This window comes from Streptomyces canus, assembly GCF_001514145.1.
Classification (GTDB): Bacteria; Actinomycetota; Actinomycetes; order Streptomycetales; family Streptomycetaceae; genus Streptomyces; species Streptomyces canus.
On the sequence record NZ_KQ948669.1, the window covers coordinates 57,672 to 286,350 of the forward strand.

Annotated in this window: 198 protein-coding genes and 6 pseudogenes (2 of these 204 only partly in view); 84 read left to right on the forward strand and 120 right to left on the reverse strand. The window is 70.9% G+C overall.

Annotated elements, in window-relative coordinates:
* The 4 genes from AQJ46_RS35800 to AQJ46_RS35815 form a co-directional block, all read right to left on the reverse strand.
* A protein-coding gene (locus tag AQJ46_RS35800; protein ID WP_059209527.1) for an MBL fold metallo-hydrolase crosses the window boundary here: on the reverse strand, nt 1-427 show its 5' end (the start). The gene continues 626 nt to the left of window position 1, outside the view; 427 of the gene's 1,053 nt are visible here — the first part of the coding sequence; it begins with the start codon at nt 425-427; its stop codon lies off the left edge, out of view.
* Nucleotides 424-1,662 carry an aminotransferase class I/II-fold pyridoxal phosphate-dependent enzyme gene (locus tag AQJ46_RS35805; RefSeq protein WP_059209528.1) on the reverse strand — a complete coding sequence of 413 codons (1,239 nt, stop codon included), beginning with the start codon at nt 1,660-1,662 and terminating at the stop codon, nt 424-426. The genes AQJ46_RS35800 and AQJ46_RS35805 overlap by 4 nt, the downstream gene beginning before the upstream one ends.
* Nucleotides 1,663-1,818: 156 nt before the next feature.
* Nucleotides 1,819-2,508 carry a hypothetical protein gene (locus AQJ46_RS35810; protein ID WP_059209529.1) on the reverse strand — a complete coding sequence of 230 codons (690 nt, stop codon included), beginning with the start codon at nt 2,506-2,508 and terminating at the stop codon, nt 1,819-1,821.
* 229 nt (nt 2,509-2,737) lie between these two features.
* Entirely contained in the window at nt 2,738-3,535 is a 798-nt protein-coding gene (locus AQJ46_RS35815; RefSeq protein ID WP_059209530.1) for an RNA polymerase sigma factor SigF, read from the reverse strand.
* 237 nt (nt 3,536-3,772) lie between these two features.
* Here AQJ46_RS35815 and AQJ46_RS35820 point away from each other — a divergent pair, with 237 nt between their 5' ends.
* The 5 genes from AQJ46_RS35820 to AQJ46_RS35840 all read left to right on the forward strand — a co-directional run bounded on the left by AQJ46_RS35820 (nt 3,773) and on the right by AQJ46_RS35840 (nt 9,697).
* Nucleotides 3,773-5,569 carry a thiamine pyrophosphate-requiring protein gene (locus AQJ46_RS35820; RefSeq protein ID WP_059209531.1) on the forward strand — a complete coding sequence of 599 codons (1,797 nt, stop codon included), beginning with the start codon at nt 3,773-3,775 and terminating at the stop codon, nt 5,567-5,569.
* Nucleotides 5,570-5,827: 258 nt separating this feature from the next.
* On the forward strand, nt 5,828-6,214 hold the full coding sequence (locus tag AQJ46_RS35825) for a DUF2795 domain-containing protein (RefSeq protein ID WP_059209532.1): 387 nt from the start codon (nt 5,828-5,830) through the stop codon (nt 6,212-6,214).
* Nucleotides 6,211-6,645 carry a CBS domain-containing protein gene (locus tag AQJ46_RS35830; protein ID WP_199873646.1) on the forward strand — a complete coding sequence of 145 codons (435 nt, stop codon included), beginning with the start codon at nt 6,211-6,213 and terminating at the stop codon, nt 6,643-6,645. Before AQJ46_RS35825 ends, AQJ46_RS35830 begins: the two co-directional genes overlap by 4 nt.
* A gap of 410 nt (nt 6,646-7,055) precedes the next feature.
* On the forward strand, nt 7,056-7,598 hold the full coding sequence (locus AQJ46_RS35835; protein ID WP_059209533.1) for a type 1 glutamine amidotransferase domain-containing protein: 543 nt from the start codon (nt 7,056-7,058) through the stop codon (nt 7,596-7,598).
* The gene (locus AQJ46_RS35840) at nt 7,598-9,697 is read left to right on the forward strand and encodes a catalase (protein WP_059209534.1); all 2,100 of its coding nucleotides are present in this window, start codon (nt 7,598-7,600) and stop codon (nt 9,695-9,697) included. The genes AQJ46_RS35835 and AQJ46_RS35840 overlap by 1 nt, the downstream gene beginning before the upstream one ends.
* Nucleotides 9,698-9,786: 89 nt before the next feature.
* On the opposite strand, the gene AQJ46_RS35845 is transcribed toward AQJ46_RS35840, so the two are convergent.
* On the reverse strand, nt 9,787-10,068 hold the full coding sequence (locus AQJ46_RS35845; RefSeq protein ID WP_059209535.1) for a DUF6158 family protein: 282 nt from the start codon (nt 10,066-10,068) through the stop codon (nt 9,787-9,789).
* Between the two features lie 66 nt (nt 10,069-10,134).
* Here AQJ46_RS35845 and AQJ46_RS35850 point away from each other — a divergent pair, with 66 nt between their 5' ends.
* Complete coding sequence (locus tag AQJ46_RS35850) at nt 10,135-11,238, forward strand: baeRF2 domain-containing protein (RefSeq protein WP_059209536.1); 1,104 nt, start codon at nt 10,135-10,137, stop codon at nt 11,236-11,238.
* Between the two features lie 30 nt (nt 11,239-11,268).
* Here the strand turns inward: AQJ46_RS35850 and AQJ46_RS35855 are convergent, their stop codons facing one another.
* Entirely contained in the window at nt 11,269-12,891 is a 1,623-nt protein-coding gene (locus AQJ46_RS35855; RefSeq protein WP_057608225.1) for an ABC-F family ATP-binding cassette domain-containing protein, read from the reverse strand.
* Nucleotides 12,892-12,994: 103 nt separating this feature from the next.
* Nucleotides 12,995-13,090, reverse strand: a pseudogene (locus AQJ46_RS54560) (IS5/IS1182 family transposase); the annotation flags it as partial.
* 1,254 nt (nt 13,091-14,344) lie between these two features.
* Between AQJ46_RS54560 and AQJ46_RS35865 the strand changes: the two are divergent.
* Complete coding sequence (locus tag AQJ46_RS35865) at nt 14,345-16,507, forward strand: SpoIIE family protein phosphatase (RefSeq protein ID WP_059209538.1); 2,163 nt, start codon at nt 14,345-14,347, stop codon at nt 16,505-16,507.
* Between the two features lie 183 nt (nt 16,508-16,690).
* Here the strand turns inward: AQJ46_RS35865 and AQJ46_RS35870 are convergent, their stop codons facing one another.
* Nucleotides 16,691-17,875: a beta-ketoacyl-[acyl-carrier-protein] synthase family protein gene (locus AQJ46_RS35870; RefSeq protein WP_059209539.1), complete on the reverse strand. Its 1,185-nt coding sequence runs from the start codon at nt 17,873-17,875 to the stop codon at nt 16,691-16,693.
* 576 nt (nt 17,876-18,451) lie between these two features.
* On the opposite strand from AQJ46_RS35870, the pseudogene AQJ46_RS35875 reads away from it, so the two are divergent.
* From AQJ46_RS35875 to AQJ46_RS35885, 3 genes and pseudogenes are all read left to right on the forward strand, one after another.
* Nucleotides 18,452-19,928: pseudogene (locus AQJ46_RS35875) on the forward strand (phosphatase PAP2 family protein).
* 100 nt (nt 19,929-20,028) lie between these two features.
* Nucleotides 20,029-20,850, forward strand: coding sequence for a methyltransferase domain-containing protein (locus tag AQJ46_RS35880; RefSeq protein WP_059209540.1), 822 nt, complete (start codon nt 20,029-20,031; stop codon nt 20,848-20,850).
* Between the two features lie 42 nt (nt 20,851-20,892).
* Nucleotides 20,893-21,063 carry a hypothetical protein gene (locus AQJ46_RS35885; protein ID WP_059209694.1) on the forward strand — a complete coding sequence of 57 codons (171 nt, stop codon included), beginning with the start codon at nt 20,893-20,895 and terminating at the stop codon, nt 21,061-21,063.
* 15 nt (nt 21,064-21,078) lie between these two features.
* On the opposite strand, the gene AQJ46_RS35890 is transcribed toward AQJ46_RS35885, so the two are convergent.
* Genes AQJ46_RS35890 through AQJ46_RS35950 form a run of 13 tightly spaced genes read right to left on the reverse strand, consistent with a single transcriptional unit; the run spans nt 21,079 to nt 31,090 of the window.
* A complete protein-coding gene (locus AQJ46_RS35890) occupies nt 21,079-21,363 on the reverse strand; it encodes a gas vesicle protein K (RefSeq protein ID WP_057608230.1) in 285 nt (94 codons plus the stop codon).
* Nucleotides 21,360-21,548 carry a gas vesicle protein gene (locus tag AQJ46_RS35895; RefSeq protein ID WP_059209541.1) on the reverse strand — a complete coding sequence of 63 codons (189 nt, stop codon included), beginning with the start codon at nt 21,546-21,548 and terminating at the stop codon, nt 21,360-21,362. Before AQJ46_RS35895 ends, AQJ46_RS35890 begins: the two co-directional genes overlap by 4 nt.
* On the reverse strand, nt 21,545-22,315 hold the full coding sequence (locus AQJ46_RS35900; RefSeq protein ID WP_059209542.1) for a GvpL/GvpF family gas vesicle protein: 771 nt from the start codon (nt 22,313-22,315) through the stop codon (nt 21,545-21,547). The genes AQJ46_RS35895 and AQJ46_RS35900 overlap by 4 nt, the downstream gene beginning before the upstream one ends.
* Nucleotides 22,312-22,647 (reverse strand): gas vesicle protein, encoded by a 336-nt coding sequence (locus tag AQJ46_RS35905; protein WP_059209543.1) that lies wholly within the window; start codon nt 22,645-22,647, stop codon nt 22,312-22,314. The genes AQJ46_RS35900 and AQJ46_RS35905 overlap by 4 nt, the downstream gene beginning before the upstream one ends.
* On the reverse strand, nt 22,644-23,744 hold the full coding sequence (locus AQJ46_RS35910) for an SRPBCC family protein (protein WP_059209544.1): 1,101 nt from the start codon (nt 23,742-23,744) through the stop codon (nt 22,644-22,646). The genes AQJ46_RS35905 and AQJ46_RS35910 overlap by 4 nt, the downstream gene beginning before the upstream one ends.
* Entirely contained in the window at nt 23,744-24,448 is a 705-nt protein-coding gene (locus AQJ46_RS35915; protein ID WP_059209545.1) for a hypothetical protein, read from the reverse strand. The genes AQJ46_RS35910 and AQJ46_RS35915 overlap by 1 nt, the downstream gene beginning before the upstream one ends.
* Complete coding sequence (locus AQJ46_RS35920; protein WP_059209546.1) at nt 24,445-24,708, reverse strand: gas vesicle protein GvpG; 264 nt, start codon at nt 24,706-24,708, stop codon at nt 24,445-24,447. Before AQJ46_RS35920 ends, AQJ46_RS35915 begins: the two co-directional genes overlap by 4 nt.
* Before the next feature lie 7 nt (nt 24,709-24,715).
* Nucleotides 24,716-25,486, reverse strand: coding sequence for a GvpL/GvpF family gas vesicle protein (locus AQJ46_RS35925; RefSeq protein ID WP_059209547.1), 771 nt, complete (start codon nt 25,484-25,486; stop codon nt 24,716-24,718).
* Nucleotides 25,483-25,908: a gas vesicle structural protein GvpA gene (locus AQJ46_RS35930; protein WP_007385861.1), complete on the reverse strand. Its 426-nt coding sequence runs from the start codon at nt 25,906-25,908 to the stop codon at nt 25,483-25,485. The genes AQJ46_RS35925 and AQJ46_RS35930 overlap by 4 nt, the downstream gene beginning before the upstream one ends.
* 58 nt (nt 25,909-25,966) lie before the next feature.
* Entirely contained in the window at nt 25,967-26,335 is a 369-nt protein-coding gene (locus AQJ46_RS35935; RefSeq protein ID WP_079072553.1) for a gas vesicle protein GvpO, read from the reverse strand.
* A 44-nt stretch (nt 26,336-26,379) separates the two neighbouring features.
* On the reverse strand, nt 26,380-27,312 hold the full coding sequence (ligD, locus tag AQJ46_RS35940; protein ID WP_059209549.1) for a non-homologous end-joining DNA ligase: 933 nt from the start codon (nt 27,310-27,312) through the stop codon (nt 26,380-26,382).
* On the reverse strand, nt 27,309-29,156 hold the full coding sequence (locus AQJ46_RS35945; RefSeq protein WP_059209550.1) for a transketolase: 1,848 nt from the start codon (nt 29,154-29,156) through the stop codon (nt 27,309-27,311). The genes ligD and AQJ46_RS35945 overlap by 4 nt, the downstream gene beginning before the upstream one ends.
* Entirely contained in the window at nt 29,153-31,090 is a 1,938-nt protein-coding gene (locus AQJ46_RS35950) for an NAD(P)/FAD-dependent oxidoreductase (protein WP_059209551.1), read from the reverse strand. Before AQJ46_RS35950 ends, AQJ46_RS35945 begins: the two co-directional genes overlap by 4 nt.
* Before the next feature lie 138 nt (nt 31,091-31,228).
* On the opposite strand from AQJ46_RS35950, the gene AQJ46_RS35955 reads away from it, so the two are divergent.
* Both AQJ46_RS35955 and AQJ46_RS35960 read left to right on the forward strand, forming a co-directional pair.
* A complete protein-coding gene (locus tag AQJ46_RS35955; protein ID WP_059209552.1) occupies nt 31,229-32,188 on the forward strand; it encodes an LLM class F420-dependent oxidoreductase in 960 nt (319 codons plus the stop codon).
* Between the two features lie 3 nt (nt 32,189-32,191).
* Nucleotides 32,192-33,283: an enolase C-terminal domain-like protein gene (locus AQJ46_RS35960; RefSeq protein WP_059209553.1), complete on the forward strand. Its 1,092-nt coding sequence runs from the start codon at nt 32,192-32,194 to the stop codon at nt 33,281-33,283.
* Between the two features lies 1 nt (nt 33,284).
* Here AQJ46_RS35960 and AQJ46_RS35965 read toward each other — a convergent pair.
* Nucleotides 33,285-33,968: pseudogene (locus tag AQJ46_RS35965) on the reverse strand (SDR family oxidoreductase); the annotation flags it as partial.
* Nucleotides 33,969-34,295: 327 nt separating this feature from the next.
* Here AQJ46_RS35965 and AQJ46_RS35970 point away from each other — a divergent pair.
* From AQJ46_RS35970 to AQJ46_RS35980, 3 genes are read left to right on the forward strand one after another with little or no spacing between them, the layout of a single operon-like run.
* The gene (locus AQJ46_RS35970; RefSeq protein ID WP_059209554.1) at nt 34,296-34,820 is read left to right on the forward strand and encodes a PadR family transcriptional regulator; all 525 of its coding nucleotides are present in this window, start codon (nt 34,296-34,298) and stop codon (nt 34,818-34,820) included.
* Nucleotides 34,817-35,515, forward strand: coding sequence for an ABC transporter ATP-binding protein (locus AQJ46_RS35975; protein WP_059209555.1), 699 nt, complete (start codon nt 34,817-34,819; stop codon nt 35,513-35,515). Before AQJ46_RS35970 ends, AQJ46_RS35975 begins: the two co-directional genes overlap by 4 nt.
* Entirely contained in the window at nt 35,512-37,809 is a 2,298-nt protein-coding gene (locus AQJ46_RS35980; protein ID WP_059209556.1) for an FtsX-like permease family protein, read from the forward strand. The genes AQJ46_RS35975 and AQJ46_RS35980 overlap by 4 nt, the downstream gene beginning before the upstream one ends.
* Nucleotides 37,810-38,017: 208 nt before the next feature.
* Here AQJ46_RS35980 and AQJ46_RS35985 read toward each other — a convergent pair whose 3' ends face one another.
* The 4 genes and pseudogenes from AQJ46_RS35985 to AQJ46_RS35995 form a co-directional block, all read right to left on the reverse strand.
* Nucleotides 38,018-38,446, reverse strand: coding sequence for a kinetochore Spc7 family protein (locus tag AQJ46_RS35985; RefSeq protein ID WP_059209557.1), 429 nt, complete (start codon nt 38,444-38,446; stop codon nt 38,018-38,020).
* Nucleotides 38,443-39,189: a hypothetical protein gene (locus AQJ46_RS52825; protein WP_079072555.1), complete on the reverse strand. Its 747-nt coding sequence runs from the start codon at nt 39,187-39,189 to the stop codon at nt 38,443-38,445. The genes AQJ46_RS35985 and AQJ46_RS52825 overlap by 4 nt, the downstream gene beginning before the upstream one ends.
* Before the next feature lie 197 nt (nt 39,190-39,386).
* Nucleotides 39,387-39,700 (reverse strand): annotated as a pseudogene (locus AQJ46_RS52830) (SDR family NAD(P)-dependent oxidoreductase); the annotation flags it as partial.
* Nucleotides 39,701-39,732: 32 nt separating this feature from the next.
* Nucleotides 39,733-40,197 carry a phage holin family protein gene (locus AQJ46_RS35995; RefSeq protein WP_059209558.1) on the reverse strand — a complete coding sequence of 155 codons (465 nt, stop codon included), beginning with the start codon at nt 40,195-40,197 and terminating at the stop codon, nt 39,733-39,735.
* Between the two features lie 128 nt (nt 40,198-40,325).
* Between AQJ46_RS35995 and AQJ46_RS36000 the strand changes: the two genes are divergently transcribed.
* Nucleotides 40,326-40,676, forward strand: coding sequence for a VOC family protein (locus AQJ46_RS36000; protein ID WP_057608247.1), 351 nt, complete (start codon nt 40,326-40,328; stop codon nt 40,674-40,676).
* Here AQJ46_RS36000 and AQJ46_RS59120 read toward each other — a convergent pair.
* Nucleotides 40,673-40,882, reverse strand: coding sequence for a hypothetical protein (locus AQJ46_RS59120; RefSeq protein WP_059209559.1), 210 nt, complete (start codon nt 40,880-40,882; stop codon nt 40,673-40,675). The genes AQJ46_RS36000 and AQJ46_RS59120 overlap by 4 nt on opposite strands.
* Nucleotides 40,883-41,117: 235 nt before the next feature.
* Nucleotides 41,118-42,017, reverse strand: coding sequence for an arginase family protein (locus AQJ46_RS36010; protein WP_059209560.1), 900 nt, complete (start codon nt 42,015-42,017; stop codon nt 41,118-41,120).
* Between the two features lie 59 nt (nt 42,018-42,076).
* Between AQJ46_RS36010 and AQJ46_RS36015 the strand changes: the two genes are divergently transcribed.
* On the forward strand, nt 42,077-42,424 hold the full coding sequence (locus AQJ46_RS36015; RefSeq protein WP_059209561.1) for a DUF6204 family protein: 348 nt from the start codon (nt 42,077-42,079) through the stop codon (nt 42,422-42,424).
* On the opposite strand, the gene AQJ46_RS36020 is transcribed toward AQJ46_RS36015, so the two are convergent.
* From AQJ46_RS36020 to AQJ46_RS36050, 7 genes are all read right to left on the reverse strand, one after another.
* Complete coding sequence (locus tag AQJ46_RS36020; RefSeq protein ID WP_057608249.1) at nt 42,396-42,959, reverse strand: GNAT family N-acetyltransferase; 564 nt, start codon at nt 42,957-42,959, stop codon at nt 42,396-42,398. The genes AQJ46_RS36015 and AQJ46_RS36020 overlap by 29 nt on opposite strands.
* 29 nt (nt 42,960-42,988) lie before the next feature.
* The gene (locus AQJ46_RS36025; RefSeq protein ID WP_057608250.1) at nt 42,989-43,228 is read right to left on the reverse strand and encodes a LapA family protein; all 240 of its coding nucleotides are present in this window, start codon (nt 43,226-43,228) and stop codon (nt 42,989-42,991) included.
* A 59-nt stretch (nt 43,229-43,287) separates the two neighbouring features.
* Nucleotides 43,288-45,042, reverse strand: a complete 1,755-nt coding sequence (locus AQJ46_RS36030) for a CocE/NonD family hydrolase (RefSeq protein ID WP_079072569.1) — start codon at nt 45,040-45,042, stop codon at nt 43,288-43,290.
* 110 nt (nt 45,043-45,152) lie between these two features.
* Nucleotides 45,153-46,076 (reverse strand): S66 peptidase family protein, encoded by a 924-nt coding sequence (locus AQJ46_RS36035; protein WP_059209562.1) that lies wholly within the window; start codon nt 46,074-46,076, stop codon nt 45,153-45,155.
* Nucleotides 46,073-48,025: a S9 family peptidase gene (locus tag AQJ46_RS36040; protein WP_225887477.1), complete on the reverse strand. Its 1,953-nt coding sequence runs from the start codon at nt 48,023-48,025 to the stop codon at nt 46,073-46,075. The genes AQJ46_RS36035 and AQJ46_RS36040 overlap by 4 nt, the downstream gene beginning before the upstream one ends.
* A 16-nt stretch (nt 48,026-48,041) precedes the next feature.
* Entirely contained in the window at nt 48,042-49,346 is a 1,305-nt protein-coding gene (locus AQJ46_RS36045; RefSeq protein ID WP_059209564.1) for a M20/M25/M40 family metallo-hydrolase, read from the reverse strand.
* Nucleotides 49,339-50,172, reverse strand: a complete 834-nt coding sequence (locus tag AQJ46_RS36050) for a M55 family metallopeptidase (RefSeq protein ID WP_059209565.1) — start codon at nt 50,170-50,172, stop codon at nt 49,339-49,341. Before AQJ46_RS36050 ends, AQJ46_RS36045 begins: the two co-directional genes overlap by 8 nt.
* Before the next feature lie 146 nt (nt 50,173-50,318).
* Here AQJ46_RS36050 and AQJ46_RS36055 point away from each other — a divergent pair, with 146 nt between their 5' ends.
* Nucleotides 50,319-51,434, forward strand: coding sequence for an acyltransferase family protein (locus AQJ46_RS36055; protein ID WP_059209566.1), 1,116 nt, complete (start codon nt 50,319-50,321; stop codon nt 51,432-51,434).
* 33 nt (nt 51,435-51,467) lie between these two features.
* Here AQJ46_RS36055 and AQJ46_RS36060 read toward each other — a convergent pair whose 3' ends face one another.
* The 4 genes from AQJ46_RS36060 to AQJ46_RS36075 all read right to left on the reverse strand — a co-directional run bounded on the left by AQJ46_RS36060 (nt 51,468) and on the right by AQJ46_RS36075 (nt 57,896).
* Nucleotides 51,468-52,193, reverse strand: a complete 726-nt coding sequence (locus AQJ46_RS36060; protein WP_059209567.1) for a methyltransferase — start codon at nt 52,191-52,193, stop codon at nt 51,468-51,470.
* A gap of 137 nt (nt 52,194-52,330) precedes the next feature.
* Complete coding sequence (locus tag AQJ46_RS36065) at nt 52,331-54,796, reverse strand: ATP-binding SpoIIE family protein phosphatase (RefSeq protein ID WP_059209568.1); 2,466 nt, start codon at nt 54,794-54,796, stop codon at nt 52,331-52,333.
* A 132-nt stretch (nt 54,797-54,928) separates the two neighbouring features.
* Complete coding sequence (locus AQJ46_RS36070; RefSeq protein WP_059209569.1) at nt 54,929-57,304, reverse strand: MFS transporter; 2,376 nt, start codon at nt 57,302-57,304, stop codon at nt 54,929-54,931.
* A 148-nt stretch (nt 57,305-57,452) separates the two neighbouring features.
* Entirely contained in the window at nt 57,453-57,896 is a 444-nt protein-coding gene (locus AQJ46_RS36075) for an SRPBCC family protein (RefSeq protein ID WP_059209570.1), read from the reverse strand.
* 133 nt (nt 57,897-58,029) lie between these two features.
* Here AQJ46_RS36075 and AQJ46_RS36080 point away from each other — a divergent pair, with 133 nt between their 5' ends.
* The 4 genes from AQJ46_RS36080 to AQJ46_RS36095 all read left to right on the forward strand — a co-directional run bounded on the left by AQJ46_RS36080 (nt 58,030) and on the right by AQJ46_RS36095 (nt 61,807).
* Nucleotides 58,030-59,067, forward strand: a complete 1,038-nt coding sequence (locus AQJ46_RS36080; protein ID WP_059209571.1) for an Rv2578c family radical SAM protein — start codon at nt 58,030-58,032, stop codon at nt 59,065-59,067.
* Between the two features lie 134 nt (nt 59,068-59,201).
* Nucleotides 59,202-60,779, forward strand: a complete 1,578-nt coding sequence (locus AQJ46_RS36085) for an alpha/beta hydrolase (protein ID WP_059209572.1) — start codon at nt 59,202-59,204, stop codon at nt 60,777-60,779.
* A gap of 57 nt (nt 60,780-60,836) precedes the next feature.
* Nucleotides 60,837-61,235, forward strand: a complete 399-nt coding sequence (locus AQJ46_RS36090) for a RidA family protein (RefSeq protein ID WP_057608261.1) — start codon at nt 60,837-60,839, stop codon at nt 61,233-61,235.
* Nucleotides 61,236-61,276: 41 nt separating this feature from the next.
* Nucleotides 61,277-61,807: a GNAT family N-acetyltransferase gene (locus tag AQJ46_RS36095; protein ID WP_059209573.1), complete on the forward strand. Its 531-nt coding sequence runs from the start codon at nt 61,277-61,279 to the stop codon at nt 61,805-61,807.
* A gap of 241 nt (nt 61,808-62,048) precedes the next feature.
* Here AQJ46_RS36095 and AQJ46_RS36100 read toward each other — a convergent pair whose 3' ends face one another.
* A complete protein-coding gene (locus AQJ46_RS36100) occupies nt 62,049-62,624 on the reverse strand; it encodes an adenylosuccinate lyase (RefSeq protein ID WP_059209574.1) in 576 nt (191 codons plus the stop codon).
* A 376-nt stretch (nt 62,625-63,000) separates the two neighbouring features.
* Between AQJ46_RS36100 and AQJ46_RS36105 the strand changes: the two genes are divergently transcribed.
* From AQJ46_RS36105 to pssA, 9 genes are all read left to right on the forward strand, one after another.
* Nucleotides 63,001-64,806: a 3-hydroxyacyl-CoA dehydrogenase family protein gene (locus AQJ46_RS36105; protein ID WP_059209575.1), complete on the forward strand. Its 1,806-nt coding sequence runs from the start codon at nt 63,001-63,003 to the stop codon at nt 64,804-64,806.
* 160 nt (nt 64,807-64,966) lie between these two features.
* Nucleotides 64,967-65,779, forward strand: coding sequence for a TetR family transcriptional regulator (locus tag AQJ46_RS36110; protein ID WP_059209697.1), 813 nt, complete (start codon nt 64,967-64,969; stop codon nt 65,777-65,779).
* A 400-nt stretch (nt 65,780-66,179) separates the two neighbouring features.
* A complete protein-coding gene (gene ccrA, locus AQJ46_RS36115) occupies nt 66,180-67,517 on the forward strand; it encodes a crotonyl-CoA carboxylase/reductase (protein WP_199873651.1) in 1,338 nt (445 codons plus the stop codon).
* 17 nt (nt 67,518-67,534) lie between these two features.
* Nucleotides 67,535-69,583, forward strand: a complete 2,049-nt coding sequence (locus tag AQJ46_RS36120) for a protein meaA (protein WP_057608266.1) — start codon at nt 67,535-67,537, stop codon at nt 69,581-69,583.
* Complete coding sequence (locus AQJ46_RS36125; protein ID WP_059209576.1) at nt 69,580-70,539, forward strand: HpcH/HpaI aldolase/citrate lyase family protein; 960 nt, start codon at nt 69,580-69,582, stop codon at nt 70,537-70,539. The genes AQJ46_RS36120 and AQJ46_RS36125 overlap by 4 nt, the downstream gene beginning before the upstream one ends.
* A gap of 5 nt (nt 70,540-70,544) precedes the next feature.
* Nucleotides 70,545-71,051, forward strand: a complete 507-nt coding sequence (locus AQJ46_RS36130; RefSeq protein ID WP_059209577.1) for a MaoC family dehydratase — start codon at nt 70,545-70,547, stop codon at nt 71,049-71,051.
* Between the two features lie 5 nt (nt 71,052-71,056).
* Complete coding sequence (locus AQJ46_RS36135; protein WP_057608269.1) at nt 71,057-72,262, forward strand: acyl-CoA dehydrogenase family protein; 1,206 nt, start codon at nt 71,057-71,059, stop codon at nt 72,260-72,262.
* A gap of 170 nt (nt 72,263-72,432) precedes the next feature.
* The gene (locus AQJ46_RS36140; protein ID WP_057608270.1) at nt 72,433-73,089 is read left to right on the forward strand and encodes a phosphatidylserine decarboxylase; all 657 of its coding nucleotides are present in this window, start codon (nt 72,433-72,435) and stop codon (nt 73,087-73,089) included.
* A gap of 22 nt (nt 73,090-73,111) precedes the next feature.
* Entirely contained in the window at nt 73,112-73,930 is an 819-nt protein-coding gene (pssA, locus tag AQJ46_RS36145; protein ID WP_057608271.1) for a CDP-diacylglycerol--serine O-phosphatidyltransferase, read from the forward strand.
* Nucleotides 73,931-74,011: 81 nt separating this feature from the next.
* Here pssA and AQJ46_RS36150 read toward each other — a convergent pair whose 3' ends face one another.
* Genes AQJ46_RS36150 through AQJ46_RS36170 form a run of 5 tightly spaced genes read right to left on the reverse strand, consistent with a single transcriptional unit; the run spans nt 74,012 to nt 78,818 of the window.
* Complete coding sequence (locus AQJ46_RS36150) at nt 74,012-75,280, reverse strand: ABC transporter substrate-binding protein (RefSeq protein WP_059209578.1); 1,269 nt, start codon at nt 75,278-75,280, stop codon at nt 74,012-74,014.
* A complete protein-coding gene (locus AQJ46_RS36155) occupies nt 75,277-76,374 on the reverse strand; it encodes a branched-chain amino acid ABC transporter permease (RefSeq protein WP_057608273.1) in 1,098 nt (365 codons plus the stop codon). The genes AQJ46_RS36150 and AQJ46_RS36155 overlap by 4 nt, the downstream gene beginning before the upstream one ends.
* Nucleotides 76,367-77,257, reverse strand: a complete 891-nt coding sequence (locus tag AQJ46_RS36160; protein WP_059209579.1) for a branched-chain amino acid ABC transporter permease — start codon at nt 77,255-77,257, stop codon at nt 76,367-76,369. The genes AQJ46_RS36155 and AQJ46_RS36160 overlap by 8 nt, the downstream gene beginning before the upstream one ends.
* Nucleotides 77,254-78,018 (reverse strand): ABC transporter ATP-binding protein, encoded by a 765-nt coding sequence (locus AQJ46_RS36165; protein WP_059209580.1) that lies wholly within the window; start codon nt 78,016-78,018, stop codon nt 77,254-77,256. The genes AQJ46_RS36160 and AQJ46_RS36165 overlap by 4 nt, the downstream gene beginning before the upstream one ends.
* A gap of 5 nt (nt 78,019-78,023) precedes the next feature.
* On the reverse strand, nt 78,024-78,818 hold the full coding sequence (locus AQJ46_RS36170) for an ABC transporter ATP-binding protein (RefSeq protein ID WP_059209581.1): 795 nt from the start codon (nt 78,816-78,818) through the stop codon (nt 78,024-78,026).
* Between the two features lie 181 nt (nt 78,819-78,999).
* On the opposite strand from AQJ46_RS36170, the gene AQJ46_RS36175 reads away from it, so the two are divergent.
* Nucleotides 79,000-80,196: a PucR family transcriptional regulator gene (locus AQJ46_RS36175; protein WP_059209582.1), complete on the forward strand. Its 1,197-nt coding sequence runs from the start codon at nt 79,000-79,002 to the stop codon at nt 80,194-80,196.
* Between the two features lie 67 nt (nt 80,197-80,263).
* Here AQJ46_RS36175 and AQJ46_RS36180 read toward each other — a convergent pair whose 3' ends face one another.
* Both AQJ46_RS36180 and AQJ46_RS36185 read right to left on the reverse strand, forming a co-directional pair.
* The gene (locus AQJ46_RS36180; RefSeq protein WP_059209698.1) at nt 80,264-81,382 is read right to left on the reverse strand and encodes a glycerate kinase; all 1,119 of its coding nucleotides are present in this window, start codon (nt 81,380-81,382) and stop codon (nt 80,264-80,266) included.
* Between the two features lie 144 nt (nt 81,383-81,526).
* On the reverse strand, nt 81,527-82,435 hold the full coding sequence (locus AQJ46_RS36185) for an NAD(P)-dependent oxidoreductase (RefSeq protein ID WP_059209583.1): 909 nt from the start codon (nt 82,433-82,435) through the stop codon (nt 81,527-81,529).
* A gap of 84 nt (nt 82,436-82,519) precedes the next feature.
* On the opposite strand from AQJ46_RS36185, the gene AQJ46_RS36190 reads away from it, so the two are divergent.
* From AQJ46_RS36190 to AQJ46_RS36205, 4 genes are all read left to right on the forward strand, one after another.
* Nucleotides 82,520-82,897, forward strand: coding sequence for a winged helix-turn-helix transcriptional regulator (locus AQJ46_RS36190; protein WP_059209584.1), 378 nt, complete (start codon nt 82,520-82,522; stop codon nt 82,895-82,897).
* Between the two features lie 81 nt (nt 82,898-82,978).
* Complete coding sequence (locus AQJ46_RS36195) at nt 82,979-84,058, forward strand: ADP-ribosylglycohydrolase family protein (protein WP_059209585.1); 1,080 nt, start codon at nt 82,979-82,981, stop codon at nt 84,056-84,058.
* A gap of 34 nt (nt 84,059-84,092) precedes the next feature.
* The gene (locus tag AQJ46_RS36200) at nt 84,093-84,587 is read left to right on the forward strand and encodes an NUDIX domain-containing protein (RefSeq protein ID WP_059209586.1); all 495 of its coding nucleotides are present in this window, start codon (nt 84,093-84,095) and stop codon (nt 84,585-84,587) included.
* Between the two features lie 93 nt (nt 84,588-84,680).
* Nucleotides 84,681-85,418, forward strand: a complete 738-nt coding sequence (locus tag AQJ46_RS36205; protein ID WP_059209587.1) for an SIR2 family NAD-dependent protein deacylase — start codon at nt 84,681-84,683, stop codon at nt 85,416-85,418.
* 16 nt (nt 85,419-85,434) lie between these two features.
* On the opposite strand, the gene AQJ46_RS36210 is transcribed toward AQJ46_RS36205, so the two are convergent.
* A complete protein-coding gene (locus AQJ46_RS36210) occupies nt 85,435-85,818 on the reverse strand; it encodes a hypothetical protein (protein WP_059209588.1) in 384 nt (127 codons plus the stop codon).
* A 20-nt stretch (nt 85,819-85,838) separates the two neighbouring features.
* Nucleotides 85,839-86,663: an FHA domain-containing protein gene (locus tag AQJ46_RS36215; RefSeq protein WP_079072557.1), complete on the reverse strand. Its 825-nt coding sequence runs from the start codon at nt 86,661-86,663 to the stop codon at nt 85,839-85,841.
* Between the two features lie 79 nt (nt 86,664-86,742).
* On the opposite strand from AQJ46_RS36215, the gene AQJ46_RS36220 reads away from it, so the two are divergent.
* On the forward strand, nt 86,743-87,237 hold the full coding sequence (locus AQJ46_RS36220; RefSeq protein ID WP_059209590.1) for a GNAT family N-acetyltransferase: 495 nt from the start codon (nt 86,743-86,745) through the stop codon (nt 87,235-87,237).
* 34 nt (nt 87,238-87,271) lie between these two features.
* Here AQJ46_RS36220 and AQJ46_RS36225 read toward each other — a convergent pair whose 3' ends face one another.
* From AQJ46_RS36225 to AQJ46_RS36235, 3 genes are read right to left on the reverse strand one after another with little or no spacing between them, the layout of a single operon-like run.
* Nucleotides 87,272-87,754, reverse strand: a complete 483-nt coding sequence (locus AQJ46_RS36225) for a methylated-DNA--[protein]-cysteine S-methyltransferase (protein ID WP_059209591.1) — start codon at nt 87,752-87,754, stop codon at nt 87,272-87,274.
* A 9-nt stretch (nt 87,755-87,763) separates the two neighbouring features.
* Entirely contained in the window at nt 87,764-89,245 is a 1,482-nt protein-coding gene (locus tag AQJ46_RS36230) for an AlkA N-terminal domain-containing protein (protein ID WP_282691528.1), read from the reverse strand.
* 49 nt (nt 89,246-89,294) lie between these two features.
* Nucleotides 89,295-91,289, reverse strand: coding sequence for a heavy metal translocating P-type ATPase (locus AQJ46_RS36235; protein WP_167368250.1), 1,995 nt, complete (start codon nt 91,287-91,289; stop codon nt 89,295-89,297).
* Nucleotides 91,290-91,346: 57 nt separating this feature from the next.
* Here AQJ46_RS36235 and AQJ46_RS36240 point away from each other — a divergent pair, with 57 nt between their 5' ends.
* Nucleotides 91,347-91,709 (forward strand): ArsR/SmtB family transcription factor, encoded by a 363-nt coding sequence (locus AQJ46_RS36240; protein ID WP_059209592.1) that lies wholly within the window; start codon nt 91,347-91,349, stop codon nt 91,707-91,709.
* A 16-nt stretch (nt 91,710-91,725) separates the two neighbouring features.
* Nucleotides 91,726-92,859: an MFS transporter gene (locus AQJ46_RS36245; protein WP_059209593.1), complete on the forward strand. Its 1,134-nt coding sequence runs from the start codon at nt 91,726-91,728 to the stop codon at nt 92,857-92,859.
* A gap of 42 nt (nt 92,860-92,901) precedes the next feature.
* On the opposite strand, the gene AQJ46_RS36250 is transcribed toward AQJ46_RS36245, so the two are convergent.
* The 6 genes from AQJ46_RS36250 to AQJ46_RS36275 form a co-directional block, all read right to left on the reverse strand.
* Nucleotides 92,902-96,759 carry a glycoside hydrolase family 2 TIM barrel-domain containing protein gene (locus AQJ46_RS36250; protein WP_059209594.1) on the reverse strand — a complete coding sequence of 1,286 codons (3,858 nt, stop codon included), beginning with the start codon at nt 96,757-96,759 and terminating at the stop codon, nt 92,902-92,904.
* A gap of 219 nt (nt 96,760-96,978) precedes the next feature.
* Nucleotides 96,979-97,539, reverse strand: a complete 561-nt coding sequence (locus AQJ46_RS36255) for a hypothetical protein (protein WP_059209595.1) — start codon at nt 97,537-97,539, stop codon at nt 96,979-96,981.
* A 191-nt stretch (nt 97,540-97,730) separates the two neighbouring features.
* The gene (locus AQJ46_RS36260) at nt 97,731-98,240 is read right to left on the reverse strand and encodes an O-acetyl-ADP-ribose deacetylase (protein WP_059209596.1); all 510 of its coding nucleotides are present in this window, start codon (nt 98,238-98,240) and stop codon (nt 97,731-97,733) included.
* A gap of 41 nt (nt 98,241-98,281) precedes the next feature.
* The gene (locus AQJ46_RS36265; protein ID WP_059209597.1) at nt 98,282-99,694 is read right to left on the reverse strand and encodes a phytoene desaturase family protein; all 1,413 of its coding nucleotides are present in this window, start codon (nt 99,692-99,694) and stop codon (nt 98,282-98,284) included.
* A 388-nt stretch (nt 99,695-100,082) separates the two neighbouring features.
* Nucleotides 100,083-100,928 carry an inositol monophosphatase family protein gene (locus AQJ46_RS36270; protein WP_059209598.1) on the reverse strand — a complete coding sequence of 282 codons (846 nt, stop codon included), beginning with the start codon at nt 100,926-100,928 and terminating at the stop codon, nt 100,083-100,085.
* A gap of 171 nt (nt 100,929-101,099) precedes the next feature.
* Nucleotides 101,100-102,926, reverse strand: a complete 1,827-nt coding sequence (locus AQJ46_RS36275) for a gamma-glutamyltransferase family protein (protein WP_059209701.1) — start codon at nt 102,924-102,926, stop codon at nt 101,100-101,102.
* Nucleotides 102,927-103,243: 317 nt separating this feature from the next.
* On the opposite strand from AQJ46_RS36275, the gene AQJ46_RS36280 reads away from it, so the two are divergent.
* Nucleotides 103,244-104,236 carry a phospholipase D-like domain-containing protein gene (locus tag AQJ46_RS36280; RefSeq protein WP_059209599.1) on the forward strand — a complete coding sequence of 331 codons (993 nt, stop codon included), beginning with the start codon at nt 103,244-103,246 and terminating at the stop codon, nt 104,234-104,236.
* Between the two features lie 26 nt (nt 104,237-104,262).
* Here AQJ46_RS36280 and AQJ46_RS36285 read toward each other — a convergent pair whose 3' ends face one another.
* The 3 genes from AQJ46_RS36285 to AQJ46_RS36295 all read right to left on the reverse strand — a co-directional run bounded on the left by AQJ46_RS36285 (nt 104,263) and on the right by AQJ46_RS36295 (nt 107,518).
* Entirely contained in the window at nt 104,263-105,084 is an 822-nt protein-coding gene (locus tag AQJ46_RS36285; RefSeq protein WP_059209600.1) for a class I SAM-dependent methyltransferase, read from the reverse strand.
* A gap of 43 nt (nt 105,085-105,127) precedes the next feature.
* Nucleotides 105,128-105,790, reverse strand: coding sequence for a response regulator (locus tag AQJ46_RS36290; protein WP_079072558.1), 663 nt, complete (start codon nt 105,788-105,790; stop codon nt 105,128-105,130).
* 609 nt (nt 105,791-106,399) lie between these two features.
* Nucleotides 106,400-107,518, reverse strand: a complete 1,119-nt coding sequence (locus tag AQJ46_RS36295; RefSeq protein ID WP_059209601.1) for a sensor histidine kinase — start codon at nt 107,516-107,518, stop codon at nt 106,400-106,402.
* Nucleotides 107,519-107,685: 167 nt separating this feature from the next.
* Between AQJ46_RS36295 and AQJ46_RS36300 the strand changes: the two genes are divergently transcribed.
* A complete protein-coding gene (locus AQJ46_RS36300; protein WP_059209602.1) occupies nt 107,686-108,690 on the forward strand; it encodes a carboxymuconolactone decarboxylase family protein in 1,005 nt (334 codons plus the stop codon).
* Nucleotides 108,691-108,841: 151 nt separating this feature from the next.
* Complete coding sequence (locus tag AQJ46_RS36305) at nt 108,842-109,507, forward strand: hypothetical protein (protein WP_059209603.1); 666 nt, start codon at nt 108,842-108,844, stop codon at nt 109,505-109,507.
* A 55-nt stretch (nt 109,508-109,562) separates the two neighbouring features.
* Here the strand turns inward: AQJ46_RS36305 and AQJ46_RS36310 are convergent, their stop codons facing one another.
* The 9 genes from AQJ46_RS36310 to AQJ46_RS36355 all read right to left on the reverse strand — a co-directional run bounded on the left by AQJ46_RS36310 (nt 109,563) and on the right by AQJ46_RS36355 (nt 121,360).
* The gene (locus AQJ46_RS36310; RefSeq protein WP_059209604.1) at nt 109,563-111,113 is read right to left on the reverse strand and encodes an NCS1 family nucleobase:cation symporter-1; all 1,551 of its coding nucleotides are present in this window, start codon (nt 111,111-111,113) and stop codon (nt 109,563-109,565) included.
* Between the two features lie 120 nt (nt 111,114-111,233).
* Nucleotides 111,234-112,253: a TIGR03842 family LLM class F420-dependent oxidoreductase gene (locus tag AQJ46_RS36315; RefSeq protein ID WP_059209605.1), complete on the reverse strand. Its 1,020-nt coding sequence runs from the start codon at nt 112,251-112,253 to the stop codon at nt 111,234-111,236.
* 11 nt (nt 112,254-112,264) lie between these two features.
* Nucleotides 112,265-113,668: a dihydropyrimidinase gene (gene hydA, locus AQJ46_RS36320; RefSeq protein WP_057608298.1), complete on the reverse strand. Its 1,404-nt coding sequence runs from the start codon at nt 113,666-113,668 to the stop codon at nt 112,265-112,267.
* 31 nt (nt 113,669-113,699) lie between these two features.
* A complete protein-coding gene (locus tag AQJ46_RS36325) occupies nt 113,700-114,542 on the reverse strand; it encodes a nitrilase-related carbon-nitrogen hydrolase (RefSeq protein ID WP_057608299.1) in 843 nt (280 codons plus the stop codon).
* A gap of 155 nt (nt 114,543-114,697) precedes the next feature.
* Nucleotides 114,698-116,248, reverse strand: coding sequence for a PucR family transcriptional regulator (locus tag AQJ46_RS36330; protein WP_059209606.1), 1,551 nt, complete (start codon nt 116,246-116,248; stop codon nt 114,698-114,700).
* A gap of 23 nt (nt 116,249-116,271) precedes the next feature.
* The gene (locus AQJ46_RS36335; protein ID WP_057608301.1) at nt 116,272-117,561 is read right to left on the reverse strand and encodes an aspartate aminotransferase family protein; all 1,290 of its coding nucleotides are present in this window, start codon (nt 117,559-117,561) and stop codon (nt 116,272-116,274) included.
* Nucleotides 117,558-118,400 carry a nitrilase-related carbon-nitrogen hydrolase gene (locus AQJ46_RS36340; RefSeq protein WP_059209607.1) on the reverse strand — a complete coding sequence of 281 codons (843 nt, stop codon included), beginning with the start codon at nt 118,398-118,400 and terminating at the stop codon, nt 117,558-117,560. Before AQJ46_RS36340 ends, AQJ46_RS36335 begins: the two co-directional genes overlap by 4 nt.
* A 179-nt stretch (nt 118,401-118,579) precedes the next feature.
* Nucleotides 118,580-120,973: a hypothetical protein gene (locus AQJ46_RS59125; protein ID WP_079072559.1), complete on the reverse strand. Its 2,394-nt coding sequence runs from the start codon at nt 120,971-120,973 to the stop codon at nt 118,580-118,582.
* Between the two features lie 135 nt (nt 120,974-121,108).
* On the reverse strand, nt 121,109-121,360 hold the full coding sequence (locus AQJ46_RS36355; protein WP_059209609.1) for a helix-turn-helix domain-containing protein: 252 nt from the start codon (nt 121,358-121,360) through the stop codon (nt 121,109-121,111).
* Nucleotides 121,361-121,392: 32 nt separating this feature from the next.
* On the opposite strand from AQJ46_RS36355, the gene map reads away from it, so the two are divergent.
* From map to AQJ46_RS36370, 3 genes are all read left to right on the forward strand, one after another.
* Nucleotides 121,393-122,160, forward strand: coding sequence for a type I methionyl aminopeptidase (map, locus tag AQJ46_RS36360; protein ID WP_059209610.1), 768 nt, complete (start codon nt 121,393-121,395; stop codon nt 122,158-122,160).
* A gap of 45 nt (nt 122,161-122,205) precedes the next feature.
* Nucleotides 122,206-122,985, forward strand: coding sequence for a sporulation protein (locus AQJ46_RS36365; RefSeq protein ID WP_059209611.1), 780 nt, complete (start codon nt 122,206-122,208; stop codon nt 122,983-122,985).
* A gap of 158 nt (nt 122,986-123,143) precedes the next feature.
* Complete coding sequence (locus tag AQJ46_RS36370; protein ID WP_059209612.1) at nt 123,144-125,666, forward strand: ATP-dependent Clp protease ATP-binding subunit; 2,523 nt, start codon at nt 123,144-123,146, stop codon at nt 125,664-125,666.
* Nucleotides 125,667-125,669: 3 nt separating this feature from the next.
* Here the strand turns inward: AQJ46_RS36370 and ggt are convergent, their stop codons facing one another.
* Nucleotides 125,670-127,466: a gamma-glutamyltransferase gene (gene ggt / locus AQJ46_RS36375; protein WP_208617035.1), complete on the reverse strand. Its 1,797-nt coding sequence runs from the start codon at nt 127,464-127,466 to the stop codon at nt 125,670-125,672.
* A 144-nt stretch (nt 127,467-127,610) separates the two neighbouring features.
* On the opposite strand from ggt, the gene AQJ46_RS36380 reads away from it, so the two are divergent.
* Together AQJ46_RS36380 and AQJ46_RS36385 are read left to right on the forward strand one after the other, a co-directional pair.
* Nucleotides 127,611-128,369 (forward strand): hypothetical protein, encoded by a 759-nt coding sequence (locus AQJ46_RS36380; protein WP_208617036.1) that lies wholly within the window; start codon nt 127,611-127,613, stop codon nt 128,367-128,369.
* Between the two features lie 116 nt (nt 128,370-128,485).
* Nucleotides 128,486-130,051, forward strand: coding sequence for a CocE/NonD family hydrolase (locus AQJ46_RS36385; RefSeq protein WP_059209614.1), 1,566 nt, complete (start codon nt 128,486-128,488; stop codon nt 130,049-130,051).
* Between the two features lie 171 nt (nt 130,052-130,222).
* On the opposite strand, the gene AQJ46_RS36390 is transcribed toward AQJ46_RS36385, so the two are convergent.
* The 10 genes from AQJ46_RS36390 to AQJ46_RS36435 all read right to left on the reverse strand — a co-directional run bounded on the left by AQJ46_RS36390 (nt 130,223) and on the right by AQJ46_RS36435 (nt 142,930).
* A complete protein-coding gene (locus tag AQJ46_RS36390; RefSeq protein WP_059209615.1) occupies nt 130,223-130,969 on the reverse strand; it encodes an amino acid ABC transporter ATP-binding protein in 747 nt (248 codons plus the stop codon).
* Nucleotides 130,970-131,095: 126 nt separating this feature from the next.
* The gene (locus tag AQJ46_RS36395) at nt 131,096-131,503 is read right to left on the reverse strand and encodes a DUF6278 family protein (RefSeq protein WP_057608311.1); all 408 of its coding nucleotides are present in this window, start codon (nt 131,501-131,503) and stop codon (nt 131,096-131,098) included.
* A 152-nt stretch (nt 131,504-131,655) separates the two neighbouring features.
* A complete protein-coding gene (locus AQJ46_RS36400) occupies nt 131,656-132,435 on the reverse strand; it encodes an exodeoxyribonuclease III (RefSeq protein WP_059209616.1) in 780 nt (259 codons plus the stop codon).
* Nucleotides 132,436-132,465: 30 nt separating this feature from the next.
* Nucleotides 132,466-133,101, reverse strand: coding sequence for an MBL fold metallo-hydrolase (locus AQJ46_RS36405; protein ID WP_057608313.1), 636 nt, complete (start codon nt 133,099-133,101; stop codon nt 132,466-132,468).
* A 33-nt stretch (nt 133,102-133,134) separates the two neighbouring features.
* Nucleotides 133,135-134,433: a bifunctional 3-oxoadipate enol-lactonase/4-carboxymuconolactone decarboxylase PcaDC gene (gene pcaDC / locus AQJ46_RS36410; RefSeq protein ID WP_059209705.1), complete on the reverse strand. Its 1,299-nt coding sequence runs from the start codon at nt 134,431-134,433 to the stop codon at nt 133,135-133,137.
* 647 nt (nt 134,434-135,080) lie between these two features.
* A complete protein-coding gene (locus tag AQJ46_RS36415; protein WP_059209617.1) occupies nt 135,081-137,396 on the reverse strand; it encodes an SWIM zinc finger family protein in 2,316 nt (771 codons plus the stop codon).
* Entirely contained in the window at nt 137,393-140,260 is a 2,868-nt protein-coding gene (locus AQJ46_RS36420; RefSeq protein ID WP_059209618.1) for a DEAD/DEAH box helicase, read from the reverse strand. Before AQJ46_RS36420 ends, AQJ46_RS36415 begins: the two co-directional genes overlap by 4 nt.
* Before the next feature lie 85 nt (nt 140,261-140,345).
* Nucleotides 140,346-140,930: a hypothetical protein gene (locus AQJ46_RS36425; RefSeq protein WP_057617197.1), complete on the reverse strand. Its 585-nt coding sequence runs from the start codon at nt 140,928-140,930 to the stop codon at nt 140,346-140,348.
* A complete protein-coding gene (locus tag AQJ46_RS36430; RefSeq protein WP_031051879.1) occupies nt 140,927-142,075 on the reverse strand; it encodes an ROK family glucokinase in 1,149 nt (382 codons plus the stop codon). Before AQJ46_RS36430 ends, AQJ46_RS36425 begins: the two co-directional genes overlap by 4 nt.
* 117 nt (nt 142,076-142,192) lie before the next feature.
* Nucleotides 142,193-142,930, reverse strand: a complete 738-nt coding sequence (locus AQJ46_RS36435) for a GntR family transcriptional regulator (protein WP_107105036.1) — start codon at nt 142,928-142,930, stop codon at nt 142,193-142,195.
* A 130-nt stretch (nt 142,931-143,060) separates the two neighbouring features.
* Between AQJ46_RS36435 and AQJ46_RS36440 the strand changes: the two genes are divergently transcribed.
* Nucleotides 143,061-144,083: a Gfo/Idh/MocA family protein gene (locus AQJ46_RS36440; RefSeq protein ID WP_059209619.1), complete on the forward strand. Its 1,023-nt coding sequence runs from the start codon at nt 143,061-143,063 to the stop codon at nt 144,081-144,083.
* Between the two features lie 57 nt (nt 144,084-144,140).
* Here AQJ46_RS36440 and AQJ46_RS36445 read toward each other — a convergent pair whose 3' ends face one another.
* From AQJ46_RS36445 to AQJ46_RS36455, 3 genes are all read right to left on the reverse strand, one after another.
* Nucleotides 144,141-145,328: a cytochrome P450 family protein gene (locus AQJ46_RS36445; protein ID WP_059209620.1), complete on the reverse strand. Its 1,188-nt coding sequence runs from the start codon at nt 145,326-145,328 to the stop codon at nt 144,141-144,143.
* Nucleotides 145,329-145,367: 39 nt separating this feature from the next.
* Complete coding sequence (locus tag AQJ46_RS36450) at nt 145,368-146,057, reverse strand: response regulator transcription factor (protein ID WP_208617037.1); 690 nt, start codon at nt 146,055-146,057, stop codon at nt 145,368-145,370.
* A gap of 79 nt (nt 146,058-146,136) precedes the next feature.
* Nucleotides 146,137-147,396 carry a sensor histidine kinase gene (locus AQJ46_RS36455; protein ID WP_059209621.1) on the reverse strand — a complete coding sequence of 420 codons (1,260 nt, stop codon included), beginning with the start codon at nt 147,394-147,396 and terminating at the stop codon, nt 146,137-146,139.
* A gap of 169 nt (nt 147,397-147,565) precedes the next feature.
* On the opposite strand from AQJ46_RS36455, the gene AQJ46_RS36460 reads away from it, so the two are divergent.
* On the forward strand, nt 147,566-147,766 hold the full coding sequence (locus AQJ46_RS36460; protein WP_059209622.1) for a hypothetical protein: 201 nt from the start codon (nt 147,566-147,568) through the stop codon (nt 147,764-147,766).
* Nucleotides 147,767-147,820: 54 nt separating this feature from the next.
* Here the strand turns inward: AQJ46_RS36460 and AQJ46_RS36465 are convergent, their stop codons facing one another.
* Together AQJ46_RS36465 and AQJ46_RS36470 are read right to left on the reverse strand one after the other, a co-directional pair.
* Nucleotides 147,821-148,207, reverse strand: a complete 387-nt coding sequence (locus AQJ46_RS36465; protein ID WP_057617210.1) for a ribonuclease domain-containing protein — start codon at nt 148,205-148,207, stop codon at nt 147,821-147,823.
* 132 nt (nt 148,208-148,339) lie between these two features.
* Complete coding sequence (locus tag AQJ46_RS36470) at nt 148,340-148,798, reverse strand: hypothetical protein (protein ID WP_059209623.1); 459 nt, start codon at nt 148,796-148,798, stop codon at nt 148,340-148,342.
* Nucleotides 148,799-148,950: 152 nt separating this feature from the next.
* On the opposite strand from AQJ46_RS36470, the gene AQJ46_RS36475 reads away from it, so the two are divergent.
* Nucleotides 148,951-149,706, forward strand: a complete 756-nt coding sequence (locus AQJ46_RS36475) for an SDR family oxidoreductase (RefSeq protein WP_208617038.1) — start codon at nt 148,951-148,953, stop codon at nt 149,704-149,706.
* Between the two features lie 75 nt (nt 149,707-149,781).
* On the opposite strand, the gene alc is transcribed toward AQJ46_RS36475, so the two are convergent.
* Together alc and allB are read right to left on the reverse strand one after the other, a co-directional pair.
* Nucleotides 149,782-150,897, reverse strand: coding sequence for an allantoicase (gene alc, locus AQJ46_RS36480; RefSeq protein ID WP_059209708.1), 1,116 nt, complete (start codon nt 150,895-150,897; stop codon nt 149,782-149,784).
* Nucleotides 150,898-150,934: 37 nt separating this feature from the next.
* Entirely contained in the window at nt 150,935-152,272 is a 1,338-nt protein-coding gene (allB, locus tag AQJ46_RS36485) for an allantoinase AllB (RefSeq protein WP_059209624.1), read from the reverse strand.
* Nucleotides 152,273-152,535: 263 nt separating this feature from the next.
* On the opposite strand from allB, the gene AQJ46_RS36490 reads away from it, so the two are divergent.
* A complete protein-coding gene (locus AQJ46_RS36490) occupies nt 152,536-153,330 on the forward strand; it encodes an IclR family transcriptional regulator (protein ID WP_059209625.1) in 795 nt (264 codons plus the stop codon).
* A 15-nt stretch (nt 153,331-153,345) separates the two neighbouring features.
* Here AQJ46_RS36490 and AQJ46_RS36495 read toward each other — a convergent pair whose 3' ends face one another.
* Nucleotides 153,346-153,630 (reverse strand): DUF5955 family protein, encoded by a 285-nt coding sequence (locus AQJ46_RS36495; RefSeq protein WP_225886167.1) that lies wholly within the window; start codon nt 153,628-153,630, stop codon nt 153,346-153,348.
* Nucleotides 153,631-153,835: 205 nt separating this feature from the next.
* Here AQJ46_RS36495 and AQJ46_RS36500 point away from each other — a divergent pair, with 205 nt between their 5' ends.
* Together AQJ46_RS36500 and aceB are read left to right on the forward strand one after the other, a co-directional pair.
* Nucleotides 153,836-154,435: a nucleotidyltransferase family protein gene (locus AQJ46_RS36500; protein ID WP_059209626.1), complete on the forward strand. Its 600-nt coding sequence runs from the start codon at nt 153,836-153,838 to the stop codon at nt 154,433-154,435.
* 184 nt (nt 154,436-154,619) lie between these two features.
* Nucleotides 154,620-156,245, forward strand: coding sequence for a malate synthase A (aceB, locus tag AQJ46_RS36505; protein WP_059209627.1), 1,626 nt, complete (start codon nt 154,620-154,622; stop codon nt 156,243-156,245).
* Here the strand turns inward: aceB and AQJ46_RS36510 are convergent.
* The 5 genes and pseudogenes from AQJ46_RS36510 to AQJ46_RS36535 all read right to left on the reverse strand — a co-directional run bounded on the left by AQJ46_RS36510 (nt 156,235) and on the right by AQJ46_RS36535 (nt 162,243).
* A complete protein-coding gene (locus AQJ46_RS36510; protein WP_059209628.1) occupies nt 156,235-156,546 on the reverse strand; it encodes a SelT/SelW/SelH family protein in 312 nt (103 codons plus the stop codon). The two genes, aceB and AQJ46_RS36510, sit on opposite strands and share 11 nt — an antisense overlap.
* Nucleotides 156,543-157,448, reverse strand: a complete 906-nt coding sequence (locus tag AQJ46_RS36515) for a HipA family kinase (RefSeq protein ID WP_059209629.1) — start codon at nt 157,446-157,448, stop codon at nt 156,543-156,545. Before AQJ46_RS36515 ends, AQJ46_RS36510 begins: the two co-directional genes overlap by 4 nt.
* 894 nt (nt 157,449-158,342) lie before the next feature.
* Nucleotides 158,343-158,690, reverse strand: a pseudogene (locus AQJ46_RS36525) (ATP-binding protein); the annotation flags it as partial.
* A 325-nt stretch (nt 158,691-159,015) separates the two neighbouring features.
* Complete coding sequence (locus tag AQJ46_RS36530) at nt 159,016-159,516, reverse strand: GNAT family N-acetyltransferase (protein ID WP_059209631.1); 501 nt, start codon at nt 159,514-159,516, stop codon at nt 159,016-159,018.
* 174 nt (nt 159,517-159,690) lie between these two features.
* Entirely contained in the window at nt 159,691-162,243 is a 2,553-nt protein-coding gene (locus AQJ46_RS36535; RefSeq protein ID WP_059209632.1) for a glycoside hydrolase family 32 protein, read from the reverse strand.
* 294 nt (nt 162,244-162,537) lie between these two features.
* On the opposite strand from AQJ46_RS36535, the gene AQJ46_RS36540 reads away from it, so the two are divergent.
* The 8 genes from AQJ46_RS36540 to AQJ46_RS36575 all read left to right on the forward strand — a co-directional run bounded on the left by AQJ46_RS36540 (nt 162,538) and on the right by AQJ46_RS36575 (nt 175,389).
* The gene (locus AQJ46_RS36540; protein ID WP_059209633.1) at nt 162,538-163,581 is read left to right on the forward strand and encodes a LacI family DNA-binding transcriptional regulator; all 1,044 of its coding nucleotides are present in this window, start codon (nt 162,538-162,540) and stop codon (nt 163,579-163,581) included.
* Nucleotides 163,582-163,815: 234 nt separating this feature from the next.
* Nucleotides 163,816-164,823, forward strand: coding sequence for a LacI family DNA-binding transcriptional regulator (locus tag AQJ46_RS36545; RefSeq protein ID WP_059209634.1), 1,008 nt, complete (start codon nt 163,816-163,818; stop codon nt 164,821-164,823).
* Between the two features lie 482 nt (nt 164,824-165,305).
* Nucleotides 165,306-166,604 (forward strand): extracellular solute-binding protein, encoded by a 1,299-nt coding sequence (locus AQJ46_RS36550; protein ID WP_059209635.1) that lies wholly within the window; start codon nt 165,306-165,308, stop codon nt 166,602-166,604.
* A 34-nt stretch (nt 166,605-166,638) separates the two neighbouring features.
* Complete coding sequence (locus tag AQJ46_RS36555; protein ID WP_059209636.1) at nt 166,639-167,625, forward strand: carbohydrate ABC transporter permease; 987 nt, start codon at nt 166,639-166,641, stop codon at nt 167,623-167,625.
* Nucleotides 167,626-167,631: 6 nt separating this feature from the next.
* The gene (locus AQJ46_RS36560; RefSeq protein WP_059209637.1) at nt 167,632-168,519 is read left to right on the forward strand and encodes a carbohydrate ABC transporter permease; all 888 of its coding nucleotides are present in this window, start codon (nt 167,632-167,634) and stop codon (nt 168,517-168,519) included.
* Between the two features lie 61 nt (nt 168,520-168,580).
* Complete coding sequence (locus AQJ46_RS36565; protein WP_059209638.1) at nt 168,581-170,881, forward strand: glycoside hydrolase family 3 N-terminal domain-containing protein; 2,301 nt, start codon at nt 168,581-168,583, stop codon at nt 170,879-170,881.
* Nucleotides 170,882-170,947: 66 nt separating this feature from the next.
* Nucleotides 170,948-172,468 (forward strand): glycoside hydrolase family 32 protein, encoded by a 1,521-nt coding sequence (locus AQJ46_RS36570; RefSeq protein WP_059209639.1) that lies wholly within the window; start codon nt 170,948-170,950, stop codon nt 172,466-172,468.
* Nucleotides 172,465-175,389 carry a discoidin domain-containing protein gene (locus AQJ46_RS36575; RefSeq protein ID WP_059209640.1) on the forward strand — a complete coding sequence of 975 codons (2,925 nt, stop codon included), beginning with the start codon at nt 172,465-172,467 and terminating at the stop codon, nt 175,387-175,389. Before AQJ46_RS36570 ends, AQJ46_RS36575 begins: the two co-directional genes overlap by 4 nt.
* Before the next feature lie 320 nt (nt 175,390-175,709).
* On the opposite strand, the pseudogene AQJ46_RS59485 reads toward AQJ46_RS36575, so the two are convergent.
* Both AQJ46_RS59485 and AQJ46_RS36580 read right to left on the reverse strand, forming a co-directional pair.
* Nucleotides 175,710-175,820 (reverse strand): annotated as a pseudogene (locus AQJ46_RS59485) (HipA family kinase); the annotation flags it as partial.
* A 22-nt stretch (nt 175,821-175,842) separates the two neighbouring features.
* Nucleotides 175,843-177,339: an IucA/IucC family protein gene (locus AQJ46_RS36580; protein ID WP_059209641.1), complete on the reverse strand. Its 1,497-nt coding sequence runs from the start codon at nt 177,337-177,339 to the stop codon at nt 175,843-175,845.
* A gap of 92 nt (nt 177,340-177,431) precedes the next feature.
* On the opposite strand from AQJ46_RS36580, the gene AQJ46_RS36585 reads away from it, so the two are divergent.
* Genes AQJ46_RS36585 through AQJ46_RS36595 form a run of 3 tightly spaced genes read left to right on the forward strand, consistent with a single transcriptional unit; the run spans nt 177,432 to nt 181,039 of the window.
* Nucleotides 177,432-178,916 (forward strand): IucA/IucC family protein, encoded by a 1,485-nt coding sequence (locus AQJ46_RS36585; protein ID WP_059209642.1) that lies wholly within the window; start codon nt 177,432-177,434, stop codon nt 178,914-178,916.
* A gap of 45 nt (nt 178,917-178,961) precedes the next feature.
* A complete protein-coding gene (locus tag AQJ46_RS36590; protein ID WP_059209643.1) occupies nt 178,962-180,227 on the forward strand; it encodes a VWA domain-containing protein in 1,266 nt (421 codons plus the stop codon).
* Nucleotides 180,227-181,039 (forward strand): hypothetical protein, encoded by an 813-nt coding sequence (locus AQJ46_RS36595; protein ID WP_059209709.1) that lies wholly within the window; start codon nt 180,227-180,229, stop codon nt 181,037-181,039. The genes AQJ46_RS36590 and AQJ46_RS36595 overlap by 1 nt, the downstream gene beginning before the upstream one ends.
* 304 nt (nt 181,040-181,343) lie before the next feature.
* Here AQJ46_RS36595 and AQJ46_RS36600 read toward each other — a convergent pair whose 3' ends face one another.
* Nucleotides 181,344-181,970 (reverse strand): winged helix-turn-helix transcriptional regulator, encoded by a 627-nt coding sequence (locus tag AQJ46_RS36600; protein WP_059209644.1) that lies wholly within the window; start codon nt 181,968-181,970, stop codon nt 181,344-181,346.
* Nucleotides 181,971-182,057: 87 nt separating this feature from the next.
* Between AQJ46_RS36600 and AQJ46_RS36605 the strand changes: the two genes are divergently transcribed.
* From AQJ46_RS36605 to AQJ46_RS36630, 6 genes are all read left to right on the forward strand, one after another.
* On the forward strand, nt 182,058-183,266 hold the full coding sequence (locus tag AQJ46_RS36605; RefSeq protein ID WP_059209645.1) for a pyridoxal phosphate-dependent aminotransferase: 1,209 nt from the start codon (nt 182,058-182,060) through the stop codon (nt 183,264-183,266).
* Nucleotides 183,267-183,368: 102 nt separating this feature from the next.
* Nucleotides 183,369-185,672 carry a hypothetical protein gene (locus AQJ46_RS36610; RefSeq protein ID WP_059209646.1) on the forward strand — a complete coding sequence of 768 codons (2,304 nt, stop codon included), beginning with the start codon at nt 183,369-183,371 and terminating at the stop codon, nt 185,670-185,672.
* 9 nt (nt 185,673-185,681) lie between these two features.
* Nucleotides 185,682-186,077: a hypothetical protein gene (locus AQJ46_RS36615; RefSeq protein WP_059209647.1), complete on the forward strand. Its 396-nt coding sequence runs from the start codon at nt 185,682-185,684 to the stop codon at nt 186,075-186,077.
* A gap of 126 nt (nt 186,078-186,203) precedes the next feature.
* Entirely contained in the window at nt 186,204-186,803 is a 600-nt protein-coding gene (locus AQJ46_RS36620; RefSeq protein WP_059209648.1) for a histidine phosphatase family protein, read from the forward strand.
* Between the two features lie 70 nt (nt 186,804-186,873).
* Complete coding sequence (locus AQJ46_RS36625) at nt 186,874-187,509, forward strand: hypothetical protein (protein ID WP_059209649.1); 636 nt, start codon at nt 186,874-186,876, stop codon at nt 187,507-187,509.
* 55 nt (nt 187,510-187,564) lie between these two features.
* Complete coding sequence (locus AQJ46_RS36630) at nt 187,565-187,981, forward strand: acyl-CoA thioesterase (protein WP_059209650.1); 417 nt, start codon at nt 187,565-187,567, stop codon at nt 187,979-187,981.
* Nucleotide 187,982: 1 nt separating this feature from the next.
* On the opposite strand, the gene AQJ46_RS36635 is transcribed toward AQJ46_RS36630, so the two are convergent.
* A complete protein-coding gene (locus tag AQJ46_RS36635; RefSeq protein WP_057617245.1) occupies nt 187,983-188,378 on the reverse strand; it encodes a winged helix-turn-helix transcriptional regulator in 396 nt (131 codons plus the stop codon).
* Nucleotides 188,379-188,488: 110 nt separating this feature from the next.
* Here AQJ46_RS36635 and AQJ46_RS36640 point away from each other — a divergent pair, with 110 nt between their 5' ends.
* The gene (locus AQJ46_RS36640) at nt 188,489-189,919 is read left to right on the forward strand and encodes an MFS transporter (protein ID WP_059209651.1); all 1,431 of its coding nucleotides are present in this window, start codon (nt 188,489-188,491) and stop codon (nt 189,917-189,919) included.
* Between the two features lie 113 nt (nt 189,920-190,032).
* Here the strand turns inward: AQJ46_RS36640 and AQJ46_RS36645 are convergent, their stop codons facing one another.
* Nucleotides 190,033-190,896, reverse strand: a complete 864-nt coding sequence (locus AQJ46_RS36645; protein WP_079072563.1) for an SDR family oxidoreductase — start codon at nt 190,894-190,896, stop codon at nt 190,033-190,035.
* Nucleotides 190,897-190,983: 87 nt separating this feature from the next.
* Between AQJ46_RS36645 and AQJ46_RS36650 the strand changes: the two genes are divergently transcribed.
* The 3 genes from AQJ46_RS36650 (at nt 190,984) to AQJ46_RS36660 (ending at nt 195,939) form a co-directional block, all read left to right on the forward strand.
* Nucleotides 190,984-191,796 (forward strand): AraC family transcriptional regulator, encoded by an 813-nt coding sequence (locus AQJ46_RS36650; RefSeq protein ID WP_059209652.1) that lies wholly within the window; start codon nt 190,984-190,986, stop codon nt 191,794-191,796.
* Entirely contained in the window at nt 191,780-192,598 is an 819-nt protein-coding gene (locus tag AQJ46_RS36655; RefSeq protein ID WP_059209653.1) for a chitosanase, read from the forward strand. The genes AQJ46_RS36650 and AQJ46_RS36655 overlap by 17 nt, the downstream gene beginning before the upstream one ends.
* 416 nt (nt 192,599-193,014) lie before the next feature.
* A complete protein-coding gene (locus AQJ46_RS36660; protein WP_159064092.1) occupies nt 193,015-195,939 on the forward strand; it encodes an XRE family transcriptional regulator in 2,925 nt (974 codons plus the stop codon).
* Between the two features lie 11 nt (nt 195,940-195,950).
* On the opposite strand, the gene AQJ46_RS36665 is transcribed toward AQJ46_RS36660, so the two are convergent.
* The 7 genes from AQJ46_RS36665 to AQJ46_RS36695 form a co-directional block, all read right to left on the reverse strand.
* Nucleotides 195,951-197,318: a nucleobase:cation symporter-2 family protein gene (locus tag AQJ46_RS36665; RefSeq protein WP_059209655.1), complete on the reverse strand. Its 1,368-nt coding sequence runs from the start codon at nt 197,316-197,318 to the stop codon at nt 195,951-195,953.
* Nucleotides 197,319-197,527: 209 nt separating this feature from the next.
* Nucleotides 197,528-198,907, reverse strand: coding sequence for an 8-oxoguanine deaminase (locus tag AQJ46_RS36670; protein ID WP_059209656.1), 1,380 nt, complete (start codon nt 198,905-198,907; stop codon nt 197,528-197,530).
* A 101-nt stretch (nt 198,908-199,008) separates the two neighbouring features.
* Complete coding sequence (gene pucL, locus AQJ46_RS36675; protein ID WP_059209657.1) at nt 199,009-199,911, reverse strand: factor-independent urate hydroxylase; 903 nt, start codon at nt 199,909-199,911, stop codon at nt 199,009-199,011.
* A gap of 4 nt (nt 199,912-199,915) precedes the next feature.
* On the reverse strand, nt 199,916-200,314 hold the full coding sequence (gene uraH, locus AQJ46_RS36680) for a hydroxyisourate hydrolase (protein ID WP_059209658.1): 399 nt from the start codon (nt 200,312-200,314) through the stop codon (nt 199,916-199,918).
* Nucleotides 200,311-200,829: a 2-oxo-4-hydroxy-4-carboxy-5-ureidoimidazoline decarboxylase gene (gene uraD, locus AQJ46_RS36685; RefSeq protein ID WP_059209659.1), complete on the reverse strand. Its 519-nt coding sequence runs from the start codon at nt 200,827-200,829 to the stop codon at nt 200,311-200,313. Before uraD ends, uraH begins: the two co-directional genes overlap by 4 nt.
* 84 nt (nt 200,830-200,913) lie before the next feature.
* Entirely contained in the window at nt 200,914-201,222 is a 309-nt protein-coding gene (locus AQJ46_RS36690; RefSeq protein WP_059209711.1) for a helix-turn-helix domain-containing protein, read from the reverse strand.
* A gap of 47 nt (nt 201,223-201,269) precedes the next feature.
* Nucleotides 201,270-201,521, reverse strand: a complete 252-nt coding sequence (locus AQJ46_RS36695) for a hypothetical protein (protein ID WP_059209712.1) — start codon at nt 201,519-201,521, stop codon at nt 201,270-201,272.
* 137 nt (nt 201,522-201,658) lie between these two features.
* On the opposite strand from AQJ46_RS36695, the gene AQJ46_RS36700 reads away from it, so the two are divergent.
* The 3 genes from AQJ46_RS36700 to AQJ46_RS36710 all read left to right on the forward strand — a co-directional run bounded on the left by AQJ46_RS36700 (nt 201,659) and on the right by AQJ46_RS36710 (nt 204,057).
* Nucleotides 201,659-202,498 carry a TIM barrel protein gene (locus AQJ46_RS36700; RefSeq protein WP_059209660.1) on the forward strand — a complete coding sequence of 280 codons (840 nt, stop codon included), beginning with the start codon at nt 201,659-201,661 and terminating at the stop codon, nt 202,496-202,498.
* Between the two features lie 28 nt (nt 202,499-202,526).
* Nucleotides 202,527-203,417, forward strand: coding sequence for a 2-hydroxy-3-oxopropionate reductase (locus AQJ46_RS36705; protein WP_059209661.1), 891 nt, complete (start codon nt 202,527-202,529; stop codon nt 203,415-203,417).
* 400 nt (nt 203,418-203,817) lie between these two features.
* The gene (locus AQJ46_RS36710; protein ID WP_059209662.1) at nt 203,818-204,057 is read left to right on the forward strand and encodes a hypothetical protein; all 240 of its coding nucleotides are present in this window, start codon (nt 203,818-203,820) and stop codon (nt 204,055-204,057) included.
* Nucleotides 204,058-204,285: 228 nt separating this feature from the next.
* On the opposite strand, the gene gcl is transcribed toward AQJ46_RS36710, so the two are convergent.
* On the reverse strand, nt 204,286-206,070 hold the full coding sequence (gene gcl / locus AQJ46_RS36715) for a glyoxylate carboligase (protein ID WP_059209663.1): 1,785 nt from the start codon (nt 206,068-206,070) through the stop codon (nt 204,286-204,288).
* A 156-nt stretch (nt 206,071-206,226) separates the two neighbouring features.
* Between gcl and AQJ46_RS36720 the strand changes: the two genes are divergently transcribed.
* Nucleotides 206,227-206,904: a hypothetical protein gene (locus tag AQJ46_RS36720; RefSeq protein ID WP_059209713.1), complete on the forward strand. Its 678-nt coding sequence runs from the start codon at nt 206,227-206,229 to the stop codon at nt 206,902-206,904.
* Between the two features lie 599 nt (nt 206,905-207,503).
* Here AQJ46_RS36720 and AQJ46_RS36725 read toward each other — a convergent pair.
* Both AQJ46_RS36725 and AQJ46_RS36730 read right to left on the reverse strand, forming a co-directional pair.
* Complete coding sequence (locus AQJ46_RS36725) at nt 207,504-209,090, reverse strand: AMP-binding protein (RefSeq protein WP_059209664.1); 1,587 nt, start codon at nt 209,088-209,090, stop codon at nt 207,504-207,506.
* Nucleotides 209,087-210,754 (reverse strand): AMP-binding protein, encoded by a 1,668-nt coding sequence (locus AQJ46_RS36730; RefSeq protein WP_059209665.1) that lies wholly within the window; start codon nt 210,752-210,754, stop codon nt 209,087-209,089. Before AQJ46_RS36730 ends, AQJ46_RS36725 begins: the two co-directional genes overlap by 4 nt.
* 122 nt (nt 210,755-210,876) lie before the next feature.
* Between AQJ46_RS36730 and AQJ46_RS36735 the strand changes: the two genes are divergently transcribed.
* The 4 genes from AQJ46_RS36735 to AQJ46_RS36750 all read left to right on the forward strand — a co-directional run bounded on the left by AQJ46_RS36735 (nt 210,877) and on the right by AQJ46_RS36750 (nt 216,460).
* Nucleotides 210,877-211,701: a response regulator transcription factor gene (locus AQJ46_RS36735; protein WP_404828497.1), complete on the forward strand. Its 825-nt coding sequence runs from the start codon at nt 210,877-210,879 to the stop codon at nt 211,699-211,701.
* 163 nt (nt 211,702-211,864) lie between these two features.
* Nucleotides 211,865-214,690: a helix-turn-helix transcriptional regulator gene (locus tag AQJ46_RS36740; RefSeq protein ID WP_059209667.1), complete on the forward strand. Its 2,826-nt coding sequence runs from the start codon at nt 211,865-211,867 to the stop codon at nt 214,688-214,690.
* A gap of 213 nt (nt 214,691-214,903) precedes the next feature.
* Nucleotides 214,904-215,695 carry a S1 family peptidase gene (locus AQJ46_RS36745; protein WP_059209668.1) on the forward strand — a complete coding sequence of 264 codons (792 nt, stop codon included), beginning with the start codon at nt 214,904-214,906 and terminating at the stop codon, nt 215,693-215,695.
* A 117-nt stretch (nt 215,696-215,812) separates the two neighbouring features.
* Nucleotides 215,813-216,460, forward strand: coding sequence for a LysE family translocator (locus tag AQJ46_RS36750; protein ID WP_059209669.1), 648 nt, complete (start codon nt 215,813-215,815; stop codon nt 216,458-216,460).
* Between the two features lie 18 nt (nt 216,461-216,478).
* Here the strand turns inward: AQJ46_RS36750 and AQJ46_RS36755 are convergent, their stop codons facing one another.
* Complete coding sequence (locus tag AQJ46_RS36755; RefSeq protein WP_059209670.1) at nt 216,479-217,699, reverse strand: winged helix DNA-binding domain-containing protein; 1,221 nt, start codon at nt 217,697-217,699, stop codon at nt 216,479-216,481.
* 146 nt (nt 217,700-217,845) lie between these two features.
* On the opposite strand from AQJ46_RS36755, the gene AQJ46_RS36760 reads away from it, so the two are divergent.
* A complete protein-coding gene (locus AQJ46_RS36760) occupies nt 217,846-219,018 on the forward strand; it encodes a magnesium and cobalt transport protein CorA (RefSeq protein WP_059209671.1) in 1,173 nt (390 codons plus the stop codon).
* Between the two features lie 610 nt (nt 219,019-219,628).
* On the opposite strand, the gene AQJ46_RS59130 is transcribed toward AQJ46_RS36760, so the two are convergent.
* The gene (locus AQJ46_RS59130) at nt 219,629-219,898 is read right to left on the reverse strand and encodes a membrane dipeptidase (protein ID WP_107117394.1); all 270 of its coding nucleotides are present in this window, start codon (nt 219,896-219,898) and stop codon (nt 219,629-219,631) included.
* Here AQJ46_RS59130 and AQJ46_RS56365 point away from each other — a divergent pair.
* Nucleotides 219,831-220,001, forward strand: a complete 171-nt coding sequence (locus AQJ46_RS56365; protein WP_167368249.1) for a hypothetical protein — start codon at nt 219,831-219,833, stop codon at nt 219,999-220,001. The two genes, AQJ46_RS59130 and AQJ46_RS56365, sit on opposite strands and share 68 nt — an antisense overlap.
* A gap of 262 nt (nt 220,002-220,263) precedes the next feature.
* Here AQJ46_RS56365 and AQJ46_RS36765 read toward each other — a convergent pair whose 3' ends face one another.
* The 9 genes in view from AQJ46_RS36765 to AQJ46_RS36805 are tightly spaced (at most 40 nt apart) and all read right to left on the reverse strand, a layout consistent with a single transcriptional unit that may run on beyond the window.
* A complete protein-coding gene (locus AQJ46_RS36765; RefSeq protein WP_159064093.1) occupies nt 220,264-221,067 on the reverse strand; it encodes a hypothetical protein in 804 nt (267 codons plus the stop codon).
* Nucleotides 221,060-223,423 (reverse strand): hypothetical protein, encoded by a 2,364-nt coding sequence (locus tag AQJ46_RS56620; RefSeq protein WP_063803876.1) that lies wholly within the window; start codon nt 223,421-223,423, stop codon nt 221,060-221,062. Before AQJ46_RS56620 ends, AQJ46_RS36765 begins: the two co-directional genes overlap by 8 nt.
* Nucleotides 223,424-223,454: 31 nt before the next feature.
* A complete protein-coding gene (locus tag AQJ46_RS36775) occupies nt 223,455-225,086 on the reverse strand; it encodes a GH3 family domain-containing protein (RefSeq protein WP_059209673.1) in 1,632 nt (543 codons plus the stop codon).
* Nucleotides 225,087-225,815 carry a DUF6182 family protein gene (locus AQJ46_RS36780; protein ID WP_059209674.1) on the reverse strand — a complete coding sequence of 243 codons (729 nt, stop codon included), beginning with the start codon at nt 225,813-225,815 and terminating at the stop codon, nt 225,087-225,089.
* Nucleotides 225,812-226,999 carry a hypothetical protein gene (locus tag AQJ46_RS36785; protein ID WP_059209675.1) on the reverse strand — a complete coding sequence of 396 codons (1,188 nt, stop codon included), beginning with the start codon at nt 226,997-226,999 and terminating at the stop codon, nt 225,812-225,814. Before AQJ46_RS36785 ends, AQJ46_RS36780 begins: the two co-directional genes overlap by 4 nt.
* 40 nt (nt 227,000-227,039) lie before the next feature.
* A complete protein-coding gene (locus AQJ46_RS36790; protein WP_059209676.1) occupies nt 227,040-227,891 on the reverse strand; it encodes a TauD/TfdA dioxygenase family protein in 852 nt (283 codons plus the stop codon).
* A gap of 10 nt (nt 227,892-227,901) precedes the next feature.
* Nucleotides 227,902-228,315, reverse strand: a complete 414-nt coding sequence (locus AQJ46_RS36795) for a lasso peptide biosynthesis B2 protein (RefSeq protein ID WP_059209677.1) — start codon at nt 228,313-228,315, stop codon at nt 227,902-227,904.
* Nucleotides 228,312-228,569, reverse strand: a complete 258-nt coding sequence (locus tag AQJ46_RS36800; RefSeq protein ID WP_059209678.1) for a lasso peptide biosynthesis PqqD family chaperone — start codon at nt 228,567-228,569, stop codon at nt 228,312-228,314. The genes AQJ46_RS36795 and AQJ46_RS36800 overlap by 4 nt, the downstream gene beginning before the upstream one ends.
* Nucleotides 228,550-228,679, reverse strand: partial view of an asparagine synthase-related protein gene (locus AQJ46_RS36805; RefSeq protein ID WP_059209679.1) — the end only. Its footprint extends 1,748 nt past the window's final position; only the last 130 of its 1,878 coding nucleotides appear in the window; its start codon lies off the right edge, out of view; it ends in the stop codon at nt 228,550-228,552. The genes AQJ46_RS36800 and AQJ46_RS36805 overlap by 20 nt, the downstream gene beginning before the upstream one ends.

The window sequence follows — 228,679 nt, forward strand, 5'->3', positions numbered from 1 at the left end:
GCAGGGCGTCCCAGTCGACGCCGACCGGGGTGATGCGGGCCGGGGTGCCGAGGATGCGACGGGACCAGACCGGGTCGGTGAGGACGGTCAGGCCGCCGATCCGCACCACCCAACTGGCGTGCCCCGCCCAGGAGACGGCGACCGTGCGGGCGTCGACGGCGGGGATCGGGGCGGGCGCGTAGGGCAGTTTCGGGATGTCGGCGAGGCCCTCGGGTCCGGGGCGTACGGCGCCCTCGCGGGCGAAGCGGGCCATGGCCTTCAGGCCGGGCAGCGGGGCGGTGAGACGGTCGTGGAAGGACCGCGGCCACACTCTCCGCTCCCCCAGCGGGCGGGGTTCGGCGAGCGGCGGGGACGGGGGCGCGAAGGAGGGGGCCGAGGGCTGGTCGGCCACTCGGGTGCTGGTGGTCGACTCGGACTGCTGCGTCATCGAGGAGGCTCCCATCGCTGAGCGTCGTCGCGGAGGTCGTCGAAGACCGACTCCAGGGTGAGCAACGCGCGTTGCACGTGTGGCAGGTCCAACGGCGTGGATGACGTGAGGCATTCCGCGCGTTCCTCGTCGGAACCGCCGAGCAGGGGGCCGGTGGACAGCCGTACGCGCAGCGCGCCGAGGTCGTCGCCGAAGCGGTGGCCGCCGGGTGCGGGCATGCCGAGCCGGGCGGTGAGGAAGTCCTCCAGGTCCTGGGCGTCTCCGACACCGTGCGCGGTGAGCGCGGGGCGCAGGGGGCCGAGGTCGACGTAGAGGTGGCGGCCGGCCCGCGGGGGCCGGGAGAGCGCGCCCGCGCCGACGACGACGGCGTGCACGGCGTCGGCCACACGCGCGTGGAGGCGTCCTACGGCGGCGCGGTGGGCGGTGACCGGTTCGGGCTCGGTGAGGGCGTGGGCGGCGGCCGCGGCGACGGGGACGGCGATGCGGGCGCCGAGGGCGGTCAGGACGTCCAGCACGCGCGCGTGGAGGCCGTCGCCGTTCGCCGGGAAGCGGGCGAAGGCGGCCGGCCAGCCGGTCGGGAGCAGGCTGCCGGCCAGGTCGGTGACGACGGTGACCCGGTCGGGCAGCATCTCGGCGGGGCTGAGCCAGACCGTCTCGCGCGGGGCGTGCACGGTGTCCCGCCAGGTCTCGTCACTGACCAGGTGCAGGCCCTCGCCCGCGGCGGCCTCGACGGTCTCGTGCAGCACCTCGGGCGGGGCGACGGTGGCGGTGGGGTCGTCGGCGACGGACAGCACCAGCAGCCGGGGGTCACCGCCCTCGGCACGCACGCGGCGCACGGTCTCCAGAAGGGCGTAGGGATCCGGGACACCGCCGCACTCGGCCGGTGTCGCCACGTGGAAGACGGGTCTGCCCAACAGGCGTGCGTACGGCGCCCACCAGGCGGCGCAGGGGCGCGGCACCAGGACGTCGCCGCCGAGCGCGGCGGTCAGGGCGACCAGGAGGGAGGGGGCGCCGGGGGCGGCGGCCACGTGGTCGGGTTCGGCGGGCAGACCGCGGCGGGCCGCGTAGTCGCAGGCGGCCTCCAGGAGTGGGGTGCCGCCGCCGACCGGTTCGGCACGGGGGCGGGCCGCCGCGGCGGCGAGGACGGCGGCGAGTTCGGGCAGTACGGGCAGCCCGTCGTCGGGCAGTGGAGGGCCGTAGCGGACGGGGCCGTGGCCCTCCGGGTCGGTCCGCATCGGTCACCTCCGTAAGGCGCTGTCCGGTGGCTCGTCCGGTCCGCCGTCTCGTGTTCTCGCGCCTGGCGCGCTCCTCGCGCTCCGAGTACCCACGGTGCCGCCCGGCCATGGGCGCCCCCGCGGGTTGCACCCGTCACACGGACCTGACGTCTCGTCTCAGGTGTCCGCAGCGGGGGACTTGCGGCGCAGCCGGTAGACGGCGCCCGCGGCGGCGCCGGCGATGAGTAGGGCGCCGGCGGCCAGAGCGGGTACGGAGTCGGTGAAGCTGCCGCCCTGTCCGGCGTGGACCGGGCTCTGGATGACCGCGGGGTCGCAGCTCTCGGTGCGCGGTTCGGTGCGGGGCTCGGTCTGCGGCTCGGTGCGCGGCTCGGTTTGCGGCTTGGTGCATGGGCGGTGGCTGCTGCCGGTGGCGGGGCCGCGGGTGACGGTGAACGTGGCGCTCCAGGCCTGGCCCGGTGCGCGGTCCGCGGTCGGGCAGGTGCCGTCGACGGTCCACGCGGAGTCCGGGCCGACGCCGCCGGCGCCTTCCTGAAGTTCCTGGTCGGCGGAGATGCGCGCGGTGCCGCTGTAGGCGGGGCCGGAGACCTTGTCGTCGTTGCCGGGCACCAGCTGCAGCCGGACGGTCTGCCTCTCGAAGGCCTCCGAGGTGGCGTCGACGGTGGCGGGCGGCGTCCCGGTACCGGGATCGCAGGAGACGGACACGGTGACGCTGCCGCCCGGCTGGACACTGCTCGGGCTGACCTCCGCGGCCGGTTCCGCGAAGGCGCTCGGCGGGGCGACGCCCAGGGTGACCCCGAGCGCGGGGAGGACGACGGACAGGGCCCGGAGACGGGCGGTGCGGCGCATGGGGTGGACTCCTTCGGCCGACGGCTGCGGGGCCCGTCGTCGGGCGTCGGGGTGACGACGACCGGACGGTGACGACGGACCGAGGGCACGACGGTCGCACCCACAGCCATCACAGCCCGGCCCTCCCCGTCCCGCGCGCGGCCGAAGGCCATTGGCGGGACAGGGAGGGCCGAGTGGGTGACGCCGGGGCTCCGGGGCGCCTGGGGGGAGCTCCCTCAGAGCGGTTTCGTCACGCGGCGGCGTCCCGCATGATCTGCTCACGCAGCCGTCCGCAGCAGCGGCTGATCAGGCGGGACACGTGCATCTGGGAGATGCCCAGCTGCTCGGCGATCCGGCTCTGCGTCATGTCGCCGAAGAACCGCATGTAGAGGATGGCGCGCTCCCGCTCGGGCAGCGCGGCCAGCCGGGGCCTGACGGCCTCGCGGTCGACGACCGTGTCCAGTGCGGGGTCGGACGAGCCGAGGGCGTCGGCGAGCGAGTAGCCGTCCTCGCTGCCGGGCAGTTCGGCGTCGAGGGAGAGGGCGGTGAAGCTCTCCAGGGCCTCGAGGCCCACCAGGACGTCCTCCTCGCTCATGTTCGCCTGCTGGGCGATCTCGGCGACGGTGGGCCTGCGGCCCGGGATGGTCTGGGCGAGGTCCTGGGCGGCGAAGCGGACGCGGTTGCGCAGGTCCTGGACCCGGCGCGGCACGTGCAGGGTCCACATGTGGTCGCGGAAGTGCCGCTTGATCTCGCCGGTGATGGTGGGGACGGCGTAGCTCTCGAAGGCGTTGCCGCGCGCGGGGTCGTAGCGGTCGACGGCCTTGACCAGGCCGAGGGCCGCGACCTGGCGCAGGTCATCGAAGCTCTCGCCGCGGCTGCGGAAGCGGCCGGCGAGCCGGTGGGCCATGGGCAGCCATGCCTCGACGATCCGTCCGCGCAGGGTGTCGCGCTCGGGTCCCGGGGGGAGGTCGGCGAGCCTGCGGAAGGAGGAGGCGGTGTCGGGTGCGTCGTCGTGCGGGTGGTGCTTCGCGCTCACTGAAGTGGGCATGTGCGTCGCAACTCCCTAGATAATGCTCTGGGTTGGACGATCGGCGGGGAGCGCGTCCGCGTTCGGACAGGCGCGGCCGTCGCGGCCGGGCGCCGCTCCCCCACACGTGCCTCCGGTCCGAAGCACTGTGACGCGCCTGCCCCCGGCCCCCGGCGGCAAACCCGGGCAGGTTGTCCGGGGCCGCGCAGGGTGACTCGTAAGGCTGCTGCCTGTGCCATCCGATCGGGAGGTCAGCCCATGAGCACCAAGGTGTCCGATCACCTCCTCGAGCGGCTCCGTGAGTGGGGTGTGGACCATGTCTTCGGTTACCCGGGCGACGGCATCAACGGCCTGCTGGCGGCCTGGGGCCGGGCCGACGACCAGCCACGGTTCGTGCAGTCCCGGCACGAGGAGATGTCCGCGTTCGAGGCGGTCGGTTACGCCAAGTTCAGCGGTCGCATCGGAGTGTGCGCGGCGACCTCGGGGCCCGGCGCGATCCACCTGCTCAACGGCCTGTACGACGCCAAGCTGGACCATGTGCCGGTGCTGGCAATCGTCGGCCAGACGCACCGCACCGCGATGGGCGGTTCGTACCAGCAGGAGGTGGACCTGCACACCCTGTTCAAGGACGTCGCCTCTGAGTTCTTGGAGACGGTGACGGTCCCCGAGCAGCTGCCGAACGTCCTGGACCGGGCGATCCGCACCGCGTACGCCCGCCGCTGCCCCACGGCGATCATCATCCCCGGGGACGTGCAGGAGCTCGACCACTCGGCGCCCACCCACGAGTTCAAGATGGTGCCGTCCAGCCTGGACCGCAGCGACTGGACGGCGGTTCCGTCCCAGGAGTCGCTGGAGCGGGCCGCGGAGATCCTCAACTCCGGTGACAAGCCCGCGATCCTGATCGGTCAGGGGGCGGCCGGAGCTCGGGCCGAGGTGGAGCGGATCGCCGAGCTGCTCGGCGCGGGCGTCGCCAAGGCGCTGCTCGGCAAGGACGCGCTGAGCGACGAACTCCCGTACGTCACCGGCTCGATCGGCCTGCTGGGCACGCGACCGTCGTACGAACTCATGCGGGACTGCGACACCCTGCTGACCATCGGCTCGTCGTTCCCCTACACGCAGTTCCTGCCGGACTTCGGCACGGCGCGGGGCGTGCAGATCGACATCGACCCGCACATGGTCGGGATGCGTTATCCGTACGAGGTGAATCTCGTCGGCGACGCGAAGGCGACGCTGCAGCGGCTGATCCCGATGCTGGACGTGGAGCGCGGCGGGCGCGAGTGGTACGACACGGTGTGCGACAACGTCTCACGCTGGCGCGAGGTGATGGAGCGGCGGGCGCAGCAGTCGGCCGACCCGATCAATCCGGAGTACGTGGCCCACGCCCTCGACCCGCTGCTGCCCGACAACGCGATCGTCACCTCGGACTCCGGTTCCACCGCCAACTGGTACGCCCGGCACCTGACCATGCGTCCCGGCATGCGTGCGTCGCTGTCCGGCACGCTGGCGACGATGGGCCCCGGGGTGCCGTACGCGATCGGCGCGAAGTTCGCGCACCCGGACCGGCCGGCGATCGCGCTGGTCGGGGACGGGGCGATGCAGATGAACGAGATGGCCGAGCTGATCACCGCGGCCAAGTACCGGGATCTGTGGGAGGATCCGCGGCTGATCGTCGCCATCTGGAACAACCACGACCTCAACCAGGTCACCTGGGAGATGCGGGCCATGGAGGGCGCCCCGTCCTTCCTGCCCTCGCAGCAGCTCCCGGACGTCCAGTACGCCGCGTTCGCCCGCTCCCTCGGCCTGACCGGGATCCGGGTGGAGAAGCCGGAGGACGTGGAGGCGGCCTGGCGGGCCGGTCTCGAGGCGGACGGGCCCGCGGTCCTGGAGTTCCTCACCGACCCGGCCGTACCACCGATCCCGCCGCACGCGAGCTGGGAGCAGATGGAGGCCACGGCCGCGTCGATCCTCAAGGGTGACGCGGACCGGGCCTCCATGGTGAAGCAGGGCTTCAAGGCGAAGGTGCAGGAGTTCCTGCCGGGGCGGGAGAAGAAGTAGCCACCGGGAGGGCGGCCGGTTCGCGCCGGTCGTCCTCCTGCTCCGACAGCATCAGCTCCTCGTACCGGCCGAGCGCGAGCACGACGCCGAGCATGAGGATCGGTATGAGCGCGGCGAGGACCATCATCGCCCTGTCCTTCCCGGGGGAGGTGCGCGGGGGGGGTCCGAGCCGAGTCTCCCGGCTTCGGTCCGGCAAACCCGGTGTCGGCCTCCGGTGCACGGGTACGCGGTGCGGACCCCGAAGATCTGGAGGGAGACATGCAGCGAGGCAGCGACCGGCTGAGTCGCCACCGTGACGACGAGATGAAGCACGAACTCCAGGGTCTGCTTCGCTCCGGGCATCCCACCCGGAGTGAGGAGTGGAACGACCCCGAGCCGACCGCCGACGACGATCCGCAGGTCTGGGGCGGACCCGTGGCGCCGGGCAGCAGCGGGGCGTCACTGGAGACCGTCCGACTGGAGCTGGCCCGGCTCCTGGGCCGCAGCTCGTTCCCCGCCACTTCCGTGGAGCTGGGGCGGGTGCTGCGCCACAAGAACGCCCCCGACGCCCTCGCAGAGGCGGTGGAGGGACTGCCACGCAAGGAGAACTACGCCAACGTCCAGGAGCTCGCTCGGGCACTCACCCGGACGGAGGGCACCCGGTGACGGCGGAGCTCGTGAGGGACGTGATGACGCCCGGTGTGGTGGCCGTCCGCCCGGACGCCTCGCTGGTCGAGGCGGCGCGGCTGATGCGCGCGCAGGACATCGGCGATGTCGTGGTGGCCGACGGTCAGCACGTGGTGGGGCTGCTCACCGACCGGGACATCACGGTCCGGGCCGTCGCCGACGGCGTCGACCCGCTGACCGTGAGTGCCCAGTCGGTGTGCACGCCGGATCCGCTGACCGTCGCCCCCGGCGACCCGGTGACGCAGGCGGTCGCGCTGATGCGCGCGCACGCCGTACGGCGGCTGCCGGTGATCGAGGACGGCCTGCCCGTCGGCATCGTGAGCCTCGGGGACATCGCCGAGGGCCGGGACCCGGGGTCGGCGCTCGCCGACATCAGCCGTGCTGATCCGGACGACGGGGCCCCCGTATGAACCGGGGCCGGGCAGCGGAGATCAGTGCCACCGCTGCCACGGTCGACGTCTGGGACGTGACCACCCGGTAACTCCTCCACGGGCTGCTGCCCGGCTGGTTCGTGCCGGGGCTCGCCGACTGGGTGATGCACCGGCGCACCCGCATCGAGGACACCGCGGGGACGAAGGAGTCCCTGATCCTCCCCCACTGCCACAAGGGCGTGGGCCACCCCCACCTGATGACGGGGGTGGTGCCGCGGTGCACGAGGCGACCGCTCTGTGAGACGTGAAGACGGCCGTCGACAGCGACCGCTTCGCCGGGCTCGCGTCGCTGATGGGCCGCTGTCACCGGGCTACGGCGAGGAGCCGCTGCGCTGTGCGCGCGCTTCCCGAGCAAGGAAAAAGCTTTCCAGAAAGGACGTTGAACCATCATGCGTATCGCGTTTCTGACCGCACCCGAGGGCGTCGAGCAGATCGAGCTCACCGATCCGTGGCAGGCGGCGGTGAACGCGGGGCACGAACCCGTGCTCGTGTCGACGGAGCCCGGCAAGATCCAGGCGTTCGACCATCTCGACAAGGCGGACACCTTCCCCGTGCAGGAGGTCGTGGGCGAGACGTCCGCGGAATCCTTCGGCGGCCTGGTGCTGCCCGGCGGCGTGGCCAACCCGGACTTCCTGCGGATGAACGAGAAGGCCGTGGCGTTCGTACGGGACTTCTTCACCCAGGGGCGCCCGGTGGCCGCGATCTGCCACGCGCCGTGGACGCTCGTCGAGGCGGACGCCGTCCGGGGCCGGGTGCTCACCTCCTGGCCGAGTCTTGAGACGGACCTCCGCAACGCGGGCGCCACCTGGGTGGACGAGCAGGTCAAGGTCTGCGACCACGGGAACAACAAGCTGGTCACCAGCCGCAAGCCGGACGACCTCAAGGCGTTCTGCGAGACGTTCCTCGACGTGTTCGCGAAGGAGGCCGCCTAGTGGACCCGGCCGACCGCAAGCAGCGTCAGCGCGAAGGTTCTCACGCCGACGACCCGACCGCAGGGCCGCTCACCACCGACCAGGGCGTCGAGGTCGACCACACCGACGACTCGCTCGCCGCCGGTGAGCGCGGTCCGACCCTCATGGAGGACTTCCACTTCCGGGAGAAGCTCACCCACTTCGACCACGAGCGGATCCCGGAGCGGGTGGTGCACGCGCGGGGCGCGGGCGCGTACGGCTACTTCGAACCGTACGAGTCCTGCGCGGAGTTCACCCGGGCCGCCTTCCTCCAGGACCCCGCGGTCCGCACCCCCGTCTTCGTACGGTTCTCGACCGTGCAGGGGCCCAAGGGTTCCGCGGACACCGTGCGGGACGTGCGCGGCTTCGCCACCAAGTTCTATACGTCGGAGGGCAATTACGACCTCGTCGGGAACAACTTCCCGGTCTTCTTCATCCAGGACGGCATCAAGTTCCCGGACTTCGTGCACGCGGTGAAGCCGGAGCCGCACAACGACATCCCCACCGGCGCCTCGGCGCACGACACGCTGTGGGACTTCGTGTCGCTCCAGCCGGAGACCCTGCACGCGATCATGTGGCTGATGTCGGACCGGGCGATCCCGCGCAGCTACCGCATGATGCAGGGCTTCGGCGTGCACACCTTCCGGTTCGTGAACGCGGAGGGCAAGGGCACCTTCGTGAAGTTCCACTGGAAGCCGAGGCTGGGCGCGCACTCGCTGGTGTGGGACGAGGCGCAGGAGTGCCAGGGCCGTGACCCGGACTTCAACCGGCGCGACCTGTGGGACGCCATCGAGGCCGGCGAGTACCCGGAGTGGGAGCTCGGCGTGCAACTGGTGCCGGAGGAGGACGAGTTCGCGTTCGACTTCGATCTGCTCGACGCCACGAAGCTCATCCCGGAGGAGCAGGTGCCCGTCCGGCCGATCGGCCGGATGGTGCTCGACCGCAACCCGGAGAACTTCTTCGCCGAGACCGAGCAGGTCGCCTTCCACACCGCCAACGTCGTGCCCGGTATCGACTTCACCAACGACCCGCTGCTCCAGGCCCGCAACTTCTCCTACCTGGACACCCAGTTGATCCGGCTGGGCGGGCCGAACTTCTCCCAGCTGCCGGTGAACCGGCCGGTGGCGCCGGTGCGCAACAACCAGCGTGACGGCTACCACCAGAGCGCGATCCACCGGGGCACGAACTACTTCCCGAACTCGCTCGGCGGCGGCTGCCCGGCCCACGCCGGTGTCGACGGGCAGGCGTTCACGCACTACGCGGAACGTGTGGACGGGCACAAGATCCGGCGGCGCAGCCCGAGTTTCCAGGACCACTACAGCCAGCCCGCGCTGTTCTGGAACAGCATGGCCGACTGGGAGAAGCAGCACATCGTCGAGGCGTTCCGCTTCGAGCTGGGCAAGGTGGGCGCCCGGACGGTGCGGGCCCGTACGGTCGAGCACCTCGCGAAGGTGGACGGCGAGCTGGCGACGCAGGTGGCGCGCGGTATCGGGGTACCGGAACCCACCGCGGGCGAGACGGCGTACAAGCTCTCCTCCCCCGCTCTCAGCCTGGAGTCGCTGCGCGGCGACGGCTCCATCCGCACCCGGCAGATCGCGGTCCTGGTCACCGACGGGATCGACGCCGAGCAGGTGACCTCGGTGCGGGAACGGCTGGCCGCCGAGGGCGCCGTCGTGGAGGCGCTGGCACCGACGGACGGGGAGGTGCGGGGCGCCGACGGCGAGCTGTACACCGTGGACCGCGCGCTGCCGACCGTCGCGTCCGTGCTGTACGACGCCGTCCTGCTGCCCGGCGGTCCCGTGGGCACTCCGCCGACGGCCGCCGACCAGGACGTCATGCGTTTCGTGCGGGACGCCTACCGGCACGGCAAGCCGGTCGGCGCGCTCGGCTCGGGCGTCGGGATCCTGTCGTCGCTGGAGCCGGAGGGACTGCGGCTGTCCACCGAGTTCCACCGCGTGGAGTCCGACCAGGGCGTGGTGACGGAGACGTCGCCGGGTCCGGCGGTCGAGGAGTTCCTGGACGCGTTCGTGGCCGCGATCGCGGCACACCGGCACTGGGACCGGCTGCCCACGCGCCACTGAGCCTGCGGGCACCTCATCGGTGGCCTGCTGATCACGTGATCGGCAGGCCACCGTCGGCTGTCCGCGCAGGTCCGCCCAGGTCAGTCCGGTCAGTCCAGCGCCGGTGTGGCCGACTCCCCCGGCCCGCGGTCCCGCGCGCCCTCACGTGTGCGGCCCGCGGCCACCGTCCGGCGCGGGTTGCGGCGCAGATACTCGCCCTCGAGCCGGGCCATGCGTTCGTTGTGGGTGCTGAGCGCGTCGTTCGAGCCGTGGAGCAGCGTTTCGTGCCGGGTGCGATGGATCGTCTCCAGCTCTTTCATGAGCTGCTGGTCGTCCAACCTGCTGGGGTCGACTCCGATCATGGTGGTACCCCGCTCGTCGTGTTCGTTCATGCGCTTCGGGTACCCGCCCGGCAAGCATTACCGCATTGCCCCCGAGCGGCATCCGGGAGGGAACCCATGGATCTCGCCTTTCTGCATCCACTCTACGAACATCCTGGCCCCTGGGCCTCTGTGTACGTCGACGCCCCCCGTCCCACGGAGGACACCCTCCACGAACGGCATCTCGCGGCGGTCGCGGTCGCCCGCGAGCTGTCCACGCAGGGGGCCGACGAGGAGACCTGCGTGGCCGTGCGGGAGGCGATCGAGGAACTGCGGCACTCGTCCGAGCCACACGGCCGGGCTCTCTTCGCGCGGGCCGGCGAGGTCGTCCTGGACCCGGCGCTGTCCAGGTCCCCCGAGGGCAGCCTGGTCCGCTGGGCCCCGCTGCCGCACACCGCGCCGCTGCTGGAACTGGCCGGCGAGGACCCGGTGTGCGTGGTGGCGTACGTCGACCGCAAGGGCGCCGACTTCGAGCTGCGCGGGGCGCTCGGCCGGCAGGGCGCCGGTTCGGTCACCGGCAAGCAGTGGCCCGTCCACCGGACGAGCAGCTCCGACTGGTCGGAGCGGCACTTCCAGCTGCGGGTGGAGAACACCTGGGAGCACAACGCGGCCGAGATCGCCGACGCGCTCGCCGTCTGCCAGGAGGAGACCGGCGCCGACCTGCTGATCCTGGTCGGTGACGAGCGGGAGAAGCGGTCCGTGCACGAGCGGCTGCCGAAGCGGCTGCAGGGCCGGGTCGTCGAGGCCGAGCACGGCGCCGGCAGCCGGCTGCTCGACGAGGACGTGGAACAGGCCCGTGCCGAGCATGTACGGCAGCGCGCGGAGCGGGAGCTGGAACGGTTCCTCGCGGCCCGCACACCGGGCGACGACGGGCAGCCCGGAGCCGTGGAGGGCGTGCCCGCGCTGGTCGAGGCGGCGCGCGAGCACCGTATCGACGAACTCCTGATCCGCCCGGACGGGCCGGATGCACACCGCGAGGTGTGGGTCGGGGAGGACCCGGACCAGGTGGCGGTCCGCCGCACGGATCTGAAGATCCTCGGCGAACAGAACTCCTGGTCGGCCCGGGCGGACGACGCGCTGATCAGGTCGGCGGTGGCGACGGGGGCTCCGGCGCTCTCGGTGACGCCGGCGAGCGAGGAGGCCCCGGTGGGCGGCCTGGGCGCACTGCTGCGCTGGGTCTGAGACGCCCCGGACGGGCCCGGTGACCTGCGGTTACCGGGCCCTTTCCACGCGTCGCTCGTCCCACACAGGCTCCGCCGTCTCGCGTACCCGCCCGTCCGAGCCGAAGACCAGGTACCGGTCGAAGGAGCGCGCGAACCAGCGGTCGTGGGTGACCGCGAGGACCGTGCCGTCGAAGGCCTCCAGGCCCTCCTGGAGGGCCTCCGCGGACTCCAGGTCAAGGTTGTCCGTGGGCTCGTCCAAGAGGAGCGCGGTGACGCCCTGGAGCTCCAGGAGGAGGATCTGGAAGCGGGCCTGCTGGCCGCCGGAGAGCCGGTCGAAGCCCTGCTCGGCCTGGCCGGTCAGCTCGTAGCGGCGCAGCCGGGACATCGCGGCGCCCCGGTCCTGGGCGTGCTCCTTCCAGAGGATGTCGAGAAGAGTGCGGCCGAAGAGCTCGGGGTGAGCATGCGTCTGCGCGAAGTGCCCGGGCACGACCCGCGCCCCGAGCTTCCACTGCCCGGTGTGCGCCACGGTGGAGTCCCCCGCCAGCAGCCGCAGGAAGTGCGACTTGCCGGAGCCGTTGGAGCCGAGGACGGCGACGCGTTCGCCGTAGAAGACCTCCAGATCGAAGGGCTTCATCAGGCCGGTCAGTTCAAGTCCCGTACAGGTGACGGCTCTTACGCCTGTGCGACCGCCCTTGAGCCGCATCTTGATGTCCTGCTCGCGCGGCGGCTCGGGCGGCGGGCCCGCTTCCTCGAACTTGCGCAGCCGGGTCTGGGCGGCCTGGTAGCGGGAAGCCAACTCGTGGCTGATGCTGGCTGCCTGACGGAGACTCAGCACCAGCTTCTTGAGCTGCGCGTGCTTCTCGTCCCAGCGCCGGCGCAACTCCTCGAAACGGGCGAATCGTTCGCGCCGCGCCTCGTGATACGTGGCGAAACCGCCGCCGTGCACCCAGGCGTCCGCCCCGGCGGGCGAGGGCTCCACCGACACGATCTTCTCGGCGGCCCGCGAGAGCAGCTCCCGGTCGTGGGAGACGAAGAGCACCGTCTTGCGGGTCTCCTTCAGCCGCTCCTCCAGCCAGCGCTTGCCGGGCACGTCGAGGTAGTTGTCCGGCTCGTCGAGCAGCAGCACCTCGTCCGTGCCGCGCAGCAGCGCCTCCAGCACCAGCCGCTTCTGCTCACCGCCGGACAGGGTCCGCACCTGCCGGAACTGCGCCTTGTCGTACGGCACCCCGAGCGCGGCCATGGTGCACATGTCCCACAGCGTCTCGGACTCGTACCCGCGCACCTCGGCCCAGTCGGACAGCGCCTGCGCGTACTTCAGCTGGGCGGCCTCGTCGTCGACGGTCATGATCAGGTGCTCGGCCCGGTCGACGGCCTGCGCGGCCTCCCTGATCCGCGGCGGCGCGACCGACACGAGCAGGTCCCGTACGGTCGTCTCGTCCCGTACGGACCCCACGAACTGCCGCATCACCCCGAGGCCGCCACTCACGGTGACCGTCCCGCCGTGCGGTTTCAGCTCGCCGGAGATCAGCCGCAGCAGGGTGGTCTTGCCCGCGCCATTGGGCCCGACGAGGGCCACGACGGCCCCTTCCCCCACCCGGAAGGACACATCGCCGAGCAGCGCCCTCCCGTCGGGGAGGTAGTACTCGAGGTGCGCGGCTTCCAGATGTCCCATGGGGCCGCATTGTGCGTGTAACGACGGGACCAGGGCAAACGCTTATCCCTTGGCCGGGCGAGGAGACGCGCCCCGCTGGAGGTTGTCCCGTATGGGGCGTGAGCTATCCGGTGAGGGCCAGGTTGTGCAGCCGGGCGATGCCGAGCATGGCCTGGTGAACGCCGTTGCCCTTGAGGCGGCAGTTCCGCAGGATCTTCCAGGGGCACCGCGGCAGACCCGGTCCGTGCCCGTGCCCGCCGACCGCGCTTCCCGGCACCGGCGCTCCGGACTGACCACGCCCCTGGAAGAGGACGGCCTCACTCTCGCCATGCGGGCCGACGCCCGCGGAGCAGCCGCCGACTCGGACCAGCACACCCTGCGCGCCGGAATCCGTTCCATGGGCCTAGACGACTTCGTGAGCTGCCGTATCCCCGGCACGGAGGTCCACCTCGGCAAGTCCCGGAAGCTGTTCGCCGCCTGTGAGCGCCTCCGCGAGGAAGACCTCGCCATCGCCCGGCGCACCCCAGGGCTGCGCGCCGAGGACCAGCCGCCCGCCGACCTGGAACTCAGCGACGAAGCCCAGGAAGAACAGCTACTCACCCAGCGGCGCATCTTCCGCGAACAGCAAGAGGAAGACCGCCCGCGGCTGCGCGCCCTGATCCGCGACGCCTACGAGCGAGGGCGGCGAGGGACTGCAGCGACCTTCTTCGCCGTTCCCAGGAGCCGGAACTCGACTTGGAGGGCGACAAGAGTCTCCTCGAAGCGGCGACGCCGGAAACCTACGGTGCCGTCAGCCGCTACGACCTGGCCCCCGCACCCGCCTGGCTTTTCCTCACGCGACGACAGTGGCGACGAACGAACCATCCCTTCGCAGCGAAAGGACCGAAGGTCGAGCGCGTGTCGACTGGTCGGTAGGGCTCAGCGTTCTCCGCCCGCACACGGCCCAGAGTTCCGCACCGTCGGTCAAGGCCATCACTACGGTCCGCGGATGAGTGAGCCGGTGCCGGCCCGACAGCGCACCCTGTATCAGCGCGGGCCCTTGCGCCGCGCGCTACTGGACACCTCCATGCTGACCACGGACATCATCGCGGACGGAGCGGTCAGCCGCAGCACTCGCGTCCGGGGCGGCCGCCGCAGCGCCCTCGTGAGGCGATCCGCCCTTCTCCCTCACCGCCGAGGGGCCGCGCCGTCGTTCGACGTCCGCCCGCCCCGCACCGAGGGTGCGCAGCCTCCATGCGACTCGGCTTCGACGACGTGCAGAGCGGCGACGACCATGGAACGACTGCGAGGGAACACCGGTCGTCGACCGGTCGTCGGCTGCCACCGCGTCACCGTGCGGCCCGCTGGTGTGGGCGAAGCGGCCCCGGGTGTTATTGAATGAGGTTTGCGGTCAAGAATCCCGGGACTCTGTCGCCCGGGTTCTGGTACGGCTCCGACGTGGTGCCGGGGTCGGCGAGCGAGCTGAGAGAGTCGCATGGACTCCACCCCACCCCCCTCGTCTGCGTCACCGTTCGACATGGTCAGCAGCGCTTTGGGGCAGTACATGCCAGTCGACGGAGCGGCAGCGGCCGCCGGTTCCGTCGACCCGCAGGGGGACAACGCCGCCCGCCGAGACGTATCCGACAACCCGACCCCCGCCCGTCAGGAGCAAATCCTCGGCGCGGTCAATCTGGACCGGGATCTGAGAATCACCCGCCGCAATCTGGACGCCCCGGTCTTCGCGGGGGTGGAGGTCGTGGCCGGGAGCCCTTTCGTCGATCTCCTGCCTCCCTCGGACGTACCGACGGTCACCCGGCGCCTGCGGCAGGTCCTCGAGACCGGTGAGCCGCACGTCGCCCGGGTCCAGCGCCTGCGCCGCGGCGACGGGTCGGAGCTGGTGGTCTCGATGAGCATCCTGGCCGCCGCGGCGCCTCAGGAGGGCCTGACCGTCTCACTGATCGCCATGGCCAGGAGGCTGCACCTGTACGCCGCCGAGACCGCGATCGGCACCTCGTTGGACATCGGCGAGACCGCGCAGTCGCTGGCGGAGTCGCTGCTGGCCTGGGGTGACGTGACCACCATCGACCTCGACTTCGCCGTGTGGACGGGTGAGGCGGTCACCGAGCAGCCGCAGGGGCGCCTCCGGCTGCGGCGGGCGGCCCTGGTGCCGGACCGGGCGTGGCCCGACGGCTACGTGACCCCGGGCAACGATCTTCCCGGCGATGCGAGTCGACTGCTGTCGCAGGCCATACGGCGTGACGATGCCGCGCAGGCCATCGTCATACCCGACCGAAAAGCGATCGAACGGGTGCTCGGCAATCCTCGGCTGGTACGTGCCCTGGTGCCCGGCGACCAGGCGGCGGCCGTGGTGTGCATACCGCTGGTCCTGGACGGCACGCCGCCCGTCGTCCTGGGTGTCGCGGAGGTCTGGCGGCGGGCGGACCGCCCCTTCGCGGACAGCGATCTCTTCGACCTGCAGGAACTGGTGGCCAGGACCTCCCACCACGTGGACCTGGCCCGTCAGCACCAGCGTGAGCACACACAGGTACTGGCCTTGCAGCGCCGACTGCTGCCACGGTCCGCCGGCGACACCATCCAGACGGCCAGCGTCTACCAGCCGGCCACCCCCGACAGCGCGGGTGTCGGCGGCGACTGGGTGAACAGCTTTCCGCTGCCGGACGGCCGTACCGCGCTGGTGGTCGGAGACGTCGTCGGGCACGGGCTGGGCGCCGCGGCGACCATGGGACAGCTGAGCATGGAGGCCCGCGCGCTGCTGTCAGCGGGGCTGGCGCCCGACGAGGTGCTGGAGCACCTGGACGAGACCGTGTCGCTGCTGGACGACGCGGATTCCGGGCTGGCGGCCGGTTACAGCGCCCTCGGGTCGACCTGCTGCATCGCCGTGTACGATCCGGTCAGCCACCACGTGGCGGTGGCCAGCGCCGGCCACCTCCCCCCGGTTCTGGTACCCCTGGACGGACCTGCCGGCCCGGTCGCGATACGCCCCCACCCCGGACTGGGCGCCGAGTTCGCGCTGCGGGAGCCGTACGACGTGCACGCGTTCTGTACGCCCCCGGGCTCGCTGCTCGCCCTCTACACCGACGGCCTGGTGGAGGATCCCGCCCTGTCGATCGACGAGGGCATCGACAGGCTGACGGGCGCCGTGTCCTCGGTGCACCCGTGGGACACCCTGGACCAGGCCGCACGGCGCGTGGTCTCGGCGGTCGCGCCGACGCGTCGGCGCGACGACGTGACTCTGCTGATCGCCCGCATGATCGGTTACCGCAAGGAGGACACCGCGACGTGGCGTCTACCCGCCCGCGGCGACGCGGCCGCCCGGGCCCGCACACTGGTCTCCGGGCTGCTGGGGCAGTGGAGCGCCAGAGAGCACACCAGGGACAGCGTGCTGCTGGTGGTCGACGAACTGGTCGCCAACGCGGTCCGCTTCGCCGGCGGACCCATCACGGTACGGCTGATCAGGACCGGCCACGGGCTGCTGTGCGAGGTGGGCGACACCGGCAACGGCAGGCCGCGGCTGGGCCCGGGCGGGCTCCTCGACGACGCCGGCCGTGGCCTGCACGTGGTGCATGGGCTCACCACCCGGTGGGGGGTGCGGTGGACGGACACCGGGAAGGTGGTGTGGGCTTCGGTCGAGCGGTGACGGTGTGTCGGCTCGGCGGCGATGAGGCGTCAGCGGGGTGGTGGCGAGGCTCCGGCCGGGTGGCGGCGAGGCTCCGGCCGGGTGGCGGCGAGGCTCCGGCCGGGTGGTGACGGGGCGCTGGCCGGGCGGTGCGGGAGCTGTTCGTCGGGCGGCGGCACCGGCGTTACGAGGGGCGAGGCCGCACTACAGCCACTCCCCTTCCAGGGCGGTGGCAGTGAGGCCCGGGGCAGCCGCGTACAGGACGGCACGGCTGCCCGCCTTCTGCCCGGCGTCGTACGCCCTCCGCATGATGTCGAACACGGCGGCGCCTCCGCGGTTGCCGCTGGTGTAGCTGTCCCGGCTGTAGCGCAGGAGTCCCGACGGCCACCCGTCGGGCATGGTCTGCTCCATGTACTCCAGCACACGCGTCCCGCCGGGGTGGGCGAGCAGAACATCGGGGTGCCAGGAGCCTGGGGCGTCCTGGTTTCGGAGGCGCAACCACTCCCACATCGCGGTGACCGTCTCCTGCACGGCGCGCGGCCCGCGCCGGTCCATCACGAAGTGGGTGCCGTCCTCCCGTGTCTCCAGGCGGTGCAGGTCCTGGGTGCCGGGCAGAGTGTGGTGCCAGGCGGTGTCCAGCCGCAGCGTCGACTCGGGCCTCGGGCGGCCCGTGACCACCGTCGCGACCGCGGTGTCCGCGAACAGCAACCGGACGATCAGCGATTCCAGAGTGTCGTCCGCGGGCTGGTAGGTCGTGCTCAGTGCCTCCGCGATCACGACCAGGACCACCCGGTCGGGGTCCGCGGCCACGAGATCCGCCGCCAGCGCCAGGGAGCGGGTCCCGGCTATGCACGCCCACTGCGTGGCCGGCAGCAGCAGCACGTCGCGCCGGAGCGGGAGTCTGTTGGCGAGGGTGACGTCCAGCCCCGGCAGCGCCGGGGTGGTGGAGTGACTGGTGATCAGACAGTCGACGTCCGCGGCGTCCAGCCCGGCGATCTGCAGGGCCCCGCGCGCCGCACGCTCACCGTAGGACTGCACTGCCGACCAGGCCGGCGCAGTGCGTTCCTGGACGGTCTGCGGCGCGGGTATCGCCTCAAGGGCAGCGATCACGCGATCCACGTCCTGTTCGGTGAACCCGTCACCGGCCAGCGCCTCTCGGGCCGGTCCGATGCCGGCGGCCGGCAGGCCGCTTCCGCTGCCGGGCGCGACGGCGGCCTCCAACGGCAGCATCCAGCCACGGGTTTCGATGCCCGTACTGGCCGCGATGCCGTCGATCCGCGGCGCCCACGCCGCGTTCGGGTGCTGACCGCGCACTTCGTCCACAATCTGACTGGTCCGCACGACGTGCTTGCCGTGTATCACGGCAGGCGGGCACAGGTAAGCGGCCATGATTGGCGCCTTTCTACAGAGAACGAGATGAATTGTCACGGGCGCTATGCCATAGATCACTTGTGAGCTATTCACCCAAGTCCATGACAGTGCGCTCCGGTTAGGGACTCCATGTCCGTTTCGAGCATGGATGCCACAGGGGCGTTTGCGCTGTGATCTGGGCAACTTGGGAGGTTCTGCGATGCGTGAGACGGCGCACATTGCTGCAGAGGGGCCAACGCGGTGCCGCGCCGGCCTGACATGCCACCGGTGGACCTCGCCATCGCCGCCACCGCGGCCTGGCTGTCCTCCACACGGAACGCGAGGAGCGGGGCGAGGCGTACGTCGAACTCCTGGGCCGGGGAAAGGCCCCGACAGCGGTCGCGGTCCCAACCAGACCTGCGCGAGCCCGCCCGCGACCTGCCGACCGACGACCACCGGCACGGGGCCGCGGCCAGAGCTGGGCCGCCCGGTCCAGCTTCGGTCAGGCATGGCCTCAGGGACGTGACCCTTGCGAAGTCCGGGCCGCCGGCCTGGGGTTCGCGTTGTGACGAGGATCGAGCTCGCGCTCTCAGCTCGGGATGCGACGGCGCTTGGATGAGCGCGTTATCTCTGACCTGTTTAAACGTCATCACTCTGCGGTGGTCGTGCGGTGCGTTTCCTACCTCTTCTGACCGTGGCTTTCCGCTCCGAGGGGCATGCTGTGGGCACGGCCTACCGGATCGGCGGGTTGTCTGTGAGCGCGCTGCCTGCAGCGCCAGGATCGGCTCGCTCTGCTGCCTGGCTCAGAGGCCTTGTCGCGAGTGCACAGGCCTCGCGTCCCTGACCCTCGCCTCCCTGACCATCAGCACCCTCGGCAAGCGCTCGGTCCGCCGCACCCGCCCCGTCCTGGACCCGGTCCCCCAGGTCCGGCAGCTGAAGCGACAGCCGATCACGACCTCGTTCCCCTCCGGCCACGCCGCGTCGGCGGCGGCCTTCGCGACCGGCGTCGCGCTGGAGTCCCCGGCCTGGGGCGCCGCCGTGGCCCCGGTCGCCTGGTCGGTCGCGCTCTCCCGGGTCTACACGGGTGTGCACGTCCCGAGCGACGTCCTGGCCGGTGCGGCGCTGGGCGCGGGCGCCGCGTTCGCCGTACGGGGCCTGGTACCGACGCGCGCCCAGGTCGTCCCGCCGGCCCGGCCCCGCGCGCAGGTGCCGGCACTGCCGGACGGCGAGGGTCTGGTGATGGTGGCGAACACCGCCTCGGGCACCGCCGACCGGGTGCGCGCCCTGCACGACGGGCTGCCGCCGGCCGAGATCGTCGAGTGCGAACCGACGGACGTGCGGGCCGAGTTGGAGAAGGCGGCGGCCCGTGTCACGGTGCTCGGCGTGTGCGGCGGCGACGGCACGGTCAACGCGGCCGCTGAGATCGCCCTGCGCCACGGCGTGCCGCTCGCGGTACTGCCCGGCGGCACCCTGAACCACTTCGCCTACGACCTCGGCGTGGAGGGAGCGCGGGACCTGACCCGGGCCGTACAGCGGGGCGAGGCCGTGCGCGTGGACGCGGGCCGGTTCAGCAGCGACGGCCGCGAGGGCGTCTTCGTCAACGCGTGCAGCCTGGGCGTGTATCCGGAGCTGGTGCGCGAGCGGGAGCGCTGGTCGCGCCGGATCGGCGGCTGGCCTGCCGGGGTGCTCGGGGCGCTTCGGGTGCTGCGGGCCGACCGGCATCCGCTGGAGGCCGAGTTCGCGAGCCGGGCCAGCCAGGCCCTTGTGGCTGCTCTTCGTCGGCAACGGCACCTACCACCGGATGGGGCTCACCCCCGGCCGCCGCACCGACCTCGCCGACGGACGGTTCGACGTGCGGGTCGTGCACGGCGGACGCCGGCCCGCGCTGCGCCTGCTCGCCGCCGCGGTCGCGGGCCCCCTGACTCGCTCTCCCGTCCATGCGGCGGTCCAGGTGGGGCGCCTGCATCTGTCGGGCGTCGCGCCGGGCACGCTCCTCGCCTACGACGGTGAGGTGACCGAAGTGGAGGGCGAGGTGACGCTGGAGAAGCTGCCCGAGGCGCTCACCGTGTACCGGCCGCTGCCCGTGAACTGATCACCTGTCAGTCCACATGGCAATACGCAGGTCTCATTATTCGACATGCGGGCGTACGGTTCCGAGTACCGACGCAGTTGTCGAGAAGGGGAGATCAGCCATGTCGAAACCGCGGGAGACCGCCGTCTACACACACGGCCACCACGAGTCCGTGCTGCGCTCGCACACCTGGCGCACCGCCGCCAACTCGGCCGCCTACCTGCTCGGTTCGCTGAAGCCCCACATGAAGATCCTGGACATCGGCTGCGGGCCCGGCACGATCACCGCCGACCTGGCGGCCCTGGTCCCGGAGGGGCATGTCACGGGCGTCGACCACGCGCCCGGCATCCTGGACCAGGCCCGCGCCACGGCCGCCGGGCGGCAGCTGACGAACGTCGACTTCGCGGTCGCGGACGTGCACGCCCTGGACTTCCCCGACGACACCTTCTGCGTGGTCCACGCCCACCAGGTGCTGCAGCACGTCGGGGACCCGGTGCGGGCGCTGCGCGAGATGAGGCGGGTCACCAGGCCGGGCGGCTTCATCGCGGTCCGCGACTCGGACTACGCGGCCATGACCTGGTACCCCGCCTCCGAGGGGCTGGACGACTGGCTGGACCTGTACCGCAGGGTGGCCCGGGCCAACGGTGGTGAGCCGGATGCCGGGCGGCGGCTGAAGTCCTGGGCGCTGCGGGCGGGTCTGACGGACATCACGGCGAGCTCCGGCACCTGGACGTACTCCACCGCAGAGGAGCGGGAGTGGTGGAGCGGGCTGTGGGCGGACCGCACGGTGGCCTCGGCGTACGCGCAGCGGGCCACCGAGGGCGGCCACGCCACCGCGGAGGGGCTGCGAGCCGTCTCGGAGGCCTGGCGGGACTGGGGCAAGAAGGACGACGGGTGGTTCTGTGTGCTGCACGGAGAAATTCTGTGCAGAAAGGAAGCCTGAAAGGCAGATTCCGGGAAACTCGGAATGCAGGAGGTTCAGATTATGATTGCCATCCTGCTCGTGCTGCTTCTGGTACTGATTCTTTTCGGCGTCGGTTTCGCAGTGAAGATTCTCTGGTGGATCGCACTGGCTGTGCTCGTGCTGTGGTTGCTGGGGTTCCTGATGCGTGGGACGACATCGGCCGGAAGCAGGGGTCGTTGGTACAGGTGGTGACATTCCCCGCGGAATTCATTCCCGGGGAAGCAACGGTCCCAGCGGCCCGAGGTCCAGGTTCAGGTCCTCGGGCCGCAGTCCGTACCGCTCGCGCAGTTCGGTCATGCGGTCGTCGAGGAGCATCAGAGTGAGCCCGATCCGCTCCTCCTGCTCCTCGTTCAGGTCGCCCTCGTCGAACCGGCGCAGCGCCTGGCGCTCCATGAGCTGCCGCAGCAACTCCACGACGGTCAGGACGAGCTTGACCAGGTCGCGCTCGACCGTGTCGGGCTCCAGATCCAGCCGGTTGCGTCGAGCCGTCACGACAACTCCTCAAACGGTGAGGGAACGTGCGCGTTGACCGAGCTGATCAGCGCGTTCAGGTCGATGCGGACGAGGTCGACGTCCGCGATGCGCAGGGTGATGTCCCCCGTGATCACGACCCCGCCGGCCAGCAGCCGGTCGAGAAGGTCCACGAGGGCCACCTCGCGGCGTTCGATGACGGTCACGGCTGTTGTTCCTCCCCCGCGAAGGAATAGGCCGCCCAGGGCCCTGTGAGTTCCACCCGCATTCCCGGGACGTCGTCCTTCGTCCGGTCCACCATTTCCACGAATTCCTCGGACTCGCCGCGCGGCACAAGATAGGCGGCATTCAGAATGTTCTGTCCTGAGGCTCCGGAAAGCGTGGGGTTCTGCGGGGCGTGCAGCCGCGCGTCCTCGGCGTATCCGGAAAGCGTTTCGTGCAGTCGGGTCGCAAAGGCCTCCGCCTGCTGCCACATCTCCTCGTGCGAACGCACCCGCCGGCGCCGCTGCAGCAGATAGTCCCGGCCCGAAACCGGCTTCGCCGGCGTCTCGGTGGGCTCCTCACGGGCCGGGGCCGCCTGCTCGGCGTACACCTTGACGCCCCACTCCACCCGGCCCTGAAGCCGGTCGAGGGTGCGTCGGAAGCCTTCCTCGCGTTCTTCGATCATCACCCGGACGCCGCTGTCGTCACGGAAGACGGTGCCGAGCCGGAGCGGCAGCGGAGTGGTGACGACGGTGAGCGCGTCGATCACGCTCTGGTGGGCACGCACGGTCGTGCTGAGCCACTCCAGGTCCTCCAGATGCCTGTGGAGCGGTTCTTCGGCGAAGTCCCGCTCCGGCACATGACTGACGACGGCCACCAGGCCGTGGTGGTTCAGCAGTCTGGGCGGATCACCGGCCACCCCGGTCAGCTGGGCCTGCAACGGGGTGCCGAAGGGGCGGCAGACGGCGTACACGTAGCGCAGTCCGGTCACGAACTCTCCTCCTCGGCAAGGCGGGGCTCCAGCTCTTCGAGACGTGCGAGCCGCTCGCGCAACTCGGTGTTCTCCCGGGCGAGTTCGTTACGACGGGCGCGGGAGGACAACGCCGGGTCGTCCTCCCACCAGTCGATACCCATCTCCTTGGCCTTGTCGACCGAGGCGACGATGAGCCGCAGTTTGATGGTGAGCAGCTCGATGTCGAGCAGGTTGATGCGGATGTCGCCCGCGATGACGATGCCCTTGTCCAGCACACGCTCCAGGATGTCGGCCAGGTTGGCGCCGCTCCCCTGGCCGTACGGATCCGGGAGCCGGCTGGGCACGCTCATCGTCGGCTCCCGCCCTCGGCGTACTCGTAGTCCTCTTCCTCTTCTTCCTCGGGCGCCTCGTACTCGCCTTCCTGCTCCTCGGGCTCCTCCTCGGGCTCCTCCTCGGCCTCCTCGTCGTACTCCTCGTACTCGTCCTCAGGCTCGCCCTCGTCCTCGGTCTCGTCCTCCGCGTACGGACCTTCCTCTTCTTCCTCTTCCTCGGTGCCCTCGGCCTCTTCCTCTTCCGCCACCGCGTCCTCGTGGCTCTTGACGACCTCGCTGTCCTCGATCTCGCCGCGCCAGCCGTCCTCCGCCTCCCCCTTGAGGGTGATGAAGCGGGCGAAGTGCTTGAGGTCCAGCCGGGCCCGGCGGCCCTGGGCGCGCCAGATGTTGCCGGTCTTCTCGAACAGGCCCGCGGGGTAGTACTCGATCACCAGCAGGACGCGGGTCAGGTTGTCCGCGAGCTTGTGGAAGGAGACGACTCCCTTGGTCGTGCCCTTGGCACCCTCCGACGTCCACCGAATCCGGTCGTCGGGGATCTGGTCGGTGGTGGTCGCCTTCCAGCTGCGGTTGGACCAGAAGATCTTCATCTGCCAGTCGGTGTGGGTGTCGTCGGCACGGTTCGCGCTCTTGACGCCCTTCGCGAAGGTGGAGAAGTCCTGGTACTGGGTCCACTGGTCGTAGGCCGTGCGCAGATCGACGCCGACATCGATGAACTCGATGATCACCGTGGGCTTCTGACCGGCCCCGCCCTTGCGCTTGCCCTTGCCCTTGCCACCGAGGTTCTTGAAGGTGTCGACGACCTTGTCCTTGGTGTGCGAGAGGCCGAGCTCCACCGCGCTGCGCATCGGCCCCTTGCCCTTGGCGAGCTTGCGGCCGCCGTCGAGGGCGAGCTTGGCGAAGCCGGGGCTGTTGCCTTCGGCGATGTCGTTCAGCTTGCCGGTGGTCTCGCCCAGCTTGCGGCCGACGCCGACCAGCATGCGCTGCGCCTGCGCGGCGACGTACTCCTGCAGTTCGGCCTTGAGCCGGTCGGCTGCCTCGCTGTGGGCCACGTCGGTGAGCGGGTTGTTCTTCGCCTTGTCGGTCGCGTCGCGGGCGGATCCGAGTGTCTCGGTCATCACTCACCGCCTCCCTTCGGCAGCCGGGCCCGGGTGCCTCGGCCGGCCCCCCTGGCCGTGGTCGCCTTCTTGGCGGCCGTCTTCTTCGCCGTGGTCTTCTTGCCGGCCGTACGGCTCTGGCTCTGCGCCGTCTTCTTCGCGGGCGGCTTCCGGCCCGGCGCCTTCTGCGCGGTCTTCCTGACGGGGGCCTTCTTGGCGGTCTTCCTCGCCGCGGCCGGAGCCTCGTCCTGCTCGTCCCCGTCCTCGTCGGCCTCGTCGTCCTCGCGCTCGTCCGAGGGCTCCTCGTCAGCCTCGGCCTCCGTGTCCCCAGTCTCCTCCTCGCGGGGCTCGTCGTCGCCCTCGGACTCCTCGTCCTCGTCCTCAGAGAGGCCCGGCACCTCCGGCACCACGCCCGAAAGCTGGTCGCGGACCTCGGCGGTACGGCCGTGCAGCCGGTCGGCGATCGCGTCGATCTGCCGCTCCACCATGGCACCCGAGGCCGCCTTGCCGACGCCTCGCAGGTCCTCGCGGAGCGTGTCCCCTATCTCCTTGAACTGCGGGTTCTTCAGCAGTTGCTGGGAGACCAGGTCAGCCACGGCCCGCGGGCTCAGGTGCATCCGCTTGCCGGCCACAAGTGTGCCGACGGCGAACGCGAATTTCAGTTTCTTGGTACGCCCTAGGACGTATCCGGCCCCTATCGCGAGGCCCATTCCCACTCGGTTCATAGTGCCGTCCCGTCGCCGGCCCCCGCGCCACCGCGCAGGCCGATCTCCAGTCGTTCGAGGAGTTCGTCCTCCTGTCGGTCGAATTCCTCCTCATCGATCTCGCCCGCCTCGAGTCGCTCCTCGAGCTGGGCGAGTTCGACCCGGACCGTGGCCGGGTCGTAGTAGAGGCGCTCCGCTTCGCTCAGCACCTGTCTGATCACCCAGGCGCTGCCGCGTACCGGGGCGAACGGCAGGAGCAGCACCTCTCCGATGAGACCCACGGCCGCCTCACTCCTCCGCGTGGTCGATGCCGACCGTGGTGCCCGCGGGTTCGGCCGGGCCCGGGTCGACGAAGCTGTACGGCGGCAGCGGACCGTTGACTCGCAGGTCAAGGTGCGGATGGTCCTTGCGCAGCTGGTCCACCGCCTCCAGGAAGGACGCCGCCGCGTCGCGCTCCACGAGGAAGGACACGTTGGCGAGCCAGCCCGAGGATTCGGGTCCCACGCTGATCGCGTCGGCGACCGGTTCCAGGGCGCGCTGCACCTCGCCTGCGTCCTCGGCCTCGCGGGCCTTGACCGCGGCCACGACCATCTCGCCGAGCCTGAGGCGCTCGTCGTAACTGCCTCCGCCCGCCCGCCGGTTGGCCTCGGCCTCGGCGCGGACCTCCGGGTTGTCGGACATCACGCGGTGCAGGACGGCCTCTTCGTCGTGCGTGGCCTTGACGTTGTACTCGACCTTGCCGTCGAGGGTCCGCAGGCGCTCCTTGTAGTGCTCCTGGCGTTCCGCGAGCACCCCCGTGACGGTGCCGTCGTCGGGGGCCACGCTGCCGAACCGCATGGGCAGGATGCAGCCGCCCGCGCCCGCCTCGCTCAGGACGTTCTGGTGGGCGAGGAGGTCACGGCGCTTGGGCCGCAGCCCTTCGGGGGCGTCACTGACGATGGCCGCCAGATCACCCTCCGTCAGCACCCGCACCGGAAGCGCGGGGACGCCGACCCCTCCCAGCCCCTCGGGCAGCGCGGGGTGGGAGGCGGCGGTGATGCCGTACACGTACGTGCTCACTCCTCTTCCTCCTTCCGGCGCGAGGACGTCGCCTTGCGGGCTCGCGGCCTGGACTCCGTCTGGCCTTCCTCACGGGCCTGCTTGAAAGCACCGGAGATGGTCTCGGCGGCACCGGAGAGCGCTCCCTTGGACTTGCCGCGGGCGCCGGACTCGGTTATCTCGCCGACCAGGTCGGGCAGGCCGGGGTCCTTGCGCGGCCCGGCCTCCAGGTCCAGCCGGTTGCACGCCTCGGCGAAGCGCAGATAGGTGTCGACGCTGGCCACGACGACCCGGACGTCGATCTTCAGGATTTCGATGCCGACCAGGGAGACCCGTACGAACGCGTCGATGACGAGACCCCTGTCGAGGACCAGTTCCAGAACGTCGTAGAGGCCGCTGGAGCCACCTCCGCCACCGCCCTGTTGTGCCGGGACAACGGTCATATCGGCCGCGCCTCCTCTTCTGTGTGCTGGTGAACGAATGTCTGTGCGGTGCGGCGGCCTAACGGCCGCCCTGCCGATGTGCGTCCGCGCGCCCGCGTTCGTAACGGCGAACGCGCCGATAGCCGGTGAGCTGTCCTTCCGGGTCGAGTTCGACCTGGTAGCTCGCCATCAGGCTCATCGTGTCGGGCACGCGGGAAAGCTCCAGGACCTCGATCTCGAGCGACCAGCCGTCCTCCGTCTGTTCGAAGGACGACACGTTCTCGGCCTCCATTCCGGTCAGCTCGGCCAGCTGGGTGCGCGCGTTGCGCAGCACCTCCATGGGCTTCGGCCGCCGGTTTTCCGCCACGCTCTCTTCGGTGTCCTCTTCTGCCCGCTCAGGGGCATTTCGTGAATTCTGTGATTCCGATGAGTTTTTTGTGTTCGACATGGCACCTCTCACCTCGGGTGGCCGCTCGTTCCTTCGCCAAACCTTCAAGAGGGCATCAACGCGTTCAGCCTGCGCCGGGCGGGACCAAGGGCGCGTCCCTTGGCCATCACCCCGGCCCAGGGATTGCTGCGGGCCTGTTCGACCGCGTCGGCGATGGTCCAGCGACGGGCGTCCAGGCCCGGGTCGTCCAGCTGGGTCCAGGCCATCGGGGTGGCCACGGGGGCGCCCGGTTTTGCGCGGACGGTGAAGGGCGCGACGGCGGTCTGGGCGTAGGCGTTGCGCTGTATGTCCAGGTAGAGGCGGTCGCCGCGGTCCTTCTTGCGGGCGGCGGTGGTGAGCTGGTCGGGGTGGCCCGCGACCAGGGTGTCGGCGACGTCCTTGGCGAACTTCCGGACCTCGTCGAAGTCGTGCCGGCCGTTGAGGGGCACGATCACATGCAGCCCGCGCGAGCCGGTGGTCATCAGCGCCGAGGGCAGGTTGAGCTCGTCGAGCAGTTCCCCGAGCAGCCGGGCCGCCTCGTGGACCGCGGCGAAGTCGTCGTCCCCGGCCGGGTCGAGGTCGAAGACCATCCGGTCGGGCCGCTCGACGCTGCCGGCCCGGGACAGCCAGCGGTGCAGGGTGAGGGAGGCCTGGTCGGCGAGGTACAGGAGGGTGGCGGTGTCGTCACAGACGGTGTGGCAGACTGTGCCGCCCTCCTTCGGCACCTCGACGCGGCCGATCCACTCCGGGTAGGAGTCCGGGGTGTTCTTCTGCATGAACCGGGGGCCGGTGATGCCGTCCGGATGCCGTTCCAGCATCAGCGGACGGCCCCGCAGGTGCGGCAGCATGAAGGGCGCGACGGACCGGTAGTAGTCGACGAGATCGCCCTTGGTGTACTCCTTGGAGCCGTCGCCGCCGGGGAAGAGCACCTTGTCCGGCCGGTGCACCTCCACCGTGTGCTTCCCCGCCCGTACGGTCCGTACGTCGTCGCTGGTCACGGCACGATCGCCTGCTCCACCAGCAGCCTGCCGGCGGCCGCGATCGACTCGGCGTCGATGCCCGCGGCGTGCAGCTGCTCCTCGGGCGAGGCCGAGCCCGGCATCGTACGGACGGCCAGGCGCACGAGGCGCGGTACCGGCCGGCCGTCGGCGAAGGCGTCGAGGACGGCGTCGCCGAGACCGCCCTCCTCGCGGTGGTCCTCCACGGTCAGCAGACAGCCGGTGTCCTCGGCGGCCTGCCGCAGGGTGGCGCGGTCGACGGGCTTGATCGAGTACAGGTCGACGACCCGGACGCGGATGCCCTCCTGGTCCAGTGCCTCGGCGGCCTTGAGTGCCTCGTGCACGGTGACGCCCGCGGCGACGACCGTCAGCCGGTCGCTCTGGGAGAAGCGCAGCACCTTGCTGCCACCGATCGGGAAGTCCTCGTCGGGACCGTAGAGCACCGGGCTCTCGCCGCGGCCCGTGCGCAGATAGCGGATGCCGTCCAGGCCCGCCATCTCGGCGACCAGGTGGGCGGTCTGGTTGGCGTCGCACGGGTACAGCACGGTGGAGCCGTGGATCGCCCGCATCATCGCGAGGTCCTCCAGGCCCATCTGGCTGGGGCCGTCCTGCCCGATGGCGACGCCCGCGTGCGAGCCGACCAGGTTGATGCCGGCCCCGCTGATGGAGGCCATGCGCACGAAGTCGTAGGCGCGGGTGAGGAAGGCCGCGAAGGTGGCGGCGTACGGCACCCAGCCGCGCGCGGCGAGTCCCACGGCGGCCGCGACCATCTGCTGCTCGGCGATGTAGCACTCGAAGTAGCGGTCGGGGTGTTCCTTGGCGAAGAACTCGGAGCGGGTGGAGTCACCGACCTCGCCGTCCAGGGCGACGACGTCACCGCGTCCGGTGCCCAGGGCGGTGAGGGCCTGACCGTAGGCGTCCCGGGTCGCCACTTCCTCACCGGTGTCCCATCGGGGCAGTTCCAGGTGGCCGGCGCGGACGGCGTGCAGCATGCGGGCGGCCGGCGGCTCGTGCACCTGGACACGGAGGTCACGTACGCCGCCGAGCTCCTCGATGGCGTCCTCGGCGTTCTTCAGCGGCTTCCCGTGCAGTCCCTCGCGGTCCTCGACGTCGGCGACGCCCTTGCCCTTGAGGGTGCGGGCGAGGATCGCGGTGGGCTGGCCCTTGGTGGACTCGGCCTCGCCGTACGCGCGGTCGACGGCGTCCACGTCGTGCCCGTCGACCTCGACCGTGTGCCAGCCGAAGGCCTGGAAGCGGCGGGCGTAGGCGTCGAGGTGGTGGCCGTGCCGGGTGGGGCCGCGCTGGCCGAGCCGGTTGACGTCGACGATCGCGGTGAGGTTGTCGAGGTGCTCGTGGCCGGCGTGTTCGGCCGCCTCCCAGACCGAGCCCTCGGCGAGTTCGCTGTCGCCGCACAGCACCCACACGCGGTAGCCGGTGCGGTCAAGGCGCTTCCCGGACAACGCGATGCCGACGCCCACCGGCAGTCCCTGGCCCAGCGATCCGGTGGCCGTCTCCACCCAGGGCAGCTTGCGCGGCGTCGGGTGTCCTTCGAGGCGACTGCCGAGCTTGCGGAAGGTCAGCAACTCCTCGTCGTCGACGACACCGGCCGCCTTGTACGCGGAGTACAGGAGCGGCGAGGCGTGGCCCTTGGACAGCACGAAGCGGTCGTTGCCGGGGTGTTCGGGGCGGTCGAAGTCGTAGCGGAAGTGGTTCGCGAGGAGTACGGCCATCAGGTCCGCGGCGGACATCGAGGAGGTCGGGTGCCCGGAGCCCGCGGTCCCTGCGGCGCGCACACTGTCCACGCGCAACTGCTGGCCGAGTTCGACGAGTTCACCGGTGTTCATGAGTCTCCTTCTGCGGGATCCGCGTCGGTGCGCTTGACGGGGCCGGGGCCTTCGGCCGGCTCACCGTCGGGTTGGTTCTTGGCGGGCTCGGGGGTGGGTTGGCTTTTGGCGGGCTCGGGGCCGGGCTGTCTCTTCGCCGGTTCACCGCCAGGCTGGTTCTTCGCAGGCTCGGGGGACTTCTGCTCAGGCGACTTCCGGTCTGGCCCCTGCCGCTCTGGTGACTCCTGCTCAGGCGCATGCGGCGCAGGCCCTCGCCGCCCAGGCAACTCCCGCTCAGGGCCCCGCCGCCCAGGCGCCTCCGGCTCGGGCGCAGGGTGCTCGGGCACATTCAGCTCTGCCGCATGCCGCTCAGGCACCTGCCGTTCAAGCGACTCCCGCTCAGGCGCATACAGCGCAGGCCCTCGCCGCTCAGGCGACCCCTGCTCGGCCGCCTCGCGCGCCTTCGCCTCCGAGATCACCGCCTCGCCCGCGGGCGTCCCCGGCTCGGCCGCCTCCACCGCAGGCACCCCCGGCTCGGCCTTCCCCACCGCGGGTGCGGCCGGCTCGGTCGCCTTCCGTCCCGGCCTCGTCTCCTGCTCCGTCGCCGCCCCGGGCCCGGAGCGCGCGTCGGCCTCCTGGCGGGCCTGCGGTCGGCCCGGGACCCGTGCCAGCTCCGGCGAGGCCGTGTCCAGCGGTACCGACCAGGACCGTACGAGCCCCAACTGGACGGCCTGGCGCGGGAGTACGGCGTCCAGCAGCCAGTCGGCGGCGACCCGGACGCGGTTGCCCGGCATCGCGGCGAGGTGGTAGCCGCGGGTGACCGCACCGGCCGCGAGGCCGGACAGCGGGACGCCCAATGGGTTGGCGGCGGCCTTCACTCCGCCGAGGTCCACGACGAAGCCGAGGTCCCGGTGCTCGTAGGGGCGGCGCACACCGGCTCCCAGGGAGGCGGCGACGTTGAGGGCCGCCGTACGCCCCTGCCGCCAGGCGTGCTGCGCCGTCATCGGCGTGAACTGCCCCGGATTCTCCAGATCGGGCACCGCGGCCGCGTCGCCGCACGCGAACACCTCGGGCCGCCCCGGTACTTGCAGGTTCGGATCGACGAGCAGCCGGCCGCGCTCCATGGGCAGCCCGAGCGCTTCGGCGAGCGGATCGGGCCGTACGCCCACGCACCACACCAGCGACCGTGTCGCGACGAACTCACCGTCGGTCAGCAGCACTCCGTCCGGCGTGGCCTCCTTCACGGAGGTGCCCATCCGCACCTCCACACCCCGTTCCCTGAGCGTGCGGTCGGCGGTGCGGGACAGATGCACGTCGAGCTCGGGCAGGACCCGCTCCGCGATGTCCAGGAGGAGCCAGCGCGGCCGCATGCCCTTGCGCAGCGGATGCCTGCGCACCTGCGCGTCGGTGAACAGCTGTCCCTGCGCGGCGACCTCGGTGCCCGTGTAGCCCGCGCCGACCACGACGAAGGTGCACCGGGCGGCGCAGGTCTCGGGATCGTCGGCGGCCGCGGCGAGTTCCACCTGCCGCGTCACGTGGTCGCGCAGATACAGCGCCTCGGGCAGACCGCGGAAGCCGTGCGCGTGCTCGGCGACCCCGGGGATGGGCAGCAGCTTGTTGACGCTCCCGGCGGCCAGCACCAGCCGGTCGTAGCCGAGCGTGCCGCCCGTGCCCTCGGGGTCGGTGTAGTGGACGGTGCGTGCGTCCAGGTCGATGCCGTCGGCCTCGCCGAGCACCAGCCGCACCTGCGGCAGCGTGTCGGAGAGGGACACGGTCACCCGCCGGGGTTCCAGGATCCCGGCGGCGACCTGGGGCAGCAGGGGCAGATACAGGAAGTAGTCGGTCGGGTTGAGCAGGGTGATGTCGGCCTTGCCGCGGGCTTTTCGGGACAGCTCCTTGGCCGTCCGGTACCCGGCGAAGCCGGCACCGACGATCACGATGCGGGGTCGACTCACGGTTCGCCTCCGGGGCTGTCGCGTACCTCGGGAGCCTTCCGCGTCCCCCTGGCCAGGGCGCCCAAACGCCGGTTTCCGTACGGGCCGCCGGGTACTCGGACGAAGCCCCCTTTTCATGGAGCCGACGGAGGTACCCCCATGCCGGAATACGGCTATTTCCTGTCGTGCGAGGAGTTCGGTCCCGCGGAGCTGGTCGAACAGGCGCGGATGGCGGAGCAGGCGGGCTTCAGTTCGCTGTGGATCTCCGACCACTACCACCCGTGGAACGACGCGCAGGGCCAGAGCCCCTTCGTCTGGTCGGTGATCGGCGCGCTCTCGGAGGCGGTGTCGCTGCCGATCGAGACGGCCGTGACCTGCCCGACCGTGCGGATCCACCCGGCGGTCGTGGCGCAGGCCGCGGCGACCTCAGCCGTGATGACGAACGGCCGCTTCCGCCTCGGCGTCGGCTCCGGGGAGGCCCTCAACGAGCACGTCCTCGGCCATGTCTGGCCGCCCGCGCACATCCGGCTGGAGATGCTGGAGGAGTCGATCCAGGTGATGCGGCGCCTGTTCACGGGCGAGGAGGTCAACCACCACGGCACGCACTACACGGTGGAGAACGCCCGCCTCTACACGGTCCCCGACGAGCCCGTGCCCATCGACATCTCCGGCTTCGGCCCGGCCGCCACGGCGCTCGCGTCCCGGGTCGGCGACGGCTACATCACGATGACGCCGGACGAGTCGATGGTCGAGCAGTTCCGCAAGGGCGGCGGGGCCGGGAAGCCGGTCATCGGCGGTACGAAGGTCTGTTACGGCGTCGACCGGGAGGAGTGCGTCCGTACGGTCCGCAAGCTGTGGTTCAACCAGTTCCTGCCCGGCGAGATGGCCCAGATCCTGCCCTCGCCGAGCCATTTCGAGCAGCTGGAGCCGCTGGTCACCGAGGAGATGGTGCGCGAGAAGGCGGTGTGCGGGGACGACGTGGACGAGCACGTCGCCGCACTGAGCGCGTTCGCCGACGCGGGCTTCGACCGCGTCTACGTCAACCAGATCGGCCCCGACCAGCGCGCCTTCTTCGACTTCTACCGTACGAAGGTGCTGCCCCAGCTCCAGCAGGGATGAACGATGAAACTCCTCAGGCCGGTCGTCTCGGTGTACACGGTGCCGACCGACGCCCCCGAGGCCGACGGCACGTTGTCCTGGGACACCACGACCATGGTGATCGTCGAGGTGACGACGGGTGACGAGACCGGCACGGGCTGGACCTACGGCCCGGCCGCGGTCGGCGACTTCCTCACCGAGCACCTCGCCCCGCTGGTCGAGGGCCGCAGCGCGCTGGACATCCCGGTGCTGCACGAGGCGATGTGCCGTTCGGTCCGCAACGCGGGCCGCCCCGGCATCGCGGCCTGCGCGATCTCGGCCCTCGACATCGCCCTGTGGGACCTCAAGGCCCGCCTCCTGGAACTCCCGCTGGCGCGACTGCTCGGCGTCGCCCGCGAACGCGTTCCCGTCTACGGCAGCGGCGGCTTCACGACGTACCACGACACACATCTGGCCGCGCAGCTCAACGGCTGGGTGCACGGCCAGGGCATTCCCCGCGTCAAGGTGAAGATCGGCGAGAGCTGGGGGCACGCGGTCCCCCGCGATCTGTCCCGGGTCCGGACGGCCCGCGAAGTCATCGGCCCGGACGCGGAGTTGTACGTCGACGCGAACGGCGCGTACACCCGCAAGCAGGCGATCCGGGTGGGCAACGCCCTGGTGGAGCACGGCGTCGGCTGGTTCGAGGAGCCGGTGTCCTCCGACGACCTGACCGGTCTTCGTCTGGTCCGCGACGCGCTGGTCTGCGATGTCACGGCCGGCGAGTACGGCTACGACCTCCCGTACTTCGCCCGCATGATCACGGCCGGCGCGGTGGACTGTCTCCAGGTGGACGTGACGCGCTGCGGCGGCATCACGGAGTTCCTGCGCGCGGCGGCCCTGGCCCAGTCCCACGGCCTGGAGATCTCCACCCACTGTGCCCCGCACGCGCACGCTGCGGCGGCCGCGGCTGTCCCCAACCTGCGGCATATCGAGTGGTTCCACGACCACGTCCGCATCGAGGACATGTTCTTCGCCGGGGCACTCGATCCGACGGGGGGCACGGTCCGCCCGACGGAAGGCCTCGGTCACGGTCTGACGCTGCGGACCGAGGAAGTGGAGGAGTACCGGGTGGCTTAGCTCAACTCCGACGCCGCAGACCGGAGGTCACCGCGATGCCCAGCCCGCCGACCGCGGCGGCCACGAGGCCCGTGCCCATCCGGGCGCGGTTGCGGGAGACCCAGTCCTGCGGGCTGGAGGACACGGCCTCCTCGTCGAACCGCCCGTGCGCCCCGAAGTCCCGCCCGTGCGGCCCGTCCGCGGGCACCCACAGGTTCCCGGGACCGCCGTGCTCCCCCTCTTCCTGCTGTGCCTCGACGTTGGTGCGGGCGAGGTAACGGTCCAGCGCCCCCGGCGCGACCGCGTTGGCGATGAGCGTGGCCACCGTGGACCCGCCGACCCAGTACTCCCGCCGCCGCGCGTGGAAGGCCGCGTGCACGATCGCACGAGCGGGGACCTCCGGCTGATACACCGGCGCCACCGGACGCGCCCGCCCCGGCATCCGGTTCAACACCCAGCCGAACTGAGGGGTGTTGAGGCCCGGCAGCTGCACCATCGTCGTACGGACACCGCTGCCCGTGTGGAGCAGCTCGCACCGCAGGGACTCGTTGAAGCCCCGGATGGCGTGCTTGGCCCCGCAGTACGCCGACTGCAGCGGAATGCCCCGGTAGGCCAGCGCGGATCCCACCTGCACGACGGTCCCGCGGTCCCTCGGCAGCATGTGGTGGAAGGCGGCCCGGGTGCCGAACGCATAGCCCAGGTACGTTCCCTGTCAAGTTCTGCGTGTTGAAGTGCCGTTGGCCTGCGCCACCGGCCCAAGACGCAGTTCTTTGCCCTCCCGTCGACGGTTGCGCAGGACCACAGGAGACACCGAAGGCGCGTTCTACAGCCAGCGAAGTGCGCCGTGTGTTGTGGCGGATCCTCACCAAGGGCCGCCTGCACGCACGGCATCGCGCGGCCCGTCCGCCCTGGCGGTCATGTGTTTCCAGGGGCCCGATGCCGGCCGACCGTCGCTGTCGTCAGTACTCCCAGCCTGGTATCGGGTCAAGCCGTCCGTTGACGCCAGCTAGATACTGAGTGTAGATACTGAGGTATGACTGTTCCTCTGGCGCTCCTCGGACTCCTTGAACGGGAGTCGAGCCACGGCTACGACCTCAAGCGCGACTACGACACCTATTTCGGCCGGGGTAAACCGCTGCCCGCCGGGCAGGTCTACTCGACCCTGGGGCGCCTCGCCCGTGACGGGAAGGTCGAGGTCGGCGAGACCGGCCCCGGTTCCGGGCCCGACCGCAAGCGCTACGTGATCACCGAGCTGGGAGTCACGCAGGTCGAGAGCTGGCTGACCGAGCCGGTCGCGGGTGAACCGCACCTGCAGACGGTGCTGTTCACCAAGGTCGTACTGGCGGTGCTGCTGGAGCGCGACCCCCGCGTGTACCTCGACATCCAGCGTGCCGCCCACATGGAGCGGATGCGGGAGCTGACCGAACTGCGCCGGACCGGCAGCACGATCGACTCGCTGCTGGCCGATCACGGCGTGTTCCACCTGGAGGCCGATCTCCGGTGGATGGACCAGACCGTGGCACGGCTCGCCGCTCTGACGGCGGAGGTGCGCTCATGAGTGCGGACGACGGCTTCCTCGTGGAAGCGCGGGATGCTGTCCTGTCGTTCGGGCAGACGCCCGCGCTGCAGGGTGCGAACCTGTGCGCCCGTGCCGGTGAGATCCTCGCCGTCACCGGCCCGAGCGGCTCCGGCAAGTCCACGCTGCTGCACTGCCTGGCCGGGATCCTGGTCCCTGACTCCGGCGAGATCTGGTTCGACGGCCGCCGTATCGACACCCAGGGCGAGCCCGAACGCAGCGCGCTGCGCCGGGACCGGTTCGGCTTCGTCTTCCAGTTCGGTCAGCTCGTCCCCGAACTGACCGCCGAGGAGAACGTCGCCCTGCCGCTGCTGCTCGCGAAGTCCCGCAGGGCAAGCGCGCTGGCCCAGGCCCGATCGTGGTTCGGGCGGCTCGGCCTGGACGGTCTCGAGGGGCGCCGGTCCGGCGAACTCTCCGGTGGACAGGCACAGCGTGTCGCCCTGGCCCGCGCCCTGGTCTCCCGGCCCAAGGTACTGTTCGCCGACGAGCCGACTGGGTCGCTCGACTCGCTCACCGGTGAGCACGTGATGGATTTGCTGGTCGCCTCCGCACGGGAGGAGGGCACCACCGTCGTCCTCGTCACCCACGAGCCGCGGGTGGCCGCCTTCGCGAAGCGCGAAGTCATCGTCCGCGACGGCAAGGTCACGCCGCTCTTCGTCGAGCGGCTCACCTCGTGATCCGCCTCGGCCTGCGCCTCACCCTGAGCGGCGGCAGGGAGGCTGCCGCCCGCCTCGCCGTCATCGTGGCCGCCGTCGCTCTCGGCGTCGGATTGCTGCTGAGCATCCTGGCGGCCATCAACGCCACCGCCACCCAGAACAGCCGGAACGCCTGGCTCAACACCGGCTCCGGCACGAGGACATCGAGCCAGTCGGCAGCGAAGGCAGACACCGACCCGCTGTGGTGGCTGCTCAGGGCGGACCACTTCGACGGCAAAACCATCGGCCGCGTTGACGTCGCCGCCACCGGCCCGAACTCCCCGGCCCCACCGGGCCTTTCGCGCCTTCCCGGACCGGGCGAGTACTACGCCTCACCGGCCCTGGACAAGCTCCTCCACTCCGCCCCGGCCGCCGAACTCGCCGACCGCTACCCCGGCCACCAGGTCGGCACGGTCGGCAACGCGGGGCTCCCGGGCCCAGACTCCCTGGTCGTCGTCATCGGCCACCGCCCCGACCAGCTCGCGAAGCAGCGCGACGCCACCCAGGTCACCACGATCACCACCGCGACCCCCAGCAGCTGCAACGGCACGAACTGCACGGTCAGGGCGGGGATCGACAGCAGGGGCATCAAGCTCATCCTCTCCGTCGCGGGCACCGCCCTGATCTTCCCGGTGCTTATTCTCATCGGCACGGCCACCCGGCTGGCAGCCGCCCGCCGCGAGCAACGCTTCGCCGCGATGCGCCTGGTGGGCGCCACACCGCGGCAGATCTCAATGCTCTCCGCCACCGAGTCGACGGTCGCCGCGGTCATCGGCACGGCCGTCGGCTTCGGCCTCTTCTACCTGTTCCGTACGCAGCTGGCCCTGGTCAACCTCACGAGTACGCCATACTTCGCCGGCGACCTCATGCTGCGGACCGGCGACATCCTGCTCGTCTCCGCCGCCGTTCCGGTGGGGGCCGCGATCGCCGCCCGGATCGCCCTGCGCCGCGTGCAGGTCTCCCCGCTCGGGGTCACCCGGCGCGTCACGCCACGCCCGCCGAGGATCTACCGGCTGATCCCATTGGCCGTCGGCATCGCCGAACTCTCGTACACCATCGGCCGGGTGCCCAGGAGCACGAACGGCCAGATCTGGGTCTTCGTCCCGGGAATCCTGCTGGTCCTGACCGGACTGGTCATCGCCGGCCCTTGGCTGACCATGGCCGGAGCCCGCCTCCTGGCCAGGCAGACCAGCCGCCCCGCGCTGCTCGTCGCGGGCCGACGGCTCGCGGACGACCCGAAAGCCGGCTTCCGCGCGGTCAGCGGGCTGGTCCTCGCCCTGTGCGTCACCAGCGCAGCCGTCGGGATCATCGGCTCGCTGAACGCCGAGCGCAGCATCCCGCAGGCCGGCCGGACGGTCGCCGGCGCCTTGGACGCCAAGTACACCGAAGGCTTCAACTCCACTACCGGGCGTCAGATCGGCAGCGTGCCCCCGCTCTCGAAGACCGCGCTCGGCGACCTGAACTCCGTACCCGGCGTCACCGGCGTGCTGATGATCCACACGAACCCGCTCGGCACCACGGACCCGGCCTATCGCGGCCCCCAAGACACCGAGTCCCCGCCGGTGGCCGGCCTGGCCTCGTGCACGGAGCTCGCGAAGATGCCGGCCCACAGCGCATGCGCCTCCGGAGCCCAAGCGGCGTCGGTCACCCAGAACTACGGCAGCTTCGGCACGTACTACTGGCAACACTGGCCCACGGCATGGCCCGCCGCCGACATCTCCGCCCAGCACCTCGCCCGCCTCCCCGTCCAGGAGATCGTCGTGGCCACCAACGGGTCGACGTCGGCGATCGAACGCGCGCGCACCATCCTCGCGAACACGTATCCCGACCGCGACGTCCCATGGACCGTCCGAGAGGACCATGCCCAAAGTGGCGCACAGCTCGCCGGATACCAGCAACTGGCCAACGTGGTCATCCTGGTCAGCTTCCCCATCGCCGGCTGCAGCCTGGCGGTGAGCGTGGCCGGGGGACTGCGCGACCGCAAGCGCCCCTTCAGCCTGCTGCGGCTGACCGGCACACAGCTCGGGGTGCTGCGGCGGGTAGTGCTTCTGGAAAGCGCGGTCCCGCTCCTGGTGGTCGCCGTGGTGGCGATCGGGATGGGCTTCCTGGCTGCCCAGCTGTTCGTACAGGCACAGTTCAGGTACTCGATCCAGGCACCGGGAATCCAGTACTACGCGATCGTGCTCGCCGGGCTCCTCGCCTCGCTGGGGGTCATCGCGTCCACGATGCCGCTGCTCAGACGGATCACGGGACCCGAAACGGCACGCAACGAGTAGCAGGAACGACGCACGGCTCGGACCGGCTGACCGCAGCCTGTCCGAGCCGTGCGCCGTTCCGTGCGGCCTGGATCGCGAGCTCACTGCTGAGTCCTGCTGCTGACGAACACCGAAGATCGGCTACTGACGGATGAGCTTCGCTGAAGGCATCCGGCCGCGACCAGTCCGAGCATCCGGTCGCAGCCTCACACCAGCCCACATGCGGCTTTCAAGTTGCATCACGCTCATTGGGCTGCGGCTGCGCCGGCAGTGCTCTGACCGGGGAGCTGGGCTGTGACAGCGCACCGCGCAGTTGCCGGTTCTCCACGGTCAGTTGGTTGACGACCCGGACGAGGTGAGCGACGTCCGCCCGCAGCTGCGCCAACTCGGTGGCGTCCTTGGCGCGGAGTTCCTTGAGCTTGACGATCTGCTTGCGCAGGCGGATCTCGGAGTCCGACACCTGTCCGCGCGCCCTGACCTGCGCGTAGAAGTCGCTTTTGAGGTCTAGGTGGCGCTGGGTGAGCGCGTTGCGCGGTACGCCGGCTTCCTGGGCCAGGGCGACGATCGTCAGCGCGCCGTTGGAGTGCTGCGGGGTTCCTTGCAGGATGCGGTCCATGGCCGCGCGGATACGGTCGCGTTCGTCGGGTGCGGGGCTCATGCGGTGCCGTCCTGGAGGCTGATGCGGGTGCGGTGGTGGGCGTCGGCGAGGTCGCGCAGCCGGGTGGCGTTGTCGCGCAGGCGCTCGCCCAGCGGGCCGGGGACGTGGCCTGCCTGTTGGGCGAGCGTGGTGGCGCGGAGGCGGAGGCTGGTGGCGTGCTGGTCGGTGCGGGCGATGTTCGCGCGGGTTGGGACGCACTGGTCGAGGCTGGGGGTGTCCTTGAGGCCGCGGTGGCACAGGGCTTTGTCGCGTTTGTAGACGCACATCAGCAGCGTGTGGGGATTGTCGTGGATGGCCAGGTGGGGGTTGGCGAGGATCTGTCGGGCCTGCCGTGCGGTGATGACGGTGCCGGTGTACTGGGGTGCGGTGGCGGCGGCCTTGATGGCGCGGCGGGCGGCGGGCCCGGAGATGCCGAGGCCGTCCTCGAGAGCGGCGTTCAGGTCGGCGGCGGTGTCGATGGTGGCGCGGGCCGTCTCGACGTCGAGGAGGTCGTGGATGCCGTCCCGGCTGCGCGCGGCATAGCCGGCCGCTACGGACGTGCGCAGATGGCGGTACTGAATCGCGAGCGCGACCAGGCCCCCGGGACGGCGGGCGATGTGCCAGGCCAGGCTCCGGCGGAACCGCTCGGTTCCGATCCTGCCGTGCGGATCCGGCGGGATGACCTCACGGGTCAGCCCGCGGGCGGCTGCCTCAAGGTTGGCCCAGGTGATGAAGTCCTCCACCCGGGTGCCCAGGGTGTGCACGGTGAGGGAGCCGGTGCCGGCCCGGGTGTCGGGTCGCCGGGCCGGATGCCGGTGGAGGCTTCGCGCTCCGCCAGGTCAGTCCACCCCGCCAGAACAGGCACGCGCGGTGCTGCGATCAACACTGGCTTGGGCACCCAGAAGACACCCCACTTGCTCATCGCGCCACCCTGTCAGATCGGCTTCAACACGCCGATTCAATAGGGATGCAGTGTCACTTCGGTCACCCGCCGGAACTCGTCCGGCGTGATCTCCGTGAACCTCGCGAAGACCCCGGAGAAGGCGTTGTTGACCCAGACGTCGATGTGCCCGAAGGCGCCCACGACCTTCTGGGCCGCGTCGTCGACCGCCTTGCACCGCCCGCCTGCTGCACGTCGTCGGCGGCGGCCGCGAGCCCCTCGCGGCCCCGGGCCAGCAGGGCGACCCGGGCCCCGCGTTCGGCGAAGGCCCGGGCCGTGGCCCGTCCCACCCCGCCGCTGGCCCCGGTCACCACGACGACCTTGCCGCGCTTCACGCCCGTTCCTTCCGTGCGTCGCGCACCACGCGTCACGCCCGGTGGTGCGGCTGCTCGGGGTCGATGTCGTCCTGCCGCGGCGCCGCGGCCGGTTCCGGTGCGCCCGCTGCCTCGGGGGCGACCGACGGCATGGGCGGATACGGCGTCCCGAGCCCGCTCGGCGGCGCGGCCACCGTCTCGGTCCGCCCGGCCGTGGGCCGGGACGCGGCGGGCCTGGCGGCACCGCGCAGCACATACGCCACGGCCCCCAGGATCACGGCGGTGATCAGCGCGGCGGCCCAGTCGGGCAGCCCGAGAGCGAGGGAGAGGCCCACGGCAAGTGCGAGGGCCGCTCCCGCGTACAGGGCGACGGCACCGGACGCGGCGTACAGCATGGCCGTACGGCGCTGCTTGCGCGTCTGCTCGCGCAGCTCGTCCCGTACGGTCTCGCGCGCCACCTGCGCCAGCTCGTCGACCAGATGCTTGTCCAGATGCTCCAGGTGATCCAAGCGCTCCATGGCCGCCGGGTACCCGCACAGGCGTGCGCTTAACGCCAGGGGGTCACCTGTGCGGTGCGGGCGGTCGGGTCGGGAGGATCGCGTGAAACGATCTCCTCCGCCCGGCTGACCCAATTAGGCTCGTCCGCATGGACATTCTGGGAACCACGCTGCGTGTCTGTGTCGATGACCTGGAGGCCGCGGTCGTCTTCTACGAACGGCTGGCGGGCGCCAAGGCTCTCCGTTTCGAGCGCGGCGGCGTCCAGGTGGCCGCGGTGGGCTGCTTCCTGCTGATGAGCGGCCCCGAGGCCGAGCTGGAGGTACTGCGCAAGGTCGCGGCGACCATCGCGGTGAAGGACGTCGACGAGGCCCACCAGTTGCTCAGCGAGCTGGGCGCCCGCGTCATCGCCGGCCCCGTGCCGACGCCGGTGGGCCGCAATCTGATCGCGATGCATCCGGACGGCGTGGTGTACGAGTACGTGGACCGCAACGTCGGCTAGAGGGGCCGCATCCGGAAGTCGTGGAACGGCGGCAGCGGTTCGTCGCTGACCCGGCTCCACAGCTCGCTGATCGCCTCGGCGCCCTCCCGCAGATCGGCGACCTCGAAGCCCTCCTCGAACGCGCCTCGGCCGTACGCCCCGCCGCGAGCAGCGCCTCGATCGTCTCGCGGCCCAGCGCGGCGGTTGTCGGCATGCCACAGAGCCACTCGGGTGGTACTCGGTGAGCGGGGTGGCGGGTGCGGTCTCCAGCATGTCCCGCCAGTGCGGCGCGACCAGCGTCTCACCGGGCGGCCGTACCCGGCGCGGTTCGGGGAGGGACCCGGCCCGCAGCAGCTCCAGCCAGGGCGCCTGGGCCTCGCCGAGGGTGCTCGGAGCTCTGGACCGACCGGGTTGACGTGATCGTGCGTCAGGGAACTGGCCTCCCATCCAAGACCGTGCCGGTCAGGATTGCGCAAAGGCTTCCACGACGATGTCGGTGAGCAGCGCGCCGGCCGTGCCCTCGGGGTCCAGATCGGGGTCGTAGATAGTGATGTTGAGGCCGGTACAGGAGGGGGAGGCGAGCAACGGCCGTAGCAGAGCGGTGAGTTCGGCGGGCAGGAGCCCCTCCGGGTCGGGGCTGTCGACGGCCGGCATGACGGACGGGTCGAGGACGTCGGCGTCCAGGTGCACCCAGAAACCGTCGATCTCGGGGATCTCGAAGGCCTGGGCGGTGGCCCGGGCAAGGGCGTCGGCGCCCCACTCCCGGAGGTCCCCGACGGTCACGACCGGGATCTTCAGGGCGGCGAGTTCGGCCCGGTCCTCCTCGAACTCGTCGCGGATCCCGAAGAACCGCACGTCCTCGTCCCGCAGATAGGGGCGCAGGCCTTCCAGGTCCGTCAGGTCCTCCTGCCCGCGCCCGGTGGCCAGCGCGACCTCCTCGCCGCCCGCCGCGCCGATCCGGTCGGAGTTGCCGGTGTGCCGGAAGTCCGGCGAGGCGTCGATCGCGGCCAGGCCGTAGCGTCCGACGCGGCGCAGGGCGAGCGAGGCGCCGAGCTGGATGGAGCAGTCGCCGCCGAGGACGACGGGGAGTTCCCCGGCGCGCACATGGCTTTCGATGCGGTCGGCGAGCCTGACGGTGTACGAGGCGATCGCGGCGGCGTTGAAGACGCCGTCACCCTCCTGCCAGCCCCCGCGGTCATAGCGCGGCGGCACCACCACGCCGCCTTCCAGGGCGTGCAGCCTCTGCACGATCCGCTGCTCACGCAGAGCGCCGGCGAGCTTGTGGCAGCCGGGCACGGTGCCGGGGGCGGGCGGACGCAGGCCGAGGTTGGAGGGGGCGTCCAGCACGACGATATTCCGCATGCGGATCATCCTCGCCGACGTACAGTCGGCCGTCCACGGAGATTGACGAGGGAGCGACAGTGAGTGAGCAGCACACCTACCGGGTGATCGTGCGCGGAACCTGGGACGGGCTCACCGACGAGGCCCGCGCCCGGCTGCTCGCCGAGGCGGCGGACCACGGCATGGCGAGCATGCGGTTCACGGAGGAGGGCTCGCTGTCGTACGAGCCTGCGCCGCTGAAGCACTTCTCGATGCGGTACGTGGTGGTCTCGGACGCGGCGGACGGCGAGGAGATGGCGGGGGCGATCGCGGAGGACCGCGCCGAGGGCACGCTGCGGGATCTCGGTTACGGCTTCCGGGATCTGAAGTCGACGGTCACGGACCTCGACACCATGAAGATCAACCGGAAGCCCGCATCTCGGCGGTGATGGCCCAGCGCTCGTGGTCCCGCCAGTCCCCGTCGATGTAGATCATCTTCGGTGAGAAGCCTTCGAGCCGGAAGCCGCAGCTGCGGGCCAGGGCGAGGGAGGCGGTGTTCCGTGGCTGCGCGTTGATCTCGAGGCGGTGCAGCCGCATCGGACCGAAGGCGTGGTCGACCACGAGGTTCAGCCCCTCGCGCATCAGCCCGCGCCCGGCTGCGTGCGCGAAGGCGCCGTACCCCAGGGCCCCGCACAGGAAGCCGCCCTCGACGATGTTGTTGATGTTGATGTACCCGGCGATGGCCCCGTCGCCCAGCTCGCCGTCCTTCTCGCAGACCAGGAACCCCGCCTTGGTCCGGTCCTCGATCAGCCGGCCGGCGTAGGCGAGATAGGCGCTCTCGCTGTCGGGCGGGAACAGCCACGGCTGGTGGAGTTCCTTGCTCTCCCGGGCCCGGGCGGTGAACTCGGCGCCGTCCTCGTAGGTGAAGTGGCGTATGCCCACGCGTGGGCCTTCGGCGAGATAGCGGGAAGCGGTGTGCGGCATCTGGCCACCCTACGATCCGCCGGGCAGTCCTAGCCGCGCCGCTTCATGAAATACGCCCCGCACAGGGCGCCGATGAGGCCGGTGGCGAGCAGAGCCGTCCACAGGGGCATCGTCACCTCGGGCACCAGCAGCCGGATCCTCGTCGTCCGGGTGTTCTCGAAGATGAAGGTCAGGGCGAGGACGGCCAGCAGCAGGACGACCGCCCTGGCGGGCGTCACCGCCCCGCTGCTGTCCTTGGTGGTGCCGCCTGCGGAGGTCTTCGGGCTCATGCGACCAGGGTGAGCCCGACATCTTGGTCACGCACGGTGAGAGCTGCCCTCCGGGTGACTCACCGTCCCGCGACCGGCAGCTCCAGCACCCCGGCCCGCCCGGGCGCGCTCACCACGGTCACCGGCTTGATGCCCCGGTTCCCGAAGTACGCGTCGTCGCTCGCCGCGATGACGAACCGGAGCCGGTGCCCTTTCTCGTAGCGGTGGACGACCCCCGGCAGGGTCACCGTGAACGGCTTCGTCACGTCGGGCACCCGGACCGGGGCGACCAGCCGGTGGGCGAGCGTCTTCGTGCCGTCCGGAGCGATGTCGTAGATCTTGGCGAACAGCACCAGCTTGTCGGCGGCATCGCCCGAGTCCTGCGTCCGCTCGGCCTTCGGGGAGCTCACCTTGAGCGTGACCTTCGGGGCGCCGACGACGTCGAGGGTCCGGGGCAGCGGGGCACTGGTCCAGCCGGCGTAGGTGCCGGCGGTGTCGTACGGCGCCGGGTCAGGCAGGCCGAGGGCGCCGTACAGCGAACTCTCCGAATGGCTCGTGGGAACAAGCCGGTTGCTGTACGACCGACTGCCCCACGTCACCTTCCTGCTGTTGTCGACGAGCTTGCCGTCCCCGGAGAGGTAGAGCTTCTGGCTGAGCGCGGGCAGGTGGTCGGCGGTGGCGTAGGTGCTGTTCGGGTCGGTGATCCAGTCGCGGTAGTAGGCGAAGGCCGGGCCCGTGTCGACGTGCCTCCGCCCGTGCAGGTACCGGTCGAACCAGGCGAGGACCCGCCGGCCGACATAGCTGGTCTCCAAGTTGCCCTGGACGAGGTTGAGTTCACCGGCCGCCGGATCGGTGAGCCCGCCGCTGTGCCCTCCGGACTGCCAGATCATCCTGGCGGTCGTGCCCTGCGCCTTGAGCGTCTTGTACGTCGCCGTCGCCTCGTTGAGATTGAAGAGGCTGTCGGCCTGTCCCTGGATGAGCAGGGTGGGGGCCTTGACGCGGCTCAGGTACGACACCGGCGAGACACTGTGCGCGTAGTCGAGCAACTCGGCCGTGCGGGCCGCCGGAAAGCTCCCGGAGTTGAGCGTACGGACGGTGTCGCAGGCCTCGGTCACGAAGTGCAGACAGCCGAGCGAGTTGATCCGGGACGGATCAAGGTTCACCTCGGTGAGCGGCTGGCTCTCGCCGATGAGGTAGAAGCCGTTGGCCCACTGCCACTTGAAGGCACCGGGGACGCTCCCGCCACGCGTCGCGTTGTTGGGGGCCAGTGCGTACGCCAGGTCGTTCCAGGTGATCATCGGCACGAGCGCGTCCACCCGGTGGTCCACGGCGGCGGTCGCCAGCTGGATCGCGCCTCCGTAGGAGCCTCCGAGCATGCCGACCCGCGGGTCGCCCGGGCCGTCGAGGGTGACGAAGTCGGCCCTGGTCCCGTCGTCGGCGGCACGCTTCCCGCCCAGGAAGTCGATCAGCGCCGAGGCGGCCGTTCCGTCGATGCCGGGATCGTCGAGGGAGATCAGACAACCGGACCTGCCGAAGCCGAGCCCCGACCAGGCGAGCGAGACATAACCGCGCTGGGCGAAGGCCCTGGCGGTGGCGTCCGTGGAACCGTCGGACTTGCTGCCGCCGAAACCGTTGGTGGTGAGTACGGCGGGCGCCCGGCCCGCGCCCGAAGGGCGGTACAGGTCGGCGTCGATCGTGCAGGTGCGACCGCCGGCCTGGACCGTGAACTTCAGTGCGCTGACGGTGTATTGGCCGGTCGCGGGGGCGGGGGTGGTGAGTGTGGCGCCCAGCAGGAGAGCGAGCGGGACGGAATGTCCGAGCACACGACGGAACACGGAGATGACCTCCACACTGGGGACACAACCCGAAACTTACCGACCGGTAGTCATGGTGTGACACGTGTCAGAGGTGGTCAATCGCCCGACCGGGTGTTTCTGACGGAGATTCAGTGGAGGGCGGGTTCCGCCAGCGTCAGCGTGCCCGCGTCGGCGTCGAGCTCGGCGGCGACCCCGAACGGGATCGTCAACGCCCCTTCGCAGTGGCCGAATCCGAACTCCTCGACGACGGGCACGCCGAGTCCCCCGAGCCGGTCCAGGAGCAGCGCGCGCACCCTCTCGTACGGTTCGCACCTCTCCCACGACCCGAGGAGCACCCCGCGCACCCCGTCGAGCCAGTCGGCGCGCAGGAGCTGGGTCAGATAGCGGTCGAGGCGGTACGTCTCCTCGCCGACGTCCTCCAGGCAGAGCAGGCCCCCGCGCGCGCCGGGCCGAGCGTAGGCGGAGCCCAGTTCGGAGGCGAGCAGGCACAGACAGCCGCCCAGGGTGACACCGCGGGCCCGGCCGGGGACGAGGGCCCTGCCGCCGGAGTGGATCGTGCGGACCGTCTCCGGCGCGAACAAGGTGGACCTCAGATGCTCCTGGGCCCGCGCGTTCTTGATGAAGTCGATGCCGGCGGCCATCGGACCGTACAGCGTGACCAGGCCGAGCCGGGCGGCGAACGCCTCGTGCAGCGCGGTCACGTCACTGAACCCGACCAGCACCTTCGGACCGGCCGCACGCAGGGCGTTCCAGTCGAGCAGTTCGACCATGCGCATCACGCCGTATCCGCCGCGGGCGCACAGCACCGCGTCCACGGAGGGGTCGCACCAGGCGTTCTGGAGATCTGCCGCCCGGTCGGCGTCCGTGCCCGCGAGGTACCCGAACTCGCCGTGCCGGTCGAGGACATGGGGCCCCACGACGGGATCCAGATCCCAGCCGCGCAGGACGTCCAGGCCCGCTTGGAGCCGTTCCTCCGGCACGGGCCCGCTGGTTGCGACCACGGCCACGCGCGCGCCCGGGGTGAGTCTGGACGGCCTGACGAGTTGCTTCACCTGATGAGCTCCAATGTCGCTACGCCGGGCGGGTTCAGCCCGAACACCTGGGCATACAGGGAGAGTTCGGCCTCCAGCGCCCGGATCATCGTCTCGGCGCGGCGGAACCCGTGCCCCTCCCCCTCGAAGGCGAGGTACGCGTGCGGCACCTGCCGGCCGGCGATCCGGGACAGGAACCGCTCGCACTGCGCGGGCGGGCAGATCACGTCGTCCAGGCCCTGGAGCAGCAGGAAGGGCACGGTGACCCGGTCGGCGTGCTCGACGGGCGAGCGTTCCGCGTACCGTCCGGGGACCTCGGCGAGCGGCCCGACCAGGCTCTCCAGGTACTGGGACTCGAAGTCGTGGGTCTCCCCCGTTCCCCAGCCGGCCAGGTCGAGGATCGGGTAGACGATCGTGCCGCACGCGTAGACGTCGGTCGATGTGAGCGAGGCGGCCGCGGTCCAGCCGCCCGCGCTGCCGCCGCGGATGGCGAGCCGGTCGCGGTCGGCGGTGCCCTCGTCGGCGAGGGCCAGCGCGACGGCGGCGCAGTCCTCGACGTCGACCACGCCCCACTGCTCGCGCAGCCGGTTGCGGTACTCCCGCCCGTACCCGGTGGAGCCGCCGTAGTTGACCTCGGCGACGCCGATGCCGCGCGAGGTGAAGTAGGCGATCGAGAGATCGAGCACGAGCGGCGCGTGTCCGGTGGGTCCGCCGTGCGCCCAGACGACGTACGGCGGCAGTTCGCCGCCGGGCGCCCGGTGTCCGGGGTGGTGGGGCGGGTAGACGTGGGCGTGGATGTCGCGGCCGTCCGGACCGGTGAAGGTGCGGATCAGGGGCTCGGGGTAGTACACGGGGTCGACGGGGTCGTCGTGCGGGGCGCCGATCACCCGGGCCCGGCCGGTGCAGGTGTCGAGCTCCACGACCTCGTAGGCGGTGCGGGGGCTGGCGCCGACGGCGACGACCCGCTCGCCGTGCACCGCGAGGGTGGGCGCGAACTCGGTCCAGGGCCCTGCCGCGTCGACGAGTTCACCGGTCTCGGGGTCCAGGATCCCGAGGGCGGTCGAGCCGCTGCCGTGCACGACGGCGATCAGTCCGCTGTCCAGGGGCGCGAACCAGCGGTGGCCGAGCTTCCAGAGGGCGCCGCCGAACTCCTCCTCGCGCGGGCAGAGTTGCTCGCCGTCGCGGTAGAGGTTCCACCAGCCGGTGCGGTCGCTCGCGTACAGGAGACGGCCGTCGGGCGACCAGTCGGCCTGGGCGATCGACTCCTCCGGACCGCCGGCCAGGGTGCGGGGCGCGACGAGCGTGCCGTGCGAGCCGATGTCCGCGACGACCAGTTCCGTGCCGTCCCAGGGCATGCGCGGGTGGTCCCAGGCCAGCCAGGCCGCGCGCGAGCCGTCGGGAGAGATGCGGGGGCCGGTGACGAACCGGTGGCGGTCGTCGGTGAGTTCGCGCACCGCGTCCCGGTCCCGCACGGCCGAGCCGTCCAGCGGTACGGCGGCGAGGACCCGGCGGACGTCGGTGGGCCCGTCGCCGGTGAACTCCTCGAGGACACACCACACTTCACCGAGGTCGAGTCTCACCTGCGGTTCCGCCCAGCGCAGTCCGCCGCCCACCGGGGAGACGGGGGTGAGGGGACGCGGCTCGCTCCCGGGCTCGTACCGGTACAGCCGCTGGTCGGCGAAGTGCACGAACACGACGAGCGGTTCACCGGCCACGACCACGCCGGCCCAGGGGTGGCCGCCGTACTCGATGACCCGGCTGCGCACGTTCCACGGCGCGGGCAGCACCGACTCCTCCTGCCCGTCGGCGTGTCTGCGCACGAGGGTGCGACGGCCGCCCTCGGTGGGCCGGGGCTCGGTCCACCACACCTCGTCGCCGACGAAGCCCAGCCATTCGGGGTGCCCGTCGTGCGCGGCCGCGAGCGCCGCGTCGATGGGCGAGGGCCAGGAACCGTATGCCGACGTCTGCACGTTCTCCCCCACTTGCTCAGGCCGTTCGCAGGAAGCGGTCGAGTACCCGCACGCCGAAGTGCAGCGCCTCGACGGGGACGCGCTCGTCGACCCCGTGGAACAGGGCCTGGTAGTCGAAGCCCTCCGGGAGCTTCAGGGGCGCGAACCCGTACCCGGTGATGCCGAGGCGGGAGAACTGCTTGGCGTCCGTGCCGCCGGACATGCAGTACGGCACCACGTGCCCCTCCGGCGCGAACTCCTCCACTGCGGCACGCATGCCGGCGTACGTCGGTGAGTCGACCGGCGCCTGGAGGGCGACCTCGCGATGGCTGAACTCCCAGTCCACGTCGGGTCCGGTGAGCTGGTCGAGGGTCGCGCGGAACTCGTCCTCGCCGCCGGGCAGATAGCGGCCGTCGACGTAGGCCACGGCCTCCCCCGGGATCACGTTGAGCTTGTAACCGGCCTCCAGCATGGTCGGGTTGGCGCTGTTGCGGACGGTCGCCTCGACCAGCTTGGCGGCGGGGCCCAGCTTCTCCAGCAGCCGGTCCACGTCGGTGAGGTCCGTCTCAATGCCGTAGAGCGCGGCGAGTTCGGCGAGGGCCGCGCGGACGGTCGGGGTGAGCCGCAGCGGCCACTCGTGCTCGCCGATGCGGGTGATGGCGGCGGCGAGCCGGGTGACCGCGTTCTCCTTGTTGACCTTGGAGCCGTGCCCGGCCCGGCCGCGCGCGGTGAGCTTCAGCCAGCCCGTGCCGCGCTCCCCAGCGGCGATGGGGTAGATCTGCCGCCCGGCGCCGTCGTGGAAGGTGAACGCCCCCGACTCGCTGATCCCCTCCGTGCACCCCTCGAAGAGCTCCGGGTGCTCGTCGGCAAGGAACCCGGAGCCGTCCACGGCACTGGCCTCCTCGTCGGCGGTGAACGCGATCACGAGGTCCCGCCGGGGCCGTAGGCCCTGCCGGGCCCAGCCCCGCACCACGGACAGGATCATCGCGTCCATGTTCTTCATGTCGACCGCTCCGCGCCCCCAGACGACCCCGTCGCGGATCTCCCCCGAGAAGGGATGAACGCTCCAGTCGGCGGCCTCGGCGGGCACGACGTCCAGATGACCGTGGACGAGCAGCGCGTCCGCCGACGGGTCGCTGCCCTCGACGCGGGCGACGACGTTCGTACGGCCCTTGGTGCGCTCCAGCATCATGGGCTCAAGGCCCGCCCCGGCCAGCTGCTCGGCCGCGTACTCGGCGGCGGGGCGCTCCTGGCAGTCGCCGCCGCCCCGGTTGGTGGTGTCGATGCGGATGAGGTCGGAGGTGAACCGGACGACCTCGTCCAGTGCCTGCTGGTCAGCCATACTGCTCCTCCACGGCGGCCGAGACGATGGTGGTGACCGCCTTGAAGGTACGGATTCCCGCGTACATGGTCTCGCTGGTGTACGCCACCTTCCGCTCCCCGATCCGCCGCACCCCCGGCACCACGGTGGCGGCCATCGCGAGATGCTCGGCGTCGAACTCGACGGCGATCGTGAACGGCCCTGCCTGCACGGGCTCCTGACGGACCGCCAGCTGGGCCGCCTCCTTGGCGGCGGCCCTGATGTCGGCGGCCGTGCGGGTCGGCGTACGGCACACGGCCGCATAGCGCGAGACATGGTCCTTGACCGCGACCTTCAGCGCCCCGGGGGCGTAGCCGAGCGCGTCCTCGCAGGCCACGTCGTCGCCGGTGACGAGGACGACGGGGACGCCGTACTCGGCGACCACGTGCGCGTTGAGATGTCCCTCGCTCGCGGGCACGTCGTTCAGCCACACCCCGGTGATGGAGTTGGCGAGGTAGGTGTGGGCGAGAACGCCCTCCTGGCCCGCGCCCGCGTGGTAGCCGAGAAACGCGATGCCGTCGACGTCGCCGTGCTGGACGCCCTCGACCATGGACAGCGACTTGTGCCGGCCGGTGAGCATCAGTGCGCGCTCGTCGAGCTGCTCCAGGAGCAGGTTGCGCATGGTCCAGTGGGCCTCGTTGACGAGTACCTCGTCGGCGCCCCCGTCGAAGAAGCCCAGCACGGCGGCGTTCACGTCCGAGGTGAACATCGACCGGCACCGCTCCCACTGCGGTGTTCCCGGCAGCACGTCGGCCGGCCAGGTCACTCCGGTCGCGCCCTCCATGTCGGCGCTGATGAGGATCTTCATGGTGCGCCACGTTACGCGTCGCGGAGGTTTACGTCGCCCGCAGGTGGTGAGGCGAGCCCCATGCCGCTCACCCCTGCCGCACAGGCAACCCCTGCAAGACGCGTATCCTCCCCCGCGGGTTCCACAGGAGACGGACAGGGAGAAGCGTGAGCCACACCGCACAGCCCGTACGGTCGGCGCGACGGACGACGGCGACCACCGCGCCGGGGAACCCGCCCGGACGCCCGGAGCAGCGCGACGCGTTCTTCGACAACGCCAAGTACCTCGCGATCGTGCTGGTGGCCATGGGGCATGCCTGGGAGCCGCTGCGCTCCGGCAGCCGTGCCGTCACCGCGCTCTACACGATCGTCTACGCCTTCCACATGCCGGCGTTCATCATCATCTCGGGCTACTTCTCCCGTTCCTTCGACGCCAGTCCGGCGAAGATCAAGCGACTGGTCACCGGGGTCGTCGTCCCTTACGTCGTGTTCGAGACGGCGTACACCTATTTCACCCGGTGGTCCGACGGTGTCCCGGACCGTGCGATCAGCCTCCTGAACCCGCTGTACCTGACGTGGTTCCTGGCCGCCCTGTTCATCTGGCGGCTGACCACGCCGCTCTGGCGGAGCGTGCGGTGGCCGCTGCCGATCGCCCTGACCATCGCCGCGCTCGCCACCCTGAGCCCATCCATCGGCGACGACCTCGACCTCCAGCGCACCCTGCAGTTCCTGCCGTACTTCGTGCTCGGCCTGTGTCTGCGCCCCGCGCACTTCTCGCTGGTACGGCAGTGGCGGGTGCGCATCCTCGCGGTGCCGGTCTTCGCGGCCGCGGTGGTGTTCTCGTACTGGGCGGTCCCGCGCATGGACTACGCCTGGTTCTTCCACCGCGGCGCCGCCGAGGACTTCGGGGTGCCCGCCTGGTACGGGCCGCTGATGACGCTCGCCCTCTTCGGCTGCTCGCTCGTCCTGGTCGCCTGCTTCCTGTCCTGGGTGCCCGGGCGCCGGATGTGGTTCACGGCCCTGGGCGCGGGCACGCTCTACGGCTATCTGCTGCACGGTTTCGTCGTCCAGGCCGGCAACCACGTCGACTGGGCCGGCCACCACTGGCCGCACACGCCGCTCGGCGAGATCGCCGTGACCGTCGTCGCCGCCGTGGTGGTGACCGCGCTGTGCACCGCGCCCGTGCGGCGGGTCTTCCGGTGTGTGATGGAGCCGCGGATGGAGTGGGCGTTCCGGAAGACCTCGCCCGGCACGGGCGGGGTGCCCGCCCAGGTGCGCCGGTAAGGCCTGCCTCCGGGGAAGAGGTCGACCCGGTCGTCAGGCGGTGCGTCCCACCACCCACCATTTCGACGGCAGTTCGATCCGGGTGCCGTCGGCCCGGTACTCGGTGGTGACGAGCGGCAGGTCACCGCTCGCCACGATCGTCAGCCCGGCCGCCCCGAGGTACACGGGCACCGCCTCGTCGGCCACCTCGCCAGGGGCGATGCCGTGCGCGAAGATGGGCGCCAGCTTGGCGGGCGGCCCGTCGGGGCTCTGCGCGAGGCCCACGAGGACGGCCTTGGCCGCCTCGGAGAGCTCGACGAGGAAGGCCCGGCCGCGTTCCCCGACGAGCGTGGCGATCCCGTCGACCATCTGCTGCCGGTCCTCGGGCGCGGCCTGGTGCAGCACGCCCCGCATGTAGACGTTGGCGTCCCCGAGGTCGGCGTGCAGGTTCTCCGGCTCGCCCTTGTCGGAGGCGTCCAGCAACCGGTATGTCACCTGCTCGTCGGGGTCGGCGTCGCGGGCGCGATCGAGGGCCGCGGCCGCCAGGTCGACGCCGATCACCTGCGTGAAGTGGGCGGCGAGAAAACGGCTCTGCGTGCCGTTCCCGCAGCCCAGGTCCACGAGTGGCAGCCCGGGATCGACCAGGAGCGGCTCGAAGTGGGCGAGATGGACCCCGGCGGTCAACACCGGCTCCGCATCCCAGAACACGGCCCCCTGCCGTCCCGGGGCCTCCCGCCAGAACCCTTCCCAGGACTCCCGGTATCGACCGCTCACGCTCATGCCCAACTCCCCAGGATGCGAACACAACCCGTCAAAGCTGACAGGCCAGTACGGTGTATCGCGCCGAGGGTACGCGGACAAGCGCATGGCGCGTTCCTTCACTGCCCGTTCGAGAGACCACGCCCGTAGGGAGCCACTCAGCGACGCGGCAGGGTCAGTTCGAACCAGACGGTCTTCCCGGCCTTCGTACGACTCGCCCCCCACTCCCGGGCGAGCGTGCTGACCACCCTGAGTCCCCGCCCCTGTTCATCGGTGGGCCCGGCACTCGACAGGTTCGGCAGATCGTGGTCGTCGTCGTCCACCTCGCACAGCAGGGAGTCCCCCCGCACGAGCCGCAGCTCGACGGGACGGCGGTGGGAGTGCCGCACCGCATTGGTCACCAGCTCGCTCACCATGAGCTCGGCGCCGTCGGCCAGCCTCCCCAGCCCCCAGTCGTGCAGCTGCTCCCGCACCACCGCGCGGGCCCGCCCCACCTCGACCGGGTCCAGGGAGATCCGCCACTCGGCCACGTAGTCCGGCTCGATGCCGTTGAGCCGGGCCATGAGCAGCGCCACGTCGTCCTTGCGGCCGCCGCGTGTGTTGAGCGCACGGATGATGGCGTCGCAGGCGTCGTCCATGGACGCGGCCGGATGCGCGGCGGACTCGGTGAGCGTCGCGAGGCCCACCCCGATGTCCTCGCCGCGCACCTCCACCAGCCCGTCGGTGCACATCAGCAGCCGGTCGCCGGGCGCCACGCGCACGCGTATCGCCTCGAACGGCACCCCGCCGACACCGATGGGCGCACCGGTGGGCAGGTCGAGCAGCTCACTGCGCCCGTCCCCTGCCCGCACGATCACCGGCGGGATATGGCCCGCGTTGGCGATGTGGAGCTCGCTCGCGATCGGGTCGTAGACGGCGTAGAGGCAGGTCGCGAGGTAGGTGTCCCCGAGTCGCTGGGCGAGGTCGTCGAGGTTGCGCAGCAGCTGGGCCGGCGGCAGGTCGAGCGCTGCCATGGTCTGTACGGCCGTCCGCAACTGGCCCATCATGGCGGCCGAGTTGAGCCCGTGCCCCATCACGTCGCCGACCACGAGAGCCGTACGCGCACCCGGCAGTTTGACGGAGTCGAACCAGTCGCCGCCGACGCGTCCCAGGAGCGTGCCCGGCAGATAGCGGGTGGCGATGTCGCAGCCCGCCATGCGGGGCGGGATGTGCGGCAGCATGCTGTCCTGGAGGGTCTCGGCGACGGACTCCTGGAAGGTGTACATGCGCGCGTTGTCGAGCACGAGACCCGCGCGGGCGGCGAGTTCGGCGCCGGTGACCCGGTCCATGTCGTTGAACTCGACGCGCTCGGGGTGGCGCAGCAGGATCATGAAGCCGAGGACCACATTGCGGGCCTTCAGCGGTACGACCAGCATGGAGCGGCCGGTGATCAGCGGCCTGATGTCCCGCTTCTCGAACTGTGAGGCGATCGCGTGCCCCATCTGCTCGCTGATCCGCGGCACGAGGACGGGCTCACCGGTGGTCATGCACTGGAAGAACGGGGTGTGCGCGGGGAACGGCATGGCCTCGCCGACCGGCACGACGTCGTCCCAGCGGCCGGGTTCGTCGGTGTGCTCCAGGGCCACCCGGTGCCACATGGTGGTGGTGTCGGGCACACCGTCGGGGAACCCCTCGCCGGCGACGACCTGTTCGCGCAGATAGGTGCCGGCGACATCGGTGAAGCGGGGCACGACGGCCCTGCTGACCTCGACGATGGTCCGGGACAGGTCGAGGGAGGTGCCGATCTTCCCGCTGACCTCGTTGAGGAACTCCAGCCGCTCGCGTACGGCGACGTACTCGAGGTCCTCGCCCTCGTCCCGGTCGTCCTGCGGCAACGGCAGGCCCTCCGCGGCCGCCCGGGCCGCCCGCTCGCGGCGGGCCTTGCGCTCGGCACGCCGGGGCACGCCCCAGTCGGGGGTGACGGGAACCCGGTCGTTCTGGCTGAACTCCATGACGGGATAGCCCAGTTCGAGGATCTGCGCGACGATGCGGGCGCTCTCGCCGACGCTCATGCTGGGCAGGATCTCGGGGAGCCGGCTGGCGAGTTCGTCGGCGCCCGGGAAGTCGGTGTGCAGGGCGAAGGCGGGCGCGATCCGCTCGACGGCCACGGTGCCCTCGTCCAGGTCCAGGTCCTGGCGGAGTGCGCCCGCGTCGGCGGCCAGCACCAGCAGACGCTCCCGGCCGGGGCCCACCAGCGGGTAGGCCCACCACAGGACGTCCACGCGGTCCGCGCCGGGCACGGTGAGGCGGGCACGGCCGGCGGCCGGGTAGGAAAGGCCGCCGTCGAGGGAGGACTCGAGGTCGGGTCCGAGTCCGTCGTAGGCGGCGTACATGCCGTAGGGCGGGGTGTCCTGCTCGGCGAGTGCTCCGGAGACGGGCAGCAGGTCGGCCGCCGAGCGGCCGATGGCCTCCTCCTTGGTGGCGCCGAACAGACGGCTCGCGCCGCGGCTCCAGTGGGAGACCATACCGTCGCGGTCCACCACGACCACGGCCAGCGGGACACGTCCGGCCGCGGCGGGTCCGTCCGCCGCGCCGTTCCCAGCTCCGCGGCTGGGAGGTGTGCCCCTCTCGGTGCCACGGTCCATGGCCCAGGCCCTCTCTCCGCAAGATCTGTGCCCGCCTGCTCCACCGTACGGCGCCGGGCAGCCACGGTGTGCGGCAATACGGGAATTGGCCCGGAGGGGATCACCCCCGGCGCGCCCCGTTCTGACGCTCCGTCAGTCCTCGTGCCCGAGCTGGAGATCGCGCTCCGTCCGGCCGGCTCCGGCCACCTGGAGGACGGTGGCGACCGGCGGGTAACCGGCGGCGATGACGGTGTACTCGCCGCAGGACAGGTCGGCGAAGCGGAAGGTGCCGTCGGGGCCGGTCGTGAAGGTGTCCACGACGTTGCCGGCCACGTCCAGGAGCGTCACGCGCGCGTCCTCGACGGACCGTCCGGCACCGGCCCGCACGGTGCCCCGCAGCACCGCGCCGCCCGCGAGTTCGACGTCCTGGCGGGTCTCCCGGGAGGCCTGGACGGTGACGGGGAGCGCCGCGGGGCGGAACGCGGGCGCACTCGCGGCGAGGGTGTACTCCCCCGCGACCAGTTCGGTGACGGCGTAGCCGCCCTCGTCTCCGCTGCGGGTGGTGGCCACGACCTCGCCGTGCACATCGGTGAGGGTGACGGCGGCGTCCCGCACAGGAATGCCGTCGGCGGTCCGGACACGGCCCGCCAGCCATCCGGCGCCGCCGAGGACGATGTCCAGTTCGACGGGACGCTCGCCGACCGTCACCGAGACGGCCTGCGGCTGGTGACCGCCCGCGGCGGCGATGAGCACGTACGCCCCCGGTCCGGGCGTCGACAGCGCGTACCGCCCGTCCTCGCCACTGGCACCGCGCCCGATCTGCGTACCGGCCACGTCGATGAGCGTGAGCGCGGCCCGCGGCAGGACGGTGCCGTCGCAGTGCTGCACCGTGCCGCGGACGGGAGCCGCCCCGGCGGTGCCGGTGTACGACGGAAGCGACTGCGGGACCGTGGCGTTCACCGCCGCGGTCGCCGTCTCGGGGGCGTCGTGGGTCACCAGCGGTTTCTCCTTGAGGAAGAAGGCGAGGAGCAGGCCGAGGGCGAGGACGGGCACGAGGTAGAGGAAGATCCTCGGCATGGCGTCGGCGTAGGCCCGGATGTAGCCGTCGCGGAGCTCCGGGGGCAGTGCGTGGACGAGCTGCGGGGTGATGGACTTCGGGTCGGGCAGCCCGGCACCGGTCGGCAGTCGCTCGGTGAGCGCGTCGGCGAGCCGCTCGGCGAAGAGCGTGCCGAAGACGGCCGCTCCGACGCTTCCGCCGATCTGCCGGAAGTAGTTGTTGGCGCTGGTGGCGGTGCCGAGGTCGGCGGGGCGGACGGAGTTCTGCACGGCGAGGATCAGCACCGGCATCACCATGCCGATCCCGGCGCCGAGGACGGCCATCCAGACGCTGTAGTGCAGCCGGGGTGTGTCGGCCTCGAGGCGGGACAGCAGCCACATGCCCACCACGGAGAGGGCACTGCCGAGGATCGGCCAGATCCGGTAGCGCCCGGTGTGGCTGATGAGCTGCCCGGAGACGATGGAGGCGCCGACGATCCCGGCCATCATGGGCAGCATCAGCAGTCCGGACTCGGTGGCGCTCGCCCCGTCGACCATCTGGAGGAAGGTCGGCAGATAGCTCGCCGCCCCGAAGAGCGCGACGCCGATCACCAGGCCCACCAGAGCGGTGATGTTGAAGACGGAGTCCTTGAACAGCCTCAGCGGCATGAGGGGTTCGGCGGCGACGTGCTCGGCGACGAGGAAGAGCACCGCGGAGGCGGCGGCCCCGGCGCCGAGTCCGAGGACGACCCGCGAGTCCCAGGCGTACTCGGTGCCGCCCCAACTGGTCAGCAGCACCAGGCAGGTGGAGGCGGCGGCGAGCAGGAGGGTGCCCAGGATGTCGAGCCGGGGCCTGACACGGGGCTTGGGAAGCTTCAGTACGGCGGTGACGACGGCCAGGGTCAGCAGACCGAAGGGCACGTTGATGTAGAAACACCACCGCCAGGAGAGGTGGTCCGTGAAGTAGCCGCCGAGCAGCGGGCCCGCGACGGAGGCCAGTCCGAAGGCGGCGCCGATCAGGCCCATGAAACGGCCGCGCCGCCGGGGCGGCACGATGTCGGCGATGATCGCCTGCACCCCGATCATCAGGCCGCCCGCGCCGACACCCTGAACCGCGCGGAAGGCGATCAACTGGTCCATGGTCCCGGCCCGTCCGGCGAGCGCGGAGCCGGCGACGAACACGACGATCGCGAACTGGAAGACGCCCTTGCGGCCCAGCAGGTCGCCGAGCTTGCCGTAGACCGGCAGTCCGATCGTGGCGGTGAGCAGGTAGGCGGTGATCGCCCAGGACATCCTGTCCAGGCCGTGCAGCTCACCGACGATCTTCGGGAGCGCGGTGGCGACGATCATCTGCTCCAGCGCGGCGAGAAGCAGCGCGAGCATCAGCCCGAAGAAGACCAACCGCACCCGGCGCGGGCCGAGTTCGACGGGCGGGGCGGGGGGCTCGGGGGGCGCTTCGACCCGTTCCTCGTGCACCCAAGTCGTCACGCCCACGTCTCGCTCCCCTCGTCGCGCCTGCCACGCAATTCCCGCTTTAGGCGACAACTACGACCAAGCGCGACGAGTTACGGCATACCGGGAGGCCCTACGGAGATCCACTCGATCCGGTGACCGAGATCAACATCCGCCGGGCGCCGGGGACTTACTTCTCGACCTCGGTGGCGAGCCGGCCGAGGAGGGAGTCGTAGATCCGGCCGAGGCCCTTGGGCGCGAAGGTCTTCTCGAAGAAGCCGCCGATGCCGCCGGCACCGTCCCAGGTGGTGGTCACGACCACCCGGGACCTGCCCTCGCCGGCCGGGGTGACCCGCCAGGTGGTGACCATGGAGGAGTTGCGGTCCTTCTCGACGAGCTCGCCGTCGGTGGGCTCGGTGACCTCCAGGAGGCAGTCGCGCACACGCTTGCTGGTGGCCTGGAGCTTCCAGTGGACGAGGGTGCCCTCGCCGTCACCGCCCTCGCGCACCTCGTACTCGCTGAACTGCTCGGGAAGTACCTTCCCGCGTGTGCCGCTGTAGTCGGCGACGGCGTCGAACACCTTCTCCGCGTCCGCCGCGACGATCCGCTCCGTAGTGGCCTCGACCTGCGCCATCGACTTCCTCCAGGACTTCAAGTTCTCGGGGTCGGGGCAAGCCAACCACCCGCGCCTACGGGCACCCAAATCGGGGTTGCACAGAAATTCGAACAAGTGTTTCACTCGGGGGCAGTGCTACCGAGGAGGCCTCATGCGCTGGGAGAACCTCACCGAGTCCGCCGAACACGGACGGACCGACGCCGCCCTGTTCGGCGCCGACGCGGTGGTCAGCCGTACCTTCGACACGCCCGAGTTCGCCGGGATCACGTTCCACGAGATCCGGGCCCGCTCGATCATCAACCGGGTGCCGGGCGCCTCCCGCATGCCCTTCGAGTGGACGGTCAACCCCTACCGGGGCTGCACGCACGCGTGCGTGTACTGCTTCGCCCGCAAGACCCACAGCTATCTCGACCTGGACACCGGTCTCGGCTTCGACTCGCAGATCGTGGTCAAGGTGAACGCCCCCGAGCTGCTGCGCCGCCAGCTGGGCTCGCGCCGCTGGGCGGGCGACCACATAGCGATGGGCACCAACGTCGACTGCTACCAGCGCGCGGAGGGCCGCTACCGCCTGATGCCGGGCATCCTCGCCGCCCTGCGCGACCACGCGAACCCCTTCTCGATCCTGACGAAGGGCACGCTGATCCTGCGGGACCTCGACCTCCTCACCCAGGCCGCCGAGGTGACGGACGTCGGGATCTCCGTGTCGGTCGGCTTCACCGACCCCGAGCTGTGGCGCACCGTCGAACCGGGCACACCGGCTCCGGAGCGGCGCCTGGACGTCGTACGGACACTGGGCGAGCACGGGATCGGGTGCGGGGTGCTGATGGCGCCGGTGATCCCGTTCCTGAGCGACCAGCCGGCACAGCTGCGGGCCACCGTGCGGGCGATCGCCGCCGCGGGGGCCACGTCGGTCACGCCGCTGGTGCTGCATCTGCGGCCGGGCGCCAGGGAGTGGTTCATGGCCTGGCTGAACCGGGAGCACCCGTATCTGGTACGCCGTTACGAACGGCTCTACGCGGACGGCGCCTACGCCCCGAAGTGGTACCAGCGCCGGATCACCCGTCAGGTACACGAGCTGGCCCAGGAGTACGGCATCGGTCCCGCGGGCGCGGGGATGCCGCGACGGATCCGGGAGCCGGAGCCCGAGGTCGCGCCGATGTCCGACCCTGTCCAACTCACGTTGATCTGAGAGCGTTCGAGGGCATCGGACGGCCCAATCGGGTCAAGTATTGTCAGAACACGTTCTTCCGGGCGGACTTTCCGGGACGATGCGGCGTGGACCGTGACCCTCGCGGCCGAAACCCTCCGTCCTGGGAGGACTTCATGAGAAAACGCGCAGCCGTGCTGTGCGGTGCCGCGGTCGTCGTGGCCGGCACCTTCACCGCCGTCCCCGCCGACGCCAGCGACCCGCAGTCCGCACCCACCGCATCCGCCGCCCGACTCACCTGGAAGAAGTGCGGCACCGCCGACTACCCGACCCTTCAGTGCGCGTCCCTCAAGGTGCCGCTCGACCACGCGAACCCGCGCGGGCGGCAGATCACCCTCGCGCTGTCCCGGGTCCCCCACACCGCGAAGAAGTACCAGGGACCGCTGCTGGTCAACCCCGGCGGCCCCGGCGGCAGCGGTCTCACCTTCGCCGGGTTCATCGCCTCCGGCCTGCCCAAGGCCGTCGCGGCCCAGTACGACGTCATCGGCTTCGACCCGCGCGGGGTGGGCGCGAGCAAGCCTGCCCTGAACTGCAAGCCGGGCTACTTCAACCCGGTGCGCCCGGACTCCGTGCCGAGCACGCCCGCGATCGAGAAGGCCAACCTCGAGCGGGCGAAGTCCTTCGCCGCGGCCTGCGGCCGGAAGTACGCGAGCGTGCTGCCGTACATCAACACCATCAGCGCCGTGCAGGACATGGACTCCATCCGCCGGGCCCTCGGCGCCAAGAGGATCAACTACTTCGGCTACTCGTACGGCACCTACCTGGGCGCGGTCTACGCCAAGCTCTTCCCGCACCAGGTGCGCCGCCTGGTCCTGGACTCGATCGTGGACCCGACCGGCGTCTGGTACGACGACAACCTCGGCCAGGACTACGCGTTCAACGACCGGCACCGCGCGCTGATGGCCTGGATCGCCAAGTACGACGCGACGTACAAGCTCGGCACCGACCCCGAGAAGATCGAGGCCAAGTGGTACGCGATGCGGGCGGCCCTCGCCAAGAAGCCCGCGGGTGGCAAGGTCGGCGCCTCGGAGCTGGAGGACACCTACATTCCGGGCGGCTACTACAACGGCTACTGGCCCTACCTGGCCGAGGCGTTCGCGGCGTACGTGAACAGCAAGAACGCCGACCCGCTGGTCGACGCGTACGAGAACTTCGGCGCCGTGGACGCGTCGGGGGACAACGGCTACAGCATCTACACGTCCGTGCAGTGCCGTGACGCCTCCTGGCCGCGTGACTGGCGGCAGTGGCAGAAGGACAACTGGGCCGTGTACGAGAAGGCCCCCTTCATGGCCTGGAGCAATGCCTGGTACAACGCGCCGTGCGCGTTCTGGCCGACCGGCTCGCTGAAGCCGGTGAACATCGCCAACGGGAAGCTGCCGCCGGCGCTGCTCTTCCAGGCGACGAACGACGCGGCCACCCCGTACGAGGGCGGTGCGACGGTCCACCGTCTGCTGGCCGGATCCAGCCTCGTCGTCGAGGAGGGCGGCGGCAACCACGGCATCACGCTGAGCGGGAACACCTGCCTGGACAAGTACCTCGCCGCGTACCTGACCGACGGCAAGGTGCCGCGTGGCGGCGGCGAGGCCGACGCGGTCTGCGAGGCGCTGCCCGATCCGAAGCCGCTGACCGCCAAGACGGCGTCGACATCCTCGCGCGGCGCGGCGCTGCACCGGCTGCTCGGCGCCCGAAGCTGAGCGCCTGACGCTCCGTCGGGGACGGGCGTTGTCAGTGCCGTGGTCCACCATGGACGCATGAGTGAGCTGACCAGGATTCCCGCCCCCGCCGGGGTCGCCCCCGCGGCCCAGTACTCCCACGTGGTGCTGGGCCGTGGCCGTTTCGTCGCGCTCTCGGGCCAGGTGGCCCTCGACGAGGACGGCAAGCTCGTCGGCGAGGGCGACGCCGCGGCCCAGGCCCGCCAGGTCTTCGAGAATCTCCGCCGCTGCCTGACCGCCGCCGGCGCGACCTTCGACGACGTCGTCAAGCTCACCTACTTCGTCACGGACATGGCCCACATGGCGGCGCTCCGTGCGGCCCGGGCCGAGCACATACCCGACGACCGGCTGCCGGCGGCCTCGGCCGTGCAGGTGGCGGCGCTGGTGCGGCCGGAGTTCCTGATGGAGGTGGAGGCGTTCGCGGTGGTGGGCGAATAAATCCGGGGCCGGAGCGGGCGGGTGATGCCTAGGGTGCCGCCATGGACGACGACCGACTCCTCATCCGCCCGATGGTCCTCGCCGACTGCGACCGTGTGGCCGAGATCCGCGTCCGCGGCTGGCAGAGCGCGTACCGGGGCCTGATCCCGCAGTCGTACCTCGACGCCATGAGCGTGGCGCGGGACGCCGAGCGGCACCGCACCCGCTTCGGGCAGGGGGACGGCAGCGTCGTGAACCTCGTGGCCGAGTGGGACGGCGAGGTCATGGGCTGGGCCTGCCACGGCCCGTACCGGGACGGCGAAGTCCGCACCGCCGACGCCGAGTTGTACGCCGTCTACGTGGACCCGCGGAGATACGGCACCGGCATCGGACACGCCCTGCTGCTGGAGGCCCTGTGGAACCGCACGGCCGTGGGCCACGACCGCATGTACCTGTGGGTCCTCAAGGACAACACCCGCGCGCGCCGCTTCTACGAACGGGCGGGCTTCGAGGCCGACGGCACCGAGGAGCCCTTCGAGGCGGACGGCGTCCTGGTGCCGGAGCTCCGGTACGCCCGGACACTCAACGCCTGACCGCCCGCCGCCGTGGCGGTGGAGCGCGGGAGGCGCAGACGCCCTCGCCCGCGTCCGCCGTACGGCCCGCACCCACTGCCGGACACGGCGCGCACCGGCGCCGTCCCGGCGACCTCGCCCGCGTCCGCACCTCACCGCCCTGCGAGCAGCGGCCGCGGCCGGCGCCAGCCGCGGATGCCAGGCAACTCAGCGTCCGCCACCCACCCCGCGCCCGACAGCGCCCCGCACGCCCCCGGCCGGCTCACCGCTGTTTCGGGATCCGGGCCAGCGCCCGCACCGCCGCCTCCGCGAGCGCGGGATGCGCGAGCGCCTCGTTCAGTACGGGTCGGGCGCGGGTGTCCGCCAGGGTGCCCAGGCCGTCCACGCAGGCGAGCGCCACCCGGCGGTAGGGGTCGTGCGGGCGCAGTCGGCGTTCCAGCGTGGTGATGAGGGCGGGCACGGACTCGGGGGCGCGCAGGTCGGCCAGGAGCCGGACCGGGTGCAGGGCGTAGGCGACCCGCAGTTCGTTGGTGGCGAGGGCGGCGGCCGCGCGGGCCGTGCGCGGGTCGTCGAGACGGGCGAGGGCGTACGCGGCGGCGGCGCAGCGCGGCGGATCCCGGTGGTTGAGCAGCAGGACGAGGGACTCGAAGGCCCGGCGGTCCCCGGCCAGGCCCAGCCGGAACGCGGCGAGCTCCCGGGCCCACAGCGGCTGTCCGGGCTCGGTGAGCACCCCGGCCAGCTCGTCGAGGTCCTCGGTCGCCATCAGACGGTCGTAGGCGGCCGACGCTCCCGACTCCTGCCGTAAACGCTCCGTGAGTGATCGCAACTCTTCGTCCATGAACCCGAGGTTAGGGGGCCCGCCCGGAGCGCGGGACGTACATCACAAATCCGAGGGCTGGCGCGCTCGTTACCCACCGGTTAAGCTCAGACGAGCGAGTTACCCACTCGTGGAACTCCTTGCGGTGGCCTGGTGACGCAGCCGCCGCGAGAGCAGTCGGTTCGGTACCTCGGGTACCACCAGCACGACCCGGCCTGGGACAGGGCCGGTCGGTTCCACCGTTCTCCGGGCATGTGCAATGCCCGCGACGACGGCCCGGGCGTGTGCGCTCGCAACCCGGCAACACCCGCATTCAGCAGTTCCTCACGCACCCGGTGCGCCCCTCGGCGTACCGGGTCGCGCTCCCAGTCGTCACCCTCATTCCTGGAGTTCCGCGATGGCCACTCCCCTGTCCGACCCCTCCCTGTCCCCGCTCAGGACGATCGCCGTGATCGGCCTCGGCACCATGGGCACCGGCATCGCCGAGGTCCTCGCCAGGGCCGGCCGCGAGGTCGTCGGCATCGACATCAGCGAGGCCGCGGCCGCCCAGGCCGCCGCCACCCTGGAGACCGCGACCGCCCGTGCCGTGCAGCGCGGCCGGCTGACCGAGCAGGAGCGCGCGGACGTCCTCGCCCGTGTCCGCACCTCCACCGACCTCACGGCCGCGGCCGACGCCGACCTCGTCATCGAGGTGGCTCCGGAGTCGTACGAGATCAAGCACCAGATCTTCCGCGAGCTCGACGGGATCGTGCGCCCCGACACGATCCTCGCGACCGGCACCAACGCCCTGTCCGTGACCCGTCTGGCCGCCGACTCGGCCCGCCCGGAGCGCGTGCTGGGCCTGCACTTCTTCAACCCGGCGCCCGCGATGAAGCTGGTCGAGATCGTCTCCTCGGTGCTCACCGCGCCGACGGCGGTCACCGCGGTCACCAACCTCGCCCTGGACCTCGGCAAGGAGCCCGTCGCGGTGGGCGACCGGCCCGGCTTCGTCGCGGACGGGCTGCTGTTCGGCTACCTCAACCAGGCGGCCGCGATGTACGAGGCGAAGTACGCCTCCCGCGAGGACATCGACGCCGCGATGCGGCTCGGCTGCGGTCTGCCGATGGGCCCGCTGGCGCTGCTGGACCTGATCGGCATCGACACCGCGCGGACGGTCCTGGAGGCCATGTACGCCGAGTCCCACGACCGGCTGCACGCCCCCGCCCCGGTTCTCAAGCAGCTCAGCGAGGCGGGCCTGACGGGACGTAAGTCGGGACGCGGCTTCTACACCTACGAGGCTCCGGGCAGCGCGACGGTCGTGCGGGACGCGCTGACGCCCTTGGAGAGCTCCGAGCGGAACCAGGGCCGCGAGGTCCGCTCCGTCGGCGTCGCGGGCTCGGGCACGATGGCGTCCGGTATCGCGGAGGTCTTCGCCAAGGCCGGTTACGAGGTCGTGCTCGCCGCCCGCAGCGAGGAGAAGGCGCAGACGGCGAAGGCCCGTATCGGCAAGTCCCTTTCGCGCTCTGTCGACAAGGGCCGGATGACCGCCGAGGCGGCCGCGCGGACCCTGGACCTGATCACCGCGGCGGGCTCGTACGAGTCCTTCGCGGACGTCGACCTCGCCGTCGAGGCGGTCGCCGAGGACCTGGAGATCAAGCAGCAGCTCTTCCAGACGCTGGACAAGGTCTGCAAGCCGGGCGCGGTCCTGGCCACCACGACCTCCTCGCTGCCCGTCGTCGCCTGCGCCCGCGCCACCTCGCGGCCGCAGGACGTGATCGGCATGCACTTCTTCAACCCGGCGCCCGCGATGAAGCTGGTCGAGGTCGTCCGTACGGTCCTGACGGGCGAGGACGTCCACGCGACGGTCCGCGAGGTCTGCGTCAAGATCAAGAAGCACGCGGTCGACTGCGGCGACCGTGCGGGCTTCATCGTGAACGCCCTGCTCTTCCCGTACCTCAACAACGCGATCAAGATGGTCCAGGAGCACTACGCCTCCCTCGACGACATCGACGCGGCGATGAAGCTGGGCGGCGGCTACCCGATGGGCCCCTTCGAACTCCTGGACGTCGTCGGCCTGGACGTCTCGCTCGCGATCGAGAAGGTCCTGCACCGCGAGTTCCGTGACCCGGGACTGGCTCCGGCCCCGCTCCTGGAGCACCTGGTGGCAGCGGGCTGCCTCGGCCGCAAGACCGGCCGTGGCTTCCGCGAATATGCCCGGCGCTGAGCGTCCCGGCGACTGGTTCACCGACGGTGAGGACTGGGGTGGACTGCTCGACCCGGGCAGTCACCCCCCGCTGACGGGGTCCGGCCCCTGCCCGCCGGCCCCGGGCGGGACAACCCCGGGACACGCGCACCAACCTGCGCACATGCAGTACGTTCGGGTCATGTCCCAGCCCGCCAAGTCCTCCCGTACACCAGCCACGTCCGACGCGCCGGAAAGCGCCGCAGGCAGTCGTGCGGCCGCCCAGCGGCTCAAGATGCGCCGAGAACTGGCGGCCGCCGCGATGGAGCTGTTCTCCACCAAGGGGTACGAGGCAACCACTGTCGACGAGATCGCGGCCGCGGCCGGGGTCGCCCGTCGCACCTTCTTCCGTCACTTCCGCTCCAAGGAAGAGGCGATCTTCCCCGATCACGACGACACTCTGATCCGGGCGGAAGCCGTGCTGAACGCGGCCCCCGCGCACGAGCACCCGCTCGACACGGTGTGCCGCGGCATCAAGGAAGTCATGAAGATGTACGCGGCCCGGCCGGAGATCTCGGTCGCCCGCTACAAGCTGACGCGCGAGGTGCCGACGCTGCGCGAGGCGGAGATCGCCTCGGTGGCCCGCTATGAGCGGCTGTTCACGCGCTATCTGCTCGGGCACTTCGACGAGCACGCCCACGACGACGACGCCAACGACGATCCGTTGCTGGCGGAGGTCGCCGCGTCCGCCGTGGTCACCGCGCACAACCACGTGCTGCGGCGGTGGCTCCGGGCCGGGGGACAGGGCGACGTGGAGGCGCAGTTGGACCACGCCTTCGCCATCGTGCGGAAGACCTTCGGGACGGGAATCGGGGCGGGGCGGGACACCACTGCGCCGCGGCCGGCCCCGGCTTCCGTGGCCTCTCAGGGAGAGGTCCTGGTGACCGTCGCTCGCACCGACGCGCCGCTCGACGAAGTGATGCGGGCCATCGAGCAGGCACTCAAGGAGCGCTGACGAGCGTGGGCGCGTCGAGTCCGGCGACCGATGGCGCCCGATTGATCCCTACTCACCGGTAGCTTTGATCGATCATCGCTCATTTGTTACGTAAAGATTTCATCTGAGGGGAATCTCTGGCACTCAGTGCCTTGCACGGTGGCACGCGGTGTCTTACGTTGAAGGTGTCCGGGCGGCCGGCGTGCAGAGACCATACGTACGCCGGCTGTCCCAGCAAGTCTCCCCCAGTGCCCGAACGGCCTGGGGGGACCCCCAACCTGCCCGCCCGGACGCCTGCGTCACAGGCAACCTCCCGCGCCACAAAGCGCTGCCGAACAGCATGACCGCCGAACCGACGGCACCGACGTAACCCTCAGCGTCTCCCCTCAAGACGCCATTCGCCGGAGGCAACACCGTGACCGTGAAGGAAATCCTGGACGCGATCCAGTCGCCGGACTCGACTCCGGCCGACTTCGCCGCTCTGCCGCTCCCCGAGTCGTACCGCGCCATCACCGTCCACAAGGACGAGACGGAGATGTTCGCGGGCCTGCAGACCCGCGACAAGGACCCGCGCAAGTCGATCCACCTCGACGACGTGCCGGTGCCCGAGCTGGGCCCGGGTGAGGCCCTGGTCGCCGTCATGGCATCGAGTGTCAACTACAACTCGGTGTGGACCTCGATCTTCGAGCCGCTGTCGACCTTCGGGTTCCTGGAGCGCTACGGCCGTACCAACGACCTGGCCAAGCGGCACGACCTGCCGTACCACATCATCGGCTCCGACCTCGCGGGCGTCGTCCTGCGCACCGGCCCGGGCGTCAACGCCTGGAAGCCCGGCGACAAGGTCGTCGCGCACTGTCTCTCGGTCGAGATGGAGTCCTCGGACGGCCACAACGACACGATGCTCGACCCCGAGCAGCGCATCTGGGGCTTCGAGACCAACTTCGGCGGCCTCGCGGAGATCGCGCTGGTCAAGTCCAACCAGCTGATGCCCAAGCCTGACCACCTCAGCTGGGAGGAGGCCGCAGCCCCGGGGCTCGTGAACTCCACCGCCTACCGACAGCTCGTCTCCCGCAACGGCGCCGCCATGAAGCAGGGCGACAACGTCCTGATCTGGGGTGCGAGCGGCGGACTCGGCTCGTACGCCACGCAGTTCGCGCTGGCCGGAGGCGCCAACCCGATCTGTGTCGTCTCCAGCGACCAGAAGGCGGACATCTGCCGCTCGATGGGCGCCGAGGCGATCATCGACCGCAACGCCGAGGACTACAAGTTCTGGAAGGACGAGCAGACCCAGGACCCGAAGGAGTGGAAGCGCTTCGGCAAGCGCATCCGCGAACTCACCGGCGGCGAGGACATCGACATCGTCTTCGAGCACCCCGGCCGCGAGACGTTCGGCGCGAGTGTCTTCGTCACCCGCAAGGGCGGCACCATCACCACCTGCGCCTCGACCTCGGGCTACATGCACGAGTACGACAACCGCTACCTGTGGATGTCACTGAAGCGGATCATCGGCTCGCACTTCGCCAACTACCGCGAGGCCTGGGAGGCCAACCGGCTCATCGCGAAGGGCAAGATCCACCCGACGCTGTCGAAGGTCTACTCCCTGGAGGAGACCGGCCAGGCGGCCTACGACGTGCACCGCAACCTCCACCAGGGCAAGGTCGGCGTGCTGTGCCTGGCCCCCGAGGCAGGTCTCGGCGTGCGCGACGAGGAGATGCGCGCCAAGCACATCGACGCCATCAACCGCTTCCGCAACATCTGAGACACCCGGGGTCATAGATGACTGAGCGTCAGTTTGCCGAAGGCAAGCGGGAGAAGGACCGGCCGTGGCTCATGCGCACGTACGCCGGTCACTCCACGGCCGAGGCGTCCAACGAGCTGTACCGGCGCAACCTCGCCAAGGGGCAGACCGGCCTGTCGGTCGCGTTCGACCTGCCGACGCAGACCGGCTACGACTCCGACCACATCCTCGCCCGCGGCGAGGTCGGCCGGGTCGGCGTGCCGATCGCGCACCTCGGTGACATGCGCCGGCTGTTCCAGGACATCCCCCTGGAGCAGATGAACACCTCGATGACGATCAACGCCACCGCCATGTGGCTGCTGGCGCTCTACCAGGTCGTCGCCGAGGAGCAGGGCGCGGACATCACCCAGCTCCAGGGCACGACCCAGAACGACATCGTCAAGGAGTACCTGTCCCGCGGGACGCACGTCTTCCCGCCGGGGCCGAGCCTCCGTCTGACGACCGACATGATCGCGTACACGGTCTCCCACATCCCGAAGTGGAACCCGATCAACATCTGCAGCTACCACCTGCAGGAGGCGGGCGCCACGCCGGTCCAGGAGATCGCGTACGCGATGTCGACGGCGATCGCGGTCCTGGACGCCGTCCGGGACTCCGGCCAGGTGCCGCAGGAGCGCATGGGCGATGTCGTCGGCCGTATCTCCTTCTTCGTGAACGCGGGCGTCCGGTTCATCGAGGAGATGTGCAAGATGCGCGCCTTCGGCCGTATCTGGGACAAGGTCACGCGTGAGCGCTACGGCATCGAGAACCCCAAGCACCGCCGCTTCCGGTACGGCGTCCAGGTCAACTCCCTCGGGCTGACCGAGGCGCAGCCGGAGAACAACGTCCAGCGGATCGTCCTCGAGATGCTGGCCGTGACGCTCTCGAAGGACGCACGCGCGCGTGCCGTCCAGCTGCCGGCCTGGAACGAGGCCCTCGGTCTCCCCCGGCCCTGGGACCAGCAGTGGTCGCTGCGGATGCAGCAGGTGCTGGCCTACGAGAGCGACCTGCTGGAGTACGCGGACATCTTCGAGGGCTCGCACGTCGTCGAGGCGAAGGTGAGCACGCTGGTCGAGGAGTCCCTCGCGGAGATCGAGCGGATCCAGGAGATGGGCGGCGCGATGGCCGCCGTCGAGTCGGGCTATCTGAAGTCTCAGCTCGTCTCCTCGCACGCCGAGCGCCGGGCCCGTATCGAGTCCGGGCAGGAGAAGATCATCGGCGTCAACATCTTCGAGACGACCGAGCCGAACCCGCTGACGGCCGACCTGGACACCGCCATCCAGACGGTGGACCCGGCCGTCGAGGCCCGGGTGATCTCGGGGCTCCAGCACTGGCGCGACACCCGCTACCAGCCGCCCTTCAACCACCCGCGCCCCTGCAAGGCGCTGGAGAAGCTGAAGGAGGCCGCCAAGGGCACCGCCAACCTCATGGAGGCCACCCTGGAGTGCGCCCGCGCCGGGGTCACGACCGGCGAGTGGGCCGGGGCGCTGCGCGAGGTGTTCGGCGAGTTCCGCGCCCCGACCGGCGTGTCGTCGGCGCCGGTCGCGGTCCCGGCGGAGGAGGGCTCGGCCATGGCCGACGTCCGCCGCAGGGTCGACGTGACCGCGAAGGACCTGGGCGTCGGAAAGCTGCGCTTCCTGGTCGGCAAGCCGGGCCTGGACGGGCACTCCAACGGCGCCGAGCAGATAGCCGTACGCGCGCGGGACGCCGGCTTCGAGGTGGTGTACCAGGGCATCCGGCTCACCCCCGAGCAGATCGTGGACGCGGCCCTGGCCGAGGACGTGCACGCGGTCGGTCTGTCCATCCTGTCGGGCTCGCACGCGCAGCTGGTGCCGGACGTGCTCGAAAGGCTGCATGTGGCAGGCGCCACAGATGTACCTGTCATCGCCGGTGGGATCATCCCCAATGGAGACGCCGAACAGCTCAGGGCTGCCGGCGTGGCCGCGGTCTTCACCCCGAAGGACTTCGACATCACCGGAATCATCGGCCGCATCGTCGACGAGATCCGGAAAGCGAACAAGCTCGACCCCCTGGAGGTCCCCGCATGACCGTCAACCGTCTGCGTCCCCGCCGCTCGTGTCTCGCGGTGCCGGGAAGCAACCCCCGCTTCCTGGAGAAGGCGCAGGGCCTCCCGGCGGACCAGGTCTTCCTCGACCTGGAGGACGCGTGCGCCCCGCTCGCCAAGCCCGAGGCGCGGCACACCATCGTCAAGTTCCTCAACGAGGGTGACTGGACCGGCAAGACGAGGGTCGTGCGCGTCAACGACTGGACGACCGAGTGGACGTACCGCGATGTCGTCACGGTCGTCGAGGGGGCGGGCCCGAACCTCGACTGCATCATGCTCCCGAAGGTGCAGACCGCCGAGCAGATCGTGGCGCTCGACCTCCTGCTGACCCAGATCGAGAAGACGATGGGCTTCGAGGTCGGCAAGATCGGCATCGAGGCGCAGATCGAGAACGCCCAGGGCCTCAACAACGTCAACGAGATCGCGACGGCGTCCCCGCGCGTCGAGACGATCATCTTCGGCCCGGCCGACTTCATGGCGTCGATCAACATGAAGTCGCTGGTCGTGGGTGAGCAGCCGCCCGGCTACCCGGCGGACGCCTACCACTACATCCTGATGAAGATCCTGATGGCCGCCCGCGCCAACAACCTCCAGGCGATCGACGGCCCCTACCTGCAGATCCGCAACGTCGACGGCTACCGCGAGGTCGCCCAGCGCGCCGCGGCCCTCGGCTTCGACGGCAAGTGGGTGCTGCACCCGGGCCAGGTCGAGGCGTCCAACGAGATCTTCTCGCCGTCCCAGGAGGACTACGACCACGCCGAGCTGATCCTGGACGCGTACGAGTACTACACGTCGGAGGCGGGCGGCAAGAAGGGCTCCGCGATGATCGGCGACGAGATGATCGACGAGGCCAGCCGCAAGATGGCGCTGGTCATCTCCGGCAAGGGCCGTGCGGCCGGCATGCAGCGCACGTCCAAGTTCGAGATCCCGGAAGGCTGAGCGCGATGCAGTTCGGACGCACCTACGAGGAGTTCGAGGTCGGGGCGGTCTACAAGCACTGGCCCGGGAAGACGGTCACGGAGTACGACGACCATCTCTTCTGTCTCCTGACCATGAACCACCACCCGCTGCACATGGACAGCAACTACGCGGAGAAGACGACCGACTTCGGCAAGAACGTCGTGGTCGGGAACTACATCTACTCCCTGCTGCTCGGCATGTCCGTGCCGGACGTCTCCGGCAAGGCGATCGCCAACCTGGAGATCGAGTCGCTCAGGCACGTGGCGCCGACCTTCCACGGCGACACGATCTACGGCGAGACGACCGTGCTCGACAAGTGGCCGTCCAAGTCGAAGAACGACCGCGGGATCGTGTACGTCGAGACCAAGGGCTACAAGCAGGACGGCACGCTGGTCTGCGTGTTCCGCCGCAAGGTCATGGTGCCCACCGAGACCTACATCAAGGAGCGCGGCGGCGAGCAGCCCGGCCGCCCGGAACTTCAGGAGGGCTGACCCCCATGGCACGCCTCGCCCAGACAGCGGGACTGACCGACATCCAGCAGGAGATCCTCTCCACCGTCCGCGACTTCGTGGACAAGGAGATCATCCCGGTCGCGACCGAGCTGGAGCACCGCGACGAGTACCCGCAGCAGATCGTCGACGGGCTCAAGGAGTTGGGCCTGTTCGGGCTGATGATCCCCGAGGAGTACGGCGGTCTGGGCGAGTCCCTCCTGACGTACGCGCTGTGTGTGGAGGAGATCGCCCGCGGCTGGATGTCGGTCTCCGGCATCATCAACACCCACTTCATCGTGGCGTACATGCTCAAGCAGCACGGCACTCAGGAGCAGAAGGACCACTTCCTGCCGAGGATGGCGGCCGGCGACATCCGCGGTGCCTTCTCGATGTCGGAGCCGGCGCTCGGCTCGGACGTGTCCGCCATCACGTCCAAGGCGGTCAAGGACGGTGACGAGTACGTCCTCAACGGTCAGAAGATGTGGCTGACGAACGGCGGAACGTCAAGTCTGGTCGCCGTTCTCGTCCGAAGTGATGAAGGACACCCTGAGGGCACCGCGCCCCACAAGTCGATGACGACCTTCCTGATCGAGAAGGAGCCCGGGTTCGGAGAGGTCCGCCCCGGCCTCACCATCCCCGGGAAGATCGACAAGATGGGCTACAAGGGTGTCGACACCACCGAGATGATCATGGATGGCCTGCGACTTCCGGCCAACCGTGTGCTCGGCGGGGCCACCGGCCGAGGTTTTTACCAAATGATGGACGGAGTCGAGGTGGGCCGCGTCAACGTGGCGGCGCGTGGCTGCGGCGTCGCTCAGCGCGCCTTCGAGCTGGGCGTCTCGTACGCCCAGCAGCGTCACACCTTCGGCAAGCAGATCGCTCAGCACCAGGCGATTCAGTTCAAGCTGGCCGAGATGGCTACCAAGGTCGAGGCCGCGCATGCGATGATGGTCAACGCGGCACGCAAAAAGGACTCCGGTGAGCGAAACGACCTTGAGGCAGGGATGGCGAAGTACCTCGCCTCCGAGTACTGCAAGGAGGTCGTGGAGGACGCCTTCCGGATCCACGGCGGCTACGGCTTCTCCAAGGAGTACGAGATCGAGCGCCTCTACCGTGAGGCTCCGATGCTGCTCATCGGTGAAGGTACCGCCGAGATCCAGAAAATGATCATCGGTCGCAGGCTGCTCGAAGAGTATCGGTTCCAGGGCTAGATGTCCGGATACGGGGTGTTTTCTTGGAGAAGAAGATCACACCCCGTCAAGTCGGTTCAGCCGCCGACTCGGCTTCCTGGCTTGCCCAGTTGTGGCCCACGACCGGTACGATCCCGGAAAGCCGCCGTCCCCCGTCTAGTGCGCGGCATCATCCGCTACGAAGGTCATCCATGCCCCACAGCCAAACCTCTGCACATCGCGACAGCCTGGCAGGCGTACGCCTCGCGCGCGGAGCATCGCCGTGGCTCCTCCCGACCGTCGCCACCGCAGCACTGAGCCTGGTACGCGCGCGCAAGTCCGGCGCCGCCAAGGCCGTCGCCGTGCCCGCCACCGCGCTGGCGGCGGGCATGCTGTGGTTCTTCCGCGACCCCGAGCGCGAGATCGCCCCGGGCCGGGTCATCTCGCCCGCCGACGGTGTGGTGCAGAGCATCATGCCGTGGAAGGACGGTCGCACCCGGGTCGCGATCTTCATGAGCCCGCTCAACGTCCACGTCAACCGCGCGCCACTCTCCGGCACGGTGACCTCGGTCGAGCACATCCCCGGCGGTTTCGTTCCAGCGTTCAACAAGGAGAGCGAGAACAACGAGCGCGTCGTCTGGCACTTCGACACCGAACTCGGTGACATCGAAATGATCCAGATCGCCGGCGCGGTGGCCCGCCGCATCGTCCCCTACATCCCGCAGGGCACGAAGGTCGAGCAGGGCGACCGCATCGGTCTGATCCGCTTCGGCTCGCGCGTCGACATCTACCTGCCGGAGGGCGTGGAGGTCGCGGTCGAGGTCGGCCAGAAGACGGTGGCTGGGGTGACTCGCATTGACCGTGATTGATCCTGAGACCCAGGCGGGCTGGGTGCCCGAGGCCGACGAGGTCGACGACGAGGAGGAGATGCCTCTTTCTCTCCGCCTCTCAATAGCGGACACCCTCACCCTCGGCAACGCCACGTGCGGCTTCATGGCGGTGTACTTCACCACCACCGGCATCCTGATCCCGCACCTGACCGACAGCCAGGAGACCGGCATGGCGCGCAACAGCGCGGCCACCGCGGTCATCCTGATGCTGTGCGCGGCGGTCTTCGACCTGTTCGACGGCCTGGTGGCGCGCAAGCTGCGCTCGTCGCCGATGGGCGCGGAGCTGGACAACCTCTCGGACCTGATCAGCTTCGGTCTCGCGCCGGCGTACTTCGTCCTCGTCTACGGCATGGTGGCGGACGACGCGTCCCAGCGGGTGGCGGCGGTGGGCGCCGTCGTGGTGCTGCTGGCGGTGGTCCTCAGGCTCGCGAGATTCTCCTGTGTGACCGTGAAGGACGGCACCTTCCAGGGCATGCCCTCGCCGTTCGGCGCGCTGACAGTGGTCTCGATCGTCCTGCTGGAGCTCCCCTTCGTGGCGACGCTCCTGGCGATCCTGGGCACCGCCTGGCTGATGGTGAGCCGGGTCGAGTACCCGAAGCCGCGGGGCCGCCTCGCGGTCGCGATGCTCTCCTGGATCGTCCTCGGGATGGGCCTCCTCGCGGCCTGGGCGTTCGGCGCCCCCGGTGGTCAGCTCCTCCTGCAGACGGGCTGCGCCCTCCAGCTGGTCATGGGTGCGGTGATCCCGCTGTTCGCCACGGCCCGCCGGGTGAACAACTTCCGCGGCAACCGGCGCGAGGCCCGCGCGGCCCAGCTGCCGTAAGTCTCCGCCGTCGTACTTCCGAGGGCCCGAACCGACACCGGTTCGGGCCCTCGCTGTTGTGACCGGCTTACTGCCGCCGTCTCACGCCCCTGGCGTATACCCCTCTGCCACCTTCGAAGCCCCCGCCTCCCGTACGACCTTCATGCCGCCCGTCACGCCCTCGTCCGGCTGGAGGATCACGCTCTCGCGGGAGGAGGGGGCCTTGGGGTCGGTGAAGTTCTGGGCGACGCCGAAGCCGACGTCGTAGGAGTCGATCGACAACAGGGCCTTGTCGACGCCCTCCCTGGTGAGGTCCTTGTTCGCGCAGGCCTTCTTCAGTGCTTCGCCGAAGGCCGACGCGGCGGTCCAGCCGGCGACGATGCCGTTGTCCAGGGCGTCGTTCGGGTAGGCGGCCCGGTAGTCGGCCACGAGCTTCTTCGCCTCCGGGGTGTCCGCGCCGATGGGGAGCGACGGCGAGGCGACGTAGTAGTTCTTCGTCAGGGCCGGGCCGGCCTGGGTGGCCAGGAGCTGCGGCGCGAAGGCCGAGTTGTTGCCGATGACCGGTACGGCGAAGCCGCTCGCCGCCGCCACCCCCACCAGCGAAGCCGCCTGCCGCGGGCCCGCGCTGATCACGATCGCTTTGACGCCGGCCTGTTTGAGGGCGGTGACCTGGGCGGTCATGTCGTTGTCGGTCGGCTTGATCTTCTGCTCGACGACGGTGAGCCCGGCCTCCTTCGCGATGTGCTGGGAGCCGACCAGGGCGCTCTCGCCGTAATCGCCCTCGAAGTACACATGGCCGATCCTGTCCCCCTTCTTCACCCCCTTCTCCTTGATCAGGAAGTCCACCGCGTTGATCGTCTCGATGTCGTAGGTGGATCCGATGACCCGGATGTACGGGCTGCCCAGCAGCGCGGCCGACCAGGCCTGCGGGAGCACCAGCGCCTTGTCCTGGCCGTCGATGCGCTGCTTGACCGCGGCGACGAACGGCGAGCCGATGAACTGCGCGAAGCCCAGCACCTTCGGCTCCAGCTCGGTGTAGCCGGAGACGGCCTTCTGCGGGTCGTAGCCGTGGTCGCGGACCGAGAGGGCGACCTTGTAACCGCAGACCCCTCCGGCGGCGTTCAGCTGCTTCACGTACAGCTGCTGGGCCTGGGTGACGCTCTTGCCGAGGGTCGCGTAGACGCCGGTCATGTCGGTGAGCGCGCCCAGCGTGATCGTCTTCCCGGAGATGCCCTCCCCGGTCCTGACCCCGCCGGCCGCCTTGTCACCGTCCCCGTCGTCGGAGTCCTTGGCCTTGGAACTGCAGCCGGCCAGCACCAGCAGTGCGGCGAGCGCGCCCGCGGCGGCCCTGGCGGCGTATCTCGTGGTCATCGTTCCTCCCCTGGATGGATCTCCCCTGAACGGGGTCCGACGTGACGCCGGGCGGCCGCCCCGACCAGGCCGCCGGGCAGGAACAGCACCACCAGCACGACGGCGGCGCCGTAGAGGTACCGGGATGCCTCGCCCGGTGCGATCCCGCCCGTGCCGGGAGCGGAGACCAGAGGCAGCGCGTCGCTGTAGCGGGTCAGCAGCTGCGGCAGCAGGGACACGAACACGGCCCCCGCCACCGCCCCGGAGACCGACCCGAGCCCGCCGATGACGATCATCGCGAGGTACTCGAGCGACAGCGTGATGCCGAAGTAGTCGGGCACCGTCCGCTGGAAGACCAGCGCGAGCAGGACGCCGGCGAGACCCGCGTACATCGACGACAGCACGAAGACCGCGGCCCGGTGCCGGGCGACCGGCACGCCCAGCACACCGGCGGCGATGCGGTGGTCGCGGATCGCGTTCATGGCCCGGCCCGGACGGCCACGCAGCACTCCGCGCGCGAACAGCGCGCCGGCCGCCAGCAGGACCAGACCCGCGTACCAGAGCTTCTCCGCCGACCCGAACGGCACGGCGGCGACAAGGAGTTCGCGGTCGTCGAAGGTGAGGCCGAACAGGCTCAGCGGCGGTACGTCACGGCCGTTGGCGCCGCCGGTCAGGTCGTGGGCGTTGAACATCACGTGCTGGCCGATGAAGACGAGCGCGAGGGTGGCGATGCCCAGGTAGGCGCCGCTGAGGCGGCCCGAGATGGGGCTGAACAGCCCGCCCGCGGCGCCCGCGACCAGCACCGCGAGCACGGCCGCGAGCCAGGTCGGCAGCCCGAGCCCGGTCAGTCCGTCGCCGCCGTCCGCCGCGAACACGCAGTAGCCGTAGGCGCCGACGGCGAGGAAGAAGGCGTGCCCCATGGAGAGCTGGCCGGTCGCCCCGGTGAGGAGGTTGATGCCGATCGCGCCGATCGCGGCGGCCATCGCGAACAGGCCCGCCTGGAGCCAGAACCGGTCGAGGTAGAAGGGCAGGGCGAGCAGGACCACTCCCCCGGCGGCCCAGAGGTACGTACGGGAGCGGACCGGCCGCAGCGGCTTCACCAGGACCTCAGACACGGGCGAGCTCCTTCGTGCCGAACAGCCCCGCGGGCCGTATGAGCAGGATCGCGACCATCACGAGATAGGGCGCGAGGTCTCCCAGTCCCCGCCCCAGGAAGGTCAGATCGCTCTGGTAGCCGGTTGCGAGGGACTCCGTGACGCCGACCAGCAGCCCGCCCACCAGCGCGCCCGTCGTCGAGTCGAGGCCGCCGAGGATGGCCGCGGGAAACGCCTTCAGCGCGGCCAGCGAGGTCGCCCGCTCCAGCCCCGGCGTCGGGAACACGGTCAGGAACAGGGCGGCCACGGCGGCGAGTCCGCCCGCCACCGCCCACGCGCCCATCGACACCCGCCCGAGCCGGACCCCCATCAGCGCGGCCGTCTCCGCGCTCTCCGCCGCCGCCCGCATCGCCACGCCCCACGAGGTGTACCGGAAGGCCAGCAGGAACGCCGTGATGAGCAGCGCGGCGGCCACGAACGCGGCGATCCGGGTGTGGGCCAGCGAGATCGGCCCGAGCCTGAGCACCGCGTCGCCCCACGGGTCGCCGAGCGTCAGCACATCCGTGCCGATACGGCGGGTCAGCTCGGTCGTGAGCAGGATGTCGACGCCGATGGTGACGATGGCCAGGACGCTGTGGTCGGTGCCCCGGTACCGCCGCATCACCAGGAACTCCACGGCGGCCCCGACCAGCGCGGCCCCCGCGATCCCGGCGAGCAGCGCGGGCCAGAAACCGATGTCGTCGTGGAGGACCGCGGTGACGTATCCGCCCGCCAGCAGCAGCGAGGCGTGGGCGAAGTTGACGACCTCGGTGGCCCGGAAGATCACCACGAAGCCGAGCGCGATGAGCGCGTACACCGACCCCAGCGAGAGGCCGTTCAGGAGGATTTCGGCGAAGGTGCTCATGACGCGGCCCCCAAGTACGCCTGTACGACGGCCGGATCGTTCTGTACGTCGGCGGGGGCGCCGTCGGCGATCCGGCGCCCGAAGTCCAGTACGGTCACCGCGTCCGCGAGCCGCATCACCACCCCCATGTCGTGTTCCACCAGCACGATCGAGATGCCCAGGGAGTCGCGCACACCCGCGATCACGGCGGCTGTCCGGCGTCGTTCGTCGGCGGTCATGCCGGCGACCGGCTCGTCGAGGAGCAGCAGACGCGGTTCCATGCAGAGTGCGCGGGCGAGTTCGGCGAGCTTCTGCCGGCCGTACGGGAGGGAGCCCGCGGGCCGTGCCAGGCAGTCCGCGATGCCGACGAACTCGGCGATCTCCCGGACCCGTTCGCGGTGCAGGCGTTCCTCGCGGACCGCCGACGGCAGCCGGAGTCCCGCGGCGAGGAAGCCGGTCCGGGTGAGCCGGTGGCGGCCGAGGAGCAGACAGTCCTCGACCGAGGCCCGGGGCGGCAGCGCGAGGTTCTGGAAGATGCGGGCGACACCGAGGGCGGCGATGCGGTGCGCGGGCATGCCGGTCAGCTCGTGCGCGCCGAAGCGGACGCTGCCCGCGGTGGCCCGGTAGACGCCGGACAGGACGTTGAAGCAGGTGGACTTTCCGGCGCCGTTGGGTCCGATGAGGGCGTGGACGGTGCCGGGGCGCACGGTGAAGCCGACATCGTCGAGGGCGGTGAGTCCGGCGAAACGGACGGTCAGCCCGCGGACTTCCAGGGAGTCCATCGCCGTCACCCCTCCCACCGGGTCAGGGTCCGGTCCGTCGCCTGTTCCGCGTCGGCCGCCGCGTCCTCGTCGACCACCCCGAGGTAGCGGCGGCGCACCTCGTCGGAGGCGGACAGTTCCGCGGCCGGGCCCGACAGGGTGACCTCGCCGACTTCGAGGACGTACGCGCGCGTGGCGAGCCGCAGGGCGAGGGCCGCGTTCTGTTCGACGAGGAGGACCGAGGTGCCCTGGGTGTTGATCTCCCGGACGGTGTCGGCGATCCGCCGGGCCATGAGCGGGGCGAGGCCGAGGGAGGGCTCGTCGAGGAGGAGCACGCGCGGGGTGGCCATCAGGGCGCGGGCGACCGCGAGCATCTGCTGTTCGCCGCCGGAGAGGAGTCCGGCGCGCTGACCCGCGCGTTCGGCGAGTACGGGGAACAGTTCGTGGACGCGGGCCAGGGCCGCGGACCGGCCGGATCCGGAGCCGCCGAGGGCGCCCGCGCGCAGGTTGTCGGCGACCTTCATGCGCGCGAACACCCGTCGCCCCTCGGGTACCTGGCAGACCCCGGCGGCGACCACCCGGTCCGGGCTCAGCCTGTCGAGACGGCGGCCGTCCAGGGTGACCGTGCCCCCGGTGACCGCGCCGCCGTGGAAGGAGAGGGTCCGGCTGATCGCACGCAGGAGCGTGGACTTGCCCGCGCCGTTGGCGCCGAGCACTGTCACCACGGCCCCCTCGGGCACCTCGAGGGACACCCGGCGCAGGGCGCGCACGGGCCCGTATCCGACCGACAGGTCCCGGACGACCAGTCCGGCTCCGCTCATGGGCTCCCCCTCCGTCCGCACTCGGTGTGGCGCTCACCCCAGCACCGCCGCGGGCGTCCGTCCACGGCCCGCGGCACAATCGCTGCGGGTGCCCAGCGGGCCGGTGCCGTCGTTGTGCGCGTGCACAACAGTGCGTGTCAGGGGCCTGTGCGCGGCCGGGTCCCGGTGGCATCCTCCGGCCATGGGAGGGCGACGGCCGCGGACCGGTCATGACTGGAAGCTGCTCGCGGAGTCCTGCACGGCTCTGCTGGAACGGGTGCCGGAGCTCGTCGACGAGCACCTGCGCCAACTCACCGAGCACTCAGCCGTCTACGGCCAGGTGCTGCCGTACGACCAGCAGTGGCGGGAGGCCGAGGAGGCCATGCGGATCGGCATCGAGACGATCTCCGCGCCCCGGGACTCCCCGCGCCGCGACCTGGAGTACGCCGAGGACGCGGGTCGGCGCCGGGCCCATCAGGGGCTGCCGCTGGACCTTCTCGTGCACGCCTACCGGAACGCCGGTTACCTGGTGTGGGACGCGCTCGTGGAGGGGACCGCCGGTCGGGAGCCGGAGCGGCTCGCGGCGCTGATGCGGTCGACGACGATGGTGTGGTCGGCGGTGGACGCGCAGGCGCAGGCGGCGTCGGAGGCGTACCGGGCCACCGAGGCGGAGCTCAGGCGGCGTACGGACGAACAGCTGCAGGCGCTCCTCGACGCCCTGCTGGAGGGACAGGCGACGCCCGGGCTCGCGGCGCGGGCGGCGGCGGGGCTCGATCTGCCGGAGCACGGGCCGTACGCGGTGGTGGTGCTGCGGGCCGAGCGGCGGGAGGCGGCCGAGCGGCCGGTGCGGGGCGCCGGGTTCCGGTTCATCTGGCGGATGCGGGCCGATGGCGAGGTGGCGGTCGTGGCGCTCGCGCCCGGGCAGGGCCTGGACGGAGTGGCGCGTGCGCTGGACGGGCGGTGCGCGGGACCGGGCGGGATCAGTCCTGTGGTCCCCGGACTCGCCGAGCTGGGCCGGGCCCGGCGGCTCGCCGAGCTGGCGCTGCGCACCTGTCCGCCGGACGGCACCGCGGTCGTACGCCTCGATCAGCGGATGCCGACCGCGCTGGTGGTGAGCCAGCCGGAGCTGGCCGACCGGCTGGTGTCGGACGTGTTCGGCGCACTCCTGGAGCTGGAGCCCGCCGACCGGGCCGTCCTGCTGGAGACCCTCGACGTGTGGCTGGTGTGCGAGGGCTCGGCGGGGCGGGCCGCCGGACGGCTGTACTGCCACCGCAACACGGTCTTCAACCGGCTGCGGCGGCTTGAGCAGCTCACGTCCCGTTCGCTGGCCCGGCCCCGGGACCTGATCGAGATGACGCTGGCGCTGGACGCGTACCGGTTGTCGGGGCCGCGTCAGTGACCTACGCGGGCGGCCCGGACGGATGGTTCCGGTCCAGCCCATGCAGCGGCCCGGCTCGAGAAGCCGCTCAGATCAGGAAGTCCCGGCCGATCTGCTCCGCCACGTCCTCCAGGATCGGCCCCGCCTCGGTGATGCACCGCTGGATGTCGGGCTCGGCATCGGTGAGCGGGTAGACGCGGCGGATGCCCGCCCGGCCGAGGGCCTCCGGGGGCAGCGCGAGGCGGCCGCACACGGCGACGACCTCCTTGCCCTTGGCGCGGGCTGCCGCGGCGACGCCCGCCGGGGCCTTGCCGTGCAGGGTCTGCTCGTCGAGGGAGCCCTCGCCGGTGATCACCAGGTCCGCCCACTCCAGCGCGGGTGCGAAGCCCAGGACATCGAGCATGACCTCGATGCCGGGGCGGAACCGGGCGCCGAGGAGGAGGGCGCCGTAGCCGATGCCGCCGGCCGCGCCCGCACCCGGCGAGGCGGCGTACCCGGCGGCCTTCGCGCCGACGGCCTCCTCCAGCACCTTCGCGTAGTGGGCGAGGGCGCTGTCGAGGGCCTCGACGTCGTCCGGGGAGGCGCCCTTCTGCGGGCCGTAGACCGCGGGGGCGCCCTTGGGGCCGGTCAGCGGGTTGTCGACGTCGCTGGCCAGGATGAACTCGACGGACGCGAACCGCGGGTCCAGGCCGGACAGGTCGGCCGAGGCTAGATCGGCGAGGCCTCCGCCGCCCGGGGCCACGGGCTCGCCGTCGGCGTCCAGGAAGCGGGCGCCGAGCGCGGAGAGCATGCCGGCACCGCCGTCGGTGGTGGCGCTGCCGCCCACCCCGAACACGATCGTGCGGGCGCCGGCGTCCAGCGCGGCGCGCAGGAGCTCTCCGGAGCCGTACGTCGACGCCATGAGCGGGGCGAAGACGCCCGCCGGCAGTCGTTGCAGACCGCTGGCCTCGGCCATCTCGACGACGGCGGTGTCCCCGCGGACCGCGAAGGCGGCGGTGACCTCCTGCCCGAGGGGCCCGGCGACCGGCACTTCCCGGCGCTCGAAACCGGCCGCGACGGCCGCGGCGACGGTCCCGTCACCGCCGTCGGCGACGGGCAGTGCCTCGACCTCCAGACCCGGCACGACCCGGCGCAGCCCGGCCGTCACCCGCTCGGCGACCTGCACGGCCGTGAGCGAGCCCTTGAACTTGTCCGCGGCGATGAGCACGCGCAGTGTCACGTTTTCCCCTTGCTCTCCGGGCCTCGCGCACGTCAAGGCCAGTCGCGCCGCTGCGACCTTAACCGGAGACGCCCCCCGACGTCATGCACCGCCCGGTCCCTGAGAAGGGGGGCCTGTCGGTGCCGCGTCCCGTCAGCGCGGCTCGCGGATGCTGTCGATGACGCGGGTCCAGTTGTCGCTGCCGTGGCCGTTCTCGATCGCGCGTCGGTAATGGGCCTGCACGGCCAGGGGGAGAGCGAGGTCGAGGCCGAGGGACCTGCTGGTCTCGACGATGTGGTCGGACGTCGCGCCCATCATGGTGACCGTGCTGAGGTCGCCGGGATGCTCCCCGGCGTCCAGCGCGGCTCCGGGGGTCTCCTCCCCGGCCCTCAGGATGGCGCCGATCGTGTCGGTGAAGGTGAGCAGCTCCGGCAGGGCTTCCGTGGCCTTCATCCCCGCGGTGCCCAGCATCGCGGTGGCGTGCATCAGTGCGGACAAGGTGGTGAGGAACACCGCGAGCTGCGCTTGGTACATCATCTGGGCGAGGCCCGGATCCTCGCCCAGATACCTCGGCGCGCCGAGCTTCGCCAGCCTCGCCCGATGGTGCTCCATCACCTCGCCGGGGCCGCTGTAGTAGACATGGGCCGCCTCCGTGCCGACCATCGGCGCCGGGACCATGACACCACCGGTGAGGAACGCGGCGCCGTGGCCCGCCGCCCAGGTCGCCGCCTCGCGGGTACGGTCGGGCGTGTCCGAGCTCAGGTTGACCAGCGTCCGGCCGGCGAGTAACGCGGTGGAGCCGTCGAGGATGTCGTACATCGCCCGGTAGTCGGTGAGGCTGAGGATCACGAGGTCACTCGCTTCGACGGCCTCGCCGGGTGTCGCCACGCGCGTCGCTCCCTCGGCGACCACGCCGTCGGCCCGGCCGGCGGTGCGGTTCCAGACGGTGACGGGATGGCCGGCGGTGAGGAGGGTGCGGGTCATCGCCTGGCCCATCGGGCCGAGCCCGATCACGGTGACAGCGTTGCCCTGCGTGCTGGTGGGGTTCTGGTGTGCGTTCACGCCTCCATCCTGGAAGAGCGCCCCACAGCTCGGAAGTACCCACTATTTTCTGCGGTACTTACCTTTTAGTAAGGGGGGTCACTGATGGCCAAAGGACCGAGGCGCGGGCCGTACATCTGCGGGATCGACGCCGCGCTGGACGTGGTGAGCGGGAAGTGGAAGGGGCTCATCCTCTGGGAACTCGACACTCATCGGGTACGCCGCTTCGCCGAGCTCCGGCGCGGTCTGCCCGGAGTGAGCGAAAAGATGCTGACCCAGCATCTGCGGGAGATGGAGGCAGACGGACTCGTCCACCGGGAGGTGTACGCCGAGGTGCCACCGCGGGTGGAGTACTCCCTGACCGCGGACGGGCGCACGCTCCATCAGGCGCTCGGGCCACTCGGCGTCTGGGGGACCGAGCGGACGCGCCGCGAAGGCCTCGAAAAGGTCGACGTGGCCGAGACCTCCCCCGGCAGGGCATGAACCGGTCCCGCGGCCGGAGCTACGACACCACCACCTCGGAGGGGGACTGTGCGGGTCTCCGGAATCGGGTACACCGGAGCTATGACCCCTGTGGGCACCGAACCAGAGCTCGCCGACCGCATCCTCGGGGGCTGGCTCGGCCGGATCGCGGGCAACATGCTCGGCAAGCCGGTCGAGCAGGGCGACCTGTGGACGCGGGACCGGATCGACCGCTATCTCCGGCAGGCCGCCGCCCTGCCGCTGACCGACTACCTTCCCGAACCCGTCGGCGAGAGCGACGGCTTCGAGCTGCGGCCCGAGTGGCGCGAGTGCGTGCGCGGCCGCATCCACGGCAGCTGCCGCGACGACGACGTCGACTACGCCATCCTCGGCCTCGACCTCCTGGAGACCCACGGCTTCGGCTTCAGCACCGAACAGGTGGGCGATCTGTGGCTGCTGAGGCTGCCGTATCTGCAGACGTTCACGGCCGAGCGGGCCGCCTATCGCAATCTCGCCAACGGGCTGAAACCGCCGCTGACGGCGACGTACGACAACCCCTGCCAGGAGTGGATCGGCGCCCTCATCCGGGCCGACATCTACGGCTGGACCTGCCCCGGCGACCCGCGCCGCGCAGCCTCCCTGGCCCGTCGTGACGCGGTGCTCTCGCACACCGGCAACGGCGTGTACGGGGCGATGTGGGCGGCGGCGCTGATCTCGGCGGCGTTCACGGCCGGCACCGTGCGGCAGGCCGTGGACCAGGCGCTCGCGGTGATCCCCGCGAGCAGCCGCCTCGCGCGCACGGTACGCCGGGTGGTGTCCCTGCACGACACCCGGATGACCTGGGAGGACACCCTGACGACGGTCTCGGAGGAGACAGCCGGGCTCGGCTGGATCCACACCATTCCGAACGCGGCCGTCCTGACCGCCGGACTGCTCTACGGCGACGGCGACTTCACCCGCACCATCACCCTCACCGTCCGCGGCGGTCTGGACACCGACTCGAACGGAGCCACGGCCGGTTCGGTGGCCGGGGTGCTCACCGGCGCGGACGCGATCCCCGACCAGTGGAAGGAGCCGCTGGAGGACCGGGTGCGCAGCGCGGTGTTCGGGTTCGACGGGGTGCACATCAGCGAACTGGCCGAACGGACGGTGCGGTTGGCGGGGGCCCAGGCGGAGGCCTGAGGCCACCGGGACGAGGCGTGGTTACCCTTCGAGGATGACCACCACCCCTGACTTCGCCACGTACATCGCCGGTCTTCCCCGGATCCTCGCCGGTGCCGCCGCCCTCTTCCGTGACGCCTCGGGCCGGGTCCTGCTCGTCGAGCCCAACTACCGTGAGGGCTGGGCGCTTCCGGGCGGCACGATCGAGTCCGACGAGGGCGAGACCCCGCGCCAGGGCGCGCGTCGCGAGACGCTCGAGGAGATCGGGCTCGACCGCGACCTCGGCCGGCTGCTCGCGGTGGACTGGGTGTACCGGCCGACCTGGCCGCCCCTGGTGGCCTACCTCTACGACGGCGGCATCCTCACCGAGGACGACCTCAAGTCGATCCGCCTCCAGGAGGAGGAGCTGCTGTCCTGGCGCCTCGTGCCGCACGAGGAGCTGGCCGAGTATCTGCCCGACGGCCTCGGCCGTCGGGTCCTGGCCGCGCTGGACGTGCTGGCGGACGGGTCGGGGACGCTGGAGCTGGAGAACGGGCGCCGGGTGGGTTGATTCCAGCGCGCTGTCGGCGCTCATGCCTGCTCGCGCCCAGGCGGATGGATATCCGGTCGCCGCACCCGGATCACCCGTCCTACCCTCGGCACCATGACCAAGCCTCTCGTCGCGCTCCTCAGCGGCGCCGGAATCTCCACCGACTCCGGGATCCCCGACTACCGTGGCCCGAACGGCCTGTGGCGGAAGGATCCCGAGGCCGAGAAGCTTGTGACGTACGACTACTACATGGGCGATCCGGAGATCCGCCGCCGCTCGTGGCAGATGCGGCGCGCGAACCGGACCCTGAAGGCCGAGCCCAACGCCGCGCACGTGGCGGTGGCCGAGCTGGAGAGGTCCGGGGTGCCGGTGCGGGTGATCACACAGAACGTGGACGGGCTGCACCAGCTCGCCGGGATGCCCGCCCGCAAGGTCCTCGAACTGCACGGCACCGCACGGCAGGTGGTGTGCACGAAGTGCCACGCCCGCGGACCGATGGAGGACGCCCTCGAACGCGTCGAGGCCGGCGAGGCGGATCCGCCGTGCCTGACCTGCGGCGGCATCCTCAAGTCGGCGACCGTGATGTTCGGCGAGCGCCTCGACCCCGTCGTCATGGGCGAGGCCGTCGCCATCACCAAGGCCTGCCAGGTGTTCGTCGCCGTCGGCACCACCCTCCAGGTCCAGCCGGCTGCGGGTCTCGCGGGTGTCGCCGCCGACCACGGCGCCCGTCTCGTCATCGTCAACGCGGACCCGACACCGTACGACGATCAGGCCGACGAGGTGATCCGCGAACCGATCGGCACGGCGCTGCCCGAACTCATGCACAGGATCAGGTCGTTCGGGGAGCTGTGATCGATGCCGAGAGCTACTACCCGATGGCATGGAGGACGGAGTCACCGATCGGCCCCAGCCAGGCCGCGAACGAGGACAGGGCTCCTGCGAGGGTCCCGCCGGCGGTGACGGCAGCGCCTGCCGCGGTCACCAGCCTGGTGATCTGCACCAGACGCTGGGCCATGGTGGTGCGATCAGGAGACGGGGAAGCGAGTTCGGCATCCAGGGACGCGACTTCGGCGTTCACCTGGCTCGCGACATCGGGCGGGAGGGCCAGGCGGTCGAGTTCCGAACGCAGCAGACCGAGCATGGCACGCGGATCCGTGGCCATCGCGAATTGTCCGTGCTGGCCACCGTGAATGGTCTGGTCACCAGCGACGTTGTTGATGTTGCCCTGTTGGCTGCCGATATTGAAGCTCACTGGATGTCCCCTCGCCTGAATCAATGGCGGCGCACGGCCGCGTCGAACGAGCGTTGACGGGATGCGGCGATGACGTGCATCACCAGCCCGGTCATCATCAGGACCGTGCCGACGCCGGCGGCTGCCCAGCCGAGAAGGAACACCGGAAAGCCACCGATCTCCGTGCCGAACATATCTCCCGGGTCGGGCCATTCATTGGGATCCTCAGACACGGGATCCCCGATATGACCCATGAAGCGCAGAATTCCATAGGCGAAGACAGCGAAGCCGATCAAGAAGAGCACGAAACCGAACAGAATGATTCTTCGCGCTCTCGTGCGAGCTGCCGCGATCTGCCGGAGAAAGCTCTCCTGCCTTTGATCGACATACTGGTGCCCACCCACATTGTTGATGTGGGCACCGTACTGCTGACCCACATCGAATCGCGGGGCACTGTTCACTTCCGGCATCAGGACGGTGCCCTGTTCGGCTTCGCGCTCTTGCGGAGCACTGCCGGGCCATTCGTAACGAATGCTGACGCTCCCCAAGGTGAGGACATCCCCGTCGTGCAGCGTCTGTGGGGCGGCGAGAGGACGATCGTTCACCGAAGTGCCGTTGGCGGAACCGAGGTCTTCCAAGACCACGTTCGCTCCCGAACGACTCAGGATTGCGTGTCTGCCGCTCACATACGGATCGTCTATCCGAATGTCACAGCCGGGATCCCGGCCGAGGACCGACCTGGCAGCGGACAGACGGAGAGGGGATCCATTCAGGTGCGATGGATGAATGAACGTGAGCTGGGGACCGGAGCGATCTGGATAACTCGCCATGATCCCACCCCCGTGAGAACTAGACGGAGGAACCATTTTATCCGCGGCGGTATATCAATAACCCGCGCAGAGCCTGTCATTCATCACCATAATACACCGCGAAGTAGGAGAGTGCATGCCCGAGCTGAAGCGGCTGCGCGCCGAACACGCCCCGGCGGTCCTGGCCTTCGAGTTGGTCAACCGCGCCTTTTTCGCCGCGTCCGTCACCGACCGCGGCGATGCCTTCTTCGACCGGTTCGACGAGCGGTTCAACGCCTTGCTGGTCGAGCAGGAGACCGGCCTCTGCGCCTTTCACGTGCTGCTCGCCGAGGACGGCTCGGTACTCGGCCGGTTCAACCTCGTCGACATCGAGAACGGCACCGCGGACCTCGGTTACCGGGTCGCGCAACACGCCACCGGCCGCGGGGTGGCGACGGCGACGGTCCGCGAGCTGTGCCCTCTCGCGGCAACCCGGTACCGGCTGGACACCCTGTGCGCGGCCACCAGCCACGAGAACATCGCGTCCCAGAGGGTGCTGGCCAAGGCGGGCTTCACCCCGGCCGGCCCGGCGGACCCGGCCGACCTCGGCGGCAAGACCGGCATCCGGTACCGACGGGACCTGCGCGGCTGAGGGTCGCTCGGCACGGGGAAGCACCGGGTACCGGTCAGAACAGCGCCGCCCCGCGCTCGAAGTCCAGCAACCGCTGCTTGCGTTCCAGTCCGCCGCCGTAGCCCGTGAGGCTGCCGTCCGCGCCGACCACACGGTGGCAGGGGACGATGATGCCGATCGGGTTCCTGCCGTTGGCGAGGCCGACCGCGCGGGAGGCCTTGGGGTTGCCGAGGGCGTCGGCGAGTTCGCCGTAGGTGCGGGTCTCGCCGTGCGGGATCCGGCGGAGTTGTTCCCAGACCCTGCGCTGGAAGGCCGTTCCGTGCAGGCTCACTTCCAGGGTGAACTCCTTCAACTCGCCCTCGAAGTAGGCCGTCAGCTGGTCCTCGGCTTCCTTGGACCAGCCGTCGTCCGGCTCGCCGAAGGTCTTCTCGGGTGGGCGGTGGCGTTGGTCGGTCATGTAGAGGCCGCACAGGACGCCGTCGTCGGCGACGAGGGTCAGGGGGCCGTAGGGGCTGTCGATCACGGTGTGCTGTTTCACTGGACGTCCTTATACGGGCAGGAAGTTGATCGGGTGGCTGTCGGTCGCCCACAGGTACTGGACCGCGTAGGCCCGCCAGGGCCGCCAGGCCGCCGCCCGGGCCGTCAGCGCGGCCGGGGTGGAGGGAAGGCCCAACTCCTGGGCCGCGCGGCGGATTCCGAGGTCGGTGGGGAGGAAGGCGTCCGGGTCACCGAGGGCGCGCATGGCGATGACGTCGACCGTCCAGGGACCGAAGCCGGGGAGGCCGAGAAGGCGGGTCCGGGTCTCGGTCCAGTCGGTCTCCACCCCCAACTGGAGGGTTCCCTCGGCCAGTTCGCCGACCAGGGTGGTGAAGGTCGTGCGGCGGGTGCGGGGCATCGCGAGTGCGGCGGGGTCCACCGCGGCCAGTGCCTCGGGAGACGGGAAGAGGTGCGTCAGGCCGCCCTCGGGGTCGTCGACCGGTTCACCGTGGGCCGTGACCAGGCGTGCCGCGTGAGTGCGGGCCGCCGCCGTGGAGACCTGCTGGCCCAGCACGGCGCGTACGGCGAACTCCGCCTCGTCGACCGTACGGGGGACGCGTCGGCCTGGCGCCTTGTCCACCAGGGGCGCCAGGAGCGGGTCCGTGCGCAGCAGGTCGTCGATCGCGACGGGATCGGCGTCCAGGTCGAGCATGCGGCGGCAGCGGCTGATGGCGACGGTCAGGTCGCGCAGGTCGCTCAGCATCAACCGGCAGGCGATGTGGTCGGGCCGGGGCGTGAGGGCCACGATGCCGTGTCCGTACGGAAGCCGCAGCGTGCGTCGGTACGTACCGTCCCGCCACTCCTCCACCCCCGGGACGGCGGTGGCCGCGAGGTGGCCGAAGAGGTTGTCGGGGTTGAGGGGGACGCGGAACGGCAGGCGCAGGGACAGGAAGCCGGGGCTGTCCGGCGCGGACTTCTTCGCGGCGCGCGTGCGCAGGTCGCTCGGCGAGAGCGCGAAGACCTCGCGCACGGTGTCGTTGAAGGTGCGGATCGCGGAGAAGCCGGCCGCGAAGGCGATGTCCGCCATCGGGAGGGCGGTCGTCTCGATGAGGATCCTCGCCGTCTGGGCGCGCTGGGCCCGGGCGAGGGCGAGCGGGCCCGCACCGAGCTCGGCGAGCAGTTGGCGTTCGATCTGCCGGGCGCTGTAGCCGAGCCGGGCGGCGAGGCCGGGCACGCCCTCGCGGTCGACGACGCCGTCGGCGATCAGCCGCATCGCACGGGCCACGAGGTCGGCGCGCTGGTTCCACTCCGGGGAACCAGGGCTGGTGTCGGGCCGGCACCGCTTGCAGGCCCGGAAACCCGCCTGCTGGCAGGCGGCCGCGCTGGGATAGAAGGTCATGTTCTGGGGCTTGGGCGGTACGACCGGACAGCTCGGCCGGCAGTAGATGCGGGTCGTCAGGACCGCCGTGAAGAACCATCCGTCGAACCGTGCGTCCTTGGACTGCACGGCACGCACACAGCGCTCGGTCTCGGTGTACATCCCCGTCTGCATGCGTCCAGCATCGGCCACCGGCCGGGCCCGGGCTGGCGAGAATCCGACATCAACCTCGCGTGCCCTGGACCGGCACCTGGCCCGATCGCCACGCGGACTCGCGCAGCAGCCGCAGTCCGTTGAGGCCGACGAGGACCGTGGAGCCCTCGTGCCCCGCGACGCCGAGCGGGAGCGGGAGGTGGCCGAGGAGGTCCCACAGGACGAGTCCGGTGATGAAGGTACCCGCGATCACCAGGTTCTGGACGACCAGCCGGCGGGCGGCCCGGGACAGCCGAACGACCGAAGGGACGGTCGTGAGCTCGTCCCGTACGACGACCGCGTCCGCCGTCTCCAGCGCGAGGTCCGAACCCGCACGGCCCATGGCGAGGCCGGAGTGGGCGGCGGCGAGCGCGGGCGCGTCGTTGACGCCGTCCCCGACGAACAGCACCTTGCGCCCGGCGTCCTGAAGCTGTCGTACGGCGTCCACCTTGCCCTCGGGCAGCAGGTCCGCGCGGACGTCCACCAGGCCGGTGGCCTCGGCGACCCGCGCGGCCGCCCGGGCGTTGTCACCGGTGAGCAGGACGGGAGCCGTGCCGGTCAGGGCGGTGAGCGCGGCGGTGGTGGCGGGGGCGTGAGGGCGCAGGCGGTCGGTGAGGGCGAGGGTGCCGAGGGGGACGCCGTCGCCGGTCACCAGGACGACGGTGTCGCCGTCCTCGGTGCCGGGGACGCCGGTCGCATCGGCATCGGGACCGAGATCCACGCTGCCGGTCACCGGGTCACCCGCGCGCCCGACCCCGGTCACTCGCCCCCCGACCACCGCCGTCACCCCGCGCCCGGGCACGGCGGCGAAGTCCCGCGCGTCCGCAATCCGCAGCCCCCGCTCCCGCGCCGCCCTCACCACCGCACGCCCCAGCGGATGCTCGCTGGGGTGCTCGGCCGCGGCGGCCAGCGCGAGAAGGGCGTCCGGAGTCAGCCCGGAGCCCGGCAGCGGCCGTACGGCCGAGACCTCCGGTGTCCCCTCCGTCAGCGTCCCCGTCTTGTCGAGGGCTACGGCGTCCACCTCGCCCAGCCGCTCCATCGCCACCGCCGACTTGACCAGGACGCCGTGCCGCCCGGCGTTGGCGATGGCGGACAGCAGGGGCGGCATCGTCGCGAGGACCACCGCGCACGGCGAGGCGACGATCATGAAGGTCATCGCGCGCAGCAACGCGTCGGTGAGGCCGGCGCCGAAGATCAGCGGCACGCCGAACACGGCGAGCGTGGCGGTCACCATCCCCAGCGCGTACCGCTGCTCGACCTTCTCGATGAACAACTGTGTCGGCGCCTTGGTGCGGGAGGCCTCCTCGACCAGGGTCACGATGCGGGCGATCACGGAGTCGGCGGGGTCGCGCTCGACGCGGACGCGCAGCACGCCGGTGCCGTTGAGGGTGCCGGCGAAGACCTCGTCGCCGGGGCCCTTGGTGACCGGGAGGGGTTCGCCGGTGATGGTGGCCTGGTCGGCCTCGCTCGCCCCGTCCAGGACCCGTCCGTCCGCGCCGATGCGCTCGCCCGGCCGGATCAACAGGACGTCCCCCACGGCGAGTTCACTCGTCGGGACCGGTTCCTCGCCGTGCTCCGTCACCCGGGTCGCCATCGAGGGCGCGAGATCGAGCAGGCCGCGTACCGAGTCGGCGGTGCGGGCGGTGGCCAGTGCCTCCAGCGCACCGGACGTGGCGAAGATGACGATCAGCAGGGCGCCGTCCCGGACCTGTCCGATCGCGGCCGCGCCCAGCGCGGCGACGATCATCAGCAGGTCGACGTCCAGAGTTCTGCCGCGCAGCGCCCTGAGCCCCTCGAGGGCCGGCTCCCAGCCGCCGGTGACATAGGCGACCGCGTACAGCGGACCGTACGCCCACCACGGCAGGCCACCGAGGTCCAGGGCGAGGGCCACCAGGAAGGCGACGGTCGACGCCAGCGCCCAGCGGGCCTCGGGCAGTGCCAGGACGCGGGTGCGGCGGCGGGGTGCCTGGCGGGCGGGCGAGGGGACACGAACGGGGGTGAGGGTCGTGGACACCGGGACCACCATACAGGAACACATGAAGACTCGTTCATCTGTTCATGTGCGGTGGGTAAGATACCGCCCATGGGTCATGGAGCCGTCACCACCGCGCAGGAAACCGCCGAGCGCGTACGTCTGGACACGGCCAACGTGGCGAAGGTGGCCACCACCCTCCAGGCCCTGTCCACCCCCTCCCGGCTGCTGATCCTCGCGAGGCTGCGCGAAGGACCGCTGCCGGCCACGGAGCTGGCCGCCGAGGTGGGCATGGAGCAGTCGGCGTGCTCGCACCAGTTGCGGCTGCTGCGCAACCTGGGGCTCGTCGTGGGCGAGCGCCAGGGCCGGTCGGTGGTGTACGCACTGCACGACCACCATGTCGCCGAGCTGCTCGACCAGGCCGTGTACCACGTCGAACACCTACGGCTCGGACTCAGTGACGCCACCGAGTGAGCCGCCGCGGCGTCTGATGTGGCCTCTGTACGCGGCCGGGTTCACCACCGCCTTGGGCGCGCACGGCATCGCCGCGAACCTCGGCGCGGACTCGGCGGACGCGGTCACCTCACTGCTCGTGCTCGGCGGGCTGCTCGCGCTGTACGACGGCGCCGAAGTCGTCCTCAAGCCGGTCTTCGGCACGATCGCCGACCGGATCGGGGCCCGCCCCGTGCTCCTCGGCGGACTGGTGGCCTTCGCCGTCGCGTCCGCGCTCTACGCCCTCGCCGACAGCCCCGGCTGGCTGTGGGCCGCGCGGCTCGGGCAGGGCGCGGCGGCCTCCGCCTTCTCCCCCGCCGCGTCCGCGCTGGTGGCCCGGCTGAATCCGGCCGCCAAACGCGGGCGGGCTTTCGGGAGTTACGGCTTCTACAAGTCCGTCGGCTACACCCTGGGCCCGCTCCTCGGCGGGGTGCTGGTGTGGGCGGGCGGGCTGCGGCTGCTGTTCACGGTGCTGGCGGTGCTGGGTGCGGCCGTGGCGGTGTGGGCGCTGATCGCCGTACCCGTCGTACCGCCCCTCCCCCGGGCCCGGCAGACGGTCCTCGACCTGGCCCGGCGGCTGGCCGACCCGGTGTTCCTGGTCCCGACGGCCGCGCTCGCCGGGGCGACCGCCGCGCTCTCGGTGGGCGTGGGCTTCCTGCCCGTGTCGGGCGCGGTGGCGGGGCTCGGCACGGTGGCGACGGGTGCCGCGGTGTCGGTGCTCGCGGCCTGCGCGGCGGTCGTACAGCCGCGCGCCGGGCGGGCGCTGGACGCGGGGCGGCTCACGGTACGGGGTGGGCTGACCGCAGGACTGCTGCTGGCGGCGGCCGGTCTGGGCTGCGCGATGCTGCCGGGGCTCGCGGGTGTGCTGCTGGGGGCCGCGCTGATCGGCGTCGGAACGGGGCTGATCACCCCGCTGGGGTTCGCGGCGCTCGCGGCCTCGACTCCGGCGGAACGGCTGGGGCAGACGATGGGGGCGGCCGAGCTGGGACGCGAACTCGGAGACGCCGGCGGGCCGTTGCTGGTCGCCGGGGTGGCCGCGGCGGCGAGTCTGACGTACGGGTACGGGGTGCTGGCGGTCCTCCTCGCGTGCGGTCCGGTGGTGGCTGTGGCCCTGCGTCGCCGACGTGGGTGAGGAGTTCCCGGGAGTCCGGGGCCGCCCCACCCACGCGGTGCGCTAGGCGGAGGCCGTCGGCCGCCGTGAGGCCGCCGTCGCGCTGGCCACATCCGTCAGCGGACGCAGCCGGTACGTGTACGAGTAGTCCCGGTTGGCGAACAACTTGTACTCGTCGTGGGTGTGCGCGCCCCAGCTGTTGTCGCCGCCGACGCCCATCTGCCGGTGGTTCACCCGCAGGACGACCGCGTCGCGCGGGGTGAGCTGGTAGTCGTGGCGCACCCCGCCGGACAGGTCCTCCGGGGTGAAGTGCGAGGCGTTGACCTCCAGGAGGGGCTCACCGGAGACCAGCAGTCCCACGCCGTCGCGGCCGGTCAGGGCGGCCCAGCGGACGTCGGTCTTGTTGCCGTTCTCCTGCGGGCGGATGTAGGGGGTCCACTGCTCGGCGACGGTCCCGGAGTAGAGCCCCACGTCCGTACCGTCGTTGCGGTCCCAGTGGTTCTCCTCGGGTCCGCGGCCGTAGTAGTGCAGCCGGTCCAGGCGGCGCGGCAGGAACAGGATCGTGCCGACCTCCGGGATGTACGGCAGTGAACTCGCCCCCGGGCGCAGGGTGTTGTCGACCTTGATCTCGCCGTTGCCGAAGACGGTGTAGGTCGTGGTGTACGCCGACTCGGTCGTCGTCGGCAGGGCGCCGCTCACCTTGATCTCGACGGCCCGGTCCCGCAGCGCCCGCACGCTCACGTCGGTCACCTTGCGGTTCGTGCCGGCGTCGCGCCAGGTCTGGTTGCGGGTGTGCTGCCCGTTGCCGTGATCGTTGTCGATGGGCGCCCGCCAGAAGTTGGGCACGGGTCCGGCGGTGAGCAGGCGGGTGCCGTGGGCCTGGTACGACGTGATGGTCCCGCTGCTCCTGTCGACGGTGACGGAGAAGTCCTTGCCCGTGACGGTGACTTGACCGGAGGCGTCCTCGTACGTCAGTGCCGGGACCTTCGCGAGCGGCACCGGGGTCACCGCCGGACTGTCCACGTCGACGGCGAGCTGCTGCTTGGCCACCTCGAAGCCGGCTCTCGCCCAGGGGGTGGACTCCTTGGTGGTGAAGGAGAGGTGGAGGAAGTACTCGGTGCCGGGCGCGGGGGCGCTCGGGAGCTTGTACGGGACGGTGATGGCCTTGCTCGACAGCGGCGCCAGATTCAGCTGCTCCCGTGTCAGCTTCCCGCGCTGCACCACCCTCCCGTCGGCAACGAGTGTCCAACTTCCGTCGAGTGCACGGAGGTTGGTGAAGAGGTACTCATTGGTCAGGGTCACCGACCCGTCCGCGGCCCAGGACGCGTTGACCGCCTGGTAGATCTGCTTGACCTCGGCGGCCTTGCCGGTGTGGCCACGGTCGGCGGTGACGATGCCGTCGGCGACGAAGGCACCGTCGTTGGGGTTGTCGCCCCAGTCGCCGCCGAAGGCGAAGAAGGTCTTCTGGGCGGGCCGCTTCTCGGTGAGCCCCACGGTCGCCGCGTCGAACCAGAACCGCACGCCCTCGTCGCCGGGCCCCCGGCTGTCGGAGGCCAGTTCGGCGGCGGTCAGGGCACGGCCATACACGCGTGCCTTCCTGATCGAGCCGCTGAACTCCCTTGTGGGGTTGTCGACATCGACGGCCAGCGCGAGGGGTGCGGTGTTGCTGCTGGGCCGCTGCGTGGTGGTCCTGGTCGCCCTGACCTGGCCGTCCACATGGAGCGTCAGCGTGCCCGCGGCCGCGTCGAAGACACCGGCGACATGGTGTTCCCGGCCCGTCCAGTCGTCCGGGAGCGCCCAACTGGCCGTGATCCACTGACCGCCGCCGTAGAGGAAGAACTCCAGTGTCCTTCCGGACTGTTTGAGGGCGTACTGGGTGTCACCCTTGGCGACGATCGGCTGGTGATAGCCCGTCACCTTCGGGGTGACCCAGGCCTCCAGGGTCAGCGAACCGGTGAGGTCGAGGCTCTTGTCGCGGGCGAAGACCGTGGCACCGGAAACGCCCTTGCCGCGGTCGAACCTGGCGCTCGCGGGCAGGACTTCGCCCTTCAGCGCACCGGGCCCGCTCTCGGTCAGCACCTGGCGCACCGGGACGGGCTCGCTGAGGGACTGGTCGACGAAGTCCCAGATCCAGCCGCCCTGGAGGACGGGGTAGCGGCGGACGATGTCCCAGTACTTCTTGAAGTTGCCGTTGGAGTTCCCCATCGCGTGGCAGTACTCGATCATCACGTACGGCCGGGTGTCGGAGGTGTCCTTGGCGCGCTGCTCGACGCGTGCGGGGCTCTCGTACATCTCCGAGCGGATGTCGCTGATGGTGGGCCGGTCGTCGCCCTCGTACTGGACGACGCGGGTGGTGTCGTACGACTTGATCCAGTCCCGCATGTTCACGAAGGTGCTGCCGCCGCCCGCCTCGTTGCCGAGGGACCAGATCACCACCGAGGCGTGGTTCTTGTCGCGGTGGACCATGTTCTGGGCGCGGGCCACACAGGCCGCGCTCCAGTCGGGGTGGTTGCCCGGGTACTCGTCGCGGATGCCGTGCGTCTCCAGGTTGGTCTCGTCGACGAGGTAGAGGCCGTACTCGTCGGCGAGTTCGAGCCACAGCGGGTTGTTGGGGTAGTGGGAGGTGCGGACCGAGTTGATGTTCAGCCGCTTGATGATCGTGATGTCCTTCACGAGGTCCGCGCGGGTGAGCGCGGTGCCGCGGTCGGGGTGCATCTCGTGGCGGTTGGTGCCCCGGAAGGAGACGGGTTCGCCGTTGATGCGCATCAGCCCGTCCTTCAGGGCGAACTCACGCAGGCCGACGCGGTGCGAGAGCGTCTCGATCACCTTGCCCGCGGGGTCGCGCAGCCGCAGGACGGCGGTGTAGAGGTTCGGGTGTTCGGCCGACCACAGCTTCGGGGCGGGCACCGCCTTGGCCGCCTGTACGGTCGTCTCGTCGCCGGCGTCGAGCGCGACGGCCTGCTGGAGGGGGCGGGACCAGACCGCGTGGCCGCCCGAGTCGTACAACTGTGTCTCGACCGTGTAGCGGCCCTGGTTGCCGCCGCCGTAGTCCCGCACGCTCGCGGTGACCGAGAGCTCGGCGGACGTGTAGTCGTCGCCGAGCGGGGTGTCCAGCTTGAAGTCGCGCAGGTGGACGGCCGGGGTGGAGTAGAGGTAGACCGAGCGGAAGATGCCGCTCAGCCGGATCATGTCCTGGTCCTCCAGCCAGTCGCCGTCGGAGTAGCGGTAGACCTCGACCGCGATCTGGTTCGTGCCCGGCTTGAGGTGCGGGGTGATGTCGTACTCGGCGGGCGTGTAGGAGTCCTCGTGGTAGCCGACGAGTTCACCGTTGATCCACACGTAGTGGGCGGACTTGACGCCCTCGAAGTGCAGGAAGGTCCGCCGCCCCGACCAGTCTTTCGGGACGGTGAAGGTGCGCCGGTACTGGCCGACGGGGTTGTAGCGGGTCGGGGCGGCGGGCGGCTGTGCCTCCTCGCCGAGGCCGTTGGGGCCCCACCAGGGGTAGGTGATGTTGATGTAGATCGGGAAGTCGTAGCCATGCACCTGCCAAACCGAGGGGACGGGAAGGGTGTCCCAGTCCGTGTCGTCCACGTCGGTGCGGTAGAAGTCGGTGTCGCGGTCGGCGGGACGGTCGGCGTAGGCGAACTTCCATGTGCCGTCGAGACTCAGCCGGTACGGCGAGCGGGTGCGGTCGGCCGCGAGCGCCTGGCCGACATCGGCGTACGGCATGAGGGTGGTGTGCGGGGGCTGGGTGCCCACCCGGAAGAGATCGATGGCGCCGTTCCACTCCGGGGCGCCCCCCGCCGCGTGGCCGCGACCGGCCAGGGGACCGGAGGAGAGGGCGAGGGCGCCGAGGACGGCGGCCCCCGACTCCAGCAGACGCCGGCGGCTGATGGGGGCAGGCAGATACGGGTGGGGCATCGGTGGAACCTTCCTCGGGACGACAGTGCGGTGTACGTACTGAGGGAGCGTCAATTCCTGTGCGCTATTGGTGACTTTGAGGCACAGGATGCGACTCAACCTAGATCCCGAAGACTGGCGAGGCAATGACTCTGTCGGACTTTGTGGGGTCCTGGGGACATGACGACATGCGGCACCCCCGCGTGCGCTCACGCGGGGGTGCCGGGGGAAGCCGTGGCGTCAGCCGGCGGCCGGCAGGGAGGGCAGTCCGCCGCCGAGGAGCCCGGTGACGGCTCCGACCACGGAGCCCAGGAGGCCGGTGACCGAGCCCACCACACCGCCCAGATCCAGCGAGGTCAGTGACGTGAGCAGGTCGTCGACCGCGGACTGGAGCGCGGCCAGGAGGTCGGAGACCGGGTCGGCCGCAGCCGCGGCCCGGTCCGTGTCGCTCAGCTTTCGCAGCTGTTCCTGGACCTCGGCGTTCGCCGCCTTCACGGCCTTCGCGTGGGCGGCCGCCTCGCTCGCGTCGAGGTGGCTGCCGTCCAGGGCGGTGATGCCGGTGACGGCGTCCAGGAGGGGCTGGAGGACGCTGCCGTGCGCGGAGCGGTCCAGTACGTCGAGGCGGTCCGTCAGGGTGTCCATGTCGTCGGTGCCGTACCAGGTGGCCGCCTGAGCCACACCGTGGTCCGACGCGCCGCGGCCCGCGTCGACGACGGCGGCCGCGGTGCCGACCGGGCCGAGGATCAGCGCGGTGCAGACCAGCGTCGGCAGGAGGAGGCCGCGGGAGACGAGGGGGCGCATGCAGGGTCCTTTCGAAGGGTTTCCTTTGGCCCACCGTGAGAATCCCCTCCGCACCTCGCAACCGGTCACGAGGCCCACACTCGGACGAGCATCACGCACCGAGGCGCCCCTGACCAGCGGTTTTCCCCCACCTGCACCCCCACTTTCGGCGCCTGCGGCCATTCGGCCGTCAGAGTAGGAGCCCGGCGAGGTCAGTCGACCTGCCGCGCGAACGCCTGGTACGCCTTCTCGTCGAACAGCACGAACCGGGCCTCCTCGACCGCGGTCTCCGTCTCCCGTACGGTCTCCACGGCGATCCGGGCGGCGTCGTCGATCGGCCAGCCGTAGATGCCGGCCGAGACGGCAGGGAAGGCGACGGTCCGAGCGCCCAATTCGTCGGCGACGCGCAGCGACTCCCGGTAGCAGGAGGCCAGCAGGTCCGAGCGGTCCTCCTCCTGGCTGTAGCGGGGGCCGACGGTGTGGATCACCCAGCGCGCGTCCAGGTTGCCCGCGGTGGTGGCGACCGCCTTTCCGGTGGGGAGCCCCTTGCCGTAGTGACCGGCGCGCAACTTGCGGCAGTCCGCCAGGATCGCGGGGCCGCCACGGCGGTGGATGGCGCCGTCGACTCCTCCGCCGCCGAGGAGGGAGGAGTTCGCGGCGTTGACGATCGCGTCGGCGCTCTCTCGGGTGATGTCGCCCTGGACGAGCCTGATGGTGGTCATTACCACCACTCTTCCAGCCCGCCCCGTCGGGGGCAGCCCGGTCAGATCTGCTGTCGCAGCCTCCGCCATACGGCTTTCGCGGCGTTGTGGCCCGACATGCCGTGCACGCCCGGTCCCGGTGGGGTCGCCGACGAGCAGATGAAGACGGCCGGGTGAGGGGTGCCGTACGGGAACAGGGAGAGCTTGGGGCGCAGCATGACCTGGAGTCCGCTGACCGCGCCGGAGCCGATGTCGCCGCCGACGTAGTTGGCGTTGCGGGCGAACAGTTCGGGCGGGCCGGCGGTGGCCCGGGCCAGGACGCGGTCGCGGAACCCCGGGGCGAAACGCTCCAGTTGGCGCTCCATGGCGTCGGTGAGGTCGCCGGTCCAGCCGCTGGGCACGTGGCCGTAGGCCCAGAACACGTGCTTCCCGGCGGGGGCCCGGCCGGGGTCGACGACGCTGGGCTGCACCGTGATCATGAACGGCCTGTCGGGTGCCCGGTCCTCCCGGGACGCGGCGCGCAGGGCGGTGCCGATCTCCGCGCTGTCGGCGCCGATCTGCACGGTGCCCGCGGCGCGCGCTTCCTTCGCGGTCCATGGCACGGGGCCGTCGAGGGCGTAGTCGACCTTGAAGACGCCCGGGCCGTAGCGGTAGCCCTCGTAGTAGTTGCCGAAGCCGGCGATGCGGGCCAGGGCGGTGGGCGAGGTGTCGAAGACGTACGCGCGCGCGGGCGGCAGGTCGTCGAGCCGCTTGACCTCGTAGTCGGTGTGGACGGTGCCGCCGAGGTCCTTGAGGTACGCGGCGAGCGCGTCCGAGATGGACTGGGAGCCACCGCGGGCCACGGGCCAGCCGCGGGCGTGTGCGGCGAGGGCGAAGACCAGGCCGATGGCGCCGGTGGCGATCCCGCCGAGCGGGGCCATGACATGCGCGACGAGCCCGGCGAACAGGGTCTTCGCGCGCTCGTCGCGGAACCGGCGCATCAGCCAGGTCGACGGGGGCAGGCCGACGAGACCGAAGCGGGCGAGGGTGACCGGGTCACGGGGCAGCGCGGTCGCGGGCAGGGACATGAAGTCGCGGGCCAGGGTGTCCCACCGAGGCAGGAACGGCTCGACGAGCCTCCGGTAGGTCCCCGCGTCCCGCGGCCCGAACGAGGCGGCCGTCTCGGCGACCGACCTCGACAGCACGGCGGCGGTGCCGTCGGTGAAGGGGTGTGCCATGGGCAGCTCGGCATGCAGCCACTCCAGGCCGTAGCGCTCCAGGGGCAGGGCACGGAACGCCGGGCTGTTGATGCCGAGGGGGTGGGCCGCGGAACACGGGTCGTGCAGGAAGCCAGGGAGGGTCAGCTCCTCGGTGCGGGCTCCCCCGCCCACGGTGCCGCGCGCCTCGAAGACGGCCACGGAGAAGCCGCGGCGGGCCAGCTCCACGGCAGCCGTCAGTCCGTTCGGCCCCGCACCCACTACGACCGCATCGAGCATCGACGGCACCTTCGGACCCCTTCGTCAGCCGATGGCCAGAGGATCAGGATATGCCGGGGGACCGACAGTCTCGGGGTTCGGGGGTAAGTCGGGGGCGGTTCGGGGTTCCGGGGCCGCCGCGGTCCGGTTCGGCGCCCGATTCGAGGGTCGGAGGTAAAACGGGGCTGGTTCGGGTTCCGGGGCCGCTCCGGCCCGACTCCGGCGCCCAACTCAGGGTCCGGGATAAAACGGGCCCCGTTCAGGACCCGGGACTGCTCCGGCCCGACTCCAGCGCCCGACTCAGGGGTCCGGGATAAGCCGGGGCACGGTTCGGGCTCCGGGCCGCTCCGGCTCCGGCTCGCACAGCCCTGGCCGCCCGGCCTGGGCCCCGCCCGCCCCCGCGGTCGTGTCAGGCCTCGGCTGCCAGCAGCGCCCGCACCCTGCGGGCCGTCGCCGCGTCGCGGGCGGCGGTGAAGGGGAGGGTGTTGCCGCCCTTGATGCGGAACGGTTCGCCGGTGAGGGTCAGGTGGGCCCCGCCCGCCTCCTCGACCAGCAGCAGGCCCGCCGCGTGGTCCCAGGCTGCCTCCCAGGAGAAGGCGACGGCGTCCGACTCGCCGCGGGCGACGGCGAGATACTCCAGGCCGGCCGAGCCGCACGCCCGCGGTGCGACGCCGTCCGTCCACAGTCCCAGCAGGCCGCGCTTCTGCTCGTCCGTCGTGTAGTCCGGGTGGGAAGTGGCCACTTGGAGGTCGCGGCCCGGGGCGGGGACGCCCGCGTACAGCCGCTCGCCGTCGAGGAACGCGCCCCGGCCGCGTATCGCCGTGGCCAGTTGGTCCCGGGCCGGGGCGTAGGTCCAGGAAGCGAGCAGCACACCGCTTTTCGCCAGCGCGATCAGCATGCAGAAGCCGGGGTCCCCGTGCACGAACTGCCGGGTGCCGTCGACCGGGTCGACGATCCAGACCGGGGTGTCGCCCTGCAGCGCCTCGTACGACGCCGGGTTGGCATGGACCGCCTCCTCGCCAACCACGACCGAGCCGGGAAGCAGGGCGCCGAGCGTCTCGGTGAGATACCGCTCGGCCAACCGGTCGGCGTCCGTCACCAGGTCGTGCGGCCCGGCCTTCTGGTCGACCTCGTGCGCGGCGAGCCGCCGGAAGCGCGGCATGACCTCGGCCGCGGCGGCCTTGCGCACCGCCTCTTCCACGTCGTCCGCGTGCCGGTCGAGAAACTCGTCGATGGTTTCCGTGTCTTCGATCATGACTCCATGAGAGCACGCGGGACTGACAATCCCCACCCGCCCGATGGAGGGGGAGTGGAATCGCCGTGAACACCGGGATCCGGAAGCAACGACGCATATATCGGGGCAAATTACGCAATCAGCATGTGAGACGCAGACCTCGTCCACACCCGCGGGCCCCGCGCAGCCCCGTCACCGCCCCACCGCATACCCCTGCATTCCCCGCGGATTGGCCCCCGCCGACAGCACCCCCGTCTCCGGGTCCCGGGCCACCGCGCACAAGCGTCCCTCCGACCACGGCTCTCCCACCGTCAGGTCGTGCCCCCGCCGCCGTAGCCCTTCGATCACCTTGGAATCCGTCCGCGCCTCCACCGTGACGCTCCCCGGCCGCATCCCCCGCGGATAGAACGACCCCGGGAAGCTGTCGTTGTGCCAGTTCGGGGCGTCGATCGCGCCCTGGAGGTCGAGGCCGCCACGGACCGGGGAGCGCAGGGCGAGGGCCAGGAAGAAGTGGAGCTGCCACTGGTCCTGCTGGTCTCCGCCCGGCGTGCCGAAGGCCAGCACCGGCACTCCGTCGCGCAGGGCGATCGAGGGGGTGAGGGTGGTGCGGGGGCGGCGGCCGGGAGTGAGGGAGTTGGGCAGGCCCTCCTCCAGCCAGGTCATCTGGAGCCGGGTGCCCAGGGGGAAGCCCAGTTCGGGTACGACGGGGTTGGACTGGAGCCATCCCCCGCTGGGCGTGGCGGCCACCATGTTGCCCCAGCGGTCGACGACGTCGAGATGGCAGGTGTCGCCCCGGGTCGTGCCGTCGGGGCCGACCACGGGCTCACCCGGCACGGGCGACGTGGGGTTCTTCGCGACCGTCGGCTCCCCCACGCCCATCGGGCTGAACCCGGGCTCGTCGGTGACGACCACGCACGCGTGCGCGCTCAGCCGGGGATCACGCCCACCGGGACTGCCCGGCCGGAGCTCGTGGGAGGCCTTGTCGCCGACGAGCTCACGGCGTCCCGCGTTGTACTGCGCCGACAACAGCTCATCGAGCGGCACTTCGGCCGCGTCCCCGTACCAGGCCTCCCGGTCGGCCATCGCCAGCTTGCAGCCCTCGACCAGCAGATGGACGTACTCGACGGACCCGTAGCGCGGCAGCTCGGGCGGCAACAGCGCGAGCTGCTGGAGGAGGACCGGGCCCTGGCTCCAGGGGCCGGCCTTGCAGAGGGTCCAGCCGTTCCAGTCGTACGTCGCCGGCGCCTCGTAGGTCGCGGACCACCCGGCGAGATCCGCGGCCGTGAGCGTGCCGGTGTGCCGGGAGCCGCTGGTGTCCATGGTGGGTCGCCGCGCCTGCCGTACGAGCGCCTCGGCGATGAATCCGGTACGCCACACCTCACGCGCCGCGTCGATCTGCGCGGCCCGGTCGCCCGCCCCCGCCACCCCGTCGATCAGCCGCTTCCAGGTGGCGGCCAGGGCGGGGTTGCGGAACAACTCGCCGGGCCGCGGGGCCTTGCCACCCGGCAGGTACACCTCCGCCGACGAGGTCCACTCCGTCTCGAACAGCTCCCGCACACTCTCGACGGTCGCGCCGACGTTCTCCACGGGCGCGTGCCCGTCCTCGGCGTACCCGATGGCGTACTTGAGGACATCGGCGAGTGACTTGGTGCCGTGATCGCGCAGCAGCAGCATCCAGGCGTCGAAGGCGCCCGGGACGGCTGCGGCGAGGGGGCCGGTCCCGGGGACGAGATCCAGGCCCAGCCCCTGGTAGTGGGCCACGGTCGCCCCGGCGGGCGCGACGCCCTGCCCGCACAGCACCCGCACTTCCCCACCGGCGGGCGCGAGCAGGATCGGCACCTCACCGGCGGGCCCGTTGAGGTGCGGCTCGACGACGTGCAGCACGAAGGCCCCGGCCACCGCCGCGTCGAACGCGTTGCCGCCGTCCTCCAGCACCGCCATCGCCGACTGCGAGGCCAGCCAGTGGGTGGAGGACACCATGCCGAAGGTGCCTTGAAGAGTGGGACGGGTGGTGAACACGCCTTTCACCTCGCACTTTCCGCGCATCGGCCGGACCTCTCCCCGACAGGCTATCGATCACCCTTCGCAGGTCGGCACCACGGGAGGTGAGCGTGCTGGGTCTCGCAACGCACCGGCGACCGGACTACGAAGACTTTGCGATCGCACGAGAAGTCCATGAACCACCCCTCACCTGCACGGAGTCCCTTTTGCCCGGCCGTAAGGACCGCCGGTAACGCCGAGTTCACCGGACGCCTCTTCCCGCGCGTTCTACGCGCGTGGTGCCATGCGGATGCCCGCGCCCCCCACGCGGGCACCAACTCGACCAGGAGTCACGCATGTTGTGGAAGGTCCTCACCCGTACCGGTGTCGCTGTCGCCGCCGGTGCCGCCGTGTTCGCCGCCTCCGTCCCCGCCAGTGCCGCGAGTTACACCGCCTTCGCCTTCTCGCAGAGCGGCAGTCAGCCCACGATCTACGACTTCGTCAACTCGGCGACCACCTCCCTCGACATGACCATGTACGAGCTCGAGGACACCACGGCCGTCAACGACCTGATCGCCCTCAAGAACAAGGGCGTCACCGTGCGGGTCGTCCTGGACCGTGCGCACCAGAGCGCCAACAGCTCCGCCTACACGGCACTGACGAACGCCGGCGTAGGGGTGGTGTGGTCGCCGTCGAGCTTCGTCTACACGCACCAGAAGACGATCACCGTGGACGCAACCAAGTCGCTGGTCCTCACCGGCAATCTCACCTCCCAGTACTACTCCACCGGCCGTGACTACGGCGTCTTCACCGACGACACCCGCGATGTCGCCGCGATCGAGAAGGTCTTCGCCGCGGACTACGCCGGCACCTCGGTCACCCCCACCGACGGCGACCACCTGCTCTGGTCCCCCACCGATTCCCGCAGCCGTCTGCTGTCCGTCGTCAACGCCGCCACCAAGACGCTCGACGTCGAGGAACTGGAGTTCAGCGACAGCACGGTGGTGAACGCCATCGCGGCGCGCGCGAAGGCGGGGGTGAAGGTACGGGTGGTGCTGGAGACCCCGGGCGACTACGCGAGCGAGGTCTCCGAGATCGAGGCGGCAGGCGGGACCGTCGTCGGGTACTCCGACCCCGACGGCTTCTACATCCACGCCAAGGCCATGGTCGCCGACTACGGACTCGCCACCCAGGAAGTGGAGGCCGGCTCCATGAACATCAGCAGCAACTCACTTTCCAGCAACCGCGAGTTGGGCATCATCCTCACCGGCACCGGGGTGGCGCAGTCCGTGGCCACCACGGTCGAGGCGACGTTCAACAGTGACTACTCGGGCGGTACGGCCGCCTAGTCACCCCCGGGCAGACGGCCGCCCCGTCACACCGACGGCCGTCTGCCCACCGTCAGCAGATGCCCGCTCGCGCCCAGCAGCGTCGGTTCCGACTCGATGTGCCGGCACGCCGCCAGCACGGTCTCGCGCCGGGCCGGGTCGTCCAGCCAGTCCTCGACGCCGCCCATCAGCCAGGCCACGCCCTCGATGCCGTACTGCCCCTCGACGGCCAGCTGCGCGTCGGTGAACTCCGCGGTCACCTGGTCCGGTTGGGCGAAGTGGGCGACGGTGAAGAAGCCCTCGTCATGGTAGGGATGCCGACCGTCCGCGAGGACGGCGTCGGTGCGTTCTCGGTGCTCCGGGGTGAAATAGCGTTCCTCGCGCAGCAGGTCATGCAGTTGCGCGTACCGGTTGATGGTGGCCGCGACCACCAGCCCGCCCGGCCGGACCACCCGGACCGCCTCGGCCAACGCCCGTCTCCGGTCTGCCGGTTCGGGCAGGTGGTACAACGGGCCGAGCAGGAGCACCACGTCGTACGAGGAGTCGGGCGCGGCCAGCTCGCGCGCGTCCCCGAGTCGAGCGGCGACCCCCGGCAGCCGCGAGGCCTGTTCGACGTGGAGCGGTACGGGGTCGACGAGGTCGACCGCGTACCCGTCCCGCGCGAGCCACTCCGCGTGCACCCCGCTGCCGCCGCCGACGTCCAGCACGCGCGCGGGCGCGGCCGGCAGCAGCCGTCGCAGCACGTCCTGCGTGCGCCAGAACTCCAGCCGTCCGGACGGGGCGCCGCCCGGTCTGAGGCGGGCGTCCTCCTTGCCCCGGGCGTAGTAGGCGAGGATCTCTTCGCGCATCAGCGGTGGTGTCTCGGTCATCGTCTCAGAGTGCTGATCACAGGCCGTGGCGGGCAACGGAATTTCAGGAGCCGCGTGCCGTCACCAGCCCCGACTCGTAGGCGAACACGACCAGTTGGGCGCGGTCACGGGCACCCAGTTTCGTCATCGCTCGGCTGATGTGCGTCTTGGCCGTGAGGGGGCTGATCACCATGTGCTCGGCGATCTCCTCGTTGGTCAGGCCGCGGGCGGCCAGGCCGGTCACCTCACGTTCTCGGCGGGTGAGGCACTCCAGGCCGGGGGCGGTGGACCGGTCGGGTGGGCGAGAGACGAACTCGCCGATCAGGGTGCGGGTGACCGCGGGAGACAGCAGGGCCTCGCCCCGTGCCACCACCTGGATGGCCTGGAGCAGGTCGGCCGGTTCGGTGTCCTTCAGCAGAAAGCCGCTCGCGCCCGCCCGCAGTGCCTCGAAGACGTACTCGTCGAGACCGTAGTTGGTGAGGATCACCACGCGGACCCCGGCCAGCTCCGGATCGGCGGCGATCCGCCGGGTCGCTTCGATGCCCGTCATCACCGGCATCTGTACGTCGATCAGCGCGATGTCGGGCACCTGCGCGCGCACCAGCTCCACGCCCCGCTCCCCGTCCGCCGCCTCTCCGACCACCTCGATCCCGTCCTCGGCGTCGAGCAGGGCCCGGAACCCGGCCCGCATCAACGCCTGGTCGTCGACGAGCGCCACCCTGATCACCGCGACACCTCCACGCCCACGGAGAAGCCGCCCCGCGCCTCACTCACGCTGCCTCCCCCGAAACCGGTACAGGGCCCACCGGGAAGCCGTTCCCCACCGCGGCGGCCGATCCCGCGCCCGCCGTGAACCATCCCGCGCCCTGGCGAGCAATCCCCCGCACACCGGGAAGCCGTTTCCCACCGTCGCAACCCATGCACGCCCCACCACGAACCCGCCGCGACCACGCAGCCGGCCTGCACGCCCAGAGGCCCTCCACCCGTCGCACCCCATACACGCCCCACCGCTAACCCGCCGCGCCCTCACGGCCGACCCCGCCAACCGGAACCCACCCCACCGTCGCACCCCATACACGCCCCACCACGCGCCCTCGCAGCCGGCCCGCACTCCCAGAGGCCCTCCACCCACCGCACCCCATACACGCCCCACCACGAACCCGCCGCGCCCTCGCGGCCGATCCCGCACACCGGCCCCCACCGCGGCGGCCCACACACGCACCCCGCCAAGCCGCCGCCCCCACCCTCGCCGACCAAGCCCCCGCACACCCGGAAGCCGCCCCCGTCCTCAAGCCCCCGCATCCCTGGCACACCAAGGCGCCACCCCGCGCCCCGATCACACCGCCTCCCCCGCCCCCAAAGGCAGCTCCGCCCGCACCGAGAATCCGCCCTCCGCGCGCGGGCCGGTGTGCAGCGTGCCGCCCAGGGCCGTGACACGTTCGCGCATGCCCGTGAGGCCGTGGCCGGGCCGCGGCGGTCGGTCCGGGTTCGCGGCCCCGTCGTCGTCCACTCGGATCGTCACGTCGTCCCTGCCGTAGGCCAGTTCCACCAGGACCTTGGCCGGTCCGGCGTGCCGGGCCGCGTTCGTCAGGGACTCCTGGACGATCCGGTACACGGCCCGGTCGAGCGGAGCGTGCAGGGCGCACTCCTCGCCCGTCACGCTCAGTTCGACGGCGAGACCCGCCGCCCGTGCCCGCTCCACGAGCAGCGCCGGGGTGCCGGTCGGCTCGTCGGTGCGCAGGACCTCCAGGGTGGCGCGCAGCTCGCGCATGGCCTCGCCGCCCGCCTCCTGGATGGCGAGCAGGGCGGGCGGCACCTCCTCGCCCCGCTTGCGGGCCAGGTGGACGGCCACGCCCGCCTGGAGCTTGACGATGGAGATGCTGTGGGTGAGGGAGTCGTGCAACTCCCGGGCTATCCGCAGCCGTTCCTCCCCGGCGCGGCGCAAGGCGGCCTCCTCCCGGGTGCGCTCCGCCTCCAGCGCGCGCTGTTCGGTCTGGCGCAGATACGCCTGCCAGTTGCGACCGGCGAGACCCGTCACCACCGCGCACACGAACCAGCCCGCGAGCAGCCCGGTCCTCTCGATCGCCTCCTGGACCGTCGGGCCCGTGATCGCGTACGCCCCGAGGAAGACCCCGCTCGCCGCGGCCGCCCAGCCCCGGTGCCCCAGCTGGGACGCCAGGTGCACGGCGGCGAAGACGGACAGCGCGCCGAGGGGTCCCGGGTGGGCGTGCAGGACGTAGGCCGCCCCGCTCACCGTGGCCACGGCCAGCACCACCAGCGGCACCGACCGGTAGAACGCGAGAGCGGCCGAACTCACCACGAGGAGCGCGTAGTCGAGGCCGGTCGTGTCCGCGTCCAGAGCCGCCGCGGCCACGACAAGCGCGCCGACCACGACCACGAGGGCCAGATCGGCGAGCCGTTGGGAGGTGGCCGAGTCGACCGCATGCCCGCTCATGCCCACACGCTAGACCGCCGCACCGTCACCGGCGTCAGCCCTGTGGACAACTCCCCGGCTACTCCCCCCGTAGTAGTCCCCGACCTGGCCCGCGCTCACGGATGCAGCACCAACTCCCTTCGGCCGTACGACGACCCGGGCCGTCGTCGGGGCGCACGCTGCTGTCCATGTCCACACCCTTCCGCTACACCCGGCCCCTGCCGCCCAAGGCCGCAACCGGCCATGTCGCCGAGGTCTACGAACAGCTGTCCCGCGACTTCGGCATCGACGAACCCGTCACCTTCGTGGTCCTCTCCTCCGCGCCGGGGCTCCTCGCCCCCACATGGGCGCTGATGCGCGAGTCGCTGATCGCGGGCCCCGGCAGCCGCACCGGCAAGGAGCTGGCGGCGCTCGGCGTCTCGCTGGCCAACCGGTGTCCGTTCTGCGTGGACGCGCACACCATGCTGCTGCACGCCACCGGCGACCACGCGCTCGCCGAACGCATCGCCCGAGGGGAGCGGCCGGAGAACGCGGAGCACGCGCGCGTGCTGGACTGGGGCAGGCACACGCGCGTGCCGGGCGGCCTCGGCGCCGGACCGTACCCGTTCCCGCGCGAGCACGCGCCGGGCTACCTCGGCACGGCGTTCGCCTTCCACTTCATCAACCGGATCGTGTCCGCCCTGCTCACCGAGAACCTGCTGCCGGGCAACGCCCAGCGCTTCCGGGCCGTCCGCAGCCTCGCGGGCCGCACGCTCGGCCGGACCGTTCGCCGACCCGCCCGGCCCGGCGCGTCCCTGGCGCTGCTCGACCTGCCCGACCCCGGTGAGGCCCCCGCGTGGGCGGACGGTACGCCCGTCGGGCTCGCGTACGCGGCGCTGCTCCGGGCGGCCATGGCGGGCGCCCGCCTCCTCGGCGTCGAGGACCAGGACCTCGTGGAGGAGACCCTGCTGGACTGGGACGGGTCGCATCCGCCGCTCGACCTGAGCGGCTTCCCGGACCGACGGGAGCGTCCCGGCGCGCGTCTGGTGCTGCTGGCCGCGCTGGCGCCGTACCGGATCACCGACGAGGACGTGGCGGCCTGGCGGCGGCCGGAGTACACCGACGAGCTTCTGGTGCACCTCGTGGCCTACGGGGCGTTCCTGGCCGTGGACCGCGTCGAGTCGGCCCTCTACCGGCCCATCGCTCGGACATAAGTGGACACATGACGCATCGGCGGCAGGGCACTGTGACGGCACCGGTACGGAGCGAGTTCACACTTCCACCCCACAGGGAGACGTGTGAAACTGGCGTCCCGTCCGCAGTGCGGACCCGTCCGCACCGTCCGTCCCCCACGAAAAGTGCGCCGTGCGAACTCTTTCCCTGCCGCTAGCCCTCACCGCGCGCATCTCGCCCGTCGTCGTGCTCGCCGCGGCGGGCTGGGCGCTGACGTCAGGTCCGGCCACGACGCCGGCCGCCGAGAAGGAGTCGGCGCCGCAGTCCGCCGGCGAGTCCCCCTCGGGCGCGTCCACGGCAGCGGCCTCGAAGCAGTACGCCGCCGCCCCCGCACCCTGCGGCAGCATCGCCACGGCCACCCTCAAGTCGCTCGTACCGGGTGCCAAGACGGCCGGCAAGGAGATCCCCTCCACGGACACGTCCCTGCGTCGCACCTGCTCCTGGAACGCGCTCAAGGGGTACGACTACCGCTGGCTCGACGTCTCCTTCGAGATCACGGAGTCCGACGCGGCGGCCGCCAAGTCGTACAAGGAGACCACCACCGAGAAGAGCGGCGGCGGGAGTGTGCCCGGTGTCGGCGACGCCGGCTACTCGGTGGTGAACCTCACCACCGAGGACAAGCAGCAGACCCGTGAGGGCGTGGTCATCATCCAGGCGTCCAACGCGCTGGTGACCGTGACGTACAACGGCAGCGACTTCGAGTCGAAGAAGGCGCCCAGCACGGACGAGATCAACAAGGGCGCCATCAAGGCCGCCAAGGAGGCGGTGGCGGCACTGGAGAGCGGCCAGAAGGCCTGAGCCGACAGGCCGGGGCCGAACCCGACCGCCCTCCACGCGCGCGTGACGCGAACCTTCAGGCCGCGATGCCCTCCTGCTCCCTCCCCTTCGGCAGCATCAGCGCGATGTACAGCAGCAGGGACGCGCTGAGGCCCACCGCCCAGCCGTAGTCGGCCAGTGGCTTGAGGAACGGGATCAGACCGTCGGTCGGGAACGGCCCGGTCTTCTTGCCGTCCGCGCCCACCCCCGAGTACGAGCCGCCGACCGCGAGCAGGCCGCCGACCACGAAGGCGACGATCGCCCGCCAGTTCCAGCCGTTGGTGTACCAGTAGCGGCCGCCTGGCGTGTAGAGGTCCGCGAGGTGCAGGACCGTACGCCGGACGATCCAGTAGTCGGCGATGAGGATGCCCGCGACCGTGCCGAGCAGACCGCCGACCACGCCGAGCCAGGTGAAGATGTAGAACTCCGGCGTGGAGATCAGCTTCCACGGGAAGATCAGGATGCCCACGACACCCGTGATCAGCGCGCCGGTGCGGAAGTTGATGAACTTCGGGGCCAGGTTGGACAGGTCGTACGCCGGTGAGACCACGTTCGCCGCGATGTTCACGGAGATGGTGGCGACGAGCACGACGATCAGCGCGAAGAGCAGCCCGAAGGCGTTGTCCGCCTTGGCCGCCAGCGCGACCGGGTCCCAGATGGCCTCGCCGTAGACGACCTCGGAGCCGGAGGTGACCAGCACGGCGAGGACCGCGAAGAGGGTCATCGTGGTCGGCAGCCCCAGGGACTGGCCCCAGGTCTGCGCCTTCTGACTGGCACCGAAACGAGTGAAGTCGGGAATGTTCAGGGACAGAGTCGCCCAAAAGCCGATCATTCCCATCAGGGACGGGAAGAAGACCGGCCAGAAGTCGGGACCCCAACCGAGCTTCGACGGCTGGTCCAGCAGCGCTCCGAAGCCGTCCGCCTTGACCGCGATCCAGATGAGCAGCACGAGCGCGCCGGCGATCACGAAGGGCGCGGCCCAGTTCTCGAAGTGGCGCAGGAAGTCCATGCCGCGGTAGATGATCGCTATCTGGAGTGCCCAGAACAGCAGGAAGCAGAGCCACAGGGGCCAGGGGTTGCCCGCGATCTTGCCCGCGTTCTCCCAGTGGCCGCCGGTGAGCTTGGAGCCCAGCGCGAAGATGCCGCTGCCGCCGATCCAGGTCTGGATGCCGAACCAGCCGCAGGCCACGGCCGCCCGGATCAGCGCCGGGATGTTGGCACCGCGCAGCCCGAAGGAGGCGCGGGCGAGGACCGGGAAGGGGATGCCGTACTTGGGTCCGGCGTGCCCGGTGGCCAGCATCGGCAGCAGCACGATGATGTTGGCCAGGGCGATGGTGAACACGGCCTGCTTCCAGTCCATGCCGAGGGCGACCAGGCCGGAGGCCAGGGTCCAGCTGGGGATGCAGTGCGCCATGGAGATCCACAGGGCCGCGAAGTTGTACGTCGTCCACTTGCGCTCGGAGACCGGTACGGGACGCAGGTCCTCGTTGGCGAAGGGGCTGTCGGTGGGGAAGGCCTCGGGGGCGAGCTCGACGCGTCCACCGGCGGACTGCGATATCGGCGACCCCGTGGGGACTGTTTCGGTCATGGGCAGGCCAATCGATCAGAGCGGGACGGGATAGGCCGTGCGGGGGCCTTGGGCCCCTCTCCGCCCCGGGACGGCGGGAGGAGAGGGGGGAACAAGGTGTGGGGGGTCGCGGGTCGGACGTCAGGCGTTGAGGGCGGGGATGACCTTCGAGCCGTACGCGTCGATGGTCGCTTCCTGGGCGTCGTGCATGTCGTAGACGGCGAACTGGTCGACGCCCAGCTCGCGCAGCGCGTTCAGCTTCTCGATGTGCTTCTCGACCGGTCCGATGATGCAGAACCGGTCGACGATCTCGTCGGGCACGAACGCGGTGTCCGGGTTGTCGGCCCGCCCGTGGTGCGAGTAGTCGTACCCCTCGCGCGACTTGATGTAGTCCGTCAGCTCGTCGGGAACGGCGGCAGAGTGCTCGCCGTACTTGGAGACCAGATCGGCGACGTGGTTGCCGACCATCCCGCCGAACCAGCGGCACTGCTCGCGCGCGTGGGCGAGCGCCTCGGGCGAGTCGTTCTCGGTGACGTAGGCGGGGGCGGCCACGCAGATCTTGACCTCGTCCGCCGAGCGTCCGGCGGCGACGGCCGCGTCCTTGACCGCCTTCACCATGTACTCGGTCAGGTACAGGTCGGCCAGCTGGAGGATGAACCCGTCGGCCTCCTCGCCGGTCATCTTCAGCGCCTTGGGACCGTACGCGGCCATCCACACGGGGAGTTCGGCTCCCGGCTTGATCCACGGGAACCTGATGACCGTGCCGCCGAGGTCGGCCTCGTCGCCCCGGCCGAGCGCCCGGATGACCTTCATGGCCTCGCTGATGCGGGCCAGCGTGTTGGGCTTGCGGCCCGCCACGCGCATCGCGGAGTCGCCGCGGCCGATGCCGCAGACCGTGCGGTTGCCGAACATGTCGTTGAGGGTGGCGAAGGTGGAGGCGGTCACCTCCCAGGTACGGGTGCCCGGGTTGGTGACCATCGGGCCGACCTTCAACTTCGTTGTGTTAGACAGGATCTGACTGTAAATCACGAACGGCTCCTGCCAGAGCACGGCGGAGTCGAAGGTCCACCCGTAGGTGAAGCCGTTGCGTTCGGCCCGCTTCATCAGGCTGATGACCTTCGAGGCCGGCGGGTCGGTCTGCAGGACGAGTCCGAAGTCCATCTGCGCCACTCCTAGTTGAGGTACTGACAGGTGGACCGAGGGGTGTACGTTCCGTGCCCGGCGTGCCCGGTGTACTCCCGCTCGGTGATGACGAGTTCGCCGCGCGAGAGAACCGTCTCGACGCGGCCCGTGAGGCGCTTTCCTTCGTACGCCGAGTAGTCGACGTTCATGTGGTGGGTCTCGGCGGAGACGATCTGCTCGGCGTGCGGGTCGTAGATGACGACATCGGCGTCGGCGCCCGGGGCGATGGTCCCCTTCTTCGGGTACATGCCGAACATCCGGGCCGGGGTGGCGCAGGCGATCTCGATCCAGCGGCGGCGCGAGATGTGACCGTCGACGACGCCCTGGTGGAGCAGGTCCATGCGGTTCTCGACGCCGGGGAGGCCGTTGGGGATCTTCGAGAAGTCGCCGCGGCCGAGCTCCTTCTGGCCCACGAAGCAGAAGGGGCAGTGGTCGGTGGAGACGACCTGGAGGTCGTTGGTGCGCAGTCCCTGCCAGAGCTTGGCCTGGTGTTCCTTCGGCCTCAGGGGAGTTGAGCACACGTATTTCGAGCCCTCGAAGTCCGGCTCCGCGAGGTTGTCCGTCGACAGGAACAGATACTGCGGGCAGGTCTCGCCGAAGACGTTGAGCCCCTCGTCACGTGCGCGCGCCAGCTCGGCCACTGCCTCCATGGCCGAGACGTGCACGACGTAGAGGGGCGCGCCGGCGACCTGCGCGAGCTTGATGGCGCGGTGGGTGGCCTCGGCCTCGAGGAGGGCCTTGCGTACCTCCCCGTGATAGCGGGGGTCGGTCTCGCCGCGCGCCAGCGCCTGCTCGACCAGCACGTCGATCGCGATGCCGTTCTCGGCGTGCATCATGATCAGGCCGCCGTTCTCGGCGGAGCGCTGCATGGCGCGCAGGATCTGGCCGTCGTCGGAGTAGAAGACGCCCGGGTAGGCCATGAACTGCTTGAAGGAGGTGACCCCCTCCCCCACCAGCAGGTCCATTTCCTTGAGCGTCTCCTGGTTCACATCGGAGACGATCATGTGGAAGCCGTAGTCGATGGCACAGTTGCCCTCGGCCTTGGCGTGCCAGGCGTCCAGGCCCTCGCGCAGTGAGTGGCCGACGCTCTGCACCGCGAAGTCGACGATCGTGGTCGTGCCGCCCCAGGCGGCGGCTCGGGTGCCGGTCTCGAAGGTGTCGGAGGCGAAGGTGCCGCCGAACGGCAGCTCCATGTGGGTGTGGGCGTCGACGCCACCGGGGATGACGTACTTCCCGGTGGCGTCGATGGTCCGGTCGGCTGTGAACGACTCGGCTGCCGAGGTGCCCGAGGCGGCGAGGGCGGCGATGCGGCCGTCCTCGATCAGCACGTCGGCGTGGATCTCGTCGGACGCGGTGATGACGAGGCCACCGCGGATGACGGTACGGCTGCTCATGTTCCCTCTCCTGCCAGAGTGGACGGTTCGGTCAGGGTGCGGTCAGCGGGGGGTAGGCGTCCGGACGGCGGTCGCGGTAGAACTGCCAGCGGTCGCGGACTTCCCGCAGCTTGGCCATGTCCAGGTCCCGGACGACCAGTTCGGTCTCCTTGTCGCTCGCCACCTCGCCGACGAACTGGGCCTCCGGGTCGACGAAGTACGTCGTCCCGTAGAAGTCGTTGTCGCCCAGCTCCTCGACGCCCACCCGGTTGATGGCACCGATGAAGTACTCGTTGGCGACGGCCGCGGCCGGCTGCTCCAGCTGCCACAGGTAGGCGGACAGGCCGCGCGAGGTGGCCGACGGGTTGAAGACGATCTCGGCACCGGCCAGGCCCAACGCCCGCCAGCCCTCGGGGAAGTGGCGGTCGTAGCAGATGTACACGCCGATCCTCCCGACCTTGGTGTCGAAGATCGGCCAGCCGAGGTTGCCGGGTCGGAAGTAGAACTTCTCCCAGAATCCCGGTACTTGGGGGATGTGGTGCTTGCGGTACTTGCCGAGGTACGAGCCGTCCGCGTCGATCACCGCGGCGGTGTTGTAGAGGACGCCGGGCTGCTCCTCCTCGTACATCGGCAGGATGAGGACGATGCCCAGTTCCTTGGCCAGCGCCTGGAACCGCTTGACGATCGGGCCGTCCGGAATCTGCTCGGCGTACTCGTAGAACGCCTTGTCCTGGACCTGGCAGAAGTACGGCCCGTAGAACAGCTCCTGGAAGCACAGGACCTGAGCACCCTGCGCGGCCGCGTCCCGGGCCGCCTGCTCGTGTACCTGGATCATCGACTCCTTGTCGCCCGTCCACGCGGTCTGGAAGAGGGCGGCACGAATCACTCTGCTCATCGGGACCTCCGGTCACTCGGTGTGCGAGAAGACTAGGAAGTCCGAAAACCGGCTTTGAGTTGCACGGTGTCACGTCTGCGGGCCTTGGGCGTGCCACGGTGTCACCCTGTCGTGAGCCCATGTTTCACCGCCGTTTTCCCAGGTCGTGGCATGTTTCAGCCCTGTTGCGCGTCGTGTGCGAGAAGCGCGATGTGCACCGAGGCCGCCTGTTCGAAGTCGTCGAGGTCGACCCCGAGGCGGCCCTGTATCGCTTCCAGCCGCCGGTAGAGCGCGGGGCGGGAGACGTGGTGGAGCTGGGCGGTGCGGGACTTGTTGCGGCCGGTGGCGAGATAGGTGCGCAGCACCGCCAGCAGATCGGCTCCCGGCCCGCACAGCAGCCCGTCCAGCTCGCGCTCGGCGAAGGACTGGACGTGCGGGTCGTCGCGCAACAGCCGGATCAGTCCGCGCAGATGGACGTCCTTGAGGCGGACGACGGCCGGGAGATCGAGGGCCCCCGAGGCGACGGCGTCCGCGACATGCCGGGCCTCACGCATACCGGCGGGAACGTCGTCCCAGGCGGTCCTTGGATCCGCTGCCGCCACGACCGTCCCCGACAGCCGGGCCGCGAAGTTCGCCGTGAGCACGGTGGCGTCCTGGTCTCTGGCCAGGCTCAGCAGTACGGCGGTGGCCCCGTCGGCGAGCTCGGCGACGATGCCGGGCAGGCCCAACAGCCGTAGCACCCGGTCGAGTTCGGCCGGATCGCCGTCCCGCACGACGAGCGGCACGAAGGTGCGCCGGTTGACGGGCAGTCCGGCCGCCCGCGCGCGGGGCAGCAGCTGCCTCGCCGGTACGACCCCGCTGACCAGATCGGTCAGCAGGCTCTGCGCGGACTGCTCCTCCCAGGTGTGGGCGGAGGTGCCGCCCAGCATGCGGTGCAGGACGAGGGCTTCGGCGGCGCGGTCGGCGAGCAGCCGCCCGGTGGCGGTGTCGCCCCGGTAGCCGCACAGCATGATCTGGCCCCAGCGCTCCCCGCGGCCGCCCAGTTCGGCGCGGATCCAGCCGTCGCCCTCGCTGCCGCCGGCCTGGCGGGCGATGCGTTCCCAGTCGCGCAGCACGTCGTCCACCGCGGAGCGCTCGCCCGCGGTGGCGAGGACGCGGTGGGCGAGGTTGGTGACGACGACGGGACAGCCGCTGTGGTGGGCGATCTCGTCGAGCATCCGCTGGAGCGGGGCGCCCGCGGTGATGAGTCCGGTGAGGGCGGTGCGCACGGCCTCGGACATGCTGACGGCGGCGAACTTCCGCCGGATGAGCCGGGCTTGGACCTCCTCCGTCAACTCCGCGAAGGGGAAGGGCCGGTGGAGGACGACCATGGGCAGCCCGCACCGCTCGGCGGCCCGGCGCATCACGTCCGGCGGGGCCGGGAAGGCGCGGCCGAGTCCGAGGACCACGGCCGCGGCCTCCGCGCGGTGCAGGGACCGGATGTACTCGGCCTGCTTGTCGTCGTCACCGGCGAGCAGCACTCCGGTGGTGAGGACCATCTCGCCGCCGCTGAGCATGACGCCGACGTCGGCGGCCTCCGCCACATGCACCCAGCGCACGGCCCGGTCGAGCTGGCCGGCGCCGGCCACCACCTCGGGCTCCCCGGCGAGGACCCGTTCCAGCATGAGGACCTGACGGACCGACAGGGTCGGCGCCAAGGACTCCAGGGGCTCCAAGGTGGTGCTCATGACGGTGTTCCCTCGCTGTGGACCTACTGGATGGTGCTCCTCAGAGCGTGTTCGAGGATCGCGGCGCCCTCTTCGGCCTCCGCGACGGTCAGGGACAGGGGCGGGGCGATCCGCAGGGCGCTGGTGTTGTGCCCGCCGCCCTTGCCCAGGAGCAGCCCTTCGGCGCGGGCCGCCTCCAGCACGGCGGACGCGGCCTGCGGGTCGGCTTCGTCCGTGCCGGGTTTCACCAGCTCGACGCCGAGCATGAGCCCACGCCCACGCACCTCCCGCACGCCCGGAACCTGCGCCGCGACGGCCCGCAGCCGCTCGATGAGCAGCCCGCCGACGCGCCGGGCGTTGCCCTGCAGGTCGTGTTCCAGGAGATACGTCAGGTTCGCGAGGCCGGCCGCCATGGTGATCTGGGTGCCGCCGAACGTCGAAATGCTGTTGGAGTCCAGGCAGTTCATGATCTCGGCGCGGGCCACCACCCCGCCGATGGACATGCCGTTGCCGATGCCCTTGGCGAAGGTGAGGATGTCCGGCGGACCCGACCGGTCGTGCGCCTGCCAGCCCCAGAAGTGGTCGCCGGTGCGGCCCCAGCCGGTCTGCACCTCGTCGGCGATCCACAGGATGCCGTGCTCGTCGAGCACCTCGCGGAAGGCCGCGTAGAGGCCGTCGGGCGGGGAGGTGAAGCCGCCGACGCCCTGGATCGGCTCGGCGATCAGGGCGGCGGGCGGGCGGGTGTGGCCGAGCAGGTCCTTGAGGTCGTCGACGCAGGCCGCGATGAAGTCGTCGTCGCCGAGGGAGGCGTACGGGCCGCGGGTGCGCACGCCTCCGTGGACGTACAGCGTCTGGAGCGGGGACAGCGAGGTGGGTGACCAGCCGCGGTTGCCGGTGATGCCGACCGCGCTGAAGGAGCGGCCGTGGTAGCTGTTGCGCATCGCCAGGATCGTGTTGCTGCGGCGGTAGGTGGTGGCGAGCAGCAGGGCGGTGTCGTTGGCCTCGGTGCCGGAGGTGGTGAAGAAGACCCGGGCGTCCGGGATGCCGGACAACTGGGCGATGCGCTCGGCGAGTTCGACCATCGGCCGGTTCAGGTACAGGGTCGACGAGTGGATGATCCGCCCGGCCTGTTCGCTCACCGCCTTGGTGATCTCGGGCAGGGCGTGCGCGGTCATCGTGGTCAGGATGCCGCCGAAGAAGTCGAGGTACTTGTTGCCCTCGGCGTCCCACACGTACCGGCCCTCGCCGTGTGTGATCTCCAGCGGGTCCTCGTAGTAGAGGGCGAGCCAGTCGGGCAGGACGGCACGGTGACGTCCCAGCAGGTCCTCGGTCACGGCTGCACCAGCCCTTCGTAGGCGTCGGGGCGGCGGTCGCGGTAGAACGCCCACTGCTGGCGTACTTCGTCGACGAGGTCGAAGTCCAGGTCGCGGACGACCAGTTCCTCCTCCTTGTCGCTCGCCGTGTCCCCGACGAACTGGCCGCGCGGGTCGACGAAGTACGACGTCCCGTAGAAGTCGTTGTCCCCGTACTCCTCGACGCCGACCCGGTTGATCGCGGCGACGAAGTACTCGTTGGCGACGGCGGCCGCGGGCTGCTCCAGGCGCCACAGGTGGGAGGAGAGTCCCCGGTGCGTGGCGGACGGGTTGTAGACGAGCTGGGCGCCGTTCAGGCCCAGCTGCCGCCAGCCCTCCGGGAAGTGGCGGTCGTAGCAGATGTAGACGCCGACCTTGCCCACGGCGGTGTCGAAGACCGGCCAGCCGAGGTTGCCGGGCTTGAAGTAGTACTTCTCCCAGAAGCCCTTGACCTGCGGGATGTGGTGCTTGCGGTACTTGCCGAGGACGCTGCCGTCGGCGTCGATCACGACCGCGGTGTTGTAGTAGAAGCCGGACTGCTCGACCTCGAACACCGGCACGACGATCACCATGCCGGTCTCGCGGGCGAGTTCCTGCATACGACTCGTGGTGGGGCCGTCGGGCACCGGCTCGGCCCAGCGGTAGTGCTCCGGTTCCTGGACCTGGCAGAAGTAGGGGGCGTTGAACACTTCCTGGAACCCGATGATCTTCGCGCCCTGTCGGGCCGCCTCGCGGGCGTGCTCCTCGTGTTTCGCCACCATGGACTCGGTGTCGCCGGTCCAGGTGGCCTGGACCAGAGCGGCACGTACGACGTTGGCCATGAGCTGCTCCTTCGGCGGGACGTCAGAGCCTCTACGCCCGTAGATATAGCCGTAGAGGGACGAACGTAAGCCTCCTGGAGAGGCTTGCCAAGACCATCGTCGTTAACCCGCGAAGTCGATCACGTTTCACACTCCAGTGGAGGAGTGACGCGGCCGGTCAGTGGGTTGTGGAGGACCTGTCAGGCGGAGAATCCGGCGACCCGCAGGGCGTGGACCAGGTCCCAGTGCCGCTCGTCCGAGACGCCTCGCGCGGCGGCCAGCAGGAGCGGTACGAGGGTCTGCGGGCCGGGCTCGGCGCTGCGGGCGGCCTCCTCGGGGGTGCGGACCCGGACGTAGGCGTCGAGGAGCGCGGAGACCTCACGACGACGGCCTTCGGCGACCAGCCCGAGCACGGCGGTGCCGATCTCACCCGCGGGCCGTGCGACGCCCTGCCGGAGCACCTGTTCCCCGTCCGCGCTGCGCCCGGCCGCGACCAGCGCGTCGGCCGCCGCCACCAGCCGGTCGGCGGGCAGCGAGGCGGCCTCCCACAGCAGGGCCGCCCAGTCGGCGCGGAGCCCGGCGTGCTGAAGCTCCGCGGCGAGCAGCGGAAAGCGGTCGGCGGGCCAGTGGGCGACCTCGGCGAGCAGTGCGTGCGCCTCACCGGTCCGGCCCTCCGCGCGCAGCCGCGTCAGCGTCGCGATGGTGTCGGCGGTTTCCCTCCGAGCGGCCACGTCCGCGGCCTCGCCCGGCTGTCCCGACCGCTCCTCCGCCGCCTCCGCGGCCCCGGCGAAACGGGCCCCGCGCGGGGTGCGCCCCTTCGACACGGGCCCGGTGGGCAGATCGGGCACGGCTGCCGGGGGTACGACGACGGGGGCGCCGCCCTCCTCGGCCATACCGGCGAAACGGGCACTGCCACGGCGGCGCTTGCGCTTGTTCGTGAGCGCGGGGGCCTCCGGCGGTTGGGCGGCGGGGGTCGGCTGCTGCGGGGCCTCGGCGTCGGGGCGGGTGACTGCGGGCGAGGCCTGCTGGTACGGGGCGTATGTCGTGTGGGACGCGTCGGGCTCGCCGTGCTGGTGCGGGCCGGGGCGGGTTGCGTCGGCGGGAGCGGAGGAATGCGAGCTGTATCCCGAACGGCCCGCTTCGGCGGAGCCCGACCACTGCGGGGTACGCCCCGGACGGGCCACTTCGGCCGAGTCCGACCACTGGGGGGTTCGTCCCGGGAGGGCTGCTTCGGCCGAGTCCGACCACTGCGCGGCACGACCCGAACGAGCCTCTTCCGCCGAGTCCGACCACTGCGGAGCACGCCCCGGACCGGCCTCATCCGCCGAATCCGACCACTGGGGGGTTCGCCCAGGGCCCTCCACACCGGCGGGAGTCGACCATCGCGGGGCGTGCCCTGCGCCGTCCTCCCCGGCGGGAGCCGGCCCCTCCTGCGGAGCGTGCCTCGAGCGAGTGGCTTCGGCAGCATCCGACCACCGCGGCGCGCGCCCCGGACCAGCCACTCCGGCAGCAGCCGACCCCTGCGGAGCGTGACCCGAGCGGGCCGCTTCGGCGGAGCCCGGCCACTGCTCGGCGGGTCCGCCGCGGGTCGCTTCGGTGCCTGTGGTCGACGTGGTGTCGCGCTGCTGGGGCATGTCCGGGAACTCGCCGCCTCGGCCCTCGGCTCCGCGGACGCCCGACTCGTGGCCACCGAATCCAGCCGCGGCATCCCCGTGGTGGCCGGCTTCACGCCCCCTGACCCCGGTGCCACCGGCTACGTGCCCACCGCCCTCAGCGACGCCACCGCCGTAGCCGCCCAGCCCACGACCACCAACCCCGGTACCACCTGCTCCATGACCACCGACCCCAGCGGCCTCACCGCCATAGCCGCCCAGCCCACGACCACCAACCCCGGTACCGCCCGCTCCATGACCACCGACCCCAGCCACGTCACCCCCGTAGCCGTCGGCAAGCCTGCCTCCCCCGGTGCCGCCGGGCGCATGCCCGCCGGCCCCGAAGGCGTCGCCCTCGTCTCCGTACGCCTCCCTGAACGCTCCACCGTCCGCGACCTGGCCCCGCCGGATCGCCCGGCCCCGGCCGCCCATCGACCGGCCGTCCAACTCGGCCATCCGGGACTGGAGTTCGGCGCAGCGGCGGACGGCGCGCTCGTGGTCGTCGCGGGCCCAGGCGAGGTCGAGGCGGATGGCGTCGGCCTCCTCCTGGGTGGTGGCGGTGGCGAGCAGGCGGCCCAACTCGGCCTGGCGTTCCGCGGCGTAGCGCTGTTCGCGGAGCATGACGTCGAAGCGGTCGCCGAGAGCGTCCCGGCCGCCGGGGCGGGCATCGTGGGCGGCCTGGGCGGCGGCGTGCAGGGGGCGGGCCCGTTCCGCCTCGCCGTGGGCCACCTCTGGGCCGTATGCCGCGGCGAGATCCTGAAGGAGGGACTCGACCACGTCCCAGGGCGGCACCTCACGGCCGTCGAGGCAGGCTTGCATACCGTCCGGGTCGCGCTGCCAGAACACCGCGCACCAGCCCCCGCCCTGATCCAGGCGCACGAGCAAGCCGTCCAGGTAGGCCACGAACTCCCGCAGCCGCCCCGGGAGTTGATCCACTGCCATCGCTCAACTCCCGTTAGACCGGAGCACTCCGGTCCGTAAGGCAACACCAGCTGTGTTACGAACGGGCTACAGCCAGTTTGCAAAGGAGCAGCAGGAGCCTCCTGACGCGCTCCCGGACCGGTGAGCGAACTTCCGTCACACGCCCGCCAACACGCACAGTCCGGCCAGCTCGTCCATGGAGAGCCCGAGGGCCCGGGCAAGCGCGGCCACCGTGAAGAACGCCGGGGTGGGAGCCCGCCCGGTCTCGATCTTCCGGAGGGTCTCCGGGGAGATCCCGGCACTCCCCGCGACCTCGGCCATGCTGCGGCCGCCACGGGCTTCGCGCAGCAGCCGGCCGAGCCGCTCGCCGCGTTCGTGTTCTTCGGGAGTGAGAGGGGTGCGCACCATGCCCCCATTCTAATACCGGTATAGTAATTGGCATGGTGGAGCTGAAGACAGACACATCGATCGAGGCCATGTATGAGGCGGGACAGGTGGTCGGGCGCGCCCTGACCGCCGTACAAAAAGCCGCTGACGTGGGTGTTTCCCTCTTGGAGCTGGACGAGGTGGCGCGTGGGGTGCTGCGGGAGGCCGGGGCGTCCTCGCCCTTCCTCGGCTATCGCCCCTCCTTCGCCACCACCCCCTTCCCCGCCGTCATCTGCGCCTCCGTGAACGACGCGATCGTGCACGGCATCCCCACCGGCTACCGGCTGCGCGACGGCGACCTCGTCTCGATCGACTGCGGTGCCCAACTCGGCGGCTGGGCCGGTGATTCGGCGATCAGTTTCACGGTCGGCAGGCCGCGCCCCGCCGACGTCCGGCTGATCGAGGCCGCTGAGCAGGCGCTGGCGGCCGGGATCGCGGCGGCGGTCGTGGGCAACCGCATCGGGGACATCGCGCACGCGATCGGCACGGTGTGCCGGGGCGGCGGCTACGGCATCATGGACGACTTCGGCGGACACGGCATCGGCCGCCGTATGCACGAGGACCCGCCGGTGCCGAACGAAGGGCGCCCGGGACGGGGCCTCGCACTGCGGCACGGCATGGTGCTCGCGATCGAGCCGATGCTCATCGCCGGCGGCACGGATGAATACCACGCCGCGCCGGACGGCTGGACGCTGAAGACCAACGACGGTTCGCGGGCGGCACACACCGAGCACACCGTGGCGATCACGGACGCGGGCCCACGCGTCCTGACGGCGCGCTGAGTTAGCCTGCGTCCCTGGTCATCGCGGGCTCGGGGAGGGGCGCACGTGGGGTTCAAGCGGCTGTTCGGGGTCGGGGACACCGGCGACGCGATCGAGGTGGACACACACATCCCCGGCCCGGCGCTGCCCGGCGGCGAGTTGAGGGGCGAGGTCCTCCTCAGGGGCGGTCGGCGCGACACGTACATCGACTACGTCGACCTGCACATCCACGTCCGGTGCACCGACCACGACGGCCGGCGGAGCACGTACGAGATCGACACGCACTCGGCCGAGCCGGGTCGACTCACCCTGCGCAAGGGCGAGGAGCGGCGGCTCACGTTCTCGCAGCGGCTGCCCTGGGAGACCCCGCCGAGCGAACTCGGCGGACGGGCGCTGGGCGTCGCACTCTCCGTGCGGAGCCGGATCACGCGCGACGACGGTGACGACGGCATCGACGTCGACGAAGACCTGCTGCACGTCTCGGCGCTGCCGCTGCACGAGACCCTCCTCGACCTGTTCGCCGAGGAGGGCTATCTCTGCGACGCGGCGGAGGTCGTCGAGGGCGATGTCCCGGGCACCGAACAGCGTCTGGGCATCATCCAGACCTTCCTGCTCACGGGCCACGTTCCCGGCCCGGACCGGCCGGACGCGCTGGAGGTCACCTTCCAGACCAACGCCGTCGGCGCCATGGTCCATGTCCGGCGGGCCGCGCCCGACGAGCGGTACTGGGAGGACAAGCCGCCCGCCCGCTGTTTCCCCGCCGCACATCACGAGGTCGGCACCGTCGACTGGCGGCCGCAGGTCCGCGCGGTGCTGAGCAGTCCGGCATGGCCGGCCGACCGCTGAAAGTGCCCCGCTCCCCCATCCGTGCGAAGGTGTAACCGGCTGACACCCGGGTTACCCGGCCCCGGCACGTCGATCAGCGAGGGCATCCCCGGCCCTCCCCCAGTCCTCGAACGGCCTCGGCCCGGGGGACCCCCATGGGGATGCCGGATGGGAACGCCATGACCAGCGGATTCAGCGGACCGGAAGGCTATGACGCCTTCGGAGAGTTTCTCGCCCGTTTCTTCGGCGGACCGCGTCCAGGCCCCCGGCAGATCAACATCGGCCAGCTGCTGAGCCAGCCGGCCCGGGAGCTGGTGCGAGGCGCCGCCCAGTACGCCGCCGAGCACGGCAGCCGGGATCTGGACACCCAGCACCTGCTGCGGGCCGCGCTCGCCGCCGAGCCGACCCGGACCCTGCTGAGCCGGGCCGGTGCCGATCCCGACTCGCTCGCCTCGGAGATCGACGAACGCTCCGGCCCCGTCCAGCACCAGCCGGAGGAGGCCCCTCCACCCACCTCGCTGTCCCTCACCCCGGCCGCCAAGCGGGCCCTGCTGGACGCACACGACCTGGCCCGGGCCCGGGGCGCCGGTTACATCGGCCCGGAGCACGTCCTGAGCGCCCTGGCCGCGAACCCCGACTCGGCCGCCGGGCACATCCTGAACTCGGCGCGGTTCTCCTCCACCGGTCTGCCTCCCGAGACGGCCCCGGATCCCGGACAGCCCCGTGGCGAGGCACCGCGCAGCACGGGCACGCCCACGCTCGACAAGTACGGCCGCGATCTCACCGACCTGGCCCGCCAGGGACGTATCGACCCGGTGATCGGACGGGACGAGGAGATCGAGCAGACCATCGAGGTGCTGTCCCGGCGCGGCAAGAACAACCCGGTGCTCATCGGTGACGCGGGGGTCGGCAAGACCGCCATCGTGGAGGGCCTGGCCCAGCGGATCGTCGACGGGGACGTGCCCGACGTGCTGACCGGGCGCCGGGTCTTCGCCCTCGACCTGACCGGGGTGGTGGCCGGCACCCGCTACCGGGGCGACTTCGAGGAGCGCCTGACGAACATCGTGGGCGAGATCCGCGACAACTCCGACCGGCTGATCGTCTTCATCGACGAGCTGCACACGGTCGTCGGCGCGGGCGGGGGCGGCGAGGGCGGCTCGCTGGACGCCGGAAACATCCTCAAGCCCGCCCTGGCCCGCGGCGAGCTGCACATCGTGGGCGCGACCACGCTGGAGGAGTTCCGCAGGATCGAGAAGGACGCGGCCCTGGCCCGCCGCTTCCAGCCGATCCTGGTGCCGGAGCCCACCGCGGGGGACGCGATCGAGATCCTGCGCGGGCTGCGCGACCGCTACGAGGCCCACCACCAGGTCCGCTACACCGACGAGGCACTGGTCGCCGCCGTGGAGCTGTCCGACCGCTATCTCCCCGACCGCCGCCTGCCGGACAAGGCGATAGACCTCATCGACCAGGCGGGGGCACGGGTACGCCTTCGCGCGCGGACCAAGGGCACCGACGTACGGGCCCTGGAGCGCGAGGTCGAGCAGCTGACCCGGGACAAGGACCAGGCGGTCGCCGACGAGCAGTACGAGCAGGCCACCCAACTGCGCGACCGTATCGTGGAGTTGAAGCAGCGCATCGGCGAGGCCAACGGGCACGACGAGGCCGACGAGGGCCAGAACCTGGAGGTCACCGCGGAGGCCATCGCCCAGGTGGTGTCCCGGCTGACGGGCATCCCGGTCAGCAGCCTCACCGAGGAGGAGAAGGACCGGCTGCTCGGCCTGGAGCAGCACCTGCACGAGCGGGTGGTCGGCCAGGACGAGGCCGTACGGGTCGTCTCGGACGCCGTACTGCGCTCCCGCGCGGGCCTCGCGAGCCCGGACCGCCCGATCGGCAGTTTCCTCTTCCTCGGCCCGACGGGCGTCGGCAAGACCGAACTGGCCCGCGCTCTCGCCGAGTCCCTGTTCGGCAGCGAGGAGCGCATGGTCCGGCTGGACATGAGCGAGTACCAGGAGCGGCACACGGTCAGCCGTCTGGTGGGCGCCCCGCCTGGATACGTCGGCCACGAGGAGGCGGGCCAGCTCACCGAGGTGGTCCGCAGGCACCCCTATTCGCTGCTGCTCCTGGACGAGGTGGAGAAGGCCCACCCGGACGTGTTCAACATCCTCCTCCAGGTCCTGGACGACGGACGGCTGACCGACTCCCAGGGCCGCACGGTCGACTTCACCAACACCGTGATCGTGATGACGAGCAACCTGGGCTCGGAGGCGATCACCCGCAAGGGCGCGGGCGTCGGCTTCGGGCCGGGCGGAGCGGACTCGGACGAGGAGGCCCGCCGGGAGCGGATCATGCGCCCCCTGCGCGAGCACTTCCGACCCGAGTTCCTGAACCGCATCGACGAGATCGTCGTCTTCCGGCAGCTGACGGGCGATCAACTCCGCGAGATCACCAAGCTGTTGCTGGAGCGGACCCGCCGCCTGCTGCACGCCCAGGGCGTGTCGGTCGACTTCACCGACAGCGCGGTGGACTGGCTCGCCGAACGCGGCTACCAGCCGGAGTACGGCGCCCGGCCGCTGCGCCGCACGATCCAGCGGGAGGTGGACAACCAACTGTCCCGTCTCCTCCTGGACGGCAGGATCGCGGACGGCGGCCGGGTGACGGTGGACACGGAGTCAGGCGGCTTGACGTTCACCGCGACTGCGTAGGCACTACGGCGCGGGGTGCACCACTTGCGCGGAGCCGCCGCCCCGGCGGACGGTCTCAGCGGCCGCCAACCACTTCCCGCCCGGCAGTCGCTGCACGCCTGTCGCCGCCCCGATCTCCGGATTCAGCTTGAACGAGTGCCCGATCGCCTCCAACTGGGACCGCACCCCACTGCTGTACAGCGTCGGCTCCAGCTCGGTCTGCGCGGCATTGCGCTGACTCGCCCGAGGCGCGGCGATCGCGTCCACGAGCGGCAGCCCACGATCCACGAACTCGGTCAGCACCTGCAGCACGGTGGTGATGATGGTCGCCCCGCCGGGCGAACCCAGCGCCACCACGGGCTTGTTGTGCCGGTCGAGCACGATCGTCGGCGAGATCGAGGACCGCGGCCGCTTGCCGGGACCGGGCAGATTCGGGTCATGAACAGCCGGGTTGGCGGGAGCGAAGGAGAAGTCCGTCAGCTCGTTGTTGAGGATGAACCCACGCCCGGGCACGGTGATCGCGCTGCCACCGGTCTGCTCGATGGTCAGCGTGTAGGCGACGACGTTCCCCCACTTGTCTGCCACCGTCAGATGCGTGGTGTTCTCCCCCTCGTACGTCGTCGGAGCCGCCGTACCCCCGTCCGAGCAGGCCGCGGGATCGCGCGGGTTCCCCGGCGCCAGCGGACTCGTGAGCACCGCGTCGTCCTTGATCAGACAGGCCCGTGAGTCGGCGAACCGCTGCGACAGCAGCTCCTTCGTCGGTACGTCCTCGAAGGCGGGGTCGCCGACCCAGCGCCCGCGGTCCGCGAAGGCGATCCGGCTGGCCTCGATGTAGTGGTGCAGGTACTGGACCTCGCTGGCCTTCGAGAGGTCGGTGTTCTCGAGGATGTTGAGGGCCTCACCGACCGTCGTGCCGCCGGAGGAGGAGGGCGCGATGGAGTAGACGCCGAGCCCTCGGTACGTGGTGCTGGTCGGCTTCTGGAGCTTGGCCCGGTAGGCCGCGAGGTCCTTCTCGGACAGGTCCCCCGGCCGCGCGTTCCACCCTGAGGCCGGATCCACGGGCGGGTTGTTCACGGTGTCGACGATGTCGTCACCGAGGTCGCCGTGGTAGATCGCGCCGACGCCCTTGCGGCCCAACTCCGCGTAGGTGCGGGCGAGATCGGGGTTCTTGAAGGTGGAGCCGACGGCCGGCAGCTGCCCGCCCGGGAGGAACAGCTTCGCCGTGTCCGGGAAGTAGCGGAACCGCGTCTCGTTGGACGCGGTCTGCGAGCGGAAGGTGTCGTCGACGACGAAGCCCTGACGGGCGATCCGCTCGGCGGGCTTCAGGACGTTGCCGAGCGGTCTGCTGCCCCACTGGTCCAACGCCGTGGCCCAGGTGGCCGGCGTGCCCGGGGTGCCGACGCTCAGTCCGCTGCTGACGGCGTCGGCGAAGGCGAGCGGCTTGCCGTTCTCGAGGAAGAGGTCGGAGTCGGCGGTCAGCGGTGCCGTCTCGCGGCCGTCGATCGTGTGGACCTTGCGGGACTTGGCGTCGTAGTAGACAAAGTAGCCGCCCCCGCCGATGCCGGAGGAGTACGGCTCGGTGACGCCGAGCGCGGCGGCGGTGGCCACAGCCGCGTCGACCGCGTTGCCGCCGTTCCTCAGGACCTCGATGCCCGCGGCGGACGCGTCCGCGTCGACGCTGGAGACGGCGCCGCCGTAGCCGACGGCGACGGGGACTTTCTCGGGTGCCGAGGTGGATTGCGGCGGCGCTGCCGCCCCCACCGACACCACGGCGGCCGAGACCGCCAGGACCGACAGTTTCCGTGCGACAGGGCGACGCATCCGTACCTCCAGGCCAGGACCGTCCGCGCAGCGTAACCACATCACCGGGGCCCCGACAGCCCTCATCGGGTCAGGTGTCATGCGAATGCCACACTTCGAACACCGGTACGTACCAACCGTGTCGGCCCGCTACCATGCGCGCACATGACTGACGACGTGCGCAATATCGTCCTGGGCGTGGTGGCGGCCGGCATCAGTGCCGCGCTCGGCTGGCTCGCCCGGACGTATCTGTGGAAGCGGAAGCTCCGCCGCAAGCAGGCCTTCTTCGGGCTGCCGGACAACTCCGAGTCGCTCCTGGTCGTGAACCGCGGCGCGAGCGGCCCGGACCTCGCGGTGATGCGCTACGACGTGTTCGCCCTCCTGGAACTCGCCGCCCTCATCAAGGACTGCAACGCACACGCCCAGGTCCTCCCGCACGACGCGGCACGGCAGGGCTTCGGCGAGCGCACCGAGTTCTGCGTGGGCGGACCGGCCTCGAACCGCCGTATGGCCGCGCACCTTTCGTCCCTGCTGCCTGGCGTCCGCGTGAACGTGGACGCCGAACCGAGCCCCGACCGCGGCGCCTTCCAGGTCGGCACCGAGCGCTACCGGGTGGAGGTCGGCACGACCGAGTACGCGCTCCTCGGCCGGCTCACCGTCGACCAGAGCAACGGCGCCCGGCCGGTCTTCCTCTTCTGCGGCCAGACCGCGATCACCAACCAGGCCGCGACCCGCTATCTGGCCCGCAACCAGGAGCGGTTGACCCGCAAGTACGGTGACAGCACCTTCGTGCTGCTGTTGAAGGTGGTCAACTCCGGGGCCTACGGGCCGGACGTCGTGGAGCTGGTCGCGGACGTGACCCGGGAGGCCAAGACCCCCCTTCCGGCATCCGCCGCTCCACGCAACTCCCACCGCGCCTCCTGAATTGATTCACACCACAACAATCGTTACTCCCACGTAACTTACCGACGGGTTACCTCCGGTAAAGCGGCGAGGTTACCGTCTGGTCACTTTGCAGTGACACGAGTAGGGAGTGACCCGTGGGACACCCTCGCAAGGCCCTGCGTACGACCACCGTGGGCGCCGTCTCCGCGACTCTGATCGCCGGTAGCGCCCTCGGACTCGCCCCCACCGCCCAGGCGGCGGACGCCATCCGCTTCGTCGACATCGCCGGTGACGGCGGCACGGTCCTCAAGGCGAACGTCATCTCGCCCGCCGGAGCCGACGGCACCCGGCGCTACCCGCTGCTCGTCCTGCCCACGAGCTGGGGCCTGCCGCAGGTCGAGTACCTCGCCCAGGCCCAGAAGCTCGCGAACTCCGGCTACGTCGTGGTCACTTACAACGTCCGCGGCTTCTGGCAGTCGGGCGGGGAGATAGAAGTGGCGGGCCCTCCCGACACCGCCGACGCGTCCAGGGTCATCGACTGGGCGCTCGCCAACACCCCCGCGGACGAACGGCACATCGGGATGGCGGGCGTCTCCTACGGCGCCGGCATCAGCCTGCTCACCGCAGCCAAGGACAAGCGCGTCAAGGCCGTCGCGTCCCTCAGCGGCTGGGCCGACCTGATCGACTCGATCTACTCCGGCCGCACCCAGCACGTCCAGGCCGGGGCCCTGCTGGACGGCGCGAGCCTCGTCACCGGCCGCCAGAGCGCCGAGATCCGGCAGATCTTCGACAACTTCTACGCGTCGAACCTGTCGAAGGAACAAGAGATGATCGATTGGGGGAAGAAACGTTCGGCCGCCACATATGTGGACCAGCTGAACCAGAACGGCGCGGCGGTCATGATGGCCAACGCGTGGGGCGACACGGTCTTCGCGCCCAACCAGTACGCGGACTTCTACGAGAAGCTGACCGGCCCGAAGAGACTGGAGTTCCGTCCCGGCGACCACGCCACCGCCGAGCTGACCGGGCTGTTCGGTCTGCCCAACGACGTGTGGACCGACACCGAGCGCTGGTTCGACCACTACCTCAAGGGCGTGGACAACGGGATCGACCGCGAGGAGCCGGTCCTGCTCAAGTCCCGTTCCACCGGCGGCTACGAGGGCTACCCGGACTGGAAGTCGGTCGGCGCGACCCGCAAGAAGATCGCCCTTACGGGCACGACCACGATCCACACCAACGTCGACTCGGGCGCCGACGGCGGGATCGTCTTCCTGTCCAGCATCCTCGACCAGATCGCCCAGGCTCCCCCGGTCGCCTCGATCCCCCTGCTCCCCCGCCGCTGGGCCGCCGTATGGCAGTCGGAGAAGTACCCGACCGCCCAACACGTGCGCGGAACCGCGACGTTGCACACCACGGTGACGCCCACCAAGGAGAGCGGCACCCTCGTCGCCTACCTCTACGACGTGGGGCCGCTCGGCCTCGGCAAGCTGGTCTCCCACGCGCCCTACACCTTCCACGGGCAGACGCCCGGGAAGCCGATCGGCGTCGACCTGGAGCTGTTCTCCACGGCCTACGACGTCCCGGCAGGGCACCGGCTGGCCATGGTGGTCGACACGGTCGACCCGCTCTACATCGAGCACAACCCGTCCGGCGCCCAGCTGACCTTCTCCTCGCCGTCGAACGACCCGTCGTACGTGTCGATTCCGCTGCGCGAGCAGTGATCTCCGGCCGGCGCCGGGCGGGTATGGCTCTGTGACTGCCGCCCCCTGCGGTTCAAGGGCCGTGGGGGGACCCCCAACCCGGCAGCGGCGGCCCTGAGGGCTCGGTCGCCGTCACCGTGGGGAGGAGCGGACCATCGTAGTCGAGGTTCAAGGACAAGGCCGCGCCTCCTCTCAGTGTTTGAGGATCTTGGAGAGGAAGTCCCTGGCGCGCTCGCTGTCGGGGTTGGTGAAGAAGTCGTCGGGGGCCCGGTCCTCGACGATACGGCCGTCGTCCATGAACACCACGCGGTTGGCGGCCGAGCGTGCGAAGCCCATCTCGTGGGTGACGACGACCATGGTCATGCCCTCCTGGGCCAGTTGACGCATGACCTCCAGCACCTCGTTGATCATCTCCGGGTCGAGGGCCGAGGTGGGCTCGTCGAAGAGCAGGGCCTTGGGCTCCATGGCGAGGGCACGGGCGATGGCCACGCGCTGTTGCTGGCCGCCGGAGAGCTGGGCCGGGTACTTGTCGGCCTGGTCGGCGAGGCCCACCCGGTCGAGGAGTTCGCGGGAGCGACGGTCGGCCTGCTCCTTCTTGCGCCCCCGGACCTTGACCTGGGCCAGCGAGACGTTCTGCAGGACCGTCTTGTGGGCGAACAGGTTGAAGGACTGGAAAACCATGCCGACCTCGGCACGGAGCTTCGCGAGGGCCTTGCCCTCCTCGGGCAGCGGCTGCCCGTCGAGCGTGATGGAACCGGACTTGATGGTCTCCAGGCGGTTGATCGTCCTGCAGAGCGTGGACTTGCCCGACCCCGAAGGGCCGATGACCACGACCACCTCCCCCTTGCCGACGGTGAGGTTGATGTCCTGCAGGACATGCAGCTCACCGTAGTACTTGTTGACGTCACGCAGTTCGATCAACGGATCGACAACGGCCATACCCAGCCCTACCCACTCTCAGCTGTGTCGTGGTTGCCGCAACTTATCGAGGCAAGATCACACTTGAGGAACGACACGCACTTTTCGGTCATAAGCCGTATTTACGCCGCGCTTACGGCCATGGTTTCACTCCTCGGCGACTTCCGCGTAGAGCTGGGACAGCTCGGGCACCCCGCTCGCGGCCCACTCGTGTCCGGAGGCCACGACGTCGAACTCCCGGCCGGATTCCAGCCGGATCACGGGCTGGCCGTCCGAGCGCAGATCCCAGGTCGCTCCGGGGACGGTCCGCACGATGACCGTGCCCAGGTAGAGCCCGGCGTCGTTTCCGAGCCAGAGCAGGATCTCCTCGTCGTCGCGCCAGCCCGGCACCAGCTGATCGAGCGCCTCCAACGAGGCTGCCGTGTCGTCCAGTCGGACACCTGAACGGGACGCGTGGGAGCGCAGGAGCTCGCACTCGGAGAGGAGTTCGGCGATGCCCTCGGGGTCGCGGGTTCCGGGCTTCTCACTCCGGCCGCCCAGAAAAGGGATCTTCATACGCCCAGCGTGTCACTCACCCGGCCGCATGCACCACAGGCGCGCGGGCCCTCGTTTCCGGCCGACTTCACACCGACTCCGCGCAGGGTGCGGTGACGTGCCGCCGATGTCCCCTTGGCGGCACGATGCACCTTTCGTCCCTGCCGTGAGGTCTAGACGTCCAGGTCCACGACCACCGGCGCGTGATCGGACGCGCCCTTGCCCTTGCGCTCCTCACGGTCGACGTACGCGTCGGTGACGGCCTTCGCGAAGGACTCGTTGCCGTACACCAGGTCGATGCGCATGCCGCGGTTCTTGGGGAAGCAGAGCTGGCGGTAGTCCCAGTACGTGAACGGGTGGTCGTACTTGAGGGGCCGCGGGACCACGTCCGACAGGCCCGCCTCGCGCAGGGAGGCGAGGGCCGCGCGCTCGGCCGGGGTGACGTGGGTGAGGCCCTCGAAGGCGGCCACGTCGTAGACGTCGTCGTCCGTCGGCGCCACGTTGTAGTCGCCCAGGACCGCGAAGGGGCGGCTGCCCGCGGCGTCGCGCGCCACGGCGGCCCTCAGGGCCTCGAACCACTGGAGCTTGTAGGCGTAGTGCGGGTGGTCGACCTCGCGGCCGTTCGGCACGTAGACCGACCAGACGCGGACCGGGCCGCAGGTCGCGGAGATGGCGCGGGGCTCCGGGGCGCCGTCGTAGCCCGGGTCGCCCGCCAGGCCCTTGACGACGTCCTCCAGGCCCACTCGGGTGATCACCGCCACGCCGTTCCACCGGCCGGTCGCGTGCACCGCCGCCTCGTAGCCCGCCTCGCGCAGCTGGTCGAACGGGAACTGCTCCTCGGCGATCTTGGCCTCCTGGAGGCACAGCACATCGGTGCCGGTGCTCTCCAGCCAGGCCAGCAGCCTCGGGAGACGGGCGGTGATCGAGTTGACGTTCCAGGTCGCGATGCGCATGCCCGACAACCTACCGGGCGGCACTGACAGTCAGAGTGCCGTGCTCTCCCTCGGCTGCAGCCGCAGGTGTTCCGCGCCGCCGAGGGCGCCGATCTGGTTGTCGTAGACCGGGCGCGCGAGGTCCGTGAGGAGGGCGTCGTGGATGTCGTAGGCGCGCTGGGGCTTGACCTCACGGACGTAGTCGATGACCTCGGAGATCTTGCTCCAGGGGGCCATGACGGGAAGCATCAGCGTCTCGACTGCGTGGTCGGGGACGGTGAGGGCGTCGCCGGGGTGGAAGATGCGGCCGCCGTCGACGAGGTAGCCGACGTTGGTGATGCGCGGGATGTCCGGGTGGATCACGGCGTGCAGTTCGCCGTGGACCTGGACGTCGAAACCGGCGGCGGTGAAGGTGTCGCCGTGGCCGACGGTGTGCACGCGGCCCGGGAACGCGGTGGAGATCTTCTCGGCGACCGACTTCAGCGTCCAGATCTCCGCGGCCGGGTTGGCGTCCAGGGCCGTCCGCAGCCGCTCCTCGCTGAAGTGGTCCAGGTGTTCGTGCGTGACGAGGATCGCGTCCGCGCCGAGGGCGGCGTCCTCCTCGCTGAAGGCGCCGGGGTCGAGGACGAGCGTCTGTCCGTCCTTCTCCAGACGGACACAGGAGTGCGACATCTTCGTGAGCTTCATGGGTCCATCCTGCCTCTGGGCGAAGCGCCCGGCTCACTCGGTGGGGGTGGTCTCCTCGCGGATCACCTGCTGGGCCACCTTGAACGCGCTGTTGGCCGCGGGGACACCGCAGTACACGGCCGCCTGGAGGAGCACCTCCTTGATCTCGGACGGAGTGAGGCCGTTGCGCAGGGCGGCCCGGGTGTGGAAGGCGAGCTCGTCCAGATGTCCGCCCGCGACCAGGGCGGTGAGGGTGACGCAGCTGCGCGAGCGGCGGTCGAGGCCGGGCCGGTCCCAGATCTCGCCCCAGGCGTAGCGGGTCACGAACTCCTGGAAGTCACCGGAGAACTCGTCGGCCTGCGCGAGCGCCCGGTCCACGTGCGCGTCGCCGAGCACCTCACGGCGCACCTTGATGCCGGCGTCGTACGGGTCGGGACGGGTCCCTGACTGGGGGGCGGGGACGGCCGGGGCGATCTCGGCGATCGGCACCGGTTGCGGCGGCGCGGCCGTCAGGACCGCCTGGAGCGGGGTCGCGGGGATCGCGGTCTGGCCGGTGGCCGAGTCGAAGGCGGGCTGCCACGCGGTGGAGAAGTGTCTGACCAGCAGGTCGGTGACGGCCGCCGGCTGCTCGACCGGCACCAGGTGGGAGGCGCCGGGCACGACGGCGAGCCGTGCGTCCGGAATGCCCGCGACCAGGGTGCGGGCCTCGGCGGGGCCGGTGACCTGGTCGTCGGAGCCGACGAGGACGAGGGTCGGCACACCGACCCTCGCGAGGTCGGCCCGCACGTCGAACGCGGCGAGCGCCTCGCAGGCCGCGATGTAGCAGCCCGGGTCGGTGGTGCGCACCATCTGCACGGCCCACTCGGTGATCGCGGGCTGGGCGGCGGCGAACCCGGAGGTGAACCAGCGGTCGGGCGAGGCGCGGGCGATGGGATCGAGCCCGTTCGTCCGTACGATCACTCCGCGCTGGCGGAACTCGTCGGCCGTGCCGAAGCGGGGCGAGGCGGCGATCAGCGCGAGCGAGGCGAGCCGCTCCGGGTGGCGCAGCGCCAGCTCCATGCCGACCGCGCCGCCCAGCGAGCAGCCCGCGTAGCCGAAGCGCTGCACGCCGAACTGGTCGAGCGTGGCGAGCAGCCGGTCGGTGAGATCGCGGACCGAGCCCGCCGGGTAGGCGGGCGAGCCGCCGTGCCCCGGCAGGTCGAACCGGAAGATGCGCCACTGCTTGACCAGCTCCGGGACCTGCCGGTCCCACATGTGCCACGTGGTCCCGAGCGACGGCCCCAGGATGAGGACCGGGGCGTCTTCCGGGCCGTCGAAGCGGTACTGGAGGGCGGGGGTCTTCGTCTCACTCACGGCCCCCACGCTAACCGTCTTTTCTTACGTTTCGGACCCTGGGCCCCTGTCCCCCACACCCGGCTCCCGAACATCATCGCCGCACTCTCACACGGCCTTCACGGGGTGTCGGACTGCGGGGTCGGAGAGACGGCCCTGAGCCCGTGGGTGTTGGGGAGGGGTGGCGCCGGGGGCGGCCGCGGGCCGTGGAGTCGCCGGCGCGGGGGGAAGGTGTACGCCCCGGGCGGGGGCGGTCGCCGGTCCGTGAGCACTGTCGATCCCTCGATCTCATCGATCTGTCGATCTGTCGATCTGCCGATGGAAATCGAGCCGGGGGGTGTCAGGGCGAGGGCGTACGTGGCATCGGTCGGGCCGGGCCTCGATCAGGCGCGGTCAGACAGAGCCGGCGGGACAGATCCAGGCGGGGGCCGTTCCGGGTGCGGCCGAGTGGGACGGTGCCCTGGCCGACACCGTTGGCCCCGCAGTGCCCTGACCCGCCGCGCCGAACTCGCCGGAGAAAGTTCCGCCACCGGCGATCGGGGCGGACAGGTCCACGGGTCCAGGGCTGGGACGGTGACCCTGACCCACAGGACAGCGGTCGGCTGGAACGGTCCGGGCTCGGGGAGACAGTCGGCGCGGAGGGGACCGGGACATGGGCGTCGGTCGGGTCAGAGGGCGGTCGGTGTGCCCAGGCCCGTGAGGGCGCCTACCGGGTCCAGGTCGGGGGTGCCGCGGGGCCACCAGTCGTCGTGGCCCGGTTCGGACTCGTAGGCGTACCACAGGCCGTCGCGGCCGAGGCGGAGTTGGATGTGGCCGCGGGGATGGGTGAGGTGGTTGTGCCAGGGGCGGAAGGCGGGGAGGTCGGCGGCGAGGAGGAGGGGGCGGGCGCGGTCGAAGCGGCCGGCCGGTGGGTCCCAGGGTTCTTCGAGGACGGCGAGTCCTTCGATCCCGCCCTGTCTCCAGGCGGCGACCGCGCGGGCCAGATCGGCCGGGGTGCGGTCGGTGGCGGCGGCGAGGGAGGCGTAGAGGGCTCGGGTGCCGGCGGTGAGTCCGGAACCGGGGCGGGCGGCGGCGAGGCGTACCGCGTCCTGCCACAGGGTGAGTTCGCCCACCGGGTCGCGGGCGGTGCCGAGCAGAGCGTGGGCGCGGGCGGCGGCGTCGGTGGCCAGCTGATCCAGGGCGAAGGGGTCGGGGCCGCCCGGGGACGCGGGGTAGGCCGGGGGCTGCTCGGGGTGCGCGGGGGCGGGCAACGGGGCGGGAAGCGGCGGGAGTCGGCGGGGCGCGAGGGCTTCACTGGCCCGTACGCCGGGCAGTGGCGCCGGTTCCTGCTCCTGGGCGGCACGGGCCGCGCGGGCGGCGCTGAGGCGGGACAGGGCGTCGAGCAGTTCCCGTTCGCCCCGGCCGCGCAGCAGGAGCAGGACGAAGGGGTCGGCGTCGAGCAGGCGTGCCGTCTGGTAGCAGAGGGCGGCGGCGTGCTTGCAGGGGTGGCCTCGGTCGGGGCAGCTGCACTGCGGTTCGAGATCGCCCGGACCAGGGAGCAACGGCACTCCGCACTCGGCCAGCGCCTGAGGCATCTCCTTGTCGAGGAGTGCGGCGATGTGTCCGGTCCGGTCGGCGGCGAGGTCCAGGAACCGGTCCCAGTCGGCATCGTCGAGCGTCCGCAACCGCACCTGCACGCGGTACGGCCGGGGGCGGCTCCCCTGCACATAGGCGAGCACCAGCCCCGGCGTCACGGTGATCGCGTCCACGTGTCCCTGCTCGGCATAACTCCGGCCCCGCGCAAGCCGCTTGGCGTCCAGCGCGCCCTCCTCCAGCGCGGAGACCCAGGCGTTGCCCCACCAGGTGGCGGCGAACCGGGCGTCCTCGGAGGTCCGGGGAGGGAAGGCGGGGAAGGTGCGACGCAGGTCGTTGTCCCGGTTGGGGGCGGCCATGGAGTGGGGGCGGTGCGGGGAGGCCGGGGTCGGCACGGGTGCGGGTGCCGGGAGGAGCCAGTTCTGGTCATCGCCGGTGTCCGTGGGGGCGTCGCCGGGCGAGCCCGCCGGAGCCGTGCCGAATGGGTTGCCGGTGCTCGGGGAGCTGTCCTCGGCGGCGGGTGGCCGTGGAACGGAACTCCCCTGCCGCATACCGTCGTTGTCCTCGGGGCTCGCGCCCGGCAGGTCCACGTCGTCGGGCATCCGGAACGCGTCGGCCAGCAACTCCCGTACGTCTCGCGCCCGGGCGCCGGCGGCTGGACGCGGTGCGGGGCTTCGGTCCCGGGACGCGGCCTGAGCGGTACGACGCGACCGACCCGCGAGTGCGGCCTCGGCGGCCGCCCGCCTCTTGCGTGCTGTACGCAGCGCTTCGCGGGCAGCATCCGCAGGGCGCGCCTCGGGCTGCCCGGATGCGGCGTCGTGGACGGCCGGGGCAGGCGGAGCCGGCTCGGCGCCCTGATGCGTTTCCCCGTCCGGGGAGCCGGCGGAAGCCGCGGAGGTAGTGCCCGTGTCAAGCCGACCCGAGTCGACGTCCGTTTCCGCACTCGACGCGTGCCGGGCCGCGACAGCTTCCCGTAGGGCCGCGCGGGCCGCGTCACCTGGGCGGGCCTCGGGCGGGGCGGGGTCGGGCACGGCGTTCTCGGGCGCCGCGCCCTCCGTGTCCTGTCCGCCCGGTGTCCCCGGCTCATCGGCCTCTGCGTGCGCCCGGTGAGCCGCGCTCTCGGCCGCCGAGCGGTTCGCCCCTTCGGCCACGAGGCCACCGGCGTCCTTCGCAGCCGGATTGCCGGCCCCGTCGCCCTCAAGACCCCCCGCGCCCCGCGCCGCGAAACTACCGACCCCCTCGGCAGCGAGGCCCCCCGTCCCCTGCGCCGCGGAGCCGCCCGCCTCCTGCGCTTCGCCGCCGTCCGCCCCGGTGACCGTCTGCCCGCCCGTCTCCTCCGTCCCCTCCCGGCTCGCCCGCTCCCGTGCCGCTCGCAGGGCACGGCGGACCTCGTCGGCGGGGCCGGGGGTCATGACTGCCTCCGGAGCGAGACCAGGTCGGACAGCTCGCGGTCGGTGAGTTCCGTGAGGGCGGACTCGCCGGAGCCGAGGATCGCGTCGGCGAGGGCGCGCTTGGACTCCAGCATCTCTGCGATGCGGTCCTCCACGGTGCCCTCGGTGATGAGGCGGTGGACCTGGACGGGCTGGGTCTGGCCGATGCGGTACGCGCGGTCGGTGGCCTGTTCCTCGACGGCCGGGTTCCACCAGCGGTCGAAGTGGACGACATGGCCCGCGCGGGTGAGGTTGAGGCCGGTGCCCGCCGCCCGCAACGACAGGACGAGGACCGGAATCGCGCCGCTCTGGAAGCGGTCCACCATGCGCTCGCGCTCCGGCACCGGCGTACCGCCGTGCAGCAGGTCCACCGGGACCGCGCGGGCGGCGAGGTGGGCGGTGATCAGCCGGGCCATCCCCACGTACTGCGTGAAGACGAGCGCGGAGCCGTCCTCGGCCAGCAGGGTGTCCAACAGCTCGTCCAGCAGGGCCAGTTTGCCCGAGCGGGCGACCAGCCGCTCGCCGGCCGTCGGCGGGACCTCCTCCTTCAGATACAGCGCGGGGTGGTCGCAGATCTGCTTCAGCGCCCCCAGCAACTTCAGCACCAGGCCCCTGCGCGCGATGCCCTGCGCCGTCTCGATCGCCAGCATCGACTCGCGCACCACCGCCTCGTACAGCGAGGCCTGTTCGCGCGTGAGGGGGACCGGATGGTCCGTCTCCGTCTTGGGCGGCAGCTCGGGGACGATGCCGGGATCGGACTTCTTGCGGCGCAGGAGGAAGGGCCGCACCAGCCTCGCCAGCCTGGTCACCGCCTCCTCGTCCTCGCCGTTCTCCACCGCGCGCGCGTGGCGGGCGCGGAAGGACTTCAGGGGGCCGAGGAGTCCGGGGGTCGTCCAGTCGAGCAGTGCCCACAGCTCGGAGAGGTTGTTCTCGACCGGTGTGCCGGTCAGGGCCACGCGCGCGGGCGACGGAATGGTGCGCAGGGCCTTCGCGGTCGCGGAGTACGGGTTCTTCACGTGCTGGGCCTCGTCCGCAACGACCATGCCCCAGCGCTGCTCGGCCAGCCTCGCCGCGGCCGCCCGCATGGTGCCGTACGTGGTGAGGACGAAGCCGCCGTCGAGGTCGTCCAGACTGCGGTCGGTGCCGTGGAAACGGCGGACGGGGACGCCGGGCGCGAACCGGGTGATCTCGCGCTGCCAGTTGCCCAGGAGCGAGGCCGGGCAGACGACGAGGGTCGGCTCACGGCGCGCCCGGCGCAGGTGCAGGGCGATGACGGTGATCGTCTTGCCGAGTCCCATGTCGTCGGCGAGGCAGCCGCCGAGGCCCAGGGAGGTCATGAGGTCCAGCCAGGCCAGGCCGCGGAGTTGGTAGTCGCGGAGGGTGGCGTGCAGGCCCGCGGGCGGTTCGGCGGGGTGGACTCCGGTCGTCAGGCGCTCGCGCAGGGCGGCGAGCGCGCCGACCGGCACCGCCTCCACCGTCTCTCCGTCGACCTCGGCGCTGCCGGCGAGGGCGACGGAGAGCGCGTCGACCGGGTCGAGCAGGCCCAGTTCACGCTTGCGGGCCTTGCGGACGAGAGCGGGGTCGACCAGCACCCACTGGTCCCTGAGGCGTACGACGGGGCGGTGGGCCTCGGCCAGCGCGTCCATCTCGGCCTCGCTGAGCGGGTCGCCGCCGAGCGCCAACTGCCAGCGGAACTGGAGGAGTTCCTCGCTCTCGAAGAAGCCGGTGCCGTCGGTCGCCGAGCCCGGCGCGGGTCGTACCACCGCCGCCGCGGTGAGGTCCTGCGCCAGGTCCCGCGGCCAGTGGACCGCGACTCCGGCAGCCGCGAGCCGGGGCGTTGCCACGCCGAGCAGGTCGCCCAACTCCTCGTCGGACAGGGCCAGCACATCGGGTACGTCCTGCTCGGAGAGCCGGTCCAGGGGCGGCCACACCCGGGCGGCGCGCCGCACCGCGAGGGCCGCGTCGACGCGTGCGCGTGGTCCGAAGACGGCGTCGGCGTCCCCCGCCCACAGGGCCGCCGCGTCGGCCACGAGGGTCGGGTCGGCGAGGCTGTGCACCTGGACGATCGCGGCGCCCGCGCTGCGTGCACCGTCGGTGTCGGCGTTGAACAGGTGGTACGCCGACAGGTCCAGGCGGAGCGAGATCCGCACGCCCGCGTCCATGCCGGCGGCGACCTCCGCGGCCCAGTCGTGGGCGTGCGGCAGCCGCTGGGGTGCGCGGGCCGCGAAGGGCTTGCCGGAGGCGAACGGTGCGGCGGGGGTGCGGGGCAGGGTGTCGGCGACCGCGTCCAGGAAGGAGCGCATCAGTGCTTCTGGTTCCGGCAGCCGGAGCGGGCCGGGGCCGGGCAGCGGGACCGCGTGGCCCTCGTGGGGCAGGGCGGCCGCGACGGCACGGAGGTGGGCGATGTCGTCCGGGTCCAGCGGTCCGGCCCGCCAGGCGTCGTGGCCGGTGGCGGTGAGTCCGGGGAGCAGGCGGCCGCGGGCGGTCAGCCGCAGCGCGTGCAGGGCGGCCGCGCCCCAGCAGGCCGTGGCGGGATGGGCGGCGGGATCGCGCCGGGCCCGGACGAGCAGCGGAAGGGCCGCGCCGACCGGGAGCGAGAGGGCGGGGGCGGTGCGACGTCGGACTCCCGCTCCGTGCGGTCGTACGACAGTGAGCTCGGTGCGCTCGAGCGGCGGGGCGTCGGCCTGGGGGCTCTCGGCCGGCAGGGGCGCGCCCTCGGGATCCCAGAAGGCGATCCGCCCCTCCCGGGGAAGTGGTGCGGGCAGGAAGACGGCTGCGAGCCGGACGGAGACAGCCGCCCCCTGCTGCACATCCGTGCGCTCGGCCACCACGGCGCTGTCGCTCATACGTCCTGTCACCTCCCGCCCGCATGTCGGATCACTCGTCTTCGACTCTACGGGCGGGGTCTGACAATCGGCTCCGGCGACCGGATCAGGGGACCGTGCGCGAGACGACGTACACCTTCGGGGCGTTCGGCACGGTCAGGTTGACCATGACGTCCTGGGTGGGCGCCGGGTCCTTCTGGGAGTGGGTCAGGCCCCACCAGGAACGCGGTCCGTCGAACCGCCAGCCGCTGACCTTCTGGTCGCGTTCGCTGATGGAGATGTCGCCCTTCTTCAGGTCGGCACGGCTGACACCCATGCCGGTGAGGAAGGCGGCCAGACCGGCGTCCGTCGTCCGGAACTTGACGTAGAGGCGGCTGGTCTTCCAGTTGTTGGTCTCGTAGGAGGCGACCAGGTCCGCGGGGTGCGGGACCGGCACCTGGTAGAGGCGGCGCTGGACCTTGGACGGCCAGCCGGGCGTGAGTCCCGTGGCCGAGTACTTCGCCTCTTTGTCCTTGCCGCTGTCGCGGCTCTGGTTGGCGGAGATCACCAGATAGCCGGCCGGGACGCCGATGAGCAGACCGATGATGAGCAGCGTGATCGCCCGGCGGCGGATCTTGTGACGGCGGTCCTCGGTGGGCCGCTCCGGCTCACCGGGGGGCGCCGAGGTCTGGTGCGGCAAGGATGCCGTCATGCGGTGTCCCGGGACGTACGGCGGGCCTCCACGTACCGTTCGTAGCGCTCGTGCCGCTCCACCCGGCGCCGGTTGGCACGCCGGAAGCGGCGGGCGACCAGGCGGGCGAGGTCGGCGGCGCCGACCATGCCGGCCTCGGGGCCGAGCTGGGCGCGGGCGATGCGGGCCTCGGGGCGGTAGCCGCGGCCGGTGAGCTGGCGCTTGAAGGCGTCCCGGGCGGGGCCGATCAGCAGGTCGTCGGCCGCGCTGACGCCGCCGCCGATGACGAAGCAGGACGGGTCCAGGGCGGCCGCGAGGTTCGCGATGCCGACGCCGAGCCACTGGCCGATGTCCTGGAGCAGCTCGATGCACATGGCGTCGCCGTCACGGGCCAGCTCGGTGATCATCGGACCGGTGATGTCGGCGATGTTGCCCTTGACGTGCTCGATGATCCCGTACGCCACCGGGGAGTCCGCGGCGGCCAGCTCCCTGGCCTCCCTGACCAGCGCGTTGCCGGAGCTGTACTGCTCCCAGCAGCCGCGGTTGCCGCACGGGCAGCGGTGGCCGCCGGGGACGACCTGCATGTGACCGAACTCGCCGGCGACACCGTACTTGCCTCGCTTGACCTGGCCGTCCTCCAGGATGGCGCCGCCGATGCCGGTGCCGAGCGTGATCATGACGAGGTGGTCCTCGCCACGCCCCGCGCCGAAGCGCCACTCGGCCCAGGCCGCGGTGTTCGCGTCGTTGTCCACCAGCACGGGGACCGCGAGGCGGCCGGCGATGCGGTCGCGCAGCGGCTCGTTGCGCCAGGACAGGTGAGGTGCGAACAGCACACGGTTGCGGTCGGCGTCGACCCAGCCGGCCGCGCCGATGCCGACCGCGTGCACGTCGTGGCGGTCGGACAGGTCCAGGACCAGTTCGACGATGGTGTCCTCGACGACCTTGGGGCTCTTGGACTTGTCCGGGGTCTCGGTGCGGACCTTCTCCAGGATGTTGCCGTCGGCGTCGACGACACCCGCCATGACCTTGGTGCCGCCGATGTCGATGCCCACCGTCGGCACGCGGGGTGCGGTCAGGTGTGAGCGGCGTTCCCGCGTGCCGACGGTCCGCAGGGCGGGGGCGCGGCGGGAGCCTATGGGGGCGCTGAAGTTGCCGTAGGTGCTCATCGGCCCCGATTCTGCCTCACCGTGACATCGAGTGCTGTACGGGGGAGCAATGGGGAGACGTGCGTTATTTGCCGGGTGCGGACGGTTCGTGGCTGGTCCCGCCGTTCCCCGCGCCCCTTACGGGCGCACCAGGAGCTGGAATTCGAATGAGTAGCGAGTGGGGCGATATGTATGCGTGCCGTACTCGACCGCTCTGCCCGTGTCGTCGAACGTGACGCGTTGCATGGTGAGCAGGGGGGCGCCCGCCTCCTCGGCCAGGCGTTCCGCCTCCGCCTGCGTGGCCGCTCTCGCGCCGATGGACTGGCGGGCGCTGTGCAGGGTGATGCCCGCCGCGCGCATCATGCGGTACAGGCCGGTGGCCTCCAGCTGGGCGGTGTCCAGGTCGAGGAGGGCCGGGGGAATGTAGTTGCAGAGGTACGCCATCGGCTCGCCGTGGGCCATGCGCAGGCGTTCCACCCGGTGTACGTCGCTGCCCTCGGCGACGCCCAGTGCCGCGGCGATCTCGGCGGTGGCGGCGACGACGGTGTTGACGAGGACCTTGGTGGCGGGGCGCTGACCGGCCGCCTCCAGGTCGTCGTAGAGGCTGCTGAGCTCCAGAGGGCGCTTGACCTGGCTGTGCACGACCTGGGTGCCGACTCCGCGGCGCCGGACCAGCAGGCCCTTGTCGACGAGCGACTGGATGGCCTGGCGCACGGTGGGCCGGGACAGGCCGAGCCGGGCGGCGAGCTCGATCTCGTTGCCCAGCAGGCTGCCGGGGGTGAGCGTCCCGTGCTCGATCGCGGCCTCCAACTGCTGGGACAGCTGGAAGTACAACGGCACCGGGCTGCTGCGGTCCACACTGAGCTCGAGCGTCACGGTCGGGTCCACTCCTGGTTTCGGCACGGGCCCGAGCGTAGCTCCGTGCGTTGTTGACGGGAAGTCGTGTAGTCAGATTGTCCGGACATACAGATTGACAGCAGGGGGTTCCCGACCACACTTTGTTCACATGCGCATCGGGGTCATAGGGACGGGCCGCATCGGCACCATTCATGCGAACACGCTCAGCCGCCATCGGGAGGTCGGTTCCTTAATCCTCACGGACGCGGACGGAGCACGGGCCCAGGAGCTCGCGCACCGCCTCGGGGAGACCGCGGCCCCTGGGGTCGACGAGATCTTCAAATGGGGCGTGGACGCCGTGGTGATCACTACGGCGACCTCGGCCCATGCCGAGCTGATCGGCCGGGCGGCGCGCTCGGGACTGCCGGTGTTCTGCGAGAAGCCCATCGCACTCGACCTGCCCGGCACGCTGCACGCCATCGCCGAGGTGGAGACCGCCGGGACGGTTCTCCAGATGGGCTTCCAGCGCCGCTTCGACGCGGGCTACACGGGCGCGCGCGAGGCGGTGCGCTCGGGACGGCTCGGACGGCTGCACACCGTGCGGGCGCTGACCTCCGACCAGGCGCCGCCGCCGGTCGAGTGGCTGCCGCTGTCCGGCGGGCTGTACCGGGACACCCTGATCCACGACTTCGACATCCTGCGCTGGGTGACCGGGCACGAGATCGTCGACGTGTACGCCGCCGGGTCCGACGCCGGTCCGCCGATGTTCCGGGCCGCGGGGGACGTCGACACCGCGGCGGCCGTGCTCACCCTGGACGACGGGACCCTCGCGACGGCCACGGCGACACGGCTCAACGGGGCCGGGTACGACGTGCGCATGGAGCTCGCCGGGGAACTGGACCAGGTCGTGGTGGGTCTGGACGACCGGACACCCATCGCGTCCACCGAGCCCACCGGGCCACCTGCGGCGGACAAGCCGTGGACGGGGTTCCTGGAGCGCTTCGGTCCGGCCTACGAGGCCGAGCTGGCCGCGTTCATCGAGGTGGTCAGAGGCGAGCGAGCGAACCCCTGCGACGGGCGCGAGGCGTTGCAGGCGCTACGGGTCGCCGAAGCGTGCGAGGTGTCCCGGCGCGAGCGCAGGGCCGTACGGCTGGCGGAGATCCCGGGCGGCGCGAGCGCGGCCGCGTTCTGAACCCGTCCCGCCCGATCGACCTCACTCCAGCACACCCACCGACAGCCCCGCCAAGCCCTACCACCGCACCGGCAGGCTCCGCACTCCTCTGATCAGCATTCCCGGCAGCCACTCCCCGGCGGGCCCGGCGAGCGCGAGGGCCGGGGCCCGGTCCAGCAGGGTCCGGATCGCCGTGCGGGCCTCCAGGCGGGCCAGCGGGGCGCCCAGGCAGTAGTGGATGCCGTGACCGAAAGCGAGGTGGCCGCGGGGGTCGCGGCGGATGTCGAAGCGGTCCGGCGCCGGATAGCGGGAGTCGTCGCGGTCGGCCGCGCTCAGGCAGATCATCACCGGGTCGCCCTCGGCTATGGCCCGTCCCGCTATCTCCAGGGGCTCGGCGGCGAACCGGAACGTCGCATTCTCCACCGGGCCCTCATAGCGCAGCGTCTCCTCGACCGCGCCGTCGATCAGGCTCATGTCGGCGCGCAGGGCGGCGAGTTGGTCCGGATGGGTGAGCAGGGCGTGCACGCCGTTGGTGATGAGGTTGACCGTGGTCTCGTGGCCCGCGATCAGCAGCAGGAAGGCCATGCCGCGCAGTTCCGACGGGGAGAGCCGGTCGCCGTCCTCGGCGGTGGTGCGGATGAGGTCGCCGAGCAGGTCGTCGCTCGGTCCGGCGCACCGCTTGTCCTCGATCAGCTCCGTCAGGTACTCGCCGAGACGCAGGACGGCGTCGTACGAACTCTCCGCGCTGGTGGGTGCCACGACCTCCGTGGACAGCTTCCGGAACTCCGCGCGGTCCATCTCGGGTACGCCGAGGAGCTCGCAGATGACGGTGATCGGCAGCGGGTAGGCGAGGGCCTGCACCAGGTCGGCGCGGCCGTGCGGCAGCATCGTCTCGAGGAGGTCGTCGGTGATCTCCTGGATCCTGGGCCGCAGTTGCTCGACCCGGCGCATGGTGAAGGCGCGGGAGACGAGCCCACGCAGCCGGGTGTGCTCGGGCGGGTCACTGCCCAGCAGATGGCGGCCGATCAGCTCCTCGTCGTCGAACACCATGCCGATTCTGCGGCCGTCCTTGGACAGCCTCGGATCGGCGAGTGCCGCGCGCGCCTCCACGTGCCCGACGACGAGCCAGGTCGAGTAGCCGGCGTCGGAGCCGGGCGGTCGCACCCGGTGCACCGGGCCGAGGCCGCGCAACTCGGCGTACACGGGGTGCGGGTCGACACGGAACGCGTCGCCGTACTCCCCGAGATCGATCACTGCTTCGGTCATGGACTCCCCCTTCACACCGTCAACGCCCGGTGACCGCGTCTAGTGCCCGTCCGGCTCGGATTCCGCGGACTGTTCCAGCAGCCCCGCGTCGTACGCCAACAACGCGATCTGCACCCGGTTGTTGAGGTCGAGCTTGGCCAGCACGCGGGAGACGTGGGTCTTGACCGTGGCGACGCTCATGTAGAGGGCGGCGGCGATCTCGGCGTTGGACAGGCCCTGGCCGACGGCGACGGCGACCTCGCGTTCGCGGTCGTTGAGGGCGGCGACGCGCTCACGCGCGCGTGCCCGTCGGGTGTCGGCGGCGGAGCCGACCGCGTGCTCCATCAGCTGGCGGGTGACAGTGGGCGACAGGACGGGGTCGCCGGCCGCGACCCTTCGTACGGCGGCGAGGATCTCGGCGGGCGGAGTGTCCTTGAGGACGAAACCGGCGGCGCCCGCACGCAGGGCGCGCAGGACCTGCTCGTCGGCGTGGAAGGTGGTCAGGACCACGACCTGGGGGGCGTCGGGGCGGCCGCGCAGCCGTTCCGTGGCCGTGAGGCCGTCCACGGAGGGCATTCTGATGTCCATGAGGACGACGTCCGGGCGGGTCCGGTCCACGACCGCCTCGACCTCGGTGCCGTCCGCCGCCTCTCCGACGATCTCGATGTCCTCGGCGCCGCCCATCATCAGGGACAGACCGGCCCGCACGAGGGGGTCGTCGTCGACGAGGAGCACTCTGATCACAGTCATGGGCCTACGTAATCACGGGGAGGCAGAGTCCAATCACCCTTGTGGCCGGGCGAGTTGCCGTATTGACGACCAGGCGACGTCACCCCCACGGCAGCCACGCCCGTACCCCGAACGCCCCGTCCTGCTCCGCCCCGTACTCCAGCCGGCCACCGGCGAGCGTGGCGCGCTCAGTGAGGCCGATCAGGCCCTGTCCCGAGCCGGGGACGTGCGGCACCTCACCCTCGGGCGCGGGGTTCCGCACGGTCACGACGAGGCCCTCGCCCGGGCCGCCGGTAACGGTGACCGTGACCTCCGTGCCCGGGGCGTGCTTGCGGGCGTTGGTGAGGCTCTCCTGGGCGATGCGGTAGGCGGTGCGGCCCACGGACGCGGGCACGGCGACGGGGTCGGCCACGCGACTGTCGAGGATGACCTTCATGCCGGCCTCGCGGGACTCGGCGACCAGTGTGTCCAGCGCGGCGAGGGTCGGCTGGGGCCGGCCGGTGTCGTCGTGGTCCGCCGCCCGCAGCACCCCGATGATCTCCCTGAGATCCTGGAGCGCCTCGTGCGCGCTCTCCCGGATCACACCGGCCGCCCTCGCGACCTCCTCCTGGGGCGCGTCCGGCCGGAACTCCAGGGCACCCGCGTGGACGCTCAGCAGCGTCAGCCGGTGCGCGAGGACGTCGTGCATCTCGCGCGCGATGGCCTCGCGGGCGAGCCGCTGCGCCTGTTCGGCCCGCAGTCGCGCCTCGGTCTCGGCGCGCCGGGCGCGGTCACGCAGGCTGAACATGAGCTGGCGTTTGGCCCGTACGAGCAGGCCCCAGCCGACGATCGCGGCGATCAGCACCACTGAGAGGACGACCGAGACGAGATACGGCAGGTCCGCGTCGGGCCGCAGCCGGTAGGTGAGTGGGACCACGGCGATGTTGATGCCGCCCGCCCAGGCGACGTAACGGAAGGGGCGGTGTACGGCGAGGGTGAAGACGGCGATCATGCAGGCACCGCCGGCGGTGTCCGAGAGCACCCCGAGCGGGATCGTGGCCAGGGCGAGGCCGAGCGGCCAGCGGCGGCGCAGCCACACGGCGGCGCAGGCCAGCGCGCCGAGCAGCTGGTCGAGGGTGGCCGCGGTGTGCGACACATGGGGATTGTTGCCCACCGCGTCCGCGGCGATCATGCCGATCAGGACGGCCAGGAGGAAGCAGGAGAAGTCGACGATCCAGTCGCGCGCGGTACGCCGTGGCCGCCGTCCGGGCCGCACGGCGGACGGGTCGAACTCGTGGATCACCGCGGACGGCAGCAACCAGCGTCGGCCGGGGAAGGCCGGAGGTTCGGGAACCGTCTTGTCACCGCTCACGGTCGACAAATCTACGCAGCGCGGGCCCGCCGCACCCGTCCGTGGACGGCATCCGCGACCAAAGTCGCGACACCGCAGACTTTCGGCGCGGGCGGCCGCGTGGTTCCGATGCTTTCGTGGGAGGAGGCTCGCCCCGCGGCCGATGTCCGTGGGGGGTCCGCGGGGCGAGGGTCCATCCATGAAGCAACTGCTGGAACTGCTCGGTTTTCTCGCGCTGGTGCAGGGCGGGACGGGCCTGCTGCACGAGTTCACCGACTGGCACGTCGGCCTCGTCCAGCGCATCGGTTTCCTCGACGGCTACGAGGTCTACGCGAGTGTCGCCCTGATCGTGCTGGCGTTCGCGCTGTTCGCCGCCGCCGAGAGCCGGAGGTCCGGCTGAACACCGCCGGACCTCCGGCCGGTCGCACTGTTCTCCGGGCTGCCGGGTGGGGGCTCAGCAGCCGTAGTCGACCAGGTCGAACGTGTCGTAGTGGTCGGCCGTGTAGTAGTCCTCCTGGGTCTTCTCACCGGTGACGATCCGGCGAGCTCCGCGCGTGGAGGATCCGGGCGTGATGACCGTGTACTCGTGGTAGTAGCCGGTCGACCGGCTCGGCAGGACGCCTTCGCGGTTCTGGAAGACGACGCCGTCCTGTGAGTAGGGGTAGGGGCCGCCCTGCTCGATGAGGTCCAGGGTGTCGTACGCCTGGGAGGGCAGGTCGCTGTAGCAGATGCTGCCGACCGCGGCGGCCGCCGGGGTGGCGGTGACGGCGCCGCCGACGAGGAGAGCGGACAGGACGGCGGCAGCCGCGCCGATACGAGTGATCCGTGGGGGGAATCTCATGCCCTCATGATGACGCGCGTAGACAGTGGCATGTCAATGACAACTCTGGAGAATTTCCCGTCAAGTCCGATGAGTTTTCAGGAAGTTAACCTGCCGCCCGGAGTCTTCACGCGAGCCGGGGCACGGCATGGATCAGGGCTTGCTGCGGAGGTTCTCGATCCGTTGGGCGAAACCGTGGAACGAGCTCTGAACGTCCATCACTTCGGTGAGGCTGGTTCCCGCCTTGCCGGACTTGGCGTTGCGCACGCAGCGCGAAGCGGCCGTGTCGAGCCGGTCGAGCGCCTCCTTCCAACGGGTCTGGGCAATGTCGTCCGGCACTGCGCCGTAGGCCCTCGCCGCCTTCACGTCGTCGAGCACCTGACTGCACTGTGAAGCGACGGTGGAGTCCGAGCCGATCGGATCGCTCACCTGAATCAGTGTGGTCACATCCTTGGCTATGGCGGTCATGTGCTTCTGACCGCCCTTCTCGGACCAGCTCTCCAAGGTCTCCTCGTCGTCGGAGCAGCTTGCCAGCGTGGTGAGCAGCAGGGCCGCGCCGGTCGAGACGAGAACACCTCGTACGACGGGACGCGCGCTGACCGACAGGTTCATGGGATGCACCCTCTTCTTCGCGTGGGAATGATCCATGCTCTCGAGCCACAGCCCTGGATGCGTCGGGGGAATTACTGACTCCTCTACGTAGGCCGTCATCGCTGAGGTCGGTGTCCGAGCGCCGCCAGCGATTCCGGGCCCGCGCCGGTGGGATGGGTGTCATGACAACGACTTACGGAACTCTGAACGGCAAGGTCGCGCTCGTCACCGGCGGCAGCCGGGGGATCGGTGCGGCAACCGCGGTGCGGCTGGCGCGGGAGGGCGCGGATGTGGCCGTGACGTATGTGGACGCCAAGGAGGCGGCCTCGGACGTCGTACGGCGGGTCGAGGCGCTGGGGCGGCGGGCCGTCGCCCTGCGGGCGGACTCCGCGGACGCGGAGGAGGCGGCGGGGGCGGTTCTCCGTACGGCGGAGGCGCTCGGTGGGCTGGACGTGCTGGTGAACAACGCGGGCGTGGGGGTGCTCGGTCCGCTGGGCGAACTGTCGCTCGCGGAGGTCGACCGGGTGCTGGCCGTCAACGTGCGCGGAGTGTTCCTGGCCTCTCAGGCGGCGGCCGCGCGGCTGCGGGACGGGGGGCGCATCATCACGATCGGCAGCTGCATGACCCAGCGGGTGCCGGGTCCCGGCGGGACCCTGTATGCGACGAGCAAGTCGGCGCTGACCGGACTGACCAAGGCCCTCGCGCGCGAGCTGGGACCACGGGGGATCACGGCGAACATCGTGCACCCCGGGCCCACGCACACCGACATGAACCCGGCGGACGGTCCGTTCGCCGCAGGGCAGGCCGCGATGACCGCGGTGGGGCGGTTCGGGACGGCGGAGGAAGTGGCGTCGATGGTGGCGTATCTGGCGGACGCGGCGTACGTCACCGGTGCCGAGTTCTCGGTGGACGGGGGGCACGCGGCGTGAGGTAGCCGCATCTCCTTCTCGCCCCCGCGGACACCTACCGTGCGCCCCGGGGGCGTTATCCCCGGGGCGCACGCCTCAGCCGCCCAGCTCCTGGTGCTTCGCCGACAGCGCCGCCGCGCCGCCCTCAGTCAGCGAGCCGAACAGCCGCAGCCGCGAGATCCCCCCGTCCGGGAAGATGTCCACGCGCGCGTGCGTGCCCACCGCCGGCGTCGGCAGCACGAAGCGGTGGTTGGTGTCGGGCTGGAGGCGCGTGCGCGGGAGGATCTCCCGCCAGTCGCCGTCCTCGCCGTCACGGACCGACACCGATGCCCAGCCCGCGCTGTTCCCCTTCAGATACGCCGTGTCGATCTCGATCGCGCGGATCCAGGACTGGGCCACCAGCCGGTAGCGGATCCAGTCGTTCCCCTGGTCACGACGGCGTCGGGTCTCCCAGCCGTCGTCCATCTTGCGGGAGCGTCCCGGCTGGATGGTGTTCGACGCCGGCGAGTAGAAGAGGTTCGACGCGTCCTCCGCCTGGCCGCCGTTCTCCAGGGCGACCACGTCGAAGGTGCCGAGGATCTCCAGCCACGCCGGGTCCGGCACGACCTCGCCGTACACGCGCAGGCGGGCGATGCCACCGTCGGGGTGCTGGTTGACCCGCAGGTGCGTGAAGCGCTGTTCCAGCGACACGGAGAAGCCGTTCGCCGCATGGCCGCCGACCGGCGTCCGCGGAACGAGCGTCGTCCACTTCACGTCGTCGCCCAGCAGTTCCCCGGGGGACGGGGAGCCTGCCACGGAGGTGCCTTCGACCGACACCGCCTGCGGGTAGTTGCCGCGGAAGTGTGCCGTGTCGACCACGATTCCCCGGACGACCCCGGGCGCGCCCAGGCGTACCAGCGCCCAGTCGTGGTCCTCGGCCGTCGGCCAAGGGTGTTCGGCCGAGGCGCCCCGGCGGCGCCGCGTCTCCCAGCCGTCCATGATCTTGCCCTTGTGCCCGAAGTGCTCGGGGTCGAACTCGGCCCGCCCGGGCACCAGCAGGTTCTCACGCTGGGCGAAGAACTCGTCGTTGGCGGCGATGACTCCGGCGCCGAGCGTCCGTGCGGCGAGGTTGGCGTACTGGGTGAAGGGGAAGTCGGCGGTGCGGTAGTCCGCGTACGGGTCACCGCCGCCGTACGGGTTCGCGTCGCCGGTGAAGCTGGGAATCGCCGTCACGTACATGTGCCTTTCTGGAGTGGGCCGTGCGGGTGGATCAGGGCGTACGGGTGAGCAGTCGGCCCTTGGGAGCCGTGAACTGGCCGTCCACCACGATGCGTTCGCCGCGCAGCCAGGTCGACTTCACGACGCCGTACAGGGTCTTGCCGGCGTACGCCGTGACACGGTTGCGGTGCTGGAGGGCCGCCGGGTCCACGGTGAAGGTCTCGTCGGGCGCGAGGACCGCGAAGTCGGCGTCGCGGCCGGCCTCGATGGCGCCCTTGCGGTCCAGGCCGACCAGTTGGGACGTCCGCGCGGACATCCAGCGGACCACGTCCTCCAGCGAGTGACCGCGCCCCCGGGCCTCCGTCCAGACCGCCGCCAGACTCAGTTGAAGGCCCGAGATGCCGCCCCACGCGGTGGCGAAGTCGTCCGTCTTCAGGTCGGCCGTGGACGGCGAGTGGTCGGTGACCACGCAGTCGATGGTGCCGTCGGCCAGCGCCTGCCAGAGCAGGTCCTGGTTGGCGGACTCACGGATGGGCGGGCAGCACTTGAACTCGCTGGCGCCGTCCGGGACTTCCTCGGCGGTGAGGGTGAGGTAGTGCGGGCAGGTCTCGACCGTGATGCGGACGCCCTCCGCCTTGGCCCGGGCAATGAGCGGCAGGGCGTCGGACGACGACAGGTGGAGCACGTGCACGCGCGCGTCCAGCCGCTTCGCCTGGGCGATGAGCTGGGCGATCGCCGTGTCCTCGGCGTCGCGCGGGCGGGACGCCAGGAAGTCCGCGTACCTCGGACCGGCCTGCTGCGGGGCGGCCTCCAGGTGGTGCGGGTCCTCGGCGTGCACGATCAACAGGCCGCCGAAGGAGGCGATCTCGGCCAGGGAACGGGCGAGTCCGTCCTGGTCGAGATGGGGGAACTCGTCCACGCCCGACGGGGACAGGAACGCCTTGAAGCCGAAGACACCGGACTCGTGCAGCGGACGCAGGTCCTTGACGTTGTCGGGCAGGGCGCCACCCCAGAAGCCGACGTCGATGTGGGCCTTGTCGGCGGCGACCTCCTGCTTGGTACGGAGGTGGTCGACCGTCGTCGTGGGCGGCAGGGAGTTGAGCGGCATGTCGACGAGGGTGGTGATGCCGCCGGCCGCCGCGGCGCGTGTGGCGGTCCAGAAGCCCTCCCACTCGGTGCGGCCGGGGTCGTTGACGTGCACATGGGTGTCGACGAGGCCGGGCAGCAGGACGTCGTCGCCGAGGTCCTCGACGCGGACACCCGACGGCACTTCAGCGTCGTACGGCAGTACGGCCGTGATCCTCCCGCCGGCGACCGCGACCGACGCGGCCCGCGTCCCCTCGGGTGTGATGACGCGCGTGGAGCGCAGCACCAGTTCAGTGTCGGACACCCGGACCCCTCTCTGCCGCCGTTAACTTCCGCGTAACGGAATTCAACTTTCTGTTGAAGGAGTCTTCACTCCCGGTCGAGCGCCGTCAAGGGCACACTTCCCCACACTGCACCCTGCGCCGACCCCCTGGATTTTTCCACCAAGCGGAATTAGGATTCCAGCAAGCAGAACGTAGCCATCCACCAGCAGGGAGTCAACCGACTGCCGGGTAGGCTTCTGCCCTCCTGCCCAGACCCGAAAGGCAGCTCCGAAAGGAACGCGCCGTGCCGACGTCCAGCGCCAGCACCACCGACTCCGCCAAGTCCGCCGGCGGCGGGGTCCAGTCCCTCGAGCGCGCCTTCGATCTGCTGGAGCGGATGGCGGACGCGGGCGGAGAAGTCGGACTGAGCGAACTGTCCGCGAGCAGCGGGCTGCCGTTGCCCACCATCCACCGCCTGATGCGGACGCTCGTGTCCTGCGGATACGTCCGCCAGCAGGCCAACCGGCGCTACGCCCTCGGCCCGCGCCTGATCCGCCTCGGCGAGTCGGCCTCCCGGCTGCTCGGCACCTGGGCCCGCCCCTACCTCGCCCGCCTGGTCGAGGAGACCGGCGAGACGGCCAACATGGCGCTGCTCGACGGGGACGAGATCGTCTACGTCGCCCAGGTGCCCTCGAAGCACTCGATGCGCATGTTCACCGAGGTCGGCCGGCGCGTCCTGCCGCACTCCACGGGCGTCGGCAAGGCCCTGCTCGCCCACACCCCCGACGACGAGGTCCGCGCCCTTCTCTCCAGGACCGGCATGCCGGCCGCGACGGAGAAGACGATCACCACGCCGGACGGTTTCCTCGCGGCCCTCGAGGACGTGCGCGGCCAGGGCTACGCGGTCGACGACAACGAACAGGAGATCGGCGTCCGCTGCCTCGCGGTCTCGGTGCCCAACTCCCCCACCGCCGCCGCCATTTCGATCTCCGGACCGGCGGGGCGGGTCACGGAGGCGGCCACGGAGAAGATCGTCCCGGTACTCCAGCAGGTCGCCTCGGAACTGTCGGAGGCGCTGGCCAGCCAGAACCCGGGGTGACGACCCCGCACCGGCCTAGCGCCGCGGCTCCCTGAACAACTCCACCGCGTTGCGTACGTCGGTCAGCCCCCGCGACAACGCGCTCACCGATCCGATCGCTCCCGCGATCAGCAGCAACGACCGTCGCAGGCGCGGGATTTCGGGGGTTCCGTCGATCGTCATGGCGGCCAGCGCGGCGAGTTCGTCCTCGGCGATGCCCCGGTCGGGGAACTCGGCCGGGTGCGCGGCGAGTTCGCGGCGCAGCCGGGACACCGCGGTCCGCAGTTCCGCCACTCTCGGATCGTTGTCGCTGCCGGTCACTGGCCTCTGTCCCAAGCTCCGCAACACAGCTCTCCCCCTCGCACACCTTCGTGCGCCCCAGCACCGTGAAGCCCCGTCGGCGTTGGTCGGACCCCTGGGGACGCGGGTCAGTAAACGCCACGCAGGGCGCCGCGCGCCACCGTACGGACCGAAATTCAGCCCGTGGAAACCCGGCGCACGCCGGCGGGTCAGGTATGCAGGACCCATGACGGAGAACGAACAGCAGGTCGCCGGACTGCTCCTGGCCGCGGGCGGCGGACGACGGCTCGGCGGGCGGCCCAAGGCGCTGCTCGAACACCGGGGCCGCCCGCTCGTCGAACACGCCGTCGGCGTCCTGCGCGCGGCCGGCTGCACCCGCGTGCACGTGGTCCTGGGGGCCGCCGCGGCGGCCGTACGGGAGCGGGCGGAGCTCGGTGACTGCGTGCTCGTGGAGAACCCGGAGTGGGCCGACGGCATGGGGTCGTCGCTGCGGGCCGGGCTGGACTCGCTCACCGGAACGAAGGCGCGGGCCGCGCTGGTCTCGCTCGTCGACCAGCCCGGCATCGGGGCGGCGGCGGTACGCAGGGTGCTCGCCGCGTATGAGGACGAGACCTCGCTCGTCTCGGCCGTCTACGACGGGGTACGCGGCCATCCCGTCCTCCTCGGCGCCGCGCGCTGGGCGGGGATCACCGCGACTGCGACCGGGGACCGGGGGGCACGCGCCTATCTGAAGGAGCACGAGGACGCCATCACGCTCGTCGAGTGCGCGGACGTGGCCGAGCCCTACGACATCGACACGACGGCCGACCTGACGCACCTGGAGTGAGCACACTGGCACTGAGCGCCACATTGGCTCGACTCGGAGAATCTCGACATCAACAAACCATTGAACTTCCACGATGAGGAAACTAGTATCCACTGTCCAGAAGCGTCCTTCTCCCGTGCAGGGCGCCGCTCGCGTACCCGGTTCGACTGGCACCCGGTGCCACCGCTGAAGGAAGTGACAGCTCATGTCCGCACCAGCGCCGTCCCCGCTGGCCATCGTCGACGCCGAGCCCCTGCCGCGGCAGGAGGAGGTCCTCACCGAGGCGGCCCTCGCCTTCGTGGCCGAGCTGCACCGCCGGTTCACGCCGCGGCGTGACGAACTCCTCGCCCGCCGCGCCGAGCGCCGCGCCGAGATCGCCCGCACCTCCACGCTCGACTTCCTCCCGGAGACCGCCGCGATCCGCGCGGACGACTCCTGGAAGGTGGCCCCCTCCCCGGCGGCCCTGGACGACCGCCGGGTCGAGATCACCGGCCCCACCGACCGCAAGATGACCATCAACGCCCTGAACTCCGGCGCCAGGGTGTGGCTCGCGGACTTCGAGGACGCCTCGGCGCCGACGTGGGAGAACGTCGTCCTCGGGCAGGTCAACCTTGCCGACGCGTACACCCGGAACATCGACTTCACGGACGAGAAGTCCGGCAAGTCGTACGCGCTCAAGGCCGACGAGGAGCTCGCCACGGTCGTCATGCGCCCGCGCGGCTGGCACCTGAACGAACGCCACCTGGCCGACGCGAGCGGTGCCCAGGTCCCGGGCGCGCTCGTCGACTTCGGCCTGTACTTCTTCCACAACGCCCAGCGTCTGCTGGACCTCGGCAAGGGCCCGTACTTCTACCTCCCGAAGACGGAGTCGCACCTGGAGGCCCGCCTCTGGAACGACGTGTTCGTCTTCGCGCAGGAGTACACCGGTATCCCCCAGGGCACCATCCGCGCGACCGTGCTGATCGAGACGATCACCGCGGCGTACGAGATGGAGGAGATCCTCTACGAACTGCGCGACCACGCCTCGGGGTTGAACGCGGGCCGCTGGGACTACCTGTTCTCCATCGTCAAGAACTTCCGTGACGGCGGCGCCAAGTTCGTCCTTCCGGACCGCAACGCGGTCACGATGACGGCCCCGTTCATGCGCGCGTACACCGAACTCCTCGTCCGCACCTGCCACAAGCGCGGCGCGCACGCGATCGGCGGCATGGCGGCCTTCATCCCGTCCCGCCGGGACGCCGAGGTCAACAAGGTGGCCTTCGAGAAGGTCCGCGCCGACAAGGACCGCGAGGCCGGCGACGGCTTCGACGGCTCCTGGGTCGCCCACCCCGACCTGGTCCCGATCGCCATGGAGTCCTTCGACAAGGTCCTCGGCGACAAGCCGAACCAGAAGGACCGGCTGCGCGAGGACGTCCACGTCGAGGCGGCCGACCTCATCGCGATCGACTCGCTGGAGGCCAAGCCGACGTACAACGGCCTCGTGAACGCCGTCCAGGTCGGTATCCGTTACATCGAGGCCTGGCTGCGCGGGCTCGGCGCGGTCGCCATCTTCAACCTCATGGAGGACGCGGCCACCGCCGAGATCTCCCGCTCGCAGATCTGGCAGTGGATCAACGCGGGTGTCGAGTTCGAGAACGGTGAACTCGCCACCCCGGAGCTGGCCCGCAAGGTCGCCGCCGAGGAACTGTCGACCATCCGCCAGGAGATCGGCGAGGAAGCCTTCGCGGGCGGCCACTGGCAGCAGGCCCACGACCTGCTGCTCCAGGTCTCCCTCGACGACGACTACGCGGACTTCCTGACGCTGCCGGCGTACGAGCAGCTCAAGGGCTGACATCCTCCTGCGGGACCTTGTCCGAGTGGCCCAGGGACTTTTCCGGGGCCACTCGGTCGCGTACGGCCTGCTTGACCGCCGTCGGCTCCGGGAAACCCTGCTCGCGGCGGTCCCAGACGACCTCGTCGCCGACCCGGACGACGAAGATCCCGCCTTTGCCGGGCTTGAGGGCCAGTTCCGTCAGCTCGGTCTCGAAGGTCGTGAGCAGTTCCTGCGCCAGCCAGGCCGCGCGCGGCAGCCAGCGGCACTGGGTGCAGTACTCGATCTCGACCCGCCGGGAGTCCGAAGAAGGCTCCGTCATCCGAGGTGCACCGACCAATCCTGTTCCGCGGCCGGCTTGCCGTGCAGGTCGGGGACCCGCTTCAGCCACTTGGGCCGGCCTTCCTGTGTCTTCGCCGCGCGGAGAGCCTCCTCGGCGGCGATTTCCTCCCGGGTGGGAAAGTCGGTGGGCAGCCAGGCCCCGGAGGCCCGCACGCGCGCGTGGAGGTACGCCACATAGGCCTCGCGTGCCTCGTCCGGGGTCGCGAAGCCGGTGAGCCAGGCATCGGGGACGGCCGCCGTGACCTCGCGCAGGACGTCGAGAGTGACCTTGGGCGCCAGTTCCGCGTCGGCGGCGCGGACGTCCGGGCCGTAGTGACCGAGGGAGTGGTGGCGGAAGTCGTACGACTTCGACGGATCCGTGGCCTCCCAGCGGTGGTGGAAGACGAGAGCGGCGCCGTGGTCGATCAGCCACAGACGCGGGGGTGCGATGCCCAATGTCGGCCAGATCATCAGGTTCGAGCTGTGGACCGTACGGTCGACGTTCACGGTGAGCGCGTCGAGCCAGACGATCCGGCCGGCCTCCATCGGGTCGACCGGGAACGTCCTGGCCACCTCGGGGGTGAAGTCGCGGGCGCCCGGAAGGTAGTCCATGCCGAGGTTGAGGCCCGCGCTGGCGCGGTGGAGCTCGCGTACCTCCTGGTGCGGCTCGCTGTCGGCGATCTCCGGGTCGAAGTGCACGAGGACCAGCTCGGGAAAGCGCAGCCCCAGCGCCCGCGCCAGCTCACCGACGATCACCTCGGCGACCAGCGCCTTGCGGCCCTGCGCGGAACCGGTGAACTTCACGACGTAGGTGCCCAGGTCATCGGCCTCGACGACTCCGGGGACGGAGCCGCCGGCAGGCAGGGGCTCGACGTAGCGGGTCGCGGTGACCTCTCTCAGCATTTTCTCAGGCCACCCCCCTCTTCAGCCTTGCAATCCACGACCGACCTCGGCGCCCCAAACAGCGGAAATGGCCCGTCAGCAGCCCTGGGGGAATCTGGGGAGTTTCGAATGGCATGCAGATCTCCCTGCCTCCCCAGCAGTTTGTCGATGGCCGTCCGCCCCTTGCTTCCGGCCTCCGGCATGAAGTGAGCATAGTAACCGAGGGTGATCGCCGGCGAGGAGTGCCCGAGCCACCGTGCCAAGGTCACGACGGACTCTCCGGCTTCCAGCATGATGGAGGCGTAGGTGAGCCTCAGCGCGTGGAAACCATCCCTCGGTGCAGCCTCCCATGGCCAGTCCTTTGCTCCCTTGACACGCGGCGCGAGCCTTGGCCAGCACAGGCTTCCAGGTGTAGGTGTTCCACGTGTTCACCGCAATGGCATTACCGAATCGTGTGGTGACCAGCAGGGAGAACTTCCTCCGCTGCCCCTCCGGCTTTCCCCACGGCAGCTCCACCTCCACCGGCGGGAACGCTTCGATGTGACGCTTTAGCTCCTCGGCAACCGCGGAGGCCATGTCGACGAACACGGGTCTTCTTCCCTTTCGGCAGGGCGAAGTACAGCCTCCCCTTGATCGCCTGGACCTGGCGGCGGACATGAAGCACGCCTCTCGCGTAGTCGATGTCCTCTGGGCTCAGTCCGAACACCTCGCCCTGGCGAAGTCCGCACCCCAGGCCGAGGACGACCGTGATCCGGTTTCGCGGGTTGATGACGTTGCGGATGCCCAAAACTCCGGGTGCACCCACCAGGCCCCCAGACTCTGATCGAGTGAGATCATTCGGACCACCTTCCTCCCGCACATGCGTGCCGAGCCCCGTCACGAGGCATGTGAGTTCTTGACCTCCGCGGCAGGTGATCACTTGGTCCCGTCGCTCTTGTTCGCTTCGGAGCGGGCCAGGCGGTAGGACTCTGTGCCGGTCTCGATCAGGGTGGCGTTGAAAGTGAGCCGGTCAACGATCGCCGCGCAGAGCCGCGGATCGGTAAGGGTTTTGCTCCAGCCCGTGAACGCCTCGTTGGAGGCGACGGCAATGCTGTTCTTCTCCTCACGCTCGGTGAGGACCTGGAAGAGCATCTCGGCGCCACGGCGGTCAAGTTCGAGGTAGCCGAGTTCGTCGATTTTGAGCAGGGCGACGTGCCCGTATCGGGCGATGGTCTTGCCGAGCTGCTTGTCGTCGGCCGCCTCGACGAGCTCGTTCACCAGGGACGCGGGGCTCCTCGAACACGGTGAGCTGCTGGTTGAGGTCCTCCAGCGTCGCCATTCGCAGGTGGCCAGGTTGTGGATGACGGCGGGCGCAATGCCGCATGCTGCGCCCGCCCACGATCAGTTATTCCGCCCTGATCCACATTCCGCGGACCGAGCAACCGCCCCTGCTGCGGAAGATCGCAGGGCGGCTGACCCGCCGGCGTGAATCGTGCAGGGCCGTGCGTCGGATTGACGCAAGTGGCTGCGGTGCACGGGCGTCGTGGGCGTCCGCTGCGGGACTGTGCGACGGGCTACTTGTCCGTTCGAATTGACTCCAAGGCGTCTCTTACGGCAGGGAGCGGGTGAGCCATACCAGTTCGCCACGGTCATCGGCCGAGACGTGGTGGCGCTGGAACCCGAGCTTCTCCAGGACGCGAAACGATGGGGCATTCCAGGGACGCACCGTCGACCAGAGCCGTCTGCGCCCAGTGGCGATCGCCGCCTCGAGCACCGCGGACGCCGCTTCGGTGGCATAGCCCTGTCCGTGCACGCGCCGGAACAGCTCGTACGCAATCTCTGGCTCGTCAACGGAAGCCCGACCGACAGTGAGCCCGCAATATCCAATGAAGTCGCCCACATCGCGGCGGATGACGGCCAGCAGCGCAATCTGCGTCAGGGTCGACGCAGCGCGCTGATCCTCGATCATCCGCCGGTTGTCCTCGATCGACGGCATGCCATCACCCCGTTCGGCGACGAGCACGCGATGGGCGTCGACATCGGATTCAGTCCACAGACGCAAGCTCAGCCGAGCGGTTTCCAATTGGAGCGGCATCGGCGGGTACGCCATGGCGGTACTCCAACCTCTGAGATGACGTGAGTTGGACAGTTGTGGCCTTCCCGACGAACGAGCCCACGCAGCTCACCGAATCCAGTCCGCGCAGGTCAGCGGGGCGGTTCCCGGGCCGATATCCGTGCGCCGGAAGCCGCTCCTGGCCGTCCGGCGCACGGACCTGAGGAATCGTCACGGCCAGATGGACTTCAGCCGCCACGCCTGCATGTGGTCGATGGTGGCGGTGCCGCCTTCGGCGAAGGCGCCGACACCCGTGCTGGACGGGTCGGGGAAGATCTGGTCGGTGAGGGTGACCTGTTCGCCACGGCTGTTCTGGGCGTAGACCTCGACGGAGGAGGCGTCGACAAGGACGTGCAGGCTCAGCCGGCCGCCGTGGAGATCGAGCGGAGCTCGCTGGACGTCGGTGAAGGTCGGGTCGAAGTCGGTGTCGCCGGAGGCGGAGCGGTCGATGTAGACCTCGCCGGTGGCGGTGTCGTAGCCGATGCGGGTGCGCTGCCCGGCGCCGGTGCGGACGTCCAGGCCGGAGCGGTCGGCGGTGCCCGGGGTGAGGTCGGCCTGAAAGTCCAGGGTGCTGCCGTGCACCGAGAGCGGTGTGGTGGTGTTCGTGACGCGGGTGCTGGGCACCCGGGTGCGGGCTCCGCGCAGGGTGGTCAGTTCACCGACCGGCTGCTGGATCAGCTGGACCTTGCCGTTCACGGTCTGCAGGGAGAGCTGGCGGGGGAAGGTGTCCGCGCTGCGCCACGGGCTGGTGGGGATGGCCTGGCCGTAGTTCCAGTTGTTCATCCAGGCGATCATGACGCGGCGGCCGTTGGGTGCGTCGGTCCACGTGTTGGCGGCGTAGAAGTCCGCGCCGTAGTCGAGCCAGTGGGCGCGCTGGGTGGCGTTCAGGGCAGGCTTGTCGGCGGTGGTGAACTGGTCGGCGAGGACGTGTCCCCAGCCGCCGGGGTTGGCGTCCACGATCTGGATCTGGACCTTCTTGCCCTTGTAGGCGGTGGTGTTGAAGGAGGCCCAGTCGAGGTTCTCGGAGTCGGCGCCGGTGGCACTCTGGACGACCTTGCCGTCGACCAGCAGGTTGACGCCGGTCTCGATGGAGGGGCGCTTCGCCTGGGTGTCGGAGAGGACGACCTGGTCGAGGTTGAGGTGGCCCCAGCCGCCCGTGTTGTCGTCCACGACCTTGATCTGGGCCTGCTTGCCCTGCAGGTCGGACAGGTCCCAGGAGGCCCAGTTGAGGGCTTCGCCGTTGGATCCGGTGGCGGAGCGCACCACCTTGCCGTCCACGATGAGCTCCACCGCCGTGGGGGCGTCGGAGCTCGCGGGGTGGTAGCCGCCGCCGATGAGGAAGTCCAGGTACTTCTTGTCGATGGTGAAGGCCGGCGAGGTGAGGGTCCCGGTAGAGGCGTCGCCGTTCAGGAAGCTGTTGACCAGGCCGTTGCCGAGGTAGCCGGATACCTGCTGCTGGTCTCCGATGGCGCCCTGGGCCGGTCCGGTGCCGAAGGCGTCGCCGGTGGCGGTCCAGTCGCCGATGGGGCTGGTGTAGGTGCTGCCCTCGAAGTCGCCGAGGGTTTCACCGGTGGGTGCCGGCTCGTCGCCCAGGACGGCGTCGGGGTCGTACGGGTGGTTGCCGCCGCCGACCTTGAAGTTGATGTAGTTGCCGGTCACCGTGAACTCGGGCGAGGTCAGGGTGCCGGTGGAGGCGTCGCCGCCGTGGAAGCTGTTGGCGAAAGCCTTGCCCTCGATGCCGGTGACCTGTGACTGCCAGTCCACCGCCCCGGTCGCCGGCGCGCTGCCGAACGCGCTTCCGGTGGCCGTCCAGTCGCCGAACGAGCCGGACTCGAAGTCCTGCATGACGGTGCCGCTCGGCGGGGTGTAGGTGGTGCCGGTGTCGTCGGCGGTGAACTTCTTGCCGTTGAAGTCGCCGACGAAGTACTGGGCGCCGGAGCCGCCCGCGATGCCGCCGGGGTTGAGGTTGACCGCAAGGACCCACTTGGTCTTCTTCGCGTCGCCGTCGACCGGGAGCGGGAACAGGTCCGGGCACTCCCACACCCCGCCGGTGGCGCCGGCCGGGCCGAAGTCGCTCTGGTGGGTCCAGTGCTTGAGGTCGGCCGAGCTGTAGAAGGAGATCTTGCGCTGGTCGGCGAGGGAGACTGCCATCAGCCAGCGCTGAGTGGGGGCGTACCAGAAGACCTTGGGATCGCGGAAGTTGTTCGAGCCGATGTCGAGCACCGGGTTGTCGTCGTACTTGGTCCAGGTGGTGCCGCCGTCGGTGCTGTAGGCGAGGGCCTGCTGCTGCTTGCCGGAGGCTTTCTGCGCGCTGGTGTAGACGGCGACGAGCGGAGGGTTCTTCTTGGTCCCGAAGCCGGTGGTGTTGTTCCTGTCCAGCACCACGCTGCCGGAGAAGATCATCTCCTGGTCGTCCTGGGGGATGGCCACCGGGAGCTGCTTCCAGTGCACGAGGTCGGTGCTGACCGCGTGACCCCAGGACATGTTGCCCCAGGTGTTGCCGTCCGGGTTGTACTGGAAGAACAGGTGGTACCGGCCTTTGTAGTAGATCAGTCCGTTGGGGTCGTTCATCCAGTTCTGGGCCGGGGTGAAGTGGAACTGGGGCCGGTACTGCTCGTGGTAGAGGGTGTCGGCCATGGCCGGGGAGGCGGCGACCAGGCCGAGCCCGGACAGGACGGCCAGCGCGGCGAGGAGTCTGCGGCGCGGACGAATGGTTCTGGACATGGCGCTCCTTGCGGGCGGGCTTCGGCTCAGCCGTAGGGGACTGACGCGTGGCGAGTAACGCTTGACGTGTGCCGGGTGCGAGTACGGGCGGCGGCTCCGCCATGGCCTCGTCCAAGGCCACGGGCGAGCCCCGGCTGTGGGGGCAGCACGGCACCGACAGCTCCAGCCAAGGGGTGGAAACGTTTCGCAGAACGTACGGGCAACATGTCGCCGAAGTCCAGACCCTGTGCGGGAAACTCCTGAATGCGAGGATGAGGGCGGCTGCACGGTGCCATTGATCCCCGGGAGAAAACGTTGTCCAGCGAGCAGAACGACACAGGTCGGCGGGCGGCGACCATACGCGACGTCGCGACCATGGCCGGGGTTGGCATCGCCACCGTCTCGCGGGTCATCAACGGCAAGCCCGTCACCCCTGACCTGGCGGAACGGGTGACGCGCGCCGCCGAGCGGCTCGGCTACCGCCAGGATCTGACGGCCAGCAGTCTGCGCCGGGCCGACCGCCGCACCCACACCCTCGGCCTGGTGCTGGAGGACGCGGCCAACCCCTTCTCCGCCGCGCTCCACCGCGCGGTGGAGGACGCTGCCGCCGAGCGCGGCATGCTGCTCCTGGCCGGGTCCACCGACGAGGACCCGGTCCGGGAACGCGGCCTGCTGAAGACCTTCACCGCCCGCCGGGTCGACGGCCTCATCGTGGTGCCCACCGGACAGAACTACACCGACCTCGACGCGGCCCGCCGAGCCGGCACACCCGTCGTCTGTGTGGACCGCCGCACCACAGCGCCGCAGGTGGACACCGTGACGGTGGACAACCGTGTGGGCGTCCGGGCAGCGGTGAAGAGGCTGCATGAGGCAGGTCACCGGCGCATGGCCTTCCTTGGGGATCTTCGCTCGATCTGGACCGCCGAAGAGCGTTACGCCGGGTTCGTGGAGGGGCTCGCCGCGGTGGGATGTGTCCTGCACCCTTCTCTCGTGAGACGCGGCCTGCACGGCGCGGAAGCCGCCCAGGAGGCCACCCGCGAACTCCTGGCGCTCACCCACGCACCCACCGCACTCGTTTCCGGCCAGAACCTCCTGACCGTCGGGGCCCGCATGGCCCTGCAGGAGCTCCGCCTGCAGCACCGGGTGGCGCTGATCGGGTTCGACGACCTGCCTATGGCCGGTCTCCTCGAACCCGGCATCTCGGTGATCGCCCAGGATCACTCCGCGATCGGCCGGGAAGCCGCCGACCTGCTGTTCGACCGTCTCGACGGCGAGCGCGGCCCCGCCCGCCACCGCGTGCTGCCCACCCGCTACCTCGCCCGCGGCTCAGGCGAAATCCCCGCCGCACAGGACCGCTGACGACCGTCTCCGGCACGGTGTCCCGGTACCGGCGGGGTGTCCGAGGCCCGGGAAATTCTCTGTAAACGAATTGATTCCGATGTGTTGACGGGCTGAGCCGCTCGGTGCTTCACTGCCGGAACCGGTTCCGAAACCGGTTCCGGAACCGCTCCCGGTATCGGTTCCGCCAGTGTCTGTACGATCGGCCCCTCGGTGCGGGAGGACATTCCCGCCGATGCATGGAGAGGAGGTGGCATGGGAGTCACCATCGCCGACGTGGCCGCCCGGGCCGGCGTCAGCAAGACGACGGTCTCACGCGTGCTGAACAGCAAGGGCGAGATCAACGAGAACACCGTCCTGAAGGTCCGCAAGGCGATCTCGGAGCTCGGCTATGTGCCGAGCGCCGGTGCGGTCGGCCTCGCCCGGGGCACGACACAGATGATCGGCATGCTGGTCCCTGACCTGGCCTGGGCCTGGGCCGGCATCGTGCAGGCGGTCATCGAGACGCTGGAGACCGAGGGCTTCGGACTGCGCATGCTGACCTGGAACCGCGGCGAGGAGTCACTGCGCCGCCTGGGTCTGCAGGTCGCCGCCAAGTCGTTCGACGGTCTGCTGGTGATTGAGCCCGAGGGCGCCATGGGCTACATCACGGAACTGCACGAAGCAGGGCTGCCGGTCGTGCTGATAGACGACCGCTTCCAGCGGCCGGGGTTCCCCTACGTGGCCACCACGAACCGGGAGGGGGGTGCGCAGGCAGCGCGGCACCTCCTGGAAATCGGGCGCCGTCGCCCTCTCGTCGTGACCGGCCCCGATGCGTTCGGCTGTACCCGGGAACGGCTGGGCGGCTTCGTCGATGTCTACGCGGAAGCCGGGATCGAGATCGACCAACGCAGCATCATCTGCGGCGACTTCCAGTTCGAACGCTGCCGGAGCGCGATCGCAGGCGCTCTCGCGGACGGCCTGGAGTTCGACTCGGTCTTCGCACACAACGACCCCTCGGCGGCCGGCGTGCTCACCGCCCTGCACGAGGCCGGTCTGTGGGTTCCGCAGGATGTCGCCGTGGTGGGCTTCGACGACGTCGAGATGGCCTCGTACACCTATCCGGCACTGACCACCATCCGCCAGCCCATGCGGGAGATGGGTGCGGCGGCGGCGCGTCTGCTGCTGGACCACGTGCGCGGAGCGCCGAAGGCAGCCGCGTCGTGCGTCATTCCCACCAGTCTCGTGGTCCGCGGCTCGACGTTACGGCCGAGCCCGAACTGACGCCATGTCATCGCGATGCGTACGGCGTCGGCGCCCCATCGAACCGTCCGTCTCCGCCGCACCTCCCCAGCCCCGCAGGCGGAGACGGACCCCATACCGACACGGAACCGACCCCACCGGACCTCGCACGGGCCGGTAGGTCGTCCAGCTCGACCTGAAGCCGGTGCACGTACCGGCACGACCGGCCCGTTCGTCCTCCGGCCGGCCTCACCACCCCGCACGCGCAACCAGCGTCACCGCCGAGGTGCCCTTTCCGTCTGCACCTCCCCGACCCGGCACACCGAGCGACACGCCTGGCCCACCCCCGCCGGCCGCCACTGCTCCGGGACGAACGCTCCAGCCGCGACCTGCGACTGACCGTCGATGCCATGCCACCGCGGACGGTCCCCACTTCACGAGCCGGCCCATCCGGACACCCGCCCGCCGCCACTTTTCCTCTTCGCCCCCCGCGCCTGTTTCGCTCAATGGCAAGGAGCCGCACTATGCGTACCCCTACTCGTCACACCGTCAGAACCATCCAGGTCCTGTGCGTCACCGTCACGGCAGCCCTGGTGGCGACCGGCTGCGGCCGCAGCGCCGACTCCGGGCCCGGGACGGACGCTCCCGCGAAGCTGGGCAGCGGCAAGGCCACCGGCAAGGTCGTCATGTGGTCCATGGGCGATCCCGACAAGTCCCTCCAGAGCCTGGCCAAGAAGTTCGAGCAGCAGAACCCCGGCGTGAAGGTGCAGATCACCCCAGTTCCCTGGGCTTCCGCCCACGACAAGCTGACCACCGCCATCGCCGGCGGCAACACACCCGACATGTCCGTGATCGGCACCACCTGGATGGCCGAGATGGCCGGCATGAACGGCTTTCAGGCCACCCCGACGTCGATCAAGTCGTCGGACTTCTACCCGGGCCAGTGGGACACCACCAAGTACAAGGACACCTCCTACGGCGTCCCGTTCATCGCCGACACCCAAGCGGTCTACTACCGCAGCGACCTCACGGCGAAGGCCGGTATCAAGGGTGCCCCGGCAAGTGACTGGGCCGGTTACCTGAAGGATCTGAAGGCCATCCAGGCCACCGCGGGCAAGCAGAACCCGAAGCTGCGCTACGCCAGCGGGCTGTCGATCGGATTCAACTCCTGGATCTTCCTGCTGCCGCTGGTCTGGCAGCAGGGCGGCGACATCTACGACCCGAGCACCAAGAAGTTCACCTTCGACTCGCCGGCGGTCGCCAAGGCGCTGGAGTACTACGCGAGCGTCCCGACGGAGGGCTTGGCACCCACGGACAAGACGGACAGCCTGCAGGCTTTCCAGGACGGACAGATCGCCGTCTACAAGGACGGCGCGTGGGTCAGCGGCAGCCTCCGCAAGGACGCCCCGAAGCTGGACAGCAAGTGGAAGACCATGCCGCTGCCGAAGGGCAAGCAGGCGGCCGGGTTCGCCGGCGGCAGCGACCTGGCGGTGTTCAAGGACGCCAAGAACTCCGACGCGGCCTGGAAGTTCGCCAAGTTCCTCACCGAACCCGCCAACCTCGCTGCCTACGCGAAGGCAACGGGCTCCCTTCCCGCCACGCCGGGGGCGTGGGACGAGGCGAAGCTGAGCGACGACGAGGCCATGCAGGCGTTCGCCGAGCAGCTCAAGGTCAGCAAGGCGCCGCCCGCCATCACCACCTGGCAGCAGGTCGCCGACGCCATCGACTCCGAACTGGAGAAGCTGAGCCTCGGCAAGGCCACCGTCGCCCAGGCGCAGCAGGACCTGCAGTCCAAGGCCACCGGCATCGGCACAGGCCGCTGAACGGCCGCCACGTGAGCACCCCTCGTACGGACGGATGACATCCATGTCCACGAACACACTCCCAGGGCGAGGCGACACCCACGAACCGGGCACCGCACGGCCCAAGAGGGGCGCCGGCCGTCGGCGACTCGCCCTCCGCAGCACCGCGCGCGGCAGGCAGACCCGGGCCGCGTGGATCCTCGCGGCTCCCTTCCTCGCCCTGTTCCTGGCGTTCATGCTGCTGCCGGTCGTCTGGTCGCTGCTGATGAGCCTGACCGACACACAGAGCGCCGACCTGCGGACCCCCTTGAACGTGTCGTTCACCGGCTTCGACAACTATGTACGGCTGTTTGAGGACGAGCAGTTCGTTCATGCGCTGCGCAACACGGCCGTGTTCGTCCTGGTCGGTCTACCGCTGACGCTGGCCACCGGACTCGCCGCGGCGGTCGCCCTCAACAGCGGCATCAGCCGCTTCCGGGCCGTCTTCCGGGTCGGCTTCTACCTCCCGGTGATCACCAGCGTCGTGGCGGTCGCGGTGGTGTGGAAGACGCTGCTGGAGCCGCGGGCGGGGCTGGTGAACACGGTTCTGGGCTGGTTCGGGATCGACGGTCCGGCATGGCTGGCGGACACCCGGTTCGCTCTCCCCGTCATGATCGTGATGGCGGTGTGGCGCAACCTCGGCACCGTCATGATCATCATGCTGGCGGGTCTGCAGTCTGTGCCGCAGTCCCTGATGGAGGCGGCCGAACTCGACGGGGCCGGGGCCTGGCAGCGGTTCTGGCGGGTCACCTTCCCGCTCCTGCGTCCGGCCCTGCTGCTGACCGCGGTCACGACCGGTATCGGCTATCTGCAGTTCTTCGACGAGCCGTTCGTGATGACCGACGGCGGACCGCTGGACTCCACTCTGTCCGCCACGATGTACGCCTACAACCAGTTCGGCAACGGCAACTACGACGTTGCGTCGGCCGCCGGTTACGTCGTCTTCGTCCTCATCATCGCGCTGACCGTGCTGCAGTTCCGCGTGCTGCGAGACAAGGACTGATGCCCCATGAGCACTCTCTCCGCCCTCCGGACGGCCGGGCCGGGCACGGACCGGACTCTGCGGCGGCGTCGCATCCGGCAAAAATGGGGCCATCCCTGGCTGTATCTGCCGCTGTTCGGCTGCCTGCTGCTGATGGTCACGCCGTTCTTGTGGATGCTGTCCGGCTCCTTCAAGCCCGAGGCGGACATCCGCAAGGTGCCGCCGGTCCTGGTCCCCACCGCGCCCACGTCGGCCAGCTACCGGCAGCTGTTCAGCAGCCTGGACTTCACCACCATGTTCGCCAACTCGGTGATCGTGGCCCTGGCCGTGACGGCAGGCAATCTGCTGTTCTGCTCCATGCTCGGCTACGCCCTGGCCAAGCTGGACTTCCGCGGCCGACGTGCCGTGTTCAGCCTGGTCATCGGCACCCTGATGGTGCCGGGCCTGGTCACGTTCGTACCCCTGTATGTCCTCGTGGCCAACATGAAGCTGACCGGCTCGCTGCTCGGGCTGATTCTGCCGTTCCTGGCGGCCCCGTTCGGGGTGTTCCTGATGCGGCAGTTCATCTCCACCCTGCCCGACGAACTCATCGATGCCGCCCGCGTCGACGGCTGCCGTGAACTGGCCATCTACTGGAAGATCATCCTGCCTCTGACCAGGCCGGCCCTGGCCACGCTGGGGATCATCACCTTCCTGGGCTCCTGGAACAACTTCCTGTGGCCTCTGGTCGTGGCCCAGAACGAGGACCAGTACACCCTTCCCGTCGGTCTCGCCCTGGCCAGCAGCGGACAGGACTTCACCCGCTTCGGCGTCCTCCTCGCCGGCGCTGTCGTCGTCCTGCTCCCCGTGATGGTCGTCTTCCTGCTCTTCCAGCGCCACTTCGTCGCCGGCATCGCCACCACCGGCCTGAAGTGACCTCCCTCGCCTACCCCCGTCACCTCTCTGATCTGTGACGACTCATGACTTGGAGAACATAGTGGGACACCCGGTCCGCTCTGCTGTGTACCTGGATCCGGACGCGTCCGTGGAAACGAGAACCGAGGACCTGCTGTCCCGGATGACCTTGCAGGAGAAGGTCGGGCAGTTGCTGATGCTCGACGCCCAACACGGGGACCTCGAGGACATCGTGTCGGCCAAGCTGGCCGGGTCGGTCCTGCATGTGACTCCCGCGCGGATGCCGGAGGCCATGGAACGGGCCCAGCGGACACGGCTGGGTATTCCGCTGCTGACTGCCGACGACTGCATCCACGGCCACTCGTTCTGGCCGGGCGCGACCATCTTCCCGACCCAGCTCGGTATGGCCTGCACCTGGGATCCCTCTCTGATCCACCGGGTCGCCCGTGCGTCCGCGATCGAGATCTCGACGACCGGGATCCACGGGACGTTCTCCCCGGTGCTGTGCATCACCCGGGACCTGCGCTGGGGCCGGATAAATGAGACGTTCGGCGAGGACCCGTACCTGATAGGCGAGTTGGGGGCGGCGATGGTGCGCGGCTACCAGGGTGAGGGCCTCGGCGACCCGACCGCCGTGCTGGCGTACGCCAAGCACTTCGCGGGCTACTCCGAGACCCTGGGCGGACGCGACGCCAGCGAAGCCGATCTCAGCCCGCGCAAGCTACGCTCGTGGTTCCTCCCCCCGTTCGAGCAAGCCGTTCGGGCCGGCTGCCGCGGCTTCATGCTGGGCTACCAGTCGATCGACGGGGTGCCCATCACCGCCAACGAGTGGCTGATCAACGAGGTGCTCAAGGGTGAGTGGGGCTTCACCGGCACGCTGGTGACCGACTGGGACAACGTCGGCCGGATGGTCTACGACCAGCGGACCTGCGCCGACTACGCCGAGGCATCGGCGGTCGCCCTCAACTCCGGAAACGACCTCATCATGGCCACGCCGGCGTTCTTCGAGGGTGCCCAGGAGGCGGTCGCCCGCGGCCTGGTCGAGGAGAAGCAGATCGACGACGCGGTACGGCGGGTGCTGCGGCTGAAGTTCGAACTCGGGCTCTTCGAGGACCCCCGTGCCCCCGACCCCGAGCGGCAGGCGCAGGTGATCGGCTGCCGCGAGCACGCCGACCTCAACCTCGAGACCGCCCGACGTTCCCTCGTGCTGCTGCGCAACGAGGGGGTCCTGCCCCTCGAAGGCGGGCTGACCGCGGACGGACCCGGCCGCGCCACAGGCCAGGGCACGCCACGCACGATCGCGGTCATCGGTCCCAACGCCGACAGCCCGGAGGCCATGCTCGGCGACTGGGCGGGTGCCACCGGCCAGGTGCCGTGGATGCCCGAAGGACATCCACGCGAGTTGGTGGAGACGGTGCTGGACGGCCTGCGCGCCGTCGTCCCCGCCGACTGGACCGTCACACACGCCCGCGGAGCCGACATCGAAAGCCCCGCCTTCGACCCCGACCAGTGGGTCGCCGGGCCCGACGGCCAGCCGCAGCCGCCCGTGTTCCTCCCCGCCCCGGTCGACGAGGCACAGCTTCGGGAGGCCACCGCCGCTGCCGCTGCCGCGGACTACGCCGTCGTGGTCGTGGGGGACACCAAGGCCCTCACGGGCGAGGTGCGCTCCACGGCCACCCTCGACCTCCAGGGAGGCCAGATCGCGCTGCTGGACGCGGTCGCCGCCACCGGCACGCCCATGATCGTCGTACTGCTGCAGTCCAAGCCGAGCACCCTCCCCGACTCGGCACTGAACGCGGCAGCGCTCATCGAGGCGTTCAACCCGGGCATGCGCGGCGGCCGTGCCGTCGCCGAACTCCTCCTCGGCCTCACCGAACCCAGCGGCCGGCTCCCGGTCTCCTTTGCACGCCACGTCGGGCAGCAGCCGGTCTACTACAACCAGGTGCGGGGCCAGCACGGTGACCGCTACGCGGACCTCACCCAGGACCCCCTGTTCGCATTTGGTGAGGGCCTGAGCTACACCACCGTCACCTACTCCGACCTCACCGTGCACGAGGACGAGGTCTCCGCCGACGGCACCGTCCACGCCACGGTGTGGCTCACCAACAGCGGAAGTCGTCCGGCCCTGGAGACGGTCCAGGCGTACGTCAGCGACCTGACCACCAGCGTCACTTGGGCCGAGCAGGAGCTGAAGGCGTTCGCCCAGGCCGAGGTCCCGCCCGGTGAAACCCTCGCCGTCGGCATCAGCGTCCCTGCCGGACACTGCTCACTCGTCACCGCCGACAACCGTCGCGTGGTCGAACCAGGCGAGTTCATGCTCCGCGTCGGCCCCAGCTCACGACGGGAGCGCCAGCTCAGCGCGGGATTCCGCATCCGGGCCTGAGGGCCTGCGCCCGGCTGTCCCCAGGGGCAGCCGGCCTCCCTGCCTGACATACCGAAAGGCACGCGTGTGTCCGCTCCACCCCTCGATCCGCACTACCCCGTCGCGCATCTGCGCCCGCCCCGCAACTGGATCAACGACCCCAACGGGCTGGTCTTCCACGACGGCCACTACCACGTCTCCTACCAGTACAACCCGTACGGAGCGACCCACGCGAACATGCACTGGGGCCACTTCCGCAGCCCCGACCTGCTGAGCTGGGAGCCGCTGCCGATCGCCCTGTCTCCTACGCCCGGCGGCGTGGACGGCGACGGCTGCTTCTCCGGCAACGCCGTCTCCGACGGCGACCGGCTCGTCGCCTTCTACTCCGCGCACCTCGTGGCGCGCTCCCCCCAGCACCAGCCGGTCACCTGCGCCGTCTCCCACGACGGCGGCACGACCTTCCGCCCGCGAGGCGAACTGCTCATCCCCGAGCTGCCCGAGGGCTGCACCATGTACCGCGACCCGTACGTCTGGCAGGACGGCGACGGCTGGCGGATGCTGGTCGGCGCCGCTCTCGCCGACGGCCGCGCCGCCACCCTCCTCTACGACTCACCCGATCTGGAGACCTGGGCCTACCGAGGGCCCTTCGTGGCCCGTCATCCGGAGCCCATCGGCGGCACCGAGGAGCTCACCGGCGATGGCTGGGAATGCCCCCAGTACCTCCCGGCAGCCGGCGGACAGGCCGCCCTCATCTTCAGTACCTGGACCGAACCCACTGGCCCGATGCGCGTCGCAGCCCTGATCGGCGAAGAGCACGACGGCCACTTCAAGGCAGGCGCACCGGTGTGGGCGGACCACGGCCCGGACTGCTATGCACCTGCCCTGCTGCGCGCACCTGGGGGTACCTCCCACGCCGGAGGCAGTGGGGGAGGCAGATGGCTGCTGTGGGGCTGGTCTTGGGAAGCCCGCGACCAAGCCTGGGCCGTCGCCGGCGGATGGGCCGGCGTCCTCACCGTGCCCCGCGAGATCCATGTCGGCGGCGACGGCACGCTGCGTCAGCGGCCCGCCACCGAGCTGCTCGCGCTGCGCGGTGAGCGCACCGTGCAGGCCGAGGGTGCGACCCATGGCCCGGAGCCGGTGGAACTGGGCAACGTTGGACGGGCCTTCGACCTGACGGCCCGTCTGGAGCCGACCGGGACCGCCGGCCTGCGGCTGCTCACCACCCCGGACGGTTCCGAGTACCTCGACATCCGCCTCGATGCCGAGGCGGGCGAACTGGTCGTCGACCGCGACCACGCCTCCTTGGACACGCGGGCCCACGGCGGTGCTTACCGGATGCCCTGCCCCACCGGGCAGCCGGTCGACCTGCGCGTGGTCGTCGACCACTCCATCGCCGAGGTCTTCCTGACCTCTACCGGCCAGGTCCTCACGCTGCGGTTCTACCCGACAGGGCAGGGCGCGTGGCGACTTCAGGCCCGCACCGCACCGGGCACGCGCCTTCGCTACGCGGTCGACGCGTGGGAGTTGCACCCGCTTGTGATCAAGACGCCGACCGCCGGCGCCGCAGAGCAGTACGGAAGAACAGGTCTGAAGGAGGCTCCTCAATGAGCTCGTACGGTCTTGGACGACGTCAGTTCCTCACCACCGCCATCGGCGTCGCCGCCGCCTGGACCCAGGTTTCCGGCAACGCTGCCGCCGCCACCTCGCCGCGTAATTCTTCCGTGCAGGTCTGGCTGACCGACATTTCGGCCAAGAAGTGGGTCGTCGGCCAGAGCGATGTGCTGTTCCGGACGAAGAGCACCGGCAACCCGCTCACGATCAAGATCGACGACGGCGTCAAGTACCAGAGAATCCAGGGCTTCGGGGCGGCCATGACCGACTCTTCCGCCTGGCTCATCAACAAGCTGTCCACCGCTGACCGAGCGAAGCTGATGCAGAAGCTGTACGACCCCTCGAAGGGCATCGGCCTCAGCCTGATCCGTACGCCGATGGGCGCCACGGACTTCAACGCGTCCGGCAACTACTCCTACGACGACATGCCGGCGGGGCAGACGGACCCGACGCTGTCCAACTTCTCGGTCCAGCACGACGAGAAGTACATCCTTCCCATCTTGCGGCAGGCTCTCGCACAGAACCCGTCCGCCAAGATCCTGGCCAACCCATGGAGCCCGCCAGGCTGGATGAAGACCTCGGACTCCATGATCGGCGGCACCCTCAAGAGCGACTACGCTTCCACGCTGGCCGACTACTTCGTGAAGTTCATCAAGGCGTACGACAAGGCCGGTGTGCCCATCTCCTACATCACGCCGCAGAACGAGCCCATGGGCACGCCCAGTTGGCCCGGCATGTTCCTGTCCGCCTACCAGGAATCCGCGTTGATCCAGGAGATCGGCCAGGCGTTCGAGGCCAACCGCATCTCCACGAAGATCCTGGCCTGGGACCACAACTGGGATGTGCCCTCGTATCCCGAGACGATCTTCAGCGACCCCGCCGCCTCCCAGTACACGGCTGGCACCGGATGGCACATCTACAGTGGCAACCCGACGTACCAGACTGTGGTCCACAACGACTATCCGGGCAAGGAAACCTACATCACGGAGGCCACAGGAGGCGTCTGGCAGGGTGACGACGCGACGGCGTTCAATGACGCACTCGGCACGTGGATCATCAAGGGCATGCGCAACTGGGCGAACGGTGTGATGCTCTGGAACACCGTGCTCGACCCCAAGCTGGGGCCGCTCAACAGCGACACCAACGGCATCCCCATGTGCCGGGCACTGGTCACGGTCGATCCGGACAGCGGGCAGGTGTCCTACAACGTGGACTACTACGCACTCGCCCACGCCAGCCGGTTTGTGAAGCCCGGAGCGCATCGCATCTACTCGAACACCTTCGGGGAAGGAAGCATCGAGAGCGTCGCGTTCCTGAACCCGGACGGCTCGAAGGTCGTGATCGCGTACAACTCGGGTAGCGCCGCGGAGAACTTCAGCGTCGCGGACGGGACGCAGTCCTTCGACTACACCCTGAACGCCGGCGGCGCTGTCACGTTCACCTACACGGGCCGGCGCAGCGGCGGGACCCCCGCGGCGACCAATGTCTTCGACCCGACCCACGACTTCACGTTCAAGTCCTCGCTGGGGCCGATGACGGTCACCTACGACCCGGCACTCCTGCAGTACCAGAACGCCGTCCGCACCGGAAGCAAGCTGCTCACGTACTCCCTGCCGATCGGGGCATCCATCAAGACGCCCGGAACGTCACTGAGCCGTGGCAAGTGGACCGCCACGGCCTCGTCGAGCCCGGACTGGGGTGTCGCCTCGAACGCGATCGACGGCGACATCAACAGCCGGTGGAATCTCGGCCAGGGGACGACCGGCGGCGCCTGGTTCCAGGTCGATCTGGGGAGCGCGACGAGCTTCAACAAGATCGTCTTCGCCACCGGAGAAAGCAACTCCTTCGACTACGTCACCAAGTACCAGATCTACGTCTCGGACGACGGGGCCGACTGGGGCAGCGCGGTCGCGAACGGCAGCGGGAACATAGGGAAGATAGCCGTCACGTTGCCGGCCCAGACGGCACGGTACATTCGCATCGTCTGTGTCGCGGCATCCGGTTTCTGGTGGAGCATCGCCGAAATCAACGTATACGGATCCTCGAGCGACACCGGTTCGATCGCAGCCCCGACAGCGGTGCCCAAGGGCCTCCAGCTGAAGACCTGGACCAGTCCGGAAGGGGAGCAGGTCACCGCGGTGTTCAACGGCACCGCCGGCAGCCGGAGCTTCCCGGTGTCCGCCGACGGCTCGTACATCTACACCCTGCCGAGCGGAACGTCGGCGATGTTCACCACGCAGAAGCTGTCCGGCTTCCCCGCACCGGTCTTCGGAAGCCTGAAGCCGAAGCAAGGCATACCGCGCGCCAAGTTCACGATCAGCGGTTCTCACTTCGGTGACGCGCAGGGGCTGGGTACGGTGCGTTTCGGGAAGCTCTTCGCCGAAATCGACAGCTGGTCGGACACGAGCATCAGCGCGTACGTGCCGAGCGGGCTTCCGGTGGGCACGTACAAGGTCTCGGTGAACAGCGCCGGCGGAGCGGACGCGGGTTCAGCACCGTTCGACGTCATGGACCTGGGCCCCGCCCTGTCGCGCACGGGCTGGACCGCCACGACCTCCGACACAAGCTCGTCCAACGACGGTCCCGCGAACATGCTGGACGGCGATTCCGGCACCCGGTACAGCTCCGGAACAGGCCAGTACGACGGCCTGTGGATCCAGGTCGACATGGGGCAGACCCAGACGTTCGACAAGATCCTGCTCGATTCCGGCAGCAACATCGGCGACTATGCGCGAAGCGCGGACGTGTACGTATCGGCGAACGGAACCGACTGGACCAAGGTCTCTTCCATAGAGGACGGCCAGCGAGTCGAACTGATTTCCTTCCCGACCCAGACGGCTCGCTACATCAAGGTCGTCAACACCGGCAACGTCGCGAGTAACTGGTGGTCAATCGCAGAATTGACCGTCTACAGCTGACCTTGGGCAAGGCCCAGCCGGGGCGGCGCCATGACGCTGTCAAGTAGTGCAGGACGCGACGCATGATCGAGCTGTGCCTCGTGCCCGGGCCTCGGATCTGAGGCCAATGTGCGATCGCTCTCGGCAGGCAGCCTGTGGAGGCCGCCTGCCGAGCTGGGTCTCGGGTCCAGCTGCGGCCCGCATATCGTTCACGGCGCAGCACGTGCTGATCACTCAATTCGGCTGCATAACGCGGCACGAAACTGAAACGCTCTGAAAGACGCATCCGCGCAGGTCAAAGACGGATTCAGCTGCATCACCGCAGGTCAGCGCCGCCCCGTGGACAACTTCACGACGTAGGTGCCCAGGTCATCGGCCTCGAAGACGCCGGGGACTGAGCCCCCGGACCTCAGCGGGGTCACGTATCGAACAGCAGTCACATGGCGCAGCACACCGGCCAGGGTATGTCAGCGCTCACCCGGCCAGCGGATTCGGCAGCGGCAGGTAGCGGGCGTCCGCGCCGTCCGCGCCCGTCCAGCGCAGCAGCAGGTTCGTCTTGCCGGGGAGGGTGGGCGCGGTGAGCAGGGCGGCGGCTTCGGGAAGGTCGTGGCGGGCCAGTTCCCGGCGGGCGGCGGGCCAGGGGGCGAAGCCGGGGTTGCGTTCGGCGAGGGCCGCGGCGACCTCGCACAGATGGTTCACGACCAGGCAGTACACCAGCCGCTCCCAGCCGGCCGCGCGCGGGACGTCCGCCAGCAGCTTCACGCCCTCGGCGTCCCGGAACAGCGCCTGCACGGGCGTGCCGTCGGCGTCCACGGCGACCAGCGTGTTCTGCAGATGCGCCTCGAGTACGACGCCGTGGTCGGCGAAGGCCGCGAGGGCGGGCGGGACGACCACGCCCAGATAGGCCTCCCACCAGGCCGCCGGATCCGCGGTGGCGTCGAGCGGGCTGCCCTCGAAGCCCTCCACCAGGGCCGCGGCGAGCAGTGGGGTCGCCCCGGGCCGCACATGGTCGTGCAGGCCGTCGCGGACCAGGACGGCGAGTTCCTCGAAGGCGAAGTCGGCGGTGCGGTAGCCGCGGTCGCTCAACCAGGCGGCCGAGCCGGGGCTGGCGGCGAAGGCGCGCGCGGCCGCTTCATCCGTACGCCGGAGTTTGAGCAGGTCGTGGCGCCAGAGCCGGCGGATGTCGTTCGTGATGCGGACGTCGAGACTGAACTTGAGGAAGAGATCCTGAGAGGGCGCGTAGACCGTGCGGATCGCCGCCGTCGGCCAGGTCTCGAAGCCGGTCGTGCCGAGCCGGATGAGCCTGCCGTCCTCGAAGGCCTCGGTGCAGGACACGAGGTCGAGCTGCCAGGGGTGGGCGGGCAGCAGCCGGTAGCCGGGCGGTGCCTCGCCCAGTGTGTCGAGGGCCGAGGTGTCGCCCTCCTCGACGACGGTGTCCTCGCGCAGCCCGAGCAGGACCAGCGGGAAACGGGCATGGGCCTCGGGGGCGTACGGCAGCCAGGCGGCGACGGGGCCGCCGCCGCGGGCCTTGGGCGCGGGGTGGTACGGATGGCCGGTGACGAGGCACTGCTCGGAGCGCAGATACGGGTCGCCGGGCGCCGTGACCCGGTCCCGGGCCGTGAGCAGGGCGGCCACCGCGTCCCGGCTGTCGATCATCTCGGCGGGCAGTTCGTGGTTGGACACTCCGGTGTGCCGGGTCAGTTCCTCGGCGACGAGCTTGACGAGTTCGGTGTGGCCGACGCGCCGCCAGCCGTCCGCGGCGTGCACCTCGGGCTCGGCGGGCCGCCTGTCGCCCCGCACCCTGAGCAGTCTCCCGCCGGGGAGCCGGTGCACCGGCCGCTCGCCGGGTTCCGGGAGCGGCTCGGCCACCTCGCGCAGCAGGCAGTTGAGCAGGGGTGCGGCCGCGTACGCGTCGGCGCGGTGCGCGACGTCGGTGCCGGCCGGCGGGGGCGGGAGGTCCACTCGATCCACTCGTTCTCTACGGTTCATCTGGGGCGATGACGATCAGTATGTCTGTCCTCACCGCCCCACCGTGACACCGGTCGTACCCGAGGAGCCCGCCCGTGCACCGTCCCTCCGCCGCCGAGGCCGACTTCGCCGAAGAGCTGGCCGTCCTGCGCCCCGACCTCGTGGCGCGGTACACGGCCGAGCTGCCCGGCGCCCGCGCGGCCGTGCTGTCCCGGCTGTGGCGCGGGCTCGCGCACGAGCCGCTGCCCTGGGTCACCGGCCGGGACGCGGGCAGGGAGGGGCTCGCCCTGCGCCTCTCGGACGGCCGCAGGCTGCACGGCCCGCACCCGGACCCGTTCGCCACCGCCGCCCACACCACCGTCGTACGGCTCGACGAGGTCGCCCACGACGATCCGGCGCGCCTGATGACCGCGCTCGGCGTCCCGCACGGTGCGGATTTCGCCGCTGAACTCGCCGACAGTGTCGCGTCGTTGGCGCTGTCGAGGGCGGGACAACCCGCCGGCCCCGAAGCATGGCCGGTGCGCGACTGGGAGTGGGAGCAGCGGGTGGTCGACGGGCATCCCTATCACCCCAACTGCCGTTCCCGGCCGGGCTTCTCGGTGGCCGAGCAACTGGCCTACGGGCCCGAGCACAGGCCGCTGGTACGGCTGGGGTTGGTGCCGGTGCCGGCGGACGAGTGCCTGGTGACGGGCGCGTGGCCGGCACACCTGCGGGACGGGGAGCGGCTGTTGCTGCCCGTCCATCCGTGGCAGTCGGAGCATGTCCTGAAGCGGCCGGTCACCGAAGGCGTCGAGGCACACCCGTTGATGTCCCTGCGCACCCTCGCCCTGCCCGACGGACCGCACGTCAAGACGGCGTTGAGCACGCGGCTCACGTCCTCGGTGCGGGACATCTCCGTCTACTCGATCAGCATGTCGGCGACCCTCTCACGGTTCGCGGAGACCGTGGCGGAGCGCATGGACGGCCTCCTGCATTTCACCCGCACGCTGGGGGCGGTGACGGCCAACTCCCCCGACCTGGCCGCGGTGTTGCGCGAGTCCCCTCAGGTGTACGGGGAGCGGGTCCTCCCGGTGGCCGCCCTCGCCACCACCGAGCTGCCCCGATCCCCTGCCTGGCTCGCGGAGTTCGCCCGGCTGTCCCTCACGGTCGGGCTGCGCCTGCTGGAGTTCGGCATCGCCCTGGAGGCGCACGGCCAGAACCTCCTCGTCGTCCTGTCCGAGTCGGGCGCACCGGAGCGGCTGGTCTACCGGGACCTGGCCGACATCCGGATCAGCCCGGCCAGGCTCGCACGGCACGGCATCCCGGTCCCCGCACTGTCCGGGCGGCTGGTCACGGACGACGTGACGACCCTGCGGCGCAAACTGTTCGGCTCCCTGGTGGCCGGAGCCCTCGCGGGGACGGCGGGTTCGGCCACGGCGTTGCGAGGAGCGCTGGAGACGGCCGTACGAGAGTTGCCGCGCACGCCCGATCTGGCCGCGCTGCTCGAACAGCCGCTGCCCGCGAAGGCGTTGACCTGGATGCGGCTGTCGCCGGGGACGCCGGGCGACCGGTGGACCGAGCTGCCCAACCCCCTTGCCTGAGCGGCCGTTTTGGAGCCCGGCGCACCTGATCAATAGGATCCGGCGATGATCACAAGAAAACGGCGGGTGGCAGGAGTGTGCGCCCTGCTCGCCGCCCTGACGGCGGGGATCGCCTTCCCGGTCGCGGCGGTCGCCGGTGAACCCACCGGCCAGGCCACGCCCCAGGTCGATCTCGTCCTCGACGTGAGCGGCTCCATGCGGACGGCGGACATCGACGGCGGCACCCGGATGGCGGCGGCCAAGCAGGCCTTCAACGAGGTGCTGGACGCGACGCCCGAGGAGGTGCAGCTCGGCATCCGGACCCTGGGCGCCAACTACCCGGGCGACAACCAGAAGACGGGCTGCAAGGACACCGCCCAGCTCTACCCGGTCAGCACGCTGGACCGCACCGAGGCCAAGACGCAGGTGGCGACCCTGTCCCCCACCGGCTGGACGCCGATCGGTCCCGCGCTGTTGAAGGCCGCCGACGACTTCACCGACGGCGCCTCCTCCAAGCGGATCGTGCTGATCAGCGACGGCGAGGACACGTGCGCCCCGCTCGACCCGTGCGAGGTGGCCCGCGAGATCGCCGCCAAGGGCATCGGGCTGACCATCGACACCCTCGGCCTGGTACCGAACACGAAGATGCGCCAGCAGCTGAGCTGCATCGCGGAGGCGACCGGCGGTACCTACACCTCGGTCGAGCACGCCGACGAACTCACCGACAAGGTGAACCAGTTGGTGGACCGCGCGGCCGACCCGGTGGTGACGCCGGTGGCCACCGAGGGCGCCGGTTCCTGTGCCACGGCGCCCACGCTGAAGTCGGGTCTGTACACCGACCGTGAGGAGTTCGCCCAGCAGCGCTGGTACCGGGTGGACGTCGACCCGGGCCAGGAGCTGCGGGCCTCGGTGAGCGTCGGAGCCGACCGGGCCGTGAACCCCTCGTACGGGGTGCTGCTGCGGGCGGTCACCGCGCACGGACGCGAGATCGTGCGCGGCGAGGCGGGCGGCAACGGCCGTACGGATGTGATCGCCACGGGACTTCGCTACCCCAAGGCGGACACCGATGACGAGGACGCGGCCGCGGAGACCGTCTGTCTCCAGGTCACCAACTCCTTCTCGGCGGCCTCCGGGGTGAAGACCACACCGGGTCTGCCACTGGAGCTGACCGTCGATGTCGTGGACGGACCGTCGAAGGCCAGTGACGTGGCCTCCTTCGGCCTCGGGCGCGGCTGGTGGCTGCTCGGCGCGCTGATCCTCACCGGATTCGTCGCCGGTCTGCTGTGGGGCTGGCTGTCGCGCTGGCGGCTCGCGGTCTGGAGGACCAACTGATGCGGATCACACGCGCGTTGAGCGCTTCCCTGCTGATGCTCGGGCTGGCCGTCGCGCCGGCCGCGGCCGACTCCTCGCCGACACCGACGGATTCGGCCTCGGCGGACAGCGACGCGCCCACCCAGGCGGGCACGTCCTTCCGTACGGCCACGGAGATCGAGCAGGGCCAAACGGCCACGGCGAGCGGTTCCGCGGGTGACTACCTGTACTGGTCGTTCCCCGCGGACGCCGGCCAGCGGCCCACCGTCGAGGCGACGGTGAAGCTGCCCGGGACCCACGCCGCGCAGACGTGGCAGATCGACGTGTACGACGGTCTGCGGCGCCGCCAGTCCTGCCAGTACGGCGCGCAGACCCGCACCGCGGCTGCGGACTCCTCCTCGGTGGAGCTGGCCTGCACCCTGCGCACGGTCCGCGCCTGGTCGGAGACATGGGCCAACGACCCGCTGCCGGGCACGTACTACGTCCGGCTGACGGCCGTCGGACTCACCACCGCCGACCTGGGTCTCCCGGTGAGCACCGAAGTCCGCGTCGACTCCAAGGACATCGGCGGCTCGGCCGCGGTGGATGGTTCGCTGGCGGAGCCGCTGGTGCCGGGCATCGCGGTGAAGTCCGAGGCGCAGGACGGCGTTTCGGAGGACTCCTCCGCCGTGCTGTCCGCCATCGAGCCCGAGGACGGCTGGTCCTCCGGCTGGTGGTCCGATCGGTGGGTGTGGACCGCGATCGGCGGTGCGCTCGCCGCGCTGGCCGGAGTCGGCGGCTACGCGCTGACCCGCGGGTCGGGCCGGCCCTCCCGGGTGCCGCCGGGCGCCTGACGGTAGTCGAGAAGGCCCGCTCCGGCGGGCCTTCTTCCTTCACGCCTCCCGCAACGCCCTCGCGATCGCGCCGTCCCGGCCGCACCCACCAGGCCGAGGTGGCCTCCCCCAGGCTGCCCGCCCGGCGCCTGACAGCCCGGCGAGAAGGCCCGCTCCGGCGGGCCTTCTTCCTTCACGCCTCCCGCAACGCCCTCGCGATCGCGCCGTCCCGGCCGCACCCACCAGGCCGAGGTGACCTCCCCAGGCTGCCCGCCCGGCGCCTGACGGCCCGGCGAGGAGGCCCGCTCCGGCGGGCCTTCTTCCTTCACACCTCTCGCAGCACCTTGGCGATCGCGCCGTCCCCGGTCACCTCGACCCGGCCGTCCCGCACGGCGTCCGTCAGGCTCAACTCCCCCCGGCCCACGGCCCCGCAGACCTCCGAGTCCAGGACCAGCCGGGCGTCGGGTTCCCGGGGGGCCGGCCCCTCGCCGTACGCGGGACCGTCCTGCGCGCCGGCGTACACATGGAAGTCCCCCTCCTCCAGCCGCACTTCGACGAGTCCCTCCCCCTCCAGCGCGCGCAGCAGGGGCAGTGCGAACCAGTGCGCGCGTACGGCGTCGGTGGGCCGTCGGGTGCCGAGTTCGGGCCCGCCCCAGGTGCCGAGGGCCTGGAGCACCGGCAGCAACTCGCGTCCGCGGGCGGTGAGTTCGTAGACGAAGGCCGCGCCGGGCGGGGGGAGCCGACGCCGGGTGGCCAGACCGTCGCGCTCCATGTCCTTCAGCCGTGAGGCGAGTACGTCCGTGCTCACGCCCGGCAGGTCGGCGTGCAGGTCCGTGTAGCGGCGCGGCCCCGACAGCAGTTCCCGGACGATCAGCAGCGTCCATCGGTCGCCCACCACGTCGAGGGCGCGGGCCGCGGAACAGTACTGGTCGTAGCTTCGGCGAGGTGACATGCGACGCAGTCTAGACAAGTTGTTGGACTTTCCAAGCTCCTACTTGGTAAAACCAAGCATCACCCGAAACCGGAGAGGCAGCAGCGCATGGAGTTCCGGCAGTCGAGCAAGCTCAGCGAGGTCTGTTACGAGATCCGCGGCCCGGTGATCGAGCACGCCGACGCACTGGAGGAGGCGGGCCACAGCGTGCTGCGCCTCAACACCGGCAACCCCGCGCTGTTCGGCTTCGAGGCGCCGGAGGAGATCCTCCAGGACATGATCCGGATGCTCCCGCAGGCGCACGGCTACACCGACTCCCGCGGCGTCCTCTCCGCCCGCCGCGCGGTCGCCCAGCGCTACCAGACCCTGGGCCTGGAGGTCGACGTCGACGACGTCTTCCTCGGCAACGGCATCTCCGAACTGATCTCGATGGCCGTACAGGCACTGGTCGAGGACGGCGACGAAATCCTCATCCCCGCCCCCGACTTCCCCCTGTGGACGGCGGTCACGACCCTCGCGGGCGGCAAGGCGGTGCACTACCTCTGCGACGAACAGGCCGACTGGTACCCGGACCTGGACGACATGGCGTCGAAGATCACCGACCGCACCAAGGCCGTGGTCATCATCAACCCGAACAACCCCACCGGCGCGGTCTACCCGAAGGAGATCATCGAGGGCATCCTCGACCTCGCCCGCCGGCACGGCCTGATGGTCTTCGCCGACGAGATCTACGACCAGATCCTGTACGACGACGCCGTGCACCACTCCGTCGCCGCCCTCGCCCCCGATCTGGTCGTCCTGACCTTCTGCGGCCTGTCGAAGACGTACCGGGTGGCCGGCTTCCGCTCGGGCTGGCTGGTGATCACCGGCCCCAAGCAGCACGCCAAGGGCTACCTCGAGGGCCTGACCATGCTGGCCTCCATGCGGCTGTGCGCCAACGCGCCCGCGCAGTACGCCATCCAGGCCGCGCTCGGCGGCCGCCAGTCCATCCACGACCTGACCGCGCCCGGCGGACGCCTGTACGAACAGCGCACCGTGGCCTGGGAGAAGCTCAACGAGATCCCCGGCGTCTCGTGTGTGAAGCCCAAGGGCTCGCTCTATGCCTTCCCGCGTCTCGACCCCAAGGTCCACAAGATCCACGACGACGAGAAGTTCGTCCTGGACCTGCTGCTTCAGGAGAAGATCCAGGTCGTCCAGGGCACCGGCTTCAACTGGCCGACCCCGGACCACTTCCGCATCCTGACGCTGCCTCACGCACAGGATCTGGAGGCGGCGATCGGGCGGATCGGGCGGTTCCTGAGCGGGTACCGGCAGTAGCTGGTGGTGTGGACGGGGTTCACGGTCGGACAGAGCGGGGATGCCAAGGAGTGCGGTCCCTGATCCCGGGGCCGGGGGGATCGGGGGATGGGGGAACCCCAGATGTACTTGCCTCGTCGGCGTGCGCCGGGCAGACGCTCGTCCTTACGCGGCCGTCTCGCGCTGCTGGTCCTGCTCGTGGTGCTCGCGGGCAGTCCGTGGGTGCAGCGGCCGCTCTCGGACTACTACATCGAGAAGTTCTACATACAGCTGTCCGACAACAAGATCCTTCGCTGGCTCGTGGAGGCCGCGTTCCTGCCCCGCTGGGAGGTCTCCACCGAACGGTACGGCGGCACGTCCTCGCTGGTCGTGAACGACCTCGCCGTCCTGGTCCTGCTCGCGGGACTCGTGTTCTTCGCCAGGCGGCTGTCGGCCCGCGGGGCGTCGGGCCGGCTCCGCTGCCTCGCCGCGGGCGTGCTGGCGTCGGGGCTGGCCAATCTGGCGTGGTGGGGCATGCACAAGGCCTTCGTGGACAACGTGGTGCTCACACCGGCCGACACCCTGGTGAAGGACCTGCTGCGCAGCGCTCTCCTCTTCGGCCTCGCGGCCGGTGCGCTGCTCGCCCTCCTGACCGCCGGTCCGCCGGGATCAGTCACTACGGGCGCCCTGAGGGCGCCGCTCCGCCGCTGGAGAGAGGGAGGACTCGGCATGACGACCGCGCCGGTCCACATGCCGGTCGGAAGCGCTCCGGGTGACGTCACCCGGTACCTGTGCGCCGCGGCCTACGTGGACGAAGGATTCGCCGACCGCGTGGTGGAGGACGTCCTGGCCGACGAGGCAGGCGCGGTGGCCGCCTCTCCCGAAGTCGACCTGGTGACAGTCGTACGGCACTGTCTGACGGCACAGCAGATGCGGCACAGCAGGGATCAGCGCCTGACGGGCGCGTTCGCCCTCGTGGCCGTCTTCGCGCCCCTTTGGCTGCTGTTCATCACGTTGTTCCTGTCGACCACCCGAAAGGCGGGCGGCCGGCCGAGCCTGGCCACGCGCGGCCGACACCAGCCGGCGGGCAGGGTGCTGGTGGGCACGGCTGTCGCGGCGGGCATCGCGGTGCTCTTCGCCTTCGGTCTCGGCGTCGCCGTCTCTTCGCTGCCCACCCCCGCGTTCGTGACCTGGCTGCTGGGCTCCTATCTGGCTGGGGTGCCGGCCGCCCTGGTGTCCGTCACGGCGGTGGCGCTCGCGTACGTGACGGTCGTACGCCATGATCTCGCCGTCGACCGGCTGCTGCGCACGACCATGACCCGCGAGGCGTTCTCCCGGCAGCCCCGCCCGACCGTGCCGCCGCGGAAGTGGATGGCCGAGCGGCTGGCGGCCATCCGGGAGGCGCAGGACGGGAACGTCACGGTCTACAGCGGGTACACACCCTTCCTCGGCTATTCGCCGGCCGCCTCGCAGTGGTCGCTCGCCGTGCCACTCCTGCCCGCCGACGATCGCGTCGGAGGGGTCTCGCGTCCCGGCGGGCCTCAGCCGTTCACCGTCACCGAACTCGTCGACCACGTACGCGCGCGGCTGTCGGCGACCGCCACGCGCGGCGTGCCGGACGCGGCCGCGGACGGTGAGGCGGCCCTCGGGTCCCTCGTCGTGCAGGACCGGATCTTCGCGAGCGGCACGGCCGTCGGAGACGACGAGCGGTTCATCAGGGCAACGACTCTCGCCCCGGCCGCCCGGCTGTCGGCCGACCAGGTCGAGCGGATCATGGAGCGTCCGACCGGTGCGGTCCGGCACTGTCTTGCGATCCATGTGCCGCTGTGGGGCGGGGACGTGGTGCCGACCGTGTTCCTGCACTTCTCGACCGAGGGCAGAACACTCCACCTGCACTGCAGCAACCACGTGCTCGGCCCGGTGAGAGCCGACTACCACGTCGTGGACCGGCTGCGCGGGCCCCTCTCCCCCGCCGCGCGCCGGGGGCTGCTGCTGGACGCCGTCCCCCGCACCGGCGCTGCCTTCTTCGCCGCCCCGTTCCGGGCGCTGCGGCAGGCCCGCTTCGAGGAACGGCACACCAGACGCATGGTGGACGAGCTGAAGGCCCTGGAGCAGGACCCGGTCTACGACTTCGGCGCCCGGCTGAGCGTCCGGCAGCTGGCCGTGAGCCCGAACTACCAGAACTACTTCCAGGTCGTGGACGCCGCACGGATCACCTCGCTGGTGGAGCGCCACACCCTCGCCGCGATCCGAGAGTTCCTCGACACGCGCGGGTACGACATCACCGATTTCCGCGCCCAGCAGCAGACCATCCTCAACCAGGGCCTCATCCAGCAGGGCGGCATGAGCATCATCGGCAACCAGGCGATCGGCAAGGGCGCGACCGCCACCCAGAACGTCCCGCAGCAGCCCGGCGCGGCCGCCCCCGTCGCCGGTTCCGGAAAGTAGGAGGTCCTCATGACGGGCAGCGACGACCGGCGGCAGGACCCCCCGGTCAACAACGGCGTCATGATCAGCGGCGGCACCCACTACGTCGGCAACCAGGCCGTGGGGCACGGCGCCCAGGCGTTCTCCGGCTCGGTCGCCTTCCAGCCGCAGGACGCCGAGCGTACGGCCGAACTGCTCGCGTACGTCGAGCGGCTGCTGGAGGAGCACCGGGCGGCGCTCGCCGATCCCGACGCGACCAGCAGGGAGCTGCGCCGCCTGCGCGAGGAACTGGACGAGGCCGAACCGCAGCCGACGGTCCTGCGGCGGGCCCTGGACCGCCTCAACGAGTTCGTGCAGCCGGTCACGCCGCTCGTCGTCGCGGTGGGGCAGCTCGCGCAGTCGGTGCAGGGTCTGCCGGGACTCTGAGAGGTTCCAGAGGGCTGAGGGCTGAGGGCTGAGGGCTCCAGGGAACGGCCGTCCGGCCCAGTCCGCCCTGCGAGCCCTCGCAGCGGTGTGGCACGGTGCTGGGAGTCGAGCGGGAAGGGCGCGCGCATGGGTGATCTCTTTCTGGTCCGGCACGGTGAGACCGAGTGGTCGCGGTCCGGGCGGCACACCGGCTGGACGGACGTACCGCTGACCGAGCGCGGCCGCGAGGAGGCGCGCCGCCTGGTGCCGCTGATCCGCTCGCACCGCGTCGGCGCCGCCTTCGTCAGCCCCCTGCAGCGGGCCCGGGAGACCGCGGAGCTCATCGGGCTGCACGACCTGCGGATCGACGTCGATCTGCGCGAGTGGGACTACGGCGGCTACGAGGGCGTCACCACCGCCGAGATCCAGCGGGAGCGCCCGGACTGGTTCCTGTTCACGGACGGCGTGGCACCCGGCCCGCCCGATCACCCCGGGGAGAGCGCGGAGCAGGTCGGCGAACGGGCCGACCGCGTGCTGGCGAAGGTGGACGCGGCGCACGCGAACACCGAGGGGTGCGTGGTGCTGGTGGCGCACGGCCATTTCCTACGGGTTCTCACCGCCCGCCGGCTCGGGCTGCCGCCGTCGGCCGGAGCACTGTTCCAGCTGGCGACGGGGACGGTGTGCCGGCTGGGGACGGAGCATGGGCGGCCGGTGATCGCGGGGTGGAATGTCAGACCCGGGTCGTAGTCTTCGAATGGGCTGGTCGCGAGAGCGCCTCGGCCCTTCGACCAGGCCGCTTACCGGGGAGGTGTCCGTCATGGCCCGACCGCCCACCGCCGCGCAGCGGCGTGTCATCGACGCCGCCGATCCCGTCACCGGGCGGCTGAAAGGTACCGAGGCCCAGCTTGAGGCGCTGGTCAAGCGCGGCCTGGCCTTCCGGCATCCGCGGCCGCCGCACGATCATTTCCTGACCCCGACCGGGCACCGCATTCGGGAGAGTGTTCCGGAGGAGCCCGAGCGGTCCGCCGAGCAGGCCGCCGACCCGGCCACCGGTGTGTTCGCCGCGCATGTCGGTGGCGCGCAGGAGGCCGCGGACACCGGTCCGGCCCGGGCGCGTGAGGTGCACAGCGCCTGGCAGGGGCTGCTGGAGCTGCGCCGGATGACCAACCCCGACGGGGCCACGGGCCGGCCGTGCGGCTGGGAGCGCGCGCATCTGGTGCAGGCGGCGGCGCTGGCGCTGGAGGCGGCCGGGCATCCGCCGGAAGCGGGCGGCTCCTCGGGCTACCGGGTGCGCGCGACACCGCAGCCCGAGGCCGTGGCCGTGCACGCGCCGGACGGCGAGGCGCTGCGGGCCTGCGCGAGCACCCTGGAGGGGGCCGGCTGGCAGGCCGGCGAGTACACGGAACCACGGACCAGGGCCCGGTATCTGCTGGCCTCGCCACGCCGGGTGTAGGGGGCACATGTCAGGATCGGGTCCAGCAACTGCCGTGCAATGAGAGGGAATTGACGTGAGCGAGCCGTTTTCCGTGCCGGTGACCGTCCGCGGGTACGAGACGGACGTACAGGGCCACCTCAACCAGAGCGTGTACCTCAACTACGCGGAGCACGCCCGCTGGTCACTGCTCAGAGCGGCCGGGATCACCCAGGCCGGACTCATCGGCAGCGGGGTGGGTCCGGTGGCGCTGGAGACCACCATCCGCTACCTGCGCGAGCTGCTGGCCGGTGACGAGGTGGAGGTGACCTGCGCCTTCGAGTGGGGCGAGGGCAAGACCTTCCGCATACGGCAGACCATCCGCAAGCAGGACGGCACCGTGGCGGCCGAGATCACCGCGGTCGGCGGGCTGATGGACCTCAAGGAGCGGCGCCTGGTCGCGAACGCGGGCGAGGTCTTCAAGGAGCTGGCCACGGACCCGGGCCTGTTGTAGCTCAGGCCGGCTCCGGCTCGCGCTCGGCGTCGTACTCCGCCCGCGCCTCGGCGATGTAGACCCTGTTGCGCTCGGCCCAGTCGGTCAGGCGCTGCAGTGTCTCGTGCAACTCGCGGGCGACCGGCGTGAGTTCGTATTCGACTTTGGGCGGCACCGTCGGGTGCACGGTGCGGGTGACGAGGCCGTCGCGCTCCAGATTGCGCAGGGTCAGGGTCAGCATGCGGCGGCTGATGCCCTCGATGCTGCGTTCCAACTCGGTGAAGCGGATGGGCCCATGGGCGGCCGCGACGAGGATCTGCACGCTCCATTTGCCGGAGACCCTGTCAAGAACCTCCCGCACCGGACACGCGTGTGCGTTCACGACCTGGACGGTAACACCGGTGTTCCCCTGGGACATCGAACTGCCTCCTTACGCCGTCCTCCATGGTCACTGACGATGTTCCCCGTTACAAGTCGTGCACCTGAGCCACTTGTCGGAACCCACGGAGAATGCGGAGGCCCGCCGCCATGACGGCCGTTGTCGAGACCCCGACGCGAACACTGCACCGAACGTACTCCCGCTGGACGGCCCTCGTCGTCCTGTGCGCGGGAACGCTCATGACGATCCTGGACGGCAACATCGTCACGGTCGCCATGCCGGCCATCCAGAGCGACCTCGGTTTCTCGGGGCCGGGCCTCGCCTGGGTGGTCAACGCCTACCTGATCCCGTTCGGCGGGCTGCTGCTTCTCGTGGGCCGCCTCGGCGACCTGGTCGGCCGCAAGCGGATGTTCGCGGCGGGGCTGGCCGTGTTCACGGCGGCGTCCGTGCTGTGCGGGGTGGCCACGAGCCAGGGCATGCTGATCGCGGCGCGTGCCCTGCAGGGCGTGGGCGGGGCGATGACCTCGGCCGTGGTGCTCGGCATGCTGGTCGCCCTGTTCCCCGAACCACGTGAACAGGCCCGCGCAATCGCGGTGTTCAGCGCGGTGGGCGCTGCGGGAGGGGCGCTGGGCACGTTCCTCGGCGGGGCGTTGACGCAGGCCCTGAACTGGCACTGGATCTTCCTGATCAACCTGCCGATCGGGATCGTCGCCCTGCTGGCGGCGGTCCGGGTGCTCGATGCGGAGGACGGCGAAGGTCTGGGCCGGGGCGCGGACTATCCGGGGGCCGCGCTGGTCACCGGGGCGCTGATGCTGACGGTGTACGTGATCGTCGGGTCCGGCGACCGCGCGGTGACCACGACACTCCTGCTGGCCCTGCTCGCCCTCGCCCTGTTCACGGCGTTCACCGTCCGGCAGGCCCGGGCCGTCCGTCCCCTGCTGAGGCTGCGGCTGTTCGGCTCCCGGCTGCTGTCCGGCGCGAACGCCGTCCAGATCCTGATGATCGCCACGATGTACGGCTTCCAGTTCCTCGGGGCGCTGTACGTCCAACGCGTGCTGGGGTTCGGCGAGTTGCTCACCGGCACGGCGTTCCTGCCGGCGCCGATCGTCATCGGGGTGCTGATGCTCGGACTGTCGGCACGGACCATCGGGCGCTTCGGGGCGTACCGGGTGCTGCTGGCGGGGCTCGTGCTCATTGTCGCCGGGATGGCCCTGCTGAGCCGTGCCCCTGCCGACGGCTCGTACGTGGTCGACGTCCTTCCGGTGCTGCTTCTGCTCGCCACCGGGTTCGCCGCCGCGATGCCCGCGCTGACCGGGCTCGCCATGTCGGGGGCTCGCGAGGAGGACGCGGGGCTGGCGTCCGGGTTGTTCAACACCACGCAGGTGGTGGGAGGTTCGCTGGGGCTGGCGGTGCTGTCGGTGCTGGCGGCTGGACGGACGGAGGGGCTGCTGGAGGGCGGGACGGGCTTGGTAGCGGCCACCGCGGAGGGGTACCAGGTGGCGTTCCGGGTGGGGACGGGGATCGCGGTGGGGGCGTTGGTGCTCGCTGCGGTGGTGCTCCGGCCGCGAGGGAAGGTGTGAGCCGCCTTCGGATGTGCCGCGCTGTGCCGTCTCGCGACTGCGGATACGTCGTGGTTGAGCGCGCAGTTCCCCGCGCCCCTTTGGGGCGTCCAGGGGCGCGGGGAACTGCGCGCTCAGCCCCCGCCGAACGCCCCCGCGTGGTCTTCCGCCCACTGCCGATACGTCCGCGCCGGACGCCCCAGCATCTCCTCCACATCCCCGGTGACCACCTCGTTTCCGCCCTCGGCCACGAAGCGGACGCTCCGCAGCATCCCCTCCGCCAACTCCTCGCTCCAGCCCGAGGCGACCAGCAGTTCACGCGTCTGGGACGGGGTCAGGTCACGGAGTTCCACGGGGCCGCCGAGCACCTCTGCCAGCGCGGCCGCCTGGCCCTGGGGGCTGAGCGTCTCGGGGCCGGTCAGGGTGTACGTCCGCCCCACGTGCCCCGGACCGATCAGCGCCGCGACCGCGATCTCGGCGACATCCCGCGGGTCCACGACCCCCTGTCGGCCCGAGCCCAGCATGTTCGGCACCGGCTCACCCGAGCGGAGCGCCTCCGCCCAGCTCAACGTGTTCGACGCGAAGACGGACGGGCGCAGGATCACCCATTCCAGCCCGCTTTCCCGGACCGCCTCCTCACCGTGTCCGTGCGCGATGCCCCCCAGGCCGGTTCTGGGATCGCCCGCCATGATCGCCGAAAGCTTCACGATCCGCCGGACCCCGGCCGCCCGAGCCGCCTCGGCCATCCCGCGGTCGCTGTCCCGGTCCTCCGGACCGAAGACGCCGACGAGGAAGGCGCGGTCGACACCGGCCATGGCCGCCGCCACCGAACCGGCGTCACGGTGATGGCCGCGCGCCGCCTCCACGCCGGGCGGCAACTCGGCCCTGCCAGGGTCCCGCGTGAGCGCGCGCACCTTCTCTCCGCGCGCCACGAGCTGTCGTACTACCTCACTGCCGATGGTGCCGGTGGCACCCGTTACGAGGATCATGACCACCACCGTGCGTCCCGCGGGGCACCGGACGATAGGAAATTCCGGCACGTTTCGCGCGCCCGAACCCCCCGGCCCCGCGCTTACGGTGGACGCGTGACCAACTCCGTTTCCGGGCGGGCCCTGCGCACCCCCGACGAGCTGCGTCCGTGGATCGCAGGGATCAAGACCCTGGCCGTCGAGGGGGCGGATCCGCGGAAGCCGTTCGTCCAGCTGCCCGACCCCACGACCAAGGTGATCGTCCGCAGTGAGGCGCGGGGCCGGCCCACCCTGCTGGTCTCCGGGCCCCGGGTCCGGGCCGCGTACCACGCGGGCAAGCGGCAGGTGTCCTGCACGGAGGTACGGCTGGCGCCGGGAGCCGTCCGGCCGCTGCTCGGTGTCCCGGCCGTCGACCTTCTCGGGCGGATCGTCCCGCTGGGCGCGCTGCCGGGCCGGCCCGCGCGGCAACTGGCGTACGAACTCCGATGGCTGGAGCCCGACGAGGTCGTCGCCCGGCTCGCGGACGTCCTCCCGGGCCTGCTGCCCACCGCGGCCGGCGGGACACGGGCCGAGCTGCTGCGGGCCGCCGTCGCCGCGCTGTCCGTGCGCTCGGGTCACATACCCGGTCACGTCAGGGAGGTGGCTCGTGAACTCGCCGTCAGTGAGCGTCAGTTGCGCAACCTGTTCAGCGAGGGTGTCGGCCTCTCGCCGAAGCACTACGCCCGCATCGACCGCGTCCGCGCCGTGCTCGCCCATGCCACCGAGCTGGCCTCGGCCGAACTGGCCGCCGTCACCGGCTACTACGACCAGTCCCACATGACGTCCGACTTCCGCACCCTGATGGGCGTCCCGCCGCGCTCCTACTTCACCGGACGGCTTCCCGCTCCCCGCTCCTGCCAGGTGATCGACAGAGATGCGATTTCCCAGTGACCTGCCCAGAACCGCCGCCCGCCGCACGCTGCTCGCCGTCCTCGGAGCCGGGGCCTTGAGCACCCAGTTGCCGTCCGACGAGGCCGCCGACGCGACCGGGCTCGACGATCCGGACAAGAAGGACCTCGCGATGCGGCTGGTGTCCAGCGCGGAGAACTCCTCGCTGGACTGGCAGGCGCAGTACACGTACATCGAGGACATCGGGGACGGCCGCGGCTACACCGCCGGCATCATCGGTTTCTGCTCCGGTACGAGCGACATGCTGGCGCTGGTCGAGCTGTACACACGGCGGGCCTCCGACAACCCCCTGGCCCCCTATCTGCCCGCCCTGCGCGCGGTGGACGGCACCGACTCGCACGACGGGCTGGACCCGGGCTTTCCCTCGGCCTGGCGGAAGGCGGCGCGGACCTCCGCCTTCCGCCGGGCGCAGCGGGACGAGCGGGACCGCGGCTACTTCGACCCGGCGGTCGCGTGTGCCAAGGAGGACGGCCTAGGCACGCTCGGCCAGTTCGTCTACTACGACGCGATGGTCATGCACGGCCCCGGCACGGATGCCCTGAGCTTCGGTGGCATCCGCGGCCGGGCCCGGCAGGGTGCGGACACCCCGGCGGACGGCGGTGACCAGACCGCCTACCTGCACGCCTTCCTGGACGCCCGGGTGTGGGCGATGCGCCAGGAGGCGGCCCACCATGACGTGAGCCGGGTCGAGACCGCCCAGCGGGTCTTCCTGGAACAGGGCAATCTCGACCTGGACACACCGCTCAAGTGGAAGGTGTACGGGGACAGTTACGAGATCGGCTGACCCGACGGCGGCATCGGGAGCAGACGGTCGGACAGTGCTCCCGGGCTCCCGCCCGTCCCGGTCCGCCCCGATCGGCGTACGCCCGGCGCCCACCGCACCACAACGCCCGCAACATACGTGCCCCGACGACGATCTCTCCCCAGTGCTCACTGACCCACTGAACGACATGCACTGTGCGTTCCCTCCACCCGGTGTCCGGCGGGGCGTCCATGTCCCCTGCCTGCCTTCGGTCTACGGAGTGGCACGCACCGGCCTGAAGCCCGTTCGGACAGGACTCGGACACCGGGCTGTGACCAGGGGTGACGTCGGCTGTCCGGGTGTCCGGACGTGTCCGGTTCGGACACCCGGGAGTGTCCGGCGATGACGCCCGCCGACCGCGTACGCTCGTCGGCGAGGAACACGGGGTGGAGGAACGCATGAAGACGGGGCGGGACAAGGCGGCACCGACCGCAGGGCGGTCCGCGGGTCTGGCGCTGGCGTCGGTCGATCCTGACGCGCCGGAGGAAATGCGGAAGTTGGCCCTACGGCTGCGGCAGCTGCTCGACAGCGCCGGGTTCACAGGTGTCCGCGAGATCGCATCCGCCTGCGACCTGGGCCGTACGACCGTCTCGGACGCCCTGTCGGGCACCCGCGCACCGACCTGGCCCACCGTCGCGACCCTGCTCAGGCTGTGCCGAGTGGCCCCCGACTCCGCCTGGAAGCTCGACCAGGAGGCGGCCAAGAGCGCCGAGCAGGACCGGAAGAGCAACCGGCGGACCGTGCGGAGCAGCGGCGGCACGATGCGCGCCGGCACGACGACGGACTCCGGGACGACGCACCACGGCCACGGCGCGGTACTGCCCGGGACCTTCTCGGTCCGTGCGCCCTACGGCGAACTCCCACCCCGGGTGCGGGGGCGGGACACTCTGCTCGCCGCGCTGGAACGGGAGTTGATCCGGCGCAGCGGCCCGGTACAGGTGCTGCACGGTCTGGGTGGTTCCGGAAAGACGACCGTGGCGCTGCAGCTGGCTCGGTTCGCTCACGACCGGAACTACCGGGTCTACTGGGTCTCCGCCTCCACCAGGGACAGCCTGGCGACAGGGATGCGCCAGGTCGCGCGCGAGCTGCGGGTTTCCGAGCAGGAGGTCGAGGTCGCCTGGTCGGGGCGGGCCAGTGCGACGGACCTGGTGTGGCGTGCCCTCGACGACGCGGACCAACCGTGGCTGCTCGTGGTCGACAACGCCGACGAGCCGTCGGTGGCCGCCGCGGACGGGGGCACCGTGGGCGACAGCACGGGATGGATCCGGTCCAGCCCGGCCGGGCTCACACTCGTCACCACGCGGACCGGGAGCTCCCTGGTGTGGGGCAGTGAGGCGGAGTGCCGGTCCGTGGACGTGCTGGCGCCCGACGACGGGGCCGCGGTCCTCGTCGACTTCGCCGGCGACGCGGGGTCCCTGGCGGACGCCCGGGCACTGTCCCAGCGGCTCGGCGGGCTGCCGCTGGCGCTGCGACTGGCCGGATCATATCTGGCCCGTACTCGGCGCGGGTTCGGGCTGCTGAGCCGCCCGGACGGGGAGGGCGGCCCCGTCCAGGACTTCGTGGGGTACGGCCTGGAACTGGAACGGCTCGGCGCGGAGCTGCTGGATCGCGGTGAGCCGGACGGCGGCAGCGCCGGGGAACGGCGGCTGCGGCGTCTGGTGAGCCGGACGTGGGAGATGAGCCTCGACCTGCTCGCCGGGCAGGGGCTCCCCGAGGCGCGCGTCCTCATGCGGCTGCTCTCGTGTTTCGGGCACGCGCCGTTCCCGGTCGAGGTGCTGGGGAGGGCGGTTGAGAACAGACCCGAGCTCTTCCCGGAGGGGGCCGAGCGGTGCGAGGCGGCTCTCGAGGCGCTGGTGGACCTGAGTCTGCTGACGGTGGAGGACGTCACCGTCATGGTCGACCACGCGGCCTCCGTTCACGGAGTTGTGCCGTGCCTGACGGCCCACCCCCTCGTCCTGCAAACGAATGCCCAGCAGATGCGGACCGCTCCCGAAGGGATGCGCGCGGACCTGTGGCGGAACGCATCCTTGATCGCCGAGCAGCTGTCCCAGGTGTCGGACGCTCCCGACATGTGGAAGGTGTGGCAGCTCCTGGTTCCGCACATCACCGCGGGAATCACAGCCGTTCCCCGGCAGTACGAGGAGACGTTGGTCACGTTCCTCGGTGTCGGACTGGCTGCGCAGCACTACACGGCCTCGTCCAACAATCACGACCTCCACAAGGAACTGGTCGCCCTCCTGGTGGAGAGCTCGCGGACACTGCCCCGCGGCCATCTGCTTCGGGTCGCCATCCGCCGGGCTCACAACCAGACGCTCAAGGGCTCGGAGCAGGTGAGGGCGGCATGCGAGCTCTTCGAAGAGCTCCACGAGCAGCTCGGCCTCGACCACCTCGAGACGATTCTCGCGCGTCTCGGATGGGCGAGGGCGCTGCTCGCTTGCGGTGACCCGAGCGAGGCGGAGCGGGAGCTGCGCGCCGCCGTCGATGCGATGCTGCGGATGCCACACGTCCCTGGCCATCTCGTCGTGGCCCAGGCCGATCTGGTGAAGACCCTCGCGGCGCAGGGCAAGCCCGAAGAGACGGCGGACGAGGCCCGCATTCTGCTGACGACGCTCAGCGCAGGAGAGGCCGGCTTCAATGTGGCTCTCGCACACCACGCAGCCCACGCGCTCGACTCGGCGGCGCTGCTCCCGGAGGCGGAGGAGCTGTACCGCCGTATTCTCGCCGCGCTGGAGGAAGCGGCGGAGAAGAGGTCACCTCTCTACCGGGACATGGTCCGGCATTTGGCCAAGAACCTCGTCCGACAGGGCCGCAGCCGCGAGGGCATGGACCTGCTCGGTGAGTTCCTCGCGCAGCACCGGGCGGACCCACACTCCGTCGGTGCCCACGTCACCGCATTGGTGAGCCTGTACCACGCACGTGTCGACCTCCAGATCGAGCTCGGCGAAGCCGACCGGGCGGAGGCGGAGCTGCGGGCCCTTCTGTACGGAGACCTCGATGGGCTCGACTCGGCCGCTCCCGCCGTCGTCCAAACCCGGCACGCTCTGGTTCGCGTCCTGCTCACTCTTGACCGGCCTGACGCCGCCGAGCATGAACTGGACGTCCTGGACGCCGCGTTGGCCAGCAGGGCGAACACCGGAGCGCCGCTTTGGACCAGCAGACTGTGGCGTGCCCGCTGCCACTGCGCGCGGGGCCGATGCGCCGATGCGGTCACGGTCTACGACGAGGTGATCGGCGACGTGTCCGACGATCCGGCTCTCGTCCGTGCCGTCACAGAGGAGTCCGCCGAGTGCCGGCTGGTGGCGCGGGGCGGGGCGGGAGCGTGACTGCGGTCGGTTCAGTGCGTGACCGCGATCTCCTCCCCCCTCTCCATCGGATGGGTGACCTCCTGTGCGTCCCCGCCCCGGCCGAGGTGGTTGAAGACCAGGTTCAGCGCCACCGCGGCCACACAGCCCGTGGAGATCCCCGAGTCCAGGACGATCTTCGCGGTCTCCGGGAAGGCGTGGTAGAACTCCGGCGCGGTGATCGGGATGACGCCGACGGCCAGCGACACGGCGACGATCAGGACGTTGTTGTCCTTGTCCAGGCCTGCCTTGACCAGGGTCTGGATGCCGCTGGCGGCCACCGAGCCGAACAGGACGACTCCGGCGCCGCCGAGCACCGGGCGCGGTACGACGGCGATGAGCGAGGCGGCCATGGGGCACAGGCCCATCAGCACCAGGAAGGCCCCGCCGGTGGCGACGACGTAGCGGCTGCGGATCCGGGTCATCGCCACGAGGCCGATGTTCTGGGCGAAGGCGCTGCACATGAAGCCGTTGAAGAGGGGGCTGATCGCCGAGCCGAGGGTGTCGGCGCGCAGGCCCGCCGCGATGGTCCGCTCGTCGGCCGGGCGCTCGACGATCTCGCCCAACGCCAGCATGTCCGCGGTCGATTCGGTCATCGAGACCACCATCACCACGCACAGCGAGAGGATCGCGGCGAGCTGGAACTGCGGGGCGCCGAAGTGGAAGGGGGTCGGGAAGCCGACGACGGCCGCGTCGGTGACGGGTCCGAAGTCCGTCGCGCCGAAGGGGATCGCGAGGAGCGTGCCGGCCACCAGGCCGAGCAGCACGGCGACCTGCTTGACGAAGCCGCGGGTGAAACGTCGTAGGAGAAGCACGATCCCGAGCGTCGCAGCGGCCAGGCCCAGGTTGGTCGTCGAGCCGTAGTCCCGCGCCGCGGGGTCGGGGCCCTGCGCCCAGCCGAAGGCGACCGGCAGGAGCGAGACGCCTATCAGGGTGATGACGGTCCCGGTGACGACCGGCGGGAAGAAGCGGATCGCCTTGCTGAAGAAGGGGGCGGCGAGGAAGCCGAGGAGACCGGCGACGATCACCGCGCCGAAGATGACCGGCAGGGCGTCGGACTTGTCGTCCGTGGAGGCGACGACCGCGGTCATGGGGGCGACGCCGGCGAAGGTGACGCCGTTGACGAAGGGCAGCCGGGCGCCGATCTTCCAGATGCCGAGGGTCTGGAGGAAGGTGGCGAGGCCCGCGGTGAACAGACAGGCGCCGGTGAGGAAGGTGAGGTCGGTGACGGAGAGGCCGATGGCCGCGCCGACGATCAGGGGCGGGGCGACGACTCCGGCGTACATGGCGGCCACGTGCTGGAGGCCGGTGGTCGCCATCTTCAGGGCGGGGAGCTTTTCGTCGACTGGGTGGACTGACACTGCGGCTCGCCTCCGGGCGGTTACACGTCGGCACTGACGTGGGTTTCATGGAGGTGGTGCGAGTGGTCGTGCGGGACCGGGACGGAGACCGTTCCGGGGCGCGAGCGTCCAACACGCGCCCCGGGCACGGCCGCCATGGAACCCGGCATGCGGGGTCCACGGCTGCCGGCCGGGAGCCGTCCCTCCCGGCCGGAGTACTGGTGAAGTGATCAGCCCTGCGCGGCGATTCGCGCCAGACGCCGGGCCTGTTCCCGCGTGGAGCGTGCGACGGCGTCCTCGTCGACGTGCAGCAGGCGGCTGTTCTCGACGATCTGACGGCCGTTCACGAAGGAGGCCGTCACAGGTGCCGCCGCGCCGAAGACCAGCGCGGTCACCGGGTCGGCGATCGAGGCGTGCGCGAGGGTGTCGAGCTTCCACAGCACCAGGTCGGCGAGCTTGCCCGCCTCCAGGGAGCCGGTCTCGGCCGCGCGTCCCAGGACCTGGGCGCCGCCGTAGGTGCCCAGGCGCAGCGCCTGCCGGGCGTTCAGAGCCGCTTCCCGGTGCGCGCCCAGGCGGTTGATGAGCAGGGCGTTGCGGAGCTCGGTGTGGAGTTCGCCGGACTCGTTGGAGGCCGTGCCGTCGACGCCGAGGCCGACCGGGACACCGGCCGCGAGCATGTCCGGGACCCGCGCGATACCCGCCGCCAGACGGGCGTTGGACGAGGGGCAGTGGGCCACACCCGTCTTCGTCCGGGCGAAGGCGGCGATGTCGGAGTCGTTCATGTGGACGCAGTGCGCCATCCACACGTCCTCGCCGAGCCAGCCGGTGGACTCGAAGTAGTCGGTCGGGCCCATGCCGAACAGTTCCTTGCAGAACTGCTCCTCCTCGACGGTCTCCGAGCCGTGGGTGTGCAGCCGTACGCCGAGACGGCGGGCCAACTCGGCGCCTTCACGCAGGAGTTCGGTGGAGACGGAGAAGGGCGAGCAGGGGGCGACGGCGACCTGGGTCATCGCGCCGAAGGAGGAGTCGTGGTGCTCCTTGACGGTCGCCTCGGTCGCGGCGAGGGCGCCCTCCAGGGTCTCGACGGCGAAGTCCGGGGGCAGGCCGCCGTCCTTCTCGCTGCGGTCCATGGAGCCGCGGGCGAGAGTGAAGCGGACGCCCGTCTCGCGGGCGGCGCGGATGATCGCGCCGGACAGGTCGCCGGAACCGGCGGGGAAGACGTAGTGGTGGTCCATCGCGGTGGTGACGCCACCGCGGGCCATCATCGCGAGCGAGCCCTGCGCCGCCGCGTAGACCATCTGCTCGTCGATGCGCGCCCAGGTCGGGTACAGCGCGACGAGCCAGTTGAAGAGGTTGTGGTCGGTGGCCAGGCCCCGGGTGATCCACTGGTAGTAGTGGTGATGGGTGTTGACCAGGCCGGGGGTCACGAGGTGGCCGGTGGCGTCGATACGGCGGTCGACGTTCTCCAGGCCCTCGGGCGCCGTGCCCGCGCCGAGCGACTCGATGCGGTTGCCGGCGATGACGACGTACCCGCTCGGGTACTCGGTGTCGTGCGCGTCCACGGTCGCGATCGAACAGTTCTCGATGACGATGCGCCGGTCTGCTGCCATGATTCGTCCTTTGCGCGGAGGTGGAGAGGGCACGGCAGGACCCCGGGAGTTTGAGTGCCGCGGCCCGCCCTGGCGGGCCGCGGGTGCCGCAGAGAAGTTGCTCAGAGGTTGGTGAGATCCACCGGGATCCTCGGCTCGCAGCCGTCCCGGAGGATGGTCGCCTCGATCAGGCCGTAGGGCCGGTCGGCGGCGAAGTAGACGGCACCGTCCTCGGTGGCGTTCTTCAGCCCGAACGGCTCCAGGTCCACGAGGAAATGGTGCTTGTTCGGCAGCGAGAAGCGGACCTCGTCGATCTCGGCCCGGTGGTCGATGATCCGCGAACCCATCTGGTACAGGGTCTGCTGGAGCGAGAGCGAGTACGTCTCGGCGAAGGCCTTGAGCATGTGCTTCTTGACCTGCTCGTAGGACGTCTCCCAGTCGGGCGTCGCCTGCTCGTCGTCCGACCAGTTGAAGCGCCAGCGGCCGGCCACCTCGGTCGCCAGGATGCGGTCGTACGCCTCGGGCAGGGTCGTGTACTTGTCCTTGACGTAGCCCCAGAACTCGGAGTTGGTCGAGTTCATGACGGTCAGATCCTTGAGCCCGGAGACGACCTCCCAGGAGGAGCCGTCGTAGGTGATCTGGGTCAGGCGGGTCTCCTGGCCCTGGCGGACGAAGGAGTGCGCGTCCTCGCCGGCCGTCGCGATCCGCTCCCAGGCGTACTCCTCGATGCGGATCCGCGCGGTCCTGATCGGTTCCTGCGAGGTGACGAAGTGCCGGGCGAGGTGGATGCCGAACTGCTCGGCGGATGCGATGCCGTGCTCCTTGGCGAACGCGTACACCGTGTTCTTGGTGGTGTCGGTCGGCAGCACGTTCGCGTTGGAGCCGGAGTAGTGGACCTCGTCCATGTCGCCGCTCAGCGACACCGAGACGTTGAGGTCCTTGATGTGGTGAGTGGCGCCGTCCCGCGTGATCTTCACGACTCGGTTCTCGGCCTTGCCGTACTGGTTCGGTCCCAGGATGGGCATGTAGCTAGCTCCCTCGGTAAACGGAGTAGCCGAACGGGTTGAGCAGCAGCGGTACGTGGTAGTGCTCGCCCGGGTTCACGGCGAAGGTGATCGCCACCTCGGGGAAGAACACTCCGGTCGCACCGCTGTCCCGATTCGCGGGGGCGTCCTGCTGCGCATCGGCTTGCTTCTTCAAGAAGTACGGTTCGACCTCGAAGTCGAGCCGTACGTGGGTGGTCCCCTCCGGCAGCGCCGGCAGGTCCTTGCACCGCCCGTCCGCGTCGGTCGCGGAGCCGCCGAGCGCCTGCCAGTCCGCCTCGCGCCCGGGGCGGGCGGAGAGCTGGACGGCGACTCCCTGGGCGGGGCGGCCGACGCTGGTGTCCAGGATGTGCGTGGACACGGAGGCGGTGGTGCTCGTACTCATGGTCGGGCGTCCTCTTCGACGATGCGGGCGAGCCGGATTCGGTTGATCTTGCCCAGCTCGGTGCGGACGATCTCGCGTTCCCGCTCCGGCGCGTTGCCGATCCGCTCCCTGACCGCGTCGCGCATCTGCTCGCCGGTGCGGCCGGTCGCGCAGATCAGGAAGACATGGCCGAACCTCTCCTGGTACGCCAGGTTCAGTTCCAGCATCTCCGCCTTGAGCTCCTCGGAGGCGCCCGCCATGCCGCGCTGCTCGCGGGCCGAGGCCGGGTCGCCAGGCTTGGGGCGGCCGATCGGCGGGTGACCGGCCATGGCCTCGGCGAGGTCGTCGGGGGTCAGCCCGGCCATGGCGGCGTCGCTGGTGGCGTAGAGGTCCTCCGCGGTCGCGTAGGGGCGGGCGGCGAGCAGACGCCGAGCCCACGCCGTGGAGGCGCACGCCTCGAGGAGCACCGCGTGGGCCGCGTGCTCCTCCAGGACGTTGAACCGGGCCAGGCCGGGGGACGTGGAAGTCGAAGTCACGGGAGTCAGCTAACGCCTCCACGCGACAGCACGTCAACACTTTGTTGAAAATTCGGGGTTACGAAACCCGACCGGGTGCTTTTTCTACGTCTTGTCCCGGTTCAGATAGTTGTAGACCGTGAAGCGGCTCACCCCGAGCGCGCTCGCCACGGTCTCCACTCCGTGCCGTACGGAGAAGGCGCCACGCGCCTCCAGTATCCGTACGACCTCCTGCTTGGCCTTGCGGTCCAGATCGGCGAGCGGCTTGCCCTGCTTGCGCTCCATGGCGGCCAGGATGTGGTCGAGGGAGTCCGCGAGCTGCGGCAGTCGTACGGCGACCACGTCGACGCCCTGCCAGGAGAGCACGACATCGTCGGGGCCGGCCTCGTCCGGCGGGACCATCTCGCCGCCCATGGCGTCGACCAGCGGCTTGACCGCCGTGATGAACGGTTCGTCGGCGCTCACGCGTCGGCCTCCCCGAGCACGTTCACCTGGAGGGAGATCCGGGTCGCACCGGAGGCCAGGGTCCTGCGCAGCAGGGCGTCCACGGCGCTGAGCACCTCGTCGGCGCCGCCTTCCGCCGTGTTGCCGAACGGGCCGACGTCCACCGCGTCCAGTTCGGCCGCCTCGATGACCTCGCGGGCCACGAGCGCGTGCGCCGGGGCCTCGTCGAGGTCGAACGGCTCGGTCGTGAACTCCACTCGCAATCGCACGCGCACAACCTAACGCGCGGTGCCGTTTTCCGCCGAGCCCTCTTGACAACGCCTTCCACCCGACGACAATCTTCCAATAAACAGAAACTAACTTCCACATTACGGAAACACTCGACACGGAAGGGAGCGCCCGCGACATGCCAGGTTTTCCATGGGACACAGCCGCAGAGCAGCGCTTCAACGTCAACCTGTCGATCCTCTTCACGGAACTCCCGCTCCTGGAGCGCCCCGCGGCAGCCGCCGCGGCCGGCTTCACCGCGGTCGAGCTGTGGTGGCCCTGGATCGACACCCCCACCCCCGAGCGGTCCGAACTCGACGCGCTGAAGACGGCGATCGAGGACGCGGGCGTCCAGCTCACGGGCCTGAACTTCTACGCGGGCCGGCTGCCGGGCCCCGACCGCGGTGCCCTGTCCGTCCCCGGCGAGGAGTCGGAGCGGTTCCGCGCCAACATCGACGTGGCCGCCGACTTCGCCGGATCACTCGGCGCCACGGCGCTCAACGCCCTGTACGGCAACCGCGTCGAGGGCGTGGACCCGGCCGGGCAGGACGCGCTCGCGCTGGAGAATTTGGTCCTCGCAGCCCGCGCGGCCGACCGGATCGGCGCGATCCTCCTGATCGAGGCCCTCAACAAGCCCGAGTCGCCGCTGTACCCACTGGTGAGCGCGCCCGCGGCGGTGGGGATCGTCGACAAGGTCAACGACGCGACCGGACTCGGCAACGCGAAGTTCCTCATGGACCTGTACCACCTGTCCATGAACGGTGAGGACCTGCCGGCGGTGATCGAGGAGTTCACCCCGAAGACCGGCCATGTGCAGATCGCCGACAACCCGGGGCGCGGCGCGCCCGGCACCGGCTCACTCCCTCTCGAAGACCTCCTCGGCCGGCTGAGGAAGGCGGGCTACGACGGCTGGGTCGGCCTCGAGTACAAGCCGGGCGACCGCCCGAGCGCCGAGACCTTCGACTGGCTGCCCCGCTGACCCCCTTCCCGGAAAGGCACCCCCGACCATGAGCAACCTCCCCAAGATCGCCTGGACAGGCCTCGGCATCATGGGCTCCCCCATGTCCGAGAACCTGGTCAAGGCGGGCTACGACGTCACCGGCTTCACCCTCGAACAGGACAAGCTGGACCGGCTGGCCGCCGCCGGTGGCACCACCGCCGGTTCGATCGCCGAGGCCGTGCGGGACGCCGACGTGATCATCACGATGGTGCCCGCCTCCCCACAGGTCGAGGCCATCGCATACGGCCCCGAGGGCATCCTGGACAACGCCCGCTCCGGCGCCCTGCTGATCGACATGTCCTCGATCACCCCCCAGACCTCGGTCGACCTGGCGAAGGCGGCGAAGGAGAAGGGCATCCGCGTCCTGGACGCCCCCGTGTCCGGCGGTGAGGCCGGTGCGATCGAGGCGGTGCTGTCCATCATGGTCGGCGGTGAGCAGGCCGACTTCGACGAGGCCGAGCCGATCTTCGAGGCGCTCGGCAAGACCATCGTGCTGTGCGGTCCGCACGGCTCGGGCCAGACCGTGAAGGCCGCGAACCAGCTGATCGTCGCCGTGAACATCCAGGCGTGCGCCGAGGCCGTGGTCTTCCTGGAGAAGTCGGGCGTGGACCTCAAGGCCGCCCTGGACGTCCTGGGCGGCGGTCTCGCCGGCTCGACCGTGCTGACCCGCAAGAAGGACAACTTCCTCCAGCGCGACTTCAAGCCGGGCTTCCGTATCGACCTGCACCACAAGGACATGGGCATCGTCACCGACGCCGCCCGCAACGTCGGCGCGGCCCTGCCCGTCGGCGCCGTGGTCGCCCAGCTGGTCGCCAGTCTGCGTGCGCAGGGCGACGGGGGCCTGGACCACTCGGCGCTGCTGCGGGCCGTGGAGCGCCTGTCCGGCGCCCAGGTCTGATCCCGACTTCCGGTCCGCGGCGGCGCTGACATCTGTCCTGTCGCGCCCAGTCGCCGGCGCGGACCGGAAACCCATGACCTCGCGCTGTGCGAGGACTGAGACACCCTGACCGCACCCGACGCGCCCGGCGACCCGGATGAGGGGTGGTCGCCCGGTACCGGGAGCGGACAGGGGAGGACCGCGGCGGCGTGCGAGCCAGTGCGGTGGTGAAGGTCCCGGGCCCTCTTTCTTCGACCTGAGGGAAGGAGCGCGCCCCGGTTCCGTCGCGGCCGCCGCGGTCCCGGCAAAACCCGCAGAAAGCAGAGCGCCGGACACGGACGGCCCCGTGTCCGGCGCTCCGCCGTGCAGCGGGGACGGTCACCGGGGTGCGGATTACGGCCGACCGCAGCACGCTGTAGGCATGGCAGCACATCCGACACAGCATCCGCATGTGGTGGTGCACGCTCCGGCCCTGGACGGATCGCGGCGGGTCACAGTGGACAACGAGAATCTCGGCGTCGCCTCGCACCTGGACGACGTCGTGGAGCTGCTCCGGCTCGCCGACCTGGACCGGATCGAGGTCGAGGACGACGACATCGTGGAGTGGCAGGGCGGCGGTCCGGAGGACTGGCCGGGGCTGTCGGAGCACCACGAGCCGTGAGCGGGCGTACGGCAGCGGTCGTAGGCCGGATACGGAATCCTCAAATCAACCTCTGAACATGATTCAAGGGGCTTCAACGGGGGCCTGCCTCGGGCACATTCTCTACGGGTGAGGCCCGCCGGCACGGGGGCGGCGGGCCCCGCGACGGGGGACGGCTTCGGGGGAGCCGGGCACGGGAAAGGGCGGTCCGACCATCACGGTGGGACCGCCCTTCAGCTGTGTACGGTGTCAGACCTTGAGCGGCTTGATCGACGTCGGCGCGTGGGCCGGCTCCGTCGCGATCTCCTCGAACTCGACCACGTTGCCGATGTCGTTCGTCGTCGACATCGAGATGTTGGTGACCCGCTCCAGGATGGCCTCGACGACGACCGGGACCTGGAACTCGGCGGCGAGCTTCTTCGCCTGTTCCAGGGCCGCGCCCAGTTCCGCCGGATCGGCCACCCGGATCGCCTTGCAGCCGAGGCCCTCGGCGACCTTGACGTGGTCGACGCCATAGACGCCCAGTTCCGGGGAGTTGACGTTCTCGAACTCCAGATTGACCTGGAAGTCGATGTCGAAGGCGCGCTGGGCCTGGCGGATCAGGCCCAGGTAGGAGTTGTTCACGAGGACGTGGATGTACGGAATCCTGTGCTGGGCCCCGACGGCCAGCTCCTCGATCATGAACTGGAAGTCGTAGTCACCGGACAGGGCGACGACCTGTGCCTCGGGGTCCGCCTTGGCGACGCCCAGCGCGGCCGGGATCGTCCAGCCGAGCGGGCCCGCCTGGCCGCAGTTGATCCAGTGGCGCGGCCTGAAGACGTGCAGCATCTGGGCGCCGGCGATCTGGGAGAGGCCGATCGTGGAGACGTACCGGGTCTCGGGGCCGAAGGCCTTGTTCATCTCCTCGTAGACGCGCTGCGGCTTGATCGGGATGTCGTCGAAGTGCGTACGGCGCTGGAGGGTCGCCTTCTTCTCCTGCGCGGAGGCCGCCCAGGCCGCGCGGTCGGAGAGCCTGCCCGCCGCCTTCAACTCCCTTGCCACCTCGACGAAGAGCTCCAGGGCCGCCTTGGCGTCGGAGGCGATGCCGTAGTCCGGCGCGAAGATCCTGCCGATCTGGGTCGGCTCGACGTCGACGTGCACGAACGTCCGTCCCGCCGTGTAGACGTCCAGCTTGCCGGTGTGGCGGTTGGCCCAGCGGTTGCCGATGCCGAGGACGAAGTCGGACTCCAGGAAGGTGGCGTTGCCGTAGCGGTGCGAGGTCTGCAGGCCCACCATGCCGGCGTTGAGCTCGTGGTCGTCGGGCAGGACGCCCCAGCCCATAAGGGTCGGGACGACCGGTGTGCCGGTCAACTCGGCGAACTCGACGAGGAGTTCGGCGGCGTCGGCGTTGATGACACCGCCACCGGCGACGATCAGGGGGCGCTCGGACTCGTTGAGGAGACCGAGCGCCTTCTCGATCTGCGCGCGGCTCGCGGCCGGCTTGTAGACCGGGAGCGGCTGGTACGTCTCCGGGTCGAACTCGATCTCCGTCAGCTGGACGTCGATCGGCAGGTCGATGAGGACGGGGCCGGGGCGGGCGGAGCGCATGAGGTGGAAGGCCTGCTGGAAGACACCGGGGACCTGGGCCGCCTCCAGGACGGTGACCGCCATCTTCGTCACCGGCCGTGCGATGGAGGCGATGTCGACGGCCTGGAAGTCCTCCTTGTGGATCACGGCGGTCGGGGCCTGGCCCGTGATGCACAGGATCGGGACGGAGTCGCCGGTCGCGGAGTACAGGCCGGTGATCATGTCGGTGCCGGCGGGTCCTGACGTGCCGATGCAGACACCGATGTTGCCCGCGTGGGTGCGGGTGTAGCCCTCGGCCATGTGCGAGGCGCCCTCGACATGGCGGGCGAGAGTGTGGTGGATGCCCCCTGAGGCCTTGAGCGCCGCGTAGAAGGGGTTGATCGCCGCGCCGGGGACACCGAACGCGTCCGTGACACCTTCGCGCTTGAGGATCTCAACTGCCGCGCGGGCAGCGGTCATTCGAGCCATCGAGTACTCCTGTCGGATGCGTACTCCCGTCGCACCCCGCGGCGAGCACTTCCGTATGGTGGAATAAGTTTTCTACTATCTGGAAGTAATGTAGGTGGGCGGGTGAAGACCGTCAAGAGGCGGACAACCGGGCGCGCCCTGGAGGACGATGAGGCCATGTCCGAGAGCGTGTCGGTGCGCTGTCCGGTCTGCCGGCGCGACCACCTCTACGCGGCGCCGTCGTACCCGTGCGAGTGCGGCGCGCCGGTCTGCCCACCGCTGGACCGGCACGGCGCGCCCACGGCCGTCGCCCACCAGGTGTGGGAGGAGGCGTGGGTCGCCGTGGAGTGCGCGGCCTGCGGCCGCAAGGCCGAGTGGCCGCAGCCGGAGCTGGGCTGCGCCTGCGGGACGGTCCTGCGGATTCCGGTGGCCGGGGACACCTGCCCCGAGGCGGAGCCGGACGCGGATGCTTCCGCTCCCCCGCGCCGGGCCTTCAGGCCGATCACGATCCGCACCGCGCGCGACGCGGTCACCGTCGCCGCGCTGTATCTGCGCTGGCTCGGCTACGAGGACATCCGGCGCGCGGACCAGCGTCCGCCGTCCGGCATCGGTCTCGCGGCCCGTGGGCTGCTGGCCCAGGTGGACCCGACCGTGCGGCCGGCCTCGCTGCGGGACGTGGAGTGCCTGTGGTTGACGGCCATGACGGAGTCCGCGCACTGCGTGTACTTCTCACTGTCCGGCTACACCACCGAGGCCCGCGCCCGCGCCGACGCCCTCGGCGTCCCGCTGTTCGTCCTGGACCTGACGGGCACACCACAACCCGTGAACAGCCTGGCCGACGAACTGGGAGGTTAGGCCGCCGGTGGTACCGCTGCGCGTCCGATGTCCACACCCGGACCCGCGGCAGCGACTCCGACGGACACGCAGCACTGAGCCAGGGCCTGAGCAGGGTGCGGTCCGGCCTGCAGGTGCGGCTACCGAGGCCGACAATCGCCCGGCGACGGCCCCACCCGGCCCAGCCCACCAGAACCACCGCCCGGCATGCGGCACGCGAGACCGACGACCCGACCCACCGGCTACGGCACCGACTCCACTACACCGAGTACAACCACCGCAGCCGACCCACAGACCGGCGACGGCCCCACCCGGCTATCCCACCAGAACCACCGCCAGGCATGCGGCACCAGAGACCGACGGCCCAACCCACCGGCTACGGCACCGACTCCACCACACCAAGTACAACCACCGCAGCCGACCCACAGACCGGCGACGGCCCCACCCGGCTATCCCACCAGAACCACCGCCAGGCATGCGGCACCAGAGACCGACGGCCCAACCCCCCAGGTGCGACCACCGACGCCGACATGCGGCCGGCGGAAGCCGCACCCGGTCAGGCGGCCAGAACCACCCCGGGCGTGCGACCTGCGAGGCACAGGCATGCGCCGACGGTGTTCTCACTCCTCCGCGTACGTCTCGCGCAGTTCGACCTTGCGCACCTTCCCGGACACCGTCATCGGGAAGGCGTCGAGGATCCTCAGCCGGCTCGGGATCTTGTAGTGGGCCAGCCGCCCCTCGCAGAAGCCGCGGAGATCCTCCAGGGTCGGCGGGTGCGCCGGGTCCCGTGGGATGACGCAGGCCAGCACCTCCTCGCCGTAGCGCTCATGAGGAACCCCGACGACCTGGACGTCCGCGATCTTCGGGTGGCCGTAGAGGAACTCCTCGATCTCGCGCGGGTAGATGTTCTCGCCACCCCGGATGATCATGTCCTTGATGCGGCCTACGATCTCGACGTAGCCGTCCTCGCGCATCATCGCCAGGTCGCCGGTGTGCATCCAGCGTCCGGCGTCCACGGCCTCCGCCGTCTTCTCGGGCTCGTTCCAGTAACCGAGCATCACGCTGTAGCCGCGGGTGCACAACTCCCCCGCTGCGCCCCGGGGTTGGGTGACCCCGGTCGCCGGGTCGACGACCTTGACCTCGATGTGCGGAAGGACACGGCCGACCGTGCCGGTGCGGTGCTCGAGGTCGTCGTCCCTGCGGGTCTGCAAGGACACCGGGGACGTCTCGGTCATGCCGTAGCAGATGGACACCTCCGCCATGTGCATCTCGGCGACCACCCGCTTCATCACCTCCACCGGGCAGGGCGAGCCCGCCATGATGCCGGTGCGCAGGGAGGAGAGGTCGTACGTCGCGAAGTCGGGGAGGTTCAACTCCGCGATGAACATGGTCGGAACGCCGTACAGCGAGGTGCAGCGCTCCTGCTGGACCGCGCGCAGCGTCGCCGCCGGGTCGAAGGACGGGGCCGGGATGACCACGCAGGCGCCGTGCAAGGTCGCCGCCAGGTTGCCCATCACCATGCCGAAGCAGTGGTAGAAGGGCACCGGGACGCAGACCCGGTCCTGCTCGCTGTAGGCGATCAACTCGCCCACGAAGTAGCCGTTGTTGAGGATGTTGTGGTGGGAGAGCGTGGCCCCCTTGGGGAAGCCCGTCGTGCCCGAGGTGTACTGGATGTTGATCGGGTCGTCGCAGGACAGTTCCGGGTACGCCGCGGCACGGCCGCCGCGCCCCAGCAACTCCCCCCAGCTCGGGTGGCCGAAGTACACGACCTCCCGCAACTCCCGGCACCTGCCGCGCACTTCGTCGACCATCGCCCGGTAGTCGCTGCTCTTGTGGCTGAGCGAGGCGAACAGCAGGGACACCCCCGCCTGGTTGAGGACGTACTCGACCTCGTGGGTGCGGTACGCCGGGTTGATGTTCACCATGACCGCGCCGATCCGCGCGGTGGCGTACTGCACGATCACCCACTCCGGACAGTTGACCGCCCAGATCCCCACCCGGTCGCCCTTGACGACCCCGGAGGCGAGCAGCGCGGACGCCAACTCGTCGACATCGGCGCCGAACTGGGCGTACGTCCAACGCCGCCCGGACGGCACGTCGACGAGCGCCTCGCGCTCCGGCCAGGTGGCCACGGCCCGGTCCAGGTTGTCGCCGATGGTGTCGCCGAGCAGCTCCGTCGTGCTCACGCCGTGCGTGTACGAGTTCACCGGAAGTCCTCCTCGCGGTACTCGGCGTCCGACCCCGCCGCCGTCGCCTCACGCAGTTCGATCCGCCGGATCTTGCCGGAGACCGTCTTGGGCAGCTCCGCGAACTCCAGCCGCCGGATCCGCTTGTACGGCGCGAGCGACTCCCTGGAGTGCTCGAACAGCACCTTGGCCGTGTCGGGACCGGGCTCCCAGCCCTCCGCCAGCACGACGTACGCCTTCGGGACCGCGAGCCGCAGCTCGTCCGGCGCGGGCACGACGGCCGCCTCGGCCACCGCTTCGTGTTCGAGGAGCGCGCTCTCCAGCTCGAAGGGGCTGATCTTGTAGTCGGAGGCCTTGAAGACGTCGTCGCTGCGCCCGATGTAGGTCAGGTACCCCTCGTCGTCCCTCGACGCCACGTCGCCGGTCCGGTAGTAACCACCCGCCATCGCCTCCGCCGTGCGGTCCGGGTCGCCGTGGTAGCCGGTCATCAGGCCGACCGGCCGGGCCGACAGGTCCAGCGCGATCTCGCCCTCGGCCGCGCCGGGCGCGCCGGACACCGGGTCGAGGAGCTCCACCTCGAAGCCGGGGCTCGGGCGGCCCATGGAACCGGTCTTCAGCACCTGCCCGGGGCTGTTGGAGACCTGGACGGCCGTCTCGGTCTGGCCGAAGCCGTCCCGGATGGTGATGCCCCATGCCCGTCGGACCTGCTCGATGACCTCGGGGTTCAGCGGCTCGCCCGCGGCCACCACCTCGCGCGGCTTTCGGCGCAGCTGGGTCAGGTCGGCCTGGATGAGCATGCGCCATACGGTCGGCGGTGCGCAGAAGGTCGTGACCCCCGCCCGGTCCATCTCGGACATCAGACGGCCCGCGTCGAAGCGCGTGTAGTTGTGGATGAAGACGGTCGCCTCCGCGTTCCACGGCGCGAACAGGTTGGACCAGGCGTGCTTGGCCCAGCCCGGCGAGGAGATGTTCAGATGCACGTCGCCGGGCCTCAGGCCGATCCAGTACATGGTCGCCAGGTGCCCGATCGGGTACGAGGTGTGCGTGTGCTCCACGAGCTTGGGGCGGGCCGTCGTACCGGAGGTGAAGTACAGCATCAGCGGGTCGTCGGCGAGGGTCGGGCCGTCGGGCAGGAACTCCTCGGAGGCGGTGTACGCGTCCTCGTACGGCTGCCAGCCCTCCGGTACGCCGCCGACGGCGATGCGCGTGTAGTCGCCGGGCACCTCGTCGAACTTGCCGGTGTCCTCGGCCCGCACCAGGACGTGCCGCACCCGGCCGCGCTCGACGCGGTCGCGCAGGTCGGCGGGGCCGAGCAGCGGGGTCGCCGGAATGACGACGGCACGCAGCTTCATGGCCGCGAGGGCCGTCTCCCACAGCTCTGCCTGGTTGCCCAGCATGACCAGGATCCGGTCCTCGGCCTCCACCCCGCGCTCGCGCAGCAGATTGGCGACCCGGTTGGACCGTTCGGCCATCTCGGCGAAGGACAGACGGATCTCGCTGCCGTCCTCCTCGACGATGTGCAGGGCCGTGCGGTCGTTGCCCTCGGCGATGACGTCGAACCAGTCGAGCGCCCAGTTGAAGTGCTGCGGGCGGGGCCAGACGAAGCCCTCGTACGCCGTCGCGTAGTCCTCGCGGTGCTGGAGCAGGAAGTCCCGCGCCCCGCGGAAGTCCTCCGTAGCCGTCATCTTGCGTCCTCCTTGGTGCCGGACCTTGCCGGGCGGCTCTCTGCCATCGTGTAATCCGTGATGCAGGTCTCACTACCCCCGAACGGGGGTGTGTGCCGCAGCGAAGGGACGAGCAGGTGTCGGTGAACCCGGGCGGAGCAGTGGAGATCCGGCGTGCGCTCGCGCGGCTGCGGCGCACGACGGGGCTTCCGGTCGCCTTCGGCGGTCTGGTCGAGCCCGACCGGTCGCGGATCCGGATCAGCGAACTGAGCGGTACGGCCACCACCTCGCTCCTCGCGCTCGCGGTGACCTCGGGCAACGGACTCGGCGGCAAGGCGGTCGCACTGGCCCGCCCGTGCGCCGTGGCGGACTACTCCATGTCCCGGCAGATCAGCCATGAGTACGACGCCGCCGTCGCCGCCGAGGGGCTGCGCTCGGTGCTTGCCGTGCCGGTGGTCGTACGGCGCCGGGTGCGGGGCGTCCTGTACGGCGCTCTGCGGGACGCCCGGCCGCTCGGCGACCGCACGCTGACGGCGGCGGTGGACGCGGCGCGGGACGTGGAGCAGGCGCTGGTCGTCGACGACGAGGCGCGGGACGTGCTGGTGGCGGCGCGGGCCGAGCCGAGGCGCGACGACCCCTCCACGTGGGAGCAGGTCCGGGAGGCGCACGCGGCGCTGCGGGCGCTGGCCCCGCGGATCGGCGACCCGGAGCTGCGGGCCGACCTGCTCGACGCCTGCGCGCTCCTGACCCCGGATGCAGGGGCCTCGAAAGGCATCGCCCTCGCACCGCGCGAGCTGGACGTCCTGGCCTGTGTGGCGGCCGGGGCGACGAACGCCGCGGCGGCGGACAGGCTGGGTGTGAGAGCCGAGACGGTCAAGGCGTACCTGCGGTCGGCCATGCGGAAACTCGGGGCCAGGACCCGTGGAGAGGCGGTGGTCGCCGCACGCCGGGCGGGACTGCTCCCGTGACAACCCGGCTCCTCCCGTAACATTGGTAGACATCTCATTCATTCACGGGTGCTTTGAATTTTTCCATGCGGAACCGGTTGTTATTTCCCTCACCACCTCTTCCCGCCGAATTTCAAAGCACCTTGCCTAATATTGGCCAGGACACGACACAGGGAGGGGAGCGGTGACCGTGCCACGCGACTTCCAGGAGCCCGCGAGATGCCGCCCTGACCTGGTCATCGGCAGGGACGAACTGTTCGGCCAGGCCCGCGAGCAGTTGACCCGCGGCGGCAGCGTGCTCCTGCACGGCCCGGCCGGAATAGGAAAGTCGACCGTCCTGCGGGCCCTGGCCGCGGAATACGGCGAAGCGGCCCACACCGTCTTGCGCTGCTCGGCCACCGAGTCGGAATCCCACCTCCCCTTCCTGGCCCTGGCCGACCTCTTCGGACTGGTCCTCGACGACGTCTCCGACAAGCTGCCCGCCGCCCAGCGCACCGCGCTCGAGTCGGCGCTGACCGGACGCGGTGAGTCCACCCTCCAGCGCGACGGCCTCGCCCTGCGCCTGGCCGTGCTGTCGGCGCTGCGCGCCCTCGCTGCCGAAGGACCCGTCCTGGTCGTCGCCGACGACGTCCAGTGGCTGGACCCCGCGAGCCTGGAACTGCTCGGCTTCGCCGCCCGGCGGCTCGGCGACATACCGGTGCGGATGCTGTGCGCGGTCCGGACCGACGGCCCCGAGTACGACCGCCATCTACGCGCGTTGCCCCCGGACAGCCTCGCCGTCCGCTTCAACCCGCTCACCCGCGCCCAGGTGGCCGCGCTGCTCGACCACCGCGGCTACACCGGCCTGCAGCGCTCCACCGTCCGGGACATCCACCGCACCAGCGGCGGCAACCCGTTCTACGCCCTGGAACTCGGCCGCGCGCTCACCGAGAACCCGACCCCGCCGCGCCCCGGTGAGCCCCTGCCGGTGCCCACCTCGCTCCGCGCCCTGGTGCTCAGCCGCCTGGAGATGCTGTCCGAGGAGGCCCGCCGCACCCTCCTGGTGGCCAGCGCGGGCGCCCGCCCCACCCCGGCCCTGCTGCACGCGGCCGGCCGCACGGACGCCGAGGCGGAGATGGCCCAGGCGGGCGCGCTGGGCCTGCTCGCGACGGAGGCCGAGGGTCCCGCCGTACGCTTCGCGCATCCGCTGATCTCGGCCGCGCTGTACGCGGAGGCGCCCGCACAGGACCGGCGGGACGCGCACCGGGCGCTGTCCACGGCCGCCTCAGACCCGATCGAGCGGGCCCGCCATCTCGCCCTCGCGACCATCGGCACCGACCCGGAGGTGGCAGCCCGGCTCGCCGAGGCCGCGGCCCTGGCCCGGGACCGGGGCGCACCCTCGATGGCCGCCTCCCTCGGGCTGCTGTCGGCCCGGCACACCCCGGCCGACACGGTGCCCGCTCCTGACGTACGACGGCTCGCGGCGGCCGAGGACGCGATCACCGCCGGTGAGCTGGACCTCGCCCGGGACATCGCCCGGGACGTGCTCACCCGGGCCACCGTGCCCGCGGACCGGGTGCGGGCCTGGATCATCGTGATCGACACCGCGGGTCACGCCATGACGGAGGTCGACGCGGTCTTCCCGCAGGCGCTGGCCGACGCGGGCGACGACCCCGAACTGCTCGCCCTGATCCGCTACCAGCTGGCCTGGCGCGCCCTGCTCGTCGAGGGCGACTTCGTCGAGGCCCGCGGGGAGGCCGCGCACTCGGCGGCGCTGGCCGCACGGGCCGGCGACCGCTACAACGAACTGATGGCGCTGTCCTTCCAGGCCCAGCTGGAGACCCTCATGGGCCATCCGGACGCCCCCGCCACCATCAAACGCGCCCTGAAGGAGCCCCAGGACCCGCGGGTGGCCTGCCACCACAACGGCGCCGGGTACTCCCGCTTCCGCTGGCTGATCATGAGTGACCAGCTGCCCGAGGCCCGCGCGACGGTCACCGCGCTGCTGCGCGAGGTGCGGCGGCGCGGTTCGGTCGAGAGCGAAGTGCACTTCCTGCGCGGGGTGGCCGAGACCGAACTGCGCTCAGGACACTGCGGACGGGCCCTCGACCTGGCCCGGGAGAGCCTGATGATGGCCCGGGACACCGGGATCGGCGAGGTGGCCTCGGCCGTGCTCGCCTCCATCGCGGAGGCCTCGGGCGGCAGTGTCGAGCGGGCGCTCGAACTGGCCAGGGAGGCGGTCGATCACGCCGAGGAGAACGGCGACCAGATGTACGAGTCCCGGGGCCTGGCGGTCCTCGGGTACGCGCAGCTCGTCGCCGGGGACGCGCAGGGCGCGGTCCGTTCGCTGCGCCGGGTGCGCGAGCTGGAGCACGGGCTCGGCATCACGGACCCGGCGCGCGGCCGCTGGCAGGGCGACCTCGCCGAGGCCCTCGTACGCATCGGGGAGAGCGGCGAAGCGCAGGACGTCATCGACGAGACGCGGGTGAACGCGCTCCGACTGGGCCGGGAGAGCGTGCTCGCCGTACTGGACCGGGCCGAGGCACTGGTGCGGGCGGCGCGCGGTGAACACGAGGCGGCGCTGGTCCAGTTGACGTCGGTGCAGGATCGTCTCGCCAAGCTGGGCTACGGCCTGGAGGAGGCGCGCGCCGCCTTCGCCCTGGCCCAGCTGCGCACCCGGCGGCCGGGGCCGACGTCGTACGACGAGGCGGCCCGGCTCTTCAGGCGCTGCCGGGCGCTGCCCTGGCTGCGCCAGGTGGAGGCGGCCGCGCTGGCCCGGCCGGAGAAGCCGGAGCCCGCCCCCACCACCGTGCCGGACGGGCTGGAAGGGCTCCAGGGGCTCGAAGGACTGGCCTCGATGGAGCGTCAGGTGGCCGCGCTCGTCATGGAGGGCGCCACCAACCGGGAGATAGCCGCGCGGCTGTTCATCAGCGTGAAGACGGTCGAGGCGACCCTCACCCGCGTCTACCGCAAGCTCGGGATCCGCTCCCGGGTGGACATCGTCCGGCTGGCGGCGGGGCGCCGACCGTAGCCGACGGACCGTCAGAAACGCTCTCCTCAGGGCGGACCGAGGGTTTTCCCTGCCCAACTCCCCTAGGGGGTTCCCTCATTGGGAAGGGGAACTTCCGGGTTCTAGCTTATGAACATGCCGCTCGCCCGGGCATACGGGGGTCGGTCCCGCGACCCCCGTGCACACCCCCACACCCGCGCGACCCCCCACCGGCAACCCTGAGGAGACTCACTGATGTTCGGTCTCACCCGTGCGAAGAAGGCCACCGGCGTCGCCCTGGCGACCGCCGCTGCCGCGGCCACCGCGTTGCTCGGCGCCCCCACCGCCGTCGCCGCTCCCCAGCCCATCGTCGGCGGTACGACGACGACCACGACCTCGTACCCGTTCATGATGCAGATCACGGACGCCTCGCAGAACCAGTTCTGCGGCGGCACCCTGGTCTCCGCGACCAAGGTCGTCACCGCGGCCCACTGCATGGTCGGCGAGACCACCAGCAGCGTGAGAGTCGTCGGCGGCCGCACCTACCTCAGCGGCACCAACGGCACGGTCAGCCGGGTCAGCAAGATCTGGATCAACCCGGACTACACGGACGCCACCAACGGCGACGACGTGGCCGTACTGACGCTGTCGACGTCGATGCCGTACACCACGGCGTCCTACGTCTCCTCGTCCCAGACCAGCCTGTACGCGGCCGGCACCACGGCCCGCATCGTCGGCTGGGGCACCACCTCGGAGAGCGGCAGCTCCTCCAACCAGCTGCGGACCGCGACCGTGCCGATCGTGTCCAACTCCAGCTGTGCCAGTTCCTACGGCTCCGACTTCGTCGCGAGCGACATGGTTTGCGCCGGATACACATCCGGCGGCGTAGACACCTGCCAGGGCGACAGCGGCGGTCCCCTGCTCATCGGGGGCGTCCTGGCAGGTATCACTTCCTGGGGAGAGGGGTGCGCGGAGGCCGGTTACCCGGGGGTCTACACCCGGCTGACCACCTTCTCCAGCCTCGTGACCGCGCAGGTCAACTCGTAGGTCCCCAGAGGTTCTCCTGAGCATCGCTCAGGTGAGAAGCCGGGGGCGTTGCGGGCCACCACGAGCGGCCCGCAGCGCCCCCTGTCCATGTGCGCGATCCGTGTTTCAATGACCGCCATGGTGTCCACGGACCGTGTCCTCGCCTTCGCCGCGATGTCCCTGCTGGTCATCGTCATCCCAGGGCCCAGCGTGCTGTTCGTCATCGGCCGGGCCCTCGCGCACGGCAGGCGTACCGCGGTGGCGACGGCGGTCGGCAACGTCTTCGGTTCCTACCTGCTCGTCGTGGCGGTCGCGGTCGGGATCGGTTCCCTGGTGGAGCGGTCGGTGGCCGTCTACCTGGCGGTGAAGCTGGCGGGCGCCGCGTATCTGGTCTTCCTCGGGGTGCAGGCCTTCCGGCACCGCAAGGAGCTGAAGGCCTCGGCGATCGCCTCCCGGTCCGCCGGACCGGCGCGGGGTGACCTGCGGACGGTGCTCGACGGCGCCCTCGTCGGGGTCACCAACCCCAAGGGCATTGTCTTCTTCGCGGCCGTGCTCCCCCAGTTCGTGGACCACTCGGCAGGGCACGTACCGGCGCAGATGCTGTTGCTCGGCCTGGTCCCGATCGCCATCGGCCTGGTCACGGACACCCTGTGGGGCCTGACCGCGTCGGCCGCCCGCACCTGGTTCGCCCGCTCCGACCGCCGCCTCTCGATGATCGGCGGCGCGGGCGGGTTCACGATGATCGGGCTGGGGCTGACGGTCGCGGTGACGGGGCGGGCGGACTGAACGGTCCCCTTCGGCGGGTCACCCTCCTACGACGGTCCCGAACCGGATGTCGTACGACGTCCCCGGGTGCAGCGTGGCGAGCATCCGCTGCCCCTCCGCGATGACGTCCTTCTGCTCGGCCTTGGTGAGCCGGCCGAAGGGCTCGACGACGAGCGTGTCCCCGGTGAGCTTCCAGACGCCCGCGAGGAAGCCGTCGACGAGGAGCGTGCGGTAGGCCTGGTTGCCCTGCCAGCTGCGGCCCCAGTACTCCTGGGGCACCACGCGGGTGCGGTCGGCGTGGGAGAGCAGCAGGTTGTCGAACTCCGGCAGGAAGCGCGGTGGGGCGGGCGTGTCCTCGGTGGGGCGGGGCGCGTCGGGCAGGTCGAAGAGTTCGACGCCGTTCTCGTCGCGGAAGATGCGCAGCCCGGGTCGCAGCCGCTCGAAGGCGTCGCGCAGGCGGGTGAGTCCGGCCCAGGTCTGCATGTCCTTGACGGAGGCGGGACCGAAGGCGGCGAGGTAGCGCAGGACGGTGGCGTCGGGGGTGGGTTCGGTGGGCACGGGTCCTGCGGACGCGGGCCCAGTGGAGGCGGGCCCTGCGGACGCGGGCCCTGCGGACGCGGGGTCGGTGGGCGTGGGGCCGGCCGGGGCGGGTCCGGCGGAAGCTGGTCCGGCGGGGCGGCCGAGCCAGTGCTCTGCCGTGGTGAGCGCGACCTGGCCGCTTCTCCCCCAGAGTCCGCGCGGGGTGACCTGGACGAGGGGCAGCTTGCAGCGGGCGGCGATGGCGAGGGCCTGCGGGTCGGCGTCCGGCCACTCGGTGAGGAGTGCCTCGCGCAGCTGCTTCATGGTGCGCGGCTCGGCCTCGACGAGATCCCGGGCGAGGACGGCGAGCCGGTCGAGGTCGACGCCCTGAAGTCCCTTGCGGAAGTTGATGAGTTCGCGGTCGCGGGCGGGCTGCACGAGGGGCCGCAGGGCGAGGCAGTCCTCGGCGGTGTGGGTGTGGATGGTCGAGCGCATGGTGACGATCCGGACGACCTCGCGGTCGGCCATCAGCTCCGACAGCTCCTCGGGGGCGAACCCGTCGAGGCGGGCGGCGAGCGCGTAGTACGGCGGCTTGACGTTCTGGGCCTGGAGGCCGAGCAGATGTCCGACGGCGGCCTTCGCGGACAGGCCGGACCGGCGCAGGAGCAGCTGCCGGTCGAGGGTCGCGCGGTTGAGGGCGCGGGGGCTGAGCACGGGGGCCGACGCGGTCGTCTTGGTCATACCGGACACGCTAGAGGTGCTTTCGGACAGGCTCTGTCCGCAACTCTCACCGAGATTCCGTGACGCCTCCCCCTACGATGTCATTTGCCCCGTATACCCTGCTCCGTGATCACGCCGACGTCGGCTCGACCCGAGAGGCAGCCACGATGTCCGAGCGACGCGCCCGCCCCGCCGCGAAGAGCTCCGCCGCCAAGGGTTCCAGGAAGTCCGCCTGGCGCCGTGCCCTGACCCCGCCTTCCGCCCCGCCCCGGACTCCGACGCCCGGCGCCGAACCACCCGCCCCCGGGACGGCCGAGCCGCCGAGCATCGTCCAGGCGGCTCTCTACCGCGACGGCGTGCGCGTCTCCTCCCCCGCGACGCTCGCGGACACCTTCCGCGAACTGCGCGAAGAGCCGTCCGGGATGGCCTGGATCGGCCTGGCCCGCCCCACGGAGAGCGAACTCCTTTCCCTGGCGGCCGAGTTCGACCTGCATCCGCTGTCCGTCGAGGACGCGATGGAGGCCCACCAGCGCCCGAAGCTGGAGCGCTACGGCGACACGCTCTTCGTGGTACTCAGCGCGGCCCGCTACCTGGACGCTCCCGAGGAGGTCGACTTCGGCGAGCTGCACGTGTTCGTGGGCCCGGACTTCGTGATCACGGTCCGGCACGGGGCGGCCCCCGACCTCTCGGCGGTCCGTCACCGCATGGAGCAGACACCGGAGCTGCTGAGTCTGGGCCCCGAAGCCGTCCTCTACGCGATCCTGGACGCGGTGGTCGACGGCTACGCGCCGGTCGTCTCGGGCGTCCAGAACGACATCGACGAGATCGAGACGGAGGTCTTCCGCGGCGACCCGGAGGTCTCCCGCCGTATCTACGAACTCTCCCGCGAAATGGTCGAGTTCCAGCGCGCCACCCGCCCCCTGGTCGGCATGCTGCACTCGTTGATGGCCGGCTTCGCGAAGTACGGCACGGACGAGGAACTGCAACGCTACCTGCGGGACGTCGCCGACCACGTCACCCACACCAGCGAACGAGTCGACGGCTTCCGCCAGGCCCTCACCGACATCCTCACCGTCAACGCGACCCTTGTCACCCAGCAACAGAACGCGGAGATGCGGGCGTTGGCGGAGGCGGGGTTCGAACAGAACGAGGAGATCAAGAAGATCTCGGCCTGGGCGGCGATTCTCTTTGCTCCCACGTTGGTCGGAACCATTTACGGCATGAACTTCGAGGACATGCCTGAGTTGGGCTGGAGCTTCGGATACCCCTTCGCGATCGGCCTGATGGGGGTGGTTTGCGTAAGCTTGTACGTTATTTTCAAGCGGCGGGACTGGCTCTGAGTCCATCTTGCCGAGCTCAGCTCTTGTGCGGTCTTTGCTCTCGCACCAGTCACGGATCGGGGCGAAATCAGCCCTGGGGAGTCTCTGGGGAGAAGTGATGCGGGTGATCTCACCGCCCTCCCTCTGACAGGCTCCTGACCAGTTCTTTTGAGCTTCTATGGGCGCTGGGGAGGATCCGGGGAGAAACGAGTGGCGGCCCGCGTCCCGCTCCCACCACAGCCAGCCCACTCGGCTCCCTGTTTGGCGCCACCCACGCGACGCCGTCGACACTGCGGCACAGGGCGTGATCTCGCCGCCCCGGGCTAAGACGCTGAGCTCGTCGTTGCCGCAGAGCACGGTCACCATCCCGCCGATCGCCGCGGGGTCGACGGAGTAGTCGCCTGTGTCGACGCGGACCTAGTGGGCACGCCCAGGCAGATGTGGACCCGCCTCCAGGACGACGGGTTAACGGGCGGCGGTGCGAGCATCCCGGTCCGATCCGCCTCCCACCCGTCGCTCGTGCGGGTCCCCTCTTCGACGCCATGTCACCCAGGGCGTGGGGACCCGACACGACGATGTCCCTGGCCCCAGGGGGTCGCGGCAGTGGCTACACTGCGCCGCGGTCGCAGCGCTATCGGCCCGACGTAAGCCCTGCCCCATCTCGGCCGGCTCCATGGCCCTGAACGCCTCCTCGGCCACCGCCGTGGCTGGCGCTGACGCGCCGGGACCGGATCGAGCGAGGTGCGGATGCCGCTGGGTACGACAACGCCGTCCAACTCCTGTACCCGCTCGGTGACTTCGCCGAGACGAAGTACGGAACGAAGGTTCGCTGAATGACACCGCCGTTGTCCGGCAGCAGTTGCAGGAACTCGTCGGTGACGTTGCGCGGCGACGGGCACATCGGTGCGGTTGAGTTCGGCGACGATCGAGGTGTTGTCGAGCCGATAGCCGGCGTCGATCTGCTCCAGCTTCGACAGGACGGCCTCGGGCTCGGGCAGCTTTGAGGGGACGTACACCGACCAGAACTGAGCCCCGAACCCGCCCGCCCACAGCCGGGGCAGGTCGTTGTCGCCGACGAGGGCCGAGGTCGGTTCGCCCGCTCTCAGCAGCGAGGGGGGCGATCATGCCTGTCGTGGCCAGAGCGGGCTTTCAGACGTGCAATCGAAGGTCGGAAGTGCTCGGGTTCCCGCGAGCGAATAGCTCCCGTCGGACATGGTTGCCACGGCAGGAGGCGGCCGTACCCACGAGGCGGCGACCACGGCCCCGTCATTTTCGTGTGCGGGCAATGGTGTCGAGGGCGTCGAGTACATGTGCGCCTACTTCGTCGACGGAGCGGTCGGCGCAGTCGACGCGCCGGACCGACAGCTCCGTCCGGGTTTGGGCCAGCCGGTCCAGCACCGCGACGTAGCGCTGCCGGGTCGCCGACAGGAACGCCCGCGTCTCGTGCAGCTCGCTGTCCCGGGCGCGTTCGCGGGTTCGCCGCAGCGCCTGGGTCACGGGCAGGTCGAGCAGAACGACGCCCTCCGGCAAAGTGACACCGAAGCTCCGGCCGAGTCGGCCGAGCAGTTCGTGCGAGGGCAGCGTGCCCCAGCGCAGGACCTCCGTGCCCAGTTCCCAAGGGTCCGCCGTCCCCCCGGCCGCCCGCAGCCAGTCGCGCACCGCCTTCGCCTCGCCCGGCTCCTGCTTGTGCCACCATGCCTCCACATCGCCGCCCGGCTCGGCATCCCGCGCGAGGGACGCGAACATGGGCAGGTACACCAGCGGGTCGACGAGCGGATGCCGGTCGGTGAGCAGCGTCGGACGGCGCCGGGCGGCCTGCCGTTCCGCCGGGCCGAACAGACACAACTGCAGGTAGAGAACGGCGACCTTGAGCTGCACCCGGCCCAGGTCGTCCGCCGCGGACGACGCCCCGGCCAGCGCCGCGGACAGGTCCGCGGAGGGGTCGTTCGGATCCTCGTGTCCCCGGACCGCGTGCACGACCGCGATGTCGTCCCGCTCGCGCAGGCGGTGCAGCACCGTGGTCTTGCCGACCCCGTCGATGCCGACCAGAGCGACCCTCACCTCACTCACCGTCCCGGTTCTCCTCGAGCTGCCAGAGCCGGAAGGCGGTCTCCGCCATCCGGGGCAGGAACGCGAACTCGCGCTGGGTGTGCCCCGCCGCGTACAGCGCCAGGCGAGTCGTCAGGAACTGCCGCAGCGCCAGTCGGTAGCCCTGCCGCCAGTCGCAGCCGTCGACGATCGCCGCCGCCCGCGGCGACTCCTCGGCCACCGCCCGCGCGTGCGCCGCGAGAAACCGGTCGACCTCGGCCGACGTCACCGCGGGGCCGACGGTGAAAGCCAGCAGCTCCACGACGTCGCGCTGGGGCACCCCGACCGTGGCGAGCTCCCAGTCGTACGCCACGATCCGCCCGTCGCGCACCGCGAGGTTGCGCGGACCGAAGTCGTTGTGGACCAGGGTCCGGGGCAGCGTGTGCAGCTCCTGCGTCCAGTACCCGCAGTCCTCGACCAGGCCGAGCAGGACGTCCCGGCGGGCGGTGTCCACGACCTCGGGCGCCTCCGCGGCGGCATGCCGGACGAGGGCGCCCCACAGTTCGCGCGCCTTGGCGAGATGGGCCGGCTCCGGCACATGGTGCAGCCAGCCCTCGGCCTGCAGTTCCTGCTCCCGGCCGAGCCAGTGGGCGTGGACGGGAGCGATGGCACGCAGGGCGTCCTCGATCCGGGCGCCGTCCCACGTGGGGGGCTCGTCCCAGAGCCGTTCCATCAGGATGACGTAGGCCTCGCGCTCCTCGTCCTCGATCAGACCGTGGCAGCGCGGCAGGAGATCCGTCAGCGCCCGCTCCGTGCGCCGGTACACCGAGAGTTCACGCCGGTGCGCGTCGGTGAACTCCGTGTCGGCGCCCCACCGGTCCCAGGCGCCGGCCAAGTCCTCGCCGCACAGGGAGAACAGCCGGGCGATGCCCGCGACGATCTCCTCGCCCCGTGACTTGACCTTGGCCACCAGGTCGAGCGTGGTGGCGGAGCCCCCGCCGTCGGTGCAGTTCACCGTCAGCGGGTGCAGGCCGGTCAGCTTGCGGCGCTCGCCCAGGGCACCGAGTTCGCTGGATATCCCGTCGCCGGCCAGTCGCGTGCCCTGCGTCACCCGGGTGACGTGCAGCCCGGGGTCGCCGAGCCCCTGGGCCAGCACCGGTTGCAGGAGAGCCGCGTCGAGGTCGCCGGGCCGGAGCCACTCCACGCGGCGTGCCCGGCCCAGGCGCTGATGCGCGTCGGCGAACTGGCCGCTGACCACCGCGGCCAGGGTCGAGACGTCGAGGGCGAGGGCGAACCCGGCGACGATCTCGGCGAACCGGCGGGTCCCACCCGCGCCCGCGCACCCCAGGAGGGTGAGCAGTTCGCGCTGGTGCGGGAGCCCCGTCCCGCCGCCGACGGTGCCCACCACCAGGTTGGGGAGCAGGATCGTGGCGATCAGGTCGTCGCCGTCGGTCTCCACCGAGAAGACGGACACCCCCGACTCGTGGACACAGGCCACGTCCTGGCCGGTGGCGACGAACAGTGCGGCCACGACGTTCGCGGCGTTGACCCCGTACCCGAGCATGCCGGCCTGCTGCGCCCCGAGGACCGTCGCGGTGTGGCTCCTCACCATGGCCTCGGGTGTGGTCTTGAGCACGGCGGCCACCACGTCGCGGTGCAGCCGGCACTCGGCGGTGACCCGGGTGCCGCGGCCCGCCAGCATGGATCCCGCGGTCGCCTTCTTGTCACCGCTGAGGTTGCCCTCCAACAGCAGGTTCCGGGGACGCAGTTCGTCGTCGTCGGCGAGCGCGTCGGTCAGCCAGCGGCAGATCTGCCAGGTCACCGCCGTCGTCATGTTCTGGCCGGCGGCGTCGGCCGTCTCGTAGACGAAGCGCAGGTGCAGATAGCGGCCGATCTGGTGGGGGTCGACGTCGATCAGCACGGCGTGCCGGGACACCAGGCGCACCTGTTCGTCCAGCGTGCCGCGCCGCTCCCGCAACCAGGTGGTGAACCGGTGGGCGGCGGTGATGTCGGCGAACTCCAGCACGGGTGCGCGGGTCATCCGCTGGGACAGCACCTTCGTCCGTACTCCCCCGGAGGCGGTGAGGGCTCGCGCGCCCCGGGACGCCGACGCGACCAGCGCGCCTTCGGTGGTGGCCAGCGGCGCGACCACGCTGTCGCGCACCGCGTCGCCGTCGAACAGCAGCGGTCCGGCCAGTCCCACCGGCACTTCGACCGCGCCGAGGAAGTTCTCCACGTTGCCGACCAGGTTGCGGGCGGTCAGCGCGGTGCCGTCCAGCGAGGCGAGGGCGGTGCCGCTGCGTTCGCGCAACCAGGTCAGCCGTTGTCTGCGCGCGTCCTCGGTGTACTGTCCCCGGCCCGGAATGACGTCCTCCCGGCCCGGATCGGCGTCGGTCATGCGTCCCTCGTTTCGTGACATGGCATCGGCATCAGACGGCGTCCCCGGCCCGGGTGGCGACGATCCTCGCCCAGGTGTCGTCCGCGGGCATGAAGATCCGGTCCTTGACGCGCGGCGGGCGCTGGCCGCCGCGCACCACGCGTTCCCACTCCCGCAGGAAGGCGTCCTCGTGCACGGTGATCACCTCGACCGGGCCGATCCGGCCGGACCTGCGTCCGGAGCCGTAGCCGGGGCACTGCTGCGTCAGCCGTACGTCGAGGGCGGCGGCCAGGGCCGGGGCCGGCGGCCCCTCGAAGGCGACGGCGACCTGGTGGTGCCCGGCGGTCCCGTCCGTGCCGGGCACCGTACGAAAGGTCGCGTTGCGGATCTCCGCTCCGGTGTCCTGGCAGGCGGCGCGCAGGGCACGGACGGCCATGGCCTCGGTCAGCCGTTCCCCGGCGGCGGAACGCACGACGTCGCGTCCGGCGTACTCGATCCGCGGTGTGCGGCCGACCCGGCCGACGACCCGGACCACGTCCGTGACGGCGCACCGGTACATGCCGCCCACGTGGCTGAACACGAGGTGGTAGTCCTGTCCCTCCTCGATCTCGGAGGCGAGCAGTGTCTCGCTGTCGGCGGTGACCGGTCCGTCCGCGGGGACGAACTCGTAGACACAGCCCGGCAGGTAGAGCGGCGCCCCGGTGGGATGCAGGTCGACCGGCACTCCGGCCGGGCCCTCGCAGGACGCGATGGGCGCGGCGAGGGTGCGCACGCCCGGGCCGTAGGTCTCCCGCACCCGGGGCAGGTAGAGCGAGGCGAGCGCGCTGTTCCAGACGAGGACGGCTCTCAGACGGGGCCAGAGGTGATACGGCAGGACCGTGCCGAACGTCTTGGCGTACCGCGCTATCTCGTCGGCGCGCTCGGGACGGGGCGTGGTGTGCGGCCGGCCGTCGAGGGTGCCGGCCCTGATGTCGTCGACGAGCCGGGGCCACAGGGTGCGCAGTTGGTACGGCAGTCCCGCGACCATCGACGGGTTGATTCCGACGACCACCCGGACGTCCTGTTCGGCGGCGAGGCGCAGCTTGTAGTAGGCGCGCTCCCAGGGGTCGGCGCCGGCCAGTTCCTCGGGTATGCGGCTCCAGGGGGCGTCGTTGCCCGGGCCTACGGCCGAACTCTCGCCGAAGCGGCGGTAGTCGACCTGGCTGGCGCCGATGTGCGGCTGGCCCTTGCGGGTCGTGGCGCGGGGCGCGGTCGGATCCTGCCACAGGTTGAGCACACCGCCCGCCGCCGCCTCGGGCACGGTCCGCAGCAGCGGGGCGAAACTGGCGTGGTAGAAGGGCAGGAAGGTCCACTGCATGTAGGTGCGCGTCACCGGGATGTGCTTCTCCCGGCCGGTGCTGCCGCTGGACGAGAAGTAGACGACCGGCTCGTCCGCGGTGAGCACGCCCGGTTCGCCGTCCATGGCCCGCTCGATCCAGGGCATCAGGGCCTCGTGGGTGCGGATGGGCACCGCCCTGCGCAGTTCGTCGACGGTGCGGACCGCGGCGAGCCCGTGCTCGCGGCCGAACGCGGTGTCCGCGTTCTCCTCCAGGATGCGGGTCAGCAGGTTGCGCTGCACCTCTTCGGGCCGGTCCAGGCTCTCCAGGAGCCGGCGGTGCTCCGCCAGCACGCGTTCGGCCTCCATTCAGCGGCCTCCTTCGTCTCGGGTCGGGGTGAGCACGCCGTACAGGCGCAGCCGGTCGGGGTCGGTGTCGCCGGGGGTGATCCGGGTCTGGACCGAGGCGGCGCGGGCGGGATCGAGCACGGCGGGGAAGTCGGTGACGTCCAGGGTGTCGGCGTGCGCGACGCTGAGGGTGTCCCCGGGCCGGACCAGACCGCGCAGCACCGCCTCGCTGATCAGGTGGTGGACATGCACCAGGTAGGCGCCGGTGCTCACGCCCGCTGTCGCGAGGCTCACGTCCACGACCCTGCCCGTCGGGCGGCCCGTGACGGGCACGGTCAGCGGACCGGCCGGCACCTCGACCGGTGCCGGGCCCCGGAAGGCCCGCAACAACCGTGACAGCGGGGCGAGTTCGCGGCGGGGGGCGGGGCCGTACCAGGCCAGGTCCGCGGTCGGGGTCGCGTGGCGGTACGCGTGGCGGGGAGCCACGCTGGCGGGCCGGCCCGCGAGGAAGACGGTCCTGGTGAAGGCGCGGTACCAGCCGTCCCGCAGTACCTCCGGGATCGCCAGCGCGAAGTCGGCGGCGCCGCCGAGGAACGCGGCCGGGTCGAGGTCGGCCACGACGACGGCGACGCTCAGACCCGGCGGCGCGGGCCCGCCCCGCAGCCCCCGCTGGACCGCGTCGAGGCGGGCCAGGGCCGCCGGCGCCAGCGGATCTGTGGCAAGGGGCCGGGTGTTCGCGGCCGTGCTCATGTGTAGATCGCCCGCAGCTCGGGGGCCGGGGGGCCGGATCGCCTGCCCAGCAGGGCCGCCGTCAGCCGGTACGGGTCGACGTAGCCCTGCTGGGTGCGCAGCAGGGACAGGGTCGCCGCGAGGGATGGCGCCGACCCGCTCGTGCCGTCGGCCGGCGTCTGGCCCAGCAGACGGGCGGCGCGGCCCACGCAGCGTCGCAGCAGGGGCATGCGGAAGGGCTGCGCCGAGCGTCGGTGCAGGGTGCCGGTGAAGTACAGCCGCATCCCGAGCCGGTAGGCGGCCCGGTCCGCCGTTCCCTCGGTGGCGGCGAGATCGCCGAGCGTCGTGCCCTGCCAGCCGCCGTACCGGCTGGAGCGCGGCGCGCCGCCCACGGGCACCCGGCTCAGCGGCAGTCGTGCCGTGCGGGCGCCGAACTCGGTCAGGACGCGGTCGAGGAGCAGGTAGTCGGCGGCGATGTCGTCGTCGTGGACGAGCAGGAAGAGCCGGCCGGGCCGGATCAGCGGGACCAGCTCGCGCAGGATCGGCAGCAGGTAGTTGGGGTGGCCGTCGCCGCCGATGAGCCGGCGCAGCGGCAGGCCCCAGCGAGGGCCGTCCAGGTGGACGGGGCCGCCGAAGCGCCGGTGGTCGACGAGCAGCCCCCGGTCGGCGAGAGCGTCGAGCATCGTCTGCGCGGTGGTGGTGAGCGGGCGGTCAGCGGCCAGCCCCAGGTCTGCGACGCCCAGTTGGTCCAGCTGGGCCCGCCACAGGTCGAGCATGCGCCGGCCTGCGGGATGGATCCAGCCCTCCCGGTCCGCTCGCGTCAGGTAGTCCCCGAGTGCCCGGCGGTCCGTGTCCCGGAGGTCCGTGTCCCGGCGCTCGGCATGGAAACGGACGTACCGTTCGCCGATCCGGATGTCCGACTCACGGCTCCAGTCGGTGTCCGGCTCGGTCAGGTCGAGGTGGTGCCAGAAGGCCGTCGCCTGGGTGGTGACGGTGGCCATGCGGTTGTTCCAGACCAGTCGTACGCCGCCGACCCGGGCGCTCGCCTTGACCAGGACGTCCGTCCACAGCAGACCCTTGACGTGGGTGGGGGTGAGCGGCTTCGTCGGAGTGATCGTCACGGGCGCCACGACGAGTTCACCGGCCGCCGCGGAAGCGGTCGGCTCGGTCCGTCGTGGGGGTGTGACCGGCGTGTGCGGGGCCACCAGATGCTCCTTTCTCCGACGGGGGCGGGAACGTTCCGGGTCACGGCTCCCCGGCGATGGTGATCCGGCGGGTGATCTTGCGCAGGCCCGCCGCGGCCGGGACCGCCTTGTGCAGGACCGAGGCGTTGTCCCAGACGAGCAGGTCGCCCTCGGTCCAGCGGTGCCGGTGCACACGGGAGACGTCGGTCGCGGTGTCGTACAGGAGCCGGAGCAGTTCGGCGCTCTCGGCGGCGGCCAGGCCCTCGATGTCCCGCAGCCAGTGCTGGTTCAGCCGCAAAGCGCTGCGGCCGGTCTCGGGGTCCTCGGACACCAGGGGGCGGGTGAAGTCGCTCAGTTGGTCCAGTTGCCGGCGCCGGTCCTGTTCCGAGAGCGTGACCGTCCTCATCGCGACGGCCCGGTCCATGTCGCGGGAGGCGATCTCCCGGCACGGGTAGCTGCCCCGCAGGCCGGACACCGTCTGCCGCACCTGGTCGGGCAGTGCCCGGTAGGCGGCCCGCATGTCCGCGAAGAGGGTCTCGCCTTCTTCGGCCGGTGCCTCCTGGCAGTACAGGAGCGTCACCGAGGTCGGGGGCTGGGCGAACGACCCGTCGGCGTGCCAGTACTGGCCGCCCGCGTTGGCACCGAGGCCGCGTACGTTCGTCTGGAGCCGGATGCAGGGGTGGCCGGGCACCCGGTGCTCGGGCGGGAAGACCTCTTCCGGCCGGCCGAACCGGCGCGCGAAGGCGCCGTAGACGTCGTTGTCGTCCGGGAAGCCCACCAGGTGGAGGACCCCGAACTCGCGCAGCAGGGCGCGCAGGGTCGATCCGGCCAGGGAGCCGGAGCCGGAGTCGTCCGGCGAGAACCCCTCGATCCTCAGCCCGAGACCGAACTCCGTCAGTCCTGTCATCTTCATGGCAAGCCGTTCACAGTGGGGGAACACGGATCAGCACGGTGTGGTAGCCGGGCGGGTACGGCTCGTCGACGGGCGCGCCCTCGGCCTCGACCCAGGCGTGGGCGAGGAAGGGGACCACGCGCACGCCGGAGCACCAGGTGGGCCAGTGGCCGTGCACCCGGCACAGCAGCGCGGTGGCGATCGACCGCTGGACGCAGCCCTCGCCCGCACAGGAGACGCTCACCGCGACGACCGCCCGTCGGCTGCGCAGCGCCTCCTCGGCGGTGGAGGGGCGTGCGCCCCGGCGTACCAGGCGCAGCACCGCTCGGATCCGCGCGGGCGGTTGGTGCACGAGCAGCCGGGCGACGAGCGTGGCCAGCCAGGGCAGGGGACGGCGGTGCAGCGGCAGCCGCGGGCGGCGGGTGAGGGCGACGGGTGTGCTCATGAGCTGACCAGACCCGCGTGCCGCAGTTTCTCGAGCAGTGTGTGCGCATCGCCCGCGGCCCGTTCGGCCGGGACGCTCGCGCCGTTCGCCGCCGCGGCGCCGGCCTCGGCGGCGGTGTCGCCCGCGAGGAGCCGGTGCAGGACACGGGCGCCGGAGGCGTTGAGCTGCCAGTAGCGTCCGGACCGCTCGTCGAGCAGCACGGCCCCGCCGTCGGTCTCGGCGAGCGACACGCCATCAGCCAGAGTGATCGACACGGTGGTCCCCTCCCACGAAGGTGCTCGGTCGCGGTCGCGCCCGCAGCCAGTTCTCGGCCGCCATGGTGGCGTCGAGGGCCGACCAGGGCAGTCCCGGCGGATAGGCGGCC

Bases quoted from the DNA above. Each gene is read 5' to 3' on its own strand.
- AQJ46_RS36220 (WP_059209590.1), top strand. From the start codon at position 86,743: ATGCCCGAGCTGAAGCGGCTGCGCGCCGAACACGCCCCGGCGGTCCTG.
- AQJ46_RS56620 (WP_063803876.1), bottom strand. From the start codon at position 223,423: ATGACCGACGCCGATCCGGGCCGGGAGGACGTCATTCCGGGCCGGGGA.
- AQJ46_RS35960 (WP_059209553.1), top strand. From the start codon at position 32,192: ATGAAACTCCTCAGGCCGGTCGTCTCGGTGTACACGGTGCCGACCGAC.
- AQJ46_RS36240 (WP_059209592.1), top strand. From the start codon at position 91,347: ATGGGTCATGGAGCCGTCACCACCGCGCAGGAAACCGCCGAGCGCGTA.
- AQJ46_RS35915 (WP_059209545.1), bottom strand. From the start codon at position 24,448: ATGAACCGAGTGGGAATGGGCCTCGCGATAGGGGCCGGATACGTCCTA.
- AQJ46_RS56365 (WP_167368249.1), top strand. From the start codon at position 219,831: ATGACACCGCCGTTGTCCGGCAGCAGTTGCAGGAACTCGTCGGTGACG.
- AQJ46_RS36020 (WP_057608249.1), bottom strand. From the start codon at position 42,959: ATGCCGCACACCGCTTCCCGCTATCTCGCCGAAGGCCCACGCGTGGGC.
- AQJ46_RS35985 (WP_059209557.1), bottom strand. From the start codon at position 38,446: ATGAGCCCCGCACCCGACGAACGCGACCGTATCCGCGCGGCCATGGAC.
- AQJ46_RS36625 (WP_059209649.1), top strand. From the start codon at position 186,874: ATGGCCCGACCGCCCACCGCCGCGCAGCGGCGTGTCATCGACGCCGCC.
- AQJ46_RS36010 (WP_059209560.1), bottom strand. From the start codon at position 42,017: ATGCGGAATATCGTCGTGCTGGACGCCCCCTCCAACCTCGGCCTGCGT.
- AQJ46_RS36025 (WP_057608250.1), bottom strand. From the start codon at position 43,228: ATGAGCCCGAAGACCTCCGCAGGCGGCACCACCAAGGACAGCAGCGGG.
- AQJ46_RS36550 (WP_059209635.1), top strand. From the start codon at position 165,306: ATGCGTACCCCTACTCGTCACACCGTCAGAACCATCCAGGTCCTGTGC.
- AQJ46_RS36090 (WP_057608261.1), top strand. From the start codon at position 60,837: ATGAGTGAGCTGACCAGGATTCCCGCCCCCGCCGGGGTCGCCCCCGCG.
- AQJ46_RS35880 (WP_059209540.1), top strand. From the start codon at position 20,029: ATGTCGAAACCGCGGGAGACCGCCGTCTACACACACGGCCACCACGAG.
- AQJ46_RS35955 (WP_059209552.1), top strand. From the start codon at position 31,229: ATGCCGGAATACGGCTATTTCCTGTCGTGCGAGGAGTTCGGTCCCGCG.
- AQJ46_RS35850 (WP_059209536.1), top strand. From the start codon at position 10,135: ATGGATCTCGCCTTTCTGCATCCACTCTACGAACATCCTGGCCCCTGG.
- AQJ46_RS36780 (WP_059209674.1), bottom strand. From the start codon at position 225,815: ATGAGCACGGCCGCGAACACCCGGCCCCTTGCCACAGATCCGCTGGCG.
- AQJ46_RS36640 (WP_059209651.1), top strand. From the start codon at position 188,489: ATGACGGCCGTTGTCGAGACCCCGACGCGAACACTGCACCGAACGTAC.
- AQJ46_RS35905 (WP_059209543.1), bottom strand. From the start codon at position 22,647: ATGAGCGTGCCCAGCCGGCTCCCGGATCCGTACGGCCAGGGGAGCGGC.
- AQJ46_RS36170 (WP_059209581.1), bottom strand. From the start codon at position 78,818: ATGAGCGGAGCCGGACTGGTCGTCCGGGACCTGTCGGTCGGATACGGG.
- AQJ46_RS35845 (WP_059209535.1), bottom strand. From the start codon at position 10,068: ATGAACGAACACGACGAGCGGGGTACCACCATGATCGGAGTCGACCCC.
- AQJ46_RS36390 (WP_059209615.1), bottom strand. From the start codon at position 130,969: ATGGCCGTTGTCGATCCGTTGATCGAACTGCGTGACGTCAACAAGTAC.
- AQJ46_RS36235 (WP_167368250.1), bottom strand. From the start codon at position 91,289: ATGGTGGTCCCGGTGTCCACGACCCTCACCCCCGTTCGTGTCCCCTCG.
- AQJ46_RS36150 (WP_059209578.1), bottom strand. From the start codon at position 75,280: ATGACCACGAGATACGCCGCCAGGGCCGCCGCGGGCGCGCTCGCCGCA.
- AQJ46_RS35810 (WP_059209529.1), bottom strand. From the start codon at position 2,508: ATGCGCCGCACCGCCCGTCTCCGGGCCCTGTCCGTCGTCCTCCCCGCG.
- AQJ46_RS36140 (WP_057608270.1), top strand. From the start codon at position 72,433: ATGCCCCACAGCCAAACCTCTGCACATCGCGACAGCCTGGCAGGCGTA.
- AQJ46_RS36160 (WP_059209579.1), bottom strand. From the start codon at position 77,257: ATGAGCACCTTCGCCGAAATCCTCCTGAACGGCCTCTCGCTGGGGTCG.
- AQJ46_RS36705 (WP_059209661.1), top strand. From the start codon at position 202,527: ATGAGCAACCTCCCCAAGATCGCCTGGACAGGCCTCGGCATCATGGGC.
- AQJ46_RS36610 (WP_059209646.1), top strand. From the start codon at position 183,369: ATGTACTTGCCTCGTCGGCGTGCGCCGGGCAGACGCTCGTCCTTACGC.
- uraH (WP_059209658.1), bottom strand. From the start codon at position 200,314: ATGAGTACGAGCACCACCGCCTCCGTGTCCACGCACATCCTGGACACC.
- AQJ46_RS36215 (WP_079072557.1), bottom strand. From the start codon at position 86,663: ATGGTTCCTCCGTCTAGTTCTCACGGGGGTGGGATCATGGCGAGTTAT.
- AQJ46_RS36535 (WP_059209632.1), bottom strand. From the start codon at position 162,243: ATGTCCAGAACCATTCGTCCGCGCCGCAGACTCCTCGCCGCGCTGGCC.
- AQJ46_RS36700 (WP_059209660.1), top strand. From the start codon at position 201,659: ATGCCAGGTTTTCCATGGGACACAGCCGCAGAGCAGCGCTTCAACGTC.
- AQJ46_RS35930 (WP_007385861.1), bottom strand. From the start codon at position 25,908: ATGACCGTTGTCCCGGCACAACAGGGCGGTGGCGGAGGTGGCTCCAGC.
- AQJ46_RS35835 (WP_059209533.1), top strand. From the start codon at position 7,056: ATGCGTATCGCGTTTCTGACCGCACCCGAGGGCGTCGAGCAGATCGAG.
- AQJ46_RS36555 (WP_059209636.1), top strand. From the start codon at position 166,639: ATGACATCCATGTCCACGAACACACTCCCAGGGCGAGGCGACACCCAC.
- AQJ46_RS36195 (WP_059209585.1), top strand. From the start codon at position 82,979: ATGACCCCTGTGGGCACCGAACCAGAGCTCGCCGACCGCATCCTCGGG.
- AQJ46_RS36415 (WP_059209617.1), bottom strand. From the start codon at position 137,396: ATGACCCCCGGCCCCGCCGACGAGGTCCGCCGTGCCCTGCGAGCGGCA.
- hydA (WP_057608298.1), bottom strand. From the start codon at position 113,668: ATGAGCAGCCGTACCGTCATCCGCGGTGGCCTCGTCATCACCGCGTCC.
- AQJ46_RS36745 (WP_059209668.1), top strand. From the start codon at position 214,904: ATGTTCGGTCTCACCCGTGCGAAGAAGGCCACCGGCGTCGCCCTGGCG.
- AQJ46_RS36760 (WP_059209671.1), top strand. From the start codon at position 217,846: ATGTCCGAGCGACGCGCCCGCCCCGCCGCGAAGAGCTCCGCCGCCAAG.
- AQJ46_RS36080 (WP_059209571.1), top strand. From the start codon at position 58,030: ATGCGCTGGGAGAACCTCACCGAGTCCGCCGAACACGGACGGACCGAC.
- AQJ46_RS35995 (WP_059209558.1), bottom strand. From the start codon at position 40,197: ATGGAGCGCTTGGATCACCTGGAGCATCTGGACAAGCATCTGGTCGAC.
- AQJ46_RS36205 (WP_059209587.1), top strand. From the start codon at position 84,681: ATGACCAAGCCTCTCGTCGCGCTCCTCAGCGGCGCCGGAATCTCCACC.
- AQJ46_RS36510 (WP_059209628.1), bottom strand. From the start codon at position 156,546: ATGACGGAGCCTTCTTCGGACTCCCGGCGGGTCGAGATCGAGTACTGC.
- AQJ46_RS36045 (WP_059209564.1), bottom strand. From the start codon at position 49,346: ATGGCTGACCAGCAGGCACTGGACGAGGTCGTCCGGTTCACCTCCGAC.
- AQJ46_RS36000 (WP_057608247.1), top strand. From the start codon at position 40,326: ATGGACATTCTGGGAACCACGCTGCGTGTCTGTGTCGATGACCTGGAG.
- AQJ46_RS36265 (WP_059209597.1), bottom strand. From the start codon at position 99,694: ATGCTCGATGCGGTCGTAGTGGGTGCGGGGCCGAACGGACTGACGGCT.
- AQJ46_RS36175 (WP_059209582.1), top strand. From the start codon at position 79,000: ATGGGAGGGCGACGGCCGCGGACCGGTCATGACTGGAAGCTGCTCGCG.
- AQJ46_RS36795 (WP_059209677.1), bottom strand. From the start codon at position 228,315: ATGAGCACACCCGTCGCCCTCACCCGCCGCCCGCGGCTGCCGCTGCAC.
- AQJ46_RS36560 (WP_059209637.1), top strand. From the start codon at position 167,632: ATGAGCACTCTCTCCGCCCTCCGGACGGCCGGGCCGGGCACGGACCGG.
- AQJ46_RS36790 (WP_059209676.1), bottom strand. From the start codon at position 227,891: ATGAAGATGACAGGACTGACGGAGTTCGGTCTCGGGCTGAGGATCGAG.
- AQJ46_RS36470 (WP_059209623.1), bottom strand. From the start codon at position 148,798: ATGAACCTGTCGGTCAGCGCGCGTCCCGTCGTACGAGGTGTTCTCGTC.
- AQJ46_RS36500 (WP_059209626.1), top strand. From the start codon at position 153,836: ATGACGGAGAACGAACAGCAGGTCGCCGGACTGCTCCTGGCCGCGGGC.
- AQJ46_RS36605 (WP_059209645.1), top strand. From the start codon at position 182,058: ATGGAGTTCCGGCAGTCGAGCAAGCTCAGCGAGGTCTGTTACGAGATC.
- map (WP_059209610.1), top strand. From the start codon at position 121,393: ATGGTGGAGCTGAAGACAGACACATCGATCGAGGCCATGTATGAGGCG.
- AQJ46_RS36710 (WP_059209662.1), top strand. From the start codon at position 203,818: ATGGCAGCACATCCGACACAGCATCCGCATGTGGTGGTGCACGCTCCG.
- AQJ46_RS36475 (WP_208617038.1), top strand. From the start codon at position 148,951: ATGGGTGTCATGACAACGACTTACGGAACTCTGAACGGCAAGGTCGCG.
- AQJ46_RS36400 (WP_059209616.1), bottom strand. From the start codon at position 132,435: ATGCGCATCGCGACCTGGAACGTCAACTCGATCACCGCCCGTCTCCCG.
- AQJ46_RS36165 (WP_059209580.1), bottom strand. From the start codon at position 78,018: ATGGACTCCCTGGAAGTCCGCGGGCTGACCGTCCGTTTCGCCGGACTC.
- AQJ46_RS35935 (WP_079072553.1), bottom strand. From the start codon at position 26,335: ATGTCGAACACAAAAAACTCATCGGAATCACAGAATTCACGAAATGCC.
- AQJ46_RS36295 (WP_059209601.1), bottom strand. From the start codon at position 107,518: ATGAGCGGGCATGCGGTCGACTCGGCCACCTCCCAACGGCTCGCCGAT.
- AQJ46_RS36380 (WP_208617036.1), top strand. From the start codon at position 127,611: ATGACTGACGACGTGCGCAATATCGTCCTGGGCGTGGTGGCGGCCGGC.
- AQJ46_RS36310 (WP_059209604.1), bottom strand. From the start codon at position 111,113: ATGACCGAAACAGTCCCCACGGGGTCGCCGATATCGCAGTCCGCCGGT.
- AQJ46_RS36355 (WP_059209609.1), bottom strand. From the start codon at position 121,360: ATGGTGCGCACCCCTCTCACTCCCGAAGAACACGAACGCGGCGAGCGG.
- AQJ46_RS35945 (WP_059209550.1), bottom strand. From the start codon at position 29,156: ATGAACACCGGTGAACTCGTCGAACTCGGCCAGCAGTTGCGCGTGGAC.
- AQJ46_RS36250 (WP_059209594.1), bottom strand. From the start codon at position 96,759: ATGCCCCACCCGTATCTGCCTGCCCCCATCAGCCGCCGGCGTCTGCTG.
- AQJ46_RS36105 (WP_059209575.1), top strand. From the start codon at position 63,001: ATGGCCACTCCCCTGTCCGACCCCTCCCTGTCCCCGCTCAGGACGATC.
- AQJ46_RS59130 (WP_107117394.1), bottom strand. From the start codon at position 219,898: ATGTGCCCGTCGCCGCGCAACGTCACCGACGAGTTCCTGCAACTGCTG.
- pucL (WP_059209657.1), bottom strand. From the start codon at position 199,911: ATGCCCATCCTGGGACCGAACCAGTACGGCAAGGCCGAGAACCGAGTC.
- AQJ46_RS36110 (WP_059209697.1), top strand. From the start codon at position 64,967: ATGTCCCAGCCCGCCAAGTCCTCCCGTACACCAGCCACGTCCGACGCG.
- AQJ46_RS35865 (WP_059209538.1), top strand. From the start codon at position 14,345: ATGGACTCCACCCCACCCCCCTCGTCTGCGTCACCGTTCGACATGGTC.
- AQJ46_RS35805 (WP_059209528.1), bottom strand. From the start codon at position 1,662: ATGCGGACCGACCCGGAGGGCCACGGCCCCGTCCGCTACGGCCCTCCA.
- AQJ46_RS36670 (WP_059209656.1), bottom strand. From the start codon at position 198,907: ATGGCAGCAGACCGGCGCATCGTCATCGAGAACTGTTCGATCGCGACC.
- AQJ46_RS36655 (WP_059209653.1), top strand. From the start codon at position 191,780: ATGCGATTTCCCAGTGACCTGCCCAGAACCGCCGCCCGCCGCACGCTG.
- AQJ46_RS35815 (WP_059209530.1), bottom strand. From the start codon at position 3,535: ATGCCCACTTCAGTGAGCGCGAAGCACCACCCGCACGACGACGCACCC.
- AQJ46_RS36440 (WP_059209619.1), top strand. From the start codon at position 143,061: ATGCGCATCGGGGTCATAGGGACGGGCCGCATCGGCACCATTCATGCG.
- AQJ46_RS36190 (WP_059209584.1), top strand. From the start codon at position 82,520: ATGGCCAAAGGACCGAGGCGCGGGCCGTACATCTGCGGGATCGACGCC.
- AQJ46_RS36545 (WP_059209634.1), top strand. From the start codon at position 163,816: ATGGGAGTCACCATCGCCGACGTGGCCGCCCGGGCCGGCGTCAGCAAG.
- AQJ46_RS36600 (WP_059209644.1), bottom strand. From the start codon at position 181,970: ATGTCACCTCGCCGAAGCTACGACCAGTACTGTTCCGCGGCCCGCGCC.
- AQJ46_RS36285 (WP_059209600.1), bottom strand. From the start codon at position 105,084: ATGACCGAGACACCACCGCTGATGCGCGAAGAGATCCTCGCCTACTAC.
- AQJ46_RS59125 (WP_079072559.1), bottom strand. From the start codon at position 120,973: ATGGCAGTGGATCAACTCCCGGGGCGGCTGCGGGAGTTCGTGGCCTAC.
- AQJ46_RS35855 (WP_057608225.1), bottom strand. From the start codon at position 12,891: ATGGGACATCTGGAAGCCGCGCACCTCGAGTACTACCTCCCCGACGGG.
- AQJ46_RS36755 (WP_059209670.1), bottom strand. From the start codon at position 217,699: ATGACCAAGACGACCGCGTCGGCCCCCGTGCTCAGCCCCCGCGCCCTC.
- AQJ46_RS36370 (WP_059209612.1), top strand. From the start codon at position 123,144: ATGACCAGCGGATTCAGCGGACCGGAAGGCTATGACGCCTTCGGAGAG.
- AQJ46_RS36125 (WP_059209576.1), top strand. From the start codon at position 69,580: ATGACCGTCAACCGTCTGCGTCCCCGCCGCTCGTGTCTCGCGGTGCCG.
- AQJ46_RS35820 (WP_059209531.1), top strand. From the start codon at position 3,773: ATGAGCACCAAGGTGTCCGATCACCTCCTCGAGCGGCTCCGTGAGTGG.
- AQJ46_RS36230 (WP_282691528.1), bottom strand. From the start codon at position 89,245: ATGCAGACGGGGATGTACACCGAGACCGAGCGCTGTGTGCGTGCCGTG.
- AQJ46_RS36325 (WP_057608299.1), bottom strand. From the start codon at position 114,542: ATGAGCAGAGTGATTCGTGCCGCCCTCTTCCAGACCGCGTGGACGGGC.
- AQJ46_RS36280 (WP_059209599.1), top strand. From the start codon at position 103,244: ATGTTGTGGAAGGTCCTCACCCGTACCGGTGTCGCTGTCGCCGCCGGT.
- gcl (WP_059209663.1), bottom strand. From the start codon at position 206,070: ATGGCTCGAATGACCGCTGCCCGCGCGGCAGTTGAGATCCTCAAGCGC.
- AQJ46_RS36445 (WP_059209620.1), bottom strand. From the start codon at position 145,328: ATGACCGAAGCAGTGATCGATCTCGGGGAGTACGGCGACGCGTTCCGT.
- AQJ46_RS36750 (WP_059209669.1), top strand. From the start codon at position 215,813: ATGGTGTCCACGGACCGTGTCCTCGCCTTCGCCGCGATGTCCCTGCTG.
- AQJ46_RS36395 (WP_057608311.1), bottom strand. From the start codon at position 131,503: ATGAAGATCCCTTTTCTGGGCGGCCGGAGTGAGAAGCCCGGAACCCGC.
- AQJ46_RS36050 (WP_059209565.1), bottom strand. From the start codon at position 50,172: ATGAAGATCCTCATCAGCGCCGACATGGAGGGCGCGACCGGAGTGACC.
- AQJ46_RS36775 (WP_059209673.1), bottom strand. From the start codon at position 225,086: ATGGAGGCCGAACGCGTGCTGGCGGAGCACCGCCGGCTCCTGGAGAGC.
- AQJ46_RS36420 (WP_059209618.1), bottom strand. From the start codon at position 140,260: ATGAGCGACAGCGCCGTGGTGGCCGAGCGCACGGATGTGCAGCAGGGG.
- AQJ46_RS36300 (WP_059209602.1), top strand. From the start codon at position 107,686: ATGTCCACACCCTTCCGCTACACCCGGCCCCTGCCGCCCAAGGCCGCA.
- AQJ46_RS36245 (WP_059209593.1), top strand. From the start codon at position 91,726: ATGTGGCCTCTGTACGCGGCCGGGTTCACCACCGCCTTGGGCGCGCAC.
- AQJ46_RS36575 (WP_059209640.1), top strand. From the start codon at position 172,465: ATGAGCTCGTACGGTCTTGGACGACGTCAGTTCCTCACCACCGCCATC.
- ggt (WP_208617035.1), bottom strand. From the start codon at position 127,466: ATGCGTCGCCCTGTCGCACGGAAACTGTCGGTCCTGGCGGTCTCGGCC.
- AQJ46_RS36595 (WP_059209709.1), top strand. From the start codon at position 180,227: ATGCGGATCACACGCGCGTTGAGCGCTTCCCTGCTGATGCTCGGGCTG.
- AQJ46_RS36270 (WP_059209598.1), bottom strand. From the start codon at position 100,928: ATGATCGAAGACACGGAAACCATCGACGAGTTTCTCGACCGGCACGCG.
- AQJ46_RS36730 (WP_059209665.1), bottom strand. From the start codon at position 210,754: ATGACGGCTACGGAGGACTTCCGCGGGGCGCGGGACTTCCTGCTCCAG.
- AQJ46_RS36430 (WP_031051879.1), bottom strand. From the start codon at position 142,075: ATGAGCACCTACGGCAACTTCAGCGCCCCCATAGGCTCCCGCCGCGCC.
- AQJ46_RS36425 (WP_057617197.1), bottom strand. From the start codon at position 140,930: ATGACGGCATCCTTGCCGCACCAGACCTCGGCGCCCCCCGGTGAGCCG.
- AQJ46_RS36085 (WP_059209572.1), top strand. From the start codon at position 59,202: ATGAGAAAACGCGCAGCCGTGCTGTGCGGTGCCGCGGTCGTCGTGGCC.
- AQJ46_RS36200 (WP_059209586.1), top strand. From the start codon at position 84,093: ATGACCACCACCCCTGACTTCGCCACGTACATCGCCGGTCTTCCCCGG.
- AQJ46_RS36635 (WP_057617245.1), bottom strand. From the start codon at position 188,378: ATGTCCCAGGGGAACACCGGTGTTACCGTCCAGGTCGTGAACGCACAC.
- AQJ46_RS36065 (WP_059209568.1), bottom strand. From the start codon at position 54,796: ATGGACCGTGGCACCGAGAGGGGCACACCTCCCAGCCGCGGAGCTGGG.
- AQJ46_RS36615 (WP_059209647.1), top strand. From the start codon at position 185,682: ATGACGGGCAGCGACGACCGGCGGCAGGACCCCCCGGTCAACAACGGC.
- AQJ46_RS36620 (WP_059209648.1), top strand. From the start codon at position 186,204: ATGGGTGATCTCTTTCTGGTCCGGCACGGTGAGACCGAGTGGTCGCGG.
- AQJ46_RS35970 (WP_059209554.1), top strand. From the start codon at position 34,296: ATGACTGTTCCTCTGGCGCTCCTCGGACTCCTTGAACGGGAGTCGAGC.
- AQJ46_RS36255 (WP_059209595.1), bottom strand. From the start codon at position 97,539: ATGCGCCCCCTCGTCTCCCGCGGCCTCCTCCTGCCGACGCTGGTCTGC.
- aceB (WP_059209627.1), top strand. From the start codon at position 154,620: ATGTCCGCACCAGCGCCGTCCCCGCTGGCCATCGTCGACGCCGAGCCC.
- AQJ46_RS36590 (WP_059209643.1), top strand. From the start codon at position 178,962: ATGATCACAAGAAAACGGCGGGTGGCAGGAGTGTGCGCCCTGCTCGCC.
- AQJ46_RS36690 (WP_059209711.1), bottom strand. From the start codon at position 201,222: ATGGGCGGCGAGATGGTCCCGCCGGACGAGGCCGGCCCCGACGATGTC.
- AQJ46_RS36130 (WP_059209577.1), top strand. From the start codon at position 70,545: ATGCAGTTCGGACGCACCTACGAGGAGTTCGAGGTCGGGGCGGTCTAC.
- AQJ46_RS36100 (WP_059209574.1), bottom strand. From the start codon at position 62,624: ATGGACGAAGAGTTGCGATCACTCACGGAGCGTTTACGGCAGGAGTCG.
- AQJ46_RS35910 (WP_059209544.1), bottom strand. From the start codon at position 23,744: ATGACCGAGACACTCGGATCCGCCCGCGACGCGACCGACAAGGCGAAG.
- AQJ46_RS36720 (WP_059209713.1), top strand. From the start codon at position 206,227: ATGTCCGAGAGCGTGTCGGTGCGCTGTCCGGTCTGCCGGCGCGACCAC.
- AQJ46_RS36060 (WP_059209567.1), bottom strand. From the start codon at position 52,193: ATGAGCGTGAGCGGTCGATACCGGGAGTCCTGGGAAGGGTTCTGGCGG.
- AQJ46_RS35885 (WP_059209694.1), top strand. From the start codon at position 20,893: ATGATTGCCATCCTGCTCGTGCTGCTTCTGGTACTGATTCTTTTCGGC.
- AQJ46_RS36135 (WP_057608269.1), top strand. From the start codon at position 71,057: ATGGCACGCCTCGCCCAGACAGCGGGACTGACCGACATCCAGCAGGAG.
- AQJ46_RS36095 (WP_059209573.1), top strand. From the start codon at position 61,277: ATGGACGACGACCGACTCCTCATCCGCCCGATGGTCCTCGCCGACTGC.
- AQJ46_RS35870 (WP_059209539.1), bottom strand. From the start codon at position 17,875: ATGGCCGCTTACCTGTGCCCGCCTGCCGTGATACACGGCAAGCACGTC.
- AQJ46_RS35975 (WP_059209555.1), top strand. From the start codon at position 34,817: ATGAGTGCGGACGACGGCTTCCTCGTGGAAGCGCGGGATGCTGTCCTG.
- AQJ46_RS36530 (WP_059209631.1), bottom strand. From the start codon at position 159,516: ATGGCGTACCCGCCGATGCCGCTCCAATTGGAAACCGCTCGGCTGAGC.
- AQJ46_RS36330 (WP_059209606.1), bottom strand. From the start codon at position 116,248: ATGAGCACCACCTTGGAGCCCCTGGAGTCCTTGGCGCCGACCCTGTCG.
- AQJ46_RS36315 (WP_059209605.1), bottom strand. From the start codon at position 112,253: ATGGACTTCGGACTCGTCCTGCAGACCGACCCGCCGGCCTCGAAGGTC.
- AQJ46_RS36340 (WP_059209607.1), bottom strand. From the start codon at position 118,400: ATGGCCAACGTCGTACGTGCCGCTCTGGTCCAGGCCACCTGGACCGGC.
- AQJ46_RS36120 (WP_057608266.1), top strand. From the start codon at position 67,535: ATGACTGAGCGTCAGTTTGCCGAAGGCAAGCGGGAGAAGGACCGGCCG.
- AQJ46_RS36660 (WP_159064092.1), top strand. From the start codon at position 193,015: ATGAAGACGGGGCGGGACAAGGCGGCACCGACCGCAGGGCGGTCCGCG.
- AQJ46_RS36260 (WP_059209596.1), bottom strand. From the start codon at position 98,240: ATGACCACCATCAGGCTCGTCCAGGGCGACATCACCCGAGAGAGCGCC.
- AQJ46_RS36465 (WP_057617210.1), bottom strand. From the start codon at position 148,207: ATGAGATTCCCCCCACGGATCACTCGTATCGGCGCGGCTGCCGCCGTC.
- AQJ46_RS36405 (WP_057608313.1), bottom strand. From the start codon at position 133,101: ATGAAGCTCACGAAGATGTCGCACTCCTGTGTCCGTCTGGAGAAGGAC.
- AQJ46_RS35825 (WP_059209532.1), top strand. From the start codon at position 5,828: ATGCAGCGAGGCAGCGACCGGCTGAGTCGCCACCGTGACGACGAGATG.
- AQJ46_RS36075 (WP_059209570.1), bottom strand. From the start codon at position 57,896: ATGGCGCAGGTCGAGGCCACTACGGAGCGGATCGTCGCGGCGGACGCG.
- AQJ46_RS36460 (WP_059209622.1), top strand. From the start codon at position 147,566: ATGAAGCAACTGCTGGAACTGCTCGGTTTTCTCGCGCTGGTGCAGGGC.
- AQJ46_RS36450 (WP_208617037.1), bottom strand. From the start codon at position 146,057: ATGACTGTGATCAGAGTGCTCCTCGTCGACGACGACCCCCTCGTGCGG.
- AQJ46_RS36515 (WP_059209629.1), bottom strand. From the start codon at position 157,448: ATGCTGAGAGAGGTCACCGCGACCCGCTACGTCGAGCCCCTGCCTGCC.